Below are 192,788 nucleotides of genomic sequence, written 5' to 3' on the forward strand. Positions count from 1 at the left end.
ACGCCGGGGCCTGGACCGGCGGGCCACAGTCTCGCTGCGGCAGGCAGCCGAACGCGCCTCGCTGATGTACTACGCGGCCGCGGCCGCCGGGGTGAACTGCCCCCGTCTGCAGGGTATTGCCGAGGCGGGCGACTCCGTCCTCCTCCTGGGTGAACATGTTCCCGGTGCACGTCAGCTCAGCGACGTGGCCGTCGACGTGGTGACCGACGACGTGATGTTGGCAGCGTGGGAGCAGATCACCAAGGCTCACCAGGCGGGACTGGCCCACCGGAATATCTCCGCGGACACGGTGCACGTGGTCACCAGCGGTGAACGGGCAGGCCAGGTCTGGTTGAACGGCTGGGAGGAGGGCGAGATCGCCTCCGGCTCTCTGGCACGGCGCGTCGATCTCATGCAGCTGCTGACGCTGTTCGCGCTCCGCGTCGGTGCCCACCGCGCGGTGGCTGCCGCATCCCGGGTGCTGTCGATCAACCGGCTCGCCGAGATCGCCCCGCTGTTGCAGCCGATCGCCCTGCCCGCACAGACCCGCGCCGAAGCTCGCCGGCAGAAGGAGCAGATGGCCGAGCTGCGTGCGCACCTGGTGGAGTTCATCCCGACGGCCGAAGAAGTGCAGCCGATCCAGATCGCGCGCTTCACCGCCAAGACGGCGATCACGCTCACGATCGCGGTCGTGGCCGGCTGGGTGGTGCTGACCACCCTCAACTTCGAGCAGCTCACCGACGTCATGGCCGATGCGAACCCGGCCTGGATGGTGGTGGCGTTCGGTATGGGCCTGCTGACCTACCTCGGCTCGGCGATGGGCCTGGTGGCACTCTCCCCGGAGCGGCTCGGCCTGTGGCGCACGATCTTGGTGCAGGTCGCCGCTTCAGTCGTCACTCTCGTGGCACCAGCGGGCGTCGGCCCGGCCGCCCTGAACCTGCGCTTCATGCAACGGCGCGGACTCGCCACCCCGATGGCGCTGGCCACTGTGGCACTCCTCCAGCTCTCACAGTTCGTCACCACGGTGCTGCTCCTGCTCGCCATCGCCCTGCTCACCGGCAGCTCCAGCGCCCTGCAGCAGCTTCCCTCCGGCGCCGTCCTCGTGGTGCTGGGAGTGCTGCTGGTGCTCGGGGGTGCCGTGTTCGCGATCGGCTCTCTGCGCCGCTGGGTCATCGCCAAGACGAAGCCGACGCTGCAGCAGGTCTGGCCCCGGCTGGTGTGGGTGATCGGCCAGCCGCACCGGCTGCTGATGGCGATCGGTGGCAACCTCATCATGACCCTTGGCTTCCTCGCGGCCTTCGCAGCCTCGCTCGCGGCGTTCGGCCAGTCCTTGCCGCTGACCTCGCTGGCGATCGTCTTCCTCACCGGCACCGCTGTCGGTTCGGCCATCCCCACGCCGGGCGGCATCGGGACGGTCGAGCTCGCCCTCTCCACCGGCCTGACGACGGCCGGGATCGCCGCCGCGGCCGCTGCATCTGCCGCCGTGCTGTTCCGGGTGCTGACGTTCTGGATCCGCGCTCCGCTCGGGTGGTGGGCACTGCGCTACATGCAACGGCGCAACCTGCTGTGACAGGTAGGGTGGGTGACAACGGATCAGTATCCTGGGGCACCAGATCTCGAAGGCGGTGAAGGATGGCGGTGAGGTTCCGCTACGCCCTGGGGACCGACCTCGGTACCGTCCGCACGAACAATGAGGACTCCGCCTTCGGCAGCGGCCGACTGCTGATCCTCGCGGACGGGATGGGCGGCCATGCGGCCGGTGAGGTCGCGTCCGCGGTGGCGCTGCGCGTCTTCGGTGGGCTGGTCGGCGAGCCAGGCGGTTCCGCGGGGGACCCGGCCGGATCGGCGGACGCGATCCTGCAGGCGGGTCGCCGCACCCGGCGCGCGCTGCACGCGATGTCCGAGGCCGACCCGAAGCTCGAATCGATGGGGACCACGCTCATCGCGGTCGCCTGTGATGGTGAACAGGTCACGGTCGGTCACATCGGCGACTCGCGTCTGTATGCGCTGCGCCAAGGAGCGCTGTACCAGGTGACGACCGATCACACCCACGTCCAGCGGCTGGTCGACACCGGCCAGCTCACCCCGGAGCGTGCCCGCACCCACCCCTATCGGTCGATGCTGCTGAAGTCTCTCGATGACCAGCCGGCCGGTGCCGACCTGGACATCATCGAATGCGAGCTTCAGCCCGGTGACCGGCTGCTGCTGTGCTCCGACGGCCTCTCGGACTACCTCTCCCCCGAGCACATCGGCACGCTGCTGGCCGGACCGGACCGGACCGAGGCCGCCCACGCCCTCATGGATGCTGCGCTCGAGGTCGGCACACGTGACAACGTCACCGTGATCGTGGCCGATCTGATCGACGACGGCGCAGCCTCGGTCTCCCCCGAACCCGCCGTGGTGGTGGGTGCGGCGAGCGAACCCATCGACCTCTCCCCGGACGCCGCCGCGGCGCTGCGCGCCAGCCTGCCCGACCTTCCGCTGGACACGACCGCACCGATGGCCGGGGTGGCCCGGGCGCTCTCGCCGGACAGATACGACACAGCCGGCACAGGCGACACAAGCGACAGCAGCGACACAGACCACAAGGACCACACACGTGCGGCCCCGGCGGACGACGCACCCGCTCTCCCCGCCGAGGAGGCACCTGCAGCCCCGCCAGCGGCGGAGCCGGAGGACGACTCGGGCTCCCGCACGGAGCCGGATCGCCGAGGTGAGGTGCCGGTACCAGGGGGTGTGACGCCGTCCCGGGTTCCCGCATTGCTTGCGGCCGTGGCCGTGCTAGCGGTGGCGATCGCCCTGGGGATCATTCTGGGCTGAGGCTCCGCGCTACGTCGAGGCTGAGTTCGACGGGCTGGGCTCGACGGGGCTGGACCTGTCCGCCCAGTTCACCTACGCCGTCGCACCCTCTTGGGACTGCCCGTGCGTGAAAACTCGTGCGGTCTCGCTCGAGAGCGCCAGCAGCACCAGGATCTCCACGGAGGTTCCCACGAGCTGACTGGCCAGCGCCGCCTCGGGCGCCCCGCTGATCCACAGCACGGCGTAGGTCAGCACCCCCACCGCACCGAGCGTGAGCGTCGCCATCCGCGCCCAGTTCACCCGCCGGTACAGGAGCACCGTCAGCACCAGGTAGGCGAGCAGGTAAGCCATCAGTGAGACCCGGACCGCCAGCATGATCGTCTCGACCGGCACACCGACCTCCACCAACGGGGTCACCACTTGCAAATCACCGGCCTGTGAGGCGGTGAGCTGGGTCAGCCACGCCAGCCCGAGCACTCCGGTCGCCACCCGCAGAACCATCATCAGCATCCCGAACGCCACGGTCAGCGGGATCGCGCGGCGTTGGTGACTGTCGGCGTCGTCAGCGGCGACCTCCTCGATGATCCGGGCCGATGGTGGCGCCGTGGCGCGCAGGTCCACGATCGGGAGGTCCCCGTCGGTGCGGATCGCGTCACCACCGCCGTTGCGGTGGTGATAGCCGGTGGAGAAGTTGAGCAGATGCTTGACGGCGATCCCGTCGTTGCCGGTACCGGGCTCGGTGAGCGTATCGAGAATGTGGTCACGCTCAGCGTCGATGTCGGCGTCGATGCGGTGGGTCACCTGAAGGGTGAAGTGCGACAGACCGACCGATCGGTCGTAGGTCCCGGCAGCGAGCCAGTCGGCCTTCTTCCCACCCGGGAGCCGCCACCCGGCCGGGCAAGGCCAGAACCGGACGTGGTGGCGCTTGGCCGGGTTCCCCTCGACCTCCTGCTGGTAGGTGAACATCTGCCGGCGGCCGAACAGGAACAGCGGGCTGACCGGGGCGTCGGGGTAACTACGGCGTAGCAGCGTGGAGACGATCATCCGGCGGGAAGACTCGAGGTTGATCTCATCGGCTCGATGCCAGCCGGCGCGGAGCATCGCCGTGTGGATCTGCTCCTCGGTGCCGCGGAAGCCGAGGTTGACCGGGTCTCCCAGCAGGCCCTCACGGGTGCGGGACCTGCCGATGAAGTAGTTCGGCACATAGACGCGGGTCAGCAGCCTGTGCAGACGCGGCAGCAGCAGATAGGTGACGATCACCCAGAACGGCACGAACGCCCACAGATGCCGCCACCCGGCGGTGAGCAGCTGATGGATGAGCAGGAACGCCAGCCAGCCGGAGGCGACCGTACCGAGCACGAAGAACACGTGATCGGCGAACCTGATCGGGTTCTCCTGGACAACCTCGACGGCTGCGTGCGCCCGCTCGGTGAGCGTACGTGCCATGAGTCCAACGGTAACCGGGATCGGTGACAATAGGGCGTCCGCCACGTAGGGATGAGGGGAGCCATCCGATGAACGAGCCTTCGACCGGGCCCGCACGGCCCGAACTGACTGAGCCGTCTATGCCATCTGAACCACCTGAGCCGTCTGAGCCGTCTGCTCAGGCCCCACCGGCTCAGGGTCATCGTCGCCGCCTTGCCTCCTGGATCGAGTCTGGCCCGGTGCAACGGATCGTGGTCGCCGTGATCGTCGTCAACGCGATCACGCTCGGTTTGGAGACGTTCCAGAACGTGCCGCGGGAGGTGCTGCACGCCGTCGATCTCGCCTGCCTGAGCGTTTTCGTGGTCGAGCTGACGTTGAAGCTGTACGCCCACGGCCTGCGGTTCTTCCGCAGTTCCTGGAACGTCTTCGATCTGCTCGTCGTGGTGGTGGCGCTGGTGCCCGGCAGCGGCGCCTTCGCCGTGCTGCGTGCCTTGCGGGTGCTGCGCGTGCTGCGGCTGATCTCAGCGGTGCCTCGCCTGCGGCAGGTGGTGGGTGCGTTGATGGCGGCGGTACCCGGGATGCTCTCCATCGGCGCCCTGCTGGGGCTGCTGTTCTACGTGAGCGCGGTGATGGCGACGATGCTGTTCGCGGGCACGGACCCAGAGCGGTTCGGCACGTTGTGGGCGTCGCTGTTCAGCCTGTTCCAGGTGATGACGCTGGACAGCTGGTCGGCGTTGGTGCTGCCGATCATGGCCGAGCACTCGTGGGCATGGGCGTTCTTCGTGCCGTTCGTGCTGATCAGCGCGTTCGCCGTACTGAACCTGTTCATCGCCGTGATCGTGGACTCCATGCAGCACCTCAAGCCACCCGAGGACGATGCTGGCGGCAGCTCATCGGCGCCGGCCGGATCGCAGGCCGAGGACCTGCCGGACGACCCATTCGAGGAGGGAGTGCTGGTGCCCGCCGAGGAACTCGGGCAGCTGCGAACAGAACTGGCCGCCCTGCGCGGGGAGGTGAGCACGCTGACCCAGGCGCTGCGCAACGGTGCCTCAAGTGGTGCCACCACGGCATCGACAGCGACCAGCGCGGCACCACTGTCGGCGGCGGATGGCAGAGTGCCTGAGGGAGGCGACGATGACACATCCACGCATGTTCGATGACGGCGACCCCTACCTCGCGCGGGTTCGGCACCTATGCCTGGCCTTCCCGGAGGCCGAGGAGAAGGAGAGTCACGGCCGACCCACGTTCCGGGCGGCGAAGGTGTTCACCGTGTACGGCGGCGGCACCAAGGGCAGCGCCCGCGAGCGCACCAGGTACGACCAGTCGCTGCTGCTGCTGCCGGACGCGGGTGAGCGCATCGCCCTGGAGCAGGACCCTCGCAGCTTCGTGCCCGCCTACTACGGCCCCGCCGGGTGGATCGGCTGGAACCTGGCCCACGATGGCACCACCGCGAACGAGGTCGACTGGGCGGAAGTGTTCGAGCTGGTCGATGCGTCCTACCGCGCGCTGGCTCCACCCCGGCTGCTCCGCGAGCTTGAACTGGCCGCGCTGAGTCCGTCCGCGTTCGCCGCCGGCCCGGACGGTTCGGATGGCCCAGACGGTCCCGAGACGTTCAGCTGAGCGCTCGTGGTGAGCCCCCACCGGGAGTGACCAGGCCCGATTCGTAGGCCACCACCACCGCTTGGGCGCGATCACGCAGCTGCAGTTTCTGCAGCATCGCGCTCACATGCCCCTTCACGGTCTGCTCGGCGAGGGAGAGCCGATCAGCGATCTCCGCGTTCGACAACCCTGCGGCCACCAGCACCAGCACGTCCCGTTCCCGCGGGGTCAGCACATCAAGATCCCTGCTCGGCGCCTCAGGCCGGCCCACCAAGTCAACGACGAGACGCTTGAGGATGGCGGGGGCGAGCAACGCGTCCCCGTCGGCGACGGTCCGCACGCCATGGGTCAGCTCGGCGGCCGTTGCATCCTTGAGGAGGAAGCCCGCGGCACCGGCACGCAGCGCATCGAGGACGTACTCGTCGAGGTCGAAGGTCGTGAGGACCAGGACGTGCGCAGCCGTGGCACGGGTGATCTCTTCGGTGGCGGCGATCCCATCCATCCCGGGCATCCGCACATCCATGAGCACCACATCCGGGTGCATCTGCATCGCCAGCGCCACAGCCGCGGCACCATCGCTGGCATCGGCGACCACCTCGATACCCGGCTGCGCGTCGAGCAACGCGGAGAAGCCCGCCCGCACCATGGACTGGTCATCCACCACCAGCACCCGGATCGTCATCGCTGCACCGTGCGTGCGAGCGGGAGGTCGAGCTGCAGCAGGAAGCCCTCCGGGACGGGCGCGACCGCCAGGTCTCCTCCGGCGGCACGCACACGCTCGGCCACACCTCGCAACCCGTGCCCATGCCAGGACGCTTCTCCTGCCGGCGGAACCTGCGCCGTCGGGGGTGGCGTGTGCTCGGCCCGCGGGCCGCTGACCACAGTGGCTCTGACGCGTCCCGGCGGTACGTCGCCGGGTGGGCGCGCCGTCACGGTCACCCGCACCGGGGCACCAGCGGCATGCCGACGTGCGTTGGAGAGTCCCTCCTGAATGCCGCGATAGAGGGCGAGCTGCGCTGCGCCACTGAGCTCCGGCCACACGTCGGGCCAGTCGGCGTATACGGTCACCCCGGCCGTACGCGCTACCTCCACCAGCTCCGCGATGTCGTCCGCCCCCGGCTGAGGGACCCGGGGGGCATCGGAATCACGCAGCACGGTGAGCACCCCACGCACGTCCTGCAGGGCACCACGGGCAAGGCCGGCGATCTCGGCGAGCTCTTCGGTGGCCGCGGGTGGCAGCTCCGGCAGCCGGTAGCGCGCCGTCTCGGCGCGGACGGCAACCAATGACATGTGATGGGCGATGACATCGTGCAAGTCCCGCGCGATCCGTGCCCGTTCCGCGCCGGCTCGCTCCTGCTCCTGGGCCTGCCGGGCCTCCTCGCGGGCCTGCAGCTCCGCACGCTGGGCGGCGCGACGACTCCGGGTAGCGTCGATCACGAGCACTCCGGCTGCTAGGAGGAGCAGCCACACCGGCCGCTCGAGACCGTACGGTCCCAGCGCGATCAGGAGGAACGACCACGCCGCCGCCCCCCGGCGTTCGGGCGCCTCGTGACGCGAGGCCACCCACAGGCAGGAGACCACCAGCGCACTGCTGGGCCAGGTGGAGGGATCCACCACGGGCTGGCCGATCAAGGCGGTCACCGCAAGCGCGAGGTTCAGCGCCGCAGCGAGCCGCCAGCCGAGCAATGGCAGGAACGGTGCGAGGATCCAGCTCACGGCGGCCAGGGAGAGCAGGAACGTCGGCCACGCGGGTGTGCTGGGCTGCCGTCCGGCGACGGTGAACACCAGGACAAGAACGCCGATCGAGGCGCTCAGGATCTGCAACCATCGGCGCGTCGGGGAAGGCGCAGCCATGGACGTCACTGCCGCGCCCAGGGCACGAGCGCCAGCGATCACCCGGTGCCGGGCCACGTCGGCCCACCCGGGCAGTGCGCTGGTCGCCATCCGTCGACGATAGACACCGGGGGGCGCCGTTGTCGCCCACCTACCGGCTGAGAGCTCCCCCTACCGGGGTATGGGTCGCCGTGGCGCCCGGCTCCGTGGTCGGGGCTGTGATTCAGTAGTCAGGGCGATCCCCGACGGCGGTCGTGTGCCTACCGTCGAACAGGTGCTCTTCCGGATCGCTCGCCTCGCCCGTCACGTGCTCCTCGGCGTCATCGCCGCCGTCTCCCTGACGCTGAGCTCACCCGTGGTGCTGACGCTGGCACTCGACGCCGTCGGCGCTGCGCCCGCACACGAGCTGGCCGAAGGCGGGCGACTGGGTTACCAGCCCGCAACGCGCGATCGAGACGGACTCCGGGAGCGGTTCCGCCCGGACGGCGAATGCTCGGTGCCGGCAGCAATTCCGGTCCCATTCGGGTTGCGGGCCGCATGCCAGGTTCATGACCTCGCCTACGACGAGCTGCGACTGGCGCGCGAATCCGGTCAACACGGTGACTGGACGACCGGGCTTGCGCGCTGGGTGGCCGATGTCGAGTTCGTCCTGCGGGGGCATCGGCAGTGCCGCGGGGCAGCACCGCTGGGACGACCGGTGTGCCATGGCGTGGTGGCGCTCATGGGGACCGCCGTCACGCTGAACTCGATCCGGCAGGTCTACGGGCCCACGCCCCACGAGACGCCAGCCCAGCTCGCGCTCTGGGTCGGGGGGCTGGCAGCACTGATCGGCGTACCGCGTATACCGCGGACCGCTGGTCGGCACGAGCGGGAGTTCCTCGAGAGTGTCTCCTCCCACCAGGTCGCCGGGATCTACCTGGGACTGCGACCTGCCAGGACGTTCCGCGAGCGCCTGGACCGCCTGCGCAGTGACGTGGAGCGAGCGGCACAGGCGGGTGATGTCGTCCTGGTGGTGACCACCGGCTCGGGCTGGGTCAACCCCTATGCCGTCCACGGACTAGCGCGCGCGAGGAACGGGCCGGTGACCGTCATCGCGTTCCAGTACTCCCGGCTGCCGAGCTGGGCGGTCGCCATCCTGCGGCCACACCTGCCCGCTCGTGTGGCTCGGTCGGCCCTCTCGGCCGCAGTCGACGGAGTGCGTAGCGTACGTCACCACGGTGCGCAGGGCCGGCTCTGGGTTCATGGGGAGAGCCTCGGCGCGGCCGGGATCCGCGCCGCGCTCGCCCAGCGGCCGAGGCTGGCTGATCTCGTCGACGGTGGCCTGCTGGTCAGCCCGCCGGGGAGTGTGGAGTGGCGCGGTCCTGAGCACATCGACGTCGTCCGCCACCACGACGACGCCGTCGTCTGGTTCACGCCGCGTCTGCTGGTCAGGCCGCTGCGCTGGCACCACGCCCCCGGTGACGGTCGCCCGGCCCCTCCTCCCTACAGGCAGCCCTGGCGACCTGTGCTCTCGTACCTGCGGGTGGTCGCAGCATTGCCACGCGCCGGAGACCTCCCATATGGCCACGGACACCGCTACGGACCCGAGCTGGCGAGCGCCTGGGCGCGTGTGCTGAGCGGGTCGCACCGCGTAGCGGTCCAGCCGCGTGGGGCAGGATGAGGTCATGATGGACTTCCTCGGGGCACAGTTGTACCTCTGGTCGGTCCTGCTCACCGTGTTGCTGTTCGGCCTGTTCGTCCGGCGGGTGATGGGCGTACGGCTCGGCCTGCTGCGCACGTTCGTCGCCGCACTCATCGGCGGGGCCGCGGGGCCAGCTCTCCTCGGGGCGCTGCTCCCACCGCCGTCCCCGGGCGCCGACCTGCTCACCCTGGTGCTCTACACCGTGCTGATGGCGGCTGTCGCTCTCGTGGTGGCCATGTTCGCGCTTGCGGTGATCGAGATGCTCATACCCGACGGGTCCCTGCCCGGCCCGGTGACGGCAGCGCGATCACTGCGGGGCCGCATGCGCCGCAGCGGCCGGTACGTGCGGTTGCTGCGGATCGTGGTGCGGCACGGCCTGGTCCGCTTCCTGCGGGGGCGCTCGCACCGGGCAGTCCGTACCCAGGAGGAGCGGCACGCCCTGGCGCGATCGCTACGTCGCGCGCTGGAGGACGGCGGTGTCACGTTCGTCAAGCTCGGCCAGCAGCTCTCCACCCGCCGCGATCTGCTCCCCCCGGAAATCACCGCCGAACTGGCGCGACTGCAGGACGATGCCGCACAGCTGGAGTGGGGCGTGGTCGAGCAGGCAATCGAGAGCGAGCTCGGGCAGCCGTGGCGAGAGGTGTTCGCCTCCGTGGATCCGGTGCCTGTGGCGGCCGCATCGATCGCACAGGTGCATGCGGCCACCACGCCCGACGGCGACGCTGTCGTGGTCAAGGTGCAGCGGCCGGGGATAGCGGAGCAGGTGGCACGGGACGTGGAGATCCTGCGGCACCTGGCCACGACGCTCACCGCCCGCGCCGCCTGGGCGGCGGACCTCGGCCTGGCCGATCTGGTGGAGGGTTTCGCTACGGCTCTCACCGAGGAGCTGGACTTTCGCATCGAACGCGACAATCTGCAGGCCGTGGCAGCCGGGCTCGCCGAGTCCGGAGCGGAGGACGTCGTGACCGCGACCGTGTGGCAGAACCTGTGCACCCGCCGGCTCCTGGTGATGGGGCGTCTGGAAGGAGTCCCCCTCGGTGAGGCAAGCGGGCTGCTGACTGCCCTCGGCGCCTCGCGGCGCCAGCACCTGGCGAGCGAGTTGTTGCGGGTGGTGCTCGACCAGGTGACCCGGCAGGGGGTCTTCCACGTCGATTTGCACCCGGGCAACCTGCTCGTCCGCAGCGATGGCACCCTGGGGATGCTCGATCTGGGATCGGTGGGGCGCCTCGGTTCTCAGTCACGTTCCGGTGTGGCCCGCCTGCTCGCTGCGCTCGGAACCGGTGATTCCGTCGCGGCGACCGATGCGCTCCTGGAGGTGGTGGAGCGGCCGGACCGGGTGAATGAGCGAGTGCTGGAGCAGGAACTCGGGGAGATCCTGCTCCGCTTCGCCCCGCCCGTTGCCACTGGCACGGCAAGCACGGCAACACACCCCACCCCGGCGGCACCGGCGAACATCGCCGGTGCCGTGGCCGCCCTGTTCCGCCTCCTGGCCCGGCACCGGCTCGGGATCCCGCCGCAGCTGGCGGCGGCGTTCCGGGCGATCGCGACGCTGGAGGGAACACTCGACCTGATCTGCCCTGGGTTCGACCTTGTCGGCGGAGCACGGGAGGCGAGCAGGGCACGGCTCCAGGCCGACCTGGACCCGGCGCAGTTGCGCCGCCGGGCGGAGTCCGAACTGGTGACGGCGCTACCGGTGCTGCGTCGTCTCCCCCGCCGGCTCGACCGGATCGCCGACGCTGCCGAGCACGGCCGGCTGCAGGTGAACGCACGGCTGCTGGCACATCCGGAAGACCGCCGGTTCGTCACCCGCTTGTGGCATCAGGCCCTGCTGACGATCCTGGCGGCGACCGCAGGACTGATGGCCACGGTGCTCTACCTGGTGGCACCCGGTCCGATGGTGACCGATGAGGTCGGCCTGTTTCATGTGATCGCCACAGCCCTGCTCGCTGGCTCGGTGATCCTGGTCCTGCGGCTCCTGGTGGTCTTCTTCCGACGAGAGGAGGGCTGAGATGTCCGACCAGACCGCGAGCCCGAACACTGGCACTGGCACTGGCACTGGCACTGGCACTGGCACTGACGAAGGTGATGTGACGGCGTCGGACCCGCAATGGCTCAGCGACGCCGAACGCAACGCATGGCTCGACCTGGCGGGTTTGCTGCTGCGCCTGCCGGGCACCCTGGACGCGCAGTTGGAGCGAGACTCCGGGCTGAGTTTCTTCGAGTACATGGTGCTGGGGATGCTGGCCGAGCAGGAAGGCGGCGAGCTGCAGATGAGCAAGCTGGCCATCCTCACCAACGGCTCACTCTCCCGGCTCTCGCACGTGGTGCAGCGGCTCGAGCGACAGGGTCTGGTTCGCCGCACGCCGTGCCCGCAGGACCGTCGTGCCCGGCATGCAGTACTCACCGACGAGGGACTGGCGCGGGTGGAGGCAGCTGCTCCCGGGCACGTGGCGCATGCGCGGGCCCTGGTCGTGGACGCCGTCGATGCAGCGGATCTGGAGGCGTTCGGCCGAGTCGCTGCCACGATCCTGGACCGGGTCGACGCTTGGCAGCGGGGCTGAGCGAGCTGAGGGCGATCGGCGCCGACGGAGTCACACGTGCGGTGATCCACGTGGGGTGATCCACTGGGCCGGGCTCCTGATGATCGTGGCCGTCAGTGCGACCCTGCTGCGGCGACGCAGAACACGTTCTGCTGCGGGTCGGCCAGGATCACCCACCGGAAGTCACCCATCGCATGCTCGTCGACCGGCTCTGCACCGGCCTTCTTCAACCGCTCGACCTCGGCATCCAGATCGGGTGCGAGCAGATCGAGATGAACGCGGTTCTTCCCGGGTGTCGGGTCGTCGACCTTCTGGAACGCCATCAGGAGCTTGGGTGATTCGACCACGTAGAACCAGCCATCGTTCTCCTCGACGATCGAGCCGCCGAGCTGCTCAGCCCACCAGGCGGCAAGCGGGCCGGGATCGGTGCTGTCGACGGTCACCATTGCCATTGTGAGTGTCATGCGTGTCAGGCTACGACCCGGCACCGACATTCACTCAGCATCCCCGTCATGGCCCGCACCCGGGCAGGAAAGGACCCTCCACGATGACCGCACTCGAGGTCGAGCTCTCCGTCCAGGATCCGGCAGGCGTCGCTGCGGCCGCCCAGCTGCGCCCTGACCGGATCGAGCTGTGCACCGCACTCGACCTGGGTGGTCTCACCCCGTCTGCCGCGCTGATCGACGCCGCTGTCGCTGCCCGCGCCGCCGGTGGCCCCGAGGTCCATGTGCTCGTGCGCCCGCGGGCAGGGCACTTCCACTATGACCAGGCAGAACTGGACGTCATCCTCGCCGACTGCAGGGACGCCGTCGAGCGTGGTGCGGACGGCGTGGTGGTGGGGGCAGCCACCGCCGACGGGACCAGGCTGGACCTGCCGGCGATCGAGGCGATGATCACCGCGGCGGGCGGTGCGCAGGTGACCGTGCACCGGGTGATCGACACGATGCCCGATCCTGCCGGCGCGGCCAGGCAGCTGCGCGGGCTCGGCGTGACCCGCATCCTCACCTCCGGCGGCGCACCGGCGGCCATCGAGGCGCTCGACGTGCTGCGGTCGATGGTGCTGGCCTGCGGCGACGAGATCGCTGTGATGGCCGGGTCGGGCGTGCGACCGGAGACGGTGCCCGCACTCGCCCAGACCGGGGTGGCCGCGGTGCACGGCTCAGCCAGTCGGCGCCTGCTGCCGGCCAACGCGGCCCTCGCGCTGGGCAGCACGGACGACGGGTCCTATGCCACCACCGATCCGGATCTGGCGCGGCGGTTCATCGCAGCCGCTCGTTCGGCGCGCCCGGCCCCGGCAGCGGGCGCTACGCCGTGACGCCCTCGAGTCCGAGGAGCAGCCGCTTGGCCTCCACCCCGCCGCGGTAGCCACCGAAGGTTCCGTCGCTGCGCACCACCCGGTGGCAGGGCACCAGCACGGGCACCGGGTTGGTCGCACACGCACTACCGACCGCCCGCACGGCACGCTCAGAGCCCGCCGCGCGGGCGACTTCCGCGTAGCTGGCGGTGCGGCCGTAGGCGATCGTCGGCAGTGTCTGCAGTGTCTGCAGTACCTGGCGGCGGAACCCGGCCGCCAGGGTGAGGTCGATCGGGACGTCGAACCGCCGTCGGGAGCCTGCAAAATACTCCTCGAGCTGGCGAGCGGCAGCATCCAGGCGCCTCGGGGCGGCGAGCACCCGTGGGCTCAGGCGCGCGGCCAACTCGGTCAGGACCACGTCGAAGTCCTCCTGCGCGAACGCCACACGCACCACGCCCGCGGGCGTGGCGGCCAGCAGCAGATCCCCGACGGCGGAGCTCACCGTCCGGTAGGCCACGTCCAGCTGGCCGTGTTCTTCTGCCTCGCGGACGAGACGGGTGTGCAGGTCGCGCAGGTGAGCGTCGTCGTCGGGAGTGGTCAGGGTGGGCAGGGCGGTCAAGGCGGGCAGGGCAGTCAGGGGGCTCAGGTGCCGCGGCTCATGCTGGGCAGGCAGGGGGGTGAATTCACGCGCGGCGTGGTGGGCAGACGGTGCGGTAGATGCGCTCATCGGACTTCTTCCAGGTAGGTGCGGCGCAGGCGGGCGATGCCGTCGGCGGCGGCGCGGCGGGCGGCGGCCGGGGTGCCACCGAGCAGGGCTGCCACCTCGGCGTGCGGGAGACCAGCCACATGGTGGTAGACGACGGCGGACTGCTGCTTGGCCGGGAGGTCTCCGATCGCCTCCCACAGGTCGCGCTCCCATCCACCGGGCTGACCGTGGGTGCTCGGACGTTCGGGCACCTGGTCGGTGGGGTGGGTCCGGGAACGGGCGCGGTGGGTGTCGATGGACTTGCGCCGGGCGATGGTCACCAGCCAGGCCTGCACGTTGGTCTCGGCCGGGAGGTCCGGGTAGGCGCGCATGGCGGCAAGGAACGTCTCGGACCACGCATCGTCGGCATGGTCAGGCCCGGCCACGGCACGGCAGACCCGGAGCACGGTGGCGCCGTGCTCGGCGACGACTTGTTCGAACGGTCTCACGCTAGGTAGACGCGCGGGGGCGGTCCGATGTGAGGTGCCGATGTCACGTGTCCTCCGCGAGCCCGAGCACCTGGGCCTGGTCGACCGGTTCGAGCTCAGTGCCGTCGGGCCGGACGATGCGCCGGTCGCCGAGCGGGTCGTCCAGGCGCACGGTCTCGACGGCGCTGAGCAGATCGTCGGTGCACCCCTTGCCGATGATGCGGGTTCCGGTCGGATCCACCCGGGTGCCCTGCAGCTCCACAGTCTCCTCGGTCTCGAGCACCTCGACACCGTTCGGGTCGTGGCAACTCGAGGAGCCGACCTGGTAACGCACGAGCAGATCGCGCTCGCCCGCGATCGCGACCGCCTCCACCGGGGTCGCGGAGACGACGGGGAACCCGATGGCGAGGGCGTACACGGCAGCGATGGCCGCGATCACTGTCAGAGCGCCGAAGGTCGAGAGCATCGCAGCCCGAAGACGCGTGCGCCGCTCTTCCGGCAGCCCTGACTCCTCGCGTCCCATGCAGGCATCATCTCGCGCGCCGCGCCCCGCGGCACAGCGATCGGGATTCGTCGGGCTCCCTCGACGACCGCCAACCGACCTCTCCGACGGCGCCACCTGCCCGCTCACGGGCCGAAAGTTCGGCCCATGAGGGGTGAAAGGGTCGAAAGTTCGGCCCATGAGGGGCGAAGGTGCCGAACTTTCGGCCCATGGGCGGCGGGTCAGAACAGCGGGTCAGAACAGCAGGTAGCCAGCGCCGACGATCGTCAGGGCGATCACCAGGCGCTCGAACAGCGCCTGGTTCATCCGGGCGACGAGCCAGCGGCCGACGAAGGCGCCCAGCACCACCGTGGGCACCAGCACGAGGTCCATCAGGAGCGTCGGGACGGTGATGAGCCCGATCCCGACCGAGAAGGGCAGCTTGACCAGGTTCACAACGGCGAAGAACCAGGCAGCGGTGCCGAGGAAGGTCTTCACGGAGAACTTCGAGGCAAGGAAGTACATGGACATCACCGGTCCGGCGGCATTGGCCACCATCGTGGTGAAGCCACCGAGGGTGCCGTAGATCCCGGCCTGGACGTGCTGGGCGGCCCGTCCGGCCACAGGGGCGTGTGGAGATGGCGGGGCGTGCGGAGATGACTGAGAGCCGAGGGTTGTCCCCTGACCTACCCCAGCCGCCTCATGGGCATCTTCCTCCCGCGCAGCCGCCTCCCACGCAGCGGCCTCCCGCGCAGCTCGGACGTCCCGGCGCCGTTCTGCCTGTCGTCGCCAGATGGTGATGCCGATGACCAGGAGCAGGATCACACCGATCACACGGCGCACCTCAGCGTCATCGGCGAGGGCAAGGAAGACAGCCCCGAGCACCAGGCCCGCGAGGACCGTCGGAACCAGGCGGCGCAGTACTGCCCAGTCTGCGTGCTTGCGATAGGTCCAGATCGCGAACGCGTCTGCGACGATCAGCAACAGGAGCAGCGCTCCCGTGGACTCCCGGGCCGGTAGCAGCGCCGCGAAGATCGCGATCGAGATGGTGTTGGCGCCCGGAAGCGCCGTCTTGGAGATGCCGACCAGAACGGCGGAGATGCCGAGCAGCACCCACGCGATAGCGGTCAGTTCTGGCACGGTGCCACCGTACTGGCGCGCCTACATCGGCGCCCAATCCGAGCAGCCCGTAGATCCGTCCCACCCGCGGTCAGCACCTCTCACCCCAAGTCCATCCCACTGGCGGTCAACGCCGTCCTCCCCGGGCTCGTACCGCTCCGGTCTGTCCTCCTCAAACTCGTCCCAGCCGCGCTCCGGCCGGTCCTCCTCGACCTCAGGCTCCACCCCCGTCCAGATGGCGGCAGCGTCCTCACGCAGCTGTGCACTCAACACGCTCAGGTCAGCGTGCTCCGGAAGTCGCATGTACACGTGACCGGTGCGAGTACGCCACGTCGTGATCCCGGTTCGGGCATCCCGCTCCACCTCGAAGGCACGCTCGGTCTTGGCCTGGTGATGTCGGCGGCAGAGTGCGTGCAGGTTGGAATCCACCGTCTGCGCCCACGCCGCGAGAGCCGGATCGAAGGGCACGATGTGGTCGATCTGGCAACGCCATGCGGGCACGAGGCAACCAGGAAAGCGGCACGTCAGGTCTCGCTCGAGGATCGCGTCCCGCACATACTGCGCAGGCAGATAGGAGTCGGAGGCGAGCAGGCCCAGTCCGCTGGCCAGCAACGAGCACGGATCGTGACCACTGCGCCCACGCTGGTGGACCCAACCGATCAAGTGCCGGGCATCGGTTCCGTCAGGTGTGCCCGGTGGACGACCACGAGGAAGGACGCTGTTCATCGGGTCATACCGCCACCAGGGGTCATCAGAGGGACCAGCTGGAGGGCCAGGACCGTCGCGTCCCTGCTGCACACAGCAGTCGAGCAGGCCATCGGGCGTATACCTACCCGAATCCTCATCGCCTCTGCTCATACCCGGCACACTCGCTGCGCCGGAAGCGCGCGGCACAGAAGCGCTCGGCACGCCGGGAGAACCCGAGGCACGCAGCGCAGGTCCACTGGCAAACCGCCACTCGAGGGTCGCGTCCACGGCGAGGCGGCGCGCAGTCTTCGCGCTGATGGGCCCGTAGCCATGCAGCACCGCAGGGCTCTCGTCATCCCCCGCGAGCACCGCCTCGGTCACGGTGATGCGAATCGCTGGAGCCCGACCGTGCCTGCTCGGAATCCGCCCACCTCCTGGTGTGTACCCCGAGGTGAGAACGTCCCGGAAGAGATCGGCGAAAGCGTCGGCACGCCGCTGATCAAGTGTGCGGGTGTCATCGGCAGCGCAGTCGGCTGCCAGCCCGTCGACCACGGTGTAGGCCATGGCCGCCGCCTCGGCCGAGACCAGGGCACTGAACCACTCCATCTGGTGAGGTGCAGGCTCACGCACGACCCGCCGTCGGCTCATGGCCTTCTCACGGGCACGCTCGGCGCCCTCCGGGTCGACGGCGAGCACCGCGGCATCGAGCTCGCGTCGCAATTGTGGTGCCGTGTGCTGCTCACCGAAGGCCACCCCGTGCTGCTGAATCGCTCGCGCTTGCTGGAGCTTCAGATCGCGAGTGGCGTCGGTAATGAGTTCTGCCTTGCGCGGCGTGAGCACACCACGATGGAGCGCATCGCGGACATCGGGCGCTTCGACCAACGCCTCGGCCCGGCCCACCAAAGTCTCCGCGCCATAGCCCGTGGTGGCGAGGCGGGCCGCCAGCTCATCCACCGTACGGGTGGTTCCAATCGAGCCTCGACGGCGCTCCATCAGTTCCACCACGAACTGGCCTTGCAGCGAGGCGACGTGGTTGAGGAGCCGATCGCCTGCGGCGATCAGCTCGACGAGCAGTGCCTCATCCGGCGTGGAAAAGCCGTCGCACTCCTGCTCCAGGAGACCGAGCAGCCCGGCATCAGGTGCAGCCTCGGCCACGACGGAGGCCGTCTGCGAGGACAGTGCATCAACGGACCACGACGGCGCCGACCGATCCTCGGCCCGGGCAGCCGCGAAGCGTTCACGCAAGGCCGGTGCGGCAGCGGGCGCACCACCGGAGCCAGATGTGTCTGCGGCCATCGTGAACCACCTCCTCAGCTACCCTTCGCGCGGTATCTGAAGTAGATCATCGACCACCGACATCGAACGGATGTCGCACACGGCACCCGCGTTCCTGGGCCCAAAGCACGGGCTACGGAGCTGGTGAATAGGGTCCGGTCCAGCCGTGGCCACGCCAAGCGTCAGGTGCCCGCAAAGGCGGCACCTGCCAACCACATCAGCGAGGGTGACATCGGCCCGCCATGTGGTTGCACGCCCATGCGATCAGAACGGACATCCAAGTATCGGCTTGCGAGGCAAGACCTCCCCCGCGTCCGTACTGCCGCGTATCCTGCACCGCATGCCCCGCCTGGCCGAGATCCAGATCCGCGACCCCTTCGTGCTCCCAACCCCTGACGGCGAGTACTACCTCTACGGCAGTACCGACGCGAACATCTGGTCCGGTCCGGGCACCGGATTCGACACCTATCGCTCCACGGACCTCGAACACTGGGAAGGCCCGATCCCGGCCTTCCGGCCGCCGCCCGGGTTCGTGGGGACCACCCAGTTCTGGGCTCCTGAGGTGTACGCCTATCGCGGTCGCTACGTCATGTTCGCCACGGTGAACGGCCCGGAGGTGATGCGGGGAACGCACGCACTCATCGCCGATACGCCCGCCGGCCCGTTCCAGCCGCACAGCGACGGTGCGCTGACGCCGCCAGCATGGCAGTGCCTGGACGGCACGCTGTTTGTGGATGCCGACGGCGACCCGTGGATGGTCTTCTGCCAGGAGTGGCAGCAGGTGCACGACGGGGGGATGCACGCGGTACGCCTGACGCCGGATCTGCGTGCAGCCGCCGGCCGCCCACAGTTCCTCTTCAACGCGTCCGAGGCGCCGTGGGCACGTGACCTGCGGCCCAGCATGACGGCGGAGAAGGCGGCCACGTACCGGTTCGCGTGCTACGTCACCGACGGCCCTTTCCTGCACCGCACGCCGGATGGGACTCTGCTGATGCTGTGGTCCACGATGGGCGCGACCGGGTACACGATGGGACTGGCCCGTTCGAGCAGTGGGCACGTGACCGGGCCGTGGGAACAGCTCGCCGAGCCCCTGTGGGACCGCGACGGCGGGCACGGCATGGTGCTGCGCACCCACGACGGGCGCCTGCTCGTCACCTGGCACGAGCCGAATGACACGCCGAACGAGCGCGCCGTGCTCCGCGAGATCGTCGAGGACGGCGGCCGGTTCCGCCTGGTGTGAGAGGACCGCCTCCCTCGCCGGCGGCCATCTGCACATCCCGCACACCCGCGCACATCCTGACGCGCCCCTGCACACCTCCGTACGCCGCCGCATCCGTGATGCACTTGACTTTGACGCAACGTCAACGTCGAGACTCATGTGCGTTCGAACCGAAGGGAGCATCATGACCGAGATGACCGAGTGGTCCATGCACGAGATCACCCGTGCCACCGGCACAACGAGCCGCACGCTGCGCCACTACGACCAGATCGGCCTGCTCCCCCCGGCGCGGATCGGTGCCAACGGGTACCGGTACTACGACACCGACGCGCTCGTGCGGCTGCAGCGCATTCTGCTGCTGCGCGAGCTCGGGCTCTCGCTGCCCGCCATCGCCGAGGTGCTGGCGGGAGATCAGAGTGAGGCCGAGGCCCTGCGTACCCATCTGGAGCTGCTCGAACTCGAGCGCAGCCGGCTGGAACGCCGGATCGCGTCGGTGCGCACCACGTTGACCAAGAGAGAAGGAGGTGAACATCTCATGGCATCAGAGATGTTCGACGGTTTCGACCATACCCAGTACGAGAACGAAGTCACCGAGCGCTGGGGGCGCGAGGCCTGGCAGTCCAGCGACACCTGGTGGCGATCGCTCTCCGCTCAGGAGAAGGCTGCGTTCCAGGCCGAGCAGGAGCAGATCGCCGCCGGCTTCATCGCTGCTCACGAGGCCGGTACTGCACCGGACTCGGCCGAGGTCGCCGAGCTGTGCCGGCGTCATCACCTGTGGCTGGGTCAGTCAGTGAGCACAGTGAGCAAGGCGTATTACCTCGGCTTGGCCGACATGTACGTCGCCGACCCACGGTTCGGGAAGAACTACGGGGGCTCTGACGGCGCGGAGTACGTGCGCGAGGCGATGCGTGCGTACGCCACAACCGCCGAGTTCACGCCGTAGCCGGACTCATCCCGCCATCCACCGCCGAACGCCGACGTGTGCGGCATCTTCTGAGCGCAGGACGTCGCACACGTCGCGTTCGGCAGCGGCGCGGCCGCGCGCGTGGATATCACGGCGGGTATGACTCGACCCGGCCGATCATCGAATCGTCCAGCCTCAGCACCGGATCATCCCTTCACTACCTCCACGGGGCTCCCTAGCATCGACAGTGCCTCCTCGAGATGCCCCGGCACGGGTCATCGCTGCGCCTACATCTGGCCCTGACCTCCACCGCTGAAGGACGTGCTCCATGCCTGACCACTCCCGCGCTCCCGAGCTCACCAGCGACACCGAACCCATCGATCGGATCCTCGATCTGGCCGGTCGATGGGAATGCGCCCTCGACCGCGACGGCGTCGGCGAGCTCGAGCAGTGGTTCCGTCGCGATCTTCCCGGCGAGTCCACAACGATCACCCTTCCCGGATCCGTCCAGCACCAGGGTCTCGGAGATCCCGTCACCGTCGACACCCCGTGGACCGGCGGCATCGTCGACCGCTCCTACTTCACGGACGACGTCTACGCCCCCTATCGCGAGCCTGGCAACATCGCCGTGCCGTTCTGGCTGCAGCCGCAGGTGTACTACCAGGGCGCAGCATGGTTCCAGCGTGAGATCCACGTGCCCGAGGACTGGCAGGACAGCCGGGTCGAGCTTGCGCTGGAACGCGTGCACTGGGAATCGACCGTCTGGGTCGACGACGACCGCATCGGTTCCGAACGAAGCCTGACGACGGCGCACCGGTTTGACCTGGGCGTGCTCTCCCCGGGCACCCACCGCCTCACGATCCGCGTCGACAACCGGGCCGTGGTCGACGTCGGCCCGAACGCGCACAGCGTTTCCGATCACACGCAGGGCAACTGGAACGGCGTTGTCGGGGCGCTGACCCTCACCGCCCAGCCCGAGGCGAGGATCAGCCAGGTGCGGGTGTTCCCCGAACTCGCCACTCGCTCCGCCCTGGTGAAGGTGGACATCACCGCAGGCAGCCGCAGTGCTGGCACCGGGCGCGTCGAGGTCACCGCGCGTTGTCACCGCGCCACCGGCGCCACCGGCACCACCGACGTCGGCCCGGTCACCGCCGAGTTCGAGGCCGAATATGGCCGCGACCTGAGCGAGCGCGGTCTGACCGCCAGCGGCGCGCACGTGGACGTCCACCTGCCGCTCGGTGAGGACGCAGCCACCTGGGACGAGTTCGACCCGGCGTTGTACGAGGTCACAGTGCGACTCACCACCGAGATCCACGGCACCGAAAGCCGCGACACGGTCCGCACCACCTTCGGGCTGCGGGAGATGGCGACCGACGGTACTCAGGTGACGATCAACGGCCGCCGGACCTTCATCCGCGGCACGCTCGAGTCTTGCGTCTTCCCGCTCACGGGCTACCCGCCCACCGACGTCGACTCGTGGCGCGAGATCGTCGCCACCGTGCAGGCGCACGGGCTCAACCTGCTGCGATTCCACTCCTGGTGCCCACCCGAGGCTGCCTTCGTCGCCGCCGACGAGGCAGGGCTCTACCTGCAGGTCGAGGGCCCGATCTGGGCGAACCAGGGCGCGGCCATCGGTGAGGGACGGCCCGTGGACGCCTTCCTGGCCGAGGAGACCCGGCGGATCCTGCGCGAGTACGGCAACCATCCCTCGTTCGTGATGATGGCGCACGGCAACGAGCCGGGCGGCCGTGACGTCGAGCACCTCGCCGCGTGGGTCGCCGGATGGCGCGCGCACGACCCGCGCCGTCTCTACACCTCCGGCGCGGGGTGGCCGGCGATTCCCGAGAACGACTTCGACAACATCCCCCACCCCCGAGCGCACCGCTGGGGCGAGGGGCTGCAGTCGCGCCTGAACGGCCGCCCACCGGAGACCGAGTCCGACTACACCGAATGGGTGCGTGATCGGCCCGTGATCAGTCACGAGATCGGGCAGTGGTGTGCCTACCCGGACTTCTCCGAGGTCGAGCGCTACACGGGCCTGATGCAGCCGAGGAACTTCGGCATCTTCGCCGACTTCCTGCGCGAGGCGGGGATGGCCGATCAGGCGGAGGAGTTCCTCCACGCCTCCGGCAAGCTGCAGGCGCTCTGCTACAAGGAGGACATCGAGGCGGCGCTGCGCACCGAGGGCTTCGGCGGCTTCCACCTGCTCGGACTGTCCGACTTCCCCGGCCAGGGCACTGCGCTGGTTGGGGTGCTCAACCCGTTCTGGGAGTCCAAGGGGTACTGCACCGCCGAGGAGTTCTCCCGCTTCTGCGGGCCGACCGTGCCGCTGGCACGCCTTCCCCGCCGCATCTGGGCCGCCGACGAGCAGATCACCTTCGATGTTCAGGTAGCCCACTTCGGTCCCGCTCCCCTGCATGCGCAGGTGCGCTGGAGCCTGCGAGCCGACGACGGCGCGCCCCTGCTGGACGGTGTCGTCGCCGAGCAGGAGATCACTGTGGGCAACGGCACCCGGCTGGGGCCGGTGGTCGCGCCGGCCACTGGCCTGACCGCGCCTGCCAGGGTCACGCTGGTGGTCACGATCGCGGACTCCTCCGGTGCCGTGCACGAGAACGACTGGGACCTGTGGGTCTACCCTGCTGTCGACGTCGAACCGTCCGGGCTGGTGACCACGTCCGATGTGCAGCACGCCATCGACCGGGCTACAGCGGGCGAGGATGTGCTGCTCGAACTCACCCCGGAGAGCATCGGCAACGACATCGCGCTCGGGTTCACCCCGGTGTTCTGGAATACGGCGTGGACGAAGGGGCAGGCTCCCCACACCCTCGGCATCACCCACGATCCGACGCACCCGGTGTTCGGCGCTTTCCCGAGCGAGGGCCACACGTCCTGGCAGTGGTGGGAGCCGCTGCACGGCGCTCGTGCGATGCTGCTCGACGGCTTGCCAGGCTCGCTGCGCCCGCTCGTGCAGCCGATCGACACGTGGTTCGAGGCGCGCCGCCTGGGCTGCCTGGTCGAGGCCCGGCTCGGCGAGGGCAGGATCGTTGTCAGCTCGCTCAACCTCGATCCGGGCGCCGACCGGCTCGCGGCCCGGCAACTGCGGGCCAGCCTCCTGGCCTACATCGGCGGGCCTGCGTTCGCGCCGACGGAGACCATCGACGCCGGTCAGCTCCGCAGTCTGCTGCGTTGACGCAGCGAAATCCCTCGTCGTTCTGGTTGCTGCGCCGTGACCAGAACGACGAGGGATTTCGCTGCTGGGGGTGTTGCGGCCTAACCCTTCACCGAACCCGAAGTCAGGCCACGGACGAAGAACCGCTGCAGGAAGAAGAACACCAGGATCGGCAAGGCCATCGAGAAGAAGGCGCCGGCCGAGAGGAGTTCCTCGCCCTGGCCTTGGGTACCGAGCAGCTGCTGTAGCTGCACGATGACCGTGGCGTTCGAGGGGGCCAGGAACAACTTGGCGATGAGCAGGTCGTTCCACACCCACAGGAACTGCAGCGTCGCGAACGCAGCGATCGCCGGCATCGCCATCGGCGCCACCAGCAGCCAGAAGGTCTGATAATGGCTGGCGCCGTCGATCTTGGCCGACTCGACTACCGAATACGGCAGCGTCGACATGTAGTTGCGCAAGGTGTACACGCACAGCGGCATCCCGAACCCGGTGTGCAGCAGCCACGTGGCCACGAACTCACCCGAGATCCCGATCCCGTTCGGCCCGAGCATGTTCAGCATCGGCTGGAATGCCACCTGGATCGGCACCACCATCACGCCAACGATGATCACGAACAGCGTCTCCTTGAACCTGAAGTCCAGGAAGGTGAACGCATAGGCGGCGAATGCAGCGAACATGATCGGCAGGATCGTCGCCGGCACGGCCACGACGACGGTGTTGAGGAAACCGACGCCCATATCTGCCGCACCGGTGAAGACCCCGACGTAGTTGTCCCAGGTCCACCCCTGGCCGAACGGGTCGGTGAAGACCGTCCACCAGCCGCTGCTGACGATGTCATCCCGGCTGCGCAGCGAATTGATCAGCAGCCCGAGAGTGGGGATCGACCAGAGGATCGCCAGCAGGACCGTGACGATGATGGAGGTCCAACTGCGGGGACGACCGTCCTTCATGTAGGAGGGCTGACGCTTGGGCTTGGCCCTGGAGACCTGAGCGGTGGCGGTCATCGCGCCGCCTCCTTCCGGTAGTGCCGCACCTGATAGATCAGGATCGGCGTCACAAGGATCAGCAGCACCACCACGATCGCGGACGCCCGGCCGGCGCGCTGGAAGGTGAACAACTCCTGGAAGAAGAGGTTGGCGATCACGTTCGTGCTGGCCTGACCGTTGGTGAGCACGTAGATGATGTCGAAGACCTTCAGCACCAGGATCGTCACGGTGATGAAGACGGTGATCATCGTGCCCTTGATCTGCGGGACGATCACGCGGAAGAACACCTGCGCCTCGTTCGCACCATCCATACGGGCCGCTTCCAGCGTCTCCTCCGGAACGCCCTTGATCCCCCCGGAAAGCAGGATCATGGCGAATCCGGCCTGCATCCAGATGAGGATCACCATCATCAGGAACGAGTTCAACCGCAGTGTGTCCACCCGGATCCAGTTCTGCGCGTCCCCGCCCAGACCTGTGACGATCGAGTTCAGCAGCCCGACGTCAGGATTGGGGCTGTAGATCTGGATTGCCCAGATCGTCGACGCCGCCACGAACGAGATAGCCATCGGCAGGAAGATGAAGCTCTTGGCAACCTTCTCTCCCTGCGCCGAGAGCCGGTCCGCGAACAAGGCGACGACTAGACCGACAACGACCGTGACAGCTGGCACGACGATCAACCACAGAGCGTTGTTGGTCAGCGACAGCCAGAACTCGCCGCTGCCGAAGATCGCGACGTAATTGTCGAATCCGACATAGGCGGTGCTGTCGTTGTTCGCGAAACTGTAGTTGACGGTCTGCACCGTCGGGTAGACCAGCACCAAACCCAGCAGGAAGAAGGAGGGGAATACGAAGACGTAGGGGATGACACCCTCGGAGAAGCGCTGCGGAAGCCCCTCGATGAAGACGTTCACGAAGTAGAACAGCAGTGCTGCTCCCCCGACACCGGCGATCATGCCGATCACGGCCATCAGGAGCCGGTTGTCGAAGAACCACTCCGGGTAGTACGCCAGCGCGAGGAAGACGTTCGCGGCGGCCCACGCGACGACGACCGCGCCGATGACACCTACGACGATTCGCGCCGGACGGGCCCCACCAACCTTGCGCGGAGGCGACTCCGCCGGCGCGACGGTGGCGGTCACGAGTCCTCTCCCTCGCCTACCGGCCAGCTCTCCTCGATCGCGGTCGTGACATCCTCGGCCGAGGCACCGTTCACCCAGTCGACCATGCCCGTCCAGAAGGTCCCGCCACCGACGGCGTTCGGCATCAGGTCCGATCCGTCGAAGCGGAAGACATCCGCGTCAGCGACGATCTCAGCGGTTCGCCGGGTGAGCTCGTCCGGGTAGAGGCTGGCATCGAAGGTGGAGTGCGGGGAGAGCCACCCGCCGGCCTGCGCCCACGGACCACCGAACGAGTCCGACGTGAGGAACTGCATGACGGAGATCGAGTCAGGGTCGTCACCGTTCATCAGAGCGGCGAGGTCGCCACCACCGAGGATCGGCTGGTCGGTGTAGTCACCGGATGCCGACCGCGGGAACACGAACAGACCCACCTCGGAGTCCAGGTTCGCCTGAATCTCCGAGGGCATGAAGCCGGTGATGAAATTGCCCTGTCGCTCCATCAGGCACTCGGCCGGCTCCTCGAACGCGGGCAGGATCGCCTCACTGAACGGCACGGCGAGCACGTTCGACGGCCCACCCAGCACGTTCCCGTCCTCGAAGATCAGATCGCCGTAGGCATCGAAGGCCTCGATCACCCGGGGGTCGTTGAACGGGATCTCGTGCGAGGTCCACTGGTCATACACCTCCGGACCGTGCAGCCGGAGCATGTACTCCTCGATCCAGTCCGTACCGACCCATCCGGTGGCCTGGTCCGACTCCCACCCCATGCACCACGGCGCCACGCCGTCGTCGCGGATCTGCTGGGCGATATCGGCGAGGTCGTCCAGGGTCTCCGGCTCGGTGCTGTAACCGCCTGCCGCGTACGCATCCTGCGGATACCAGACGAGCGACTTCACCGCCATGCGCATCGGAGCCCCGTAGACACGCCCGTCCTCGTCGGTCGCTGCGTCCAGGAATCCCGGGACCAGCGTCTCCTCGAGCGAGGCCATGTCGAGATAGAGGTCAACCGGCTGGACTGCGTCTGCCGCAGCCTGTTCCATCAGGCCACCCGGCTGCGGGAAGATCGCGACGTCCGGCGCCTGGCCGGAGCCGGTCCGAGCCCGGATGGTGTTCGTGAAGTCCTGGTCCGAGGTGTATTCGACGTCGATACCGGTCCGTTCTTCGAACTCTTCGAGCGAGGCGTTGAATGCCTCAGCCTCCGCGCCGCCGAACGCTCCCAGGATCGTCACGACCCCGTCGCTGTCCGTCTCAGCATTGTCCGGTCCGAATCCGCTGCCACTGCCACTGCCGGGCTGCTGCAGGCACCCAGCAAGCAGCAGCGCTCCCGTCGCGGCGAGACTGGTCGCCGCAACCTTCCGGCGCATGCACTGCGTCATCTGCAGACTCCTTCGTCCGATTCGGTAGGCCACCATGGCCCACCTGTGCTGCAGGCTAACCCCGACACAGCCGATCGGCATGGTGAATGCGGCAGACGGTAGGGCCGTTGCACAATCGCAACATTCCCCCGATTGCGATGTTCGCGCTCACATTCAGGGTGATGCGCACACACGAAACGGGCGACGGCGGAAGGTGAGTTCCGCCGTCGCCCGCCTGCGTTGACATGAGGGCGCGTGAGCGCCCGACTGACCGGACTGATCAGAGGTTGAGCATGTGCCCGGCGATGCCGTGCACGGCCTCCTTGACCGACTCGCCCAGGGTCGGGTGGGCGAACACGTTCCGGGAGACCTCGTCCGCGGTGAGGTCCCAGCGCTGCGCGAGGGTCAGCACCGGGAGCAGTTCGGTGACGTCCGGGCCAATCAGGTGCGCACCGATGATCTCGTTGTACTGCGCATCGGCCACCACCTTGACGAAGCCGACCGGCTCGCCCAGGCCCATGGCCTTGCCGTTCGCGGAGAACGGGAACTTCGCGACCTTGACGTCGTAGCCCTTCTCCTTCGCCTGCTCCTCGGTATACCCGAAGGAAGCGATCTGCGGCTGGCAGTACGTGGCGCGCGGGATGAAGTCGAACTCGATCTCCTGCGTCTCGGCGCCTCCGATGGTCTCGGCGGCCACCACGCCCATCGCCTCGGCGGTGTGCGCGAGCATGAGCTTGCCGGTCACGTCGCCGATGGCGAAGACGTTCTCCACGCTGGTGCGCCCGCGGGAGTCGATCTCGATGGCACCGCGCTCGGTGGTCTTGACGCCGAGGTTCTCCAGGCCATAACCCTCCAGCCGCGGGGCGAACCCGATCGCGGAGAGCAGCTTGTCAGCCTCGATCACCTGCTGGTCGCCACCGGCGGCCGGGCTCACGGTGACCTTCACACCGGAGCCGGTGTCCTCAACGGCCTCGACCTTGGTGGAGGTCATCACCTTCACACCGAGCTTCTTGTAGTGCTTGGCAAGCTCCTTGGAGATCTCCGGGTCCTCGGTGGGCACCATGCGGTCCAGGTACTCCACGATGGTCACGTCCACGCCGAAGTTCTTCATCACGTACGCGAACTCCACGCCGATGGCGCCGGAGCCGGCGATGATGATCGAGTTCGGCAGGTTCTCGTCGAGGATCTGCTCCTCGTAGGTGACGACGTTCTGGCTCACCTGCACGCCCGGCAGCATCTTGGTGACGGCACCGGTGGCGATGATCAGGTGGTCGAAGGTGAGCTCGCTGGTGGAGCCGTCCTCGGCGGCCACCGACATCGAGGTGTTCGAGGTGATCGTGCCCCACCCGTCGACCTCGGTGATCTTGTTCTTCTTCATCAGGAAGTGCACGCCCTTGACGATGCCGGCGGAGACCTTCCGGCTGCGGGCATGCGTAGGACCGTAGGCCATCGACGCGTCGCCGGTGATGCCGTACTTGTCCTTCTCGTGGTTGAGCGTGTGCGCCAGTTCGGCATTGCGCAGCAAGGCCTTGGACGGGATGCAGCCGACGTTCAGGCACACCCCACCCCAGTACTTGCGCTCCACCACAGCCACATTGAGCCCCTGCTGAGCCGCGCGGATCGCGGCGATGTAACCACCGGGGCCTGCTCCGAGAACAACGACGTCATAGTGTGAAGTCACAGTTCCGACTGTACTGGCGCAGCGCGGGTGGTGCGATCCCCCGGCGGTGAGCCCTGCATCACACCGACTCGAACACCGGAGCGGGATTCCTCCGTGGCGGCCGCTGGACCTGGCGCTCGGCCTCCCAGGGCAGCCATGACAGACTGGTTCTGCCGGGGGCGCCTCGATGCTGGTGTCACCACGGTGGGCTACCGTGTGATGCGCAGCCCTCAAACTCGCCAAGTAAGCGTAAAACCCGCTTCACTCTCCTGGAGGTGCCATGGTCGCCATGGAACGTGTGGATTGGACCGATCCTGACCTGCAGCGGCTCGTGGCCGACCAGGAGCGGGAGATCGACGCCCGCTACGGCGACAGTGAGCACGCCAGCCACCTCGACGCCGAGACTGTCACCGTTGCCGTTCTCGCCCGCGATGTCGAGTCCAAGGAAGCCATCGCCTGCGGCGTGCTGCGCGACCCGGCCCCCGGCTTCGAGGCCGGCACCGGTGAGCTGAACCGGATGTACGTCCACCCCGACCACCGCCGCCGGGGAATCGGCAAGGAGATCCTGCGCGCCCTCGAAGCCGTGGCGAAGGAACGTCAGCTCGGCCAGCTGGTGCTCGAGACGGGTATCCAGCAACCCGAGGCGATCGGCCTGTACACCTCGGAGGGGTACCGGATCATCGACAACTACCCCCCATACGAGGACGACCTCGATTCCCGCTGCTTCGCGAAGGCCATCGGCGAAGAAGGCTGACCTGCCCCCTCAGTGCCGCTGGTCCGCATACGCCCACTGGTGCGCGGCGAACGCCAGCCACACCAGCAGTCCCAGCAGCGCAACACCCGCGAAAGGAACGAGGTCCGCGGCCACGAGCGTGAGGAGGGTCCCGACGGCGGCCCACCCCACGATCGCACCCGTCACCCTGAGTCCGGGTGTCCACCCGTAGGACCGGGCGAGCACCGTCACCACGAGTCCGAGCGTCACCACGTGCAGGACCCCGCCACCCAGAGCGGCGACCAGGTGCAGGGCATGTACCGCCGTCGCCGGTAGGACCGGCGCCAGCACACCCAGTGCCAGGTGCGCCAGGCCGGCGGCCCCCAGCACGAGGACGGCCCCTGACACGATCGGGCCGGCCCGCCGCGCGTGGCGGGTCAGCTCACGGTAGGCGGTCGCGAGTACGGCGAGTGCGCCCGCCGCCACCAGCGCCATCGCACCGGCCACCAGGGTCGCCACCGGGGAGTCGAGGAAGTACTCCCGCGCGTCAGCCGAACCCGGCAGCGGCATCGCCCGGCCTGCCACGCCGGTGCGAGCCAGGGCGCCAGCCAGGTCGGCGACCACCAGCACGGCGGTCGCCGCCACGGCCGCTCCACCGGTGCGGGCTCCCATGGGCACACGGTAGAGCGTCCGGGCGGTGGGCGCCGGTCAGTCCGCGGTCAGGGCGCGGGCAGTCTGTGCAACAAACTGACGGATCGGATCCAGATCGGCGAGCCGAGCGATAACGATGGCATTGTCGACGTCCGCGCTACCCCACGTCTGGAGCGGAGCCGGCCAGCACCGCCACGGCCCGCCCCACGTCGTCGGCCCTCGTGTGCACATGGAAGGAGAAGCGCACCTTCCCCGCCCTCCCGGCCGTGACGATGCCGGCATCAGCAAGTGCTGCTGCGCCGCTCTCGGTCACCGGGAGCGAGACGATGGCCGAGTCGGTCGGCGCCAGCCCCAGCCCAGCAGTGAACTGGTTCGCGAGCCCGACGGCATGTCCATGCAGCGCCGCGATCCCGATCTCGGTCAACAGCTCCAGCGCAGGTTCCGCGCCCACCCAGGCGGGCCACGCGGGTGAGACGTCGAACCGGCGGGCGCTCTGAGCCAGCCGCAGCGGCCCGCCATAGATCGAAGACCACCGGTCCTCGCCCGCGTACCACCCGGCCTGCGAGGGGACCACGGCGTCGATCAGGTCCTCGCGCACACTCAGGTAGCCGGTTCCCCGCGGTGCCAGCAGCCACTTGTACCCCGCGCACACGGTGAACGCGACGTCGTCGAGGTCCATCGGGAGCCAGCCTGCGGCCTGGGTGAGGTCGAGCAGGATCTCGGCGCCGTGAGCAGCGCACGCATCCCGCAGCGCCGGAAGGTCGAGGATCGCCCCGTCGGCGGACTGCACCATCGCCACGGCGACGAGCGCGGTCTGGGGGCCCACCGCCGTCGGCAGATCCGCCAGCGGCACCTCCCGCACCCGCACCCCGCGCGCCTGCTGGGCGAAGAACGGGAAGCTGACGGAGGTGAACTCGCCGCGGGCCACGAGCACCTCGGCACCGTCGGGGACCCACGCGGCGAGCGGGGCGATCATCGCCGACGCCTGGCTCCCGATCGCGACGGTACGGAAGTCGAGGCCCACCAGCCCGGCATACAGCTCTCGGCACCGGGCGACCACGGCATCCAGATCCTGTGGCTGCACCCGGCCGTCCGTCCACGCCTGCACGTGAGCGGCCAGTGCCTCCCGGGTGCCACGGCACGGCAGGCCCATCGAGGCCGCGTTCAGGTAGATGCCGGTCGGAGCGAACTGATCGGCCCAGCGCCAGTGGTTCATCCGCTGATCGTAGGAGAAGGGTGCTGCTAGCGTCGCTTCCATGACCGACGAGAAGCAGCAGGAACCGTCGCGACCTGGGGCGTCAGGGGACGGGAATCGGTGGCTGGGCCTGGGCCTCGCCCTCGGCGCCGGGATCGGTGCCGCGATCGGTGTGGCGATCGACAACCTAGCCATGGGCATCGCGATCGGGGTCGCGATCGGTCTCGCGGTGGGCCTGGGCTTGGGCAGGACGAAGAGGTGAGCTCCTACGAGCCAGGGCGGACCAACCCGCTCTCGTAGGCGAGCACCACCAGCTGGGACCGGTCACGCGCGTCGAGCTTGGCGAGCAGGCGGCTGACATAGGTGCGCGCGGTGGCCGGGCTGAGGAAGAGAGTGGCGGCGATCTCGTCGTTCGACTGACCGCGCCCCACGCAGGCGAGGACATCCCGTTCCCGGGCGGTCAGATCGGCGAGCCGGGCGAGCGCTGAGTCGTCGGGGTCGGCGGGGCGGTGGTCGCTGACGGCCTGCACGAGCGCCCGCAGCGCCGCGGCACCCAGGGCACGATCCCCCGCTGCCACCGTCCGGATCGCCTCGCGCAGTTCCTCCGGCGCGACGTCCTTGAGCAGATAGCCGCTCGCCCCGGCCCGGACCGCCGCGAGGATCTCAGCGTCCTCGTCGAAGGTGGTCAGCACCAGCACCCGCACCTGATCCAACTCCGGGTCCGCGCAGATCGCCTGCGTGGCCTCGATGCCGTCCACCTCGGGCATCCGCAGATCCATCAGCACCACGTCCGGGCGGGTGCGGCGCACCTCGGCCACCCCGGCGCGCCCGGTACCGGCCTCGGCCACTACGTCGATGTCACCATCATGGGTGGCGAGGGTGCGCAAACCCGCGCGCACCAGGGCGGAGTCGTCCACGAGCGCCAGCGAGATCATGGTTCAAGCCTGCCAGGCAGCTCAGCCCGGACGGCAAAACCCCGGTCCTCGGCGCTCCCCACGGTGAGAGTTCCGCCCAGGAGGGTGGCCCGCTCCCGCATACCGATGATTCCCGACGGCGGAGCGTGCGTTCTGGAGGTGTCTGCACCGTCGGCTACCTCGAGTGCGCCGTGGGCGCCCTGGGCGGTGGTGGCGCCCCGGCCGTCGTCGCGGACCTCCAGCACCAACCAAGCGTCGACCAGGGTGGCGGTGACTGCGACCTGGGTGGCACCGGAGTGCCGGATGACGTTCGTGAGGGACTCCTGCACGATGCGGTAGGCGGCCGCATCGATCGGCCCGGACAGGGAACCGTCCGGCACCCGCACGTCCACCTCCACCTGCAGACCGGTGCCGCGGGCCGCCTCCAGGAGCGGTGCGATGCTGGCGAGGCCGGGCGCGGTGATCGGCTCGCGCGCATCCGGAGCAGACCGCAGCAACCGCACCGTGGCGCGCAGTTCGCGCAACGTCTGGCCCGCGGACTCGCGGATCTGCGCCAGGGCGCGTTCCGCCGTCGGGCGATCCTGCTCGAGCGCCTCGGCGGCGACACCGGCATTCATCGACACCACGGAAAGGCTGTGCCCGATGGAGTCGTGCAGGTCGCGCGCGATCTGTACGCGTTCGTCCTGCAGGCGGGCAGCGGCGCGGCGTTCCTGCTCGGCTGTGGTGAGCTCGAGGATCCGGGCCTGTTGCACGCGGGCCTGCCGGCGGGTGCGCACGCTCACGCCCAGCGCGATGGCGGCAGCGAGCAGGGCCACATTGGTGAACATCTCGTAGGAGATGAGATACGCCGTCGGGAGGCCCTCGTCGATCCGGAAGAATGCCGCCACGGCCACCAGCACCGCACCGGCAATGATCGCCGTGCGGGTGCGACCCTGCTCGGCAGCCGAGTACGTCGCGGCCACGGCCGGCCAGGCGATCCCGATGGGCGGGTAGCCGAGCGCGTAGTAGGTGAAGATCCCCAGCACCGTCAGCGCGAGGACCAGGCGGGGGGCGCGGCGCCGCCACACCATCAGAGCGCCGAACGCGACGGCGAACAGGTAGGCGGCGGGCGGCTGGCCCGACCCGGTGTCGGCCTCGGCGGCGATCACCAGGGCCACCCCGAGGGCGACCCCGATGCCGAGCAGCGCGTCGAGCACGCGCGGGCTCACGCCGAAGGGGTGCGGAGTGTCGGTCACACCTCCAGCGTAGGAAGAGCCACCGACGGCGCACATCCACCGCAGGGGGCACGTCCCCTGAGTGCGGTGTCGCCTGCAAGCGACACCTCCTGTCCACACGGGGCGAGTGCAGGAGACCACAGGGGGTGGATGTGGCGAGGGTGCATGATTCCTAGCGTCATTGTCATGACGAATCACTCGACACATCCCTCTCGGTCCGGCCCGTCCGGCCCCCGTCCACCGATCGCCTGGCCGCTGGTGTTCGGCCTCGCCGCCCTGACGTTGCTGTGGCCGTTGACCAGCGTGACCGGGCTCGCCGATGCGATCGGCAACCCGGCTCGCGCCCTGCTCCTGATCGCGGGAATCGGTGGCGCCTGGATCGGTGTGGTCGGTCTGGGTCACGTGGCCCGGCCGATCGCCACCCTGACCCTGACCGGACTGGTGGCCGGGGTGATCACCGTGGTGGCGTCCGTGGTGGTGACCGGGCTCGGCGCCGAGAGCGGGGGACTGAGTGGGACGCCGGCGTTCGCGGTCCCGCTTGTGGCAGTGGAGATGATCGGGAGCCAGACGCTGCTCGGGTTCCTCGCGGGGTTGGTGGCGGCAGGGGTGCAGCGGCTGCGCGGCCCGGGAGCGGGTACCCGATGAGCGGCCTCTCGCGGCGCGGATTTCTCGCGGCGGCCGGCGCTGGAGCCGCGGCGGTGGGCCTCACGGGGTGCAACTCGGCGAGCACGAGTGCGGTAAGTGAGCCGGAGCAGTTCGACACACCACTGCCGATCCCGCCTCTGGCCGAGTCGGAGATGATCGACGGTATCCGCACCTTCTGGATCACAGCACAGCCGGGCAGGCATGAGTTCCGTCCGGGCCAGAGCACCTCGACATGGGGCTTCGACGGTTCCTACGGCGGGCCCACGGTGCGGGCCGCGGTGGGCGAGCGGGTCGCCGTCGAGGTGACGAATGATCTGGACGAGGCGACCAGCGCGCACTGGCACGGGATGCACCTGCCGCCGGATATGGACGGCGGCCCGCACCAGATGATCGAGCCTGGCGACACCTGGCGGGCGGAGTGGCTGATCGATCAGGCACCGTGCACCCTCTGGTATCACCCGCACCCGCACGGGGCCACGGAACGGCATGTGTACCGCGGGCTGACCGGGCTGTTCTACCTGGACCCGGCGCCCGGGTCTGCGGAGGAAGCGGTGCACGAGCAACTGCCGCACACCTACGGGGTGGACGACATCCCGGTGGTGATCGGTGACAAGAGCTTCTCCGACGGCGGGGAGTTGGTGATCGACGACGGTGGCAACGAGGTCGGACTGCTGGGGGACGTCGTCACCGTGAACGGAGTGGTGGGTCCATTGCTCCCGGTGAGGACGGAGCGGGTGCGGCTACGGCTGCTGAACGCCTCCACCGCCCGTACCTACTCGCTCGGGCTTCCCGGCCGCACGGTCACGCTGGTGGCAACCGACGGCGGACTGGTGCGCGAGCCGGTCGCGCTGGAGCAGGTGCGCCTCTCACCCGGTGAGCGTGCGGAGGTGGTGGTGCAGCTGGAGCCGGGTGAGGAGGTGATGCTGCACTCCTTCGAACCGGACCTGGGCAACGTGGTCGTGCCCTTCGCCGTGGGGGCCAATGACGCATTCGACGTGCTGCGGATCGTGGCCGGGAGTGAGCTGGCGCCGTCGGAGGACGTGCCAGGTGAGCTGACCTCGTTCGGGCTGGATGCCGCGAGCGCGACGGTGCGCCGGGAGTTCCGGCTCTCGGACCGGGAGATCAATGGTGCAGAGATGGACATGGCCCGCATTGACGAGACCGTCGAGGTGGGCACCACCGAGATCTGGACTGTGATCAACGACGACCTCTCACCGCACAACTTCCACGTGCACGACGTGCAGTTCGAGGTGCTCAGCGTGGGCGGGTCACCGCCGCCGCCGGAGCTGCGCGGCCACAAGGACACGGTGTACCTGGAGCCCGGGCGGGCGGTGGAGCTGATCATGAGGTTCGAGGACTATGCGGACCCGCAGTGGCCGTATATGTACCACTGTCACCTGCTACGGCATGAGGACGAGGGCCTGATGGGGCAGTTCGTGGTGGTGAATCCGGGCGAAGCGGCGGACCCGTCGATGATCGCCGGGCACGGGCACCATTGAGTCCCCGAACGTATCCCGCTGAGCCCCCAGCCGCTGAGCGTTCGGCCCACTGATTCAGGCCGGGGACCACCCCTCCTCGCTCCGGATCCCGCCCATGATGCGCTCGGAGATCTCGCGAAGCTGCCGACGTTGCGGCTTCGTCAGGCGGTCGAGCACCAGTCGCCGAACCGTGAGGACGTGCCCCGGCATCGCTTCGGTCACCTTCACCGAACCCGCGTCAGTGAGCGTGGCCAACGTGTACCGGCCATCGGAGGGATCCGGCCTCCGGTTCACCCACTCCTTCGACTCGAGGCGACCGACCGCGCGTGAGAGCCGGGAGAGCGAGCTGTTCGCGTATCCCGCCAGCACGCTCATCCGCAGTGTCTGCTGCGGCGCGTGGGCGAGGGCGTAGAGGATCCCGTACTCGAAGTGGGTGAGTTGGGAGTCGCGCTGGAGCTGATCGTCGAGAGCCGCGGGCAGCCACTCCAGCACCGTCGCCAAGGCCGCCCACGTCTGGAGATCCTCACCGGTGAGCACCGGCGGTGAGCTGGGATTCGTCATCCGGCAAGCCTACTGGCAGGCGAGCGAATTGACTTGCTCAGTCAAGTGGCACGACGTAGCATTCACTTGACTGAGCAAGTGAAGTGGCGGACATCGCGACAGTGAGGAAGCGGGCAGTATGGATCTCGGACTGGCAGGCAAGAGAGCATTCGTGAGCGGCTCGACACAAGGGATCGGCTATGCGATCGCAGAGGCGCTGCTCCGAGAGGGGGCGTCGGTGATCGTCAACGGACGCGAGGAGGAGCGCGTGCGGGCGACAGTCGACGCACTTGGCGGCATCTTCCCTGGTGCGGACGTCACGGGCGTCGCAGCAGACTTCAGCGATCCGGACCAGGTCCGGCTATTGCTCGACCGTCTGGGCGCCATCGACATCCTCGTCAACAACGTCGGGGTGTTCGAGGTCAAGGAGTTCGCAGACATCTCCGACCAGGAGTGGCAACGCTACGTCGATATCAACGTGATGAGCGGCGTCCGGCTCTCCCGGCACGCCCTGGGCGGCATGCTCGACAGGGGCTGGGGGCGCATCCTCTTCATTGCCAGCGAATCGGGTGTGAACGTCCCCGCCGGGATGATCCACTACGGCACCACCAAGGCAGCGACCCTCGCACTGAGCAACGGCCTGGCCAAGCTCACCCGTGGCACCGAGGTCACGGTGAACACCATCCTCGGCGGGCCGACCTACTCCGACGGCGTCGCCGGAGTAGTCGAGCAGATCGCCCAAGCCCAGGGCGCGTCAACCGACGACGTCAAACGCACCATCGCCGCGGGCAACCAGACCTCGCTCGTGCAGCGCTTCCTCGATCCCGCCGAGATCGCCCATCTCGCGGTCTATCTCACGAGTCCCCTCTCCTCGGCCACCAACGGAGCCGCACTGCGCGCTGACGGGGGAACGCTCACGAGCACACTGTAAGGAGCGTGCGACACCGGAGCGGGCCGCGGGGAGGGCGCGTCGAGTGGATAACGGCGCTCAGGCGCCGGACTTCTCCCGCACCTGCCGCTTGATCCGCGCCAGCATCCCGCCCATCCCGCGCAGGCGCAGCGGGGTGATGGCGCGAGACAGGCCGAGCCGGTCGGAGACGTCGTCGGGCACCGCAAGCACCTCGGCAGCGGTCAGCCCGTCCAGGCCCTCGTGCAGGATGCCAGCGAACCCACGCGTGGTCGGGGCCTCCGCGGGAGCGGAGAAGAACAGGCGCACGACGGCGTCCGTTCCGTTCCCGCCGCCGTCGCCTTCCAGCTCGGTCACCAAGAAGATCGGCGACTGGCACTCCGGCACCGGCTCCAGCAGCTCCGGGTGCTCGGCGTACCGCTCCGGGAGTTCGGGCAGCCCCTCGCTGAACTCCAGCAGAAGCTGCAGCCGGTCCGGTTCGCCGAGGGCGTTGAAGTCCTCAACGATCGCCGCGAGCGCCTCCGGGAGCGGCGCGGGTGCTGCGCTTTGGCTCATCGAGCAGGCACCTCGCTGGGCACCTCACCAGGCTGCTCCCCACGCACGATCGGCACGCGCACCGCGTTGCCCCACTCGGTCCAGGAGCCGTCGTAGTTGCGGACGTGGGGGAACCCGAGCAGGTGGGAGAGCACGAACCAGGTGTGACTGGAACGCTCACCGATCCGGCAGTACGCGATCACCGGTTCCTGCGGGCTCAGGCCCTTCTCGTGCCGGTAGATCTCCTCCAGCTCCGTGCGGGACTTGAACGTACCGTCCTCGTTCGCCGCTCGAGCCCACGGCACGGACTGCGCACCGGGGATGTGACCGCCGCGCAGGCTGCCCTCGTCGGGGTAGTCCGGCATGTGGGTGCGCTCGCCGGTGTACTCCGGCAATGAGCGCACGTCGACGAGCTGGCCGCCGAGGAAGCCGAGCACGTCCTCCTTGAAGGCACGGACCACCGTGTCCTCGCGCTCCACCACGGGGTAGTCCGTGGGCTGTGGGCTCGGCACCTCCTTGGTGAAGTCGCGACCCTCGGCCACCCACAGGGCGCGGCCGCCGTCGAGCAGGCGTACGTCCGGGTGCCCGAACAGGGTGAACACCCACAGGGCGTAGGCCGCCCACCAGTTGTTCTTGTCGCCGTAGATCACCACGGTGGTGTCGCGGCTGATCCCCTTGGCCGCCATCAGGGCGGCAAATCCCTCACCGTCGACGTAGTCGCGGGTGACGGGGTCATTGAGGTCGGTGTGCCAGTCGATCTTCACTGCGCCGGGGATGTGACCGGTGTCGTAGAGCAGCACGTCCTCATCCGACTCGACCACGACCAGGCCCGGGTCACCGAGGTGCTCGGCGAGCCAGTCGGTGCTGACCAGGCGCTCGGGGTGGGCGTAGGCGGTGAACTTCTCGGCGTCGTCGTACGGGAGCGGCATGAGCGGTTCCTCCTGGCGGGTTGCTCCGATGGGCACTGGTTCGATCTTCTCACCGCCCTCCGGGCTGCTCCAAAGCCTCCGCCCGGGTCCACATCGTGGTCACTGGCACACACTGCTTTCCATCTGAACCATCTCCGGCAGACATGACACATGTCCGGCCCCGCCGACGGTGCCTCACACTGCCGCAGGTGTGTCAGTCAGACGGCTGCGGCGGAGGAAGATGGCGGACATGATCACCACAACGGATCGGCGCCACCTGCGCCGCTGCGTGGACCTGGCCCGCACCGCCCTGGAAGCCGGGGACGAGCCGTTCGGCTCCGTACTCGTCGCGGCCGACGGGCGCGAGCTGTTCGCCGACCACAACCACGTGGCCGGTGGCGACCATACGCAGCACCCCGAGTTCGCCATCGCCCGGTGGGCGGCCCAGAATCTTGGCTCCGCGGACCGCGCGAGCGCCACCGTCTACACCTCGGGCGAGCACTGCCCAATGTGCGCGGCCGCGCACGGATGGGTCGGCCTGGGCCGGATCGTCTACGCCAGCAGCTCGGCACAACTGACCGCCTGGCACACCGAGTGGGGCATCCCGCCCGGCCCCGTACGGGCGCTACCCATCACGCACGTGGTACCGGGCGCCGTCGTGGATGGGCCCGACCCGCACCTCGCGGACGAGGTGCGGAACCTGCACCGACGGCTCCTCGGCCTCACGCCATAGCCTTCTTCGCGCGATCCCTGCGGTGCCTCGCTCCACCGCACCTCCTGGCGTCGGCACGCCTCCGCGGGGGCTCCTCGGCCTCACGCCATAGCCCTCTTCGCGCGATCCCTGCGGTGCCTCGCTCCACCGCACCTCCTGGCGTCGGCACGCCTCCGCGGGGGCTCCTCGGCCTCACGCCATATCGATGAAGCGCTCGGCCTTCTCCGCCGGTCCCACCACGATCACCTTGTCGCCCCAGTCCAGCACCGTGTCGCCATCGGCGTGCGCCCACCCGGCGTCCCGCTTGCGGACGGCGGTCACGTTCAGGTTGTGCTTGGAGCGCAGCCCGATCGTGGCGATCGAGGAGCCCACCAGCGACGGCGGCACCGTGGCGGTGATCATCGCGAAACCTCCCCCGAGATCCTGGTAGTCGGCGATCGACCCGCGGAGCAAGTGCGCCACCCGCCGACCCATGTCCGACTCCGGGTAGACCACATGGTGCACCCCGATCTGCTCAAGGATCTGACCGTGCGGGTCGGTGATCGCCTTCGCCCACACCTTGCCGATGCCGAAGCGAACGAACCACGAGGCGGTCAGGATGGAGGCCTCAAGGTCGCTGCCGATCCCCACGACCGCATGCGTGAAGTCCGGCACGGCGAGCTGGTCGAGCACTTCCTTCTTGGTGGAGTCAGCGCGCACCACGTGCGTCAGCACCCCGCTGAGCTCCTGGACGATCTCCGGGTTGGTGTCGATGCCGAGCACGTCCACGCCCGCCTGCGCGAGCTCGATCGCCAGGGCTCTGCCGAAGCGGCCGAGCCCGGCCACCACCACCGAGTCCGAAGGGCTCAGGGACGTGCGGGGAGCTCCCCCGCGAATGTTCTCAGCCAACGATCGGCCTTTCCTTAGGAAGTTCGAACATGAGCTTGCGGGTCCGCAAAGCCAACGCGGAACCGATGGTGATCGGCCCGAGCCGGCCCACGAACATGATCGCGACCAGGAGCAGGTGGGCGCCGGTGGGCAGATCGGCCGTAATACCTGTGGACAGGCCCACGGTGCCGAACGCCGAGACCACCTCGAACAGGATCTGATCCAGGCTGAACGACGTGGCGATCAGCAGGATCCAGGTGCCCAGCACCACCACCGCCACCGCCAGCAGCGCCACCGTGATCGCTTCCCGGTGCACCGCACGGGAGAGCCTGCGGCCGAAGATGTTCACCGCCGTCTCCCCGCGCAGCTCGGTGACGATGATGAAGAACAGCACGAGGAAGGTCGTCACCTTCACACCACCCGCCGTGCCGGCCGGGCCGCCGCCGATGAACATCAGCAGATCCTGAGTGAACAATGCCTGCGTACTCATCGCACCGGTGTCGATGGCATTGAAACCCGCCGTCCGCGTCATGACGGCGGAGAAGAAGCCGAGCAGCAGCTTGCCGCCCACCTCGTGCGCGCCGAGAGTGTCCGGGTTGTCCCACTCCAGCGCCGTCAGAGTGATCGTGCCGAGCACGAGCAGCGCGACGCTGCCAAGGATGACCAGCTTGGTGTGCATGCTCCACTGTTCCGGCACCCGGATGTGCTTGCGCAACTCGAACAGCACCGGGAAACCGAGGCCGCCGATGATCACCGCGCAGGCCACCGGAATCAGCACCCAGGGGTCGGTCGCGTAGCCCATCAGCGAGTCGCTGTCGAGCGCGAAGCCGGCGTTGTTGAACGCCGAGATGGCAGTGAATACGCCCTTCCAGACGGCGGCCGGCCCATTCATCTCGTACGTCACCAGGAAGCGGGTGACCAGGATGAGGGCGACCAGCCCCTCGATGGCGATGCTCATCTTGGCCACACCGAGCACCACGCTACGCACATCACCGATGCCGACGGCGCGCACCGACGCACTGGCCACGAGGCGACTGCGCAGACCGAGCCTGCGGGCCATCAGGATCGCCAGCAGGGAGGCCGCCGTCATGATGCCCAACCCGCCGATCTGGATCAGGACGGCGATCACCGCCTCCCCGAAACCGCTCCAGTAGACCGGGGTGTCCACCACGATCAGCCCCGTCACGCAGACGGCGGACGTCGCCGTGAACAGCGCCTCTTCCCACGTCGGCAGACCCGCCGCGGGATCGGCCACGGACACCGGAAGCATGAGGAGCCCGGTACCGATGGCGATCGCCGCCGCGAACCCGAGCGCGAGCACCTTGGCAGGGTGCTGGGGCACCGGGAGGGCGCGTATGGCGCTCCGGACCGCGCGGCGAGCGCGCGACGGGCCTGCAGTAGACACGAGTGGCAACGTAGACCTGACTGCGTGCGGGCGCCAACCGCTGGGCGCAGGAGGTGGCCGGAGTCACACCGACCGCGCACCGACTGACACAGCGGGACCAGTGTGGACGGCGGACTCGCCGATCAGTCCCCGCTGTCCTGGCGCCGCGTCTCCGTCGGGATGGGACCCGGGTCGGGGTCGATCAGGCCGGTCTCCTCGTCCGGGTCACCGATGTCGGTGCCCTCGGAGTCGAGCACACCGTCCTCATTCATGTCCCGGCTGCGCTTCTCGCCGGCATCCCAGCGCAGCGTGATCGCGGCCAACACGGCAGCCACCAGCGATGCGGCGAGGATCGCTGCTTTCGCCCCGGAGGTGTGCTCGGAGTCGGTGAAGGAGAGCTCGGCGATCAGCAACGCCACCGTGAACCCGATCCCTGCCAGCAGACCCACCGGGAGCAGGTCGCGCACACCGATCCGGTCCGGAAGCCGCAGCGGCGTGATCTTGGTGACCACCCAGGTCACACCGAGCACACCGAGCACCTTCCCGACCACCAGGCCCAGCACGATCGCCAGTACCACCGGCTGGCCAAGGATGGTGCCAACGCCGCCACCGTCGACCACGGAGACCCCGGCGGAGAAGAACGCGAAGACCGGCAGCGCGATCCCGGCGGAGATCGGCTTGATGTGGTGCTCGAGCTCGTGCGTGCGGGTGTGCTCTTCCCCGTGCCGGATGATCGCCGGCACTGTCAGGCCCAGCAGTACGCCCGCGATCGTGGCGTGGATACCCGCTTCGTGCATGAACGCCCAGGCCACCAGTGCCAGCGGTAGCAGCAGGTACCAGCGCATCACCTTCATCCGCACCAGCACAGCGAAGACGGCCACCGCGGCGAGTGCCACGGCCAGGTACTGCAGGTGGAGCTCGTCGGTGTAGAACACGGCGATCACCACGATGGCGAGCAGGTCGTCCACCACGGCGAGGGTGAGCAAGAAGGTTCGCAGGGCAGAGGGCAGGCCGCGGCCGAAGACAGCCAGCACGGCGAGCGCGAAAGCGATGTCGGTGGCGGCGGGGATCGCCCAGCCGCTCAGCGCGCCCGGGTCACCAGCGAGAACCACCACGGCGGCGTAGATGGCGGCAGGGACGGCCATGCCACCCACGGCAGCAAGCATCGGCACCCCTGCCTGCTTCACATCACGCAGGCTTCCTGCCACGAACTCATGTTTGAGCTCGACGCCCACCACGAAGAAGAAGATGGCCAGCAGCCCATCGGCTGCCCAGGTGCCGAGTGAGAGATCCAGGTGGATCGCACTCGGACCCACCACGAGCTCGGTGAGCGAGAAATAGGACTCCCGGGCCGGGGAGTTCGCCCAGACCAAGGCGAGTACGGCGGCTCCGATGAGGAGGAAGCCCCCGGTGGTCTCCTGAGTCACCCAGGAACGGGCGCGGTCTCGACGTGACGGATTGCTGGTGGACGGCATATGGCTCCTGTACAGGGGTCGGGCGCTGCAGAGGGTCGCTGCGGCTCTGCCGACCAGACTTCCCGGCGCACCGCGTGACAGTCTACCGATCGGCGTGCGCGGGTGTCAGGCACGACGGGAACAACCGGTCTCGTCCGGACGTTGGGCACCTGGCCGGATCGAAAGGGGAACCCGTGAAGCACGAGCTCGAGTCCGAACAGCAGTACCTCGATCTGCTCTACCGGCGCGTGGAGGCCCAGCGAGCCGAGGTCACCGACCAGCTGGCCCGGACCCGCCGCTCCGATGCCGACGGACCGGCTGACCTGCTGGACCGGGACACCCGGGTAGCGCGCCTGCAAGAGCGGGCGAGGGCGCTCGACCATGCCGAGCATGGCCTGTGCTTCGGTCGCCTGGACCGGCAGGACGGCAGCACCACGTACATCGGCCGGATGGGACTGCGGTCGGCGGACCTGGAGCCGTTGCTGGTGGACTGGCGCGCTCCGGCGGCGGCCGATTTCTATACCGCGACGGCGCGCAGCGGGTCCGGCGTCGTGCGGCGCCGCCACCTGCGCACCCGGGGGCGCACCGTCGTCGGACTCAACGATGAACTCCTGGGCGACGGCCACCAGGACTCGACCTTCGTCGGTGAGGGTGCCCTGATGGAGGCCCTGACGGCGGAGCGAACCGGCCGTATGCACGAGATCGTGGCCACCTTGCAGGCCGAGCAGGACGAGATCATCCGATCCTCACCCGACGGGGTACTCGTCGTACAGGGCGGGCCAGGCACCGGCAAGACCGCGGTGGCACTGCATCGCACGGCCTACCTGCTCTACACCCACCCGACGATCGCCGAACGCGGAGTGCTCGTGCTCGGGCCGAGCCCCACGTTCCTCGACTACATCCACGACGTGCTGCCCTCGCTCGGTGAGACGCACGCGGTGCTGGCCACGGTGGACTCACTGGTGCCGGGCATCATTGCCACCCGTGCCGAGCTTCCGGCCACGGCCACAGTGAAGGCACGACCGGTGATGGCCCAACTGGTGGCGGCCGCGGTGCGCGACCGGCAGGGTCACCAGGGCAACCGGGCGGGCCAGGGCAGCCAGGGAGGTGTCACCTTCACCTATCAAGGCGACGACTACCGGCTCACGACGGCGGTGCTCGACCACGCCGTCGAACGCGCGCGGCACGTGGGGTACCCGCACAACGTCGCACGGCACACCTTCCGTACGACCGTGCTCGACCACGTGGTCGAACTGGTGCTTGCCCGCGAGCAGGCGCTGTACGACTCCACCGACTCCGGGTTCGAAGAGGAGATCAGCCGGCTCGATCGTGCCCTGGCGCGCGGCGAGGACCACCTGCCGGCGAAGGTGGAGGGCGCAGGCACCGAGGTGACCGGACTCGCGGCACGGCACGAGGCACCGAGACTGCGCCGCGAACTCACCGCGGACCCGGCCTTCGCACGAGTACTGGACGACCTGTGGCCCGTCCTCACCCCGGAGTCATTGCTGGAAGACCTGTTGACCGATCGTTCCCGGCTCGCCAGGGCTGCAGCCGGACTGCTGGAAACCCACGAACAGCAAGCGCTGCTACGCCCCGCCGGAGCGGGGTGGACCAGCGGGGACGTGCCCTTGCTGGACGAGGCCGCCGAACTGCTCGGTGAGGACGAGTCCGTCCGGGAAGCCAACGCCCAGGCCCAGCGCGAGGCGGGGATTCGCTACGCGCAGCGCGTGATCGCCGCCAGCGGCGGTGGCATGGCACAGGCCGTCTCCGCTGAGGAGCTGGCGGGGCGGTTCGCCGAACGCGACACCCGCCCGTTGGCCGAGCGGGCTGCGGCCGACCGATCCTGGGCGTACGGGCACGTGATCGTGGATGAGGCCCAAGAGTTGACGCACATGCAGTGGCGGATGGTGCTACGCCGGGTGCCGAGCGGGTCGATGACCGTGGTCGGGGATGTGCACCAGGCGTCGGCCGTCGCCGGGACGACCTCGTGGGCAGAGCTGGCCGATCAGTTCGGGCACCGTCGCTGGCGGCACACGGAACTGACGATCAGCTACCGCACCCCGGAGCCGATCATGGCCGCTGCGCACGAGCTGCTGCGCACGCTCCATCCGGATGCCACCGCGCCGGTCTGCGCACGCAGCACCGGGGAGAAGCCGTGGGTGCGCACCACGAGAGGTGACCTTGCCGCCGAGGTGGGGGCCGCCGTCGTGAACGAGATGGCGCAGCTGGACGGGACGTTCGCTGTGATCGTGCCACCGGAGCGGCTGGTGGAGTACGCCATGGCGACCGAGCTCGCAGTTCCCGGCACCACGTTCGGGCCGGACGCGCGCACCGACGGTGCCTCCGGCTGTGTGGTGCTCACGCCGCTGCAGGCGAAGGGGCTGGAGTTCGACGGGGTGCTGGTGGTGGATCCGGCGGCGATCCTGGCCGGCGGGACCAGCAGCGGTCCGTCGAACTCCAGCGCCTTGTACGTGGCGATGACCCGGCCGACGACGCGTCTGGGGATACTCTGCGGGCCGCAGGTTCCCGAAGAACTGGTGCACCTGGTCTGATCAGCTGCCCCCGATCAGCAACCGCAACTGCGCCGGCGCACCAGCTCGGGGACCAGCACGGTCTGCCCCGGAGCGGCGGTCAGCATGTCGAGCGCCCGCTGCACCATCTGCTCCATCGGCTGCGTCACCGCGGACAGCGGCGGCCAGGTGTAGGCCGAGGCGGCCGACCCGTCGAAGGCGACCATCGCGATCTCCTCCGGAACCCGCACCCCGGCCTCGTGGAAGGCGAGCAGCGCCCCCACCGCCTGCTCGTCGGAGGCGACGAACACGGCGGTGGGGCGTTCGGGCTCGGTCAGCAGTTGATGCCCGGCCCGGTAACCACCCTCCCGCGAGTAGGGCTGGCTCGCCAGCGGACCCTCGGCCAGCCCGGCCTCGGCGAGAGCATCCGCCCACCCGCGCTGCCGGTTCCCCGCGGCGTCACCGATGAAGGCGACCCGCTCGTGGCCGTGCTCGATCAGGTGCGTCACCGCGACGCGGGCGCCGCCGTACCGGTCCACTCCCACGCTCGCCACACCCTCGGGGGCGGTGGCGGCGTTGATCAGCACGACGGGCACACCTGACACCTTCGCCGCCGCGGCACCGCGGGCGTCCATCGGCCGGGCGACCAGCATCCCGTCCACCTGCCGCGCGGCGAGCTGCTCGATCGCCTCGGCCACGTCGCCTCCCGTGCGCACGAGCAACGCCAGACCCCGCGCGCCCGCGGCGTGCTCCACCTGGTCGGTGAGCTCACCGAAGTACGGATTGCCCACCGAGGCCACCACCAGCCCCACCTGGCCGGTGCTGCCCAGGCGCAGCGCCCGGGCGGTGGCGTTCGGACGGTATCCGAGCGTGCGGACGGCCTCCAGCACCCGGGCTCGGGTTGCCGGAGCCACGTTCTTCGGTCCGTCGTTGAGGGTGTAACTCACGACGGCGGTGCTCACCCCGGCCAGAGCGGCCACGTCCGCACGGGTCACCCGCGCGGGGTTGGCCTCGGCACGGCCCGCACCGGCCGGCTGGGTAGGCCCGGGTGACCCGCCGCGCCGGTTCACTGCGGGGCGTCGCCGAAGTCGTCGATCGGCAGCCGCTCACCGCCGCGCAGTGCGGACTCGTGTGCCACCAGGCCGGGCAGGGTGTAGCGGGCGGCCACCCAGGCGTTCACGGTGGGGAGGGTCTGGGTGTTGACCGCGGTGACGAAGTCGTGCACAAGCAGGTGATGGCTGCCCATGTGACCGTTCCCCAGGCCGGTGAGCTCGGCCGGCAGCGCCGAGGTGTCGTGCACCGGGGCATGCCCGGAGACGAAAGAGTCGTGCAGCTTCTCGTCCACGTTCGCCAGTGTCGCATCACCGGTGTCCTGGTGTGCCGGCTCCCCGGGCCGGACCAGCTCGGAGAGGTCCTCCAGCACGCCGGACCGGTTGTGCCAGAGCGTGGACAGTGAGTTCTGCTCGAGGATCCCCTCGGTGCCGTAGAAGGTGAACCGGGACTCAGGGACTGCACCGGCGAGGCCCACGCGGCGGAACTCGTTGGTGCGGAAGCTGCCGCCGTCGGCGGTCTCGAACAAGGCGGAAGCGTTGGAGAAGTCGTTGTCGAACATGCTCACCTCTTTGTCGAAGACGCCGTCGCCGCGCTGGTCCGGGACCCCGACGGCGCTGACGCTGACCGCGTGGGTGTTCCACGCGCCGAGCACCCCTCCGATGGCGTGGGTGGGGTACTTCATCGGCGGGTAGCTGGCGGTTCGCTTCCAGTCCGCGCCGCCGCTGTACTGGTAGGCGGCGTAGAAGCCGTGGTCCATATCGTGCACATAGTCGCCCTCGGCGTAGAAGACGCGACCGAAGGCGCCGTCGGCTGCCTTCTGCCGCCCGAGCACGGTGACCGGGTTGTACTGGCTGGTCTCGCCCATCATGTAGGTGAGGCCGGTCTCCTTGACCGCGTCGATGATCGCGGCGATCTCCTCACGCGTGAACGCCATGGGCACCGCAGAGTAGACGTGCTTGCCGGCGCGCAGCGCCTGCACCACCAGCGGGCCGTGGGTCCACCGCTGAGTGAAGATGGCCACCGCGTCCACATCGGAGGCGAGCATCGCTTCGAAGTCCGGCTCCACGCCGGCCAGGCCGAGGTCGCGGGCGAGGGTGGTAGCACGGTCGGCGATCGTGTCGGTCACGGTGACGCGGGAGACCCCGGGGTGGGCGTGGAACAGAGTCGCGAATCCGCCGGCGAACTGCCCGGCGCCTACGATTCCCAGTGAGAACGGCATGCGTGTAGCTCCTTCAGAGGCGTGTCGGTCACGCAAATCTACTCGAGTAACTCGATGTGTCAAGAGCAGGTCCACGCAGGTGATCGGCACCGTCGGAATGAGCTCGCTACCGCCCGGAAGCCATTCACACGGCCGAGTCGGCGGTGGCGTGGTTGACTGCCCCCCACCGACCTCGGGCGAGGGAGCCTCATGAGTTCACCGAATGACTTCGACACGGCGCTGCACCACGAGCACAACCGCTTCCTGCACCCGGGGATGCTGGTGCCGTTCGTGCTGCTGGTGGCGTGCTTCGCTGCCTGGGGCACGGCTGCGAACATGACCGACACCCTGGTCTCGACGTTCACCTCCGTCTTCGACGACATGTCCACCGTGCAGGCCACGCTCGTGCAGTCGGCGTACTACGGCGCCTACTTCCTGCTCGCGCTGCCGGCAGCATTCGTCAACCAACGCTTCAACTACAAGGTGGGGGTGCTGCTCGGGCTCGGTCTGGCTGCCTCGGGCGGGTTCCTGTTCCTGCCCGCCGCGCAGGCGCAGACGTTCGGCTTCTTCCTGGCGGCGATCTTCGCCCTGGCCGCCGGGTTGTCGATCCTGGAGACCTCGGCCAACCCGTATGTGATGAGCATGGGGCCGGAGTCCAACGCGACCCGCCGGCTGAACTTCGCCCAGGCCTTCAACCCGGTCGGCACCAACACCGGCGTACTCCTGGCGGCTCTGCTGATCGCACCGAACCTCAGTCCTCTGACCCAGGACGAGCGCGACACGCTTCCACCGGCCGAACGGGACGCGCTGCTCACCACCGAGCTGGACGCCGTCATGACCCCGTACGTGGGCCTGGCGGTGGTGCTGGTGCTGATCTGGGTGGGGATCGCCGTCACGAAGGTGCCGGGATTGAAGGTCGGGGCCAGCCACGAGGTGGACACCCGTGGTTCCTCCTCACGGGTGAAGCGACTGCTGACGAACACCCACTACTCCTTCGGGGTGGTGGCCCAGTTCTTCAACGTGGCCGCGCAGACCTGCATCTGGACCTTCACGATCACCTACGCACGGGACCAGATCGGCGCCAGCCCCACGGCGGCGAACTGGTGGTTGCAGGCGAGCCTGATCGTGTTCCTGGTGGCGCGGTTCGCGATGGTGGCGCTGATGGGCAGGTTCGATTCGCGGGTGCTGATGCTCGTCATGACCTGCCTTGGCGTGGTGGGTTGTCTCGTGGCCGTGGCGGCGCCGGGCATGGTGGGCCTGGTGGCCGTGGTGGCGCTCTCAGCCTGTCTGTCGCTGCTGTTCCCGACGATCTACGGGATCGCGCTGGAAGGCCTGGGCCACGACACCAAGTTCGGCGCCGCCGGCCTGGTGATGGCCATCGTGGGCGGTGCGACCGTACCGCTGCTCCAGGGCCAGCTGGTGGACTCCGTCGGCTCCGCGTTCTCCTACATCGTGCCGGCCGGATGCTTCGTGGTGATCGTGGGGTATGCGATCTATACGTTGCGGGCGCCGCGGCCGATCCACGAGACGGGGTGAGTACACGCTTGTGCCGTATGCGCACGAGAGGTGACATGCGCAGCACGGTGTTCCGGAACAATCGCACGCTCCTCAGGCCCACGCGAGCTCCAGCAGGCGCCGGGCCCGGAGGTCGAGGAGTGGCTAGCCTGATCCGCGACGCGCGATCTCCTTCCGTAGCGGAATCGCACGTCGAAATGGTGCTGGCACCGCCGCCACAGCCGCCTATTCGACGTGTGATTCCAGTCAGCCGGGCGGCATGCGCTTCTGCGGATGCAACGTCTCGTGCCGGGCCAGCATGGCGACGAGTTCGGCGATCTTGCGCTCCCGGGTCTGCTGCCGCTTGACGTTCTCCACCCGGTAGATCATCGCGAACCGATTCGTCGAGGTGAGCACCTCGAACATCGCCTGGGCATCCGGGTTCGCCGCGATCGCTGCGGCCAGATCCTCCGGTACGACGGCGGTCGCCGGACCTGCGTAGGCCGCCTCCCAACGCCCGTCCGCCTTCGCCTCCTCGACGGCGGCACGCCCTGCGGGCAGCATCTTGCCTTCGGCTTCCAGGCGCTCCACACGCCCGACGTTCTTGGCCGACCACCGGCTGCGCGGCCGGCGCGGGGTGTAGCGCTGCAGCGAGGTGGCGTCATCGCGGGACTTCGCCTGGCCATCGATCCAGCCCACGCAGAGGGCCTCCAGCACGGCACCCTCGTAGGTCAGGGCCGTGACGTTGCCCCCCTTCTTGCCGAGCACCAGCCACACTCCCGGTGAGGTGTCGTGGTGGGCGATCAGCCACTCGCGCCAGGCGGCGGCGTCGGGGAGCAGGAGCTCGGGCAGCGGTGGCGCAGGCATGGCGGGAGCCTAGCCTTCAGCACTGACGAGGGTGGCCCTGGTGTCAAATCAGGGCGGCGCCCACGACACTCATGCCGCCCTCGTGAGTGCCACTCGAGCGACCCCGCGTCAGTCCCGCTTGGGGTCAGCCGGCGCAGCCGACCAGATGCCTACCAGCCGAGCCACCACCACCGTCAGGTACAGCGTCCCGACGACCGCCATGAAGGACCCCAGCGACCTCGCCCACGGCGATACGGGCAGCACATCCCCGTAGCCGAGCGTGGCAAGCGTGACATAGGAGTAGTACAACGTCTGGTGCCAACCCAGCGGCCCGCCATCACCCTGCGGATCGGTGAAGCTGCCAGGAGCGAAGACCTCGAGCAGCGCGAAGCTCGCACCGAAGAACCCGCCCAGCACCAGATAAGCGGTGACCGCCACCAGGACGAGGTCCAGTCCTGGTGCAGACCTGCGCCGGAACACGAAACGCAGCAGGCCGTAGATCAGGGCAGCCATCGAGAGGGCGACGGAGATCAGCATGGCGACGGTCGCCGTCGTACTGTCCTGCTTCACCGAGAACCACGCGCCACACACGAGGAAGATCCCGGTCACGGCCACCATCGGGCCCACATGCTGGCCCTCGTCGCGCACCGTGAGGATGCCGAATCCGAGCATCACGGCGTAGAGCACCATGTACAACACAGCCAGGCCCGGCCCGAGGGTAGTGACCGGGTAGCCGAACTGCAGCAGCACCACACAACCGAGCAAGATCGCCACCCGGGCGCTACCAGATCGGCGGCCGGATGCCTCTCGCGGCGGGGAGGCGGGCATGTGCGACATCGCGACGGTCCCTTTCGTGGGCGTGGTGGGCCAGGCGCCAATGTAGCGAGAAGGCCGATGCGGGACACGGAAACGTACATCAGTACTGTCTCGATCGTCTCGTGCCACGATCAGACCATGCTGATCTGTGCCACGTGCGCGGTGGAATACGACGAACCCGCCCCCGAGGTCTGCCCCATCTGCGCAGACGAACGCCAGTACCTGCCCGTCGGTGGGCAACGCTGGACCACCCTGACCGAGCTGGCTGAGGCGGGCACCACGCTCACCTGGGCCGAGACTGAACCGGACGTGCATTGCATCAGCACACGGGACGCCGTCGGGATCGGGCAGACCGCCCAGCTGGTGCGCACCTCGCAGGGTTCGCTGCTGTGGGACCCGCCCGGCTTCTTGGACGCCGACGGCGTTGCCCGGGTTCGCGCACAGGGCCCGGTTCTCGCGGTGGCCGCCAGCCACCCGCACATGTTCGGCGTACAGGTGGAGTGGGCGCGGGCGCTCGATGCGCAGGTGCTGGTGGCCGAGGCGGATGCGATGTGGCTCGGCCGGACGGACGAGCGGGTGCAGGTCTGGTCCGGGACGCACGACGTGCTGCCCGGGCTCACGTTGCACCAGGTGGGCGGGCACTTCGCCGGCTCGGCGGTGGCGTTGTGGACGCAGGGGGCCGAAGGCAGGGGGTTGCTACTCACCGGGGACACCATCTTCCCGAACCCGGACCGAGCGTCGGTGGGGTTCCTGCGCAGCTACCCGAACAAGATCCCCCTCTCCGCCGCAGTGGTGGAGCGGATCGCCGCCCAGCTGGAGACGCTGACCTTCGACCGGATCGTGGGGAACTTCGGCAACGTGATCGACTCCGGCGGGCAAGAAGTGCTGCGCCGCTCGGCCGAGCGGCACATCGCGTGGGTTCGCGGGGATTTCGACCACCTCACGTGAGGCTCTTGCCCTGGAGTGCACTCCAGGAGTGACACTGGGGCCATGTCGCTCACCATCGCCGAGGCTGCCCAGCGGCTCGGGCTCGCCGTGGACACGTTGCGCTACTACGAGAAGGACGGCCTGCTGCTACGGCCGGTGCCGCGCTCGAGTGCCGGGCACCGCCGCTTCCAAGCAGAGGATCTGCGCTGGATCGAGTTGATCACGCGACTGCGGGCCACCGGGATGCCGATCCGGGAGGTGCGCCGGTACGCGGACCTGGTGCGCGCAGGTAGCGGGAACGAACGCGAACGCCTGGAGCTGCTGCAGGGGCACCGGGAGGCGGTACTCGCCCAGCTCGCCGAGGCACAGACACACCTGGCCGCGATCGAGTACAAGATCGACCTCTACACCGATCGGCTCGGGGCGGAGTGCCTCTCTGCCTGAGCCGGTACGTCGTACTTGACCTGGAGCGCGCTCCAGCGGCTTCACTCGATTCCATGAGCATCTCCACGCGCACTCTCGGTACCGCCGCACCCCTGACCGTCTCCAGCCTCGGGCTCGGCTGCATGGGCATGTCGGAGTTCTACGGCACCCCCGCACACGCCGACGGCATCGCCACCATCCACCGCGCCCTCGACCTCGGCGTCACCTTCCTCGACACCGCCGACATGTACGGACCGTTCACGAACGAGCGCCTGGTCGGCGAGGCCATCCGCGAGCGCCGCGACGAGGTACAGCTGGCTACCAAGTTCGGCAACGAGCGCCTCCCGGACGGTACCCGCGTGGGGGTCAATGGTCGTCCGGAGTACGTCCGTGCGGCGTGCGACGCCTCCCTGCAGCGGCTCGGCGTTGACCACATCGACCTCTACTACCAGCACCGCGTGGACCCGGACGTCCCCATCGAGGAGACGGTCGGCGCGATGGCTGAACTCGCGCACGCCGGCAAGGTGCGCTTCCTCGGCCTGTCGGAAGCATCGGCGACGACGATCCGGCGTGCCCACGCGGTGCACCCGATCACCGCGCTTCAGACCGAATACTCTCTGTTCACGCGGCACCTGGAGACCGAGATCCTGCCGACCCTGCGAGAACTGGGGATCGGCCTGGTGCCCTACTCCCCGCTCGGCCGGGGGCTGTTGACCGGGGCTGTCACCCGGGACTCCCTGCCCGCGGGCGACAGCCGGAGCTCGGGGTACTTCCCCCGGTTCCAGGGCGAGAACCTGGACGCGAACCTGACGCTGGTGGACGCGGTACGCGCGATCGCCGGCCAGCTCGACGCCACGCCCGGTCAACTCGCCCTGGCCTGGGTGCTCGCCCAGGGTGAAGACGTCGTGCCGATCCCCGGCACGAAGCGGGTGCGCTACTTGGAGGAGAACGTTGCTGCGGCCGACCTGGTACTGACCAGGGTGCACCTGGATGCCCTCAACGACGCAGTGCCGGCCGATGCCGTGGCAGGTGCGCGGTACGGGGATATGAGCACGATCGATTCCTGAACGCGATCCGCCCTGTGCTTGGGCCGAACGCTGCTTGGCCGAACGCTGCTTGGCCGAACGCGATGACTCCGCCCCCGGTCGCACGACCTGGCGGTACCGGGACAACGCAGAGGTGAGCTACGCCGTCGGGCGCTCCGCATCGGCCTGGCCTCCGGCGTTGGTCTGCGGTGGTGATGGCGGCACGGATGGTGTACTGCCCAGGGCCCCCGCGATCCGCTGCTCGATCGCGTCGGTGGCGGCATCGGGTAGGACCAGCAGGCCCTCCAGCTCCTTGGTGGCCCGACGGTAGGCCGACTGCCTCTCGGCGCGGGTGGCACCGGAATTGTCGGCGAGCGCGAGCATGGTCTTCGCGCGGGCGAGCGCGGCGCGTTCGGCCTCGGTGAAGTCCGAGGTGCGGCGGCGTTTGGCCTCCCGCTCGGCGATGTCGAAGGTGAGACCGAACTCGCGGACCGCCTCGCGGTAGCGCGCGAGTGTCCGGGCGTCGCGCAACGCGTCGGGGTCGTCCGGGCGCAGCCCGTCGGCGTCCCGCTTGGCCCGGTGGAAGTCGACCGTGACCTGCTCGCGCATGTCGGTCATCACAGGGAAGTCGATCAGCTTGGCGACGTCGAGCTCGTAGTCGAGCCAACGCCGGTTGGTTTCGTCATGCTCGGCGATCACCCGCTCGATCTCGCTGGTGCGCGCCTCCTCGGCCTCTCCGGCGGCGAATCGCTCGGCGTTCTTGAGCTTCTGCAGCTCGATCCTGTCCCGGCGGCGACGCTCGTCCCACTTCTGGGCTCCCTTGATCCAGCCACCGACCACCCCGCCGAGAGGGAAGACCAGCCACCAGTAGCCGCCGACGAACTGCCAGAAGGAGTCCACCCGTCCAGGGTAGTCACGAAATCGCACGTCGACTTGGCTGCCGGCACCGATCGAATCCGCGACAGGTGGCACCCAGACCTGGAATGCGGTTCGTCCGGCTGACGCTGACGCACCTGTACTTGCGCTGCCGACTACCCTCTGCTGAGCTCAGCACGTGGAGTCATCGATGGAGCGCGCACTTCGCGAACACATCATCGGCTGGGTGGTCGAACGGGCCGAGGCGAACGGTGGGTTCGTGTTCCGCGAGGAGTTGCTCTCCTACCGCCATCGCGGCGAGAAGCTTCCGGTGATCGACTACTCCCGCGGTATCCGCAATCCCCAGGCGCTGTCCGCCACGTTGTCGATCGTCAGCTCGACCTCCGGCCCGTACGACGACGTCGAGTCCGACGACGGACTTCTCCACTACGCCTACCGCTCCGGTGACCCGTGGTCCGGGGACAATCGAAAGCTCCGCGTCGCTTACGAGACCGGCATGCCGCTACTGCTGTTCCGCAAAGAGGTGCCGAATGTCTACACACCGGTGGCCCCCGTGTTCGTCGTCGACGACCGCCCGGACGAACGCGCCTTCGTGATCGCGCTGGACGAATCATTCCGCTTCTTCGGTGACCTTGACACTCTCTCAGAAGAGAAACGCCGGTATGCCCGCCGCCTCGCCAGGCAACGCCTGCACCAGCCGGCATTCCGCACCCGGGTGCTGCTCGCGTACGAGACCCGCTGCACCGTCTGCCGACTCCACCACGGCTCTCTGCTGGACGCCGCGCACATCCTCCCCGACGGTCATCCCGACGGCGCCCCGACCGTGGACAACGGCCTGGCCATGTGCAAGATCCACCACGCCGCCTACGACCAGGACATGCTCGGTGTCACGCCGGACTATCGGGTGCAGATCGCCTGGCGCCTGCTGGAGGAGAAGGACGGCCCGATGCTCCGGCATGGACTGCAGGAGATGCACGGCCAGACGCTGCACCTGCCGTGCCGCCCCCGAGACCGCCCGCACCGCGACCATCTCGCCTATCGGTACGAGACATTCGTGCGGGGTGTCTGATCCCGCGGTGCCTACGGTGCGATTCCGATTCACCCGATGCATCGGGATCACATCACAGCAGCACCGGCCGCTTGACACCATCACGACACCGGTGATCGGCTCACCCCGTGACCATCTCACCGTCAACACCCGAGGCGAGGGTCGCCGTCATCGGCTGCGGAGCACGCGCGGGTATCGCCGCGCACGTGGCCAGCACGGGTGCCGGCATCGTGACCGCTCTGGTCGACCCCAACCCTGCCGCCCGCGAGCGCACGGCGGCGCGACTCGCCGAGTCCCCCGCCCAGTTCGCCGGCGTCGGTGAGCTGCTGCAGGCCGGCGCCGACGTCACTGCCGCTCTCGTGCTCACCCCGGACGACACGCACGCCGAGGTGGCGATCCCCCTCCTGGAGGCCGGCATCGCCGTCTTCTGCGAGAAGCCGATCACTATCACGACGGCGGACGCGGACCAGGTGCTGGCCGCCGCCGCCCGTAGCGGCACACCCCTGTACGTGGGCCACAACATGCGGCACATGAGCGTGGTCACCACGATGCGCGACATCATCCGCCGCGGGGAGATCGGCGCGGTGAAGGCCATCTGGTGCCGCCACTTCGTGGGCCACGGCGGCGACTACTACTTCAAAGACTGGCACGCCGAGCGCGCCCGCGGCACCGGGCTGCTGCTGCAGAAGGGTGCCCACGACATCGACGTGATCCACTGGCTCGCCGGTGCCTACACCACCCGGGTGACCGGGATGGGCGGGCTCACCCTGTACGACCAGGTCACCGATCGCCGGGACAACTCCGACCGCACCATGGCCGACTGGTTCTCCGAGGACAACTGGCCGCCGCTGGCCCAGCGCGAGCTGAACCCGGTGATCGACGTGGAGGACCTGTCCATGGTGCAGATGCAGCTCGAGGGCGGGATCTTCGCCTCCTACCAGCAGTGCCACTACACCCCGGATTACTGGCGCAACTACACGGTGATCGGCACCGAGGGACGGATGGAGAACTTCGGCGACTCCGCCGGCGGCGTCGTGCGCGTCTGGAACCGGCGCTCCGGGTACCGCGCCGAGGGCGATGCCGAGTACCCGATCGTCGGTGACGCGGGTGGCCACGGGGATGCCGACCAGCGCACGATCGCCGAGTTCCTCGACTTCGCCGCCCACGGGGGCACCACTGCCACGTCGCCGGTGGCCGCACGGAACGCCGTCGCCACCGCGGTAGCCGCCACCGAGTCGCTCCGCGCGGGTTCCCTCCCGCGGGACGTCCCACCCCTGGATCCAGCCATCGCCTCCTTCTTCGACGGAAAGGCCACCTCGTGAACCAACCCGACCCGCTGCGTGTGGGACTGATCGGCGCCGGAGGTATCGCCGGCGTGCACGCCCCCGCATGGCGCAGCCTCGGCGCCGACCTCGTGGTGTACTCCCTGCACGGAGCGACTGAGCTCGCAGACCGCTACGGCGCCACCGCCGCCGATTCCCTCGACGATCTGCTCGCGCAGGTGGACGTGGTGGGCATCCTCACCCCCACTGCCACGCACGCCGAGATCGCCCTGGCCGCGATCGCCGCAGGCAAGCACGTGGTGTGCGAGAAGCCGCTGGCCCGCACCGCCGACCTGGCGCAGCAGATCGTCGATGCCGCCGATCAGGCCGGTGTGCGGCTGTTTCCGGCACATGTGGTGCGGTACTTCCCCGCCTATGCCGCCGCCCATGCGTCCGTGATGGCGGGGCGGATCGGACAGGTGGCGGTAAGCCGGTTCCGCCGCGCGAGCGCGGCCCCGGCCTCGCCGTGGTTCTTCGACGAGGCCGTCTCGGGAGGGATCGTCATGGATCAGATGATCCACGATCTCGATCAGGCGGTCTGGTTCTCCGGCACAGTCACCCAGGTCTTTGCCCGCTCGGTCACGCGTACCGACGACGGCGTCCGGACTGCGAGCGCGACCGTCACCCTCACGCATGGTTCCGGTGCGATCAGCCATGTGCACGGGGTGTGGGGGCATGCGCACCTGCCGTTCTCCTCCTCGTTCGAGATCGCCGGCAGTGAGGGGCTGCTGCGGCACGACTCGGCCCGGGAGGATGCCGTGCGACTGCACCTGCCCCCGACGCCGGGAGGCGGGTATCTGCCGGAGGTGGATGTGATGGACAGTCCGTACACGGCAGAGATCGTGGACTTCGCGGCTGCGCTTCGGGAGGGGCGTGAGGCAACGGTGACCGGTGCGGACGGGGTACATGCCGTGCGGTTGGCGGAGGCGGCGAACGAGTCGATCCGCACCGGCGCCGTGGTCGAGATCGAGACGCAGGAGGCACTCCGATGACGCTCACCGTGGGAATCCTCTCCTTCGCGCACCCGCACGTCCACGGCTACGCCGCCGCCCTCGCCGGGCAGGGCGTACGGGTGATCGGCACCGACACCGGCACGCCCGACCCGGGCACCATCCGCGGCGCGGACCTGGCCGCGCAGCTGGGCATCACCTACGCCGAGGACGTGGCGAGCCTGCTGGCCGAGGCGCCGGACGCCGTCGTGATCTGCTCGGAGAACTCACGCCATCGCGAGCTCACCGAACAGGCCCTGGCGGCCGGGGCGCACGTGCTGTGCGAGAAGCCGCTGGCCACCTCCGACGAGGATGCTGCGGCGATGGTGGCCGCGGCCGAACGGGCCGGGCGGATCCTGATGACGGCCTACCCGGTGCGGTTCGCGCCGACGTTCGCCGATCTGGTGGCGCGGTGCCGGGCGGGGCAGCTCGGGCAGATCCTCGCGGTGGTGGGCACGAACAACGGGAAGATGCCCCGGCCCGGCGAACGCTCCTGGTTCACCGACCCGGCGCGGTCCGGTGGTGGGGCGCTGATGGATCACGTGGTGCATGTGGCCGACCTGCTGGACGAGTTGCTCGGCGAACCGGCCGAGAATGTGCACGCGGTCACAAACCAGATTCTGCATGCGGGCACCGGGGTGGAGACCGGTGGGGTGGTGTCGGTCGCCTACCCCAGCGGGGTGATCGCGCAGATCGACTGTTCCTGGTCGGTACCGGACTCAGCACCCACCTGGGGTGGTCTCACACTGGAGGTGCACGGCACACGAGGCTCGATGCGGATCGACCCGTTCGCCGGGCACGTGGCCGGCTATGACGCCGAGGGCGCGGTGTGGCAGCCGTACGGGCCTGACCTGGATGCGCGGATGATCGCGACGTTCCTGGACGCGGTGCGCACCGGGACCCGACCCCAACCGGACGGCGGGGTCGGGGCTCGTACCCTCGCGATCGTGACGGCGGCGCAGCGGTCGGTCGCGTCGGGACGCCCCGAACCCACCCACCTCCACTGAAATCACACGTCGAATTGGTTGTGGGGAGCTCTGGTTGGGCCCGTCCCGGTAGCCAAATCGTCGTTTGATCTCGGCAGCACCGGCGGGTCGGAACTGTCACCAGCCGTCGAGGTCAAGCTGGCGAGCCTGGTTCTCCACATCACGGTCATAGTTGGCTGCGGCCTCCTCAGCGCTCCGAATCCCGGAACCCACCTCGACCGTGATGTTGGCCAAGTTGGGCCCCTTGATCGGGGAGAGAAACTCCAGCGCGGGGGCCGTGTTGCCCTCATCGACGTACGCCTGGACGTCCTGCAGCAACGGGGTGACGTCGTCAGGCAGCTCGCAGGAGTTCGCATACGGTCCGCTCGGCGCCCCGGTTTCGTTGAAGATGTCGCACGCGTCCGAGGTGTTGAGGAAGGTCAGCAACTGCAGAGCAGCCGTACGCTCTTCCCCCTCCGCGGCGGCCGCCACGTAGGTCGCATCAGGCTGCCAGATCGTCGCCGACGTGTGTTGCGCGCTGTCAGCCGGGAGGGCCATGAACCGCAGGTCCTCGACGGCGTCCGGCGAGTTGGCCGTGATGGTGTCCAGAACCGTGGTCAGGATCGGATAGTGGGCACCGGTGCCGTCAGCCACCATCATGGCGCCATCTTCGAACGTGGCCGAGGGGAAGTCGACGTTGAAGTAGCCGGCCTCGTATGCCTCCTGGAGGTGCCGGAATCCGGCGAGGGCGGGCTCTTCGGCGTAGAACCTGGAGTGTGCGGTGTACTCCTGTGCCCACTGCGGATCCTGCGCGTGGACATTCGCGAAGTCGCCGAGGACGAACAGCTGGCTGGTCCACGGGTCGGCGTAGGTCTGGATGATCGGGACATATCCAGCAGCGGCGATCTGCTCGTTGTTCGCCATGAAGGCGTCCCACGACTGCGGTACCTCCAGGCCCAGCTCGTCGTAGACCGGCTGGCTGTAGACGATGCCGCCGGCGAGGGAGGTGCCGAACGGGGCTCCATAGACACCATTCTCGGTACTGACAACGGATCGGAAATCCTCGGTCAGATCGTCGATCCAGGTTTCCCCGGACAGGTCGACCAGCGTGGCGTCCGGGTTGAGCGCCTGCAGCAGCGAGCCTGAGTTGTAGGTGAACACTTCGGCCATCTCCCCGGTGGCGAGGCGGGTCTTGACGACGTTGACCCCGTCGTCGCCGCTGGGCCGGGTGTCATGGTTGACGACGATCCCGGAGTGCGTCGCCTCGAACTCCTCGATCAGGGCGGCGGCCAGCTCCGACGTCTGCTCGTCGCTGCTGGTCAGCCAGGTGATCTCGATGGTGCCGTCCTCACTTTGATGGGAGGAACAGGCGGCCGCGGCAGCCAGGCTGACGGCAGTTGCGAGAGCCCCGAGGGGTTTCGGCGTGAGGATCCTGGTCATCGGTGACCCTTCCTGTCGATAGTGGAGGACGGCGGGCCGTCATGGTGCCGGAGCTGTCAGTCGTGCACGCTTCCCGCGAGCTTGCGTCCGTCGAGCAGTTGCGTGCGCACCCAGTCGTTGTCGACGGTGCGGTCACCGTCGGCCAACAAGTCGTCGTACAGCTGACGCCGCAGACCGGCCAGCACAGCGCTCGCGGAACTGTCACCGATGCGGTTGTCGAGCTCGTCGGGATCACTGTGAAGGTCGTACAGCTCGTCGACGTCCGTCGGATTCCAGATGTACTTCCACCGTCGGTCCCGGATCATCCGCTGGACGTAGAGGCCGAACTGCTGCCCGTTGTAGGTGCTCACCACGTGATCTCGCGCGGAGAGAGCCTCGTTGACGTGCCATCGGCCGCCGTCGGGTTCGACCAGAGGTGCGCCGTGGGTGGGCGTGCCGTCATCGCCGAGCACGCGGTAGAGCAGGGTGGCCAGATCGAGCGTGTTGTGCACGAACGCATCATTGATCTCCCCGGCGGGCACTGTGCCCGGCCAGGAGAGCACGAGTGGAACGCGAACGACGTCGTCGTACATCACGTGGTGCTTGTCGATCATCCGATGGGAGCCGCACATGTCCCCGTGATCACTGGTGTAGATCACGAGCGTGTCCTCGAGCTGGCCCGTCTCGGCGATCGTGGTCATGATGCGGCCGATGGCGGCATCCATCTGGGTGATGCTCGCGTAGTACCGCGACACCATCGGCGCCCAGTCCTCCCAGGTGAAGTTCTCTACGCCCCAGCTGTGGAGCTGCTGACGCTGGATGTAGGGCTTGCCGGCAAACGACTCCGCAAAGCTCCCCCACGGCGGGATCTCACGAGCCGGGTACTGATCGGCGAACTCGGCAGTCGGCTGGCACGGCAGATGCGGCTCGACGAAGTCCACCCGGACGTGCCACGGCTGCCGAGTACTGCGGGTGATGAACTCCGCGGCACGGTCGGCCGACCAGTGCGTCCTGCTGTCCTCGGTGGGCACGGGGTCGATGCCACCGAACCACCCGCCGTCGACGTGCGCCCCGGGGTGACGATGCGCCCGCCGCTGGTCATAGGCCTCCAGCGGGACGTACTCGTCGTACCCGAAGTCCCGTGGATCGGCATCGGCGTGGACGTGCCATTTTCCGATGTACCGACTCCGGTAGCCACGGGATGGGAGGAGTCGGGACCAGGTCATCGCCCCGGGGTCGAGCTGTGTGCCCTTCGGGCCGAGGTCGTAGTTCCACAGTCCGCCGACGTACTCCGGCCGCAAGCCGGTCAGGAGCGACTGTCGGGCCGGCACGCACAGTGGGATCGGGGTGAAAGCGCTGTCGAATCGAGTGCCGGATCGGGCGAGCGCATCGAGGGTGGGAGTGCGCACCGGGCAACGTTGCGCGTACCCGGCGCAGTCCCACCGGTGCTGGTCAGAGACGATGAGCAGGATGTTCGGGGAGGTCACGGCGCCCTTCAGTGATCGAGATGGTGGGCGTGGACCCAGCAGAAGGTGCCGCGTGGGTCCACGCCCCGGGACTACCGGCGCCGGGCGGCCGCACCCCTCGCCAACTCGCGGAAGACCCGCATCTGGCTGGCGCCTTCGGGCGGGAGCGGCCCGAGATCGTCCGGGGTGGAGTGGTCCGGATAGGGGTGGAACGGCCAGAGGATGTACCGATCCGCCGCACCCCCGTGATCGACATAGGTCGCGATCCCTTCCAGGACCAGGCGCCGGAACTCGTTGTTGCTCACCCGACCGGCACGCCCATCAGTGCACTGGATCCCATAGGTGATTCCGAGGCTCTTCGCGTACTGCTCGACCTCGATCATCTTCTCCCAGGTCATCACCCCACTCGGGCTCTCGAGTTCCAGACGCGGATGCTCGAACGGCTTATCGAAGTGAATGAAGTCCAGCTCGTGCCCCGCCGAACGCAACTCGCTCTGCACCCAGGCCCAGGTCTCCCGCCACGGCGGATGAATCTCGGGATTGGTGAGCGGAGTGATCAAACCGATCCGCACACCAGGGAACTCACCTCTGACCTGATCGTTGAACTCCACCACATCCTGGATACGACGCTCCATCGAATAGCCCAGAAACCTGCCCGGACCCGGCTTGCTCAACACGCTCTGCAACATGATGTCCGTCAGGTTGAACCCGGCTGCGCGTATCTGGCGTAGGTTGCTGATCGTGGCCGAGAAGTCCGGCGGCCCGTCCGGAACCTCGCCGGTCTCCTTGTAGGTGTGCCACCACCACGTCGTCGCCTGGGTGACGTTGAAGGCGAAGTTCATATCGGCGTGGGCCGCCGCCATCTTGTCGAGGACTGCCGGTTCGAACTTCACCTCGTCCGCGTAGTTGTCGCCGGCGCCGAGCTGGCCGAAGGCAAAGGTGTGCATCGCGCGGCGAGCATGCTTCCAGGTGTCGAGGCTGTCATACCGGGACTCAAGGTCGGGTGGGGCTGCCCCACCGCCCTGGCCGAGGTTGTTGTCCTGATACCAGAACTCCGGCAGTCGTTCCGACGCGTCAGTTGCCGCGCCGTTGACGGCGGAAGCGTGTGGAGCGTTCAGCGATCCGGCGGCCAAGGCGCCCGCCAACGCCACACCTCCCGTAGCGAGAGCTTGGCGCCGGGTCGGTCCTCGGTCGTTACATGTCGCTCGTGACGTCGTCGTCATCTCTTCTCCTTGGGTGTGGGTTGTCATTGCGTCTGGTTGGCTCGGGGCGCGTGTTGCGCGGCGGCGCCCGCCGCGATCTCGCGGAAGACCCGCATCTGGCTGGCGCCTTCGGGCGGGAGCGGCCCGAGATCGTCCGGGGTGGAGTGGTCCGGATAGGGGTGGAACGGCCAGAGGATGTACCGATCCGCCGCACCCCCGTGATCGACATAGGTCGCGATCCCTTCCAGGACCAGGCGCCGGAACTCGTTGTTGCTCACCCGACCGGCACGCCCATCAGTGCACTGGATCCCATAGGTGATTCCGAGGCTCTTCGCGTACTGCTCGACCTCGATCATCTTCTCCCAGGTCATCACCCCACTCGGGCTCTCGAGTTCCAGACGCGGATGCTCGAACGGCTTATCGAAGTGAATGAAGTCCAGCTCGTGCCCCGCCGAACGCAACTCGCTCTGCACCCAGGCCCAGGTCTCCCGCCACGGCGGATGAATCTCGGGATTGGTGAGCGGAGTGATCAAACCGATCCGCACACCAGGGAACTCACCTCTGACCTGATCGTTGAACTCCACCACATCCTGGATACGACGCTCCATCGAATAGCCCAGAAACCTGCCCGGACCCGGCTTGCTCAACACGCTCTGCAACATGATGTCCGTCAGGTTGAACCCGGCGGAGACCAGATCACGCAGTTCATTGATCGTTCTGGTGAAGTTCGGGCGCCCCGGCGGAATCTCTCCCGTCTGGCGGTAGTACCCCCACCACCACGTGGTCGCCTGCGTCACGTTGTAGGCGAAGTGCTGGTCTGCGTGTGCGGCCGCCATCGAGGCCAGGAGGGTCGGATCGTCACGGAGCCCCTGCTTGATGAGGGCGTTCTGGCCGATGGAGAAGGTGTGCATACGATCCCGGGCCTTGTCCCAGGCCGCCAGGTCGTCGTAGCGAGCCCGGAAGTCAGGCGGAACTCCGCCGCCCTGGCCGAGGTTGTTGTCCTGATACCAGAACTCCGGCACGCTGTCGGTCTGCGAGGCTGCGCGTGCAGACGTCGCCACGGACGGGGACGCCGTCGCCATACCGACCGCCGCCGCGCCTATCGTGGCGCCCGCGGTCGCAATGACCTGCCGCCTGCTGAGTGCATGCGTGTTCATTCGATTCCTCCTGTGTCTCCGTTGATCAGGCAGGTGCCCGTGCTAGGTGAGCACGGGGTCGTGGCACACGGTGGCCGGGTTCTCGGGAAATCCGGTGATACCGCGCGACTTGTCGAACTGATAGATCCGGGTGCGCTCCCACACCTCGTACGGCTGCGTCCACAGATGTGTGCCTTCGGCCCCATCGACCAAGGCTGCCGAGCAGCCCTCAGCGATCAGGTCCTCGATCAAGGCACGGGTGAGTTCGGCGACCACGCCGGGGTGCTCGTGCTGCAGCGCTGTCAGCTCGTCCGGGTCGGATTCGACGTCGAAGAGCAATCGATGGCCACCGTTGGCGAGGAAGATCAGCTTCCATCGATCCTGCACAACCATCGCCTTGAACCGCCGGGTCCGTGGCCTGCCGTGATAGCCGATCAGGCGACGGCGGGGCGCACCTCGACCTAGCAGTGTTCCCAGGACATCGTGCCCCTGACGCAGGTCCGGACGTCCAGCAGCCGTTGTGCAGATCCCGAAGATGTCCGTGAGGCAGACCAGGTCAGCACATGCCTGATCCGCAGGGAGCATCCGTGGCCAGCTCAGCAGGAACGGGATTCTGGTGGAGGCTTCGAAGAAGCTCTCTTTCTGCCAGCCAGAGTGATCGCCCAGAAGGTCCCCGTGGTCGGAGACGAAGCAGATCAGCACATTGTCCGGATCCGGGAGACGATCGACCGCATCCAGGATCGTGCCGATACAGGCGTCGATGTAGCTGATCTCGCCGTAATAGCGAGCTTTCAGGGACCGCGCCCGGTCGTCGTCGACGTTCTCGGCGAACGTCATCGCGTTCATCCACGGCAACTGCTGGTCGAGGTGGTCGACGTCGAGGTCTCCACGCACAGGTAGCGGCATGCGGTCCGGGTCGTACATGCGGTGATACGGCATCGGCGGGGCAAACGGCGGGTGCGGGCCGATGAACGAGACCGCACCGAAGAAGGGGCGCGGATCTGGCTGTTCGATCTGCTCGACGGCCCGGTCGGCGGCCCACGCCTCGACCGTCAGGCTCGCTGGAAGCGGGCTCGTCTGGGGCATGTAGTACATCTCGGTGCGTTCACCCATCAGGGCATCCACCCAGTCGTACTCGGCGTGCTCGGTCGAGATCCACGATGCGTACGAGTCCCGGGCCCGCTGATCGGGCGTCTCGTACTGTTCCTCACTGTGCAGGTGCACCTCGAAACCCACGTCAGCGTCCCACGGGCTGGTGTGGAACTTGCCGATCCCGAACGTTCGGTAACCGCGCTCTCTCATCGCTTCGGCCAGGTACGGGCCCTGCTCCGCCCTCAGACGCTCATGACGACCTGGCGGAAGGCGGTTGTCCCAGATGTCGGTTCGGGTGGGTTCGCAGCCGGACCGGAGGGTATACCGCGCCGGGACGCATACGGGCGTGGTGGAGTACCCGCGCTCGAAGGTGAGCCCGCGCCGTACCAGCCGGTCCAGGTGGGGCGTGTGGATCTCGGTGTTTCCTCGACAGGCGATGGTGTCGAACCGCTGCTGGTCCGTCATGATCAGCAGCACATGAGGGCGATCATCCGCACCCACACGCGTGCGTCCCGCGGCGCTACGGCTCATCGGAGATCCCCGGATGGCGTCGGCAGGTCGAGATCTCTCAGCCACCAGTCCGCCCCGTGCTCGAGGTCGGTCACCAGTTGCGGCAGCATCAGTCCCCAGCTCCCGATACCGCGCGCGGCCAGACCTTCACCGGATTCTGCGCTGAAGTTCTCGAACAACGCGCCATGCTCGTCGAGGGCGTTGGCGTGTACTGCCAGGATCCGCTCCGCGACCGTCCATGCGTGATCGCGGTAGCCGTACCGGGACAGATAGTGCGCTGCGAAGTAGGAGTGCAGTGCCCAGATCGGCCCCTGCCAGTTGGAACACGTCGCCGTCTCACCGGCTGGTCCCTGCCATGGGCCGTGCCCCATGGGCATAGCGAGCCCGTTCACGGCGTTCGAGTAGTGCACATCGGACCTGCTCAGCGAGCGGATTCCGTAGTCGCTCCACAGGTGCTCCGGTGCCAGCACGTACCGTTCGATCACCCGTTGGGCTCGATCCTCGGGGACGAGGCCGAGCCAGAGGGGCCACAGGTTCGACGCGTGCACTGAGCGGATGGGGTGTGACTCGTCTCGTCGTAGCGGAGGTATGTAGAGGCTGTAGTAGTAGTCGTCCTCGCCATCCCAGAGCACGCGGCCGATGCTCGCGGTGAGGCGCTGTGCGAGGGCACGGTGCCGTCGAACTCGTCCGTGGTCTCCGGCGCGCTCGGCGAGCCAGGCGAACGCCGTGTGCTCGAGGACCATCTGGGCGTTCAGGTCGACCGCCTGCACGGCATTGGGCTCCCATGCCCAGTTCGCCGTCGCATTGTCAGCGAATCCCTCATCGACGTGGGTCCAGGTGAGAAGGCCATCTCGACCGAGCTGGTGGATATGGCGGTAGTCGAGATAGGACTCGATACGTTCCAAACCGTCAGATCCGAGCCAGTCGATCGAGTTCGTCTCGCGGGAGAGCACGAAGGCTCCAGTCGCGAGAAAAGGACGTACCTGATATGGCGGAGCGCTGTACCGGTCCCGGCCGATCCGTCTCTGCCCCTTTCCGTCCGGGCTGATGTGTTCGATCAGGTTGAGCAGGCTGTCACGCAACGGTTCCGGGTCGCCGTCGATGAGATACGCGGCACCAGCCCAGACGGCATCCCAGTCGGTGAGATCGGGATAGGTCGTGCCTGCTCCGGCCGAGAGATAGGGCCGCGTGAGCAGCCCGTCGGCCGGACGCAGCAGATCAGGCTTGACCTGCATGCGGTGAGCACCGATCAGATCGGCGTCCCGCGCGAGCTTGGTGCGCTCGTCGGGGGTCGGCATGGAAACTCCTCGCTCGTCGTGGATCGTGCCTGCCGGGAGGTCAGCTACGGAAGTACTGACAGGGGTTGGTCGTGGCAGGATTCGAATACGCGCCGGTGGTGAGTTCGGCAGGAACGTTGTGGAAGTCGTTCTTGACGATTCCGACTCCGCCCTCCCACAAGGTCACTCCGATGGTGTAGAACTCCTCCTTTGCGATGGCGAGGATCTCCTGCATCAGCGCGTTCTGATCGTCGGCGGACGCCGTCGTCGTGATCTGGTCGTAGAGGTCCATCTGCCGCCGAACGGCCTCGGGAGGCTCCTGCCCCGACTCGCCACGGCTGGCGTACCACTGCGCCCACGGGACGGCGTACCGACTGAACGTGTCGTAGGGAAAGTAGAGGCTGGGGTGCAGCAGTGCGTTCAGGCCACCGACTGCGAAATGGACCGCCGCGTCGTGATGATTGCCGGCCTGGCGTTCCAGGAACAGGGACATGTCTTCGGGCGAGACCGACACCTCGATCCCGACAGCCAGCCACTGTTGCCGGACGAGCTCCATCGTGTCCACGTCGGGACCACGCTGGGAAGCGACCTCGACGTCGAAGGAGATCGGATTGCCGTCCGGACCGAGGCGCATTCCGTCACTGTTGGTCTCCGAGTACCCGGCCCGGTCGAGATGCTCGTTCGCCAGGTCGAGGTCGAACTCGGTGTACTGCGTGGCCATCTCCTCGTCGTAGAAGTCGGACTCTGGCCGCGGAGCAGCTTGGAAGGGCTCCCCTTGGCGGGCGTAGACCGCATCGATGATCGTCTGGCGGTCGATCGCGTGTGAGAGACCGATCCGGAAGTCCTTGTTGTTGAAGATCTCACGCTTGACGGGGTCCTGATGCGAGAGGTTGAGATGGATCACCGGCACCGTGGAGTGCGACTTCACGGTGGTGACGAAGTGATAGTCGGCGGACTCCTGGTTGTCGGCGAGAAGCGGCCTGTTCGCGGCATCGCCGATGTTGGGAAAGTGGAAGTCGATCTCGCCGTTGACGGCGTTGAGCACCAGGGTCTCGGTCTCGGACACGACCGCGTAGCGCACCTCGTCGAGGTAGGGCAGCTGGCTCCCGTCCGGATCGACCTTCCAGTAGTACGGATTGCGGCGGGCAACCAGCTCTTGGACGTCCTCGTTCACGCCGTGGTCAAGGCTCCACCCGCACAGGGTGGGCAACTCGGCGTTGTTGAAGCGGGTGGTGAACGTGCCCCCCTTGGCCTCGAACAGCTCGACCCAGGTGCTCAGACCCGCATCCGAGATCGTGGAGTCGATGTCCTCGGCAAAGTCCGGGTGGAACTGCTGCAGGTAGTGCTTCGGGACTCGGGTGATCAGGTCCCCCTCCTGGGCTAGCTTGGCGAGGAACAGCCCGTTCGGTTCGTCGAAGATGAAGGTGACTGTCTGCTCGTCGACCTTCTGGACCGTGACCGGGGCACCGGCCGAGGTGAGCCAGTTGGCCTTCGCCGGCGTGAGGTCCTCGTTCAGGAAGACAGCCTCGTACCAGAACATGATGTCGTCGGCGGTGAAAGGCTCGCCATCCGACCAGCGCATCCCGTTGCGGAGCCGGAACGTGTACTCCGTGCCCTCGTCGTTGTACTCGAACGACTCGGCGACGTTCGCCGTGACTCCAGCCGCTGTGAGGTCGGTGGTGTTGGGGAGGAATCGGACCAGGTGCTCGTAGCCAATGGTGTCCTCGACCCATGCCGACGCGTTCGCCTGCTTCAGGACAGCCGTTCGCCAGGCGCCACCGTAGCGCCCGACCTCGTCGTTCGGTTCGACGACGAGTGGGGTGCTGGGGAGGCGTTCTTCGACCGGAGGAAGCTCTCCGGCTTCGACCTGCGCGGCGAGATCCGGGGCCTCTCGGCCTTTCGCGCCCGTTGGCTCGGTGGTTCCCGGGTCGGTGTCGTCGAGCATGTCGCACCCGCCGAGAGCTATAGCCGTGGCCATCGTCCCGCCTCCCCAGGCGAGGAACTGACGGCGAGGAAGTGTGGAAGGTCTGGTCTGCATCATCGATCTCGGCCTCTTTGCTTGTCGACGGAACTGGGACGCCGCTGTCGCCGTCCTGGGCTGCCGAGACGGCACTACACGCCTTCCCAGCAGTCTCGATACGTTGCAATTCTGTTGCGTGACACCGATCCACAATGCCTTGCGCTGCCTGACCTCTACCGCGTGATCTAGCGGTTTCGTGCGACCTAGCGGCTGTGACACTGCCGAACCGGTTGGCACGAAAGTACTCTGATACGATACAAAGCGCAACTGTCAGTGGCGACACACGCAAGGAAGGATCTCGATGATGCGACCGGCCACTCCGTGCCGCACCCTCAGGGCGGGGGGCTACTGCTCGTGCTGAAGTTCCTTGCGCGTCGGTTGGTGTATATGGTGCCGACGTTGTTGTTGATCTCGGTGGCCTCGTTTGTGATCATTCAGTTGCCGCCGGGTGATTATGCGACGTCGTATGTGGCCCGGTTGGAGGCTGAGGGGCAGGCGGTGGACACCGCGCAGCTGGCGGCGTTGCGGGAGCGGTTCGGGTTGGGGGATCCGATCTGGGTGCAGTACTGGAAGTGGATCTCGGGGATCCTGCTGCATGGGGACTTCGGGTATTCGTTCGACTATGCCGCCCCCGTATCGGGGTTGTTGGCCGACCGGTTGCCGCTGACGGTGATCTTGTCGATCTCGACGTTGTTGTTCACGTGGGCGGTGGCGTTGCCGATCGGGGTGTACTCGGCGTTGAAGCAGTACTCCCCCGGTGACTACATCGTGACGACGTTGGGGTTTTTGGGGTTGGCGACTCCGAACTTCCTGCTGGCGTTGATCATGATGTGGTTCGCGTTCTCCACGTTCGGGTTGAGTGTGGGCAAGAACAACCTGCCCACGTTCCTCATCGCGATCGTCGTGTTGGGCACTGCCGGGACGGCGGGGTTGATCCGGATCTTGCGGGCGAACCTGCTCGATGAGCTGCGCAAACCGTATGTGGTCGCCGCCCGGGCTCAGGGGATGGCCGAAGGGCCGCTGCTGCTGCGCTACCCGCTGCGGGTCGCGCTGAACCCGTTCATCTCCACCATCGGATGGTTACTGCCCGGGATCATCGGCGGTGAAGTGATCGTGGCCCAGGTCGCGAACCTGAACACCATCGGCCCGCTGCTGCTGGGGGCGCTACGCAGCCAGGACATGTACCTAGCCGGGTCGATCATCCTGATCACCGCGGTGCTCACGGTGATCGGGACCCTGCTGTCGGATCTGGCCCTGGCCTGGGCCGACCCGAGAGTCCGGCTACGCACCGTGGGAGGTGCCGCATGAGCGACCAGACCAGCCTCCCGGTCCCCGGGTCGAGCGGTCCATCACAGACGACACTCGGTGACCCGCCCGACGTGCCCACCAAGCCGAGCACCGCCCGGCGCGGCAAGAGCAGCGGGCAGGCCACGGCCTCCCAGTGGCGCTTGATCTGGCGGCGGTTCCGCAAGCACAAGCTGGCGATGATCGGCCTCACGGTGACCGGGTTCCTCTACCTGATCGCCGCGTTCGCGGGGTTCCTCGCCCCGTATACGACCACCGATCTGTCGGCTCAGCACACCTACGCCCCACCCACCTCGCTGCACCTGGTCGACACCAGTGGTGGGTCGTGGGACTGGGGGTTGCACTACTACGGCTACTTCGTGGAGCAGGACCCGGACACGTTGGCCCTGACCTACACCGTCGATGAGACCGCGAAGGTGCCGGTCGAGTTCTTCGCCCAAGGATCGACGTATGAGTTCTGGGGGCTGTTCACCACCAATGTGCACCTGCTCGGCCCAGCCGACCCGGGCACGGAGCACCCGATGTATCTCCTCGGCGCGGACCGCCTCGGGCACGACTTGTTGTCGTTGATCATCCACGGCACCCGCATCTCCATGTCCGTGGGGCTGGTCGGAGTCACCCTCGCCTTCCTGTTGGGCATCACCCTCGGTGGGGTATCCGGGTTCGTCGGCGGGAAGGTCGACACGATCATCCAACGCATCATCGAGCTGTTCATGTCGATCCCCACGCTGCCGTTGTGGTTGGGCTTGGCCGCCGCGATCCCCGGCGAATGGGGGCCAGTCACCCGGTATGTCGCGATCACCGTCGTGCTCTCCCTGGTCGGCTGGACCGGACTAGCCCGAGAAGTCCGCGGCCGGTTCCTATCCCTGCGGGAAGAGGACTTCGTCACCGCTGCCCGCCTCGACGGGGCCAAACAGCCGGCGATCATCTTCTCCCACATGCTGCCCTCCTTCACCTCCCACCTGATCGCCACCCTCACGTTGTCGATCCCGGCGATGATCCTCGCCGAGACCGCGCTGTCCTTCCTCGGTCTCGGACTTCAGCCGCCGACGGTCTCCTGGGGTGTGCTGCTCCAAGAAGCACAGAACCTGCGCGTGATCGCCTCCGCCCCCTGGTTACTACTGCCCGGCGCAGCCGTCGTCGCAGCTGTGCTCTCACTGAACTTCCTCGGCGACGGCCTGCGCGACAGCGCCGACCCCTACCGATCATGACGGGACGAGCAATGACTTCTCACGCCCTCAGCCAGACCAGCAATGACACACCTGCCGGCCCGGTCACCAGCGAGGCCGTGCTCAGGGTGGAGGACCTACGCACCTACTTCCACACCGATGAGGGGGTGGTCAAGGCCGCCGACGGCGTCACCTTCGACGTCACCCGAGGCCGCACGACCTGCCTGGTCGGAGAATCCGGGTGCGGCAAATCGATCACCGCACGCTCCATCGCCGGCCTCGTGCTGCCACCGGGCCGGATCGAGCGCGGTCACGCCTGGTTCCAGCCTGACACTGATGCCGACCCGGTGGATCTGGCCGCCTTGGACCCGACCGGGGAACAAATCCGCAGCATCCGCGGGGGCGACATCGGGTTCGTGTTCCAGGAACCCGGAGCCTCCCTGTCACCGATGTACACCATCGGCACCCAGCTCGCGAGAGCCATCCGGTTGCACCAACCCATCAGCAAAGCTGAGGCGAAAGAGCAGGCAATCGAGCACCTGGCCCGAGTCGGGATCCCCAGCCCACACACGAGGTTCGACGCCTACCCCTTCCAACTCTCCGGCGGCATGAACCAACGCGCCATGATCGCCATCGCCTTAGCGAACGACCCCGCGTTGCTCATCGCGGACGAACCCACCACCGCCCTGGACGTGACCACCCAAGCCCGCATCCTCGACCTCCTCGCCAACCTGCAAGAAGAGACCGGGATGTCGATGCTGTTCATCACCCACGACCTCGGCGTCGTCGCCGAAATCGCCGACGACGTCAGCGTCATGTACCTAGGCACCGTCGCCGAACGCGGCTCGGTCACCGACATCTTCGACCGCCCCCAACACCCCTACACCCAAGCCCTCCTCGAATCCATCCCCACCATCACCACCGACGGCACCAGCGAGGAGACCAGCGAGGAGACCAGCGACGGAGCCGGTGATGGGGGCCGCTTGCCGGCCATCCCGGGCAACGTCCCCCACCCCAACCAACGCCCCACCGGCTGCCCCTTCCACACCCGCTGCCAGTTCGCCATGCCCGGCCTCTGCGATGAGACCACCCCACACCCGATCGCCCTCGACGACGGGCGACTGGTCCGCTGCCACCTACGCGACCCCGACATCGAGAACCTCCCCCCGCAGGTCGTCACCGAACCCGACTCCGCCGAAAGCCCCGCACCCGCCCCGACCGCCTCACCCGCCCCACACGAGGCCCAACCCTCTGTAGATGAGGGGGAGCCGATCATGTCGATCCGGGACCTGCAGGTGCACTTCCCCATCAAGTCCGGCTTCTTCGGCCGCACCACCGGACACGTGCACGCCGTCGACGGCGTGGACCTGACCATCCACCGCGGTGAGACCCTTGGCCTCGTGGGCGAGTCCGGGTGCGGGAAAACCACCCTCGGACGCACCATCGTCCGCGCCCTGGACCCCACCGCAGGAACCATCACCTACCAAGGCGACACCAGCGAGGTGGACCTCACCAGCCTGGACAACCGCGCCCTGACCCCCTACCGGGGCCAGATCCGGATGATCTTCCAAGACCCCTTCACCTCGGTCAACCCCCGCAAAACCCTCCTCCAGATCATCGGCGAACCCCTACGCCGGCTCGGTGATGGCCAACCCCCCGGTGCGATCGCCGACCAGGTAGGTCACATGCTCACCCGGGTGGGGCTACGCCCCGAATACATGCACCGCTACCCCCACGCCTTCTCCGGCGGCGAACGCCAACGCGTCAACATCGCCCGCGCCCTGATCACCCGCCCCCGACTCGTCGTCGCCGACGAAGCCGTCTCCGCACTCGACGTCTCAGTCCGGGCCCAAATCCTCAACCTCCTCGCCGACCTCCAACAGGAATACAACCTCACCTACCTCTTCATCTCCCACGACCTGTCCGTCGTCGAACACCTCTGCGACCGCGTCGCCGTCATGTACCTCGGCAAAGTCGTCGAACAAGCCCCCACCAGGGAACTGTTCACCACCCCCCGACACCCCTACACCGAAGCCCTCCTCTCCGCGGTTCCGGTGCCAGATCCGCACCGCCGTGATCAGCGCCGGATCAGGTTGAACGACGAGCTTCCCGACCCGACCAACCCACCGGCCGGCTGCCCGTTCCACACCAGGTGCCCCCACCGCCGCGATGAACGCTGCGACGACGAACGCCCCACCCTGGAACTGCTGGAACCCGCGCATCGCACCTCCTGCCACTACCCCCTCACCCCCAACCAAGACGGCCCACCCACCAGAACACAGACCGGCACCACCGAACAGGACACACACGCATGAGCAGCCCCACCCCGGAGACCGGCTCGCTCACACCGCAGACCAGCGCCACCCCGCTGGACGGGGCCACCATGATCACCCCCGATCAGGACTTCCACGGTGCCCCCCTGCTCCGGGTAGAACACGCCCTGGAGTCCGGACACGGCGACGTGGTCACCGCGACGCTGACCGCGACCGGGCAAGGAATCTTCGAAGCCTTCGTCAACGGCACACCCGTGGGTCCAGACGTACTCTCCCCCGGCTGGTCCAGCTACCAATGGCGGCTGCGCTGGCGTACCTGGGACATCACCGAACTGGTCCCGGACTCAGGACCAGTGGTGGTCGGTGCAGCCCTGGGTAATGGGTGGCACCGCGGCAGGCTCGGGTTCACCGGCGGCCGTGCCCTCTACGGCGATCAGCTCGCCTTCATGGCCCGCCTCGACGTCACCTTCGCCGACGGGCACGTCCAGACCATCGTGACCGACGAGACTTGGCGAGCTGCACCGTCGGCCACCACCGCGAACGACCTCTACGACGGGCAGACGATCGACGCCCGCCGCCACCAACCCGGCTGGAACACCACCGGCTTCGACGACACCACCTGGGCAGGCGTGCACGAGGTCGCCTTCGACCCCACCACCCTCACCGCCCCCATCGGACCACCCGTCATCCGGCACGAGACCATCCGCCCAGTGCGGATCTGGACCTCCCCCACGGGCAAGACACTGCTGGACTTCGGGCAGAACCTCGTCGGCTGGACCCGGACCACGATCACCGCACCAGCCGGCACCGAGATCACCATCCGCCACGCCGAAGTCCTCGAACACGACGAGCTCGGCACCCGGCCACTGCGCACCGCCGAAGCCACCGACCGCTACATCACCTCCGGCGCTCAGGACGTCTTCGAACCGACCTTCACCTTCCACGGCTTCCGCTACGCCGAGATCACCGGATGGCCCGACCACCTCACCCACCAACTCACCAACGGCGCGATCGAAGCCATCGTCGTCAGCTCCGACCTGGACCGCACCGGCTACTTCGAATGCTCCAATCCCGACCTGAACCAACTCCACGAGAACGTCCTCTGGTCCCTGCGCGGCAACTTCCTCGACCTGCCCACCGACTGCCCGCAACGCGATGAACGACTCGGCTGGACCGGCGACATCGCCGTCTTCGCGCCCACCGCCGCCTACCTCTACGACACCCAGGACTTCCTCGCCGACTGGCTCACCGACCTCGCCGCCGAACAACACGCACAGCACGGTCGCGTCCCGCTGGTTGTGCCCGATGTGTTCCTCGCCGGTCCCACAGACCCGGCCCGTGACCCCGAAAAGGACCGGGCCGTCACGGCGATCTGGGGTGACGCCGCCGTCTGGGTCCCCTGGACCCTCTACCAGGCCTACGGCAACCCTGACATCCTCAAGGCCCAGTACGACTCCATGACCGCGCACACGCGCGGGGTAGCACGTTGCCTGTCGGACACGGGGCGGTGGGATACCGGCTTCCAGTTCGGTGACTGGCTCGACCCCGATGCGCCGGCCGACCAACCCGGCGCCGGAAAGGCCGATGTCGGCGTGGTGGCGACTGCGTGCGCGTACCGAACGTTCGATCTGATGGCCCAGATCGCGGCCATCCTCGGACACAGCGACGAACCCGAGTTCCGTGTCCTCGCCGAACGCGCGCTACGAGGCTTCCAGACCCACTACGTCACCGACGACGGGCGCATCCACAGCGACTGCACCACCGTCTACGCCCTGGCGATCGAGTTCGGACTCCTCGACGACCAGCAGCGCCACATCGCCGGGGAACGCCTCGCTGAACTGGTGGCCGAATCCGGGTACCGCATCTCCACCGGATTCGCCGGCACACCCGTCATCACCGCCGCCCTGAGCAGCACCGGTCACACCGAGACCGCCTACCGGCTCCTGCTCGAACGCAAGTGCCCCTCCTGGCTCTACCCCGTCACCATGGGCGCCACCACCATCTGGGAACGCTGGAACTCCATGCTCCCCGACGGCACCATCAACCCCGGCACCATGACCAGCTTCAACCACTACGCCCTCGGCGCCGTCGCCCACTGGCTGCACACCGTCGTCGCAGGCATCACCCCCGCCGAACCCGGCTACTCCCGCATCCGCATCGCCCCCAGGCCCGGCGGAGGCCTCACCTGGGCCAAAGCCAGCCTGCACACCCCCCACGGCGAGATCCGCACCCACTGGCACCACGACGGCGACCAGTTGATCCTGGAGACCACCATCCCCGAAGGCACCACCGCCGTCGTAGAACTACCCGGAACCGCCACGGCTACCGTGGGCCCAGGGTGCCATCGATTCACCGCTACGTGCCTGTCGCCCGCGTCGATGGTGGCGAGCACGCCCGCACCTCGTGGCGCCGGAGGAGGAACGTGACTACACCGCCCCTACGACGGTCACCGAACATCGTCGTGATTCTCGCTGACGACCTTGGCTACTCCGACATCGGATGTTACGGATCGGAGATCCGGACACCCCGCCTGGACGCACTGGCTGCGGCCGGGGTGCGCATGTCCCAGTTCTACAACACCGCCCGTTGCTCCCCGGCGCGCGCGTCGTTGCTCACCGGTCTTCATCCGCACCAGACGGGCATCGGGGTGCTCACCCAGGACGATGGGCCGCTCGGTTATCCCGGGACGCTCAATCATCGATGCGTCACGATGGCGGAGATCCTGCGTGACCACGGCTATGCCACCGCCATGTTCGGCAAGTGGCATCTGAGCGGCGATGTTCAGCACCCCAACGACGCATGGCCCACCCGCCGTGGATTCGATACGTTCTACGGGACCCTGGGAGGCGCAGCAAGCTATTACCAGCCAGTCACCCTCACCCGAGGGGAGTCGGTCGAACCTGTGCCCACGGATGGCTTCTATCTCACGTCTGTGCTCGGCGACGAGGCGGCAGCGTTCGTCCGCCGGCACACGGCCAACCAGCCCGACACCCCCTTCTTCTGCTACCTGCCATTCACCGCACCCCACTGGCCATTGCACGCACCACCGGAGGCGATCGATGGCTATCGGGGGTTCTATGACAAGGGATGGGATCTGCTCCGCGAGCGCCGATATCGTCGCCTCGTGGCCGAAGGGCTGATCAGCGGCGACTGTCCCCTCACCGATCGCGACGCCGACGTCACCGCGTGGGCGGACACTGCCCATCGCGAATGGCAGGCGCTCCGCATGCAGGTGTACGCCGCCCAGGTGGAGCTCATGGATGCTGCGATCGGATCCGTCATCGACGCGATCACCGAAGCCGGGCAACTGGATGACACGCTGATCCTGTTCCTCTCCGACAACGGTGGGTGCGCTGAGGCGTTCCAGCCAGCCTGGGTGGACGAGATGGACCGTCGACCACTCGCCGCTCTCGAGCGGACATCCTCAGGTGAGCGTGTCCGCCTCGGAAACGACCCGTCGATCCCACCTGGACCCCCGGAGACCTTCACCTCCTATGGCAAGCCGTGGGCCAATCTCTCGAACACTCCGTTCCGGGAGTACAAGCATTGGGTCCACGAGGGAGGCATTGCGACGCCGTTCATCGCGCACTGGCCTTCGGGCGGCCTGCGACAGCGCATAGACCACACGCCACACTACCTCCCGGACGTCCTGCCCACAGTCCTTGACGTTGTGGGTGCGACGTACCCGGATCGCTATTCCGGGCGGGACATCCTTCCGCTCGAGGGGATATCGATGATCGGCTCCTGGACCGGATCGGAGCCGATGCGCCAACGCTCAATGTTCTTCGAGCATGAAGGCAACGGTGCCGTCCGCTCAGGCCGGTGGAAACTGGTGCGCAAGTACGGTCAGGGCTGGGAATTGTATGACCTGAACGTCGACCGGACAGAAGTCCATGATCTGGCCGCGCACTATCCTGATCGAGTACGCACCATGTCTGAGGCCTGGCATACCTGGACGGAACGGTGCGGCGTGAAGCCGTGGGCTCCTCTGCACGCTGCCCGAGCCGCGCGGAGGGACACGGCTGAGCAGATCCGAACGTCCCCGTTGCGCGCCTGACTACGTCCCCGCGCTCATCAGGGCACCGACGGCCATCCGGTGCAGTGGGCTGGTGACAGCACCGTCCAGGAGCGGGTCGGCGGTCTCCCGCATCCACTGGTGCAGCTCCTCGAGCAGCACGTCACGCACCGGGGCGTGCTCCGGATCGTCGGCCAGGTTCTGCTCTTCCTGAGGGTCTACCCTCAGGTCGTACAGCTCGACGGGTGGATGGAAGCTGCGGACCGGCGCACGAGGTGTGGTCCGGGGCCGCCAGGACTGGGAGGAGTCCATGAATCCCGGTGCTGCGGTGAAGTTGACGATCAGCTTGTGCGTCCGGGTGCGCACGCATCGGCGGGGGTCGTAGTAGTCGTGGTAGGTCATCTCGCCGTAGACGGCGTCGCGGTCGGGCGTGCGGGAGTCGGCCTCATCGAGGAGCGGGCGCAGGCTCTGTCCGTGGACCCGGGCGCTGGGTTCGGCACCGACGACCTCGAGCAGGGTGGGGAGCAGATCGATGTGGGAGACGAGCTCGGTGCGGCGCGCCCCACCCGTCCAACCCAGCGTGGGACCGCGCATGATCCACGCCACCTCGAGGCCCGGGTCGTACACGGTGCACTTGGCCCGGGGAAGCGCGAGGCCGTGATCGGTCGTGAAGATCACGAGCGTGTTCTCGGTCAGGTTGCGCTGAGCGAGTCCGGCAAGCACCTGACCGACCGCCTCATCGAGATAGCGCACGGCCCCCTGGAGCTCGGCCAGCTCAGTACGCGTGCTCTCGCCCTCATCAGCGATATAGGCCGGCACATCAACACCGAGGGAGTCATCCGGGTCGATGTGGTCACCGATGAATCCGGTGTACCCAGGTTCGTCGCGGTGATTCACCGGGAGCCGGTGCGGTTCCACGAATCCGACCTGCAGGTAGAACGGCTGGTTGACCTCGACGAGGCGGTCGAGCTCGGCGCATGCGGCCGCTGCGACGGCCTCGGCACGATCGGGCGCGCCCGTTCCTTCGACGACGGGAACTGCTCGATCAAAACCGAGACGCGCCGCCATCTGCTCCGGTGTCCGGCTCGCCAAGGACTCATGCTGCACCCCGAGCAGTGACGTGGTGTACCCGTTCTCGTGCAGCTGCTGAGCGAGGTGGCGTTCGTCCGGGAACAGGTCCCATGCGAAGTTCCGGTGCGTCAGTCCCATCACCCCGGCGGAGTGCGGGTAGCGCCCCGTGAACAACGAGGCACGCGCAGGGCTGCACTGCGGCGCTGTGCAGAAGGCCTGTTCGAAGAGCACACCGTCCGCGGCCAGGGCGTCCAGGTGTGGAGTGTGCACCGTGCGGTGGCCATAGCAGCCAAGGAAGCGACCGAGATCGTGGCAGTGCAGGAGAAGAATGTTCGGGCGGACCACAGTTGTCCCTCCGCTGTGAAAAAGTTCTTTGATACGATTCACGAACACGATACGGAGCCGGTGCAGGAAGGTCAATATTCTGCGGTTCACCTCCCATGATCGACTCGCTGATCCCTCACCAGGGGACCAGATGGAGCTCTGGATCGTGCCAAAATGGGTAAGAATCGAACCGATCGGTTCAGCAAGGACGAGGAGAGGGTGTGTCGCGAGCCGTGAACCTTCCCACCGAGCCGAATCACCGCCCGACCAGCCGCGACGTCGCGCGCCTGGCCGGGGTGTCCGTGAGCACTGTCTCGAACGTGCTGAACAGACCCGATCTGGTGACCGACGGCACCCGTGAACGTGTCGAGCACGCGATGCACGAGCTCCGCTTCGTCCGAAACCGCTCGGCTCGAGAGCTCCGGATGGGGAAGGGGCGGACCATCGGACTCCTCGTCTACGACATCTCCGGCCCGTACTCCATCGCTGTGGCTCGTGCCGCTGAACGGCACCTGACAGAGGCCGGATACATGGTCATGCTGTGCAGCTCAGATGGACAGCCTGACCGTGAACGACGCCAGCTGTTGGAGCTCGAGGAGCACGGCGTCAGCGGAATCGTGATCGGCCCCACCAGCCACGATCTCGCTACCGTCGACGAGATCCGTGAGCGTGGAACGCCGGTCGTGCTGCTGGACCGCGCAAGTCCGGACGGTGAGCACTGCTCGGTCGCAGTCGATGATGTCAAGGGCGCAGAGCAAGCCGGACGGCACCTCCTTGCGCTGGGTCACCGTCGGATCGGTCTGGTGAACGGGCCGCACGACCGTCGGCAATGCCACGACCGTCGCCGCGGACTGCACCAGGCTGTCGAGGAAGCAGGGCTCAAGGTCGACGCGACTGTTGTCGAGGTGGTCGTGCCGGAGCCAGACGCCGCCGCCGGGGAGGCGTCGGTCGGGGAGGTCATGAAGGGACGTCGGCCTCCAACGGCCGTCATGTGCATCAACGACCGGCTCGCGCTTGGTGTGCTTCGTGGATTGCAGGAGCGAGGCATTCGGTCGCCGGAGGATGTTGCTGTCGTGGGGTACGACGACCTCGAGTTCGCGGCCATGCTGTCACCTCGCCTGACCTCCATCCGCCGCCCGAAAGAGGAGTACGGCCGTCGAGTCGCCGAGCTGCTCCTCGATGAGATCGAGAACGCGACCACGCACGTGCATCAGCAGATGGTCTTCCAGACCGGACTGGCCGTGCGGGAGTCGAGCGATCTCCCTCGCCCCTAGCGCACGTCGCGCCTCAGGACACCGTCTCAGGCGCGACGTTGAATCGAATCAGAGAGGACGGATCGGATGTCCAGGCCCAATGTCGTGTTCATCATGAGCGACGATCACGCGGCACACGCGATCTCTGCCTACGGCAGTCGCATCAACCAGACCCCGCACCTGGATCGGCTCGCCCAGGACGGGATGCGCTTCGATGCCGCGTTCTGCACGAACTCGATCTGCACCCCGAGCCGTGCAGCCGTCCTGACCGGCCAGCACAGCCACGTCAACGGCGTGCGAAGCCAAGGGGACCAGTTGGACGGGCGGCGTCAGACCTTCCCGCAACTGTTGCAGGGGTCCGACTATCAGACGGCACTGTTCGGCAAGTGGCACCTGGGGCACGGAGGGAACGCCGATCCGACCGGGTTCGACACGTGGAGCATCCTCCCCGGCCAAGGGGACTACGTCGACCCGGTACTGATCGAGAACGGCGCCGAACGCCAGCACACCGGCTACGTCACCGACCTGCTCACCGACCTGAGCCTGGCGTGGCTCGACCAGCGAGATCAGGATCGACCGTTCCTGCTCTGCCTGCACCACAAGGCACCACACCGCTGGTGGGTGCCCGCTGATCGGCACGCGGACCTGTACTCCGACGACCGAGAAGAACCGGAGACGCTGGACGACGATTACAGCACCCGCGCCAGCGCCGCTCGCCGGGCACGGATGCGCATCGATCGGGACCTGACGGTCAAGGATGTGAAGGCCGAACCACCTGCCGACCTCGACGGTGAGGACCGCCGTCGGTGGTTCTACCAGCGGTACATCAAGGACTACCTGCGGTGCGTGGCAGCGGTGGACGACAGCGTGGGACGGGTGCTCGACTACCTCGACGCCCACGACCTGACTGAGGACACGATCGTCGTCTACACCTCCGATCAGGGCTTCTTCCTGGGCGATCACGGCTGGTACGACAAGCGATTCATGTACGACGAGTCGCTGCGGATCCCGCTGCTGATGCGCTATCCGGCCCGTATCGCCGCGGGCAGCACGAGCGACGCGCTCGTGCAGAACATCGACTTCGCGCCGACGTTCGCCGAGCTCGCCGGCATCCAACCCAGCGAACCGATGAACGGCGCGAGCCTGACCCCGATCTTCGACCAGGCTGAGCCTGCCGACTGGCGCGCAGCCGCGTACTACCGCTACTGGGAGCACGACTCCATCCCGCATCGTGTCGCCGCCCACTGCGGTATCCGTACCCGGACCCACAAGCTCGTCCATTACTACGGCCGGGGGCTCGGGGTCCCGCGAGCGTCGGACACCCCCACCGAACCCGAGTGGGAGCTCTTCGACCTGGTCGCCGATCCGCACGAGCTACACAACCTCTACGGCCGACCTGGCCACGAGGAACTCACCGCGGAGCTCACGCGCACCCTGAGCGAGGTCCGTGCGGAGATCGGCGACGACAGCCTGACCCGCCCGATCCCCGGTGCCGCCGCCGACACCTCGGTTCTGGGGGCCCAGTGATGACTCGTCCCAACATTCTTCTCATCACCGCCGACGACTTGGCGGGTGATACTCCTGGTTCGTTCGGTGGGCGGGGCGACGTGATGCCGGCGTTGGACAGGTTGGCGGCTGAGGGGATGACCTTTGGGCGTGCGCATGTGCCGGCGCCGGTGTGTCAGCCGAGCCGGTCGGCGTTGATGACGGGGCGGTGGCCGCACCGCAACGGTGCGGAGGGATTCGAGCCGATCGATGAGAGGGTGCCGTTGCTGACCGAGGCGATCAGCACCGTCGGGTATCGCAGCGGGATCCTCGGGAAGGTGAACCACCTGCAACCGGAGGACCGGTTCGGGTGGTCGTTCGTGCGGCAGCAGGCCGAGCTGGGCATGGGGCGAAACCCGCAGGCGTATGGCGACGCGACGGCGGAGTTCATCGCGGCATCCGAGGGAGAGCCATGGTTCCTGATGGCGAACGCGCACGACCCACATCGCCCGTTCCACGGCAGTGCGGCTGAACGGGAGGGATACACCGAGGAGCAGCAGGCCTCCTACCCGGACCCGAGCTGCGTGTTCACCGCCGAGGAGGCGGATCCGCCCGGCTTCCTGCCCGATCTGCCGCAGGTCCGCCAGGAGTATGCCCAGTATCTGAGCTCGGCGCGCCGATGTGACGATGTGATCGCGGCGATCCTGGCCGCCCTGGAGGACTCGGGGCAGTCGGAGCGCACGGTGGTGGTGTTCTTCTCCGACAACGGGATGGCGTTCCCGTTCGCGAAGGCGAACTGTTATCTGGCGGGAACGCGCACACCGCTGGTGGTGCGCTGGCCGGGCCAGGTGCCCCCGGGCGGAGTGAACAACGACCACTTCGTCTCCACCCTGGACCTGTTCGCCACCTTCTGCGAGATGGCCGGGGCCGAGATTCCCGACGGCGTCGACGGACGCAGCGTAGTCAGGCTGCTGCAAGGGCGTGGGGAACCTGGGCGTGACCATGTGGTCACCGTGTTCCACGAGACGAACGCGGGGAACAGGTATGAGATGCGGTCGGTGCAGGACGGCGAGTGGGGCTATATCTGGAACGCCTGGTCGGATGGGGAGAGCGCGTATCGGGCGGAGAACATGGCCGGTCTGACGTGGCCGGCGATGACGGACGCGGCCGAGACCGACACGGCCCTGAAGGAGCGCACCGACTTCTACCGGCGACGCGCCCCGGAGGAGTTGTACCGGCTCACCACCGACCCGAACGCGCTGCACAACCTCATCGACTCGAAGGGCCAGGCGGGCGACCCCGAATCCGCGCAGGCACTCACCCAAGCACGGACCCTCCTCCGCGAATGGATGAACACAACCGGCGACCCCTTGCGAAGCGAGTACCCCGCGTGGGCGGCGATGTGACACCTGTCATCCGCACCTCGTGACAGCACCCCCTCGTGCGCACCCTGGCCACGCCGCCAGTGTGGAGGGATGAGAACACCTCCCCCCGCAGGCGGCCCGCCCGCCGTCCAGCTCGACCAGGTCGTGAAGGAGTTCCGGTCCGCCACCGGCTCCGTGCGGGCCGTCGACGGCATCGACCTGACCATCGGCTCCGGCGAGATCGTCGCCTTCCTCGGCCCGAACGGCGCCGGGAAGACGACGGCGCTCGACATGATCCTCGGCCTGACCACCCCCACCTCAGGCACCATCAGCGTGCACGGTCAGGCGCCCCGCCGCGCCGTCGCCGCCGGCCGGGTCTCGGCCGTGCTGCAGACCGGAGGTCTGCTGCGCGACCTCACCGTGGCCGAGACGGTCACGCTCATCGCCTCGACCTACGCCGAGCACGCCGGGATCGGGGCCGTGATCGAGCGCGCGGGCCTGACCGAGCTCGCCGGCCGGAAGGTCTCGAAATGCTCCGGTGGTGAGCAGCAGCGCCTCCGCTTCGCCCTCGCCCTGCTGCCCGACCCGGACCTGCTGATCCTGGATGAACCGACCGCCGGGATGGACGTGACAGCCAGGCGCGACTTCTGGGAGACGATGCGGGCCGAGGCCGCCTCCGGCCGGACGATCGTCTTCGCCACCCACTACCTGGAGGAGGCCGACTCGTTCGCCCAGCGGATCGTCATGGTGGCCGGCGGCCGTATTGTCGCCGACGGCGCCACCGAGGAGATCCGCACCCGGGCCACCGGACGTCGCGTCTCGGTCACGTTCGCGCCCGGCAACCGCGCAGAGGCACTCTCCCGCCTGGAGGCGCTGGACACCGTCCACGCCATCACCCCCGACGGCGATCGCGTGCACCTGCGCGCCCTCGACTCCGACGCCGTCGCCCGCGCCGTGCTCGACCTCGGCGGCACCGACCTGCTCGTCACCTCCGGCTCCCTCGACGACGCCTTCACCACCCTGACTCAAGGAGCGACCCGATGAACACGACCTATCTGCGGATCGAACTCGCCCGGGTGGGCCGGGACCTGGTGAGCATGTTCTTCATTGCGGTGATGCCGGCGTTCTTCTTCATCATCTTCGGCGCCTCGATGGAGTACGGTGCCTACCCGATCGGCAACGGGAACGTCTCGATGCACACGATGATCTCGATGGCCGCATTCGGTGCCGTGGTGGCGACCACGGGCGTGGGCGGGATGGCCGCCGTCGAGCGGATGCAGGGCTGGGGGCGCCAGCTCGGCCTGACGCCGATGTCAGACGGCGCCTATGTGCGCGTGAAGACCACCGTGGCGTTCACGATCTCGCTCATCCCGATTGGGTTGGTCTACCTCATCGGCGCGTTCACCGGCGCCAGCGCACCAGGCTGGGTGTGGGCCGCGAGCGCCGCGATCGTGATGCTCGGGGCGGCTGTGTTCTCCCTGTACGGCCTCATCGTGGGCCTGCTCTTCCGCAGCGAGGCCGCGGTCGGGGCGGCCAGCGGCGCACTGGTGATCCTGGCGTTCCTCGGCAACATCTTCTTCCCACTCAGCGGGGTGATGCTCACGATCGCGAAATTCACCCCGTTGTACGGGATCATCGGGCTGGCGCGCTACCCCCTGACCGACGGCGCGCTGGTGGCCACCGAAGGCGTCGGAGGGTCCGACCCGCTGTGGATGCTCCTGGTGAACTCTGTGGCATGGACGGTGATCTTCGCCGTCGGGGCGGTGCTGCTGGTGCGGCGCGGGCGTGGGCGGCAATGACATCCACCTCCCGGCGTGGGATTCGGGCGAGAATGGCGGGCAATGAGCGCACCTGATCCCGCGACCGAACCGTGGGCGAAGTTCAGCTGGTTGCTGGCCACGCCGTGGCTGGTGTTCCTTGTCTTCCCCGTGACCGGCATCTTGCAGGCCCCGGCTCCGTGGTGGCTTCGCGTGTTCGCCCTGACGGCGGTCCTCGCCTTTGCGGGCACGTACCTGTTCGGCTTCATCACCAATGCGCGCACCCCGGTGGGGTCTGCGCGCAACCACGTGATCTTGGCGATCCTGTTCGTCCTCACGGCGCCGGTGTTCGCAGTCGTGGGACTGGACGCCTTCGGGATGTTCACCTTCCCACCCGTCTATGCGGTGTTCAGCCAGCCACTGCGCAGGGCGATCATCCTGGCGGGCGGGCTGGTCGTGATCGTCGCGACGACAGTGCTGCTGGCCGGCTCCCCAGAACGTCTCCTCTATGCAGGCACCATCACCGGAACCACGCTGTTCGTCGGCCTCATCCGGTGGATCGATGACCGCCACCAGGAGCGGGAGGTGCTCGAGCGTCAGCTCACCGTCACCGCCGAACGGGAACGCGTGGCGCGGGACGTCCACGATGTGCTCGGCCACAGCCTGACCGTGGTGACGGTGAAAGCGGAGCTGGCCGAACGGTTGATCGAGGCCGACCCCGTGGCGGCGAAGGCGGAGATCGCTGCCATCCGCTCCCTCACCCGGGAGGCGCTCGGGGAGCTGCGGGCGACAGTGTCCGGGCTGCGGGTGGCACGCCTCGCCGACGAGTTGACCGCCGCGCAGGAGGCACTGACCGATGCTGGGATCGACGCCGACGTTCCCACCGACCCGGCTGTGGTGGACCCCCGGCACCGGATCGTGGTGGCGTGGGTGCTGCGGGAGGCGATCACGAATGTGGTGCGCCACTCCGGAGCCGGGCGTTGCGAGGTGAGCTTGGGGTCGTCGTCGTTGGTGGTGGCCGATGACGGTGTGGGGCCGGGTGGCGCTGCCGAGGCCGGCGGGCTCCGGGGCGCCCGGGAGCGGGTCGATGCCGCCGGTGGCACGCTGACCGTGCGGCCCGGCGAGACGGGTGGAACACGTGTGGAGGTGCGCTGGTGACCGGTCCGATCAGAGTGCTGCTGGCCGACGACCAGGCACTGGTGCGCGGGGCGCTGGCGGCGTTGCTCCGCCTCGAGGACGACCTGGACGTGGTGGCCGAAGTGGGCGCCGGGGACGAAGTGGTGGCAGCGGCCCGAGAACACCGAGCACACGTGTGCCTGCTCGATATCGAGATGCCCGGGATGGATGGGATCGCTGTGGCGGTACAGCTCCGGGCGGAGCTCCCGCACGTTCGGTCACTGATGGTGACGACGTTCGGCCGGCCGGGGTATCTGCGCCGGGCGCTGGAGGCCGGGGCCGCGGGGTTCGTGGTCAAGGACACCCCGGCGACCGAGTTGGCCGATGCCATCCGGGCGGTGCATGCGGGCCGCCGGGTGGTGGACCCGGCGCTGGCGACCGAGTCCCTCGCCGGAGGACCGAACCCGCTGGGCGAGCGCGAGCGGCAGGTGCTACGCGAGTGCCTCGACGGTGAGCCGATCGTCACAATCGCCGCGCGGGTGCATCTGAGCCCCGGCACCGTGCGCAACTACGTGTCCTCGGCCATCGGGAAGGTTGGGGCGACCAACCGGGTGGAGGCGGCCCGGATCGCCGACCGGAACGGGTGGCTGTAGTCGGGTCACCGACACAACTGACGGCCCTCAGCCGCTCCGTGCCATAGAGGGCACAGTGTCGCTGAGGGCCGTCAGTTGTGTACCGATATGCCCGGGCCGGAGGCGTCAGGCGCCGATCAGGACCCGGCGCCGACCTTCTGCTCGGGGAACCTGGCCTTGAGGTGCACTGGCTCGACCACCTTGCCGGCCTTCTTCACGGACCGGTTGCGGTAGATGAGGTTGAGCACCTCGACTCCGATGGCGAAGGCGATGGGTCCGTAGATCATGCCCTTGCTGACGTGCATGTCGAAGCCTTCAGCCAGCAGGGTGGCGCCGATGAGCACGAGGAATGCCAGGCAGAGCATCTTGACTGTCGGGTGGCGGTCGACGAAGTCGCCGATGGTCTTGGCCATGAACATCATCACCACGATCGCGACGACCACGGCGGTGATCATCACCCAGAGCTGGTCGACCATCCCGACGGCGGTGATCACCGAGTCCAGTGAGAAGACCATGTCGATGAGCACGATCTGCAGGATGACGCGGCCGAAGGTGGTGGCGGCCTTGGAGGCCTTGCTCTCCTCCTCGCCGTCCGCGCCCTCGAGCTTGTGGTGGATCTCGGTGACGGCCTTGTAGATGAGGAAGGCACCACCGGCGATCAGGATCAGGTCGCGTCCGGAGAACGCGAGCGCCTCGACGTCTCCGATCGAGAACCAGGGATCAGTCAGGCCCACGATCCAGGAGGCGAAGAACAACAGGATGATCCGCATCACCAGGGCGAGCGCGAGGCCGAGCACGCGCGCCTTCTGGCGCTGCTCGGCGGGGAGCCGGTTGGCGAGGATGGAGATGAAGACCACGTTGTCCACGCCGAGCACCAGCTCGAGCGCGAGCAGGGTGGCGAGGGCGATCCAGACATCAGGGCTGGCGAGAGATTCCACGGGGGGAGCCTAGCCTGTGGCGGTGAACCCAGTCACCGGTGTCGGCTGACCAGCTCGGCGAGACCCTCCTGCGTGAGGTCGGGCGACATCCGCATGACCGGCACCTTCTTCACCGGCATCGCCCCGAGGAAGGCGGCCATCGCCGGGTCAGGACTGTCCTGGCCGAAGAGGGCGCCGAAGTCACCCATCGCGGCCAGCAGCGCCGATCCGGCCTGCGGGTGCTCGAGCCATTCACTGATGGTGGCGTCCTCGCTGAGCGGACGGCGCAGCGCCGGTGCCACGAGTTCGGTGACATGCTCCAGCGGCAGGTCGCGCGAGGAGGCTCCGACGGCGACGTGCAGCGGTCCGGGCTCCACGGCCCAACCGTGAGCGTGCACGTCCCAGTGGCTCAGTTCACGCCGGGTGACAGTGAGCTCGACCCGCTGCTCCTGGCCGGGCTCGAGCTCCACGCGAGCGAAGCCCTTGAGTTCGCGCGGCGGCCGCACCACGGCTGAATCGGGCCGGCTGAGGTACAGCTGAGGCACCGCCACACCCGCACGGTCACCGGTGTTGTGTACGGTCACGCCCGCCCTCACGACGACGTCCCCCACACCGGTCTGCTCCGTCACCTCGGTCACGTCGACCGTCAGGTCGGTGTAGTCGAAGGTGGTGTAGGTCAGGCCGTACCCGAATGGGTAGGAGACCGCCCGCTCGGTCGCGTCGAGGCCGCGGTAGCCGATGAAGAGCCCTTCGCCATAGCGCACGGTGCCGTTCTCGCCGGGGAAGTTCAGCTGCGCGGGTACATCGGCCAGGCGTACCGGGATGGACTCGGCGAGCCGGCCAGACGGAGCGGCATCGCCGAGCAGCAGGTCGACGGCGGCGCTGCCCCCGGCCTGGCCGCCCAGCCAGAGCTCAAGCAGCGCATCGGCGTGGTGCTCCCACTCGGAGACGGCCACCGCGGAGCCGTTGGCGAGCAGCACCACGGTGCGCTCCGCGACCGCAGAAACGTCCCGCAGCAGTTCCCGGTGGCTGGCGGGGATATCCAGATGCTCGCGGTCGTATCCCTCGGACTCGTCCACGGCGGGCAGCCCGAGCAGCACAATCGCGGTCTTGCCGGTGGCGGCAGCAACAGCCTCGGCGCGCAGGGTGACGTCGTCTCGGGTCTCACCCTCGGCCGGGCCCCCGGGCTTCTCGGCCTCGGCGAGCCGGTAGCCGGGGGTGAACGGCACGTCGATCCCTCGTTCGGCGAGGGCGTCGACCATGCTCACCAGCCGGGTGGGGTTCACCTGAGAGGATCCGGCGCCCTGGTAGCGGGGGGTACGGGCCAGCTCACCGATGAGGACCGCAGACCCTGCCAGAGTGTCCATGGCTAGCGGAAGGACGGCGTCGGGGTTCTTGAGCAGGACAGCGCTTCGCACGGCGACCTCGTGGGCCAGGGCGTGGTGCGCCGTCGGGTCGGCCGTTCCCGGCTCGGCCAGGGCCAGCTGCGCCCTGGCGATCATGGTGAGCACACGCGTGACGGCGGTATCGAGGTCAGCCTCGGCAAGGCGCCCCTCGCGGACCGCGGCAACGATCGCGGCGTCGTTGAGGCCGTGCGAGGAGGGCATCTCCAGGTCGAGGCCGGCGGCGATCCCGGCGGCGCGGTCGTCCACGGCGCCCCAATCGGAGACCACCAGGCCCTCAAAGCCCCACTCTCCCCGGAGCACCTCGGTGAGCAGCCACGGGTCCTGCGAGGCGTAGGTCCCGTTGATCTTGTTGTAGGCGCACATGACGGTCCAGGGCTGGGCGCGGGTGACGACCTTCTCGAAGGCCGGCAGGTAGATCTCGCGCAGGGTGCGCTCGTCGATCTCGGCGGAGATCCGCATCCGGTCGGTTTCCTGGTTGTTCGCGGCAAAGTGCTTCAGCGAGGTGCCCACGCCCTGAGACTGGACGCCGGCCACCAGCTCAGCGGCCAACTCACCTGCGTGGAAGGGATCCTCGCCGATGTACTCGAAATTGCGCCCGCACAGGGGGCTGCGCTTCATGTTGATACCCGGTCCGAGCAGCACGGCGACGTCGTTGGCGCGGGTCTCGATTCCGAGCGCCTCCCCCACCCGGTACAGGAGGTCGCGATCCCAGGTGGAGCCGAGTCCGGCGGCGGAGGGGAAGCAGGTGGCCGGCACTGAATCGTTCAGGCCGACGTGATCGGTGGCCCCGGCCTGCTTGCGCAGCCCGTGCGGGCCGTCGGTGACCATGACGGCGGGGATACCAAGGCGCTCGATCGCCTGGGTGTGCCAGAAGTCCTGCCCGGAGCACAGGGCGGCCTTCTCCTCCAGGCTGAGCTCGGTGAGCAGGCGTGGGATGTCGGCCTGAGTGAGGGCTGTCGAGTGCATGCGTGCTCCTGCGGGAGTGGGGTACGACGTCGTCCGAGAGCACCGTAGAACTTAATTAACCGGCCGGTCAATATATTCTTGGCTAGCCTGGTTCCGTGGCACACGAGCAACCACGGCGGCCGGGGCGCCCGCCGGCCGGTGGCGAGGACAAGCGCGAGCGGATCCTCACCGAGGCGATCGCGTTGTTCGCACGCTCCGGATATGCCGCCACATCCCTGGCTGACGTGGCCCAGGCTGCACAGATCTCGAAGGCCGGCCTGCTCCACCACTTCGGATCCAAGGGATCCCTCTACTCCGCCGTACTGGAGTGGCGTGATACACGAGACGCAGGGGCGCTGACCTCCGCTACCGACGTGTGGCAGCAACTCGACAACTTCGCCGACCTCATGGATCGCAACGCCGAGGACCCAGCGATGGTAGGTCTGTACATGGCAATGGCCGTCGAGGGCACGCACTCCGGGCATCCGGCCCACACATGGCTCACCGACCACTTCACCCGCGCTGTCGACACCCTCACCGCCGGGTTCGAACGCGGCAAGATCGACGGCGCGGTGCATCCGGATGCGCCCTCACGGGACCTGGCCCGATCGGTGGTGGCGCTGGCGGACGGAATCCAACTGCAGTGGCTGACCGTGACGTCACCGGATCAGGAACCGGTCCGGATGGGCGATCAGATCCGGCAGCTGACCGAGCTGATCCGGGCTCGTTGGGCCATATAGCGACATTGCTCGACGATTTGGTGGCTGGTCAGCCGCCAGATCGACTGTGAGTGTGGTGTTCGCAGCCTGGTGGTGATGGGCTGTGGGTGGTGGCTTGGAGTGTGACTCGCTAATCGACTGGCCGTGTGTGCCTTTCGCACGACTTGTCCGCTCCGGGTCGCCGCCTCCGGCCCGGTCGGAGCGACTGGCCTGATCAGGAGCTTGACCGGCGGGCGTAGTAGCGCCCGTCGTGTCCCATCTACAGTCCTGCCGATTCTCCTACCGGACCGGAAAGCAACAACGTCCCGTCCCGTTCCGAAGTGGAGGAAACGTCATGACTAGTCTGAGTGATCTCGTCGAGGTTGTCATCGGGGTCGACACCCATGTCGATACCCATACCGCGGCGATCATCGATGCTGGCACCGGTGGGGTGCTCGGCCAGGTACAGGTCGCGGCCACCCCGGCGGGGTATGCCGAGCTGGTCGAGTTCGTCGATACCCACCTACGCGGTGAGGATGAGGCTGATATCGAGACCGATCCGTGCGCCGCCACTGGTGGACGGGCGTGGGCGATCGAGGGCACCCGCTCCCACGGGGCGGGTCTGACCCGACATCTACAGGCTCGTGGTGAGCTGGTCATCGAGATCGACCGCCCGCAACGGGCCAAGCGCCGCCGTGGAGCCAAGTCCGACCCGATCGACGCAGTCCGCGCCGCACGGGAAGCGTTAACCCGCGAGCACCTCGCCACCCCACGCTCAGGCGGGAACCGGCACGCCCTCGCGATCCTGCTGAGCACCCGAGACTCCCTCGTGACCGAAGCAGGCCGCGCCGCACGGCAAGTGTTCCACCTCATCATCACCGCCCCCGAACCCCTGCGAGCGAAGTTCGCCGGCAAGAAACTGCCCGCGATGATCACCACCGCCGCCCGGCTACGCACCCGGCCCGGTCAAGACATCGAGACCACCACCACGATCACCATCCTGCGCGACCTGGCCCGCCGCGCCCAAGACCTGACCACACAAGCGACCCAGTACAAGAAACAGATCCACCACATCGTGACCAGCATGCGCGCCGACCTGCTCGATCAGCCCGGCATCGGCCCCATCGTGGCCGCACGAATCCTGTGCGCCTGGTCCCACCCCGGACGCATCCACTCCGAAGCCGCATTCGCCATGCTCGCCGGCGTCGCCCCCATCCCAGCCACCAGCGGCAGAACCACCAACCGACACCGCCTCAACCGCCACGGCGACCGCCAACTCAACCGAGCACTCCACGTCATCGTCCTGACCCGACTACGCCACGACCCACACACCCGCGCCTACGCCCAACGCCGCACCACCCAAGGCCGCACCCACCGCGAAATCACCCGCTGCCTCAAACGCTACATAGCCCGCGACATCTACCGACAACTCGAACACCACAACCCCACAAACACCCCTTGACAGAACATAGGAGCGTCGAGCGATTTCTGGGAGGCGATCGGGCCGGTCTGCGAGGCTCAGAAGGCGTCGGGATAGAGCCCTTCGGCGATCTGCCGGACGATCGCGACGTTGCCCAGCGTCCCGGGGAAGACGTCGGAGCTGGAGACCGCGATCAGGCGACCTTCACGCACGGCAGGCATGTCGGGGAAGGTCGTCTCCAGGTACTCCCTGGTGGCCGTCTCGTGCGCCTCGTCGTAGACCGAGAACACCAGCGCATCGGGTTCCTCGGCCGCCAGCGACTCCGGCGTGACGGTCGCGGCGAAGAAGTCGGCGAACGCGGCTTGGTCCGGGCGGTAGACGTTGTCGGCACCAGCGCGGGAGAGGATGTCGTACTCGATCCCCGCACCGATGGCCTGCAGGGTGGTCCCGTCCACGTAGACCTGCGCCACCCGCAGCGGCTCGACGGCGGCCACCGCGGCCTCGACCTCGTCCAGGTCCGCCTGGCTCTGCGCGATGAGGTCTGCGGCGGCCCCCTCCACGCCGAAGATCGTCCCGATGTTCTCCAGGTCCGTGAACAGGTCGGTGACCTCGCCGCCCATCCGTCGCTCTGCGCACCCGCCGGTGGCGACGTACACCGCTGCACCGGCCTGGTCGAGCTGGTCGATGCTCGCGAACCCCTGCTCCGCGGTGAACTCGTACGTGGTCGGCGAGTAGACGAAATCCGGCTCCACGGCCAGCAGGTCCTCGCGGCTTGGCGGCATGACATCCCCGATCACGGGCACATCGGCGGCCAGGCCGGCAACGTCGTCAGGCAGGGCTTGAGCCCCGGTCTGAGCCTGCCCGGCGAGGTGGTCGGCCAGGCCAAGACGCAACAGCAGCTCGGTCTGGGCGGGGTGCATTCCCACCACAGCCCCGGGGACGTCATCGACGACGACGTCCCGTCCGCAATTCTCGATCGTCACCGACTCGGCCGGCTCGCTCTCGGACGTGGTGGACCTGACGGCGGACCCGCACCCGGTCAGCAGCAGCACCCCGGCAAGGGCGGCAGGCGCCAGGCGCGCGGGTGCAGCGGAGGCAGCGTTCATGAGGAGGTCGCGCATGATCGTGAGGTTCCTTCTGTGGAGGGGTCAGTGCGGGATGGTTCAGCGGGCGGTTCGGGTGCGGAGTGGGCGGCGAACGGCCGGAAGGCGAACACCGGATCGCTGGGCTCGCCGAGCACGCGGACGTCGACGCCGAAGGTGGTGCGGATCAGGCCCGGCGTCAGCACCTCCACAGGCGGTCCGGAGGCGATGATGCGCCCTTCGGCGAGCACCACGATGTGGTCGCAGTACTGGGCCGCGAGGTTGAGATCGTGCAGGGCCGCGATCACGGTCCTGCCGAGCCCCCGGACGGTGCTCATCAATTCGTGCTGATGAGCGATGTCGAGGTGATTGCTCGGCTCGTCGAGTACGAGGATGGGGCTCTCCTGGGCGAGCGCCCGCGCCAGCATGACCCGCTGTCGCTGCCCGCCGGAGAGGGTGGCGACCATGCGATCACCCAGATTGGTGATCTCCGCCCGGAGCATCGCCTCATCCACGATGCGCAGATCCTCGGCAGTGTCCCGACCGAACGAGGCGTGATGCGGTGCACGGCCCAGGGCCACGGTCTCTGCCACGGTCAGATCGAAGTCGGTGGGTGGATCCTGCAGCATCACTGCCACCGATCGCGCCGCCTGCCGCCCGCTGAGGCTCAGCACGTCCCGGCCATCGACGTGCACGGTGCCCCGCCTCGGCTTCAGGGCCCGGTACAGGGTGCGCAGCAGCGAGGACTTCCCGCTCCCGTTCGGCCCGACCAGACCCACCACAGTTCCCGATTCCACTGTCAGCGAGGACTCGCGCACCACATCCCGCCCGCCCAGGGTCACCGTGACGGCGTCGAACTCCACTGTCATCGGTGCTCTCTGGTCTGAGCCCTCCGGTACCCCGCTCCAGCGGCCCTCGTCCCTCACGCCACCTACACCCGGGTTCCTCAGGCTCATCGGTGCTCTCTGGTCTGAGCCCTCCGGTACCCCGCTCCAGCGGCCCTCGTCCCTCACGCCACCTACACCCGGGTTCCTCAGGCTCATCGGCCGAACCCCGCCCGGTCGGCACCGCTACGGCGCATCAGCCAGAGGAAGAACGGTGCCCCGACGAACGCCGTCAGGATCCCCAACGGGATCTCGGTCGGAGCAGCCACGGTCCGCGCGAGCAGATCGGCTGCCATCAGGAACACCGCACCGCCGAGCACCGCCACCGGCAGCATGCGCCGGTGATCGGCGCCGACTGCGATCCGCGCGATGTGCGGCACGACCAACCCCACGAACCCGATACCGCCGGCGACCGACACCACCGAGCCGGTCAGCAGCGAGGCCAGCACGAGCAGAATGGCCCGCATCCGGGCGGCGTCCACGCCGAGGGAGACGGCGGACTCGTCCCCGGTCATCAACGCATTCAGCGACCGCGCCAGCAGTGCCGCGGCCACACATCCCACCACCAACGCCACCGCCGGTCCGATCAAACTCGACATCGTCGCCGCCGACACGCTGCCGAGGAGGAAGAAGAGCACGCTCACCACGTTCTGGGCGTCGGTGGAGATCGTCAGGTAGCTCGTCACCGCGCTGAACAGGGTGCCGAGCGCCACGCCCGCGAGGATCATCCGGGTCGGTGACAGCGCCCCGTCCTTACGCGCGAGCGCCGCCACGCACACACAGGCAGCGAGTGCCCCGACAAAGGCGGCGAGGTTCATCGACATCCCACCCAGTGCCGCCGACCCGAGCACGATCACGAGGACGGCGCCGACGCTCGCGCCGGAGGAGACGCCGAGGATGTAGGGCTCGGCGAGCGGGTTGCGCACCGTCACCTGCATGAGGGCACCGGCCAGCGACAGGCCGGCTCCGGCGAGCCCCGCCAGCAGTGCGCGTGGCAGGCGGAACTGCCACACAGCCTGATCCTGCAGCGCCGTCAGCGATCCGTCCGACATCCATGGCATTCCCGGCGCCAGGTGCCCGATCACGATCTTGGCAGCCTGCACAGTGCTGACCTCCACCGAACCCACGGCTCCCGAGAGCACCACGAGCACTCCGACGGCCACCGTCAGGACGCCGCAGATCACCGTGGTGCGCCTGGCGCGAGCGACGCGAGCTCGTGCAGTGGCGGAGCGATCGCCGTCCGGTGGGCGCACGCCGATAGCGGGGGAGGAAGTGGGCACGGAATCGCACTATAGTGAGAGCGATTCTCATATCCAAAATCGACAGGCTGTCCCATGATGATTGACGCGAACGTCGCGCCCTACGCTCGCCAGGCGTGGCCACGGCTGGCCGGCACAGCAGCCATCACCCTGCTCGCCTCGGGCGCCTCCATCGGCGCAGCGTTCGCCATGGCTGCAGCCTTCACGCGCATCCTCAGCACCGATGGCACACTCCCGGCCGGCCCGCTGACGGCGGCCGTGGCCCTGCTCGGGTTGCGTGCCCTGCTGCTGTGGTGCCGCGACCAGTCCGCACTGCACACCGGAACGGTTGTCGCCCGCAGCATCCGGGAGAAGCTGCTGCGGCACATCGTGGCACTCGGTCCCGCGCACCGATGGCCGGGCGGGCGTGCCAGCGCGCACCTCGCAGCCGTCGACGGCTGCGAGCACCTCAAGGGCTACGTCGGCAACTACCTTCCACAGGTGCTCGCCGCGATACTCGTCCCCGCGGCCCTGACCGTCGCGCTCTTCCTGCGCGACCCGGCCGTGGCGCTCGTGGTGGTCGCCGGTGTGGCATGCGTGCCGCTGGCCCACCGGATCACCAAGCGGCTCCTCGGCGCACGTGCTGCCGAGCACTGGCGAGCCTACGACCGGTATGCAGCCCGCGTGAGCGACAACATCGCCGGGATCGCCACCCTCGCCGGCTTCGGTGCCGCCGAGCGGCGCGGCGCGGCGCTTGCCCGGGACGCGGAGACTCTGCGGGCCGCCACGACGGCGAACATGAACGTCTCCCTCTCCACCTATGTGATCACGTCCGCCGCCATGCTCCTGGGTACGTCGGGGGCGACGCTACTGGCGGCCTGGCACGCGGCCGAGGGCCGGCTGGCTGCTGGGGACGTGTTGTTGGTGCTCTTTCTCGCAGCCGAGTGCTTCCGGCCGCTGCAGGATCTGCAGAGCTACTGGCACGAGGGCTTCTACGGGCTGGCGGCCGCCGCCTCCATCAACCGCATCCTCGCGACCGAACCGCAGGTGACCACGGCCGCGGACGCGACGCCGATCGCGCTCGCCGGACCTCCCGGACTGCGTCTGGAGCACGTCAGTTTCACCTACCCGGGCGCGGAGCGAGCGAGCCTGAACCAGATCAGCGTCACTATCCCCGCGGGCCGGACCACGGCTCTGGTGGGAGCCAGCGGCGCGGGGAAGACCACGCTCACCGCGTTGCTCCTGCGGGATATCGACCCGGATGACGGCTCGGTACTGCTGGTCACCGCGGACGGGCACCACGACCTACGCACTCTCCCGCTGAGTCAGGTGCGCCACATCAGCGCCCGCGTGAGTCAGGACGTGGTGCTGATGGACGGCACCGTGGCCGAGAACGTGCGCCTCGCAGCGCCCACCGATGCCAGCGATACCGAGGTGGACGACGCCATGGCGGCCGCCCGGGTGACCCCCTTCCTCGCCGACCTTCCCGAGGGTCCCGCGAGCCACGTCGGGGAGGGCGGGCGGCGCCTCTCCGGCGGGCAGCGTCAACGGGTGGCGCTGGCACGAGCGCTCGTGCAGCGGGCGCCGCTGCTGGTACTCGACGAGGCCACCAGCGCCCTCGATGGGGAGAACGAGGCCCTCATCACCGAGGCCGTCCGCTCCGGCGACGGCTCGCGCACCACGGTGGTGATCGCGCACCGGCTCTCCACTGTGGCCCACGCCGACCACGTGATCGTGCTGGGCGAAGGCCGTGTGCTGGAGGAAGGCACTGCGGCCCAGCTGGAGGCGGAGGGCGGCCCCTGGGCGGCCATGGTGCGGGCGCAACGGATTGCCGACGGCGGAGCGCAGGTGTTCTCGTGAGCGACCTCGACCAGGGCACGTCAGCGGATGTCGCGCCACAGCGGCACGCACCACCGCATGGCGCGTACGGAACATACGGCGCACCTTCGCCGGGCCTGCGGTTGGACGATGTGCGCGCACTCGGCGCCGTCCTGGCCGGATGGCGGGGCTGGTACGTGGCCGCTCTGACATGGAACGCCGTCGTCCATCTCTCGGCGGCAGTGGCTGCCGGGGCCGCAGCCTATGCGGTGGCAGCCGCCGTCACCGGAGTGGCCGGCAGCACGCGGGTGGAGCTGATGCTGCCGACGGTGCTGGTGCTCGGCGCGACCCTGGTGCGCAGCGTGGCGGTGTGGCAGGAGGCCTACACCAGCCACGACGTCGCATTCCGGGTGCTGGCGCGGGTGCGCGGATGGCTGTTCGCCGGGCTGGCACGGATCGCACCGGGAGGCGTGGCGCGGCGCCGGACGGGCGATCTGACCACCCTGAGCACGAACGACTCCGAGGCGCTGGAGATCTTCCTCGCGCATTCCTCGCTCTACATCATCGGCCGGTTCCTGGCCACGCCTCTGATCGTGGTTGGCCTGGCCCTGATCAGCCTGCCTGCGGCACTGGTGACGCTGCCGTTCCTGGCGCTGGCCGTGCTGGTACCACTCGCGGCGAGGCGCAGCGCCCGGGAGCAGGGGCGGCGTGCGCGGGCAGTGACCGCCGAGATCGGTGCGGACATGCAGGAGAACGTGGGGGCCGTGCGGGAGATCGCAGCGTTCGGACTGCTCGAGGAGCGGTTGGGTCGGCTCGCCGGTCAGCAGACCCGGCTCTGGCGCGCACAGCGGGCGACCACGATCCGTACGGGGGTGGAGACCGCCGTCGGGGGCGTGCTCTCCTCCCTGGTGGCTGTGGCCGCCACCGTAGTGGCCGTACGGGAGGTGGCAGCCGGGCGCCTGGCCCTCGAGTGGCTGCCGGTGGTAGCGGCAGTGGCGGGCGCAACGCCCTCGGCGATCGCCCAGTGGGCTGCGACCACCCGGCACTATGGCAACACCGCGGCTTCGGCGCGACGCATCGAGGAGATCCTCGACGCCCCCGATCCACTGCCGGTCATTCCGGAGTCCGAAGGGTCCAGCCCGACCACCTCGGTGGAGTGCCTTCCGGTCGCAGAACCCTCCGATCGCGGCCTGAGCACACCCCATATCCGGGTGGAATCGGTCACCTACAGCTGGCCCGGTGCGCCCCGGCCAGCCGTGCGAGATGTCAGCGTGGCGATCGGGGCCGGGGAGACGGTCGCGCTGGCTGGCGCGAGCGGGGCGGGCAAGTCCACGCTGGGGGCGCTGCTGGCCCGTTGGTATGACCCGGACGTCGGGCGCATCCTCGTCGGGGGCACGGACGTGCGCGCGATGGAGCGAGCCGAACGGGTGGCCACCGTGTGCCTGGTGCCGCAGGAGCCGTACCTGTTCGCCGAATCGGTGCGGGAGAACCTCGCCGTGGCCCTACCGCACGAGCTTCCCGACGACGCCCTGTGGGAGGCACTGGAACGCACCCGCGCAGCTGATGTGGTCCGCGGGATGCCGCACGGGCTGGACACGGTGCTCGCCGATCGCGGGCGCAGCCTCTCCGGAGGCGAACGGCAGCGACTGGCGCTGGCTCGCGCTGCGCTGCGCCGGCCGGAGGTGCTCATCCTGGACGAAGCCGTCAGTCAGCTCGACGTCGAGAACGAGGTGGCGCTACGGGACAGTCTCATCGGCACCGCCACCACCACCGTGGTCATCGCGCACCGGCTCAGCACGCTGGTGACCACACCACGGGTGCTCGTTCTCGACGGCGGATCACTGGTGGGTGACGGCACGCACGAGGAGCTGCTGGCCGGATGCGACGCCTACCGGCGCCTGGTCCGTCCCCAGCTCGACCTACGGAAGGGCACATGATGAAGGCAGCGCAATTCTGGGCCACAGGCGACTATGCGACGGTCGGTGACTTGTGGAGTCAGCCAGGCCGGGATCTACCCGCTCGGCTGAGCGTGACCGGGAAGGACGTCGTGGACCTGGCCACCGGCACCGGGGTCACCGCAATCGCGGCCGCCCGGGCCGGCGCGGGCGCGGTGACCGGGGTGGACGTCACCCCGTCGTTGTTGGTCGAGGCACGGCGGCGGGCGGGTGACCTGCCGATCCGCTGGGTGGAGGCGGATGTGACGGCGTTGCCGCTACCGGACGACTCGGCCGATCTGGCGGTGTCCACCTTCGGGATGGTGTTCGCCGAGCCCGGGAGCGCGTTCGGGGAGGCACGGCGGATCGTGCGACCGGGCGGTCGGGTGGTGACGACCAGCTGGTCGGAGGAGGGGTTCTTCGGACGACTGCGGCGCACGCTCGCCCCGTACGCACCCGACGCGCCCGAACCTTGGCACGAGAACGCCGTCGGGATCCGGAACGTGCTGGGGCCCGGGGCGGAGGTGGCGGAGGCGTCGTTCGTGATGACCGTGGCCTCGCCGGAAGACTTCGTCGAGATGCTCGAGCGGCACAGTGCACCCATCGTGCTGCTCTCCCGCGGCATCGGCGAGCAGTGGCTGACCGCCCGCCAGGCATTGGTGGACCTGGCGGCTACTTCGGGAACCTGGCAGGGCGATCAGTTCGAGATCGTGGTCTCGTACCTGATCACGTCGATCTCGGTGGAGTGATCCTCGGGAATGCTCACCACTCCGCGAGGCTGCCGTCGGCGTGGTTCCAGGTAGGCGTGGCCCACTCGTGCCCGTGAGCGGCTGCCTTGCGCACTTCGGCCTCGTCGATCTCGACACCCAGGCCCGGGCCGGTGAGCCGGTCGATGTGCCCCTCGCGCACGTCGAACGGGCTGGTGTCGACCAGATAGTCGAGCAGATCCCAGCCCTCGTTGTAGTGGATGCCGAGGCTGGACTCCTGGATCACCGTGTTGGGTGAGACCAGGTCCACCTGCAGGCAGGAGGCGAGTGCGATCGGGCCGAGCGGGCAGTGCGGGGCCAGGCCGGCGCCGTAGGTCTCGGCCATCGCTGCGATCCGGCGGGTCTCGGAGATACCGCCGGCGTGGGAGATGTCGGGCTGGGCCACCGCGATGCCCGCCTCGAGCAACGGTTTGAAGTCCCAGCGGGAGAAGGCCCGCTCGCCGGTGGCGATCGGAATCGAGCTGCGCTCCACCAGCCGCGGCAGGTGCTCGGCGGAGAGCTCGGGCACCACCGGCTCCTCCACCCACATCGGCATCAGTTCCTCGAGCAGGGGAAGTAGCCGGTGCGCCATCGCCGGGGAGACGCGGCCGTGGAAGTCCAGTGCGAAGTCGCCGGAGTCGCCCAGCGTCTCCCGGGCGGCGCGGGCGCGGTCGACCACATCGGTGATGGCGGCAGGTGAGTCGATGTGCCGGAGCGCCCCGGAGGCGTTCATCTTCACGGCGGTGAAGCCCTGGTCCAGGCGTGCCTGGATGTGCTCGCGCACCCCGGCGGGGTCGTCTCCGCCCACCCAGGAGTAGGTGCGCACCCGGTCCCGCACCGCTCCCCCGAGCAGGTCGTGCACAGGCACCCCGAGCCGCTTGCCGGCGATGTCCCACAGGGCCTGGTCATACCCGGCAATGGCACTGTTGAGTACTGGCCCGTGGCGGTAGAAGCCGGAGCGCGTCAGGCGCTGCCAGGTGTCCTCGATGCGGCTCGCATCGCTGCCCATCACCTGGGGCGCCAGCTCGTGCACGGCGGCCTCGACTGTGGCGGCACGGCCCTCCAGCACAGGTTCGCCCCAGCCGACGAGCCCGTCGGAGGTCTCCACCCGCAGGAACAGCCACCGCGGAGGCACTCGGAACGTTTCGATCTTGGTGATGGTCGTCGATGAACTCACCCCAGCAACCTACCGCCACCGGTGTGGGGTGCGTTTCACCGGCGCGAGCTCATGGCAGCGAGCCGTCGTAATGCGGCCACAGGACGATGACCCGGATCGCATCGTTGGAACTGTCCAACCTGGCGTACCCGTGCGGCGGTGGGTCGCCGTCAAGCACACTGTCGACCTCGGATACGAGCCGATCGAGGCCCCGCACCCTGGCGAAGGCACGCAGTCGTTCGCGTGCATGGCACTGCGGTTCGCGCACCGCCAGGAGCCGTCTGCTCGGAGCAGTCGGGTGCTCGGGATCGATCTGTTTCACGAGCAGGCGGACGGGCGTGTCGTACCCGATCACACGATCTCCCTTCCGGAGTGCCACCGTCCCCGGTGCGTGCGCAGTTCCCGCGGCGCGCTCGCGCGCGCCACGGGAACTGCGGTGCAGGGTCAGCGACCGGCGTTCAGCCGACGTCGGACGATGAGCAGGCACGAACCGCCGAAGAGCGCCAGGCTCGCCAGCACAGCAAGGACTGCCACCAACGGGCTCGTCCCGGTGTCAGCCAGGTCGCCGTCCTGACCAGTCCCATCACCGTCCACGTCCCCACCATCGCCGGTGGGACCGCCGTCGCCCGTCGGGTCCGTCGGATCCGTGGGGGTGCCAGGGTCCGTCGGATCGGTGGGATCCGTCGGATCGACCGCGTCGATGGTGATCTCCGCTTCGGCCCAAGACTCACCGGCGTCGGCCCGCACGGTGACCGTGCCCGCGGCTCCGGTCGGCAGCGCGAGCATTGCCCGGCCTGCGCCGTCGGCTCCGGTGGTCAGTGTCGCCAGTTCCTCACCATCAACGAGCAGCCGGTATTCGGTGTCCGGCTCGCCGCCGGTGAGCCCGATGCTGATCTCATCCCCGGCGTCGGCCTCACCGGGCGCCGTGATGGCGATCGGCAGGTCGATCGTGCACTGTTGCGCCTGAGCCACCACCGTGCGGATCTCGGTGAGTACCCCGGCGTCTCCGCCGGCGACGAGCTCGAGCTGCAGGCTTCGTAGCGCCGTCTGCACGTCCTCGTCGGTGCCGTCCGTGCGGGCACTCTCCAGGTCGGCCAGCGCCGCTGCGACGGCGTCCTGCACGTCGGCCGGCAGCTCCTCCCACTCCGGGGTTGCCATCAGTTCCCGCACAATTTCGAGTTCACCGAGGAGTGCGTCGTCGGTGTCGCTGGTGTACGGGCGATCGGTCGTGCACACCTGCCCGGCGTTGAGGAACCGGGTCAGGAAGGTGTGCGCAGCGATCTGCGCCGTGCGCTCCTCCCGCAGCCCGTAGTTGCTCTCGGAGTTGTCGAGGTAGGTACGTCCGTCCTCGAACCGGTCCTGCAGCGCGATCGCATCCTGTAGGTGGCGTTCGGCCCAGACGGCAGGCGGGGTGCTGACGTCCCCGCCGACGTCGTAGGTTGCAGCGATCACGTCACCCTGGGCGAAGTAGAGCGGGAAGGTGCTTCCCCAGTCGTTGCCGTCGGGGTAGTAGATCGAGGACTCACCGGGCACGTAGATGGTGCCGCCCGGTGCCTGCCACGGTGGGGAGTCGAACTGCAGGTCGACGAAGGCCTCGTAGGTCAGGTCGATGTTGTGGAAGAAGGCTTCCGCCGGCTGCTGGCCGCCTAGCTGCTGGGTGAGGGCGGAATTGACGTTCTGGTCGAAGGCGAGCATGTAGATGGGGTGCATGAGGTTGTGGTTCTCGACGGTGCCGTCGGACTCGACGTTCGAGCCGGTCAGCATCTCATCCAGCGCCCGGCCGTTGATGACCTCGCTGCTGTCGACGTCCTGCGGCGTCGCCCAGCCAGCCAGGGCGAGGTCGATGGCGTCGGAGCGCCACTGGTCGCTGTTGGCGGCCTCGGGCATCATGGTGGCCGCCAGGCCCGAGAGCGAGCTGCGCCAGGTGTTCTCCTCAGCCTTGGTGTCACCCGGGATCACGATGGTGCCCTCAGCGTTGCGGTAGTACTCGGGGTCGACCATCTGGTCAGCCTCCATGGCGACCATGTTCGTCACGCACGCCTGCTGAGCCGGGCTGAAGTCGTCCCAGAGCAGCCAGGCGGCGAAGCCGTTGTAGTAGGCCCACAACGAGGCCTGCCACCGGTCCGCCTCCGGTCCCCATCCTGCGGGGTTGTTCGATCGGTGCTCGGCGGCTGCGGAGGAAACCATCCGGACGATGCGCTCGCGGACCTCGTCCTCGGTGACGCCGGTGTCCTCTGGGTCGTAGCCGCCGGTGGCTACCAGAATGGACATGTTGACCGCGGCCATGGAGACACCGCGCAGCGCGTACTCGGGTGCTCCCACCCGGCGCGAGAGCGGGATGTACTCACCGGGCTCGGCGGCGAACTCCTCATCCCAGAAGGTGGTCGTGATGTAGCGGTTGGCGTTCTGCGCGGCTTCAAGGCTCAGCTGGGTGAGCTCATCGGTGGGGATCGCGTGGTCGAGGACTGACGCATCCGGGGTCGCCACCGGCATGGCGGTGTCCGCAGCGGCCTCGCACGCCGCCCAGGGCTCCTGCCTGGGCGAGGAGGTGAGGGAGATGCTCCCGAGGGAGCCGCGATAGAAGAACCCGTCGCCGAGGTCGTCGCCGTTGCCCAGCCGGATCGGACTGTTCCCGCTGTTGATCAACGGGATCCCGATCTCGCCGGTGACGGTCACGTCGGCGCCGCCGCTGATCTCGGTCGTCAGCGAGCCGGGCGTGTACGTCACGGTGATGTCATAGCTCGTGCCCGGCTGAGCGATCACACCGGTGGGGAACTGTGCCCACTGTCCCTGGCCCACCACACGAGACCAGAAGCGGAACTCGCCATTGGGCATGATGTAGAGGGCCCAGCCCTGGTTGTTGCTGGAGCGGCTCGTCGCCACGGCCTGGTGGGAACCGGTACGACTTCCGGGAACCACGTCGGTGAGCTCGAGCACCCACTCGCCGTTGCCAGGCTCGAGATTTCGCTCGTACGGAAGGCGGATCTCGGAGTCATCCGACGCTGAGAACTGCGCACTGCCATCGGCGAAGGTCACGTCATCCAGGACCTCACCGTCGCGATCTTCCACGGAGTCGCTCGCGTCCGTCTCAAGCTCCCACGTGGAACTGAATACGTCGCCATCATCTGCCGTCGCAGGGGACGCGGCGATGAGGCCGAGGGCCAGCGCTGCAGTCAGCGCGCCAGCGATCGTACGGGAGACGTGTGGTCGGGATGGACTCGGGTGCCGTCCTGGGACGTGTGGGGACATCGGGAAGTCTCCTCGTGAGACAAGGGGGATGTGAGCGGACAAATCATGTGTAACAGGGCTCACAGGACATACGCAAGGTTCATTCGTAAATGATTTTTCGTTTAGTAGGGTGGGAGCGTGACTGTCGACATGGCCGAGCACGCGCGTGGAACTGGCCGCCTCCGAGTGCTCAACACCCGTCATGTCCTAGGTGCGATGCGGCGCGCCCAGGAGCCGGTGCGGATCTCCGAGCTGGCGCAGATGACGTCGCTGACGCGACCGACCGTCTCGCACATCGTGGCCGCTCTGGAGAATCGCGGCTGGGTGCATCGGCTCGAACCTGCCGGGAACACTGGTCGGCCCGCTGTCCGCTACAGCGTCGCCCTCGACCGATTCGCGGCGGTGGGCGCCGATGCCGGTGCGCATCGCGCCGTGGTGGAAGTCGCCACCCTGGACGGCGCTCGCCGAGCCAGACGCGAGCATCGCCGCCCCATCCAGCTGGGCGAGGACATGCTGGCAGTGTTGAGCTCGATGATGGGCGAAGCGCTCGCGGAGGCCGGAATGTCCCAGGCGGACGTGCTGGCGGCCACCGTGGCGAGCCCAGGGATCGTTGCAGAGACCTCCGGTGGGATCGAACTACGCACCGGACTCGGCGCATGGACTGCGGCCGACGTCGTCGCGGCACTTCAACCGCTGGTGACGGGCCGCGTCACCGTCGAGAACGACGCCAACCTGGCAGCACACGCGATGCGCACGATGCCGGACATGCCGGAGGACTTCATCGGCTTGCAGTGGGGGCAGCGCCTGGGCGCGGGTCTGGTCCTCGACGGTCAGGTGTTCCGAGGGCGCCGCGGTGGAGCTGGCGAGCTGGGCGCACTGCTCGTGGAGGACCCGGCCACCGGAGCCACTCGGGTCCTCGAAGAAGTCGTTCGCTCCGACCGGCTGCCCCTGCATGGCGACCTGCCAGACCTGAGCACAGAAGCGCTGATCAACCGAGCCGATACCGGCGATCTGGTGGCACAACGAGCTCTCGCGCGCGGTATCGACCCGCTCGCCGCCGCGGTGGCTCCACTCTGCGTCGGACTGGACCTTCGCACCGTGGCGATCTCGGGCGGGATCGCTCGCTCCGGCCCGGCCCTCGTCACCGCATTCCACGACCGACTGGCAGCACACGGAGCCACCGATATCGACTGCCGGCTCTCCAGCTTCCGCGAAGACACCGTGCTGCGCGGGGCGGTGAGCACCGCCGTCGACAGCGGATGGGCCACATTGATGGAGGCGTGCGGCGCTGGGAGCCCCGAGCAGTCGAGGAAGACCTGATGTATCCCCGTACGGCGCCGCACACTCACGGACTGCTGACCGCCTCCGACGGCCAGTCGATCTCTTGGGAGGAGGCAGGCACTCCAGACGGCGTCCCTGCCGTATACCTGCACGGTGGCCCAGGTGGTGGACTGGGTCAGGGTGGGTACGTCACGAAGTTCGACCCCGACCGGTACCGCATCATCGGGCTGGACCAGCGCGGCTGTGGGCGGTCGGTTCCGCTCGCCCACGATCCGGCGCATGACCTCGACGCCAACACCACGCCGCGCCTGATCGCTGACCTCGAGGAGCTGCGCACGCACCTGGGAATCGCGGCGTGGGTGGTCAACGGTGTCTCCTGGGGCAGCACGCTCGCGATCGCCTACGCCCAGGCGCACCCGGACCGGACGCTGGGGATCGTGCTGTTCGCCGTCACGACGACGTCCCGCGCCGAGGTGGACTGGATCACCGAAGGAGTGGGCAGGGTGTTCCCGGAGGAATGGGAGCGCTACGCAGCGTTCGCCGCCTCGCACGACCCGGCCTACCGCCGTCGGGAATCGCGCCTGGTGGAAGCCTACGCGCGGCTGCTGCGCGACCCGGCCACCCGGGAGGACGCCTCGCAGGCGTGGGCACGCTGGGAGGACGTACACGTCTCCATCGGGGCGGGCGGTTTCCAGCCCGATCCACGCTGGGCAGACGACGACTACCGGCACGCGTTCACGGTGCTGACCAGCCACTACTGGGCGCACGACGGGTTCACCGTGCCGCCACTGCTGGAGCAGATGGACCGGATCGCGCACATCCCGGCGGCGCTGATCCATGGGCGACGCGACATCAGCGGCCCGGTGCACACGGCGTGGGAGCTACACCGGCGGTGGCCGGCCAGCCGCCTGGTGATCGACGAGGGCGACGGGCACGGCGGGGATGGAATGGTCGCCGAGTGGGTGCGAGCGAACGACCAACTCGCCGCACGCTGGGCGTCCGATCGACGGAAGTGAGACCATCCGCACTGAACGTTCGCCGCACATCCGATAGGTTCTGGATCCATGATCCCAAATGCAGGCTCGGCGGGCGCCGATCTCCAGGAGCTCGCCCAGCGCCATCACACGGCCTACCGCTCGGTAGGTGCCATGGTCTACGGGCTGCTGCAGGAGGCGATCCTCAGTGGCACGCTCCGACCCGGGCAGAAGTTGCGGCAGGAGACCCTTGCCGAGCAGATCGGCGTCTCCCGGCTGCCCGTGCGTTCGGCGCTGATCCAGCTTGAGTCTGACGGCTTGGTCGAGTTCCATGATCGGCGCGGTGCCACCGTGCGGTCCATCTCGCCGGATCAGGCCAAAGAGGTGTACCGCATCCGCGCACTGCTCGAGGTGGACGCGCTGAAGCAATCGATGAAGCGCTCTTCGCCCGAGCGGGTCGAGCGACTGCGCGATCTGGCCAAGGCGGCCGACGGTCAGCACGAGGGCCCCGAGTTCGTGGAGGCTCGCACGCAGTTCTACGCCGAGCTCTACGACGCTGAGCACAACCCGATCACCTGGGAGATGATCGAGCAGCTGCGCCTGAAGATGGGCCGCTATGTACTCGGGTGGCGCGTGGTGGGCGGTTCGCACACTCACTCGCACGAAGATCTCGTGGACGCGTTCGCCTCGGGTGACGCCACGAAGGCGAGCGCGCTGTTGCGCAAGCACCTCGCCGAGGTACTCAAGGGCGTTCTGGGCTGGCTCGAGGCCGAGGCCACCGGCACAGACTGATCTTCGAGCCGATCTCCGCTCGGCGGCGCACTCGGCCAGCGCATCGCAGCAAGTTCTCTTGAATTCTGGATCCAGAATCCAATCTGTGTCAGGATGGGCCCCAGCCTGCACCGCTGACGATGCGAGGGAGCACCATGACACTGACGTTGGGTTACAAGGCCTCGGCCGAGCAGTTCGCGCCCCGAGAGCTCGTCGAGCTCGCCGTGGCGGCCGAGGCGCACGGGATGGAGTCGGTGGCCGTGAGCGACCACTTCCAGCCGTGGCGCCACGAGGGCGGCCACGCCCCGTTCTCCCTGGCCTGGATGGCCGCCGTCGGGGAACGCACCTCCACCATCCGGATCGGCACCTCGGTGATGACCCCGACGTTCCGGTACAACCCCGCCGTACTCGCCCAGGCATTCGCGACGCTCGGCTGCCTCTACCCGGGCCGGATCATGCTGGGAGTGGGCAGCGGGGAGGCGTTGAACGAGATCGCCACCGGCTTCCGCGGCGCAGGCGAGCAGGACTGGCCACCGTTCAAGGAGCGCTTTGCCCGGCTGCGCGAGTCGGTCCGCCTGATGCGTGAGCTGTGGTCCGGCGACCGGGTGTCCTTCGAGGGCGAGTACTACTCCACCCACGGCGCCTCGATCTACGACCGCCCCGACGGCGGGATCCCGATCTACATCGCGGCCGGCGGTCCGGTGATGGCCAAGTACGTGGGCCGCGTGGCCGACGGGTTCATCTGCACGTCCGGCAAGGGCGAGGAGCTCTACACCGAGAAGCTGTTGCCCGCGCTCGCCGAGGGCGCGAGCCTGAACGACCGTGACCCAGCGACCATCGACCGGATGATCGAGATCAAACTCTCCTACGAGGAGAGTGAGCAGACGGCCCTGGAAAACACCCGGTTCTGGTCCCCGCTCTCCCTCACCCCGGAGCAGAAGCACTCCATCTCCGACCCGCTCGAGATGGAACGCGCCGCCGATGCCCTCCCGATCGAGCAGATCGCGAAGCGCTGGATCGTGGGCACCGACCCGGACACGGTGGCCGAGCAGATCGGCCAGTACGTGCGCTGGGGATTCAACCACCTGGTCTTCCACGCACCCGGCCACGACCAGCGGCGGTTCCTGCAGCTGTTCGAGCGCGACCTGGCACCTCGGTTGCGCGCTCTCGACGCGACCATCCGGGCGGCGTAGCACCGCGCACCGATCGATCGGATCCGTGGCACAGCAGATGCACTGATCGGATCCAGAATCCAGACTAGAAGCGTCGAAGGAGACAGTATGCAGACCACAGCCGTGGAGTTCTACAGCGAAGGCGAGCCGATCGCCGGCCTGTGGCGCCGGCCAGACGGCACGGCACCCGTCCGGGCAATCGTGCAGGGGCCGGGCTGGCTCGGGCTCAAGGACGCCAACCTGTACGTGCGCTACCACGAGGCCCTGGTGGCCGCCGGGTTCGGTGTGCTGGTGTTCGACTACCGCGGCTTCGGCGACTCCGGCGGCGATCGCGGGATCATCTCCCCCGGCGCCCAGCTACGCGACCTGATCAACGCCGTCACCTATCTGACCACCCGCGAGGACGTGGACGCCGACGCCATCGGGGTCTTCGGCACCGGAGGCACCGGAGGCGGCAATGCCGTGCTGCTCGCCGAGGCGGACGACCGGATCCGGGCCGCGGTGAGTCAGGTACCAGTGGCCGACGGACGCGACTGGTTGCACCGGATGCGCCAGGAGCACGAGTGGCTGACCTTCCTCAAGGACCTGGATGTGGACCGAAAGGAACGCGTGCTCACCGGGCATGGGCGGATGGTTCACCCGCGCGAGGAGATCATGGTGCCCACCCCCGAACGCCGGGCCACCACCGTCAAGTCCGACGTGGACGGGCGCATCCCGTCCTCGGTGCCGCTGGCCTGCGCGGAGGAGATCCTCGCCTATCAGCCGATCGAGGCCGCCGGGCGCCTGAGCACCCCGCTGATGATCGTCGCCGTCGAGGCAGACGCCACCACGCCCACCGATCACGCTGAGCGGTTGTACGCCGCCGCACGCGGCCCGAAGGCGCTGCTGATGCAGCGCCACACCACCCACTACGCGGCCTACGACCGGTACTGGGAACAGACCACCCCCCGCATCGTCGACTGGTTCGACCGCCACGTGCGGCCCAGTTCCGTCGACGTCCACACCAGCAGCTCGCCCGACGCGAGCGTCGAATACCTGGAGGCATGACCATGATCGATCTGAGGATCGCTGGCGGAACGGTTGTGACGCCGTCGGGACCCAGCGCAGCCGACCTGCTCATTCAGGGGGGCGTGATCGCCGGCATCGTCGCACCGGAGGTCGACATCCCCACCGCGCGCACGATCGATGCGACCGGACGGCTCGTGCTGCCCGGCATGGTCGACGTGCACGTGCACACCCGCGAGCCCGGGTACGAGCACAAGGAAGACATCCTCACCACCAGCCAGCAGGCGGCTGCCGGGGGTGTCACCACGATCTTCGGGATGCCGAACCTCAAGCCGCCCACCGTGGACAGGGCCACCCTGCAGGACGTCTTCGACCGGTACGCGCGCACCTCGCTCGTGGACTTCAACCACAACCCGGCACCCACCAAGTTCGACGAGATCGACGGCATGGCCGCGATGGGTGTCAACGCGTTCAAGATCTACATGGTGGTCGACACCGGCCGTGACTACCCGCACCCCTCGGGCACCGGCATCCACGATCACGGTCACCTGCTGCAGATCATGGACCGTATCGCCACCACCGGGAAGCGGTTCATCATCCACCCGCACGACCAGGCGCTGATGGACTACATCGAGGGTGAGGTGCTCGGCCGCGGCGATAACACCCCGGAGGGCTACGCCTCCGCGTACGCCGCCCGGGAAGGCGTCATCTGGGATACCGCGATCGATGTGGTGCTCCGCCTCGCCGAGGCATCCGGCTGCCCGATCCATATCGCGCACATGCAGACCCGCCGCTCCATCGACGCGGTCCGGCGAGCGAAGGCCGCCGGGATCGACGTGACCTGCGAGGTCAATCACTGGGCGCCGTTCCTGTCCACCTGGGAGGACGTGCAGACCCTCGGCCCGTACGCCCTCTCCTACTGGGTGCCCGACGACAACCGGGCCGCCGTGTGGGAAGGCATGCGCGACGGCACCATCGATATCGCCAGCTCCGACCACGCCCCGCATACCCGCGAGGAGAAGGAGATCGGCTGGACCGAGATGTGGAGCGCCCACACCGGCACCCCCGGCATCCAGTACTACTACGAGCTCATGCTGGACGCGGTGAACCGCGGCGAGCTGAGCCTGGCCCGCGCTGTGGACATGGTGGCCGGCTCCCCCGCGGCCAACTTCGGTCTCGGCGGGATCAAGGGCGGGCTCGTCTGCGGAGCCGATGCCGATGTGGTGATCGCGGACATGGACCACGAGTGGACGATCACGAACGACGACGTGCTCTCCCGGTGCGGCTGGACCCCGTATGACGGGCGCACCATCTCCGCACGCATCGAACGCACGCTGGTGCGCGGCACCGAGGTCTACGCCGACGGCGACGTCGTGGGCGAACCAGGAACAGGGCGACTGGCCGCGGCCGGCGCCAACAGGACGGCTCTGGCCGGAAAGGGACTCTGATGGCGATGAAGTTCGGGCTGCTGCTGCCGCATTTCGGTGAGCAGGCCAGCCGCGAGAAGCTCCTCGAGGGATCGAAGCTCGCCGAGGCGCGCGGGTTCGACTCGGTGTGGGTGCGTGACCACCTGGTCTTCGAACCGCACGGGGAGATGGAGAAGCCCAACCGCACGTTCTACGACGCGCTCATCACCCTGACGGCGATCGGCGCCGTCACCGACAAGCTCCAGCTGGGCACCGGGTCCCTGATCCCGTTCCGGCACCCGCTGATCACCGCGCTGATGACCGGCACCATGACCCAGCTCCTCGGCGACCGGCTGATCCTCGGGTTCGGCGCCGGAACCTTCGATCACGAGTTCGAGGCGATCGGCTGGGGCGATCTGAACCGGGTGGAGCTCGTACGCTCCAACGCCGAGATCCTCAAGCGCGTCTTCACCGAGAACAACGTCGACTACGACGACGGCATCTTCTCCTTCAACGACATCACCGTCGAGCCCAAACCAGTGGGCGGGCAGATCCCGTTCTGGTATTGCGGCGCCACCCCGAAATCGGCCCGCCTGGCAGCCGAGTACGCCGACGGCTGGATGCCGGGACGTATCTCCCTGCGAACCATGGAGAAGCGGATCGCCGTGATGCGGGAGATGACCGCCGAGAGCGGCCGGCCGATGCCCACTGTCGGGGTCATCCCGCCCACCTCGATCGAGGAAACCCGCGAGGAGGCGCTCAAGCACGTCAACATTCCCGGGCTGCTCGCGTGGGCGAACAAGGCCAAGTTCGCCGTCAAGCCACCCTCGGGTACCTTCGAGACCGTCGAGGACCTGGAGGGTCAGCTCATCGTCGGCGATCCCGAGCAGGCGGTGGCTGAGCTGCGGAAGTTCGAGGCGCTCGGAGTCGAGCACCTCGTCTTCGACTTCCGGTTCAAGTTCGACAGGTTCTTCGACCAGATCGAGCTTCTCGGCACCGAGGTGCTCCCGAGGTTCCGCGATGGCTCTGCCTGACATCCGCACCCCCGAGACAACGGAGCGATCCATGACCAGCGCGGACACCGACGTCGGCACTCCCCTGATCCAGGTGCGTGACCTCGCGGTGCACTACTCCCACCGGCGCACCGGCGGATCACTGGTCGCGATCGAGGGCGTCAACCTCGACGTCACCGACGGCGAGTTCGTCACCGTGCTGGGCCCCTCGGGCTGCGGGAAGACCACCTTCATGAACGTGGTGGCCGGTCTGGTTGCGCCCTCGCACGGGCAGGTGCTGGTGGACGGCAAGCCGGTCACCGGGCCTGGTCCCGATCGCGCGGTGGTCTTCCAGGACTACGCGCTGCTGCCCTGGCGCACGGTGATCGACAACGTGCGCTTCGGCTTGGAGATGCAACCGCACCTGCGCGGGACCGGATGGCGAGAGCGGGTGCAGGAGGCGATCGAGACGGTCGGCCTGGCCGGCTTCGAGCAGTCCTACCCGCGTGAGCTCTCCGGCGGGATGCAGCAGCGGGTCGGCCTGGCCCGAGCGATCGTGGCCGAGCCGCGGATCCTGCTCATGGACGAACCGCTCGGCGCGGTGGACGCCCTCACCCGCGAGGTGATGCGGGAGGAGATCGAGCGGCTGATCACCGCCACTGGGAAGACCGTCCTGTTCATCACGCACTCCATCGAGGAGGCGATCCTGCTCGGTGATCGCATCGTGGTGTTCAAGTCCCACCCAGGTGCGGTCAAGGAAGTCCTCACCACCGGGATCGAGCGTCCCCGGTCCGAACGCAGCATCCAGAGCGACGCCCGCTTCCTGGAGCTGCGCGACCACCTGTGGGAGGCGCTCCGCGGTGAGGCGACGGCCGCCGCGACGAGGTCGTCCTCATGAGTGCCCTGCTCGCCAGCGGCCCCGGCCTCCGGCAGCGCGGGCCCGGAGCCTGGCTCGCCGGGCTGAGCACACGCGGCAAGGCCGCCGTCATCGCCGTCGAGGTGCTGGTGATGCTCACGCTGTGGCAACTCGTCGTGGGTGTGCTGGGATGGATCAACCCCGTCTTCGTCCCACCACCGCTGGCGATCGCCACCGGGTTCGGTGAGCTGATCAGCACCGGCGCGCTCGCCGCGAACGCCCCCATCTCGGTCCAGGCGTGGCTGACCGGTTTCACCATCGCCGTGGTCACCGCCATCCCGGTGGGGCTCCTGATGGGTACGTCCCTGCCGGTCGACCGCGTCACCAGTCCGATCGCCTGGACCATCTACGCGACGCCGTCGATCGCCTATCAGCCCCTGGCCAAGGCGTGGTTCGGCTTCGGCATCGGCCCGGTCGTATTCCTGGTCACCATCAGCGCCGTCTTCCCCATCCTGCTCAACGTGGCCGCCGGGATGCGCACCACCAGCGCCTCGCTCATCCGCGCCGGTCGGGTCTACGGGGCGAACCGGTTCCAGCTGTACCGGTCGGTCTATCTGCCCTCGACCACACCGTTCCTGTTCGCCGGGCTCCGCCAGGCCGTGGTGCTCGCCACCATCGGGATGACCGTGGCGGAGCTGGCCGGCTCGGCCACCGGCATGGGAGCGCTGATCATCAAGGCCTCGAACACCTACCAGACCGACCAGGCCTACGCGGCGATCGGCATCGTGGTCATCTGGAGCGTCGGCATGACCCAGGTGATCACGCTCGTGGAACGTCTCGTAGCCCCGTGGACCCGGAAGGGGCGCTCATGAGCATCCAGACGCGACTGCCTGCACTCAAGGCGACCGGCCGCCGTCGTGGGACGGCACCACGAGGAGAGGTCCGCTGGACGTTCCTGCTCATCGCCGTGGTACTGGCAATCCTTGCCGTGTGGGAGGCCGTGGTGCGCGCGGGACTGGTCCCCGAGGCCTTCCTCCCGCCCCCGTCGAAGGTCCTGACGGCGTTCCTCGCCCTGCTCGTCGAGGGCGAGTTCTGGCAGGCGTTCGCGTTCAGCATGGGCAATGTGGTGATCGGGCTCGCCCTGGCGATCGTCGTTGGCGTGGTGGTCGGGCTGGCCGTGGGCTGGTCACCGGTGCTGCGCTTCACGGTGGCGCCGTTCCTGTGGCTGCTCTACTCCACCCCGAAGGTGGCGCTCGCGCCGGTGATCATCCTCGCGCTCGGACTGGGCAGCGAGTCGAAGATCGCGCTGACGTTCCTGCTCGCCGTGTTCCCGATCCTGCTGAACACCATGGAGGGGGCGGTGACCGTGTCCCCCTCGCTGGTGCGCGCGGCGCGGGTGTTCGGCGTGCGCGGGCCGGCGCTGGGCTGGAAGGTGATCTTCCCGGCGACGCTGCCGTTCAGCCTGGCGGGGATCCGGCGCGGGGCTGCGCTGGGATTCACCGGGGAGGTACTCGGTGAGTTCCTCGGTGGGACCGGCGGTCTCGGGCACATGCTCGAGCAAGCGGCATACCAGTTCGAGATGGACGAGGCGCTTGCCATGGTGGTGGTGATGGTGATCATCGCCAACCTGACGCTGAGCCTGATCGGGCTGCTGCAGCGCAAGCTGGCGCCCTGGCACGACGAGCGGACTGCGGCGGCGTCCTAGGTTCCAGACTCGGGCAATGGCCCTGAACCGCGGTGGCGAGACCGCGGTTCAGGGCCATTGGTCGTTGCGGGGCCAGTGAGAGGTTCCGCCAGTGGAGGCTGCCGTCACGAGCGGTGATGCGTGCATCGCAAGGCGCAGGAGGAAGGCGTGGCGGAGCCACGTCGCCGACGAGAACGCAGCGAGGTACGTGCTGGGTGCCGCGCAGCAGGCATCGCTCTACTGGCGGAACCTCTGAGGTCAGGCGGAGTGACCGACCATCTCCACCCAGCCCTCAGGCGGTACCGAAAGCACCTGGTCCACCATGTCCTCGACGACGAGCGACGAGGGTTGCCTGAGTGTCGCGTTTCGCTCGTTCTGCGACACTCAGCCAACCCTCGTGGCGGTAGTCAGGCGGATCAGGGGTAGGGCAGCGTCTCCGGCGGAGAGTTGTCGAGGCCGAGCAGTTCCTGGGCCCGTTCCAGGTAGACCAGCTGACTGCTGTCGAACTCCAGCGCCTCGAGGTCCTGGGTCTCGGTGGTGACGTCCCAGGCCTCGGAGTCGAAGTAGAGGTTCGGGCAGGCGAGGTGGGCGTCCAACCGCCACAGGTTGTCCGACTCCCGCAGGCCGGTCACGTCGAAGTCGTTCGCCTCGTAGATGTCGAGCACGGCGTCGGCGTTCTCCGGCTGCTCTCCCGGCGCCGGAGCGACGATGTAGTCGAGCCCGCGAAGGGTGGCGCGCAGGAACCGCACCATCGTGTTCGGGTTCTCGGCCAGCCAATCGGTGCCAACCACCTGCACGTCGTTGGCCCAGTTCCGTAGCGCCTCGACGATGATGTCTGCTCCGTGCGCCTCCAGCGCGGCACGGTCGTCGGCATAGAAGGGCTGCAGGGTGATCCGGTCGTTGACGAAGAACTCCGTCCACGACTCCGAACCAGGACCGGGGTAGACCACCTCGACGTCCACGCCCTCCAGGTCCCATCCTTCTTCGGCCAGTACCTGCCGCCGCTGGAACTCGGCCGGGTCCCCAGGGGATCCAGCCAGTGTCACGGATGTTCCGGCGAGGTCCTCGGCCGACTCGATCCCGGACTGCACCGCGAAGTCGAAGTTCTGCCGGCAGTAGTGGCCGGAGACGAGCTCCACGTCGACTCCACCCCGGATCGCCTCGATCACGGTTCCGGTGCTCTCCACGCCGATGTCGGCGCTGCCGCTCGCCACAGCAGCGGTGACGTTGTCGGCGGTGATGACCTCGACCTCGAGGCCCTCCTCCTCGTAGTAGCCCAGGTCCGCGGCCACGACGTACATCGAGTACATCGTCACGTCCGGGAAGGGGATCGCCACGGTGATGTCGGTGTCCTCAGCGGCAGCGGGCTCTCCGTCCGGTAGCTCAACCGGGTCCGACGACGTCGACGGCTCGGTGCAGCTGGCGAGCGCCGCTGCGGCCACCAGCCCTGCAGCACAAATAGCGGTTGATCTGGCAACTCTGCGCATGATGCTCCTTCGTGCAATGGCTCGCACGCGGCACCGCCCAAGCGACAGTGCCTGCGACTTCTGGATACCGTATCCAAAATTGCAGGCCGATGTCCATAGGCGATCGGACTGGACCGTCGACCCGCCGTCGAGTACGGTTCTGGATATTGGATCCAATCTCACAGTGGAGGCGGTGGATTCGTGCGAGCAGCAGTGATGACCGATGACGGTGTGCGCGTCCGCGACGTCGCCGAACCCACGCCGGCGGCCGGCGAGGTCCTCCTGCGCGTGCAGACCGTCGGGGTCAATCAGCTGGACCTCAACGTGATCGCTGGGTCCGGCCCGGGCGCAGCGGCCCGCCTGCCCCGCATCCTCGGGATCGACCCTGCCGGCATCGTCGCCGCCGTCGGACCGGGTATCGACGCCGACCTGATCGGGTCGGAGGTCGTGGCCAAACCCAATATCCCGTGCGGCCACTGCCGGTGGTGTGGCGAGCACCGCGAGTCGGAGTGCCCTGCGCAGGAAGTCCTCGGCGTCCATCGCGACGGCGGAGCGTGCGAGTCCGTCGCCGTTCCCCTGAGCGTGGTGTTCCCCAGACACGGCCTGCCAGCCGCCACCGCCACGGCGGCCGTTCACAGTGTGCCGATCGTGCTGAATGCCTTCGACGCCGCCGACGTCCGGGTGGGCGAACGAGTGCTGGTCACGGGCGCCGGTGGGGTCCTCGGGCGCGTGGCTCTCGACGTCGGCCGCCACCTGGGCGCCTCGGTCACCGCGGCTTCGCGCCACCCAGTCCCAGGCCTTCCCCCGGGAGTCCGCGAGATCGTCACCGGTGCGGAAGCGAACCTCGCAGGGGCCGTGGCACCGTCGGACCGCTTCGACGTGGTAATCGACACCAGCGGGAGCGCCGCGCTACTTACCCAGGCCGTCGCACTGCTTGACTGGTGCGGCCGCGCCGTGTTCTGCGCGGCTTCCGTGGACGCCGGCCTCCACCTGGACGCTCGCTCCTTCTATCTCCGGCGACACCGCCTGATCGGGGTGGCCAGCGCGACCTTCGATCAGGTCACCCGCGGGCTGGAACTCGTTCGCCAGGGAGTCGTACAGGTGCCGATCGCGCATCGTTTCCCCCTGACCGACGTCGATGCCGCCTACGCGGCATTCGCTGCCCCTCGGCACGGGAAGGTGATCATCGATGTCTGACATCGACTCCGACCGGCTCCGCGACTCGCTCGCGACGCTCACGGCGAGAAGCTTGCGGGAGCCGGCCTCCGCCGTCATGAGGCCCTCGGTGCGCGCCACCCTGGAACGCGACACTGCCGTGCTGACCACGTTCCGCCAGTACGGCACCGACTGGCGGTTGCGGGTGGACGAGGCGACCGAGCGGGGCGGGCACGAGAGCGGGCCGAGCCCGATGCGCTACCTGCTCACGTCCGTGGCCGGGTGCCTGCTGGGCTGGTCGGCGAAGACCTGGGCGGCCGCACACGTGCCGCTGGCCGAGATCGAGCTGGAACTGCGCACGGCACTGGACCTGCGCGGTGAACACCGCGCCGACGACACGCCCGCGCACCCCCCATGGTTCGTGGCCGACCTCCACGTGCACAGTGACGCGACGCCGGACCAGGCCATCGAGCTGGCCCGCGAGGCGCGCGACCGCTGCCCGGTCACCGCTCTGGTCACTCGCGCCGTGCCCCTGTACCTCCTGCTGCATCATGAGGGGGCGATCGTTCTGGACGAGCGCCCCGACCACCTCAGTGCCGAGGACCGAGAGGAATCCACGACATGACGAACGACGCAGGCCACGGACCGCTGGCCGGAATCCGGGTGGTCGAGCTGGGCCAGTACATCTCCGGGCCGTATGCGGCGAAGATCCTCGCCGACCTCGGCGCCGAGGTGATCAAGGTGGAGTCCCCGGCCGGTGACCCGATGCGACGCTGGGAGGGCTCGGGCGAGATGAGCCCGCAGTTCGCCGCCTACAACCGGGGCAAACGGGCCGTGACGCTGGACCTGAAGACCAGCGAAGGCCTCGCCCACCTGCTCAACCTGGCACGGGAGGCGGACGTGCTGATCGAGAACTTCCGTCCGGGCGTGGCCGAGCGGCTCGGGTTCGGACCCGACCGGCTCCGCGAGATCGCGCCGGCGCTGATCACCTGCTCGATCACCGGCTTCGGCGCCACCGGCCCGCTCGCGGGCCGCCCCAGCTATGACACCGTGGTCTCGGCGATCGGTGGCATGTACAGCCAGGTGGTGCCGGAGAGCACACTGCGTCCGCTCGGCCCGGCCTTCTCGGACCTGCTCTCCGGGATGTCTGCCGCGCAGTCGATCCTGGCCGCGTTGCACGCCCGCACCGAACGGGGCACCGGCGAGCACGTCAGCGTCTCCATGGTGGGCGCGCTGCTGGACTTCCTCACCGAGGCCGCCTCCACCTACCTGGAGACCGGCGCCGTGGCGCACCCGGACTCCCGGCCTCGCCGCGCGCAGGCGTACGCACTGAAGGGCTCCGACGGCGGAGCTTTCGTCGTGCACATGTCCGTTCCCGAGAAGTTCTGGCTGGGACTGCTGGAGGTGCTCGAGCGGCCGGAGCTCGCCGAGGATCCGCGGTTCGCCAGCCGGGAGGGTCGCGTGCGCCACTACGACGATCTCGACGCGGAGCTGAAGGTGATCGCTGCCACGAGACCGAGGCAGCACTGGCTGGACCGGCTCGCCGAGTACGACATCCCGCACGGCCCGCTGAACACGGTGGCGGACCTGTTCGACGACCCGCAGATCGCGGCGATGGAGCTCGTGGAGGACGTGCCGTTGCCGGATGGCTCGACGAGGCCCATGCCCAGGCCGAGCGTCGGCTTCTCGGCGAGCGGACGCCGTCGGCTGGCTCCTCCCCCTGGCCTTGGTGAAGGCAACGCCGACCTACTGACGACGGAGGCACCCACCCATGCGTGACATCGTGGCGATCGACGTGCACACCCACCCGCAGACCGAGGAGTTCCTCGCGGCGATGGGTTCCCGGCACCGGCAGATGGCGAAGCACTTCGGGCGGGAGCGGCCGGTGGTCTCCTTCGCCGAGCAGGCCGACCAGTACCGCGAGCGCCGGATGATGGCCGTGATCGTGAACTCCGACTCGGAGACGACCTCGGGGATCCGTGGCGCCCCGAACGATCTGCTCGGCCAGGCGCAGCAGGATCACCCCGATGTGTTCCTCTCCTTCGCGGGTATCGACCCGTGGAAGGGTGAGGCGGCGGTGGCGGAGATCCGGCGGATGCATGCCGAGTACGGGATCAAGGGGGTCGGTGAGCTGAACCCGTCCCGGCAGAAGTTCGCTCCGAACGACCGGCGCTTCTTCCCGATCTGGGAGGTGTGCGCCGAGCTGGGCCTGGTGGTGATGTTCCACTCCGGGTTCCCAGGGGCTGGAGCGGGCACGCCTGGGGGAGGCGGGTACCGGCTGGAGCTGGCCAAGCCGGTGCCGTACGTGGACGATGTGGCGGCGGAGTTCCCGGAGCTGAAGATCATCAGCGCCCATCCGGCGTGGCCGTGGCACCTGGAGAACCTGGCGATGGTGTGGCACAAGTCGAACGTGTACCTGGACCTGTCCGGGTGGGCGCCGAAGTATCTGCCGCCGGAGGTGGTCCGGTACGCCGATTCCCTGATCACCGATCGGGTGCTGTTCGGTTCGGACTGGCCGGTGCTGACCGTGGATCGCTGGATGGCGGAGTTCGACGAGCTGGGTCTGAAGGAGACCTCACGGCGCAAGATCCTGCTGGAGAACGCCCGCACCCTGTTCGGGCTGGAGGGCTGATGGCGCAGCTGGTGATGGCGGCGGCCACCCCGCACAACCCGCTGCTGTGGCGGGCGATGACCGACCCGATCCCGGACGACCTCGAAGGCGTCGCGGCGAACTTCGCGCTGATCCGGAACACGATCGCCGAGTTGGCGGTGGACGTGATCGTGCTGATCGGCACCGACCACATCCGCCAGTTCTTCCTGGAGAACGTGCCCGCGTTCATCGTGGGCAAGGCCGAGCGGTATCACGGCACGTATGAGAACGAGGTGCGCACCTTCGGACTGGAGTACGGCGAGGTGATCGGCCACCGGGAACTGGCGGACGAGATCACCGGGCGGGAGGTGCTCACCGAGGCGATCGACTTCGGCATCTCGCACGAGTGGCGCCTCGACCACGGGTTCATGATCCCGCTGCAGTACCTGACCCCGGACTTGGACATCCCGGTGGTGCCGATCCACGTGAACGCCACCTTGCCGCCGCTGCCGAGCCCGCGCCGGTTCGCCGTGCTGGGCGAGCACCTGAGAGAGACCATCGGGCGATGGGACAGGGACGTCCGGGTGGCGATCCTCACCTCGGGGCACATGGCCACCGACATCGGCGGTCCGAAGCAGTTCGACGGCTCCCCGGATCCGGCGTTCGATGCCGAGGCGGTTGGCTGGATGCGTGATGGGGACCTGGAGGCGGCGATCGAGGGATGCCGGTACGAGCGGCTGATGGGCGCCGGGAACGTGACGTATCAGTACGTGAACGTGATCGCGGCACTGGCCGCGATGCAGGGCCGTGGGGCAGACCTGGCGGAGGCGACACCGAGCCGGTTCGCCTCCAGTCCGTTCTTCCTGTGGAGGGCACGATGAGCACGTACATGATCGACAAGTTCATGCGCGCGGTGGAGATGAGCGATGCTGCCGTGGCCGCCTACGTGGCCGACCCGGCCGCGTTCCTGGATGAGTGGATGACGGCGGACGCGGCCACGGATCGGCCTGCCGACGATCGGCGGCTCACTCAGGCCGAGTATGCAGCCTTCGCTGCCCGCGACTATGAGGCGCTGTACACGCTGGGTGCCCATCCGTACCTGTTGTGGCACTTCACCGAGGCCGTGTATTCGCACGAGTTCGGTGAGGGTTTCGGGTGGCGGGACCTGGTGGAGCGCTACCGGGAGGCGGTGCGGCCGCACGGGGTGCCGGACTACGTGCCGTGACGGTCACCAGGTGCCGGTGGGCGGCGGCACCCGGGACCTCTGAACCTACACATACCTGCACATGCTACGGTATGTGCATGTCTGTGCTGGAGAAGCGACTGCAGGTGCTGCTGGACGATGACCGGTTTGAAAGACTCGCGGCCGAGTCGGCGCGATCGGGCCGTTCGGTGGGCTCCATCGTTCGCGCGGCCATCGACCTGCACTTCTCCACCGAGGACGTGGCTGCTGCCCGTTCCGCGGCGGCCCGGCGGCTGCTGGAGCGCACCAGCGAACCGAACGACGTCGAGCCCGACTGGGCAGACACCAAGGCAGCGCTCGAGGCTCAGCTCGACCGTGGCGCCGTGCAATGAGCGCGGGGGACTCCGCGAGCAACGTGAGCAGGAAGGTCTTCGTGGACACGGTGATCCTCGCGCTGGCGGTCGGCGGGGAGAGTCCACACCGTGCCGCCTGCCGGCGCATCCTCGACGGTGCCGCGAACGGTGAGATGGAGCTCCACCTCAGTGCGGAGGCGTTGCAGGAGCTGCTCTTCCATCGCCTGCGCCGCGGGTCTCGTGCTGATGCGGTGGCCGTGGTGCGTGAGGTCCGGGCAGCATGCGTCGTGCACGCCTTCGACGAGGCCGTGACCGACCAGATGGTCGATCTCGTGGAGCGGTCACCGATCGGAGGGCGTGACGCCGTGCACGCCGCCACCGCCCTGGAAGCAGGGTTCACCGAGATCGTCTCGCTCGACCGCGACTTCGACCAGGTTCCCGGACTCACGCGACGCGAGCCCGCCTACGCCTGAGCGTGACTCGTCGTCAACGGCCGTGTCGCATCTCTCACGCGGCCGAATGCCGCTCTTTCGAGCTGGCCTCTTACGATCGACTCCATGCCCTCCCTGCGACGTCGTCGCTACTCACTCTTCGCCCTCATCCTGGTCGTCGGCATCGGGCTGTCCTCCTGGGTGACGCGCACGCCTGCCGTCCGGGACGCCGTCGAGGCCTCCACGGCACAGATGGGGTTGATCCTGTTCGGTCTCAGCGTGGGCTCGATGGCAGGCGTGATCAGTTCGGGGTGGTTCGTCCGCCGGTGGGGAACGCGCCCGGTCATTGCTGTCGGAACCATGTGCGTGATCGCCGGGACGGTGCTGGTGGGGCTCGGGGCCCTCTGGTCGGCTGCGCCGGTCGTCTTCGCCGGCCTGCTGGTCTTCGGGATCGGCGGCGGACTCGGGGAGATCGGGCTGAACATCTCCGGCGCCGAACTGGAGCGGCTGCTCGGCCGGCCGGTGCTGCCGATCCTGCACGGCAGCTTCAGCCTGGGCACGGTGATCGGTGCGCTGGCGGGCATCGGCCTGACCGCGATCGACTTCTCCCCCGCCTGGCATCTGCTCCTCGCCGCCGGGCTCATGACCGGCTTGACCGTCTGGGCGCTGCCGGGCGTGGTGGCCGGAACGGGGATCGAGGTCTCCGTCCGTGCCCGGTCGAGCACCCCGACGACGCAGCCTCGCCCCAGCGTGTGGCGCGACCGCCGACTGGTGCTCATCGGACTGGTCGTGCTGGCGATGGCGTTCGCCGAGGGATCGGCGAACGATTGGCTGCCACTGCTCATGGTGGACGGTCACGATGTCTCCGCCACGAGCGGTTCGCTCGTCTTCGCCGGTTTCGCTGCCGCGATGACGATCGGACGGTTCCTCGGCGGGCCCGTGGTCGAACGGTTCGGCCGGCCCATCGTGCTGCGGCTGAGCGCGGTGTGCGCGATCGCCGGTATCGCCGTGGTGGTCTTCTCTCCGAATGCCGCCGTGGCCGGGGTGGCCGTGGTGCTGTGGGGGCTGGGAGCCTCTCTCGGTTTCCCCGTGGCGATCTCGGCGGCCGGTGACGATCCGGATCGCGCCTCCGAGCGGGTCAGCGCCGTGGCGACCAGCGGCTACCTGGCCTTCCTCGTCGGCCCGCCGCTGCTGGGATTCGTGGGCGAAGAGGTCGGGTTGCGGCTGGCGATGATGATCGTGGTCGTGTTGCTCGTTGCTGCGGCATTCGCGGCCGGTGCGGCCCGGTCGGTGCGGCAGGCTGAACCGGTGGTGGGGGCCGGGCCTGTACGTAACTGACGGCTGGGGCGCACTCCGTGCCACATACGGCACAGACCCGCCCTCCACCGTCGATTTCGTCCGCATCTCGGCGTAGCGTCGAGACATGAACGTCGCTGAACAGCTCGTCAGTCAGCTCCAGGCCGTGGGCGTTCGCCGCATCTACGGCATCGTCGGAGACAGCCTCAACCCCATCGTCGATGCTGTGCGCCGCACCGGCGGGTCCGCCGAGGGCGGGATCGACTGGATCCACGTCCGGCACGAAGAGAGCGCCGCGTTCGCCGCCGCGGCCGATGCTCAGCTCACCGGGAAGCTCGCCGTGTGCGCCGGGTCATGCGGGCCCGGGAACCTGCACCTGATCAACGGTCTCTACGACGCGAACCGCACCGGTGCTCCCGTGCTGGCCATCGCCAGCCACATCCCGTCCGAGCAGATCGGGCAGGGCTACTTCCAGGAGACCCACCCGGACCGGCTCTTCACCGAGTGCTCGGTGTACTCCGAGCTGGTCAGCACGACCGACCAGGCACCCCGGGTAGTCCACGCTGCCATCTCACACGCCCTCGCTGAGCGAGGGGTCGCCGTCGTGACCCTGCCGGGTGACGTGGCGGATGAAGCGGCCACGGCACCGGCACCCACCTACACGCCAGTCAGTCACGGCGTCCTGACGCCGGACCCCGCCTCCCTGCGCAGCCTCGCCACAGCGATCGACAAGGCGAAGAATGTCGCGCTCTTCGTCGGCTACGGGGCCATGGGCGCCCACGAACTGGTGGTCGACCTGGCCGAGAAGATCAAGGCGCCCGTGGGGCATTCGCTGCGCGGCAAGGACCTGATCCAGTACGACAACCCCTACGACGTGGGGATGACCGGGCTGCTGGGCTACGGTGCGGCAGCCGCCGGGCTCGAGGACGCCGATCTGATCGTGCTGCTGGGCACCGACTTCCCGTACGACCAGTTTCTGCCCGACGTACCCACCGCGCAGGTGGACACCGATGCCGCGGTGATCGGCCGCCGAACGGCGGTGCAGTACCCCGTGCACGGGGACGTGGGCGCCACGCTCGAGGCGCTGCTGCCGACGATCAAGACCAAGCGAAGCCGCCGGTTCCTGGACAAGATGCTCGACAAGCACGATCGGCTCATGAACAAGGCCGTGGGCGCCTACACCAAGGACGTCGAGCACCTGCGCCCGATCCACCCCGAGTACGCCGCCTCCGTGCTGGACCAGGTCGCCGCCGAGGATGCGGTATTCACGGCCGACACCGGGATGGGGAACGTGTGGACCGCGCGCTACCTGAACCCGAACGGGAAGCGGCGGCTCATCGGGTCGTTCAAGCACGGGTCGATGGCCAACGCCATGCCCCAGGCGCTCGGCGCTCAGCTCGCCTTCCCGGAGCGGCAGGTGATCGCCGTCTCGGGCGACGGCGGCCTGTCGATGCTGCTCGGCGATCTGCTCACCGCGGTGATGTACGAGCTGCCGATCACCGTGGTGGTGTTCAACAACTCCACCCTGGGCATGGTCAAGCTCGAGATGCTCGTGGACAAGCTGCCCGACTTCGGGGTGGACGTGCCTGAGGTGGACTACGCGGCGATCGGTGCGGCCATGGGTCTGCAGACGCAGCGGGTGGAGGACCCGGTGGAGCTGGAGAGCGCGTTCGAGACCGCACTGGCGCACCGTGGGCCCTCGCTGGTGGATGTGGTGACCGACCCCAACGCCCTGTCCATCCCACCCAAGATCACCAAGGGCCAGGTGTTCGGGTTCGCGACGGCGTTGAGCAAGATCGTGCTGAACGGCGGCGCTGGGGAGGCGGTCTCGATGGCGCGGTCGAACCTGCGGAACATCCCGCGCGGGTAGACCTTTCGGAGAGCAACAGGGCACCGTGACCTGATCGTTACATCCGATCGTTGTGCGTGCGTACAAGAACCGATAGACATAGCCTGGGTGTGGCGACTGGGCTACATCGTGACCCGGGGGTCTCATGTCTGTCAGCACCGCGCCTGCGCGCGCCGGCGCGTCGTTCACGCGCATCATCTCCAGCGCCGTCGTAGCGTTCCTCGTCCTGGTGGGGGTGGTCGCAATTGCGGCTCCCGCGCAGGCGGCTACTCCGGTGGCGTACGGCGACACGTATGGCTCACCGATCGACACACCGATCAACGTCCCGGCGCCGGGAGTGATGAGCAACGACGTCGCTGCGGCCGGCTACGAGGTAATGGTTGTGGCGACCAGCGTCGGCATCGGGAACACCCTCCAGGTCAGTCCCAGTGGGTCCCTCACCTTCACCACCCGCCCGGGATTCGCGGGCGAGAGCTCGTTCGACTACTGCCTCGCCTCCGGGGGAACGTGCGTCTCGAACACGGTGACGGCCTATCTCTATGTTGGTCAGCCTTACCTGTACTCGCAGGCCTACCAGGCGCTCGAAGGTCAGACGCTGAACGTCCCCGCGTCCGAGGGGCTCCTCGTCGACGCCGGCAACATCGACGATGAGACGCTCCTCGTTCGACAGTCACTCGGGGGCACCGCGACCGTGGAGCCGGACGGGTCGTTCAGTTTCGCGCCCAACGCCGGATTCACCGGTCGGGCGTACTTCGACTACTGCCTCGCCGACGACGGACTCTGCATCAGTGCCGGGGCACAGGCCTCGATCGCCGTGTACCCGGCCCTGAGCAACCAGTCGTTCTCGGTGGCGGCGGACTCCTCCCACAGTGGCACGCTCTATCCCGCCCCGTCCGGGGGAATCAGCTACGTCGGCCTGGTGACGTCCCAGCCGGCGAACGGTGAACTCGACACCACCAACAGCGGTGCCTTCACCTACACCCCCGACTCCGGCTACTCCGGCCCGGACTCCTTCTCCTACTGCCTGAGCATCGATGGTGCGGGATGTATCAGCGGCACCTCGCCCGTCACTGCGTCGGTCACCGTCACCCCGAACGAGATCTCCACCACCACCACGCTGAGCGGCACAACGTCGTTGCGCTTCGGCCAGTCGCTGACGCTGAGCGCCGCCGTCTCCCCCATCCCTGGCGGCGGGACCGTCGCCTTCTCCGAGGATGGGGCGGTCTGCGCCGACCAGCCCGTCAGCAGCGGCGCCGCCACCTGCACGATCGCCCAGCCGACGGTCGGCAGCCACTCCTATCTGGCCCAGTTCAGCGGGTCCTGGCTGTACCTCCCCTCGAGCGACAGCCTTGAGGTCACCGTGAACAAGGCGCAGTCCACCCTCGCCTACACCGGGCCCGCCGCGGTGACGGTCGGGGAGCCGTTCGAGCTCGCGGTGCTCCTGACCAGCCCGACGCTCGATCTCAGCGGCGAGAACGTCTCGCTCTCCTTCGACGGGCAGAACTGCTCCGGCGCGGTCGATGACGAGGGCTCCTTCTCGTGCACCGTCACGCCGAGCTCTGCCGGGCCGGTCGAACTGACCCTCACCTACGACGGGTCGGCCACCGTCGAGGCTGCGACCGAGACCGGCGACATTCAGGTCTCCCAGCAGGCCAGCACCACCACGCTCGACGTCGACGACGACACCCCCGTCTGGGGCGAGACGGTCACGTTCACCGCCACCGTGTCCGTCATCGCTACCGGCACCGTGACGTTCACCACGGACGAGGGCGCACTCCCGGGCTGCGAGTCGGTGAACCTCACCGGCGGCGTGGTGGCCAACTGCGTCGCCGCCTTCGACGTCGGCGAGCACGAGGTCACCGCCACCTACTCCGGTAATGAAACCTTCGACGAATCCTCGGACACGATCGCGATCGAGGCCCTGCGCCGCAGCACCACCCTCGAATACACCGGTCCGCAGAGCGGCACCGTCGGTGAACCCCTGGCGGTCAACGCACTACTCACCAGCGACGCCGATCCGCTCGAGGGGATCGAGATCTCCTTCACCCTCGCCGGCAGTTCCGCTGCGGACTGCACCGCCCTCACCGGCGACGACGGCCGCGCCACGTGCGAACTGACGGTGCCGTCCGCCGGCGCGGTATCGGTCGAGATCTCCCACGAAGGCACCGACTACTACCTGCCGAACTCGATCACCGAGCAGCTGCAGGTCGGCGCCGCCGCCACGACCACCACCCTCACCGGTACCGAGGAGATCGTCATCGGGGGCATGGCGAGCCTCACCGCGACCGTGAGCCCGACCGACGGCGCGGGCACCGTGACCTTCACCGCGGGTGCGGACGCCATCGAGGGCTGCGAGGAGATCACGCTGGCCGACGTCGAGGGTGCCTGGACGGCCGAGTGCACCACGGCCACCCTGCCGGTCGGCGAGAACGAGATCGTCGCCACCTACAGCGGCACCTCGAATTACCTCACCTCCTCCGACACCGCGACGGTTGAGGTGCTCCGCGCCCCCGCCACCCTCACCTACACCGGCGATGTCACCGGCGTGGTCGGCGAGCCGCTTATCGTTTCCGCGGACTTCGACGCTGCATTCGGTGGCCTCGCACCCACCCTGGAGGGATTTGAGGTCACGTTCACCTTCGACGGGGAGACGTGCACGGGTACGACGGACTTCCCCGGCAGCGCCGAGTGCACGTTCACCCCGACGGCGGCCCAGACCTCTCCCGTCTCCGTCACCTTCGCGGGTTCCACCGACATCACCCCGGCGCAGACCTCCGAGCCGGTGACCATCGCGGCCGCCCCCACCACGACCGAGGTCACCGGCCCGGACGCCGGCGAGTTCACCGAACCGCTGACCTTCACCGCCCAGGTCGCGCCGACCGTCGGCGCCGGCACGGTCACCTTCACAGCCGGTGAGGATGTGATCGAGGGCTGTGAGGAGATCGCGCTGGCCGACGTCGAGGGCACATGGACGGCGGAGTGCTCGACGGCGGCACTGCCTGTCGGCGAGAGCACGGTGACCGCGTCCTACACCGGAACTGCCGACTACGAGCCCTCCGAGGGCTCGACGCAGGTCACGGTGGCGCCCGCACCGACTGCCCTGGCGCTCGTGGCGCCCGAGACGGTCACCGTGGGTGAGCACGTGACCCTCACGGGCACCCTCATCAACGCGGTCGACGGATCCGTGCTGGCAGGCGCGTCGCTCACCTTCATCTGGTCCGGCGAGGAGTGCCTCGCCACCACCGACGCCGATGGCGTGGCCACGTGCGCGTTCGACGCCGTCACCGTCGCCCAGTCCGGTGACGTCCAGGTCGCCTACGCCGGGACGGATGACTACGAGTCCTCCTCCGCCTCCGCCGGTGTCGAGGTGCTGCCCGCAGCGACCGCGACGACCCTCACCGCGAGCCCAGCGGGCGCCTTCCCGGCACCGGTGACGCTTTCCGCCACGGTCAGCCCGACCGACGGCTCGGGTACGGTCACCTTCACCGCCGGTGGTGAGCCGATCGCGGAGTGTGCCGAGGTCGCGCTCACCGAGACCGACGAAGGCTGGACGGCGACCTGTGAGGTCACACCCCTGACCGCCGGTGAGCAGGAATACGGCGCCGAGTTCTCCGGCACCGACGACTACCTGCCGTCCTCGGCCGCCACGACGGCCAATGTGGACAAGACCGCCACCACGCTCACGGCTCTGGGACCGGATGAGGCCACCGAAGGCGAGCCGGTCACGGTCAGCGTGCTGCTCGCCGCTCCGGCCGTGGAGGGCGCACCCGCCGGTGACCGGGCCCGGTTCGCGGTGCCCACGGAGATCATCGGTGGCGGCGACGCCGCCGATGTGGACCTGTCCGGGCAGGAGATCGCATTCACCCTCGGCGACCAGACCTGCACCGGCGTCACCGATGCTGACGGACGCGCGGAGTGCGAGATCACACCTGGTACAGCGGGCGAGCAGACACTGATGGCCAGCTTCGCCGGTAGCGCCGACCTCACCGCCGCGCAGGCCGAGGTGACGATCACCGTGGAGGCCGCACCGGTCGACGCCCCACCCGCGCTCCCGGACACCGGCGCCGACCTCGCGACGATGGTCGCGGTGTTGGCCGCGCTCCTCCTCGGCGGGCTGTGCGTGCGAAGGGCGCGTCGCCAGCACAGCTGACCCTTCCGGTCCGGCGGTGCAACGTTCTGCGCGCCGCCGGACACTACAGGGTATGGAGGAGTCGCAGGCGTGGCGTCGTGCACTGCGCGGCGATGGGGAGGCATTCGGCCTCGTCTTCGACCGCCACCACGACCGCGTGTACCGGCACGTATGGCGCCTGGTCGACACCCAGCCGGACGCGGAGGACGTGACCGCTGCGGCCTTCCTCGAGCTGTGGCGGTTACGCCGGCGGGTGCGGCTGGTGAACGGCTCGGTTCTTCCGTGGTTGCTCGTCACCGCCTCGAACGTGGCGCGCAACCAGCAGCGCGCCACCCGGCGGTATCGGACGCTGCTGGAGCGGCTACCCCGCTCGCCCGAGGTGGCGCCGCCTGAGGAGGGCATACGCGAAGACCTGCTGGAAGGCCTGCGATCCCTGTCTGCACCCGATCTGCATCTGCTCTGCCTTGTTGTGCTCGAGGGCTATCAGATCACCGAGGCGGCTGACCTTCTGGGCCTGAGCGACACGGCCGCCCGCAGCAGGCTCCACCGCGCCCGAACACGAGTGCGGGCCGTCGCCCACGCCACCCGGGCGGGCATCGAGGAGGAATCATGAACGCGTCGATGGATCACGAGTTCGCGCAGGGCCTGCGGGTGGAGCTGGTCCGCCGGGCAACCACAGCTCACCGACGGCGGTGGCTCGCCCTGGGTGCCGGGCTCACCCTGGCCGCGGGGGTTCCCACAGCCGCCTACGCCGTCCATCAGTTGCGCGCGGGGGTGAACGAGATCGATGTGACGCCGCCGGTCACCGAGGTGCACACCGGTCCCGGCCAGATCGCGCTCGGACCAGCACCCGAGGAGACGGACCAGGTGTGGTTCGACCTGACGTGCCTGGACCCGGGAACGGTGGACTTTCCGGGTGGCGCAGCGGTGACGTGCTCGGCGGGCGAACGCTCGTCCGGCTCGCTGCCGCTGTGGAGCGGGAGGGACATGCTGATCAGTGACGACGGCGTACTCACCGTCGACGCGCCTGCGGACATGTCGTGGCAGATCTCCCTCTGGTACCAGGACGTCGTCGTTGAGCCATTCGCGGTGACCGGGAACGGGCAGACGTATGGAACGCCGAATGACGTCTACGGCGAGCCGGACCTGATCGCCGCGATCGCGACCAATGGTGAGGTCGGCTATGTCTACGCCGAGGACCTTCGCCTCGCGTTCGGCCCGGAGCCCACGTCGCCCGAGGACGCGGTCGAGTACACCGAACGCGCCGCTGGGCAGACTGCGCTCGTTCCCGTGTACGAAGTGGATGGCGAGACGCAGATCGGCGAGTTCCGCATCGGGTGAACGTCCTGCGCCGACGGTCACCACCTACCCGCCCACTTGCCACGTAGCCGCTGCCAGGTTATAACTTCGGTACGACGAACTTTTGAGTTCCCAGTACCGAGGAGCGTGGTGAAGACCGTGTTGCCCACCGCAGGTGTCCACCCGGGAGGAAGGCGCGCGCGCGGCGCTACGAGCGTGGCACCGAGGATCGCCGCGGTCATGGCTGCCCTCCTGCTCGCCGGGTGCGGCAGCACGTCCGGCGCCGCGGGGCCCGGCGACAACGACACGGACGCCCTGACCGTCTATGCCACCACCGGCTACCTGGCGGACGCCGTCACGAACATCGCCCCGGAGGCCGAGGTGACCACGATGGTGGGTCCGGGAGGGGACCCGCACACCTACCAACCCTCCACGCGCGACATCCAGACGATCCAGTCCGCGGACGTGGTGCTCTGGAACGGCCTCCACCTCGAGGCGCAGATGATCGATCAGTTGAGCAGCCTCGGTGACCGGCAGCTCGCCGTCGGAGACCAGCTTCCCGCGGATCTCCTCCTTTCCTGGCCCGATACCGATGCCGACGGCAACCCTCTGCACGACCCGCACGTCTGGAACAGTCCCGATGCCTGGGTTCTCGTGGTGGCGGAGGTCGCCGACAAGCTCGCCGAGAGCGACCCGGCGAACGCCGCTCAGTACGAGCAGAACGCGGCCGCCTACATCGAGCAGATCGAGGCCGCCGCCGATGAGGTCGACAACCTGCTCGCCACGGTTCCCGAGCCGCGCATCGTCATCACCGGCCACGACGCCTTCGCCTACTTCGGCCACGTCTACGACCTGGACGTACGGGCCACGGACTTCATCTCCACCACCGCCCAGCTGAGCGCCTCCGAACTCAGCGAACTGGCCCGGCTGATCGCCGAGAACGAGGTGCCGGTGATCTTCCAGGACAACCAGGCCAACCCCCAGGCGATCACCAGCCTCACCGAGGCCGTCCGCTCCCTCGGCTGGGAGGTGCAGATCTCCGATGCGGAGCTCTATGCCGACTCCCTCGGCGCGGAGCCGGATGTCGATACCTACCTCGAGGTCTTCACCCACAACGCCCGTGCGATCGCCGATGCGCTCGGGGCCAGGGAGGCAGACCGATGAACTCCCCGACGGCGGCCCGTACCCGTTCCCTGAGCGTCGCCTATCGCAGCGCCCCCGTCCTGCGGAACGTCGACCTCGACGTACCCGAGGGTGTGGTGCTGGGCATCGTCGGGCCCAATGGCGCCGGCAAGTCCACGCTTCTCAAGGCCATGCTCGGGCTGGTCCGTCCCCTCACCGGGGCCACCGAGTTCTTCGGCCGCCCGTTGGCGCAGGTGCGCCAGCGGGTGGCGTACATGCCCCAGTCAGCCAGCGTGGACTGGGACTTCCCGGCAACGGTGACGGGCGTCGTCGGGATGGGCACCTACGGACGTCTCGGCTGGCTGCGACGCCCGGGCCGTACGGAACACGAGGCGACCGTGAGGGCACTCGAACACGTGGGAATCGCGGACCTCGCCGAGCGACAGATCGGCGAGCTCTCCGGTGGCCAACGGCAGCGGACGTTCCTCGCGCGAGCGCTGGCACAGGACCCGGACCTGCTGCTCATGGACGAACCGTTTCAGGGTGTCGACGCCCGCAGCCAGCACGCGATCGTGGCGGTGCTGCACGCGATGCGCAGCCAGGGTCGCACGGTGGTGCTCGTGCATCATGACCTGGCCACGGTGGCCGACTACTGCGATCACGTCGCCCTGCTGAACGAGCGGCTCGTCGCCTCCGGGCCGGTGGACGAGGTGTTCACCCGCGAGAACGTGCGGACCACCTACGACGTGACGGACACCGACGCCCTGGCGGACCTGCTGACATGAGTCCGCTGGAGTTCTTCGCCGATCACACCTACCGGATCGTGTTCGCCGGCACCGTCGTGATCGGACTGGTGGCCGGTGCACTCGGGAGCTTCGCCTACCTGCGTAAGCAGTCCCTGATCAGCGACGTGATCTCCCACGCCGCCCTCCCCGGGACGCTGATCGCCTTCCTGACGGCCGTCGTCGTGCTCGGTGCCGACGGCCGTTCGATGCTCGGCCTCATCCTCGGCGCCGTCATCGTGGGCACGGTCGCCGTCCTCGCGGCCAACGGGCTCACGCAGGCGACGAAGATCAGGATCGACACGGCGATGGCGATCTCCCTGACGGTCTTCTTCGGCGCCGGGATGCTGCTGCTGCGGGTGATCTCCAACGGCGACTACCCGGGCAAGGGCGGCATCGCCGACTACCTGTTCGGCAACGCCTCGGTCATCACGGTGGCAGATCTGGTCACCAGTGCCGTCGTGGGTGGGCTGGCGCTGCTGGTGATGGTGGTGTTCTGGAAGGAGTTCGCGCTGCGGACCTTCGACCCGGCTCATGCGTCGGCGGTGGGTTTGCGCGCATCGGCGATCGATGCGCTGATGTTCACCACCATCGTGATCGCCACCGTGATCGGCGTGAAGGCCGTCGGGCTGGTGCTGATGGTGGCGTTCGTCATCACTCCCCCAGCCGCGGCAAGACAATGGACCTCCACCCTGCGATCGATGGTCGCCCTCTCGGCAGCGATCGGCGCCGTCGGAAGTGGCGCCGGCGCCTATCTGTCGATCGTGCTCGAGATCCCGACCGGGCCCGCCATCGTGCTGACCTTGTTCGGCATCTTCGCCCTCTCGATCGCGGCCTCACCGCGACGCAGCGTCATCATGCGCGGACTGGCCCGGGCGCGTGCCCGGGCCGCGCTGCGCCGGGAGCTGCTGGCCGAGACCGAGGCGACTTTGGGTGGGTCCGTGGCGGGCGCCGGCTCGGACGGGTCCGGGGCGGGCGCCGGCTCGGGTGGTGAGCACACATGAGTTTCGCGGTCGGGGTGCTGCTGCTGGCGATCGTGACGGCGGTGGCATGTGCGCTGCCCGGGGTGTTCGTGGTGCTGCGTCGCAGCTCGATGCTGGTCGATGCGATCGGGCACGCGGTGCTGCCGGGGATCGTGGTCGGCTACGCCCTCACCCGCGATCTCGGCTCCCCGCTGCTGATCCTCGGGGCGGCGCTGGCCGGGCTGGCCGTGGTGCTCGGTGCGGAATGGCTGGGCCGGACGGGATTGCTCACCGGCGACTCCCCGCAGGGGTTGATCTTCCCGGCCCTGTTCGCGGCCGGGGTGATCGCCGTGACGCTGAACTTCGGCAACGTCCACCTCGACACCCATGCCGTGCTGGTCGGCGACCTCAACCTCGCCGCCTTCGAGCAGTGGATCGTCGGCGGCGTCTCGCTCGGGCCGACGTATCTGTACGTGATGCTCGCGGTGCTGGCGGCGAACATCGCCTTGATCGCCGTCATGTACCGGCAGCTGACCGTCACGACCTTCGACCCGGAGTTCGCCTCCTCGATCGGCATCCGCACCGGTGCCGTTCAAACCGCCTTCATGTTTCTGGTGTCGGTCACGGTCACGGCCGCGTTCCATGCCTCCGGGGCGATCCTCGTGCTGGCACTCGTGGTGGTGCCGGCGGCCACGGCGCACCTGCTCTCCCGTCGGCTGCCGGCCACCCTAGTGCTCGCCGTGGTGATCGCCGCCGGTGGTGCGGCGGCCGGGTTCGGGCTCGCCTACGTGCTCGATGCCGCCACCAGCGCAGGGATGGCCGTGTTCTACGGGCTGCTGTTCGCCGTGGCGCTGACGATCGTGAAGGTCCGCGAGCGCCGCAGGCACAGGCAACGCCCGGCGGTGGCCGGTCCTCGATCCCACCGCCCTCTCCCTCACGACCCCCACCCTCATCCCCACCTTCACGACCCCCACCCTCACGACCCCCACCCTCACCGGGGGTGAACTTGACGTCGGTTATGGGCCGATCATCGACGTCAACTTCACCCCCGGTGATCGAGCGGTCGGTTCAGTCGACGGGTGTGACCCATACGGCGTCGGTGGCCGAGCGTCCGAGCGACAGGGAGGGTGCGCCGTCGGGAAGGACGACCTCGATCGCCTCCGAGTAGGGCGCGCCGGCTCGGACCTCCAGCTCTGCCCCCACCCCGAGGCCCTGCTCAGCGAAGTGCTGCAGCAGGGCCGGGTCGTCGTCGGAGATGCGTTCCACCCGTACCCGGCTCCCGGGCTGGACTGTCGAGAGTACGACGGCGTCCGGCACGTCGATCTGCCCGTCCGCCGTGGGAATGGGGTCACCGTGGGGATCCCGGGTCGGGTGCCCGAGGTGGTCATCGATGCGCTCGACCATGAAGTCCGAGACGGCGTGCTCCAGAGTCTCTGCCTCGTCGTGCACCTGGTCCCAGGTGTAACCGAGCACCTGCACCAGGAAGGACTCGATGAGCCGGTGGCGGCGCACCATCGCCAGCGCATGTGTGCGGCCGGCGTCGGTGAGGGTGATCGCGCCGTACGGCGCATGCTCCACCAGGCCCTGATCGGTGAGCTTGCGGACGGCATCGGAGACGGTGGACAGCCGCACCCCTGCCCGGAGGGCGATCTGCGACGGCGTGGCCTCATCCCCGGTCCACTCCTGCAGCGCCCAGATCACCTTCAGATAGTTCTGTGCGCTCGCCGAGAGCTGGGAGACGGACATGCCAGAACGGTAACAAACATCAATGTTCGTCATTGTTGAACTTTTCGCGGGAGCAGATCGACAGTCCCTGACCCCAGCCAATCCCGCTCCGACGATCTCCCTGACCGACACGACATGGCTACGTCGGTCTGCGGCACCATGGCCCCGAGCTCCACGCATTCGTGTCGCTCCGGTCAGCGAGACCACACCACATGCGAAGGGCCGGCCAACCATGGCGGTCGACCGGCCCTTCGGGGACTAGCTCAGGCGATCACTCGCCGACGGAGCCAACCACGTCCGCGTTCTCGTCCAGCCACGCGGTCACGCCGGCGGCCGGGTCGTCCGGGTTGTCGTTGACGACGGAGCTCTCGAGGGCGCCGTACTGGGTGTCATCGAGGGAGATGCCACCGATGAACTCGGCAACCTCGGGGAACTCGTCGGAGAAGCCGTCAGTCGCGAGGAAGTGCAGGCCCTCGGACTCACCGAGCGCACCCTCCGGGTCCTCCAGATCACGCACGTTGTACGTGGCGTTGGCCCAGAACGGACGCCACAGCGTCACGACGATTTCTTCCTCAGCACTGATCGCGCTCTCCAGCTCGGCGAGCATCGCGGTGGTGGAGGAGGTGGCGAGCTCGAAGCCCGCCTCGTCCAGGCCGTAGGTGGGGATGACACTGTCCTGGCTGGCGGCGGTCAGACCAGCACCGGGCTCGATGCCGATGATGCGGTTGCCGAGCTCGTCGGCGTAGTCGGGCAGCTCGGCGATCGAGGTGATCTCGCTGTACTCCGGCACCGCCCAGGTGAGCTTGGCGTTGTCGTAGTAGGTGCCGAGGTCCTCGATGCTCTCGCCGTACTCCTCCATGTACTGCGCGTGCGTGACCTCGGGCCACGCGGAGGGGTAGATGTCGACATCGCCGCCGGCGAGGGCGGTGTAGAGGATGCCGGCCTCGGTGAGCTCTTCGTGCTCGACCGTGTAACCGGCCTCTTCGAGCTTGTTCTCGAGCAGGTAGGCGGTGCTCAGACCGTCGGTCCAGGAGGGGATGTAGCCGAGGGTGATCGTGCCCATGTCACCGGCCTCGTCGCCCCCTGTCTCCTCTCCAGCGGTGTCGTCACCGGTGGTCTCTTCGGCCTCACCTGAGCCGTCGCCGCAAGCGGCGAGGGTCAGACCGATGGCGGCAGCCATCACGACGGCCGAGGCGCGGCCGCGGCGGGTATGTGCGATTCGCATGTGTTCTCCTTGTATCGACGACTGTGGGTTTCGTAGTAGCAGGTAGTAGCGGGCTCAGAGCCCGACACCGGCACCGGGAGCCGGTCGACGCGACTTCGCCGCCGCGAGTTCCGCCTTGGCGGACTGGCGACGCCGCCATGCCGCACCGATCGAACCGGGAGTTGGCTGGCCGATGGCGCCAGTAAGACGGTCGAGGAAGATGGCCAGGATCACGATGCCGAGGCCTGCCTCGAATCCGACCGCGACATCGACAGTAGCCAAGGCACCCGTCACGATCTTCCCGAGGCCGGGCGCGCCGACAAATCCGGCCATGACGGCCATCGACAGGCCGAGCATGATCACCTGGTTAATGCCGGCCATGATGGTCGGCAAGCCCAGGGGAAGCTGGATGCCTCGCAGGATCTGACCCGAGGTACCGCCGAAGGCCTCACCGGCTTCGACCGTCTCGGAGTCGACCTGGCGGATACCGAGTTCGGTGAGCCGCACGCCGGGCGGCAGCGAGAAGATGATGGTCGCGACCACACCGGGTGCGAAGCCGATGCTGAAGAAGATGACGACGGGCACCAGGTAGACCAGGGCAGGCATCGTCTGCATGAAGTCCAGGACCGGTCGGACGATCGCACTGACGGTCCCGTTCTTCGCGGCCAGAATCCCCACCGGGATGGAGATGATGACCGCGACCAACGTCGCCACGAGCACCATCGACAACGTCTGCATCGCCGGTTCCCAGACCTCCATGCTGATGATCAGGGTCATGCCCAGCAGCACGAAGACGGCGAACTTCCACGACCGGACCCACGCGCCGAGCACGGCGAAGAGCGCCGCAAGCACGAGCGCGGGCAGCAGCATCAGCAGGTCGGTGAGCTCACCAGCGAGGAAGTTGAACGAGTCGCTGATGGCATCCAGGACCACCGGCAGGTTGAGCTTGATCCAATCGACCGCGGCTTCGGCACCTGCACCCAGCGGAATGTGGGGGATGAAGCTCATCGGGCACCTCCGGCTGTGGCGTCGGCCTCGGAATCGGTGCTGGTCCCGTTCTCGCTACCGTTCGGCACGGCGAGCGCACTCAGCAGGGTCACCCTGGGGATGACGCCGATCAGCGCGCCCTTCTCGTTCACGACGGCGAGCGGGCTCCGGTTCTCGGCCGCGTCACCGAACAGTTCTGCCAGCGGGGTCTCCGGGCTCACCTGCGCCACGGCGCGAGAGGGACGCGGCAGGTTGTCGCTTCCCTGGCGGATCGCCTCGGCCACATCGTCTTCCCAGACCACGCCGACGACCTTGCGGTCACGTCCGACCACCAGGAGTGAACTGGTCTGGTGCTCACTCATGAGCTTGCGCGCAGCGCGAGGTCCGGACTCGCTGCCGATCACAGCCACGGGACGTTCCATGACCGCTCCGGCCGTGAGCACGCGCGTCCGGTCGACGTCGGCGACGAACTGGGAGACATAGTCAGTGGCGGGTTCGTTCAGGATCTGCTCGGCGGTGCCGATCTGGACGATCTTTCCGTCGCGCATCATCGCGATCCGGTCGCCGAGGCGCATCGCCTCGTTCAGGTCGTGCGTGATGAACAGGATCGTCTTGCCGAGGTCGGCCTGGAGCTCGAGCAGCTGGTCCTGCATCTCCTTGCGGATCAGCGGGTCGAGTGCACTGAAGGCCTCGTCCATGAGCATGATCTCGGTTCCGGCCGCGAGCGCCCGGGCCAGGCCCACGCGCTGGCGCATCCCGCCCGACAGCTCCGAGGGCAGATGGCCGCCCCAGCCGCCGAGTCCAACCATGCCGAGCGCCTCGTCGGCTGCCTTCTCACGGTCGGCCTTGGAGACGCCCTTGAGCTCGAGCGCATAGGCGGCGTTCTCGCCCACGGTGCGGTGCGGCAGCAGCGCGAAGTGCTGGAAGACCATGCTGACCTTGTTCCGGCGCAGCGCACGCAATCCTGCCGGCGGCAGGTGCGTGACGTCGTCGCCGTCCACGAGCAACGTGCCCGCGGTGGGCTCCAGGAGCCCGTTGACGTTACGGATCAGCGTGGACTTTCCCGAACCGGACAGTCCCATGACGACGAAGATCTCGCCGGGCTGCACGTCAAACGTGGCGTCGATGACGGCTGCGGTCAGCCCTTCCTTCATGAGCTGCTCGCGGGTCGCACCCTCGCGCAGCATCTTCACGCCGCGCTGTGGACGGCGGCCGAAGATCTTGGTCAGACCTGTTGCCTCAATGGCCGGCACGATGCTCCCGGGTCAGATTCCATGGACGTTCACCACGCGGACGTATGCGCGTCGTGACGGTGCCGCAAGCACACGATCGGGTACCCTCTCGGCCCGCGGCGATACTCCACCATTGCATGAGTCTTCGGGGCTATGCACATCCATAGGGTCACGGCGCTGTAACGATCAGGCTGCTCTCACGTGGGCTCTGAATTGCTGCCGTATCGCTGTTCTCCCCGGCTACAACGCCTCGCGGAACCAACCGGTGATCGACGCCGGGTGCGTGATCGCCGTCCCGACGCACACCGCATACGCCCCGGCCTGGCGCGCCTGAGCCGCCTCCGACGGCGTCCGGATCCGCCCCTCGGCAACCACCGGGACGTCAACCGAACCAACCATCTCGCGCACCAGGTCGAGATCGGGTCCTGGCCCGGGCTGGCGCTCACTGGTGTAGCCGGAGAGTGTGGTGCTCACCACGTCCGCACCCGCCTCGGCCGCGGCCTCGGCGTCCGCCAGGGAACCGCAATCGGCCATCACCATGGCCGCTGTACGACTGTGCAGTTCAGTGATGGTCTCCGCCAAAGTCAGGCCGTCGGGGCGCGCACGCCGGGTGCCATCGATCGCCACGATGCTCGCACCTGCCTCCAAGATCGCCAGCGCGTGCTCGAGCGTCGGAGTGATGTACACACCCTCGGCGCCGACCTTCCACAGGCCCACGATCGGCGCCTCGACCTGCGCGGCCACGGCACGGACGTCGTCGGGACTCTCGATCCTGACCGCTACGGCACCGCCGCGGACGACGGACTGGGCGACCTGCGTCGTCGTGCGGGGGTCCCGCATCGGCTCACCGGGATAGGCCTGGCACGAAACGATCAGACCCCCACGCAAGGCCTCGAGGAGGCGCGCGCTGCCCGCGGATGCTGCGGTCGAGCCAGGCGTGGTCATCGGGAACCTCCAAGGGTCGGGAACCGGCACTATCACCCTAGGGTAATCTGATCACCCTAGCGTGAAGGAGAGAGATGCCGATGACTCCCCGAGTCGTCGTCGCCGTCGACATCGGCGGGACGAAGACCGCGGCTGCCACTGTCACGCGCGACGCTCAGGTGGGCCCGATCCAGCATGTGCCCACCCCAGCGGCGGCGGGGCCCGAAGCAGTGATCGCATCCGTCGCGGACCTGATCCGCTCCGTGCTCGAGCAGGCCAGCGACGACGACGGCACCGTCCCGCCCCTCCTGGGCATCGGAGTCGCAACCGCGGGCATGGTCGACACTCGCACCGGAACGATCGTGGCCGCCAACAGCACCTTTCCCGGCTGGCCAGGCACCGCCGTCGGGAAGCGCCTGAGCGGCCTCTTCGAGACCAAGGTGAGGGTGCAGCACGACGTGGCCGCCCACGGCGCGGGAGAGGCCTGGGCCGGGGCGGGGCGGGGCGCGACGTGTGCGCTGATGGTGGCGGTAGGGACGGGTGTGGGGTCAGCGATCGTGCTGGAGGGCCGCTCGCGTGGCGGTGCCCACCATGCAGCCGGCGAGATGGGACACATGCCCTCGCGCCTGGCCGCAAGCATGCCCTGCCCGTGCGGTCGCACCGGGCATCTGGAAGCGATCGCCAGCGGCCCGGCCATCGCCTCCCGATACCAGGCGATCCGCGGCGGGGATGCACAGACACCGGTAGTCCTCGCCCGAGCGGATGCCGGAGAGCCTGACGCCGTCAGCGTCGTGCGCGATGCCGCCACCGCGCTCGGCGAGGCGATCGCCGGCAGCGTCACCGTGCTCGATCCGGAGGTCGTGATCCTCGGAGGAGGCATCGCCAGGGCGTCACAGACCTGGCTGACCACCCTGCGCCAGAGCGTGCACCACGAGCTGGTCGCACCCTTGCGCGAGATCCCGCTACGGCTCTCCGAGCTCGAGGGTGCCGCACCGCTGCTCGGCGCGGCACGAGCGGTCTGGCAGGCCGACGACGACATGCCGGCCGGTGGCCGATGGTGACGAAGTACGCGGCGATCGCGCGCGATCTCTCGGCCCTCGTGGACTCCAAGGAACCCGGTGAGCGCATCCCCAGTGAACAGGAGCTGGCCGCCCGGTACAGGGTGTCGGCGATGACGGTGCGGCGCGCCCTGCAGATCCTGATCGAGAGCGGCCGGATTGAGGGAATCCCCGGCCGCGGAACGTTCGTGCGCGAGCCCGCAGTGACCAAGCCACTGACGTCGACGTCCTTCAGCGAGACGATGCGCGCTTCCGGCCGGGTACCGAGCAGCCGGCTGCTCTCAGCCGCGATCGAGCCCGCTACCGAGGAGGAGTGCTGGCAGCTCGGGCTGGAACCCGGTGATGCGGTGCTGCGCATCCGGCGGGTGCGCTACGGCGACGACGTCCCGCTCTGCCTGGAGCATGCGCGGCTCGCCGCCGCACGATTTCCCGGGCTGCTCGGCCACGACCTCGACGCCTCGCTGTACGCCATTCTTCGCACGAAGTACGCCACGGTGATCAGCAGGGCCCGGTTCGAGGTGGCGGCGACGCATGCGAGCCCCGGCAGCGCACAGCATCTGGGCATCGACACCACCACCCCGTGCCTGCGCACCCGCACCTGGGGGCGTGCGAGCGACGGCGCGATCGTCGAGCACACGACATCCTTGTACCGAGGGGACATGTACCGGCTGACGCTCGAGGACGCTCCCGGAGGAAAGTGACCGGCATACTGCCACGTCGTGCTCTCACGGGCCCGGTTGGCAGCATGTGCGTCGATGTCGTCGCTCAGGTCAGCACCACCAGCTCCCGGGTGGACCGGGTCATCGCGACGTACCGGTCCACCGCGCCGGTGATGCCGTCCCCGAACTCCTCCGGGCGCACCAGCACGACCAGGTCGAACTCGAGCCCCTTGGCCAGCTGCGGCGTCAATGACTGCACGCGATCGGTGCCGACGAACTCCGGGTGCCCGATCACGCACGCGGTACCGGAGTGCTCGGCCAGCCATTCCTCGAGGATCGTCTCCAGCTCGGAGACGGTCCCGCGCCGCACCGGGACCCCGCTGGAACGGATGGAGGTGGGCACGTTCGCGTCGGGGAGAGCAGCACGGATCACCGGTTCGGCCTCGGCCATCACCTCCGACGGCGTGCGGTAGTTGGTCGACAGGCTCGCCAGGCGGGTGCGGGTGATCCCGACCCGCTCCAGCCGCTGCGCCCACGACTCGGAGAAGCCACGCCGCGCCTGCGCCCGATCCCCGACGATCGTCAGGCTCGCCGAGGGGCACCGGGCCAGGATCATCTGCCACTCGGCGTCGGTGAGCTCCTGCGCCTCGTCCACCACCACGTGCGCGAACGGCCCGGCGAGCCGGTCCCGGCCCTCCCGAGGCAGTGCCGAGTCGTCCACCAGTGCCTCCTGCAGGTCCTCGTGCCGCAGCATCGTCATCACCCCGAGCTCGGAGTCATCGTGCTCCATCAGGTGGTCGATCACCTCCCCAATGGCGGCACGCTCCTTGGCGACGGCGTCTGCTCGCTCCCGCTCCCGGCGCACCAGTCCCGCGTCCCCCAGCAGGCGGCGGGCGGCATCAAGCAGTGGGAGGTCGGCGGTGGTCCAGGCGTGGGGATCCTTGCGCTGCAGCAACCGGATCTCCTCGCGGGAGAGCCAGGGTGCGCACAGTTTCAGGAACGCCGGGACCGTCCACAGATCCCCGACGACGTCCGTCGCCTCGAGTGTCGGCCATGCCCGGCTCAGTGCCTCGGTCAGGGCGCTGCTGCGGGTGAGGTTGCGGCGGATCACCTCGGGGGCCGCTTCTTCGTCATCGGTGAGCTTGTCGGCGACGATCTCCACGAGCGCATCCCAGATGTCTGTCAGCGCCTCGTTGTGCGGCACGCTCGGGTCGACGGCGCGGAAGGCCTCAGCCCAGTCCTCCGGTGTGAGCACGAGCTTCGCCCAGGGCAGGGTGACCCATGTGTCCTCAGCGGGTGGCTCCTCGTAGAACCGGATGCCGGTGCGGATGCCGCGCACCATCTGCGCCGACGTCTTGAGCCGGGCGACCTCCGGATCGGCCTCAGCCAGCGCGGCAGCGCCCTCCGGTTGCATGTCAGCGAGGGTGCAGGTGGCCACCCCGTCCTCACCCAGGCTGGGCAGCACATCGGAGACGTAGTGCAGATAGGGCCGGTGCGGTCCGACGACGAGCACGCCACCGCGCCCCTCGCCGAGCTGCGGGTCGGAATAGGTGAGATACGCGGCCCGGTGCAGGGCGACGACGGTCTTCCCCGTCCCCGGTCCGCCGTCGACGATCAGCGCACCAGCCCCCGGGGAACGGACGATGGCGTCCTGATCGGCAGCGATGGTGCCGAGCACGTCGCGCATCCGGTCCGAGCGGGAGGCGCCGAGACTGGCGATGAAGGCGGACTGATCGTCCATCGCGGCGCTCTGCTGCACGCCGGTCTCGAACACCTCGTCCCAGTAGTCGACGATGCGTCCCCGGCTCCACCGGTACCGGCGGCGGCTGGTCAGGCCCATGGGGTCGCCGTGGGTCGCCCCGAAGAATGGTTCGGCGGCCGGCGAACGCCAATCGACCAGCAGCCGGCGGCCGGTGTGGTCGGTGAGGCCGAGCCGTCCCACGTAGGTGGTCTCGCCGTCGGCGGCCACCATCCGGCCCAGCACCAGGTCGAGGCCGAAGCGGCGCAACGTGCGGATCCGGGTGGTGAGCCGGCGGATCTCGACGTCTCGCTCCACAGCTTCCTGCCCGGATCGGCCGGGGTTCTTCTTGGTGGCGGCGAGCCGGTCAGTGAGATCGGAGATCTGGCTCTCGACAGCGTCGGCCACCTCGGCGAGCCGGGTCTCGTCCTCGCTGATCAGGGCAGGGTCGGTCTTGGCGGCGAGGTGGTCGGGGAGGGCGAACGGGGTCAAGGCGGTGTCAGCGTGGCGATCGGTGGCGGATGACTGCGGCATCGTGCGGCTCCGGGATAGGGCGGGGAGGCCATGGGGCGAGCGACGATTGTGCGCCACCACGGGGGCCTTGCCGCAAGGCCCCCCATGGGATATACCTTGGAAAGGGCAGGGAGATGGAGCCAGGGATCCGGACGGCATTCCACCTCGCCACGCACTCAGCGCACGGCCAGCGCGACCTCCGCCTCCACGCCCGAGAGTTTGGCGGGATTGCGCACGTAGTACATCCCGGCGATCCGGGCATTCTCAACCGTGAAAGCGATGACCCCGTCGAATTCGCCATCCACGTCGATCGCGAGCGCCGGGCCACCATTGACCATCACAGGACGCACCACGACTCCCGCCATCGACGTGGCGATCCCTCCGATCAGCAGGCGCGCCACCTTCTCGGCTCCGATGATCGGGCGCAGCGCGGCCCTCTTCACGCCACCGCCATCGGCCATGTACACCACGTCGGGAGCGAGCACGTCGAGGAGCCGCTGCGGATCGCCCGCCATGACCGCGGCCTGGAAGGACTCCAGCGCCGCCCTGGCCTCGCGGGCCGACACCGTGGCGCGCGGGCGACGGGCTTCGACGTGCTGCCGCGCCCGGTGGGCGATCTGGCGAACGGCTGCCGGTGTCTTCTCGACGGCGGCAGCGATCTCGTCGTATCCGACGTCGAAGACCTCCCGGAGCACGAAGACGGCGCGCTCGGTTGGGGAGAGGGTCTCCAGCACCAGCATCAGGGCCATCGACACGCTCTCCGCAAGCTCGGCGTTCTCGGCGACATCCGGGGTGGTGAGCAGTGGTTCGGGCAGCCACGCACCGACGTAGGACTCCTTGCGCCGGGCCAGCGTGCGCAACCGGTTCAGCGATTGGCGGGTGACGATCCGCACCAGGTAGGCGCGCTGGTCCCGCACCTGCGCCAGGTCCACCCGCGCCCATCGCAACCATGCCTCCTGGAGCACGTCCTCGGCGTCGGCGGCCGAGCCGAGCATCTCGTAGGCGACCGTGAACAACAGGTTGCGGTGGGCGACGAACGCGGCGGTGGCCAGATCGGTGCTCATCGGTTGATCGTCCTCCGAGGGCCGCTCGGTGCGCCAGAGGCGGCTGCGAGCTGGGCGGCCCGGCTCCCGTCGCCCACCCACCGGCGCGAGCCCGGGGTGGTCGCTTCCTTGCGGAGCTGGTCGATGGTGGCCCGGCAGACGTATTCCTTGAGCCTGGCACCGGCGCGCCCTCCGATGTGCAGGGCGATGGCCTCGTCTCCGGCGCGCGCGAGCTGGATGATCCCGGCGCTGCGGCCGAGACTGAGGCACTGGCCGACGAACCGCAGGGAGAACTCCTCGGGTTCGGCGCCGGTGCGTCGGCGCAGCACCGTGTCGGCAGCGTGCGCGCCGAGCGGCCCCGCGGCCTGGCAGCTCATCCGATAGGGCACACCGGAGGGGGCGGCAGCGTCACCGGCGGCGATGATGCGCGGGTCGTCGATGCTGGTGAGGGTCTCGTCGGTGAGCAACCGGCCGAGGTTGTCGGTGCTCAGGTTGCTGCGGCGGGCGAGGCCGGGTACCGCGAATCCCGCCGTCCAGATGGTCACCGCGCTGGGCAGCTTCCGTCCGTCGGAGAGCACGACGGCGTCCCTCGCCGCGGTCTGGACGGTGGCGCTGGTGCCACTGATCACGGTGACGCCCAGGCGTGTCAGCTCACGAGCCACGTGGGCGCGGCCCTTGCGATGCAGCGAGGGGCCGAGCTCACGGCCGCAGACCAGGGTGACGGCCCGGCCTGCCTCAGCGAGTTCGGTGGCGGTCTCGATGCCGGTGGGCCCGCCGCCCACGACGACGACGGGTGCCGTTGGCCCGGTGGCCTCCAGTGCGGCACGCAGCCGTTGCGCCTCGTCCAGGCTGGCGATCGGGTAGGCGTAGTCGGCGGCACCAGGAACGTCGAGTGTGGCGCTGGTGCTGCCGACGGCGTAGACCAGGTAGTCGTACGGCATGGTCTCACCGGAGGCGAGGGTGAGGGTCCGATCAGGTGCGTTGATGGTGGTAGCGGTGTCGATGCGGAGGCGGACGGCCGGGGCGAGGACGTCCCGGAGGGTGACCTCGGCGCCGCCGGTTCCGGCGGCGAGCTGGTGAAGCCGGATACGTTCGATGAACACCGGGTACGGGTTGATCAGGGTGACGGTGACGTCCTCACGCTGGGTGAGCCGGTTGGCGGCGTGCACGCCGGCGTAGCCGGCGCCGAGGACGACGACGCGAGTGGTGGATGTCATCAGGTGCTCCTTCGTCTCGTGGGTTCATACACGAGACACCGCCCCGGCGGTTGGCGTGACAGCTGGAGGTCGTCAGCGTCCAGGTGGTGCGGCGTCCGGAAGGGCCCGGCCACTACGATCGGCTCATGCGAGCGGTACGGATCCACGGCACACAGGACATGCGGCTCGAGGACGTGGCGGCACCCGAGCCCGGTGCGGGCCAGGTTGCCATCCGGCCGGCTTACGTCGGGATCTGCGGCTCCGACCTGCACTACTTCTCCGACGGCGCGGCGGGGATCTTCCGCATCGTCGATCCCCTGATCCCCGGGCACGAGATGTCCGGAACCATCGAGTCCGACCCGGCTGGGCGACTCGACCCCGGCACCCCGGTGACGGTCCATCCCTCCACGTGGGGGCCGCCGTCGGAAGGGCCACGGCACACCTGGCCGGGAGGAACGTTCCTGGGCAGCGCCTCCACCTCCCCTCATACGCAGGGGGCGATGGCGGAACGGTTGATCGTGGCGGCGGACCAGGTGCGCCCGCTGCCCACAGGACTGTCGTTGCGTACCGCGGCGCTGGTCGAGCCCCTGGCGGTCGCGCTGCATGCACTCTCGGTTGTGCCGGAGGGAGGCCGGGTGCTGGTGTCAGGGTCCGGGCCGATCGGGCTGCTCACCGCGGCGGCAGCCCGTGCCCAGGGCGCCGAGGTGTGGTGCGCCGATGTGCGTTCGGGGCCGCTCGAGCGTGCCCGCGCGCTGGGCGCCCACGAGGTGGTCGATGTGTCCGGGACGGCGCTGCCCGAGTCCACCTTCGACGTGGTCTTGGAGTGCGCTGGGCTCCCGCAGACCCTGCACGCACTGCTGCTGGCATGCCGGCGCGGTGGCACGCTCGTACAGGTGGGGAACGTGCCGAACGAGGACCGACCTGTGAATCTCGCGCCCATCGTGTCCAAGGAGATCGCCCTGCGCGGGGTGTTCCGCTACGACACCGAGATCGATCAGGCCATCGCGATGCTCACCGAGAACCCGCAGATCGCGGCCGTGATCACGCATGAGTTCCCGCTCGCCGACGTGCACGAGGCATTCGCCATGGCCGCGGACTCGCAGGAGTCGGGGAAGGTGATCGTGCGGGTGAGCGGCGCCTGAGGCAGTGAGAGCGTCACCCACGGGCCGGCCATGCCCAGGTGGCGAACACTGCTTCACTCCCGACGGCGTTCCCACCGGCGCCGCGCCGCCGCGTGTGCCTCTCGCAACAGGGCCTCCAGCTCGGCCGAGGAGGCCGGCCCGGGCTGCGCCACGCACACCCAGCCGAGGCGGGCATAGGCCGGGTGAGGCATGACCTGGTCCCGCACGCTGGGATCCGCCGGCGGTTCCTGCCCGCGGCGTCCGGCATCCACGTTCACACGGAACACTCCGGCGCCCAACCCCGACGGCGGCTCGTCCGGATAGTCCTTGACGATCACGGTGGCGAAGGGCTGGCCGGGTGGGAGGACGCCGTCGGGGGCGTAGTAGAAGAACAGGTCACCCCAGGCGAGCTCGGGGGTACCGTCACCCGGCGTGGGGCGAAGGGTGAGGACTCCTGGCAGAGACCCGACGAACGTGGCGATTTCGGTGATAGACATGCTTCAAGTCGATCATTGAAGTGCTCGTGGAGGGTTGGGTGCGCACAGGTGAGCTGGCACGCCGGGCGGGATGCTCGGTGCAGCAGGTTCGTGTGCTCGCCGCGGCCGGGGTGCTACCGCCGGTTCCTCGGACCGGTTCGGGGTACCGGGTGTTCGGCCAGTCGCACCTGCGCCACCTGCGTGCCTACCAAGCTCTCGCCCTGGCGATCGGGCCCGTGGCTGCACGAGAGGTGATGTGTGCCGATGGGGTCGATGCGATGGTCGCCTTGCTCGATGCCGCTCATGCCGGGCTGGATCGCGAGCGCCGTGAGGTGCGTCTAGCGCGTGAGGCGGCGGTGGCGATCCGAGGTGAACCGGTCAGCGGCGGTGAGGCGATGTCGATCGGGGAACTGGCGCTCGCGCTGGGTATCCGACCCTCGACCCTGAGGCACTGGGAGTCGGAGGGACTGGTGAGGCCGGATCGTGACCGGCGCGGCTACCGCCGGTATTCGCCGGCAGCCGTACGGGACGCCAGGCTGGCGCACCAGTTGCGCCAGGCGGGCTACCGGATCGAGGCGATGCGGGAGCTGCTGCCGCGATTGCTGCGCTCGGATGCGGCCGCCGTGCTGGATGCGCGTGAACGGGACATCGCACAACGTTCACGGGAGTTGTTCGCAGCGACGGGATTGCTGGCCGAGGCGATCGAGGCTGGTTGAGGCGATCGAGGCTGGCTGAGCGCCGGATGGAGCGTTCTCTCCAGGCCGGCGATGTGTGTCTGTTCCGAGCAGCGGTCAGGTGCGGCGAAGGATGTGGGGGATGGTCACGTGGTGCTCGATCACGGGTGCTGCGTGCAGGGCAGCGACCTCCGAGCGTCGAGTTCGGCGGCGCCGGGGAGCTACTGGGCCATGTCCACGAACCGCGCATAGTGCCCCTGGAATGCCACGACGATCGTGTCGGTGGGACCGTTACGGTGCTTGGCCACGATCACGTCCGCCTCGCCGGCACGCGGTGACTCCTTCTCGTACATGTCGTCGCGGTGGAGCAGGATCACCATGTCGGCATCTTGCTCGATGCTGCCCGATTCGCGAAGGTCACTCACCTGCGGCTTCTTGTCCGTGCGCTGCTCGGAGCCACGGTTGAGCTGCGAGATCGCGATCACCGGCACCTCAAGCTCCTTCGCGAGTAGCTTGATCGCACGCGAGAACTCGGAGACTTCCTGCTGGCGGGACTCGACTCGCTTGCCTGAGCTCATCAGCTGCAGGTAGTCGATGATCACGAGCTTGAGGTCGTTGCGCTGCTTGAGCCGGCGGCACTTCGCCCGGATCTCCATCAGGGACATGTTCGGGCTGTCATCGATGTACAACGGCGCTTCGGACACCTTGCCCATCGTGCGCGCCAGCCGCGTCCAGTCCTCGTCGCGCATATTGCCCTTGCGCATGTTCTGCAGCGGCACCTGCGACTCGGCGGAGAGCATACGCATGGTGATCTCGTTGCGGCTCATCTCCAGGGAGAAGATGACCGACGTCAGCCCGTTCTTGATCGAGGCAGCGCGGGCAATGTCCAGTCCCAGGGTGGAGTTGTGGGTCGGCACCATCGAACGAGAGGCGAGGTACAGGTGGCTCGGGTGGTCGATCTGCACGCATCGAACTGGGACGGACTGCACCTGGCGCACAGCAGTGATAATTCGTTGCGTCCGTCGCGGAGTGGCGCGTGTTGCACGCTCCTTGTGTGCGAGACGCTTTCGCTCGAGCCAAAACACGTCGTCCGCAGTTGTGAAGGTCAACGTGTATGCAGTGCTTGAGGCAACAGACCGACCCGACACCGGCCTCTGCGTGAAGCCGGTCCGATATCCGAGAGAGTGGACCAACTCACGAACGTCAAGGGCAAGCCGCTCATTCGTCACCGTGAACTGCACCGCCCCAGTGGGTGAGACCGTGCCATCAGTATCCAGCAGTCCGGCCAGAAGGTCCCGTCGCTGCGACTCGCTGGCTCGAAGGTAGACCGCCGGGATGTGCTTGTTGTTCAGCACATCCAGTCCGCGCAAGAGACCAACAACTGTTCCGTGATCGTCGCGACACTGCGCGCATTGACGCAATCCGCTACTCTGCCCACCACAGTCCGGACACGTGGGCACAATGTTCAGGCCACCGCCCATACCCTTCGCTCGCCCTCCGCAAGACCGCCCGCACGTCTTCACCTGCGAGGTTGCAGGAACGAAGGAGGCTCCGCAGACCACGCATTCGCGTGCCGCGACCTCTGGTACCGGAAGATGCAGAGAGTACGTCCGTCCCGCTCCGCGGTTCACGTCGTACCCACGGGCTTCGATCCGCATCGCGATCTCGGGGTCGTCCGACGTGTATCGTGCACCAGCGCTGTGGCCGTCACCGAGCCAGACCCCAAGCAAGTACGGGTCTAGCGACAACTGAGCATTCGGCAGATCCAGCGATTCGGCATTCTTCACGCTGTGGTTGAGCCGGCGATCGGCGGTCGTGCATCGCAGCGTCGCTGCAATGTCCTCGGTGGTGCGCACCTCAGCACACGTCCGCTGAGTGCGGTGTCCGTTGTAGCCCGAAGCAGCAGCCTGTGCCGACCTTCGCGACGCCCGTGTGTCCGTCAGCCACTCGTGCTGCGCATCGGCGACGATCGTCGTCCCGTCGTCGAAGGTGACCTCGTAACACGGCCGGTCGATCATCACATCGGTAGCCGCCACCACACGGGTGGGGGTGCCGTCGGCTGCGATCAGATCGTCTCCGACCGCGACGTCGCCCATCGTGGTCCAACCGCGCGGTGTGGGCAGCGGAGTATCGAGCGCGAGGGCCTTCCCCATCGCCGGCCTGGCCGCCACGACGATCATCTGCCCGGCGTGCAGACCGTTCGTCAGCGCATCCAGATCCGCGAACCCGGTCGGCACACCGATCATGCCCTCCCCACGGTGGGAGGCAGCGTCGATCTCCTCCATCGTGGAGTTGATGACGTCCTTGAGCGGCACGTAGTCCTCAGAGGTGCGCCGCTCGGTGACGGCGTAGATCTCCGCCTGGGCGGTGTTGACCAGATCGTCCACGTCACCGCCGTCGGTGGCGTAGCCGAGCTGCACGATCCGGGTGCCGGCATCCACCAGTCGGCGCAGCACCGCCTGCTCCCGCACGATACGCGCGTAATAGCCGGCGTTGGCGGCCGTGGGTACCGAGGAGAGCAACGTGTGCAGATAGGGGGCGCCGCCGATCCGGCTGAGTTCTCCCCGCTTGGTCAGCTCTGCCGACACCGTCACCGCGTCGGCCGGTTCCCCGCGGCCGTACAGGTCGAGGATGGCGTCGTAGATCGCCTCATGTGCGGGCCGATAGAAGTCGCTCCCGCGCAGCACCTCCACGACGTCCGCGATGGCGTCTTTGGACAGCAGCATGCCGCCGATGACCGACTGCTCAGCCGCGACGTCCTGCGGCGGGGTGCGCTCGAAGCTCTCGGGAGCCTCGGTCATCTCAGAGATGCTCACCGTTGCACCTCACCCACGCCTGCCTCACCATCGTCCGGTTCCTCCCTCGTTGCGACCCTGCCAGATCTACCAGGCACCACCGACAGTCCCCGCGCCTCGGCGACGCTACGCACCTGCCCACCTCCCCGCAAACCGCACCATCAGCCGCCTGGGGACAACCAGCGGCGGGCCTGGGGACGAACACGACCTAGGCTGTGGACGCGGTGTGGACGTCCGCGGCCCCCGTTGTGCACAGGTCACTCAGACCTCTGTGGACAACCGTTCAGAACCGCGTGATTCCCACACATTCATCACCCACACCCTGTGGACAGAAGAAACTCGGAGGATCAGTGGACGACACGCCGGATGCCCAGGCGCGACCCGCCGGTCGAGTGCTCGACCGCCGCATCCTCGACCTCGCCCTCCCCGCTCTGGGTGCCCTCGTCGCCGAGCCACTCTTCGTCCTCGTGGACTCCGCGGTAGTAGGCCGGCTCGGCACCTCCGAGCTCGCCGGCCTCACCCTGGCCTCCACACTGCTGGTCACCACGGTGGCTCTGTTCATCTTCCTCGCCTACGCCACCACCGGCGCAGTAGCCCGGCGCCTGGGCGCCGGCGACGAGAAGGGGGCCCTCGCCGTCGGGATGGACGGCATCTGGCTCGCGCTCGGACTGGGCGCGCTGGTGCTGATCATCGGCTACGCGGCGGCCGACCCGGTCGTGCACGCGATGGGTGCTTCCGAGGAGGTCGCTCCGCACGCACTGGCCTACCTGCGCACCAGTCTTCCGGGCATCCCTGGAATGCTCGTCGTGCTCGCGGCCACCGGGGCGCTCCGGGGGCTGCAGGACACCCGCACGCCACTACGGGTCGCCGTCGCCGGTGCGATCGTCAACGCGGCCGGCTCCGTGCTGCTCGTACACGGCGTGGGAATGGGGATCGCCGGGTCCGGTCTGGCGACCGCGTCCGTCCAGATCGCCATGGCGCTCACCTTGATGTGGGTGGTCCTCCGGGCGGCACGCACCCGCGGCGTCTCCCTCCGCCCGGAACCCCGTGGCATCCTCGCCAACGGCCGCGCCGGGTTGCCGCTACTGATCCGCACGCTCACGCTGCGGGCGGCGGTCCTGCTCACCGTGGCCACGGCCACCTCCTTGGGCGACGTACCGCTCGCTGCCCACCAGATCGTGAACTCCGTCTGGATGCTGGCTGCGTTCGTCCTGGACGCCCTCGCGATCGCTGCCCAGGCGCTGGTGGGCCACGGGCTCGGTGCGCGTCGCCCTGCGGAGGTGAGGGCCGTCGTCCGGCGCTGCCTGCAATGGGGCACACTCGCCGGCATCGGGGTCGGGGCACTCATCGCACTCCTCGGCGGATTCCTCACGCCCCTGTTCACCTCCGACCCTGCCGTGCAGCACGCCGCCCACCTGGGGCTGATTGTCATCGGAGTCCTCATGCCCGTGGCCGCCTGGCCGTTCGTGCTCGACGGGGTCCTCATGGGGGCAGGGGACGGTGTGTATCTGGCCTGGGCGGGCGGCCTGGCGCTGATCTCCTACCTTCCACTGCTCGGCGCCGTCGCACGGTGGGCGCCGGAGGGTGCGCTCGGGCTGATGTGGCTGTGGGTGGCCTTCGCCGGTGGGTTCCTCGGCGCACGCGCGCTCACCACCTGGCTGCGATCGCGCGGTTCCCGGTGGATGGTGCTCGGCGTGTGAACGCAACTGACGGCCCTGGAGGCATCCGTGCCATATGTGGCACAGACACCCTGAGGGCCGTCAGTTGCGTTCACGTCCGGAGCATCACATCGGCGTATCGGCCACCTGGAAGTCCCAGTTCGCGACGCCGTCCTCCACTGAGGTGACCGTCAGGTCCACCGCGTACTCGTTCGTATCGCCATCCGCGGAGAGCACGCACTGCAGCGTCGCACCGACCTCGGCTTCCAGGTCACCGGGGCAATCGATGTTGGGCCGTGTGCCCACCATCTGCTCGAGCTGATCGGCGGTCATGGACTCCACCTCTGACTCATCCACGGTGGTGCTCCCGCTGCACCCCACGAGGCCGAGCCCGAGGGCAAGGGGAAGCGCAGTCATAGCCAGGATCTGTCGTGTCATCTTCATGACGCTCACCCTGTCAGAGTGCGAACTCGTTCCGGTACGGCAGAGCTATCCATGTGACGCTTGCCACGACCCCCGGACGCACGTACGGCCCGGCCACCCTGAGGTGACCGGGCCGTACGTTGGTGACGCGTCAGGCTCCTGGGACCACGTTCAGGTCCACGGTCGCCGAGACGTCGGCGTGCAGGCGAACCTGCACCTGGTAGCTACCGAGGCTCTTGATCGGCTGGCCGATCTCGATCTTGCGGCGGTCCACCTGCTGCCCACCGGCAGCGTGGATGGCCTCGGCGATGTCCGTCGTGGTGACGGCACCGAACAGACGGCCGCTCGGACCGGCGTTGACCTTCACCGCGAACGACTTGGCCTGCAGCGAGTCGCGCACGGCGCGAGCGTCTTCGATGGACTCGATAGCGCGCTTGCGGCGAGCTGCGGTGATCTGGTCGATCTGCTTCTGCCCGCCCTTGGTCCACGGGGTGGCCAGGTTGCGCGGAAGCAGGTAGTTGCGGGCGTAGCCGTCCTTGACGTCGACCACGTCACCTGCGGTGCCGAGGCCGGTGACCTCGTGGGTGAGAATGAGCTTTGCCATGGCTGTTCCTCCTGGCCTCAGCGAGCAGAGCTCGAGTAGGGAAGCAGGGCCATCTCACGGGCGTTCTTCACGGCCCGGGCGATCTGGCGCTGTTCCTGGACGGAGACACCGGTCACGCGGCGCGCGCGGATCTTGCCGCGGTCCGAGATGAACTTCCGCAGCAGTGCGGTGTCCTTGTAGTCGATCGGCCCCTCGACCTTGGTGGTCTTGAGGGGGTTTGCCTTCTTCTTGATCACAGGCTTGCGGGTATCACGCTTCGCCATAGTTCTTGCTCCTTGAATGCTCGCGCCGCTCACGCAGCGCGCAGTGGTGATGGTTTAGAAGGGAGGCTCGTCGCCGAAACTCGAGCCGCCCGTGGCCCACGGGTCGTCAGCCGGACCACCGGAGGACTGGCCTCCGCCGTAGCCGGCTTGACCGCCCTGGTTGCCTCCGCTGTAGCCTCCGCCGGCATTGCCTCCGCCGAAGCCGCCGCCGCCACCGCGCTGGGCGCGGGTGACCTTGGCCGTGGCGTACCGCAGCGATGGGCCCACCTCGTCGACCTGCATCTCGACAACGGTGCGCTTCTCGCCCTCCCGGGTTTCGAAGGAGCGCTGGACCAGACGGCCCTGAGCGACCACGCGCATGCCCTTGGTGAGGGACTCGGCGACATTCTCGGCCGCTTCACGCCAGATCGAGCACCGCATGAACAGCGTCTCGCCGTCCTTCCACTCGTTCGACTGCCGGTCGAACTGGCGCGGGGTGGACGCGATCGTGAAGTTGGCCACGGCCGCCCCCGACGGGGTGAACCGGAGTTCCGGGTCCGCCGTGAGGTTGCCGATCACGGTGATGACGGTCTCGCCTGCCATGACGCTCCTTTGCGGGAGAAACGCGCTCAGCGCGCGTCGGGTCGGATGAGCTTCGTGCGGAGGATGGACTCGCTGAGGCCGAGCTGGCGGTCGAGCTCCTGGGCGAGCTCCGGCGTGGCGTGCATGTCCACGACGGCGTAGATGCCCTCGGAGTTCTTCGCGATCTCGAACGCCAGGCGGCGCTTGCCCCAGATGTCGACGTTGTCGACGGTCCCACCACCACTGGTGATGACGCCGAGGAACTTCTCGAGCGACGCGGGAACGGTGCGCTCGTCGATCGACGGGTCGAGGATCACCATCAGTTCATAGTGACGCATGCTTGAACCCACCTCCTTCGGACTAGGCGGTCACGGTCTTTCCGTGACAGGAGGGTGATGCATGCTCTCGCTGCGTCTCACCCGGACGGGTGCCCGGTGTGATGATGCACGAGATACCCGACTAGCCTACCGGACCCGCCGCCAGTCCCGGGCGTGATGTGGACAACCGTCACCAGGCGGCTCAGGCCGGCGCCGATCAGGGGCCGCCACTCCCGTTACTGCCCCCGTTGCCACCGCCGCCGCCACCGCTGGAGTCACCGGTACCGTTTGGAAGCCCGTCCAGGAGGCCACCGTCAGCGTCCTCGCTCGGATCCTCCGTGGGTTCCTCGCTCGGGTCATCCGTCGGAGTTTCCGTCGGGTCACCTGTGGGCTCTTCAGTCGGATCGTCGGTCGGCTCCTCAGTCGGTTCCTCCGTCGGTTCCTCCGAGGGCTCTTCACTGGGCTCCTCGCTCGGCTCCTCGGTGGTCTCCTCCTGCGTCGGCTCGGCCGGGGGGACGTACACCCGCTCCGGCTCGGACCGTTCGGGGAACTCTTCGACCGGGAGATCGGCGACGGCGGCACTCATGTAGCGCGTCCAGATGTCGGTGGGGTAGCTACCACCCGAGATCGGCGCGACACCGCCCCATCCGTCCCACATCGAGACCTCTTCGCCGTCCTCGCCGATCTGGTACATCGCCACCGAGGTGGTGATCTGCGGGACGAACCCGACGAACCACGCCGACCGGTAGTCGTTGGAGCTGCCGGTCTTGCCCGCGGCGGGCCGGCCGATCTCCGACGCCGTCGCACCAGTCCCGCCATCGACCACCTGCTGCATCGCATAGGTCGCGTCGGCGATCACCTGGGGATCGAACTCCCGCTCACCCTCGGCCCCGCCGGTGTAGACGACGTCTCCATCCCGGTTGCTCACCGAGGCGACGATGAAGCGGTCGTGGTGCACTCCGCCGGAGGCGATCGTCGAGTAGGCCTCGGCCATGTCGACCGGGTGCGGGGAGGCGGTGCCGAGCACGTTGACCAGGTTCCCCTCCAACCCGGACGTGTCCTCCGGCAGTCCGAGGCGGTGGGCCACATCGACCAGGTTCTCCGGGCCATACTCGCGGTTGAGTTGCACATAGGACGTGTTCACCGAGTGCTGCGTCGCGGTCGCAAGATCGATGTTGCCGCGGTTGATGCGGTCGAAATTGTTGACCTCGTGCCCGTCGATGTCCATCGGCGAGTAGCTGGTGTATCTGTCCTCGAGCGTGGCCCCGTTCTCGAGCGCGGCGATTAGGGCGAACGCCTTGAAGGTCGATCCGCCCTGCGCCACGTCCTGAGTGGCGGCGTTGCGCTGCCGCTCCAGGAAGTCCGGCCCGCCGTAGAGCGCGAGGATGCCGCCGGTGGAGTTGTCGATGGAGGTCAGCGCCACCCGGACGCCGTCAGGGGTGTCCTCGGGCAGGCTCTCAGCGGCGGCCACAGCATCGGCCTGCAGGTCGGCGTCGATCGTCGAGGTGATCGTCAGGCCACCGCCGTCGATCTCGTCCTCGGTGAAGCCGGCAGCGATGAGCTCGTCGCGGATCATCGTGAGCAGGTACCCGTTCGGTCCGCCGTAGGTGTCCGTGCGCACCGGCTCGGCGACCTCGGGGAACTCCAGGGAGTCTGCCTCGGCCTGAGTGATGTCCCCACTTTCAACCATGAACGCGAGTGTTCGCTCCCAGCGCGCCTGCGCCTGATCGGGTGCGACGGCCGGGTCCCAATTGCCCGGGGAGGGGATGATTCCGGCCAGCAGCGCCGACTCCGAGACCGTCAGTTCCGAGGCCGGGTGCCCGAAGTACTCCTGCGCGGCACGTTCGATCCCGTAGGCGCCGCGACCGAAGTAGATCGTGTTCATGTAGGCGCCGAGGATCTCGTCCTTGCTCTGTTGCTGGTCGATCTTCAGCGCCAGGATCGCCTCGCGGAACTTGTCGACGTATCCGGACGTCTGGCCGGTGTAGTACCGCTCGACGTACTGCATCGTGAGCGTCGACCCGCCCTGGGTGTCGTTGCCGCGCAGGTTGCTCCACAGCGCCCGCAGGATGGCGACCGGATCGACACCGACGTTGGAGTAGAACCGCCGGTCCTCCGAGGCCACGATGGCGGCCCCCACATACTCTGGAAGCTCAGTGGGGTCGATGATCTCCCGGTCGACCTCGGCGAACGAACCCATCGTGGACTCGCCGTCGGCGTAGGTGATGGTCGATCCCTCGGCCAGGGCGAAGTCGTCGGGCTCGGGTACCTCCACCATCGCGTAGGCGATCCCGAACAGCACGGCCCCGATCACGAGTACCGTTCCTGCCGCACCCAGGAGGAATCGCCACCCGGGCAGCCAGCGCATCACGGGCCCCTTGCCCCGCCGGGGGTAGTTCCAGAACCGCTTCTTGCCGCGGATCGCGCCTCGCCGCGTGCGCCGTTTGGCGCCCGAGGAGGCGGAGGCCGTGCTCTTCCACGACGGCGTAGGTCGGCCTGCGCCGTTCCGCCCACCGGCCGCTGTGGTCCGGGAGGTGCGACCGGCCTCCTGTGCGGAGGTTCGTAGCCCCGAGTCACGCACGCTACGGCGCTGAGGGCTTCCTCCCCCGGTGCCGGTGTTGCCAGGCTTGCCGGTGCCCTCGCCGGATCCGGGCGTGCGCCGTCGCGGGGTGTCGGATGATCCGCTGCCGGGGGTTCGGCGTCCTCGTGCCACAGGAGCCCTTTCTGTTCGATGCCGCAGGAGTGCCCTGGGGTGTGGGCTTCTCCCGCTGTTGCCCCAGTATGCGGTGCCTCCCTGGGCCGCAAGGCCGGCCTTCACGCGCTCCACACAGAATCGTTGCCTCACCGGTGAGGGCGCTCACACCGGCGCCGGCCTCCCGGGTCTCGGCTACATGGCGCCCGGAGCCCTACGATAGGGACCAGACATATCTATACGTTTGTCACATCGCGGTAGTCATCTGGGCCCGTCCGACGGTCGGGTTCCGCCACGACAAGGAGAGAACATTGAGCAGCATCCGCGTAGCGATCGCGGGAGTCGGCAACTGCGCCGCCTCTCTCGTCCAGGGCGTGCACTACTACGCCGACGCCGACCCGGCCGGCATCGTCCCCGGCTTGATGCACGTGCAGTTCGGCCCGTACCACGTCCGCGACATCGAGTTCGTGACAGCGTTCGATGTCGACGCCAAGAAGGTCGGGTTCGACCTGTCCGAGGCCATCGGGGCCAGCGAGAACAACACCATCCGGATCGCCGATGTGCCGCCGCTGGGGGTGTCGGTGCAGCGCGGTCCCACCTTGGACGGACTGGGCAAGTACTACCTGGAGACCATCGAGCAGTCCGCCGCGGAACCGGTGGACGTCGCGCAAGCCCTGCGTGAGGCCAAGGCCGACGTGCTGATCTGCTACCTGCCGGTCGGCTCGGAGGAAGCAGCCAAGCACTACGCGCAGGCCGCCCTGGATGCGGGCGTCGCGTTCGTCAACGCACTCCCGGTGTTCATCGCCAGCGACCCGGTGTGGGCGGCGAAGTTCACCGAAGCAGGTGTGCCGATCGTGGGCGACGACATCAAGTCGCAGGTCGGTGCGACGATCACCCACCGGGTACTCGCGCGCCTGTTCCAGGAGCGTGGCGTCATCCTCGACCGCACCTACCAGCTCAACGTCGGCGGCAACATGGACTTCAAGAACATGCTGGAGCGGGACAGGCTGGAGTCGAAGAAGATCTCCAAGACCCGGGCGGTGACCTCCAACGTCGACCACGACCTCGGGGCTCGCAACGTGCACATCGGCCCCTCGGACTACGTGCAGTGGCTGGACGACCGGAAGTGGGCGTACGTGCGGCTGGAGGGTCGTGCCTTCGGTGAGGCGCCCATCAACCTCGAGTACAAGCTCGAGGTGTGGGACTCCCCGAACTCCGCCGGCATCATCATCGACGCCCTGCGTGCGGCCAAGATCGCCAAGGACCGCGGCCTCGGCGGGCCGGTGCTCGCCGCGTCCGGGTACTTCATGAAGTCGCCGCCGGAACAGTACGAGGACCAGGCCGGCCGCGCGAAGGTCGAGGCGTTCATCGCCGGCGAGGGCTGATCGGCCGGTCGCTGACATCCCTCGCCGACGCGGGCCTGCCGCACCGGCGAGGGATGTCACGCGTGCGGGCGAGGAACTTGCGCGGCGCGCGGCGCGTTGTTCCTGGGTAGCCCACAGCGAGGAGAGATCTGATGAAGTGCCCGACCGACGGCGCCACGCTCGTCATGAGTGAGCGCAGCGGCGTCGAGATCGACTACTGCCCGACCTGCCGCGGGGTGTGGCTGGATCGTGGCGAGCTCGACAAGATCATCGATCGGGCGGGCGCCGATCCGGTCGGACGGGCCACGCCCCCGCCACCTCCGGACGACGGGCGCTACGGCAGCCCCTTCGACGACGCCCCGGTGCCACCGCCGCCACCGCCCGCGCCGAGCTACGGCTATGGCGGCCACCCCGGCGCCCGCCCGCGCGAGGACTACGGCCGCGATCCCCGGTACCGGCGGCGCAAGCGCAAGGACAGCTGGCTCGAGGACCTGTTCGACTTCGACTGAGCTTGTTTCCCCGCAGTCCACGATGAGGGCAGCGCGGCAACCGACGTCGCCGCTGTCCTACGGTGGTGTCAGCGACGAAAGGGAGCATGGGTGCTGGCCTACGAGTATGGCAGTGACGGTCGGATGGCGTTGCGCGAGAAGGACCTCCCGCGCGCGGCCGAGGGCGAGGTGACCGTCGACGTGGTCGCCGCCGGTATCTGCGGGACCGACCTGAAGATCGCCCGCGGCGAGCACCGGCTGTTCCCGCCGGGCACGGTGCGTGTGCCCGGCCACGAATCGGTCGGCCGGATCCGGGAGAACCGCTCCGGCCGGGCCGACCTGGAACCGGGCACGCCGGTGGCGATCGCCCCGAACATCGCCTGCGGGCAGTGCCCGCCCTGCCGCAAGGACCTGGGCCCGCTGTGCGAGGACTACACCTCCGTGGGCCTGACCTTCGACGGCGGATTCGCCGAGGTCGTGCGCGTCACCGCGCGCGGGGTGGCCGGGGGGAACGTGCTCCCGCTCCCACCAGGCCTGGACCTCGTGACCGCGGCGATGATCGAACCGGTCGCGGCGGTGGTACGCGGACTGCGGCCCCTGCGCCTGACGCCCACCGACACGGTGCTCGTGTGCGGCGCCGGTCCGATCGGCCTGACGGCGGTGGTCCTGGCCAAGCAGGCAGGTGTACGCAAGATCATCGTCAGCCAGACCTCCGCCGCGCGCCGCGAGCTGGCACGCCAGTACGGGGCGGACGAGACGATCGACCCGCGGGCCGAGGATCTGGTGGAGAGGGTCTTCGAGCTGACCGGCGGCATCGGCGCCGAGGTGGTGATCGCCGCCACCCCCGTGCATCAGGTGTTCACCGACGCCGTCCGCGCTGCAGCCAAGGGGGGCAGGGTGAACTTCTTCGCCGGACTTCCCTCGGGCAAGGGAGAGGTCACCGTGGATGCCAACCTCATCCACTACCGCGAGCTCCTGGTCACCGGATCGACGGCCAACACTGCGGCCGACTGCGCCGAGGCCATGGAGATCGTGGCCCGCGCACCGGAGGCGTTCGCTGCGCTCATCACCCATCGTGTGCCGTTGCGAGAGGCGGACCACGCGTTCGAGTTGGCCACGTCCGGTGAGGCGCTGAAGGTGCTGCTCGAGCCTCAGACCTGAGGCAGATCGGGGTCGGCAGCACTCTCAGGTGAGCCCCGCGTGCGGCGCGGCCAGAAGGCCCAGGTGACCAACGCCGTCGCCGTGACGGTCAGGCAGCCGAGCACCACCGGATGACCGGACCACACGATCACCGACGCGAGGTGGGGCACCGAGGTGAGCACCACCCGCACCGTTTCGGCGGTGTAGGGGGCAGGATCGGGGTCGTCGTTGGCGTCACCCTGCATCGTGAACGTGGCGCGGTCGCCGTCCCTGGTGAGCACATCGGTCACGCGGTGCGTCACCGGGAGTGCCCCCGCGCGGTCCACCGTGACGACGTCCCCCACCTCGATCTGTGAGGCCGGCATCTCCCGGACCACGGCGACAGATCCGGCTGGGATCGTCGGGGCCATGGAGCCGGTGGAGAACATGATCAGGGTGATGTTCAGCGTGACGGCGAGGATGACCAGCAGGATGCAGAGCCCTCCGGCCACCGCCAACGCCGTCAACAGGACGTCGCCGATGCGGGAGAGCACGCGGCGCTCCGGAGGCGGGCGCAGGGTACCGCTCGTCAGTCCCACGAGCATGATCCGAGCAAGACGACGCCCAGGGCGCCGAGGAGGGTGGTGATTGTGGCCGTCTGTTCGGCACTCTCCCAGTCGCCGGAGACTGCGCGGATCCGGAATGAGTAGGTGGCCGCCACCGTGACCAGTCCCGAGGCGTCGACCTGGTGCTCACCAGTGGTGCTCGGGTAGCTGCCGGAGCCGACCAGTGCTCCGGTGCTGGGGCGGACCAGCTCCCACGCATAGCTGTAGTCGCTCGGCGGATCCTCCGGCTCCAGCCAGTGCAGGGTCGCGCTCGTGCTGAGCAGGCCGATCGAGCATCCGTTGGCCTGAGGTGGCTGAATCACACCCGCTGTCACCGTGGCCCGCACGTACTCACTATCCGCCCAGGCCGCCGCGGTCGGCTCGACCTGCCCGATCGCCACCGCACCGGACACGAGCATGACCCCTGCTGCTGCAGCGGCCAATCGCGCACGCACCTGTCTCACCACCGGCGCTCCCCAGGCAATCGGGGACCACCCTCAGATCCCGCCACGTGAACCCGGGACGAAGCGACAAGGGCGCCACCGAAACGCAGCAGCACACCACACGCGACAGCAATGAGGGCGGCCAGCACCAGACCGCGGTGAGGGCCTCCGGTCGCCGGCAGGTCACCTCCACCCCCGGCCGAGACCTCCTCACCTGAGCCGGCGGCCACGAACCGCAGTGCCAACTCGGCCCCGTGCTCGGCCCCGTGCTCGGGTGTGATCAGCTCGGTGGTGATCCGGTACCAGACCTGCTCCGCGGCGGGCTGGGTACCCAGCTCCACCGGCGTCGCCCCGACCGTCGTCGGACCGATCAACTGCTCGGTGCAGGCCGTTCCCTCTGCACCGCACTCAGCCACCTGCACCTCGAAGGCGCCCTCCGCTCCGGTCGCAGTGAGAGAAAGCGCGATCTCGCCGTCGGGCCGGTTCGCACTCACCTGCACGTCCCAGGCCACCGGTTCACCCGGTGCCATGGTGCTCATCGCCGGCCGGTCCTGTACCGAGACCAACCGGAGCACCTCCCCGGAGATCACCTCCCGGGTCTCGGCCGGGGATGCCACCGCGCTGGCCGCGCTGCCGACCAGCACGGCGAGCATGGCCGGCAGCACGGCGAGCGTCGAGATGCGCCTCACCTGCACACACCCGGCCCGGTCGAGCAGCGCTCCCGGTCCCCGGTCACTCAGAGGTCGCGGTGAACTGCCAGACGGCGGTCGTCTCGCCACCCTGCTCGAGGTCCGGTCCGGCGGTCACGATCGTGCACAACTGGGTGGCGTCGCCCGGATCAGCAGTGGTGGCGCCAACCGGCAGGCTCGCCGTCCCACCGGCGACCGCCGGCTCGTCAACGAGCGTGCCCGAACCCAGGAGTGTGCCCGCCGTCGCCGTCTCGTCGCAGGCAGCGGCCTCGCCGATCGCGTAGACCTCATAGCTGAGGTTGGCTGAGTTGGTCCCGGTGGTGTCGGTCGAGTCCAGAGCGACGAGGTCGAGCGAGGCCGGGCTGGTGGTACCAGCGGCCAGGCGAACCCAGTACGGGGCGTAGACGACGTCGTCAGGCGCAAGGTTGTCGAAGGGTGCGGAGAAGGTGAGCTCGGCGGCACCACCTGCGGAGGCATGGTCGGTGTAGTCCAGGTCGTCTCCGGTGGCCGACCCCTGCAAGTCGAAGGAGCCCGCACCGAACAAGCCGGTGGTGAACTCGCTGTCGTTCCAGGCCGCGAGTGTGACGGCAGCGCCCACGCCGAGGACGACTCCCCCGGCGAGCACGGCGCGGATCTTGCGGCTGCGAAGTGAGCGTGCGTGAACCTCGGTCATGGCGGACTTCCCCTTGTGTGGCCTTGCGGCGTCGACCCGCGCCTTGTGCCCGGACGTACCCCGTCAAGGACGACCTTAGGCGGCATTGAACGGATGATCAAGGGCTCCGGGTAGGGCAGGGGCGTGCACGCACGACGGCGCCCGCCCCTGCGGAAGGGACGGGCGCCGTCGTGAATGGGAGCCAGAGGGTTCTGGGGCGCTCAGGCCTGGCGGTTCAGCGCACCGGGGTGGCACGCAGGACCTGCACCGCCTCACGTACGCGAGTACCGAGCGTGGCGTCCACCTGGTCCCAGTAGGCGAAAGCCCGCTCGCGGATATCCTCCGATCGCACCTGGGCCACGTGCCCGGCGATGTTGCCCACCAGACGTTCCCGGGCGGCGTCGTCGAGCACCTCACGCACGAGGGTGCCCGCCTGGCCGAAATCGTCGTCCTCGGCGTGTAGGGACTGTGCGGCCCGCTGCATCTCGCCGTCGGACTCCCAGTTGCCCTCGCCGGCAGCCGCCGGGTCGCCCGCAGGGCCACCGACGCTGTTCGGCGCGTAGACCGGAGCATCGGCCGGGCGGTAGTGGTGCCGCATGGCGCCGTCCTTGGAGTAGGAGTGCACCGGGGACTTCGGCGCGTTCACCGGCAGCTCGGCATGGTTGGTGCCCACCCGGTACCGGTGCGCGTCGGCGTAGGAGAAGATCCGGGCGAGCAGCATCTTGTCCGGGCTGGCGGCGATCCCGGGCACAAAGTTTGAGGGCGCGAACGCGGCCTGCTCGATCTGCGCGTGGAAGTTCTCCGGGTTCTTGTTCAGCGTCATCGTGCCCACCTCGATCAGCGGGTAGTCGCCCTTGGGCCACACCTTGGTGAGGTCGAACGGGTTGAACCGGTAGGTCTTGGCGTCCTCGTACGGCATCACCTGCACCTTGAGGGTCCAGGAGGGGAAGTCGCCGGACTCGATGGCGTTGTACAGGTCGCGCCGGTGGTGATCGGCGTCCTGACCGGCGAGCTCGTCGGCCTCGGCACCGGTGAGGAACTCGTTGCCCTGGTTCGTCTCGAAGTGGTACTTCACCCAGAACCGTTCGCCGTCTGCGTTGATCCACTGGTAGGTGTGCGAACCGAAGCCGTCCATGTGCCGCCAGGTGGCGGGGATGCCGCGGTCCCCCATCAGCCAGGTCACCTGGTGGGCGCTCTCGGGTTGCAGGCTCCAGAAGTCCCACTGCATGTCGTTGTCGCGCAGGCCCGAGCCCGGCAGGCGCTTCTGGGAGCGGATGAAGTCGGGGAACTTGATGCCGTCGCGGATGAAGAAGACCGGCGTGTTGTTGCCCACCAGGTCGTAGTTGCCCTCGGTGGTGTAGAACTTCACCGCGAACCCGCGGGGGTCGCGCCAGGTGTCGGGGCTGCCCTGCTCACCCGCCACGGTGGAGAACCGGATCAGCATGTCGGTCTCGGTGCCCGGCTGGAACAGTGCCGCGCGGGTGTACTTCGAGACGTCACCGGTGGTGACGAAGGTGCCGAAAGCGCCGCCACCCTTGGCGTGCACCACGCGCTCGGGAACGCGCTCGCGGTTGAACTGGGCGAGCTTCTCCACCACGTAGTGGTCATGCAGGGCGATCGGTCCGGTGTTGCTGACGGTGAGCGAGTGCTGGTCGCTGGCTACCGGGGCACCGGAGTTGGTCGTGGTCACGTCGGTCATGGCGATGATCTCCTTGGGTCGGGAACTCGATGGGGTGCGCGCCGGAGCGGCGCTGCCGGTCTTCGGGGCGCGGAACTCAGCGGGACGGCGAGGCGGCATGCTGGTCGGGCTCGGCGGCATCGCAGCTGGAACAGATGCCCTGGAAGAGCACATCCGCGGTCACGATGCGCATCCCCGCCGTCTCGGCGGGGGTCAGGCAGGGGGCATGTCCGACGACGCAGCTCACGTCTTCGACCGCACCGCACCGCACGCACATCACGTGGTGGTGGTTGTCGCCGATGCGGGTCTCATAGCGAGCCGGCGAGTCCGGTGTCTCGAGCTTGCGGAGTAGACCCCACTCGCTGAGGTCGCCCAGCACCTGGTACACGGACGCGGCGGTCAGGGCGGGCAGCTCGGTCCGGGCGGTCTCGAGGATGACCTCAGCCGTGGCGTGGGGGTGACGATGCGCAGCGTCGAGCACAGCGAGGCGTTGCCGCGTGACTCGCCGACCCAGCGACCGCAGGGCCGTAGCCCAGGTCTCGCTGGTCATCGGCTTCGTGTGCATATGCTCAGGCTACCTTATTACGACACACTCGTAATAACTGGCGAGGCGCGGCGTGAACCCACCCCAGCACGCCGGACTCGGCCTCATGCGCGATAGCCTGCACGGAGTGAGCATCCTCGCCGACCTGCGCACCGTCGCCGTCCACCGCGGGTTCCGCCGTCTGTTCGCTGTACGCCTGGTGTCCCAGTCGGGCGACGGGATGTTCCAGGCCGGTCTGGCGACCCTGTTCTTCTTCTCCCCGGAGAACCTCGCCACCGCCGGTGCGGTCGCCGCCGCGTTTGCTGTGCTGCTCCTGCCGTTCACGATCGTGGGCCCGTTCGCGGGCCCGCTGCTGGACCGGTGGCGACGGCGGCAAGTGCTGTTCGTAGGCAACGCTGTGCGTGTGGTGCTCACCGCCGTCCTGGCACTACTGATGGCTACAGACGGCGTCTCGGTAGCGGTGTACGTGATCGCCCTGGTGACCTTGGGTGTCAACCGGTTCCTGCTGGCGGCGCTCTCCGCCGCCCTGCCACGGGTGGTGCCGCGCGAGCAGCTGCTGATCGCGAACACGATCAGCCCCACACTCGGCGCCGTGGCCGCTGTGATCGGAGCGGCGCTCGGATTCCTGATCGGACTGCTGGTGCCGGCCGGGCCGGGGAAGAACGGCCTCGTGCTCACCATCGCGGCCGTCATCTTCGGCCTCGCCTCCCTGCTGGCGCTCCGACTGGGCAAGGATCAGCTCGGACCAGACCTGGTTCCCGGGGTGCGCAGCCTCGCCCAGGCATGGAAGGACGTACGCGCCACGGCGACGGATCTCGTGGCCGGCGCTCGCTACCTCGTCGCGCGCCGGACCCCGGGAGCAGCGCTCGGCGTGATGGCGATCCACCGCTTCCTGTACGGGGTGAACTTCATCGCGCTCATCCTTATCTCCCGGAACCTGCTCACCGATCCTTCCGATGCCAGTGCGGGACTGGCCATGTTCGGTCTCCTCTCCGGGATCTCTTTCGCGGGCAACGGCCTGGCGATCGTCCTCACCCCGATCGCCCATGAACGGATGGCGCCGTCCACGTGGGTGGTGGTCTGTCTCGGCCTTGGCGCCCTCAGCCAGGTGCTGATGGCGGCGGCGCCGACCTTCGTGGTGATCGCAGCGGCCGCGGTGCTGATGGGACTGGCGGTGCAGGGAGCGAAGATCGCCGTCGACACGATCGTGCAGCGCGATACCGCCGATACCTATCGCGGGCGCGCATTCTCGTTGTACGACACGCTGTACAACGGGGCATTCGCTGGGGCCGCGGCGGTGGCAGCCGCGGTACTGCCGGACACCGGCTGGTCCCGGGTGGTGTTCCTCGCACTTGCGGTGCTCTACGTGGTGCTCGGCATCGCCTACCGCAGAATGACCACCGTCCTGCACGACCGGCCCCGACCAGTGCCACTGGCGCCACCGCACTGAGCCCCGAGCGCAGGATTCTGCGGCATCTGATCGCCCGATTTCGCGAATCGCACCGCTCGGCGCAGTGGGATGGTGGAGGTTCGAAACTGTGCTCGGCGAATGTCAGCCGGGCCGCTGGGCGCGGATCGCGGCATGAGGACGCACGCCCGGCTCAGCACGAGTGTGGGTACTGCGGATCCCGAGCCCGGCGACAACGAGCCTGTCAGTCATCACCTGCACCGGCCAGCGGTAGGCGCGCACGACCTTGTGGTCGAAGGGCACCGGACCGATCTCGCCCTCCTCAGCGGCGAAGAAGCCCAGGAGCAGTTCGCCGCCGGGGCGAAGCGTCCGAGCCAGGGAAGTGAACACCGGCCCGATCCGGACAGGCTCGGTGTGAATGATGCTGTACCACGCAAGTACTCCCGCAAGCGAGCCTCCCGGAACTCCGAGGTCCTCCGCCCGGCCCAGCCGGAACACCGGGCCCGGATAGCGCTCCACCGCACTGGCCAGGAACTCCGGAGTGGGATCGACTCCCTCGACCTGGACCCCGAGCGATGCAGCAGGTCCGTCCACTGACCCGGCCCGCAGCCGACATCGAGCACCGGACCGTCCAGACCACGCGCCCACATCAGCACCTGGTCGACATCCTCCGGATGTGCCGCCTCGATGGTGCCCACCTTCGCCGCATACTCGGCTGCGCGCGCACCGTAGGCGTGCACCACTCGATCCATGGGAACCGACACTAGCCCGCAGGCGACGCATGACATCGGTCAGTTCACGCCGCGGCCGCAGCGCATGTTCACAGGAGCCGGCCTGTGCGCTGCGGGCGTCCCGCCGTCATCAGCGCCACGTGGAGCGCGCCGGGGTTCCCGGCGGTCGCGGGACTCGTGATCGGCCGGCACCTCGATCCCGTGCCAGACGCTGGAGAACGCGTCGATGCCCGAGGCCAGGTGCCGGACACCACGCCACAGCGCCGCGGCCATCATCAGGACAGCCGGGCGGTCGTCACGACGGACTGGTGTCAGGTCGTTGGCGTTGTTGGCCTTCATCACCTGCTGTGCAAGGAAGTCGTCGGAATGCATGACTCCAGACTCGCGGGCCGAGCATTCACCCGACAGTGGCAGGATCGACAGGAACCGATAGTATCCTGCCATCATGTCGCGCCCCTCTGTCACGGTGCCGCTCACCGAAGGATTGACGTTGTTCGAGATCGGCATGCCGCTGGAAGCGCTGGGATACGACTGGGACCCCGAGCGCGGGCCGCTGTATGACGTGACTCTCTGCGGCGACCTGGAGGGCGTGCCCACCCACACGGGAGCCCGGCTCAGCCCCGCGCGTCCGCTGAGCGCATTGTCCGACGGCGACATGGTCGTGGTGCCAGGGGGAAGGCCCAGTCGGCCCATCGACCAGCAGCTGGTCCACGAGCTCCGGCGAGCGGCTGAGCAGGGCACCCGGATCGTGGCTCTGTGCACCGGCACGTTCACACTCGCCGCAGCCGGCCTGCTCGATGGCCGCCGCGCCACCACCCACTGGCGGCACGCACCGCTCCTGCAACGGCTGTACCCCCAGATCGAGGTCGACGCGCGCGCGCTCTACGTGGAGGACGACGGCATCTTCACCAGTGCCGGCTCGGCCGCCGGCCTCGATCTGTGCCTGCACCTGATCCGGCGCGACCACGGGGAGCGTGCAGCGAACACCATCGCGCGCAATCTGGTGATCGCATCCCACCGCGACGGGGATCAGGCCCAGTACGTCACGGCCGAGCCGCTGGAGGACCGGGCCGCCTGGCTGGATCACCTCCGGGACTGGCTCCGCACGAACCTCGTCCGCCCCGTGACCCTGACCGAGCTGGGACAGGCCGCGAACCTCTCCGCCCGCACCCTTGCCCGGCGATTCCAGCGGGACGTCGGCACTACGCCCATGCGGTGGGTGACTGCGGAACGGATTGCCGTAGCGAAAGAGCTGCTCGAGACGACCGACCTGACCGTCGACCACATCTCCTTCGACGTCGGCTTCGGATCGCCGGTGACGTTCCGCGCGGCCTTCACCCGGGAGGTCGGGATTTCACCTGGGCTCTATCGCAGTCGCTTCTCCGCCCGAGCCCCCAGCGCCGGCACACTGACCGGATAGCGCGCACTCAACGACGCGCACGCATCTTCCACAGCAGCCACACGAAGTACGGAGTGCCGATCGTCGCTGTGACGAGCCCGGCGGGCAACTGGTCCGGTGCGAGGACCACGCGACCGACGATGTCAGCGACAGTCACGAGCAGGCCGCCGAGAAGCACCGCCAGCGGCAGCAGCAGCGCATGCCGCTTCCCGATCAGCATCCGGGCCGCGTGCGGCGCCACGAGCCCGACGAAGGAGATCACTCCAACACTTGCCGTCGCTGCGGCCGTGAGCAGGACGGCGAGCACGAGCACCCCCCGGCGCAGCTGCGGCACCTGCACCCCGAGCGAGCGGGGCGTGGTCTCGTCCAACTGCACCAGGTCCAGATCGCGGTGCCAACCGACGAGCGCGACCACGCACACCCCCAACACCACCAGCAACGGCACCAGGGAGGAGAAGTTCGCCCCATAGGTGGAACCGCCGAGCCAGGTGATCGCCGCGTTCTGGTTCCACGGGTCGGTGCGCACCAACAGCAGCGTCGTCATCGCGCTCGCCGCAGCCCCGATCCCGACACCGACCAGCACCAGGCGCCCCTGATCAGCACCACCGCGCGCACCGAGCACGAACAGCGCCACCGTGGCGATCAGCGCCCCGACGAGCGCGCCGCCCAGGGTGGAGGCGAAGCTCACCGTGGAGCCGACCACGATGGTGATCACAGCTCCAAGCCCGGCGGAGGCGGAAATGCCAAGGATGCCTGGATCCGCGAGGGGGTTGCGGGTGATCGCCTGCACCAGCGCCCCGGCAAGAGCGAGCGCGGCTCCGGCCGCGAGCGCCGCGAGCACGCGGGGGATGCGGGTCTCCAGGATCACCTCGATCCGCACCGAAGCCACGCCCCGCAGCCAGTTCGCCACGTCACCGAGGAGCACGGTGGAATCTCCCAGCAGGACGCCGGCGATCACGGCCGCCACCACCAGTCCGAACGCCGCCAGGATCATCAGGTGTGGTGCGCGCCGGCCGAGCGCCGTGCCACTGCGTAGCGTGGCCAGCGCCTCACCAGCCAGGCCGGTGCGCATCCGCTGGGCCAGCACCACCATGAACGCGGCACCGAGCATCGTGGTGACCACCCCGGTGGGCAAGGTGACCCCGGAGACGGCGCCGAACGCCGCACGCACGGCAACGTCCGCCGTCAGGACGAGCGCGATGCCGGCCACGGCACTGACGGGAATGAGGACGCGGTGCATGCGCAGCGGCGGTACGGCGCGGGCGAGCATGCGCATCATCGCGGGCGCGCACAGACCGACGAAACCGATCGGACCAGCCACCGTGACCGCCGTCGTGGCCAGGAGGACCGCGAAGGCGACCAGTGTGATGCGGGTGCGGCCCACGGCCACCCCGAGAGAGCGCGCGGCGTCGTCGCCGAGCTGGAGCAGATCGAGGCGGCGCCCCAGCACCATGAGCGCAAGAATCCCGACGACGACCACCGGGGCCAGGGCGGTGACCGCACCGGCGCCGTTCTGCGCCAGCGTGCCCGCCCCCCAGGCGAACAGTCCCTGGGTCTGCCACGGGAAGAGCACCAGCAGCACGGAAGTGATCGCGGATAGCCCGAACGTGAGGGCGGATCCCGCCAGCACCAGCCGGATTGCCGAGATCTGCGCCCCTGCCGAGACCGCGATGACCACGGCCGCAGCCCCGAGTCCTCCCAGGAAGGCGACGGTGACGTTCCCGAACAGGCCGAGCGGGATGCCGGTGACCGCCAGGATGGTCAGGGCGAGGTAGGCACCGGCGTTGACGGCAGTGGTGTCCGGGGAGGCGAGCGGGTTTCGGGCAACCCCTTGCATCGCGGCTCCGGCGGCACCGAGCGCCGACCCGACCATGAGGGCGGCGAGCAGACGCGGCAGGCGCGACTGCGCGAGGACCGCCCCGTCGGTACCGGCAGCCTGACCGGTGAGGACCTGCCAGAGGCCGGCGAGGTCGAGGTCGGCGGTTCCTTGGGTGAGATGGAGAACGACGGCGCCAGCCAGCCAGAAGAGCACTACCAGCATGACCAGCACTGTCATGGTCACCGCCCACCGCGAGCGCGCCGTGGTGGGCGAGCTCGCGGCGGATCCGGGCGCATCGGGCGTGATCGGCTTGGCAGCCTGTGCTGCGACCTGCCCTGATACCGGTGGCCGCACGAGCTGCTGGGTGACGCCGTCGTTCATGTCAGGCTCCGAGCACCCGGACGAGATCGTCCGACCAGGCCGCCATCGAGGACGGGCCGCCATAGGCCCAGATGCCGACCGCGGCCTCGTGCACCTGCCCTGACTGCACGAACGGCAGGTTCTCCCACAAGGGGTTACCGGCCATCGAGGTCTCGACCGGGTCGTCCTCGCCGTCGTTGCCCCAGTACAGGAACTGGGTGTCATCGGGGAGCTGGGTCAAGCCCTCGAGGTCGAGATAGGACAGGCCGTAGCCGTCGTCGCCCGGGTCCTCCCAGGCGCTGGCCAGGCCCATCTCGAGGGCGACTGCCTGCACGCTCGAGCGGGGACCGTGCATGCGGATGCTCAGGGTGGAACCCTCGGCGTAGGGGGATGTGAGCACGACTGGGGTGCCGGCCAGGCCCGCCGCCTCGATCGCGGCGGTGTTCTCAGCGATGGTGGCGTCGAAGTCGGCGAGCGCCTGCTCGGCCTCGGCGTCCTTGCCCAGCAGGGAGGCGACTGTCTCCAACGAGGACCGCATCGTGCCGAGTGGGTCGGCGCCGTCGGCGCTCTGCAGCAGCACGACGGGTGCGATGCGGCTGATCTGCTCCATCGCGTCTTCTGGGATCGAGGTGGGACTGCCGATGATCAGGTCCGGTTCGAGCTCGGCGATCGCCTCGATGCTCGGCTCACGCCGGGTGCCGACGTCGCGGGGTTCGGTGCGCAGTGGCTCGGCGTTGCCGACCCAGCTCGTGTAGCCCTCGACATCGGACAGGCCGACGAGGTCGACCCCCAGCGTCGTGACCATCTCCGCCTGGTTCCACTCGAGCGCCACCACATCCTCGGCGGGCGCCTCGAGGGTGACCTCCTCACCATTGGCGTCGGTGACGGTGATGGGACCGGCAGCGGGGTCGGCCGCGGCGTCAGTCTCGCCGCCGGCGGTCTCGTCGGCGTCTGCCGCCGGGTCGGTGGTGCCGCACGCGGCGAGGGCAGTCGCGGCCAGGAGGGCGGTCGCGATCAGGGCAGGGGTTCGTCTCATGGGTCCTTCCTCGGGTGGAGGGTCGCGGGTCAGGCGGGGCGTACTGCCCCGGCCGACCCGGCCGGGCGCCGCAGCAGCTGCCGCGGCACGTCCACGTGGGGCACGCCGGAGGTGGCGCGCTCGACCACGATGTCGATCTCGAAGACCTCGGTGAGGAGGCCGCCGTCGAGTGCTTCAGTGGGCGGCCCGTCCGCCACGACGCTGCCCTGGCTGAGAACCACGACCCGGTCGGCAAGTGCGGCGGCCTGATTGAGGTCGTGGAGCACCGCCCCGACGGCGATGCCGTGGTCGTCGGCGAGCTCGCGGATGAGTTCGAGCACCTCCACCTGGTAGCGCAGGTCGAGGTGATTGGTGGGTTCGTCGAGCAACAGGACGTCGGTGTGCTGGGCGAGGGCGCTGGCGATCCACACGCGCTGCAGCTGACCGCCGGAGAGTTCGTCGATCATGTCGTTCGACCGGTCGGTCAGGCGGGTGAGCTCGAGGGCGTGCTCGATCCGGGCGCCGCCGTCCGGATCGCTGCCGCGCCACCGCGATCGGTGCGGGTGACGCCCGAACTCGACGGCGTCGCGCACGGTGATTCCCACGGGGGTGGGCCGGCTCTGGGCGAGCATCGCGATCTCCCGCGCGAACTCCCGGGCGGAGAGGGCGCGCGCGTCACGACCGTCGCGCAGCGTCACCGCCCCGGTGCGCATGTGCTGCAGGCGAGCGATGCCGCGCAGGAAGGTTGACTTCCCGGACCCGTTGGGGCCGACCAGGGCGGTGACCTGACCGGAGGTGAGCGTGAGCTGTGCGTCGCTGACGACGTCGCCGGCACCGTAGGTGATCGACACCTGCTCGGCACGCAGCCAAGGGTTCGCACTCGCGCTCATCGGGCTCTCCATGGAAGTAAGGTTCCACTTACCTAACCAAGGCTACCCTCACTCAGCACGAACGTCTCACTGGGCGAGACGCCACGTACGCCGAGTGGGGTGAGCGACCGTGGGTGAAGGCGGGCGGTGACGCGATGGCGTCAGGGCTGCCGGCTCTCCCACCACGCGAGCAGCTCCGCCCGCGCCTCGTCCTCGCCGAGCGGCCCGCGCTCCATCCGCAGCGCCAGCAGGTGCTGATACGCAGCACCCACCTCGCGCCCGGGACCGATGCCGAGAATCCCCATGATCGCGTTCCCGTCCAGATCCGGCCGGATGCTCTGAAGCTCCTCCTCCTCGGCAAGTTCAGCGATCCGGTTCTCCAGATCGTCGTAGGCGTGCGAGAGCCGCGCCGCCTTGCGCTTGTTCCGGGTGGTGCAGTCCGCCCGGGTGAGCCGGTGCAGCCGCTCCAGCTGGTCGCCGGCATCGGTGACATAGCGCCGCACCGCGGAGTCAGTCCAGGCGGCGTCTCCGTAGCCATGGAATCGCAGATGCAACGCCACCAGCTTCGAGACGGCCTGAGTCGTGGCCTTGTCGAAGCGCAACGCCTTCATCCGCTTGGTCGTCATCTTGGCGCCGACGATCTCGTGGTGATGGAAGCTCACGCCTCCACGAGGTTCCAGGCGGCGGGTCGCGGGCTTGCCGACGTCGTGCATGATCGCCGCCAGCCTCAACACCAGATCCGGGCCCGGGACCGGGCCCTCGGGCCCTGTCTCGAGGTCTATCGCCTGGTCCAGCACGGTCAGCGTGTGCTCGTAGACGTCCTTGTGCCGGTGGTGCTCATCGATGGTCAGCTGCAGGGCAGGTAACTCGGGGAGCACATGGTCGGCCAATCCGGTGTAGACCATCAGTTCCAGGCCGCGCCTCGGGGCCGGGGCGAGGAGCAGCTTGACGAGTTCGGCCTGCACCCGTTCGGCCGAGACGATCTCGAGACGGGCCGCCATCGCCGTCATCGCTGCCAGCACGCCGGGGTGGACGTCCACACCCAGCTGGGCGGCGAAGCGCACTGCGCGCATCATCCGCAGGGGGTCGTCGTCAAAGGACTGCTCCGGCGCGGCGGGAGTGCGCAGGATCCGGTCGGCCAGGTCCGACAATCCGCCGAACGGGTCCACGAACACCAGGTCCGGCAGGCGCAGCGCCATCGCGTTCACGGTGAAGTCACGGCGCGAGAGGTCGCCGTCCAGGGTGTCGCCGTAGACGACTTCCGGCTTGCGGGAGGTGGAGTCGTAGGCCTCGGTGCGGTACGTCGTCACCTCCACGACGACGTCGCCTCGCCTGGCGCCGATCGTCCCGAACTCCTTGCCCATGTCCCAGTGCGCATCGCCCCACCGGGCCAGAATCCGCTCGGTCTCGTCCGGGTGGGCGCTGGTGGCGAAGTCCAGATCGACGCTCGCCTTGCCGAGGAAGGCGTCACGGACGGGGCCACCCACGAGCGCAAGCTCATGCCCGGCATCGGCGAAGACGCGACCGAGTTCGATCGCCTGCGGTGCGTACTCGGCGATCACACTCAGCGCGGTGCGCAGCAGCTCAACGGGTTCGACTGGACGGTCAGTGGTCGGCACAGCCGTCCAGCCTGCCATGTTTCCTACTGTCAGTCTCCTTCGAATCCCCTTGTCGCCACCGAACCTCGCCTCCACGTGCACCGAGCTTGCGCGCCACGCCTACCGAATCCGGTGGATTCCGTGCGCGTCAGAGACGGTGTGCAAGACCGGTCAGCACGGCCTGGCATGACGCGTGCACGCGTGGGCTTGATTACAGTGTTGTTATGTCCGCCGCGATCCCGACCCCAGGGCCGCGGGTGCCCAGGCCCCCGCAGCCGGTGCGCTGGCGGCGCCCGCACGCCTCCGGGCTGCCCATCGTCGACGAGACGTCGGCCGGCGGTCTGGTGGTGTCAGTGCAAGGCGGACGGGCGTACACGGCCATCATTGCCCGCCGCAACCGTGCGGGCCGGCTCGAGTGGTGCCTGCCGAAGGGACATCTTGAAGGCCGGGAGACCGCGGAGGAGGCCGCCGTCCGGGAGATCGCGGAAGAGACCGGGATCGAAGGGCAGGTACTGCGTCACCTTGCCACGATCGATTACTGGTTCGCCGGGAACGACCGCCGGGTGCACAAGGTGGTCCATCACTATCTCCTGGAGGCTCTGGGGGGCGAGCTGACCATCGAGAACGACCCGGATCACGAGGCCGAGGACGTCGCGTGGGTGGGTCTGGCCGAGGTCGCCTCCCGGCTGGCGTACCCGAACGAGCGGCGCGTGGTCGCCACGGCACGCGCCATCCTCGAGGGTCGCGCGTGACGGGCCGCCGGTGACCGGGGCCGGTACCGAGAGGCCGATGAACGAGTGCAACGGGCGCATGGGCAGGATGCGCGTCAGCACTCTCGTGCGTGTGTGCACGCTGGCGTTGCTGCTGACTGTTGCCGGATCGGGCCTGCTGTTCCCACCCACGCCCGCAGCAGCCGAGCCGGTTCCCGGGGAGGTCACCCTCGAGCTGACCGATATCTCTCCAGCCGTGACACGCCCCGGCGATGACATCGCGATCACCGGCACTCTCAGCAACGGCACCGACGAGGCCCTCACCGCTCCACGCATCCAGCTCGTGCTCCAGCTGCACGTGCCCGCCACCCGGTCGGCCCTCGACTCGTGGCTGACCAGCGCGAGCTCGTTCAACGCCGAGGTCTTCGCCGTCGAGTACCTCCCCGACGACGTCCCTTCCGGTGCGAGCGTGCCCTTCCGCATCGAGATACCCGCCGACCACAGCCCGTTCGGCTCGGGGTCAACCTGGGGGCCGCGTGGGATCGAGGTGCGTGCCGTCTCCGCCGGGCAGGTCGTGGCCGGTGAGCGCTCGGCGCTGCTGTGGTACCCGGACGAACCACAGGTCGGTGCACCAACCGAGATCTCGGTGATCGCACCGCTGACACCGACGACGCAGGAGTGGCGTGCAGCCGTGGAAGCGGGTGTACCGGTGCTCGAGGAGTCCGCTCCACGCCTGGCTTCGGTGCTGTCGCAGATGCCCGACGACGTCGCCTGGGCTCTGGATTCCGCCCTGCTGGAGTCGGTGCCCTCCGACCTCCCGGTCACGGATGCGGGCGAGGATGCGACTGCCCCGGAGGAGGGAACGAGCACCGGGACCGCAGACCCGTCCGACGCAGCTGAGTCGGCTGATCCGCCAGGCGAGGATCCGCAGACGGGATCCGCCGATGACGCAGGCGGCACACAGAGCCCGGCCGGCACCGACGATGACCCGAACACTGACGGCGCGACAGATGCTGGCACCACTCCCGGTAGCACGGACAGCACAAACAGCACAGGCACAGGCACAGGCGCCGGCACAGGGGACGCAGCCTCGCTCGGCGACTCCGATCCTGCAACGGTGCTCGACCAGCTGGTGAGCGGAGCGGCGGAGCGGGACGTGATCGCGCTGGGCTATGCGGATGCCGATCAGTCGGTGCTCGACACCTCGGACGGGCTCGATCTGCTGCGCGCAGGCGACGACCGTGCGCAGTCCCTGTTCGCCGAGCACGGTGTGATCGCGTTGGATGACGTGACCTGGCCGGCGAGCGCAGACCAGTCCTCGCTCGCGGCTCTGGCCGCAGTCGACACCCGCGCGGCGGTGCTGCCCGCTGCAGCTGTGCCCACCAGCGAGACCATCGGTTACACCCCCTCCGGTCGTACTCGGATCGAGACGACGGCCGGTTCTGTCGAGGGTCTGCTGTGGGACGAGGGCCTCTCGGCGGTGCTGAGCGCGCAGGCGAGCTCCCTGCAGATCCGGCAGGTGATGCTGGCGCAGTCGGCGGTGATCGCACGGGAACGGCCCGCCGACGCCCGCGGTCTGCTCGTCGCGCTGGAGCGGGATCTTGGCAGCGAGGCCGCCCAGCTGGATGCCCTGACCGCGACACTCGAGGCATTCGACCAGGCCCCGTGGGTCGAATCGGCGAACCTTCGCAGCCTGCTCGGACGCACCGATACCGGTGAGGCGCGCGAACCGCTGCCCGAGCGCCCGGCAGGAGGCTCCCACCTGCGCACCGACACCGTCGCCGACCTGAATTCGGCCTGGTCCCAAGTCACTGCCTTCTCCCAGGTGACCGAGGAGCCCGCGGCCTTCCGCGATGACCTCGCCCCGCAAATTCTGACGGGCCTGTCTGCCGCGTTCACCCGCGATCCGTCCACCCGAAGCACGGTGGTTTCCACGGCCCTCGAGGGGGCGGCCGCGCTCAGCGCGCAGATCCGGGTCGGGCCGGGCAGCGAAGTGCTGCTCATCGCCGCCTCGGGTGAGCTCCCGATCACCATCGAGAGCGACCTGGCCGTGGCGGCCACGGTCGCGGTGCGGTTGGTTCCCGAGGATCCGCGCCTGCGTGCCGAGGAGACCGTCTTGGCTCACATCCCTCCGGGCGGGGCCACCACCGCACGACTGCCCGTGACCGCCGTCGCGAACGGGAATGTGAACGTCTCGGTCGTGATCCTCTCCGGTATCGATGGAGAGGTGCTCACCGAGGCCGACCCGTTCCGGGTGCGGGTCCGAGCGGACTGGGAGAACACCGGGACGGCGATCATCGCCGTGGTCCTCGCCCTCGCCCTGGCGTTCGGCATCGTCCGCACGATCCGCAAGGGGCAGCGTCGGTTCGAGCCCGCGCCACGGGGGCGCGGGACGCCGATGGAGTCGGGCGCCGCTGTTCCCGGCGATCGTGACGACGGGACGGCCGCAACCTCAACCAGCACGGCCAGGCCGGAGGCGAAGCGTGCGGACGACACGGATCCGCGCCCCTCGGGGGAGGACGGCTGATGGCGGGAAACTCGGGTCTGGCAGGCTCTGCCGCCGTCATGTTCTCCGGGACGTTGGTCTCCCGGATCCTCGGCGTCCTGCGCAATGCACTCATGGTGGCCGCAATCGGAGTGACAGGTAGCGGCGCAGCGAACGCGTTCTCGGTGGCGAACAAGCTGCCGAACATCATCTTCATGCTGCTCGCGGGCGGGATCCTCAACGCGGTGCTGGTGCCTCAGATCGTGCGTGCGATGCGCAACGCCGATGGCGGCACCGAGTACGTGAACCGGCTGCTCACGCTGGCCGCCACCGTGATGGGGCTGATCACCCTGGTGCTGACCGCCGCCGCGGGCGCCCTGGTGACGCTCTACGCCGCGGATCTACGCGACTCGCCCTGGATGCCGCTCGCGGTCGCGTTCGCCATGTGGTGCATCCCGCAGCTGTTCTTCTACGGGCTGTACACACTGCTAGGGCAGCTGCTGAACGCGCGCAGCAACTTCGGGCCCTACATGTGGGCGCCGGTACTCAACAACCTCATCTCGATCGCCGGCCTGGTCGCGTACCTCGTGGTCTACGGCACGTACCTCAGCGATCCCCCGAGTGCGACGGCGTGGGACGCCCAGCGCATCCTGCTCCTGGCAGGCCCGTGGACGATCGGCGTTGCCGCGCAGGCGCTGGTGCTGATCGTCCCCTTGTATCGCAGCGGGTTCCGCTACCGGCCGCGCTGGGGGCTGCGCAACACCGGGCTCCGTTCGGCCGGCCGCGTGGCGCTGTGGGCATTCGCCGCTCTCGCCGTCGGACAGGTCGGATACCTGGCGATCTCCAATCTCGCCGCCGCGGCCGGGACCCGGGGGGAGTTGTTGCCGGACCCGGCAAGCGTGGCCGGGAACGCCGCCTATGACAATGCGTTCCTGATCTTCATGCTGCCGCAGTCGCTGATCACCGTTTCGCTGGTGACGGCGATGTTCACGCGCCTGAGCGAGCACGCCGCCGCGGGCCGTGCTTTCCGGGTTCGTGACGACCTCTCCCGCGGGCTTCGCACACTTGCCGTGTTCACGATCTTCGCGGCGGCAGCGTTCATGGTGCTGGCGATCCCGCTGACGCAGGTGGTCACCTTCGACCAGGCCACCTTCGCCTCCTACCGTGCCGTCGGGCACGTGCTGGTCGCGATGCTCATCGGGCTTCCGGCCATCGCGATCTGGACGATGGCCCAGCGCGTGTACTTCGCTTACGAGGACGCGAAGTCACTGTTCGTGATCCAGGTCCCGATGGCGGGACTGCAGATCGTGGGCAGCGTGGTGAGCTTCCTGCTGCTGGATGTGCAGTGGTGGGTCGTGGGCGCTGGTGCGGCCACGGCACTGTCGAACATGTTCGGTGCGCTCGTGGCCTACCTGGCATTGCGCCGCAAACTGCCCAACCTTGACGGCGCACGGGTGCTGCGTACGCACGTGCGGGTGGTGCTGGCTGCAGTCCCGACGGCGCTACTCGGGTGGGGCGTGCTGCACCTGTGGGGAGTGCAGACGTCCTTCGTCGGAGCGGTCCTGCGGGTCCTCGTCCTCGGCGGAGGAATGGGCCTGCTGTACCTGGTTCTGCTCAAGCGGTTCCGGGTGGACGAGCTGGATCAGTTGACCGCCCGGATAGCGGCCATGCTAGCGCCGTTGACCCGCCGGCTGGAGCCGTTGACATCGAGGCTCACGGTGCCAGGTCCGTTGCGTACCATATGGTTCACGATCGTTGGTGAGAACACGGGGATGGGAGGGACGCCAGTGGCCCAGGGCACGACCACGTCCCTCGAGCCGGGGATCACCCTTGCGGACCGGTATGTGCTCGAGGCCGCCTCCGCCACGGACCTTCCCGGCGCTTCCGCGTGGTCCGGCCAGGACGAGATCCTGCAACGCCCAGTGCAGGTCACCACGCTGCAGGGGCAGCACCGGGACGAGGCGCTGGACGCCGCACGACGGGCGGCCCTGATCTCCGACCCCCGTCTGCGCCGGATTGTCCGCGTCGGTACCCACGACGACGTCGCGTTCGTGGTCTCGGAACCGCCCGCGGGAACGTCACTGGCCGGCCTCGTCTCGGGTGGTCGGCTTCCGGCGGCACAGGCCCGCACCCTGGTGGGCGAGGCAGCGACGGCGATCGAACTCTCCCGTAAGCGCGGCGTCCACCACCTCTACCTGCGCCCTTCAGCGCTGGAGGTGGCTGCAGACGGTTCGGTGCAGCTGGGCGGACTCGCCGTCGATGCGGCTCAGGCAGGCATGACCCCGGTGGATCCACAACGATCGGCACGCACCGATGCGGTGGACCTTGTGGCGTTGCTGTACACGGCCCTGACCGGTCATTGGCCGGGTGCCCCGGAGCGTTCCGGGGGCCTGCCCACGGCTCCGCGCATCGATGGGGCCCCTGTTCCCCCAGGCGAGCTGGCGGATGGGGTTCCGCACGATCTCGACACCCTGTGTGCGGTGACATTCGGCCCCCACGAGGATGGTCCGTACACAGCAGGTGAGCTCGTGCGCGAACTGGAACCTTGGGATGCACCCGGGGCCGTCACCGCGATCACCGACCGCGGCGAAGCCCCCCGGGCAGTCGGTGCGACCGATTCCGCCACCGTCGCCTCAGCGACCGTGACGGCGCCTCCTGATTCCCTGGCACGCAGTGCAGACGGCTCCGGGCCGGTGGACGACGCCGCGGGTCCTGAGGGCACCGCTGGCACCGAGGGCACGGAGAGCACGGAGAGCACAGGAAGCACTGAGCACACCGCCCGGACGCACCGGGATCCGAGCACGTGGGCACCTCACCCGCTTCCGGACGATCCACAGCCGGTCGCCTTCTCCGAGGTTCTCGACGGCGCAGCTCCCGAGGTTCCGCCCGGCTACCACGCCCGGCATGCCGGTGACGTCGTGCCGGGACAGCCCCGGGTGACACGGGCACCAGCCCCACATTCGCCCGTTCAGGCGCCGGCGGCCTCGGCTGGGTCCGCGCTCTCGGATGGAACGTCGTCGCCGGCTCAGGTCGGCGGTGATGAACCTCCGTCCCGGCCCACGACCACGGCTGGTGCCGGTGAATCTGGACATGAGCTACGCCGTCCAGTGCCTCCTGTGCTCGGTTGGGACACCCCCGGACAGCAGGCCGCGCCAACTCACCCGACCGTGACGACCCCGACGGTCCAGAGTGTCCTGGGAGGGTGGTTGCGCGCCGCGGGGAGTGCCGTGCGAGGGCGGTTCATGCGCGAGACGGAAGACGAGGACGGTGTCCGCGAGCGGTTCAACCCCACCCCGATCGTCATCTTCGTGATGGTCACCGTGGTCGTGGTCGCCACGATCCTCGCCATCGGGTCGCTGCGCGAGGCGTCGACGTCTTTCAACCCTGACGACCACACGCGCGAGCCGATCACACCCACCACCGCTGCGCCGTCGGAGGAGCCCACGGGAGAACCCAGTGAGGAACCGAGCCCGGAACCGACCCCTTCAGCGTCGGCCGCACCGATCGAGATCGCCGACGTGCGCTCGCTCGACCCGTCCACAGGCGTGGGCGACAACGAGGACCTGGCGCGCTACGCCGTCGACGGGGACCCCGAGAGCTCATGGCAGTCGCTGCGCTACGACAACCCCAGCTACGGGATCAAGGAAGGCCTGGGCTTCGCCGTCGTGCTCGAGGCCACGTCGACGGTGACATCGGTGACCGTGGACGTCCAGGGCGCCGGTGGTGTGCTGCAGATCCGCAACACCTCGCCGGACGATCCCGGCGGTGGCGAGGTGCTCGCCGAGGGTGAGATGGGGCCCGAGATGACCTACACGCTCTCCGAACCGACCGACCTGGACGCGGTGGTGCTGTGGTTCCCGGAGCTGCCGGTGGCCGAGTCGGATGGGCGCAACCGGATTGAGCTGGCCGAGATCACGGTGAACTGACACCGAACACCGGGTGAATCGTTGAGTCATCCGGGTGGGACGGACCGCCTGGCAGAGGCGGGAACATCCGCCGATCAGGCATGGTTGTGTCAGGCAGTGCCCCCACCAGAAGGAACTTCATGAGCGACGAGAACCGCAGCGACGTCCACGACGTCATCATCATCGGCTCCGGCCCCTCCGGCTACACCGCAGCCGTCTACGCAGCACGCGCAGGCCTCACTCCGATCGTCTTCGCCGGTGCGATCACTGCCGGCGGCGCACTGATGAACACCACTGAGGTCGAGAACTTCCCCGGTTTCCCGGACGCGGTGATGGGCCCGGACCTCATGGAGAAGATGCGTGAGCAGGCGGAACGGTTCGGTGCTGACATCCGTTACGAGGACGTCGCCTCCGTCCAGCTCGAGGGTGCGGTCAAGACGATCGTCACCGACGATGACGACGTCTTGCAGGCTCGCACCGTCATCCTCGCGACAGGATCGGCCTACAAGGAACTGGGGATCCCCGAGGAGAAGCAGTTCTCGGGCAGGGGCGTGAGCTGGTGCGCCACATGTGATGGCTTCTTCTTCCGTGACCAGGACATCATCGTGGTCGGTGGTGGCGACTCCGCGATGGAGGAGGCGCTCTTCCTCACCCGGTTCGGGCGGACCGTGACGGTGGTTCACCGCCGGGACGAGCTGCGCGCCTCGAAGATCATGGCCGACCGGGCCCTGGCCGATGAGAAGATCACGTTCGCGTGGAACAGCGAGGTCGCCGCGATTCACGGCGACCAGAAGGTCACTGGTGTGACGCTGCGCGACACGGTGACGGGTGAGACGCGTGAGGTGGGTGCCTCGGCGGTGTTCGTGGCGATCGGCCACCTCCCTCGCACCGAACTCGTCGCCGGCCAGGTCAGGCTCAACGAGGAGGGGTACATCGACGTCGAGCACCCGAGCACCCGGACGAATCTGCCGGGGGTCTTCGCGGCCGGTGACGTCGTGGACCACCACTACCGGCAGGCGATCACCGCCGCCGGAACCGGGTGTGCGGCGGCTCTGGACGCCGAGCGCTACCTGGCCGCCCTCGACGCGGCCCCTGCGGCCCCAGAGGCCGCCGATGCGGCCGCCACGTTGCTGACCTGACCTGCCCTAGATCCAAGGAGAGACCATGGCAGCTATCCAGACCACCACCGATGCCGCCTTCAGCACCGATGTACTCGGCTCCGACAAGCCGGTCCTCGTGGACTTCTGGGCGGACTGGTGCGGTCCGTGCCGGCAGTTCGCACCGATCCTGGAAGAGATCGCGACGGAGAACGCCGGGAAGATCTCGGTGTACAAGCTCGACGTGGACACCAACCCGCAGACGACCGCCGCGTACAACGTCGTGTCCATCCCGACGATCAACGTCTACTCCGGCGGGGAGCTGGTGAAGTCCATCGTGGGCTCCCGTCCGAAGAAGGCATTCCTAGCCGAGATCGAGGACTACCTCAGGTGAGGTGAGTCAGGCGTCACAGGTGACTGTGCCCGGTGCCCCGATTCATGGGACACCGGGCACAGTCGTCTCCTGCGACCGACATTTCTTGACCTTCGACACCGACGGTAGCGCTGCAGCCCATGCCCGTTTGAACGGTCGTACAGCCCCTGCTGCGACGCGCGTCACCCTCGTCGGGCCCGGAGATCGTGGGAGACTCATCAGATGTGCCCGAGCGGCGGGTACCCGAGGAATGGAGGTCCGATGAACGTCTCGCCCCAGCATTCCCCCGAGCCCGCCGCCGCTGCAGACATCCCCGCGTCCGCCCCGGGTACGCGCCTGGACCCCTGGTTGAGTCACTACGCCGAACGCACCTACGGGATGAAGGCCTCCGAGATCAGGGCACTCTTCGCCGTCGCGAACCGTCCTGAAGTGGTCTCGCTCGCCGGTGGCATGCCTTTCCTGGCGGGCCTGCCGCTGGAGACCATCAGCGAGGTAACCGCGAAGCTGCTTTCCGAACGGGGCGCCGTCGCGTTGCAGTATGGCTCCGGCCAGGGCGAGGAGTCCTTCCGGGAACAGATCCTGGAAGTCATGCGTGAGGAGCACATCCGCGCCCACGCCGATGACGTCATCGTCACGACCGGCTCACAGCAGGCGCTGGATCTGGTCACGCGCATCTTCGTCGATCCGGGCGATGTGGTCGTCGCTGAGGCGCCGAGCTATGTGGGTGCACTCGGGGTGTTCCGCTCGTATCAGGCCGACGTGGTCCACGTGCCGATGGACGCCAACGGCCTGGTGCCGGAGGCACTGGAGCACACCCTCAGTGAGCTCGCCGCCGAGGGCCGGACCGTCAAGCTGCTCTACACGGTGCCGAACTTCCACAACCCCGGCGGCGTCACGCTCAGCGCTGAACGACGGCCACAGATCGTGGAGATCGCGCAGCGTTACGGAGTGCTGATCCTGGAGGACAACCCGTACGGGCTGCTCGGCTTCGACTCCGATCCGCTTCCTGCCCTGCACACCTACGATCCCGACGGCGTCATCTACCTGGGCTCCTTCTCCAAGACGTTCGCTCCCGGCTACCGGGTGGGTTGGGCAGTGGCACCGCACGCAGTTCGCGAGCGGCTCGTCCTGGCTGCGGAGTCGGCCATTCTGTGCCCATCGATGATGAGCCAGATGTCGATCTCGACCTATTTGGCCACCTGCGACTGGCGCGGACAGGTCAAGGAGTTCCGTGAGGTCTATCGCGAGCGTCGCGACGCCATGGTGAGTGCCCTGGCCGAGTACCTCCCGATGGCCAGCTGGACGAACCCGGCTGGTGGGTTTTACACATGGGTCCGCCTGCCCGAGGGCCTCGACGCCCAGGACATGCTGCCCCGCGCCGTCACCGAACTCGTCGCCTACGTTCCGGGCACCGCCTTCTACGCTGACGATCAGGGCAAGCAGTTCATGCGCCTGTCGTACTGCTATCCGACGGCGGAGCGTATCCGGGAGGGTGTGCGTCGCCTTGCAGGAGTGGTCACCAGCGAGCTGGAGCTGGTGCAGATGTTCGGGACATCCGGCACGACCGGGGGTCGTGGCGTCCATGCTCCCGCTCCTGACCAGAACTGAGGAGATCTGCCGTGACTGACCACACCAGCCAGCCGCTCGAGGTTCTCGTGCTTGCCGGCGGGCTCTCCCACGAACGTGAGGTCTCGATCCGTTCCGGGCGTCGAGTGGCCGAGTCCTTGCGCGCGGCTGGGGCGGCGGCGACGCTCCGGGACCTGGACGCCGGACTGCTCGACTATCTGGACAGTGCCCGACCTGACGTCGTCTGGCCGCTGCTGCACGGCAGCACTGGTGAGGATGGTTCCGTCCGCGACCTCCTCTCATTGGCGGATGTCGCGTTCGTCGGTTCCGATTCCGCCGGCGCGCGGAGCACGTGGTTCAAGCCCGTCGCGAAGTCTTTGATGGAACGGGCCGGCGCCCGCACACCGGCCTCGGTCACGCTGCCCCAGAGCTTGTTTCGCCAGGTTGGGGCGACGGCGGTACTCGAGCGCGTCCTGGACCGCCTGCCTCTTCCGCTCGTGGTCAAGCCGGCTTCCGGGGGCTCCGCACTGGGCGTCACGGTCGTGACAGATCCCGCCCTGCTTCCGCAGGCGATGGTGCACTGCTTCTCCTACGGCGAGACCGCTCTGATTGAGCGTGCCGTGCACGGAACAGAGGTGGCAGTCTCGGTGGTCGACACCGGCGACGGCCCCCGGGCGCTTCCGGCGGTCGAGATCGTCACTGACGGTCCCTATGACTACGACGCCCGCTACAACGCCGGTCGCACTGAGTACTTCGCACCGGCACGATTGGCACCCGCGCAGCTCGATGCCGCCCACCGAATCGCGGTGCTCGCGCACGAGCAGTTAGGGCTGGCGCAGCTGTCCCGGACCGACCTGATTGTCGATGCCGACGGCACTGCCTGGTATCTGGAGTCGAACGTGGCACCGGGGATGACGGAGACGAGCCTGTTTCCCCAGGCGGTCCAGGCTGCCAACCTCTCCATGGACGCGCTCTACCACGATCTCGCCCTGGCGGGCGCTCGGCGCTGACGAGCGCGACCGTTGCGGGGTAGAGCCGGCTCGTTCCGTCACTCAGCCTCGGCCACTGACCCGTCTTCGCGGAGCACGCCCGGGTCGTTCGGGTCGAGTACACCGAGGATGCGGTTGAGATCCTGCACGCTCGCGAACTCGATGCTGACGTGACCCTTCCTTTGCCCGAGATTGACTTTGACCTTGGTGTCAAGGCGGTCCGAGAGGCGGGAGGCCAGCTCACCCAGAGCCGCCGAGTGCGCCCCTGCGCGGGGTCGACGACGCAACTCGGGCTGCAGCGGATCCTCACCCAGGGTGACGATCTCCTCGGTAGCCCTCACGCTCAGGCCCTCGGCGACAATCCGCTGAGCAAGTCGTTCCATCGCAGCGCCGTCAGGGAGTCCGAGCAGTGCACGAGCATGCCCAGCGCTGAGAACGCCCGCGGCCACCCGTCGTTGAACGAGGGCTGGCAGCTTGAGTAGACGGAGTGTGTTGCTGATCTGCGGTCGTGACCGCGCAATGCGAGTGGCGAGCTCGTCGTGTGTGCAGTCGAAGTCGTCGAGGAGCTGCTGATAGGCGGCTGCTTCCTCGAGCGGGTTGAGCTGGACGCGGTGGAGGTTCTCCAGGAGCGCGTCCCGGAGCATGTCGTCCTGCGCTGTGTCCCGGATGATCGCCGGCACCGTGGTCTGGCCGGCGATGCGTGAGGCACGCCAGCGCCGCTCACCCATGATGAGTTCATAGGTGGCGAACCCGTCAGCGTCAGCGCCGGACGGACGGACGACCACCGGCTGCAGGACGCCGACCTCGCGGATCGAGCTCGCCAGCTCGTTCAACTCATCGTCGTCGAATACTTGCCGCGGCTGAAGAGCATTCGGGGCGATTGCCTCGATCGGAACCTCAGCGAATCGGGCACCCGGGACGGCAACGAGTCCGTCGGGGTCCGCCGCTTCCCCATCGGGGGATACTGCTCCGGAGTCGAGCACAGGATCAGTCGGGCGGGGAGTCGATCCCGCCCCCGTGAGTCCATTCGCGTCCGGCTGCGTCGGTGCGTCCGGCGCAGCTTCGGTGCCCGCCAGAGCAGCTGCCGTGCCGCTCGGCGACGAGTTCGTGCCGGTGGCGCTCGTCGCAGGGGCTGGGGCGGTCGCCTGCTCCTCCAGTTCGGCAAGGAGGCGCTCGCTCGTGCTCAACGGCGCATCGTTGGGTACGGCCTTCTCGGCTGACGATGCCGTATCGGTGGCCTTGGCTCCGTCGGTCGTACCCTTCTCCTGCTCGGGGAAGAAGACGTCAACGGGACGCTGCCCGCCACCGGGGGTCCCGGTGGGGATGAGGGCACCCAGTCCGCGCCCCAGTCCGCGGCGTCGCTCCGTCATCCTTGGTCTCCTTCAGTCGTAACCCCGGCGCTGTGGTGTGAGCCGGCGTAGGCGTAGTCCTCGAGCGGCTGTAGCCCTCGCTGGGCGATCTCGCGTGCAGCTTCAAGATAGGCAAGAGCGCCCGTGGAACCGCCATCGTAGGTCAGAACCGTCTGACCATACGAGGGAGCTTCGGAGATCCGTACCGATCGCGGGATTGCGGTGCGTAGCGTCTGGTCTGGGAAGTGTTCGCGGACCTCTTCGGCAACCTGCTGAGCGAGATTTGTCCTGGCGTCGTACATGGTGAGCAGGATGGTGGAAACGTGCAGTGCCGGATTCAGGTGGGAGCGGATCAGATTGATGTTATTGAGCAGCTGGCTCAGGCCCTCCAGCGCGTAGTACTCACACTGGATGGGGATGATGACCTCGCGTGCCGTGACGAAGGCGTTGACGGTGAGCAGGCCGAGGCTGGGTGGGCAGTCGACGAAGACGTAGTCGATCCGCGGCTCGCCGCGCCGGGACCTGCCTTTGAGGTACGCAGCGAGCGCGTTGCGAAGGCGGTTCTCGCGAGCGACCAGGGAGACGAGCTCGATCTCGGCGCCGGACAGATCGATCGTCGCGGGTGCGCAGTAGAGCCCGGGGATGGCGTCAGACTCCTGAATCACCTCCTCCAACGGCATGTCGTTGATCAGCACGTCATAGGTGGAGGGGACGCCGGCATGGTGTTCGATACCGAGCGCCGTGGAGGCGTTTCCCTGCGGGTCATTGTCGATGACCAAGACCCGCAGGCCTGACTGGGCGAGCGCAGCGGCCAGATTGACCGAGGTAGTCGTCTTCCCTACGCCGCCCTTCTGGTTGGCGACCGTGAAGACGCGCGTCTGTAGCGGCGGTGGGAACTTCTGGCCGGTGAGTTCGATTCGACGTCGTGCGTCCTCCGCGAGCTGCGCAGCGAGGGGTGTCGTGTCGTCCATGACCGGGATCGCGTCGATGAGGGCGAGGCGATGCTCTTCATCTGGTGAGAGCGGCTTCGTCACATCGGCGAAGGGCCGCGATCCAGCGGCAACGTCGTCCTGATCCACGTTCGTGTTCCTCCGATGATGGGTGCTCTCCAAGAGTAGACGTCCCACCGGCTCCCGGCGGACGGCATGGGCGTCATGTCCACAACTCATCAGTCTGCGAGGAGATATCCACAGGTGCGCTGTGGACGCTGAGCGGTTGGGTGTGGACCGACACCGTGCACTGTGCATGGCATGGATGAACCTGTGGATAACTTCAGAGGTGCAGCCTCGTGTGGACGTCAATCGCCGCCTCCGCCCGCAGAACCGGTGGAATTGCACTAGTTCGTAGCGTTGAACGCCTCGCTGAGTTATCCACACGACTTGGACGTGATCCGTGGATAGCTTCGTCCCGTGCGTCATGCATGGCGTGGATGAGCCACGCACGCGCCTGTCGGTCAGGTGCTTCATCCACAGCGGAGTCCGGATCGCGCTGCGGTGTGTTTCACGTGGAACCGACCGGCGGAGAGGCATCCGACACCTAGAACCGGTCGTGCCCAGTCTTGTTCCACGTGAAACACCGTCAGGGAACGAGACGACTCCACGTGCGACCGCTACCTGCTCCGGACACAGTCTCGACTCGTCCTCCTGATGGACAAGGGAGGTCCGCACGGTGCATTCTCAGACAGCGATCCCCGTACCGCCACGACTTCGCCGCGTGACTAGCCGAGTACGTCCTCCACGCAGCGGAACGGTGCCTGGAAGCGCGACATGTCGCGTGGGCACCATGTATGCCTCAGCGGTAGCAGCCATCGCTTCATGTGAAGACCCCGGCCACCACGGCGGACACACGCCACCCCCGTGTGTGCTGCGGATACGCCTCATGTCCATGTTCCACGTGAAACACACCCCGTGTCGGTCCTTCCTAGACCGTCGGCCAGCAAGCGCGGGTTACACCCGAGACTCCGCATGGTGGACCGAGGAGGTTCGCGGTGGGGCATCAGTACATGACTCGCAGCAGCGCGCACAGACCACGGGTCACGGATGTCCATGCCGCGTCATTCTCTATCATCCGCCCCGGGCACTGAGCCGCGGCGCCGGACCCCAGAGCGTTCAGGCTCCTCCACGGGACGTTCCACGTGAAACACGTAGGTGCCTCGGCATGTCCCCACCCATGGACCACCAAGCAACCGCGAATGGCAGCGACATGCGCTCGAGCAGTTCGACGCACAGCGACTCCGCCACATGTCTCGTTCGGCGCGGACTGTCCGCGGGCCGAGGGCGAGCAGATCAATTGGACAGTGCATCACGCGCCGCTCGAGGTACAGCAATAGCCACGTCCACCGATGGGCTGGTCATGGCACGAGACACCGCGCGGCGGCCTCATCGTTGGCGGGAGCTGGCCGCGCACAATCCGCGCCAGTGAGCATCCCGAACGAACCGCGCCACGCAGGGACGGAATGTCGCCACCATGTCCTCTCACATCAATCCGGCAGATACCCACGCCGGCCCCCTGTTCCACGTGAAGCCTCTACCGCCCTCGTGGCGAGAGCGCCTTCAGCCAGGTGGTAGGCGACAATGTGTTCCACGCATTCCATCCATACACGCAGACGGCTACTATCACCGGCCCAGGCGATTCCAGCTGGTCCGCAACCGCCCAGTGGCTCGACATGGTGTCGATCCACGCTGATGTTCCACGTGAAACACCCCGCGTCCAGGCTCTCCCACGCCACGTCAGTCGCACCCGCCCATCCCAAGACGCCATTCGCCTCTGGTGTCGATGTCTGCCGCGCGTTGTCTCGAGGTCGCGAGTCATTCGGGCTCAACACCGTACCGACAAGCTCTCTCGCTGGTGAGCACGGAACAGGGTCCCGCTCCCGCCCTAGTCCACGATGTCGCGGATGCTTCGTGATCAGTTCCTCCCCATCGCTTCAGCCCCGGCGCTGAGGCGACGTCGTTCCACGTGAAACACCACAGGTGATGTCGCCCGCCAACAATGCCTGGTGCTAGAACCGTCCACGCTCCACGGCGCCTCCGACCCACGACCCGACCGTAGGGGCAGCGCACCCAGCACTTCCCTCCGTCTCGCGCAGCGTTAGGCTCACCAGTGTGTGCACCGCATCAGAGCGCATTGACCCCGCATGACCGTAGCGCCAACGTGGAGCTGCGCCCGTAGCGGGACGACGCGAGCGAAGCCAGCGCCGAGCACCACCCAGCAATCGCAATTCCGCTAGTCACGGTCTCGCACGCAGGAGTCCCACAGAGATCGAACCGCAAGACACAGTCCGGGAGCCATGGCTCAGGTCGATGTAGGTGCGGCTGCCATGGAACTGGCAACACGGGACCGGCATACATCATCGACCGCGCGCCAGAGACGCGGCGGAGACCAATGACAACCTTCCCTCATGCTCCACGTGAAACATCACCGCGTGAGGTGTCCTCCCACGGAGACACCCAAGAAGTCGTCGGCACCGAGGTGCCGCCTACCACCCGCAGCCCGGCGCATACGCCACGCTCCGAAACAGCCTCCGCGATACATACCGTCTAGTGACCACCGGGGGAGACCGCGAGCTGCACTCACCAGTCACCAGATCTTCACCGGCGCGGCCATGTCCACCCAGCTCGTCACGGCGCCGGTTCACACACACGACCCCTTCCGAACACGGCCACGGGCTCTACTTCCACCCCTCCTCTCGGTGACGTCGATCTACTTCAGCCCGTACATCAACTATCGCTTCCCATCAGTTCCCCATGGATAGCAACATGACACTCGGCAGCACTCGAACCGAGGTCGCCTAGGACGCTATCGTTCTGCGTTCCGGATCCCTACCATCCGAGCGGCGGTGCCGCGTGAACCCGGCACAGTCGCGATACGCCGCAACCCTGTACACGCCGAGGCCACCCCATTGTCCACGCGTGGCGGCATACCTACGCCTGATCGCATCGGTCGCCTTACCGACTACAACTGCACGGTGCCGCACCTACTCCACGACAGCGTCACCATCAACACCGATCTTTCAGCCGCCGCGCCCACGGACACAGACATCTGGCGATCCTGCAGCGAACACGCGGACACGCCGGACCCCGTTCTGAGCCGGGACCGGATCTGGCCGAACTGAGCCACCGAGGTCAGCGACCCGACCGCCCGAGCAGTTCCACGTGAAACATCACGATCTGGGCAACCTAGTGGTCCAGCGACAATCGTCCTCGCGCCACCGCGGGCGAGTGCTCCATACGCGCCCGGCACTGTACACGCCCCGCTCCGAGCTTGCCGCAGTTTCGACGACGAGCGCCGTCAGATTCGCCAAGATCTAGAACTCGCCTTCTCAACAGCGCACCCACCGCCACGCTGGAATCAGCGTCAAGGTACTTAGAACGTCCGTTCTAGGCGCGATGAACCTTCACGACCCTCGTGACCTCACCATCACCCAACAGATCGATCTGATGGACTGTCACCTGATCGCCGCCGAGGCGTGCCAGCACCCGCTCAGCCTGAGCGACTTCATCCTCTGCACGCCGACCCTTCTGCGCTAGTAGCACTCCTCCGGGCTCGACCAATGGCATCGTCATGCGGGCCAGCTTGTCTAGCGCCGCAACCGCACGGGCCGTCACTGCCGAGACCCTGAGCTTGCCGTGGAGCTCCTCAGCACGGCAGTGGTGAATCTCCACATTGTCGAGATCGAGCTCTTCCCGCACCTCCAGCAACCAACTGACCCGACGCTCCATCGGTTCAATGAGGTGCACTTCGAGCTCGGGACGCATCGCAGCCAGAACCACTCCCGGCAGACCCGCCCCGCTTCCGACGTCTGCTAGCGATCCCTCCTCCGGGAGGAAGCGTGCCACGACGGCCGAGTTCAAGACGTGACGAGTCCACAGCCGTGGCAACTCGCGCGGACCAATCAGCCCTCGCAGCTCACCCTGGTCCGCGAGCATCTCCGCGAAATGCGCTACCGCACCCCACGCCAGGCCCAGAACCTCCCTGCTGCGCGCATCGTCAACGGCAACCGGCCCCTGCTCCTGCGTCACCTGCGCCTCACGAACCGGCGCGGACCACAACGTGCCGGTTCGGCTCCACGCCTTCCGAATCGCTCACCAAGCCCGCACCTGCCACGACGTCGTGAACGATCTTGCGTTCGAACGGGTTCATCGCAGCAAGAGCCACATCCTGGCCATCAGCCTCGGCCTTCGCGATGGCTTCCTCCGCCAGGGAGGTCAGGACCGCCTTTCGCTCCTGACGGTACCCGGCCACATCGAGCATGAGCCGGCTGCGGTTGCCGGTCTTGGTCTGTACAGCGAGACGAGTGAGCTCCTGCAACGCTTCCAGCACCTCACCCTTCTTTCCCACAAGAGGCCGAAGGCCGTCCGAGTCTTCCTCGGCCACGATCGCCAGCGCCGGCCGATCGTGATCGACGTCGATGTCGATGTCTCCGTCCAGATCAGCGATATCGAGAAGCTCTTCCAGATAGTCGGCAGCAATCTCGCCCTCCTCTTCGAGGACAGACCGACCATCCGTTGTCACCGACGTCTCGTTCATCACTTCAGCCTCTCTCCCAGAGCCGCAACACGTCGGCTCACCGCTCAGTTCTCGTTGGGCTCCGGCGACGTTGTCCCGTCGCTGCTACCAGGTTTCCTCTTGGACCGCGGCGTATTCCGCTTCGGCTGATGGCGCTGGCCCCCGGCCTGCTCCCCCTCCGAGCTCTCGACCTCCGGCACCTCATGATCAGAGTCCTCGAGCGAACGGCCGCGTCGCTTCGCACGCTTCGCCTTGCGTTCCAGGTACTTCTTCTCGGCTTCAGATCCCGGCGCCGGAGAGTTCCGGATCACGAAGAACTGCTGCCCCATCGTCCACAGGTTCGAGGTGGACCAATAGATCAGCACACCGATCGGGAAGTTCACGCCGACGAAAATGAAGATCAGCGGGAAGATGTACATCAACATCCGCTGCTGGCGTGCCATCGGATTATCCAGCGCCGAGGCGGGCATGTTCTTCATCGTCAGCTGACGCTGAGTGAACAACGTCGTCGCACTCATCAACAGGATGAGGACGGCGGTCACCAGTCGCACCGACCACGTAGCTCCGTCGTCCATGAAAGTCGAGGACAGAGACGCCCCGAAAATCTCCGACCCTTCCGCCTGTTGTGCAAGCGCCTGAGTCAACGGCCCGATGCTGTCAGCACGCTCGTAGTTGCCCGTGGCGAGGGTCGACAGTGAAATCAGCACGCGGTAGAGCGAGAAGAAGATCGGCATCTGCGCCAGGATCGGCAGGCAGGAGGCAAACGGCGACGTCCCCGCCTCCCGGTAGATGGCCATCATCTCCTGCTGCATGGCCTGACGTGATGCCGGATCCGTCTTCCCCTTGTACTTCTTCTGCAGTTTCTGGATCTCTGGCTGCACAAGCTGCATACCGCGCGAAGCCTTGATCTGGCGCACGAACAACGGAATCAGCAGGATCCGGATCACGATCACGAGCGCCACGATCGAGAGCAGCCAGGTCCAGCCTCCGGCCGGGTCCATGCCGATGAAGGTGAGCACATCGTGCGCACGCACCATGATCCAGGCCACTGCGACCATGAGTGGCCACAGCACAGTGTCGAAGAAGTCCATGAACTCCGGGGTCTCTCCTGGTCAGATCCGCAGATGCGGGTGCTGGATGGGAACGTCTGAAGTCGAGGGTACGGCCTTGGCGCTCTCGGCACGAACCTCCGCCTGCTCGGGCGTGAGGGCGCGCCACCGCCCGTGCTCCGGTACCGGATCCACACCACCGTGACTCCACGGGTTGCACCGCACCAGGCGCCACGCGCTCAGCAGCACACCCTTCACCGGACCATGCCGACGTAACGCCCCGATGGCGTACGCCGAGCAGCTCGGGTAGTAGCGGCACGTCGGGGCGAACCACGGCGAGACGATGAGCTGATAGCCCCGCACCGCACCGACCAACACCGTGGTGAGCGGACGGCCGAGGCGCGATAACGCTGTCATCGCCCTGCCTCGCGACGCTTCGCTCGTGCCAAGGCATCGGACAGGTCATCCCGCAGACTAACGAATGCAGCACCCTGGGCCGCTGGAAGCGCACGTACCACGACACAACTGCCGTCGGGCAGCTCCCGCACCATCTCGCTCATCGCCGCACGCAACCGGCGCTTGACGTAGTTGCGCTCCACGGCTCCGCCAACGGCTTTGGACACGACAAAACCCACCCGAGCCGCATCGGCTCGGGTGGATCCTGAGGTGTAGTGCACGACCACCCGGCGGGAACTGCTGCGTGACCCGGCGCGGATAGTCGCGCCAAACTCGCTGGCCGCACGCATCCGGTGCCGCGCCGGAAGCACGGCAGCCCGTCTCAGGCAGTCAGTTCGGAGCGGCCCTTGCGACGGCGTGCCGCCACGATCGCACGCCCGGCACGGGTGCGCATACGCAGTCGGAAGCCGTGCACCTTGGCTCGGCGCCGGTTGTTCGGCTGGAAAGTCCGCTTGCTCACGGGAAGACTCCAAAGATGTCGGGAAGTGTGCAACCACCGCAGTGGCGCAAGACGCTGGTGAACCGCGAGCCGGGAATCCTCTTCCCGTGACCCGGCAAGACCCGGGCACCCCCAGGACCTACCTCGATCCACTCGACCGCACTACGGTACGCGAGCCTTGACATGGCGGTCAAAC

The 192,788-nt window shown here is 68.3% G+C and carries 168 protein-coding genes (1 of these 168 only partly in view); 87 read left to right on the forward strand and 81 right to left on the reverse strand.

Features of this window, described 5'->3' with window-relative positions:
* Both IM660_RS18865 and IM660_RS18870 read left to right on the forward strand, forming a co-directional pair.
* Nucleotides 1–1,549, forward strand: partial view of a lysylphosphatidylglycerol synthase transmembrane domain-containing protein gene (locus IM660_RS18865; RefSeq protein WP_193497291.1) — the 3' portion only. It extends 1,133 nt beyond the left edge of the window; only the last 1,549 of its 2,682 coding nucleotides appear in the window; its start codon lies beyond the left edge, outside the window; the stop codon is at nucleotides 1,547–1,549.
* A 68-nt stretch (nucleotides 1,550–1,617) separates the two neighbouring features.
* On the forward strand, nucleotides 1,618–2,799 hold the full coding sequence (locus IM660_RS18870) for a PP2C family protein-serine/threonine phosphatase (protein WP_193497292.1): 1,182 nt from the start codon (nucleotides 1,618–1,620) through the stop codon (nucleotides 2,797–2,799).
* 72 nt (nucleotides 2,800–2,871) lie between these two features.
* Here the strand turns inward: IM660_RS18870 and IM660_RS18875 are convergent, their stop codons facing one another.
* Nucleotides 2,872–4,224, reverse strand: a complete 1,353-nt coding sequence (locus IM660_RS18875) for an LssY C-terminal domain-containing protein (protein ID WP_193497293.1) — start codon at nucleotides 4,222–4,224, stop codon at nucleotides 2,872–2,874.
* A gap of 218 nt (nucleotides 4,225–4,442) precedes the next feature.
* On the opposite strand from IM660_RS18875, the gene IM660_RS18880 reads away from it, so the two are divergent.
* Both IM660_RS18880 and IM660_RS18885 read left to right on the forward strand, forming a co-directional pair.
* Complete coding sequence (locus IM660_RS18880; protein WP_210769030.1) at nucleotides 4,443–5,363, forward strand: ion transporter; 921 nt, start codon at nucleotides 4,443–4,445, stop codon at nucleotides 5,361–5,363.
* Nucleotides 5,338–5,823: an MmcQ/YjbR family DNA-binding protein gene (locus IM660_RS18885; RefSeq protein WP_193497294.1), complete on the forward strand. Its 486-nt coding sequence runs from the start codon at nucleotides 5,338–5,340 to the stop codon at nucleotides 5,821–5,823. Before IM660_RS18880 ends, IM660_RS18885 begins: the two co-directional genes overlap by 26 nt.
* Here IM660_RS18885 and IM660_RS18890 read toward each other — a convergent pair.
* Nucleotides 5,816–6,484 (reverse strand): response regulator, encoded by a 669-nt coding sequence (locus IM660_RS18890; RefSeq protein ID WP_193497295.1) that lies wholly within the window; start codon nucleotides 6,482–6,484, stop codon nucleotides 5,816–5,818. The two genes, IM660_RS18885 and IM660_RS18890, sit on opposite strands and share 8 nt — an antisense overlap.
* Nucleotides 6,481–7,746 carry a sensor histidine kinase gene (locus IM660_RS18895; protein WP_193497296.1) on the reverse strand — a complete coding sequence of 422 codons (1,266 nt, stop codon included), beginning with the start codon at nucleotides 7,744–7,746 and terminating at the stop codon, nucleotides 6,481–6,483. The genes IM660_RS18890 and IM660_RS18895 overlap by 4 nt, the downstream gene beginning before the upstream one ends.
* A 145-nt stretch (nucleotides 7,747–7,891) precedes the next feature.
* Here IM660_RS18895 and IM660_RS18900 point away from each other — a divergent pair, with 145 nt between their 5' ends.
* The 3 genes from IM660_RS18900 to IM660_RS18910 are packed head-to-tail and all read left to right on the forward strand — an operon-like array spanning nucleotide 7,892 to nucleotide 11,877.
* Nucleotides 7,892–9,295, forward strand: coding sequence for an alpha/beta-hydrolase family protein (locus IM660_RS18900; protein WP_193497297.1), 1,404 nt, complete (start codon nucleotides 7,892–7,894; stop codon nucleotides 9,293–9,295).
* Nucleotides 9,296–9,299: 4 nt separating this feature from the next.
* Nucleotides 9,300–11,324 carry an ABC1 kinase family protein gene (locus tag IM660_RS18905; RefSeq protein WP_210769031.1) on the forward strand — a complete coding sequence of 675 codons (2,025 nt, stop codon included), beginning with the start codon at nucleotides 9,300–9,302 and terminating at the stop codon, nucleotides 11,322–11,324.
* 1 nt (nucleotide 11,325) lies between these two features.
* Entirely contained in the window at nucleotides 11,326–11,877 is a 552-nt protein-coding gene (locus IM660_RS18910) for a MarR family winged helix-turn-helix transcriptional regulator (protein ID WP_193497298.1), read from the forward strand.
* Nucleotides 11,878–11,969: 92 nt separating this feature from the next.
* Here the strand turns inward: IM660_RS18910 and IM660_RS18915 are convergent, their stop codons facing one another.
* Nucleotides 11,970–12,320 carry a VOC family protein gene (locus tag IM660_RS18915; RefSeq protein WP_193497299.1) on the reverse strand — a complete coding sequence of 117 codons (351 nt, stop codon included), beginning with the start codon at nucleotides 12,318–12,320 and terminating at the stop codon, nucleotides 11,970–11,972.
* An 83-nt stretch (nucleotides 12,321–12,403) separates the two neighbouring features.
* On the opposite strand from IM660_RS18915, the gene IM660_RS18920 reads away from it, so the two are divergent.
* On the forward strand, nucleotides 12,404–13,171 hold the full coding sequence (locus IM660_RS18920; RefSeq protein ID WP_193497300.1) for a copper homeostasis protein CutC: 768 nt from the start codon (nucleotides 12,404–12,406) through the stop codon (nucleotides 13,169–13,171).
* Here the strand turns inward: IM660_RS18920 and IM660_RS18925 are convergent.
* The 5 genes from IM660_RS18925 to IM660_RS18945 all read right to left on the reverse strand — a co-directional run bounded on the left by IM660_RS18925 (nucleotide 13,161) and on the right by IM660_RS18945 (nucleotide 17,906).
* A complete protein-coding gene (locus IM660_RS18925; protein WP_193497301.1) occupies nucleotides 13,161–13,877 on the reverse strand; it encodes a methylated-DNA--[protein]-cysteine S-methyltransferase in 717 nt (238 codons plus the stop codon). The two genes, IM660_RS18920 and IM660_RS18925, sit on opposite strands and share 11 nt — an antisense overlap.
* Nucleotides 13,874–14,344, reverse strand: coding sequence for an RNA polymerase sigma factor (locus IM660_RS18930; RefSeq protein WP_193497302.1), 471 nt, complete (start codon nucleotides 14,342–14,344; stop codon nucleotides 13,874–13,876). The genes IM660_RS18925 and IM660_RS18930 overlap by 4 nt, the downstream gene beginning before the upstream one ends.
* A 43-nt stretch (nucleotides 14,345–14,387) precedes the next feature.
* Nucleotides 14,388–14,846, reverse strand: a complete 459-nt coding sequence (locus IM660_RS18935; RefSeq protein WP_193497303.1) for a hypothetical protein — start codon at nucleotides 14,844–14,846, stop codon at nucleotides 14,388–14,390.
* Between the two features lie 213 nt (nucleotides 14,847–15,059).
* Nucleotides 15,060–15,944 (reverse strand): sulfite exporter TauE/SafE family protein, encoded by an 885-nt coding sequence (locus IM660_RS18940; protein ID WP_193497304.1) that lies wholly within the window; start codon nucleotides 15,942–15,944, stop codon nucleotides 15,060–15,062.
* Between the two features lie 21 nt (nucleotides 15,945–15,965).
* Nucleotides 15,966–17,906 carry an HNH endonuclease signature motif containing protein gene (locus IM660_RS18945; RefSeq protein WP_193497305.1) on the reverse strand — a complete coding sequence of 647 codons (1,941 nt, stop codon included), beginning with the start codon at nucleotides 17,904–17,906 and terminating at the stop codon, nucleotides 15,966–15,968.
* A 319-nt stretch (nucleotides 17,907–18,225) separates the two neighbouring features.
* Between IM660_RS18945 and IM660_RS18950 the strand changes: the two genes are divergently transcribed.
* The 3 genes from IM660_RS18950 (at nucleotide 18,226) to IM660_RS18960 (ending at nucleotide 23,198) form a co-directional block, all read left to right on the forward strand.
* Nucleotides 18,226–19,125 carry a glycoside hydrolase family 43 protein gene (locus IM660_RS18950; protein WP_193497306.1) on the forward strand — a complete coding sequence of 300 codons (900 nt, stop codon included), beginning with the start codon at nucleotides 18,226–18,228 and terminating at the stop codon, nucleotides 19,123–19,125.
* 163 nt (nucleotides 19,126–19,288) lie between these two features.
* Nucleotides 19,289–20,047 (forward strand): MerR family transcriptional regulator, encoded by a 759-nt coding sequence (locus tag IM660_RS18955; RefSeq protein ID WP_193497307.1) that lies wholly within the window; start codon nucleotides 19,289–19,291, stop codon nucleotides 20,045–20,047.
* A gap of 289 nt (nucleotides 20,048–20,336) precedes the next feature.
* The gene (locus IM660_RS18960) at nucleotides 20,337–23,198 is read left to right on the forward strand and encodes a sugar-binding domain-containing protein (RefSeq protein ID WP_193497308.1); all 2,862 of its coding nucleotides are present in this window, start codon (nucleotides 20,337–20,339) and stop codon (nucleotides 23,196–23,198) included.
* A gap of 80 nt (nucleotides 23,199–23,278) precedes the next feature.
* Here the strand turns inward: IM660_RS18960 and IM660_RS18965 are convergent, their stop codons facing one another.
* The 4 genes from IM660_RS18965 to lpdA form a co-directional block, all read right to left on the reverse strand.
* Complete coding sequence (locus IM660_RS18965) at nucleotides 23,279–24,184, reverse strand: carbohydrate ABC transporter permease (RefSeq protein ID WP_246465036.1); 906 nt, start codon at nucleotides 24,182–24,184, stop codon at nucleotides 23,279–23,281.
* Complete coding sequence (locus IM660_RS18970; protein WP_246465037.1) at nucleotides 24,181–25,305, reverse strand: carbohydrate ABC transporter permease; 1,125 nt, start codon at nucleotides 25,303–25,305, stop codon at nucleotides 24,181–24,183. The genes IM660_RS18965 and IM660_RS18970 overlap by 4 nt, the downstream gene beginning before the upstream one ends.
* Complete coding sequence (locus IM660_RS18975) at nucleotides 25,302–26,660, reverse strand: ABC transporter substrate-binding protein (protein ID WP_193497309.1); 1,359 nt, start codon at nucleotides 26,658–26,660, stop codon at nucleotides 25,302–25,304. The genes IM660_RS18970 and IM660_RS18975 overlap by 4 nt, the downstream gene beginning before the upstream one ends.
* A 259-nt stretch (nucleotides 26,661–26,919) precedes the next feature.
* Nucleotides 26,920–28,320 (reverse strand): dihydrolipoyl dehydrogenase, encoded by a 1,401-nt coding sequence (gene lpdA, locus IM660_RS18980; protein ID WP_193497310.1) that lies wholly within the window; start codon nucleotides 28,318–28,320, stop codon nucleotides 26,920–26,922.
* A 268-nt stretch (nucleotides 28,321–28,588) separates the two neighbouring features.
* Between lpdA and IM660_RS18985 the strand changes: the two genes are divergently transcribed.
* Nucleotides 28,589–29,053: a GNAT family N-acetyltransferase gene (locus tag IM660_RS18985; RefSeq protein WP_193497311.1), complete on the forward strand. Its 465-nt coding sequence runs from the start codon at nucleotides 28,589–28,591 to the stop codon at nucleotides 29,051–29,053.
* 9 nt (nucleotides 29,054–29,062) lie between these two features.
* Here IM660_RS18985 and IM660_RS18990 read toward each other — a convergent pair whose 3' ends face one another.
* Both IM660_RS18990 and IM660_RS18995 read right to left on the reverse strand, forming a co-directional pair.
* On the reverse strand, nucleotides 29,063–29,683 hold the full coding sequence (locus IM660_RS18990) for a hypothetical protein (RefSeq protein WP_193497312.1): 621 nt from the start codon (nucleotides 29,681–29,683) through the stop codon (nucleotides 29,063–29,065).
* Between the two features lie 136 nt (nucleotides 29,684–29,819).
* Nucleotides 29,820–30,878 carry an aminotransferase class V-fold PLP-dependent enzyme gene (locus tag IM660_RS18995; protein WP_193497313.1) on the reverse strand — a complete coding sequence of 353 codons (1,059 nt, stop codon included), beginning with the start codon at nucleotides 30,876–30,878 and terminating at the stop codon, nucleotides 29,820–29,822.
* A gap of 40 nt (nucleotides 30,879–30,918) precedes the next feature.
* On the opposite strand from IM660_RS18995, the gene IM660_RS19000 reads away from it, so the two are divergent.
* Complete coding sequence (locus IM660_RS19000; protein ID WP_193497314.1) at nucleotides 30,919–31,119, forward strand: glycine zipper domain-containing protein; 201 nt, start codon at nucleotides 30,919–30,921, stop codon at nucleotides 31,117–31,119.
* 4 nt (nucleotides 31,120–31,123) lie between these two features.
* On the opposite strand, the gene IM660_RS19005 is transcribed toward IM660_RS19000, so the two are convergent.
* Nucleotides 31,124–31,792: a response regulator transcription factor gene (locus IM660_RS19005; RefSeq protein WP_193497315.1), complete on the reverse strand. Its 669-nt coding sequence runs from the start codon at nucleotides 31,790–31,792 to the stop codon at nucleotides 31,124–31,126.
* Entirely contained in the window at nucleotides 31,789–33,006 is a 1,218-nt protein-coding gene (locus IM660_RS19010; protein ID WP_246465038.1) for a sensor histidine kinase, read from the reverse strand. The genes IM660_RS19005 and IM660_RS19010 overlap by 4 nt, the downstream gene beginning before the upstream one ends.
* Before the next feature lie 165 nt (nucleotides 33,007–33,171).
* Here IM660_RS19010 and IM660_RS19015 point away from each other — a divergent pair, with 165 nt between their 5' ends.
* Nucleotides 33,172–33,630, forward strand: coding sequence for a hypothetical protein (locus IM660_RS19015; protein ID WP_193497317.1), 459 nt, complete (start codon nucleotides 33,172–33,174; stop codon nucleotides 33,628–33,630).
* Nucleotides 33,627–35,129 carry a multicopper oxidase family protein gene (locus IM660_RS19020; protein ID WP_193497318.1) on the forward strand — a complete coding sequence of 501 codons (1,503 nt, stop codon included), beginning with the start codon at nucleotides 33,627–33,629 and terminating at the stop codon, nucleotides 35,127–35,129. The genes IM660_RS19015 and IM660_RS19020 overlap by 4 nt, the downstream gene beginning before the upstream one ends.
* Before the next feature lie 54 nt (nucleotides 35,130–35,183).
* On the opposite strand, the gene IM660_RS19025 is transcribed toward IM660_RS19020, so the two are convergent.
* Nucleotides 35,184–35,669: a MarR family winged helix-turn-helix transcriptional regulator gene (locus IM660_RS19025; RefSeq protein WP_193497319.1), complete on the reverse strand. Its 486-nt coding sequence runs from the start codon at nucleotides 35,667–35,669 to the stop codon at nucleotides 35,184–35,186.
* A 151-nt stretch (nucleotides 35,670–35,820) separates the two neighbouring features.
* On the opposite strand from IM660_RS19025, the gene IM660_RS19030 reads away from it, so the two are divergent.
* Nucleotides 35,821–36,579: an SDR family NAD(P)-dependent oxidoreductase gene (locus IM660_RS19030; RefSeq protein ID WP_246465039.1), complete on the forward strand. Its 759-nt coding sequence runs from the start codon at nucleotides 35,821–35,823 to the stop codon at nucleotides 36,577–36,579.
* 57 nt (nucleotides 36,580–36,636) lie between these two features.
* On the opposite strand, the gene IM660_RS19035 is transcribed toward IM660_RS19030, so the two are convergent.
* Nucleotides 36,637–37,110, reverse strand: a complete 474-nt coding sequence (locus IM660_RS19035) for a SufE family protein (RefSeq protein ID WP_193497321.1) — start codon at nucleotides 37,108–37,110, stop codon at nucleotides 36,637–36,639.
* Nucleotides 37,107–38,018, reverse strand: coding sequence for a sulfurtransferase (locus IM660_RS19040; RefSeq protein WP_193499525.1), 912 nt, complete (start codon nucleotides 38,016–38,018; stop codon nucleotides 37,107–37,109). The genes IM660_RS19035 and IM660_RS19040 overlap by 4 nt, the downstream gene beginning before the upstream one ends.
* A 229-nt stretch (nucleotides 38,019–38,247) precedes the next feature.
* Here IM660_RS19040 and IM660_RS19045 point away from each other — a divergent pair, with 229 nt between their 5' ends.
* A complete protein-coding gene (locus IM660_RS19045) occupies nucleotides 38,248–38,730 on the forward strand; it encodes a nucleoside deaminase (RefSeq protein WP_193497322.1) in 483 nt (160 codons plus the stop codon).
* A gap of 171 nt (nucleotides 38,731–38,901) precedes the next feature.
* On the opposite strand, the gene IM660_RS19050 is transcribed toward IM660_RS19045, so the two are convergent.
* From IM660_RS19050 to nhaA, 3 genes are all read right to left on the reverse strand, one after another.
* Nucleotides 38,902–39,597, reverse strand: a complete 696-nt coding sequence (locus IM660_RS19050; RefSeq protein WP_210769033.1) for a potassium channel family protein — start codon at nucleotides 39,595–39,597, stop codon at nucleotides 38,902–38,904.
* On the reverse strand, nucleotides 39,590–40,918 hold the full coding sequence (locus IM660_RS19055) for a TrkH family potassium uptake protein (RefSeq protein ID WP_246465040.1): 1,329 nt from the start codon (nucleotides 40,916–40,918) through the stop codon (nucleotides 39,590–39,592). Before IM660_RS19055 ends, IM660_RS19050 begins: the two co-directional genes overlap by 8 nt.
* A gap of 185 nt (nucleotides 40,919–41,103) precedes the next feature.
* Nucleotides 41,104–42,387: a Na+/H+ antiporter NhaA gene (nhaA, locus tag IM660_RS19060; protein ID WP_246465041.1), complete on the reverse strand. Its 1,284-nt coding sequence runs from the start codon at nucleotides 42,385–42,387 to the stop codon at nucleotides 41,104–41,106.
* 221 nt (nucleotides 42,388–42,608) lie between these two features.
* Between nhaA and IM660_RS19065 the strand changes: the two genes are divergently transcribed.
* Nucleotides 42,609–44,966: a HelD family protein gene (locus IM660_RS19065; protein WP_193497324.1), complete on the forward strand. Its 2,358-nt coding sequence runs from the start codon at nucleotides 42,609–42,611 to the stop codon at nucleotides 44,964–44,966.
* Nucleotides 44,967–44,980: 14 nt separating this feature from the next.
* On the opposite strand, the gene IM660_RS19070 is transcribed toward IM660_RS19065, so the two are convergent.
* The gene (locus tag IM660_RS19070; RefSeq protein ID WP_193497325.1) at nucleotides 44,981–45,919 is read right to left on the reverse strand and encodes a LacI family DNA-binding transcriptional regulator; all 939 of its coding nucleotides are present in this window, start codon (nucleotides 45,917–45,919) and stop codon (nucleotides 44,981–44,983) included.
* A 71-nt stretch (nucleotides 45,920–45,990) separates the two neighbouring features.
* Nucleotides 45,991–47,196 carry a Gfo/Idh/MocA family protein gene (locus tag IM660_RS19075; RefSeq protein WP_193497326.1) on the reverse strand — a complete coding sequence of 402 codons (1,206 nt, stop codon included), beginning with the start codon at nucleotides 47,194–47,196 and terminating at the stop codon, nucleotides 45,991–45,993.
* A 189-nt stretch (nucleotides 47,197–47,385) separates the two neighbouring features.
* Here IM660_RS19075 and fucP point away from each other — a divergent pair, with 189 nt between their 5' ends.
* Nucleotides 47,386–48,711, forward strand: a complete 1,326-nt coding sequence (gene fucP / locus IM660_RS19080; RefSeq protein WP_210769034.1) for an L-fucose:H+ symporter permease — start codon at nucleotides 47,386–47,388, stop codon at nucleotides 48,709–48,711.
* A 225-nt stretch (nucleotides 48,712–48,936) separates the two neighbouring features.
* Here fucP and IM660_RS19085 read toward each other — a convergent pair whose 3' ends face one another.
* Both IM660_RS19085 and IM660_RS19090 read right to left on the reverse strand, forming a co-directional pair.
* Nucleotides 48,937–49,536, reverse strand: coding sequence for a YdeI/OmpD-associated family protein (locus IM660_RS19085; protein WP_193497327.1), 600 nt, complete (start codon nucleotides 49,534–49,536; stop codon nucleotides 48,937–48,939).
* A gap of 108 nt (nucleotides 49,537–49,644) precedes the next feature.
* Nucleotides 49,645–50,352, reverse strand: a complete 708-nt coding sequence (locus tag IM660_RS19090) for a potassium channel family protein (RefSeq protein WP_210769035.1) — start codon at nucleotides 50,350–50,352, stop codon at nucleotides 49,645–49,647.
* 117 nt (nucleotides 50,353–50,469) lie between these two features.
* On the opposite strand from IM660_RS19090, the gene IM660_RS19095 reads away from it, so the two are divergent.
* Genes IM660_RS19095 through IM660_RS19105 form a run of 3 tightly spaced genes read left to right on the forward strand, consistent with a single transcriptional unit; the run spans nucleotide 50,470 to nucleotide 52,748 of the window.
* Nucleotides 50,470–51,279, forward strand: coding sequence for a hydrolase (locus IM660_RS19095; RefSeq protein ID WP_193497328.1), 810 nt, complete (start codon nucleotides 50,470–50,472; stop codon nucleotides 51,277–51,279).
* A 42-nt stretch (nucleotides 51,280–51,321) separates the two neighbouring features.
* Nucleotides 51,322–51,702, forward strand: a complete 381-nt coding sequence (locus tag IM660_RS19100; protein ID WP_193497329.1) for a MerR family transcriptional regulator — start codon at nucleotides 51,322–51,324, stop codon at nucleotides 51,700–51,702.
* A 59-nt stretch (nucleotides 51,703–51,761) separates the two neighbouring features.
* On the forward strand, nucleotides 51,762–52,748 hold the full coding sequence (locus IM660_RS19105) for an aldo/keto reductase (protein WP_210769177.1): 987 nt from the start codon (nucleotides 51,762–51,764) through the stop codon (nucleotides 52,746–52,748).
* A gap of 117 nt (nucleotides 52,749–52,865) precedes the next feature.
* On the opposite strand, the gene IM660_RS19110 is transcribed toward IM660_RS19105, so the two are convergent.
* Nucleotides 52,866–53,606: a hypothetical protein gene (locus IM660_RS19110; protein WP_246465042.1), complete on the reverse strand. Its 741-nt coding sequence runs from the start codon at nucleotides 53,604–53,606 to the stop codon at nucleotides 52,866–52,868.
* Between the two features lie 166 nt (nucleotides 53,607–53,772).
* Here IM660_RS19110 and IM660_RS19115 point away from each other — a divergent pair, with 166 nt between their 5' ends.
* From IM660_RS19115 to IM660_RS19130, 4 genes are all read left to right on the forward strand, one after another.
* Entirely contained in the window at nucleotides 53,773–54,651 is an 879-nt protein-coding gene (locus IM660_RS19115; protein ID WP_210769036.1) for an HNH endonuclease, read from the forward strand.
* A gap of 107 nt (nucleotides 54,652–54,758) precedes the next feature.
* The gene (locus tag IM660_RS19120) at nucleotides 54,759–55,952 is read left to right on the forward strand and encodes a Gfo/Idh/MocA family protein (protein ID WP_193497332.1); all 1,194 of its coding nucleotides are present in this window, start codon (nucleotides 54,759–54,761) and stop codon (nucleotides 55,950–55,952) included.
* A complete protein-coding gene (locus IM660_RS19125) occupies nucleotides 55,949–56,944 on the forward strand; it encodes a Gfo/Idh/MocA family protein (RefSeq protein ID WP_193497333.1) in 996 nt (331 codons plus the stop codon). The genes IM660_RS19120 and IM660_RS19125 overlap by 4 nt, the downstream gene beginning before the upstream one ends.
* Nucleotides 56,941–57,948: a Gfo/Idh/MocA family protein gene (locus tag IM660_RS19130; protein WP_193497334.1), complete on the forward strand. Its 1,008-nt coding sequence runs from the start codon at nucleotides 56,941–56,943 to the stop codon at nucleotides 57,946–57,948. Before IM660_RS19125 ends, IM660_RS19130 begins: the two co-directional genes overlap by 4 nt.
* 96 nt (nucleotides 57,949–58,044) lie before the next feature.
* On the opposite strand, the gene IM660_RS19135 is transcribed toward IM660_RS19130, so the two are convergent.
* The 7 genes from IM660_RS19135 to IM660_RS19165 form a co-directional block, all read right to left on the reverse strand.
* Nucleotides 58,045–59,346: an ABC transporter substrate-binding protein gene (locus IM660_RS19135; RefSeq protein ID WP_193497335.1), complete on the reverse strand. Its 1,302-nt coding sequence runs from the start codon at nucleotides 59,344–59,346 to the stop codon at nucleotides 58,045–58,047.
* Between the two features lie 56 nt (nucleotides 59,347–59,402).
* A complete protein-coding gene (locus IM660_RS19140) occupies nucleotides 59,403–60,812 on the reverse strand; it encodes a sulfatase family protein (protein ID WP_193497336.1) in 1,410 nt (469 codons plus the stop codon).
* Nucleotides 60,813–60,883: 71 nt separating this feature from the next.
* Nucleotides 60,884–61,936: a hypothetical protein gene (locus IM660_RS19145; protein ID WP_193497337.1), complete on the reverse strand. Its 1,053-nt coding sequence runs from the start codon at nucleotides 61,934–61,936 to the stop codon at nucleotides 60,884–60,886.
* Nucleotides 61,937–62,037: 101 nt separating this feature from the next.
* Complete coding sequence (locus IM660_RS19150) at nucleotides 62,038–63,150, reverse strand: hypothetical protein (protein WP_193497338.1); 1,113 nt, start codon at nucleotides 63,148–63,150, stop codon at nucleotides 62,038–62,040.
* Between the two features lie 42 nt (nucleotides 63,151–63,192).
* Nucleotides 63,193–64,752: a sulfatase family protein gene (locus IM660_RS19155; protein ID WP_193497339.1), complete on the reverse strand. Its 1,560-nt coding sequence runs from the start codon at nucleotides 64,750–64,752 to the stop codon at nucleotides 63,193–63,195.
* Nucleotides 64,749–66,029 (reverse strand): MGH1-like glycoside hydrolase domain-containing protein, encoded by a 1,281-nt coding sequence (locus tag IM660_RS19160; protein ID WP_193497340.1) that lies wholly within the window; start codon nucleotides 66,027–66,029, stop codon nucleotides 64,749–64,751. Before IM660_RS19160 ends, IM660_RS19155 begins: the two co-directional genes overlap by 4 nt.
* Before the next feature lie 40 nt (nucleotides 66,030–66,069).
* On the reverse strand, nucleotides 66,070–68,049 hold the full coding sequence (locus IM660_RS19165) for an ABC transporter substrate-binding protein (protein WP_193497341.1): 1,980 nt from the start codon (nucleotides 68,047–68,049) through the stop codon (nucleotides 66,070–66,072).
* A gap of 300 nt (nucleotides 68,050–68,349) precedes the next feature.
* Here IM660_RS19165 and IM660_RS19170 point away from each other — a divergent pair, with 300 nt between their 5' ends.
* From IM660_RS19170 to IM660_RS19190, 5 genes are all read left to right on the forward strand, one after another.
* Nucleotides 68,350–69,336, forward strand: coding sequence for an ABC transporter permease (locus IM660_RS19170; protein WP_246465043.1), 987 nt, complete (start codon nucleotides 68,350–68,352; stop codon nucleotides 69,334–69,336).
* On the forward strand, nucleotides 69,333–70,544 hold the full coding sequence (locus IM660_RS19175; RefSeq protein WP_193497342.1) for an ABC transporter permease: 1,212 nt from the start codon (nucleotides 69,333–69,335) through the stop codon (nucleotides 70,542–70,544). Before IM660_RS19170 ends, IM660_RS19175 begins: the two co-directional genes overlap by 4 nt.
* 11 nt (nucleotides 70,545–70,555) lie before the next feature.
* Entirely contained in the window at nucleotides 70,556–72,817 is a 2,262-nt protein-coding gene (locus tag IM660_RS19180; protein ID WP_210769037.1) for an ABC transporter ATP-binding protein, read from the forward strand.
* 68 nt (nucleotides 72,818–72,885) lie between these two features.
* Nucleotides 72,886–75,201: a glycoside hydrolase family 78 protein gene (locus IM660_RS19185; RefSeq protein WP_193499531.1), complete on the forward strand. Its 2,316-nt coding sequence runs from the start codon at nucleotides 72,886–72,888 to the stop codon at nucleotides 75,199–75,201.
* Nucleotides 75,198–76,832: an arylsulfatase gene (locus tag IM660_RS19190; RefSeq protein WP_193497344.1), complete on the forward strand. Its 1,635-nt coding sequence runs from the start codon at nucleotides 75,198–75,200 to the stop codon at nucleotides 76,830–76,832. Before IM660_RS19185 ends, IM660_RS19190 begins: the two co-directional genes overlap by 4 nt.
* On the opposite strand, the gene IM660_RS19195 is transcribed toward IM660_RS19190, so the two are convergent.
* A complete protein-coding gene (locus IM660_RS19195) occupies nucleotides 76,833–78,206 on the reverse strand; it encodes a sulfatase family protein (protein ID WP_193497345.1) in 1,374 nt (457 codons plus the stop codon).
* Between the two features lie 200 nt (nucleotides 78,207–78,406).
* Between IM660_RS19195 and IM660_RS19200 the strand changes: the two genes are divergently transcribed.
* The 7 genes from IM660_RS19200 (at nucleotide 78,407) to IM660_RS19230 (ending at nucleotide 85,813) form a co-directional block, all read left to right on the forward strand.
* A complete protein-coding gene (locus IM660_RS19200; RefSeq protein ID WP_246465045.1) occupies nucleotides 78,407–79,459 on the forward strand; it encodes a LacI family DNA-binding transcriptional regulator in 1,053 nt (350 codons plus the stop codon).
* A 66-nt stretch (nucleotides 79,460–79,525) separates the two neighbouring features.
* Nucleotides 79,526–80,965, forward strand: coding sequence for a sulfatase family protein (locus tag IM660_RS19205; RefSeq protein ID WP_193497346.1), 1,440 nt, complete (start codon nucleotides 79,526–79,528; stop codon nucleotides 80,963–80,965).
* On the forward strand, nucleotides 80,965–82,329 hold the full coding sequence (locus tag IM660_RS19210) for a sulfatase family protein (RefSeq protein WP_193497347.1): 1,365 nt from the start codon (nucleotides 80,965–80,967) through the stop codon (nucleotides 82,327–82,329). The genes IM660_RS19205 and IM660_RS19210 overlap by 1 nt, the downstream gene beginning before the upstream one ends.
* A 69-nt stretch (nucleotides 82,330–82,398) precedes the next feature.
* A complete protein-coding gene (locus IM660_RS19215) occupies nucleotides 82,399–83,331 on the forward strand; it encodes an ABC transporter ATP-binding protein (RefSeq protein ID WP_193497348.1) in 933 nt (310 codons plus the stop codon).
* Nucleotides 83,328–84,086, forward strand: a complete 759-nt coding sequence (locus tag IM660_RS19220; RefSeq protein ID WP_193497349.1) for an ABC transporter permease — start codon at nucleotides 83,328–83,330, stop codon at nucleotides 84,084–84,086. The genes IM660_RS19215 and IM660_RS19220 overlap by 4 nt, the downstream gene beginning before the upstream one ends.
* Before the next feature lie 42 nt (nucleotides 84,087–84,128).
* Nucleotides 84,129–85,202: a sensor histidine kinase gene (locus IM660_RS19225; protein ID WP_193497350.1), complete on the forward strand. Its 1,074-nt coding sequence runs from the start codon at nucleotides 84,129–84,131 to the stop codon at nucleotides 85,200–85,202.
* On the forward strand, nucleotides 85,199–85,813 hold the full coding sequence (locus IM660_RS19230; protein ID WP_193497351.1) for a response regulator transcription factor: 615 nt from the start codon (nucleotides 85,199–85,201) through the stop codon (nucleotides 85,811–85,813). The genes IM660_RS19225 and IM660_RS19230 overlap by 4 nt, the downstream gene beginning before the upstream one ends.
* 116 nt (nucleotides 85,814–85,929) lie before the next feature.
* Here IM660_RS19230 and IM660_RS19235 read toward each other — a convergent pair whose 3' ends face one another.
* Both IM660_RS19235 and IM660_RS19240 read right to left on the reverse strand, forming a co-directional pair.
* On the reverse strand, nucleotides 85,930–86,730 hold the full coding sequence (locus IM660_RS19235) for a TerC family protein (RefSeq protein ID WP_193497352.1): 801 nt from the start codon (nucleotides 86,728–86,730) through the stop codon (nucleotides 85,930–85,932).
* Nucleotides 86,731–86,762: 32 nt separating this feature from the next.
* A complete protein-coding gene (locus IM660_RS19240) occupies nucleotides 86,763–89,081 on the reverse strand; it encodes a glycoside hydrolase family 3 C-terminal domain-containing protein (protein WP_193497353.1) in 2,319 nt (772 codons plus the stop codon).
* 95 nt (nucleotides 89,082–89,176) lie between these two features.
* Between IM660_RS19240 and IM660_RS19245 the strand changes: the two genes are divergently transcribed.
* Both IM660_RS19245 and IM660_RS19250 read left to right on the forward strand, forming a co-directional pair.
* Nucleotides 89,177–89,800 carry a TetR/AcrR family transcriptional regulator gene (locus tag IM660_RS19245; protein WP_193497354.1) on the forward strand — a complete coding sequence of 208 codons (624 nt, stop codon included), beginning with the start codon at nucleotides 89,177–89,179 and terminating at the stop codon, nucleotides 89,798–89,800.
* A 313-nt stretch (nucleotides 89,801–90,113) separates the two neighbouring features.
* The gene (locus IM660_RS19250) at nucleotides 90,114–91,220 is read left to right on the forward strand and encodes an IS110 family RNA-guided transposase (protein WP_193497355.1); all 1,107 of its coding nucleotides are present in this window, start codon (nucleotides 90,114–90,116) and stop codon (nucleotides 91,218–91,220) included.
* Nucleotides 91,221–91,276: 56 nt separating this feature from the next.
* Here the strand turns inward: IM660_RS19250 and IM660_RS19255 are convergent, their stop codons facing one another.
* From IM660_RS19255 to IM660_RS19265, 3 genes are all read right to left on the reverse strand, one after another.
* Entirely contained in the window at nucleotides 91,277–92,299 is a 1,023-nt protein-coding gene (locus tag IM660_RS19255; RefSeq protein ID WP_246465046.1) for an ABC transporter substrate-binding protein, read from the reverse strand.
* Entirely contained in the window at nucleotides 92,281–93,129 is an 849-nt protein-coding gene (locus tag IM660_RS19260; RefSeq protein WP_193497356.1) for an ABC transporter ATP-binding protein, read from the reverse strand. The genes IM660_RS19255 and IM660_RS19260 overlap by 19 nt, the downstream gene beginning before the upstream one ends.
* A 170-nt stretch (nucleotides 93,130–93,299) precedes the next feature.
* Nucleotides 93,300–94,424: a FecCD family ABC transporter permease gene (locus IM660_RS19265; RefSeq protein ID WP_210769038.1), complete on the reverse strand. Its 1,125-nt coding sequence runs from the start codon at nucleotides 94,422–94,424 to the stop codon at nucleotides 93,300–93,302.
* A 54-nt stretch (nucleotides 94,425–94,478) separates the two neighbouring features.
* On the opposite strand from IM660_RS19265, the gene IM660_RS19270 reads away from it, so the two are divergent.
* Genes IM660_RS19270 through IM660_RS19280 form a run of 3 tightly spaced genes read left to right on the forward strand, consistent with a single transcriptional unit; the run spans nucleotide 94,479 to nucleotide 98,883 of the window.
* Nucleotides 94,479–96,242, forward strand: coding sequence for an ABC transporter ATP-binding protein/permease (locus IM660_RS19270; RefSeq protein WP_193497357.1), 1,764 nt, complete (start codon nucleotides 94,479–94,481; stop codon nucleotides 96,240–96,242).
* Entirely contained in the window at nucleotides 96,239–98,137 is a 1,899-nt protein-coding gene (locus IM660_RS19275; protein WP_193497358.1) for an ABC transporter ATP-binding protein, read from the forward strand. Before IM660_RS19270 ends, IM660_RS19275 begins: the two co-directional genes overlap by 4 nt.
* On the forward strand, nucleotides 98,134–98,883 hold the full coding sequence (locus tag IM660_RS19280) for a class I SAM-dependent methyltransferase (protein ID WP_193497359.1): 750 nt from the start codon (nucleotides 98,134–98,136) through the stop codon (nucleotides 98,881–98,883). The genes IM660_RS19275 and IM660_RS19280 overlap by 4 nt, the downstream gene beginning before the upstream one ends.
* Nucleotides 98,884–98,896: 13 nt before the next feature.
* Here the strand turns inward: IM660_RS19280 and dgoD are convergent, their stop codons facing one another.
* From dgoD to IM660_RS19295, 3 genes are all read right to left on the reverse strand, one after another.
* Nucleotides 98,897–100,057, reverse strand: coding sequence for a galactonate dehydratase (gene dgoD, locus IM660_RS19285; protein WP_210769039.1), 1,161 nt, complete (start codon nucleotides 100,055–100,057; stop codon nucleotides 98,897–98,899).
* A 49-nt stretch (nucleotides 100,058–100,106) separates the two neighbouring features.
* The gene (locus IM660_RS19290; protein WP_193497360.1) at nucleotides 100,107–100,391 is read right to left on the reverse strand and encodes a hypothetical protein; all 285 of its coding nucleotides are present in this window, start codon (nucleotides 100,389–100,391) and stop codon (nucleotides 100,107–100,109) included.
* A gap of 89 nt (nucleotides 100,392–100,480) precedes the next feature.
* On the reverse strand, nucleotides 100,481–103,285 hold the full coding sequence (locus IM660_RS19295; protein ID WP_193497361.1) for a hypothetical protein: 2,805 nt from the start codon (nucleotides 103,283–103,285) through the stop codon (nucleotides 100,481–100,483).
* A gap of 117 nt (nucleotides 103,286–103,402) precedes the next feature.
* Here IM660_RS19295 and IM660_RS19300 point away from each other — a divergent pair, with 117 nt between their 5' ends.
* From IM660_RS19300 to IM660_RS19345, 10 genes are all read left to right on the forward strand, one after another.
* Nucleotides 103,403–104,584: an ROK family transcriptional regulator gene (locus IM660_RS19300; RefSeq protein WP_193497362.1), complete on the forward strand. Its 1,182-nt coding sequence runs from the start codon at nucleotides 103,403–103,405 to the stop codon at nucleotides 104,582–104,584.
* On the forward strand, nucleotides 104,584–105,561 hold the full coding sequence (locus IM660_RS19305) for an alpha/beta fold hydrolase (protein WP_193497363.1): 978 nt from the start codon (nucleotides 104,584–104,586) through the stop codon (nucleotides 105,559–105,561). Before IM660_RS19300 ends, IM660_RS19305 begins: the two co-directional genes overlap by 1 nt.
* A 48-nt stretch (nucleotides 105,562–105,609) precedes the next feature.
* Complete coding sequence (locus tag IM660_RS19310) at nucleotides 105,610–106,311, forward strand: GntR family transcriptional regulator (protein WP_193497364.1); 702 nt, start codon at nucleotides 105,610–105,612, stop codon at nucleotides 106,309–106,311.
* Nucleotides 106,312–106,445: 134 nt separating this feature from the next.
* On the forward strand, nucleotides 106,446–107,483 hold the full coding sequence (fgd, locus tag IM660_RS19315; protein ID WP_193497365.1) for a glucose-6-phosphate dehydrogenase (coenzyme-F420): 1,038 nt from the start codon (nucleotides 106,446–106,448) through the stop codon (nucleotides 107,481–107,483).
* Between the two features lie 87 nt (nucleotides 107,484–107,570).
* Nucleotides 107,571–108,509 carry an alpha/beta hydrolase gene (locus tag IM660_RS19320; protein WP_193497366.1) on the forward strand — a complete coding sequence of 313 codons (939 nt, stop codon included), beginning with the start codon at nucleotides 107,571–107,573 and terminating at the stop codon, nucleotides 108,507–108,509.
* Complete coding sequence (locus IM660_RS19325) at nucleotides 108,506–109,915, forward strand: dihydroorotase (protein WP_210769040.1); 1,410 nt, start codon at nucleotides 108,506–108,508, stop codon at nucleotides 109,913–109,915. The genes IM660_RS19320 and IM660_RS19325 overlap by 4 nt, the downstream gene beginning before the upstream one ends.
* Nucleotides 109,915–110,907 (forward strand): LLM class flavin-dependent oxidoreductase, encoded by a 993-nt coding sequence (locus IM660_RS19330; RefSeq protein ID WP_210769041.1) that lies wholly within the window; start codon nucleotides 109,915–109,917, stop codon nucleotides 110,905–110,907. The genes IM660_RS19325 and IM660_RS19330 overlap by 1 nt, the downstream gene beginning before the upstream one ends.
* 31 nt (nucleotides 110,908–110,938) lie before the next feature.
* Entirely contained in the window at nucleotides 110,939–111,763 is an 825-nt protein-coding gene (locus IM660_RS19335; RefSeq protein ID WP_193497367.1) for an ABC transporter ATP-binding protein, read from the forward strand.
* Entirely contained in the window at nucleotides 111,760–112,593 is an 834-nt protein-coding gene (locus IM660_RS19340; RefSeq protein ID WP_193497368.1) for an ABC transporter permease, read from the forward strand. The genes IM660_RS19335 and IM660_RS19340 overlap by 4 nt, the downstream gene beginning before the upstream one ends.
* Nucleotides 112,590–113,426: an ABC transporter permease gene (locus IM660_RS19345; protein WP_193497369.1), complete on the forward strand. Its 837-nt coding sequence runs from the start codon at nucleotides 112,590–112,592 to the stop codon at nucleotides 113,424–113,426. Before IM660_RS19340 ends, IM660_RS19345 begins: the two co-directional genes overlap by 4 nt.
* 395 nt (nucleotides 113,427–113,821) lie before the next feature.
* Here IM660_RS19345 and IM660_RS19350 read toward each other — a convergent pair whose 3' ends face one another.
* The gene (locus IM660_RS19350) at nucleotides 113,822–114,847 is read right to left on the reverse strand and encodes an ABC transporter substrate-binding protein (RefSeq protein WP_210769042.1); all 1,026 of its coding nucleotides are present in this window, start codon (nucleotides 114,845–114,847) and stop codon (nucleotides 113,822–113,824) included.
* A gap of 240 nt (nucleotides 114,848–115,087) precedes the next feature.
* On the opposite strand from IM660_RS19350, the gene IM660_RS19355 reads away from it, so the two are divergent.
* The 17 genes from IM660_RS19355 (at nucleotide 115,088) to IM660_RS19435 (ending at nucleotide 133,026) form a co-directional block, all read left to right on the forward strand.
* The gene (locus IM660_RS19355; protein ID WP_193497371.1) at nucleotides 115,088–116,068 is read left to right on the forward strand and encodes an alcohol dehydrogenase catalytic domain-containing protein; all 981 of its coding nucleotides are present in this window, start codon (nucleotides 115,088–115,090) and stop codon (nucleotides 116,066–116,068) included.
* Entirely contained in the window at nucleotides 116,061–116,651 is a 591-nt protein-coding gene (locus IM660_RS19360) for an OsmC family protein (RefSeq protein ID WP_193497372.1), read from the forward strand. Before IM660_RS19355 ends, IM660_RS19360 begins: the two co-directional genes overlap by 8 nt.
* A complete protein-coding gene (locus tag IM660_RS19365) occupies nucleotides 116,648–117,805 on the forward strand; it encodes a CaiB/BaiF CoA transferase family protein (RefSeq protein WP_193497373.1) in 1,158 nt (385 codons plus the stop codon). The genes IM660_RS19360 and IM660_RS19365 overlap by 4 nt, the downstream gene beginning before the upstream one ends.
* Nucleotides 117,798–118,658, forward strand: coding sequence for an amidohydrolase family protein (locus tag IM660_RS19370; RefSeq protein WP_193497374.1), 861 nt, complete (start codon nucleotides 117,798–117,800; stop codon nucleotides 118,656–118,658). The genes IM660_RS19365 and IM660_RS19370 overlap by 8 nt, the downstream gene beginning before the upstream one ends.
* On the forward strand, nucleotides 118,658–119,497 hold the full coding sequence (locus IM660_RS19375) for a DODA-type extradiol aromatic ring-opening family dioxygenase (RefSeq protein ID WP_193497375.1): 840 nt from the start codon (nucleotides 118,658–118,660) through the stop codon (nucleotides 119,495–119,497). The genes IM660_RS19370 and IM660_RS19375 overlap by 1 nt, the downstream gene beginning before the upstream one ends.
* Nucleotides 119,494–119,841, forward strand: coding sequence for a hypothetical protein (locus IM660_RS19380; protein WP_193497376.1), 348 nt, complete (start codon nucleotides 119,494–119,496; stop codon nucleotides 119,839–119,841). Before IM660_RS19375 ends, IM660_RS19380 begins: the two co-directional genes overlap by 4 nt.
* Before the next feature lie 77 nt (nucleotides 119,842–119,918).
* Nucleotides 119,919–120,191, forward strand: coding sequence for an antitoxin (locus IM660_RS19385; RefSeq protein WP_193497377.1), 273 nt, complete (start codon nucleotides 119,919–119,921; stop codon nucleotides 120,189–120,191).
* Nucleotides 120,188–120,625, forward strand: coding sequence for a type II toxin-antitoxin system VapC family toxin (locus IM660_RS19390; RefSeq protein WP_193497378.1), 438 nt, complete (start codon nucleotides 120,188–120,190; stop codon nucleotides 120,623–120,625). The genes IM660_RS19385 and IM660_RS19390 overlap by 4 nt, the downstream gene beginning before the upstream one ends.
* Nucleotides 120,626–120,709: 84 nt before the next feature.
* Complete coding sequence (locus tag IM660_RS19395) at nucleotides 120,710–121,921, forward strand: MFS transporter (protein ID WP_193497379.1); 1,212 nt, start codon at nucleotides 120,710–120,712, stop codon at nucleotides 121,919–121,921.
* A gap of 85 nt (nucleotides 121,922–122,006) precedes the next feature.
* Nucleotides 122,007–123,749, forward strand: coding sequence for a pyruvate dehydrogenase (locus IM660_RS19400; protein ID WP_193497380.1), 1,743 nt, complete (start codon nucleotides 122,007–122,009; stop codon nucleotides 123,747–123,749).
* Nucleotides 123,750–123,873: 124 nt separating this feature from the next.
* Entirely contained in the window at nucleotides 123,874–127,878 is a 4,005-nt protein-coding gene (locus IM660_RS19405; RefSeq protein ID WP_193497381.1) for an Ig-like domain repeat protein, read from the forward strand.
* Nucleotides 127,879–127,930: 52 nt separating this feature from the next.
* Complete coding sequence (locus tag IM660_RS19410; protein WP_193497382.1) at nucleotides 127,931–128,470, forward strand: RNA polymerase sigma factor; 540 nt, start codon at nucleotides 127,931–127,933, stop codon at nucleotides 128,468–128,470.
* The gene (locus tag IM660_RS19415) at nucleotides 128,467–129,198 is read left to right on the forward strand and encodes a hypothetical protein (protein ID WP_193497383.1); all 732 of its coding nucleotides are present in this window, start codon (nucleotides 128,467–128,469) and stop codon (nucleotides 129,196–129,198) included. Before IM660_RS19410 ends, IM660_RS19415 begins: the two co-directional genes overlap by 4 nt.
* Nucleotides 129,199–129,396: 198 nt before the next feature.
* Nucleotides 129,397–130,320 carry a metal ABC transporter substrate-binding protein gene (locus IM660_RS19420; protein ID WP_193497384.1) on the forward strand — a complete coding sequence of 308 codons (924 nt, stop codon included), beginning with the start codon at nucleotides 129,397–129,399 and terminating at the stop codon, nucleotides 130,318–130,320.
* On the forward strand, nucleotides 130,317–131,063 hold the full coding sequence (locus IM660_RS19425) for a metal ABC transporter ATP-binding protein (protein ID WP_193497385.1): 747 nt from the start codon (nucleotides 130,317–130,319) through the stop codon (nucleotides 131,061–131,063). Before IM660_RS19420 ends, IM660_RS19425 begins: the two co-directional genes overlap by 4 nt.
* Entirely contained in the window at nucleotides 131,060–132,064 is a 1,005-nt protein-coding gene (locus IM660_RS19430) for a metal ABC transporter permease (RefSeq protein WP_193497386.1), read from the forward strand. Before IM660_RS19425 ends, IM660_RS19430 begins: the two co-directional genes overlap by 4 nt.
* Nucleotides 132,061–133,026 (forward strand): metal ABC transporter permease, encoded by a 966-nt coding sequence (locus tag IM660_RS19435; protein ID WP_193497387.1) that lies wholly within the window; start codon nucleotides 132,061–132,063, stop codon nucleotides 133,024–133,026. Before IM660_RS19430 ends, IM660_RS19435 begins: the two co-directional genes overlap by 4 nt.
* Before the next feature lie 64 nt (nucleotides 133,027–133,090).
* Here IM660_RS19435 and IM660_RS19440 read toward each other — a convergent pair whose 3' ends face one another.
* The 5 genes from IM660_RS19440 to IM660_RS19460 form a co-directional block, all read right to left on the reverse strand.
* Nucleotides 133,091–133,768 carry a metal-dependent transcriptional regulator gene (locus IM660_RS19440; protein WP_193497388.1) on the reverse strand — a complete coding sequence of 226 codons (678 nt, stop codon included), beginning with the start codon at nucleotides 133,766–133,768 and terminating at the stop codon, nucleotides 133,091–133,093.
* A 250-nt stretch (nucleotides 133,769–134,018) separates the two neighbouring features.
* On the reverse strand, nucleotides 134,019–134,972 hold the full coding sequence (locus IM660_RS19445) for a glycine betaine ABC transporter substrate-binding protein (protein WP_193497389.1): 954 nt from the start codon (nucleotides 134,970–134,972) through the stop codon (nucleotides 134,019–134,021).
* Between the two features lie 54 nt (nucleotides 134,973–135,026).
* A complete protein-coding gene (locus IM660_RS19450; RefSeq protein WP_193497390.1) occupies nucleotides 135,027–135,959 on the reverse strand; it encodes an ABC transporter permease in 933 nt (310 codons plus the stop codon).
* On the reverse strand, nucleotides 135,956–137,191 hold the full coding sequence (locus IM660_RS19455; RefSeq protein ID WP_193497391.1) for a quaternary amine ABC transporter ATP-binding protein: 1,236 nt from the start codon (nucleotides 137,189–137,191) through the stop codon (nucleotides 135,956–135,958). The genes IM660_RS19450 and IM660_RS19455 overlap by 4 nt, the downstream gene beginning before the upstream one ends.
* Before the next feature lie 219 nt (nucleotides 137,192–137,410).
* On the reverse strand, nucleotides 137,411–138,115 hold the full coding sequence (locus IM660_RS19460; protein WP_193497392.1) for an N-acetylmannosamine-6-phosphate 2-epimerase: 705 nt from the start codon (nucleotides 138,113–138,115) through the stop codon (nucleotides 137,411–137,413).
* A 74-nt stretch (nucleotides 138,116–138,189) separates the two neighbouring features.
* Between IM660_RS19460 and IM660_RS19465 the strand changes: the two genes are divergently transcribed.
* Both IM660_RS19465 and IM660_RS19470 read left to right on the forward strand, forming a co-directional pair.
* Complete coding sequence (locus tag IM660_RS19465) at nucleotides 138,190–139,155, forward strand: ROK family protein (RefSeq protein WP_193497393.1); 966 nt, start codon at nucleotides 138,190–138,192, stop codon at nucleotides 139,153–139,155.
* Nucleotides 139,149–139,853 (forward strand): GntR family transcriptional regulator, encoded by a 705-nt coding sequence (locus IM660_RS19470; RefSeq protein WP_193497394.1) that lies wholly within the window; start codon nucleotides 139,149–139,151, stop codon nucleotides 139,851–139,853. Before IM660_RS19465 ends, IM660_RS19470 begins: the two co-directional genes overlap by 7 nt.
* 64 nt (nucleotides 139,854–139,917) lie before the next feature.
* On the opposite strand, the gene helR is transcribed toward IM660_RS19470, so the two are convergent.
* The 3 genes from helR to IM660_RS19485 all read right to left on the reverse strand — a co-directional run bounded on the left by helR (nucleotide 139,918) and on the right by IM660_RS19485 (nucleotide 144,322).
* A complete protein-coding gene (gene helR / locus IM660_RS19475; protein ID WP_193497395.1) occupies nucleotides 139,918–142,083 on the reverse strand; it encodes an RNA polymerase recycling motor ATPase HelR in 2,166 nt (721 codons plus the stop codon).
* Nucleotides 142,084–142,238: 155 nt separating this feature from the next.
* Nucleotides 142,239–143,126: an RNA polymerase sigma-70 factor gene (locus tag IM660_RS19480; RefSeq protein ID WP_193497396.1), complete on the reverse strand. Its 888-nt coding sequence runs from the start codon at nucleotides 143,124–143,126 to the stop codon at nucleotides 142,239–142,241.
* Nucleotides 143,123–144,322 carry an NAD(P)/FAD-dependent oxidoreductase gene (locus IM660_RS19485; protein ID WP_193497397.1) on the reverse strand — a complete coding sequence of 400 codons (1,200 nt, stop codon included), beginning with the start codon at nucleotides 144,320–144,322 and terminating at the stop codon, nucleotides 143,123–143,125. Before IM660_RS19485 ends, IM660_RS19480 begins: the two co-directional genes overlap by 4 nt.
* Nucleotides 144,323–144,447: 125 nt before the next feature.
* On the opposite strand from IM660_RS19485, the gene IM660_RS19490 reads away from it, so the two are divergent.
* Complete coding sequence (locus IM660_RS19490) at nucleotides 144,448–145,443, forward strand: zinc-binding dehydrogenase (protein ID WP_193497398.1); 996 nt, start codon at nucleotides 144,448–144,450, stop codon at nucleotides 145,441–145,443.
* A 53-nt stretch (nucleotides 145,444–145,496) separates the two neighbouring features.
* Here IM660_RS19490 and IM660_RS19495 read toward each other — a convergent pair whose 3' ends face one another.
* A complete protein-coding gene (locus tag IM660_RS19495; RefSeq protein ID WP_193497399.1) occupies nucleotides 145,497–145,919 on the reverse strand; it encodes a DUF6194 family protein in 423 nt (140 codons plus the stop codon).
* A gap of 38 nt (nucleotides 145,920–145,957) precedes the next feature.
* On the opposite strand from IM660_RS19495, the gene IM660_RS19500 reads away from it, so the two are divergent.
* Nucleotides 145,958–146,614, forward strand: a complete 657-nt coding sequence (locus IM660_RS19500; RefSeq protein WP_193497400.1) for a MerR family transcriptional regulator — start codon at nucleotides 145,958–145,960, stop codon at nucleotides 146,612–146,614.
* Nucleotides 146,615–146,793: 179 nt separating this feature from the next.
* Here IM660_RS19500 and dnaB read toward each other — a convergent pair whose 3' ends face one another.
* Entirely contained in the window at nucleotides 146,794–149,373 is a 2,580-nt protein-coding gene (dnaB, locus tag IM660_RS19505; RefSeq protein ID WP_193499538.1) for a replicative DNA helicase, read from the reverse strand.
* A 344-nt stretch (nucleotides 149,374–149,717) separates the two neighbouring features.
* On the opposite strand from dnaB, the gene IM660_RS19510 reads away from it, so the two are divergent.
* Nucleotides 149,718–151,067: an MATE family efflux transporter gene (locus tag IM660_RS19510; protein WP_193497401.1), complete on the forward strand. Its 1,350-nt coding sequence runs from the start codon at nucleotides 149,718–149,720 to the stop codon at nucleotides 151,065–151,067.
* A gap of 84 nt (nucleotides 151,068–151,151) precedes the next feature.
* On the opposite strand, the gene IM660_RS19515 is transcribed toward IM660_RS19510, so the two are convergent.
* The 6 genes from IM660_RS19515 to IM660_RS19540 form a co-directional block, all read right to left on the reverse strand.
* Complete coding sequence (locus IM660_RS19515) at nucleotides 151,152–151,469, reverse strand: DUF4333 domain-containing protein (protein WP_210769043.1); 318 nt, start codon at nucleotides 151,467–151,469, stop codon at nucleotides 151,152–151,154.
* 130 nt (nucleotides 151,470–151,599) lie between these two features.
* Nucleotides 151,600–152,052 carry a 50S ribosomal protein L9 gene (gene rplI / locus IM660_RS19520; RefSeq protein ID WP_193497402.1) on the reverse strand — a complete coding sequence of 151 codons (453 nt, stop codon included), beginning with the start codon at nucleotides 152,050–152,052 and terminating at the stop codon, nucleotides 151,600–151,602.
* A 17-nt stretch (nucleotides 152,053–152,069) separates the two neighbouring features.
* Nucleotides 152,070–152,315, reverse strand: coding sequence for a 30S ribosomal protein S18 (rpsR, locus tag IM660_RS19525; RefSeq protein WP_159618746.1), 246 nt, complete (start codon nucleotides 152,313–152,315; stop codon nucleotides 152,070–152,072).
* A 54-nt stretch (nucleotides 152,316–152,369) separates the two neighbouring features.
* Nucleotides 152,370–152,897 (reverse strand): single-stranded DNA-binding protein, encoded by a 528-nt coding sequence (locus IM660_RS19530; protein ID WP_193497403.1) that lies wholly within the window; start codon nucleotides 152,895–152,897, stop codon nucleotides 152,370–152,372.
* A 26-nt stretch (nucleotides 152,898–152,923) separates the two neighbouring features.
* Nucleotides 152,924–153,214 carry a 30S ribosomal protein S6 gene (gene rpsF / locus IM660_RS19535; RefSeq protein ID WP_193497404.1) on the reverse strand — a complete coding sequence of 97 codons (291 nt, stop codon included), beginning with the start codon at nucleotides 153,212–153,214 and terminating at the stop codon, nucleotides 152,924–152,926.
* Nucleotides 153,215–153,410: 196 nt separating this feature from the next.
* The gene (locus tag IM660_RS19540; RefSeq protein WP_193497405.1) at nucleotides 153,411–155,906 is read right to left on the reverse strand and encodes a transglycosylase domain-containing protein; all 2,496 of its coding nucleotides are present in this window, start codon (nucleotides 155,904–155,906) and stop codon (nucleotides 153,411–153,413) included.
* Between the two features lie 290 nt (nucleotides 155,907–156,196).
* Between IM660_RS19540 and IM660_RS19545 the strand changes: the two genes are divergently transcribed.
* From IM660_RS19545 to IM660_RS19555, 3 genes are all read left to right on the forward strand, one after another.
* Entirely contained in the window at nucleotides 156,197–157,270 is a 1,074-nt protein-coding gene (locus IM660_RS19545; protein ID WP_193497406.1) for an inositol-3-phosphate synthase, read from the forward strand.
* A 131-nt stretch (nucleotides 157,271–157,401) separates the two neighbouring features.
* A complete protein-coding gene (locus IM660_RS19550; RefSeq protein ID WP_193497407.1) occupies nucleotides 157,402–157,758 on the forward strand; it encodes a TFIIB-type zinc ribbon-containing protein in 357 nt (118 codons plus the stop codon).
* A gap of 90 nt (nucleotides 157,759–157,848) precedes the next feature.
* Nucleotides 157,849–158,898: a zinc-binding dehydrogenase gene (locus tag IM660_RS19555; protein ID WP_193497408.1), complete on the forward strand. Its 1,050-nt coding sequence runs from the start codon at nucleotides 157,849–157,851 to the stop codon at nucleotides 158,896–158,898.
* Here the strand turns inward: IM660_RS19555 and IM660_RS19560 are convergent.
* The 6 genes from IM660_RS19560 to IM660_RS19585 form a co-directional block, all read right to left on the reverse strand.
* Nucleotides 158,889–159,455, reverse strand: coding sequence for a signal peptidase I (locus IM660_RS19560; protein ID WP_246465047.1), 567 nt, complete (start codon nucleotides 159,453–159,455; stop codon nucleotides 158,889–158,891). The two genes, IM660_RS19555 and IM660_RS19560, sit on opposite strands and share 10 nt — an antisense overlap.
* Complete coding sequence (locus tag IM660_RS19565; protein WP_193497410.1) at nucleotides 159,446–159,925, reverse strand: hypothetical protein; 480 nt, start codon at nucleotides 159,923–159,925, stop codon at nucleotides 159,446–159,448. Before IM660_RS19565 ends, IM660_RS19560 begins: the two co-directional genes overlap by 10 nt.
* Entirely contained in the window at nucleotides 159,922–160,593 is a 672-nt protein-coding gene (locus IM660_RS19570; protein ID WP_193497411.1) for a hypothetical protein, read from the reverse strand. Before IM660_RS19570 ends, IM660_RS19565 begins: the two co-directional genes overlap by 4 nt.
* Nucleotides 160,594–160,636: 43 nt before the next feature.
* Nucleotides 160,637–161,266, reverse strand: coding sequence for a SipW-dependent-type signal peptide-containing protein (locus tag IM660_RS19575; protein WP_193497412.1), 630 nt, complete (start codon nucleotides 161,264–161,266; stop codon nucleotides 160,637–160,639).
* A 214-nt stretch (nucleotides 161,267–161,480) separates the two neighbouring features.
* Nucleotides 161,481–162,944: a catalase gene (locus IM660_RS19580; protein WP_193497413.1), complete on the reverse strand. Its 1,464-nt coding sequence runs from the start codon at nucleotides 162,942–162,944 to the stop codon at nucleotides 161,481–161,483.
* 76 nt (nucleotides 162,945–163,020) lie between these two features.
* Nucleotides 163,021–163,488, reverse strand: a complete 468-nt coding sequence (locus IM660_RS19585) for a Fur family transcriptional regulator (RefSeq protein WP_193497414.1) — start codon at nucleotides 163,486–163,488, stop codon at nucleotides 163,021–163,023.
* A gap of 106 nt (nucleotides 163,489–163,594) precedes the next feature.
* Between IM660_RS19585 and IM660_RS19590 the strand changes: the two genes are divergently transcribed.
* Complete coding sequence (locus IM660_RS19590; protein ID WP_246465048.1) at nucleotides 163,595–164,917, forward strand: MFS transporter; 1,323 nt, start codon at nucleotides 163,595–163,597, stop codon at nucleotides 164,915–164,917.
* A gap of 102 nt (nucleotides 164,918–165,019) precedes the next feature.
* Here IM660_RS19590 and IM660_RS19595 read toward each other — a convergent pair whose 3' ends face one another.
* Together IM660_RS19595 and IM660_RS19600 are read right to left on the reverse strand one after the other, a co-directional pair.
* Nucleotides 165,020–165,469, reverse strand: coding sequence for a class I SAM-dependent methyltransferase (locus IM660_RS19595; RefSeq protein WP_246465049.1), 450 nt, complete (start codon nucleotides 165,467–165,469; stop codon nucleotides 165,020–165,022).
* Nucleotides 165,470–165,666: 197 nt separating this feature from the next.
* Entirely contained in the window at nucleotides 165,667–166,083 is a 417-nt protein-coding gene (locus IM660_RS19600; RefSeq protein WP_193497415.1) for a hypothetical protein, read from the reverse strand.
* Here IM660_RS19600 and IM660_RS19605 point away from each other — a divergent pair.
* The gene (locus IM660_RS19605; protein ID WP_193497416.1) at nucleotides 166,052–167,026 is read left to right on the forward strand and encodes a GlxA family transcriptional regulator; all 975 of its coding nucleotides are present in this window, start codon (nucleotides 166,052–166,054) and stop codon (nucleotides 167,024–167,026) included. The two genes, IM660_RS19600 and IM660_RS19605, sit on opposite strands and share 32 nt — an antisense overlap.
* 7 nt (nucleotides 167,027–167,033) lie before the next feature.
* Here IM660_RS19605 and IM660_RS19610 read toward each other — a convergent pair whose 3' ends face one another.
* The 4 genes from IM660_RS19610 to IM660_RS19625 form a co-directional block, all read right to left on the reverse strand.
* A complete protein-coding gene (locus IM660_RS19610; RefSeq protein ID WP_193497417.1) occupies nucleotides 167,034–169,205 on the reverse strand; it encodes an iron ABC transporter permease in 2,172 nt (723 codons plus the stop codon).
* Nucleotide 169,206: 1 nt separating this feature from the next.
* A complete protein-coding gene (locus IM660_RS19615; RefSeq protein WP_193497418.1) occupies nucleotides 169,207–170,220 on the reverse strand; it encodes an ABC transporter substrate-binding protein in 1,014 nt (337 codons plus the stop codon).
* A 29-nt stretch (nucleotides 170,221–170,249) separates the two neighbouring features.
* The gene (locus IM660_RS19620; RefSeq protein WP_210769044.1) at nucleotides 170,250–171,089 is read right to left on the reverse strand and encodes an ABC transporter ATP-binding protein; all 840 of its coding nucleotides are present in this window, start codon (nucleotides 171,087–171,089) and stop codon (nucleotides 170,250–170,252) included.
* A 140-nt stretch (nucleotides 171,090–171,229) separates the two neighbouring features.
* A complete protein-coding gene (locus tag IM660_RS19625) occupies nucleotides 171,230–172,705 on the reverse strand; it encodes a CCA tRNA nucleotidyltransferase (protein ID WP_193497420.1) in 1,476 nt (491 codons plus the stop codon).
* A gap of 185 nt (nucleotides 172,706–172,890) precedes the next feature.
* On the opposite strand from IM660_RS19625, the gene IM660_RS19630 reads away from it, so the two are divergent.
* From IM660_RS19630 to IM660_RS19660, 7 genes are all read left to right on the forward strand, one after another.
* Nucleotides 172,891–173,418: an NUDIX hydrolase gene (locus IM660_RS19630; protein ID WP_193497421.1), complete on the forward strand. Its 528-nt coding sequence runs from the start codon at nucleotides 172,891–172,893 to the stop codon at nucleotides 173,416–173,418.
* Nucleotides 173,419–173,455: 37 nt separating this feature from the next.
* On the forward strand, nucleotides 173,456–175,903 hold the full coding sequence (locus tag IM660_RS19635) for a DUF6049 family protein (protein WP_193497422.1): 2,448 nt from the start codon (nucleotides 173,456–173,458) through the stop codon (nucleotides 175,901–175,903).
* Nucleotides 175,903–179,787, forward strand: coding sequence for a murein biosynthesis integral membrane protein MurJ (gene murJ / locus IM660_RS19640; protein ID WP_193497423.1), 3,885 nt, complete (start codon nucleotides 175,903–175,905; stop codon nucleotides 179,785–179,787). Before IM660_RS19635 ends, murJ begins: the two co-directional genes overlap by 1 nt.
* Before the next feature lie 119 nt (nucleotides 179,788–179,906).
* Complete coding sequence (gene trxB, locus IM660_RS19645) at nucleotides 179,907–180,905, forward strand: thioredoxin-disulfide reductase (protein WP_193497424.1); 999 nt, start codon at nucleotides 179,907–179,909, stop codon at nucleotides 180,903–180,905.
* Between the two features lie 25 nt (nucleotides 180,906–180,930).
* A complete protein-coding gene (gene trxA, locus IM660_RS19650; RefSeq protein ID WP_281389272.1) occupies nucleotides 180,931–181,257 on the forward strand; it encodes a thioredoxin in 327 nt (108 codons plus the stop codon).
* A gap of 240 nt (nucleotides 181,258–181,497) precedes the next feature.
* Nucleotides 181,498–182,844: an aminotransferase-like domain-containing protein gene (locus IM660_RS19655; RefSeq protein WP_193497425.1), complete on the forward strand. Its 1,347-nt coding sequence runs from the start codon at nucleotides 181,498–181,500 to the stop codon at nucleotides 182,842–182,844.
* Between the two features lie 11 nt (nucleotides 182,845–182,855).
* On the forward strand, nucleotides 182,856–183,812 hold the full coding sequence (locus IM660_RS19660; RefSeq protein WP_193497426.1) for a D-alanine--D-alanine ligase family protein: 957 nt from the start codon (nucleotides 182,856–182,858) through the stop codon (nucleotides 183,810–183,812).
* Nucleotides 183,813–183,850: 38 nt separating this feature from the next.
* On the opposite strand, the gene IM660_RS19665 is transcribed toward IM660_RS19660, so the two are convergent.
* The 8 genes from IM660_RS19665 to rpmH form a co-directional block, all read right to left on the reverse strand.
* Entirely contained in the window at nucleotides 183,851–185,161 is a 1,311-nt protein-coding gene (locus IM660_RS19665; RefSeq protein ID WP_193497427.1) for a ParB/RepB/Spo0J family partition protein, read from the reverse strand.
* On the reverse strand, nucleotides 185,158–186,111 hold the full coding sequence (locus tag IM660_RS19670) for a ParA family protein (protein WP_193499542.1): 954 nt from the start codon (nucleotides 186,109–186,111) through the stop codon (nucleotides 185,158–185,160). The genes IM660_RS19665 and IM660_RS19670 overlap by 4 nt, the downstream gene beginning before the upstream one ends.
* A 3,408-nt stretch (nucleotides 186,112–189,519) precedes the next feature.
* Nucleotides 189,520–190,161 carry a 16S rRNA (guanine(527)-N(7))-methyltransferase RsmG gene (gene rsmG, locus IM660_RS19675; protein WP_193497428.1) on the reverse strand — a complete coding sequence of 214 codons (642 nt, stop codon included), beginning with the start codon at nucleotides 190,159–190,161 and terminating at the stop codon, nucleotides 189,520–189,522.
* 7 nt (nucleotides 190,162–190,168) lie between these two features.
* Entirely contained in the window at nucleotides 190,169–190,669 is a 501-nt protein-coding gene (locus IM660_RS19680; protein ID WP_193497429.1) for a Jag family protein, read from the reverse strand.
* A 44-nt stretch (nucleotides 190,670–190,713) separates the two neighbouring features.
* Nucleotides 190,714–191,739, reverse strand: a complete 1,026-nt coding sequence (yidC, locus tag IM660_RS19685; RefSeq protein WP_193497430.1) for a membrane protein insertase YidC — start codon at nucleotides 191,737–191,739, stop codon at nucleotides 190,714–190,716.
* Nucleotides 191,740–191,760: 21 nt separating this feature from the next.
* A complete protein-coding gene (gene yidD / locus IM660_RS19690; protein ID WP_193497431.1) occupies nucleotides 191,761–192,114 on the reverse strand; it encodes a membrane protein insertion efficiency factor YidD in 354 nt (117 codons plus the stop codon).
* Entirely contained in the window at nucleotides 192,111–192,464 is a 354-nt protein-coding gene (gene rnpA, locus IM660_RS19695; RefSeq protein ID WP_193497432.1) for a ribonuclease P protein component, read from the reverse strand. The genes yidD and rnpA overlap by 4 nt, the downstream gene beginning before the upstream one ends.
* Nucleotides 192,465–192,475: 11 nt before the next feature.
* Nucleotides 192,476–192,613 (reverse strand): 50S ribosomal protein L34, encoded by a 138-nt coding sequence (gene rpmH, locus IM660_RS19700; RefSeq protein ID WP_159618791.1) that lies wholly within the window; start codon nucleotides 192,611–192,613, stop codon nucleotides 192,476–192,478.
* Between the last annotated feature and the right edge of the window lie 175 nt (nucleotides 192,614–192,788).

Source organism: Ruania alkalisoli (genome assembly GCF_014960965.1).
GTDB lineage: Bacteria > Actinomycetota > Actinomycetes > Actinomycetales > Beutenbergiaceae > Ruania > Ruania alkalisoli.

Excerpts from the sequence above, each read along its gene's own strand:
- IM660_RS19100 (WP_193497329.1), top strand. The coding sequence starts at position 51,322 with ATGTCGCTCACCATCGCCGAGGCTGCCCAGCGGCTCGGGCTCGCCGTG.
- trxA (WP_281389272.1), top strand. The coding sequence starts at position 180,931 with ATGGCAGCTATCCAGACCACCACCGATGCCGCCTTCAGCACCGATGTA.
- IM660_RS19435 (WP_193497387.1), top strand. The coding sequence starts at position 132,061 with ATGAGTTTCGCGGTCGGGGTGCTGCTGCTGGCGATCGTGACGGCGGTG.
- IM660_RS19655 (WP_193497425.1), top strand. The coding sequence starts at position 181,498 with ATGAACGTCTCGCCCCAGCATTCCCCCGAGCCCGCCGCCGCTGCAGAC.
- IM660_RS18905 (WP_210769031.1), top strand. The coding sequence starts at position 9,300 with ATGATGGACTTCCTCGGGGCACAGTTGTACCTCTGGTCGGTCCTGCTC.
- IM660_RS19335 (WP_193497367.1), top strand. The coding sequence starts at position 110,939 with ATGACCAGCGCGGACACCGACGTCGGCACTCCCCTGATCCAGGTGCGT.
- IM660_RS19215 (WP_193497348.1), top strand. The coding sequence starts at position 82,399 with ATGAGAACACCTCCCCCCGCAGGCGGCCCGCCCGCCGTCCAGCTCGAC.
- IM660_RS19360 (WP_193497372.1), top strand. The coding sequence starts at position 116,061 with ATGTCTGACATCGACTCCGACCGGCTCCGCGACTCGCTCGCGACGCTC.
- IM660_RS19115 (WP_210769036.1), top strand. The coding sequence starts at position 53,773 with ATGGAGCGCGCACTTCGCGAACACATCATCGGCTGGGTGGTCGAACGG.
- IM660_RS19665 (WP_193497427.1), bottom strand. The coding sequence starts at position 185,161 with ATGACGGAGCGACGCCGCGGACTGGGGCGCGGACTGGGTGCCCTCATC.
- IM660_RS19470 (WP_193497394.1), top strand. The coding sequence starts at position 139,149 with ATGGTGACGAAGTACGCGGCGATCGCGCGCGATCTCTCGGCCCTCGTG.
- IM660_RS18895 (WP_193497296.1), bottom strand. The coding sequence starts at position 7,746 with ATGGCGACCAGCGCACTGCCCGGGTGGGCCGACGTGGCCCGGCACCGG.
- IM660_RS18925 (WP_193497301.1), bottom strand. The coding sequence starts at position 13,877 with ATGAGCGCATCTACCGCACCGTCTGCCCACCACGCCGCGCGTGAATTC.
- IM660_RS18875 (WP_193497293.1), bottom strand. The coding sequence starts at position 4,224 with ATGGCACGTACGCTCACCGAGCGGGCGCACGCAGCCGTCGAGGTTGTC.
- IM660_RS19605 (WP_193497416.1), top strand. The coding sequence starts at position 166,052 with ATGTCGCGCCCCTCTGTCACGGTGCCGCTCACCGAAGGATTGACGTTG.
- rplI (WP_193497402.1), bottom strand. The coding sequence starts at position 152,052 with ATGGCAAAGCTCATTCTCACCCACGAGGTCACCGGCCTCGGCACCGCA.
- IM660_RS19610 (WP_193497417.1), bottom strand. The coding sequence starts at position 169,205 with ATGAACGACGGCGTCACCCAGCAGCTCGTGCGGCCACCGGTATCAGGG.
- IM660_RS19135 (WP_193497335.1), bottom strand. The coding sequence starts at position 59,346 with ATGACCAGGATCCTCACGCCGAAACCCCTCGGGGCTCTCGCAACTGCC.
- rpsR (WP_159618746.1), bottom strand. The coding sequence starts at position 152,315 with ATGGCGAAGCGTGATACCCGCAAGCCTGTGATCAAGAAGAAGGCAAAC.
- IM660_RS19440 (WP_193497388.1), bottom strand. The coding sequence starts at position 133,768 with ATGTCCGTCTCCCAGCTCTCGGCGAGCGCACAGAACTATCTGAAGGTG.
- IM660_RS19425 (WP_193497385.1), top strand. The coding sequence starts at position 130,317 with ATGAACTCCCCGACGGCGGCCCGTACCCGTTCCCTGAGCGTCGCCTAT.
- IM660_RS19625 (WP_193497420.1), bottom strand. The coding sequence starts at position 172,705 with ATGGCAGGCTGGACGGCTGTGCCGACCACTGACCGTCCAGTCGAACCC.
- murJ (WP_193497423.1), top strand. The coding sequence starts at position 175,903 with ATGGCGGGAAACTCGGGTCTGGCAGGCTCTGCCGCCGTCATGTTCTCC.
- IM660_RS19015 (WP_193497317.1), top strand. The coding sequence starts at position 33,172 with ATGACGAATCACTCGACACATCCCTCTCGGTCCGGCCCGTCCGGCCCC.
- IM660_RS18975 (WP_193497309.1), bottom strand. The coding sequence starts at position 26,660 with ATGACGCAGTGCATGCGCCGGAAGGTTGCGGCGACCAGTCTCGCCGCG.
- IM660_RS19635 (WP_193497422.1), top strand. The coding sequence starts at position 173,456 with ATGAACGAGTGCAACGGGCGCATGGGCAGGATGCGCGTCAGCACTCTC.
- IM660_RS19310 (WP_193497364.1), top strand. The coding sequence starts at position 105,610 with ATGATCCCAAATGCAGGCTCGGCGGGCGCCGATCTCCAGGAGCTCGCC.
- IM660_RS19345 (WP_193497369.1), top strand. The coding sequence starts at position 112,590 with ATGAGCATCCAGACGCGACTGCCTGCACTCAAGGCGACCGGCCGCCGT.
- IM660_RS19410 (WP_193497382.1), top strand. The coding sequence starts at position 127,931 with ATGGAGGAGTCGCAGGCGTGGCGTCGTGCACTGCGCGGCGATGGGGAG.
- IM660_RS19150 (WP_193497338.1), bottom strand. The coding sequence starts at position 63,150 with ATGAACACGCATGCACTCAGCAGGCGGCAGGTCATTGCGACCGCGGGC.
- IM660_RS19325 (WP_210769040.1), top strand. The coding sequence starts at position 108,506 with ATGACCATGATCGATCTGAGGATCGCTGGCGGAACGGTTGTGACGCCG.
- IM660_RS19575 (WP_193497412.1), bottom strand. The coding sequence starts at position 161,266 with ATGACCGAGGTTCACGCACGCTCACTTCGCAGCCGCAAGATCCGCGCC.
- IM660_RS19255 (WP_246465046.1), bottom strand. The coding sequence starts at position 92,299 with ATGCGCGACCTCCTCATGAACGCTGCCTCCGCTGCACCCGCGCGCCTG.
- IM660_RS18960 (WP_193497308.1), top strand. The coding sequence starts at position 20,337 with ATGCCTGACCACTCCCGCGCTCCCGAGCTCACCAGCGACACCGAACCC.
- IM660_RS19090 (WP_210769035.1), bottom strand. The coding sequence starts at position 50,352 with ATGTCGCACATGCCCGCCTCCCCGCCGCGAGAGGCATCCGGCCGCCGA.
- IM660_RS19005 (WP_193497315.1), bottom strand. The coding sequence starts at position 31,792 with ATGATCTCGCTGGCGCTCGTGGACGACTCCGCCCTGGTGCGCGCGGGT.
- IM660_RS18965 (WP_246465036.1), bottom strand. The coding sequence starts at position 24,184 with ATGACCGCCACCGCTCAGGTCTCCAGGGCCAAGCCCAAGCGTCAGCCC.
- IM660_RS19415 (WP_193497383.1), top strand. The coding sequence starts at position 128,467 with ATGAACGCGTCGATGGATCACGAGTTCGCGCAGGGCCTGCGGGTGGAG.
- IM660_RS19305 (WP_193497363.1), top strand. The coding sequence starts at position 104,584 with ATGTATCCCCGTACGGCGCCGCACACTCACGGACTGCTGACCGCCTCC.
- IM660_RS18885 (WP_193497294.1), top strand. The coding sequence starts at position 5,338 with ATGACACATCCACGCATGTTCGATGACGGCGACCCCTACCTCGCGCGG.
- IM660_RS19155 (WP_193497339.1), bottom strand. The coding sequence starts at position 64,752 with ATGAGCCGTAGCGCCGCGGGACGCACGCGTGTGGGTGCGGATGATCGC.
- IM660_RS18945 (WP_193497305.1), bottom strand. The coding sequence starts at position 17,906 with ATGGCCGCAGACACATCTGGCTCCGGTGGTGCGCCCGCTGCCGCACCG.
- IM660_RS19330 (WP_210769041.1), top strand. The coding sequence starts at position 109,915 with ATGGCGATGAAGTTCGGGCTGCTGCTGCCGCATTTCGGTGAGCAGGCC.
- IM660_RS19450 (WP_193497390.1), bottom strand. The coding sequence starts at position 135,959 with ATGAGCTTCATCCCCCACATTCCGCTGGGTGCAGGTGCCGAAGCCGCG.
- IM660_RS19020 (WP_193497318.1), top strand. The coding sequence starts at position 33,627 with ATGAGCGGCCTCTCGCGGCGCGGATTTCTCGCGGCGGCCGGCGCTGGA.
- IM660_RS19580 (WP_193497413.1), bottom strand. The coding sequence starts at position 162,944 with ATGACCGACGTGACCACGACCAACTCCGGTGCCCCGGTAGCCAGCGAC.
- IM660_RS19175 (WP_193497342.1), top strand. The coding sequence starts at position 69,333 with ATGAGCGACCAGACCAGCCTCCCGGTCCCCGGGTCGAGCGGTCCATCA.
- IM660_RS18955 (WP_193497307.1), top strand. The coding sequence starts at position 19,289 with ATGACCGAGATGACCGAGTGGTCCATGCACGAGATCACCCGTGCCACC.
- IM660_RS19370 (WP_193497374.1), top strand. The coding sequence starts at position 117,798 with ATGCGTGACATCGTGGCGATCGACGTGCACACCCACCCGCAGACCGAG.
- IM660_RS19460 (WP_193497392.1), bottom strand. The coding sequence starts at position 138,115 with ATGACCACGCCTGGCTCGACCGCAGCATCCGCGGGCAGCGCGCGCCTC.
- IM660_RS19095 (WP_193497328.1), top strand. The coding sequence starts at position 50,470 with ATGCTGATCTGTGCCACGTGCGCGGTGGAATACGACGAACCCGCCCCC.
- IM660_RS19400 (WP_193497380.1), top strand. The coding sequence starts at position 122,007 with ATGAACGTCGCTGAACAGCTCGTCAGTCAGCTCCAGGCCGTGGGCGTT.
- IM660_RS19250 (WP_193497355.1), top strand. The coding sequence starts at position 90,114 with ATGACTAGTCTGAGTGATCTCGTCGAGGTTGTCATCGGGGTCGACACC.
- IM660_RS19165 (WP_193497341.1), bottom strand. The coding sequence starts at position 68,049 with ATGATGCAGACCAGACCTTCCACACTTCCTCGCCGTCAGTTCCTCGCC.
- IM660_RS19420 (WP_193497384.1), top strand. The coding sequence starts at position 129,397 with ATGGCTGCCCTCCTGCTCGCCGGGTGCGGCAGCACGTCCGGCGCCGCG.
- IM660_RS19620 (WP_210769044.1), bottom strand. The coding sequence starts at position 171,089 with ATGAGCGCGAGTGCGAACCCTTGGCTGCGTGCCGAGCAGGTGTCGATC.
- IM660_RS19465 (WP_193497393.1), top strand. The coding sequence starts at position 138,190 with ATGCCGATGACTCCCCGAGTCGTCGTCGCCGTCGACATCGGCGGGACG.
- IM660_RS18935 (WP_193497303.1), bottom strand. The coding sequence starts at position 14,846 with ATGGGACGCGAGGAGTCAGGGCTGCCGGAAGAGCGGCGCACGCGTCTT.
- IM660_RS19040 (WP_193499525.1), bottom strand. The coding sequence starts at position 38,018 with ATGCCGCTCCCGTACGACGACGCCGAGAAGTTCACCGCCTACGCCCAC.
- IM660_RS19515 (WP_210769043.1), bottom strand. The coding sequence starts at position 151,469 with ATGAAGATGACACGACAGATCCTGGCTATGACTGCGCTTCCCCTTGCC.
- IM660_RS19375 (WP_193497375.1), top strand. The coding sequence starts at position 118,658 with ATGGCGCAGCTGGTGATGGCGGCGGCCACCCCGCACAACCCGCTGCTG.
- IM660_RS19495 (WP_193497399.1), bottom strand. The coding sequence starts at position 145,919 with ATGTCTATCACCGAAATCGCCACGTTCGTCGGGTCTCTGCCAGGAGTC.
- trxB (WP_193497424.1), top strand. The coding sequence starts at position 179,907 with ATGAGCGACGAGAACCGCAGCGACGTCCACGACGTCATCATCATCGGC.
- IM660_RS18920 (WP_193497300.1), top strand. The coding sequence starts at position 12,404 with ATGACCGCACTCGAGGTCGAGCTCTCCGTCCAGGATCCGGCAGGCGTC.
- IM660_RS19405 (WP_193497381.1), top strand. The coding sequence starts at position 123,874 with ATGTCTGTCAGCACCGCGCCTGCGCGCGCCGGCGCGTCGTTCACGCGC.
- yidC (WP_193497430.1), bottom strand. The coding sequence starts at position 191,739 with ATGGACTTCTTCGACACTGTGCTGTGGCCACTCATGGTCGCAGTGGCC.
- IM660_RS19680 (WP_193497429.1), bottom strand. The coding sequence starts at position 190,669 with ATGAACGAGACGTCGGTGACAACGGATGGTCGGTCTGTCCTCGAAGAG.
- IM660_RS19130 (WP_193497334.1), top strand. The coding sequence starts at position 56,941 with ATGACGCTCACCGTGGGAATCCTCTCCTTCGCGCACCCGCACGTCCAC.
- IM660_RS19045 (WP_193497322.1), top strand. The coding sequence starts at position 38,248 with ATGATCACCACAACGGATCGGCGCCACCTGCGCCGCTGCGTGGACCTG.
- IM660_RS19210 (WP_193497347.1), top strand. The coding sequence starts at position 80,965 with ATGACTCGTCCCAACATTCTTCTCATCACCGCCGACGACTTGGCGGGT.
- IM660_RS19085 (WP_193497327.1), bottom strand. The coding sequence starts at position 49,536 with ATGCCTGCGCCACCGCTGCCCGAGCTCCTGCTCCCCGACGCCGCCGCC.
- IM660_RS19430 (WP_193497386.1), top strand. The coding sequence starts at position 131,060 with ATGAGTCCGCTGGAGTTCTTCGCCGATCACACCTACCGGATCGTGTTC.
- IM660_RS19225 (WP_193497350.1), top strand. The coding sequence starts at position 84,129 with ATGAGCGCACCTGATCCCGCGACCGAACCGTGGGCGAAGTTCAGCTGG.
- IM660_RS19480 (WP_193497396.1), bottom strand. The coding sequence starts at position 143,126 with ATGAGCACCGATCTGGCCACCGCCGCGTTCGTCGCCCACCGCAACCTG.
- IM660_RS19550 (WP_193497407.1), top strand. The coding sequence starts at position 157,402 with ATGAAGTGCCCGACCGACGGCGCCACGCTCGTCATGAGTGAGCGCAGC.
- rpsF (WP_193497404.1), bottom strand. The coding sequence starts at position 153,214 with ATGCGTCACTATGAACTGATGGTGATCCTCGACCCGTCGATCGACGAG.
- IM660_RS19390 (WP_193497378.1), top strand. The coding sequence starts at position 120,188 with ATGAGCGCGGGGGACTCCGCGAGCAACGTGAGCAGGAAGGTCTTCGTG.
- IM660_RS18915 (WP_193497299.1), bottom strand. The coding sequence starts at position 12,320 with ATGACACTCACAATGGCAATGGTGACCGTCGACAGCACCGATCCCGGC.
- IM660_RS19260 (WP_193497356.1), bottom strand. The coding sequence starts at position 93,129 with ATGACAGTGGAGTTCGACGCCGTCACGGTGACCCTGGGCGGGCGGGAT.
- yidD (WP_193497431.1), bottom strand. The coding sequence starts at position 192,114 with ATGACAGCGTTATCGCGCCTCGGCCGTCCGCTCACCACGGTGTTGGTC.
- IM660_RS18910 (WP_193497298.1), top strand. The coding sequence starts at position 11,326 with ATGTCCGACCAGACCGCGAGCCCGAACACTGGCACTGGCACTGGCACT.
- IM660_RS19340 (WP_193497368.1), top strand. The coding sequence starts at position 111,760 with ATGAGTGCCCTGCTCGCCAGCGGCCCCGGCCTCCGGCAGCGCGGGCCC.
- fucP (WP_210769034.1), top strand. The coding sequence starts at position 47,386 with ATGAGTTCACCGAATGACTTCGACACGGCGCTGCACCACGAGCACAAC.
- IM660_RS19000 (WP_193497314.1), top strand. The coding sequence starts at position 30,919 with ATGACCGACGAGAAGCAGCAGGAACCGTCGCGACCTGGGGCGTCAGGG.
- IM660_RS19295 (WP_193497361.1), bottom strand. The coding sequence starts at position 103,285 with ATGTCCCCACACGTCCCAGGACGGCACCCGAGTCCATCCCGACCACAC.
- IM660_RS19670 (WP_193499542.1), bottom strand. The coding sequence starts at position 186,111 with ATGGACGACACGACACCCCTCGCTGCGCAGCTCGCGGAGGACGCACGA.
- IM660_RS18985 (WP_193497311.1), top strand. The coding sequence starts at position 28,589 with ATGGAACGTGTGGATTGGACCGATCCTGACCTGCAGCGGCTCGTGGCC.
- IM660_RS19025 (WP_193497319.1), bottom strand. The coding sequence starts at position 35,669 with ATGACGAATCCCAGCTCACCGCCGGTGCTCACCGGTGAGGATCTCCAG.
- IM660_RS19220 (WP_193497349.1), top strand. The coding sequence starts at position 83,328 with ATGAACACGACCTATCTGCGGATCGAACTCGCCCGGGTGGGCCGGGAC.
- IM660_RS19485 (WP_193497397.1), bottom strand. The coding sequence starts at position 144,322 with ATGACATCCACCACTCGCGTCGTCGTCCTCGGCGCCGGCTACGCCGGC.
- IM660_RS18995 (WP_193497313.1), bottom strand. The coding sequence starts at position 30,878 with ATGAACCACTGGCGCTGGGCCGATCAGTTCGCTCCGACCGGCATCTAC.
- IM660_RS19240 (WP_193497353.1), bottom strand. The coding sequence starts at position 89,081 with ATGCACTCGACAGCCCTCACTCAGGCCGACATCCCACGCCTGCTCACC.
- IM660_RS19355 (WP_193497371.1), top strand. The coding sequence starts at position 115,088 with ATGACCGATGACGGTGTGCGCGTCCGCGACGTCGCCGAACCCACGCCG.
- IM660_RS19380 (WP_193497376.1), top strand. The coding sequence starts at position 119,494 with ATGAGCACGTACATGATCGACAAGTTCATGCGCGCGGTGGAGATGAGC.
- IM660_RS19185 (WP_193499531.1), top strand. The coding sequence starts at position 72,886 with ATGATCACCCCCGATCAGGACTTCCACGGTGCCCCCCTGCTCCGGGTA.
- IM660_RS19615 (WP_193497418.1), bottom strand. The coding sequence starts at position 170,220 with ATGAGACGAACCCCTGCCCTGATCGCGACCGCCCTCCTGGCCGCGACT.
- IM660_RS18950 (WP_193497306.1), top strand. The coding sequence starts at position 18,226 with ATGCCCCGCCTGGCCGAGATCCAGATCCGCGACCCCTTCGTGCTCCCA.
- IM660_RS19160 (WP_193497340.1), bottom strand. The coding sequence starts at position 66,029 with ATGCCGACCCCCGACGAGCGCACCAAGCTCGCGCGGGACGCCGATCTG.
- IM660_RS19180 (WP_210769037.1), top strand. The coding sequence starts at position 70,556 with ATGACTTCTCACGCCCTCAGCCAGACCAGCAATGACACACCTGCCGGC.
- IM660_RS19320 (WP_193497366.1), top strand. The coding sequence starts at position 107,571 with ATGCAGACCACAGCCGTGGAGTTCTACAGCGAAGGCGAGCCGATCGCC.
- IM660_RS19205 (WP_193497346.1), top strand. The coding sequence starts at position 79,526 with ATGTCCAGGCCCAATGTCGTGTTCATCATGAGCGACGATCACGCGGCA.
- IM660_RS19035 (WP_193497321.1), bottom strand. The coding sequence starts at position 37,110 with ATGAGCCAAAGCGCAGCACCCGCGCCGCTCCCGGAGGCGCTCGCGGCG.
- IM660_RS19075 (WP_193497326.1), bottom strand. The coding sequence starts at position 47,196 with ATGCCGTTCTCACTGGGAATCGTAGGCGCCGGGCAGTTCGCCGGCGGA.
- IM660_RS19395 (WP_193497379.1), top strand. The coding sequence starts at position 120,710 with ATGCCCTCCCTGCGACGTCGTCGCTACTCACTCTTCGCCCTCATCCTG.
- IM660_RS19445 (WP_193497389.1), bottom strand. The coding sequence starts at position 134,972 with ATGCGAATCGCACATACCCGCCGCGGCCGCGCCTCGGCCGTCGTGATG.
- IM660_RS19490 (WP_193497398.1), top strand. The coding sequence starts at position 144,448 with ATGCGAGCGGTACGGATCCACGGCACACAGGACATGCGGCTCGAGGAC.
- dnaB (WP_193499538.1), bottom strand. The coding sequence starts at position 149,373 with ATGACCGAGGCTCCCGAGAGCTTCGAGCGCACCCCGCCGCAGGACGTC.
- IM660_RS19365 (WP_193497373.1), top strand. The coding sequence starts at position 116,648 with ATGACGAACGACGCAGGCCACGGACCGCTGGCCGGAATCCGGGTGGTC.
- helR (WP_193497395.1), bottom strand. The coding sequence starts at position 142,083 with ATGCCGCAGTCATCCGCCACCGATCGCCACGCTGACACCGCCTTGACC.
- fgd (WP_193497365.1), top strand. The coding sequence starts at position 106,446 with ATGACACTGACGTTGGGTTACAAGGCCTCGGCCGAGCAGTTCGCGCCC.
- IM660_RS19530 (WP_193497403.1), bottom strand. The coding sequence starts at position 152,897 with ATGGCAGGCGAGACCGTCATCACCGTGATCGGCAACCTCACGGCGGAC.
- IM660_RS19385 (WP_193497377.1), top strand. The coding sequence starts at position 119,919 with ATGTCTGTGCTGGAGAAGCGACTGCAGGTGCTGCTGGACGATGACCGG.
- IM660_RS18890 (WP_193497295.1), bottom strand. The coding sequence starts at position 6,484 with ATGACGATCCGGGTGCTGGTGGTGGATGACCAGTCCATGGTGCGGGCG.
- IM660_RS19280 (WP_193497359.1), top strand. The coding sequence starts at position 98,134 with ATGATGAAGGCAGCGCAATTCTGGGCCACAGGCGACTATGCGACGGTC.
- IM660_RS18990 (WP_193497312.1), bottom strand. The coding sequence starts at position 29,683 with ATGGGAGCCCGCACCGGTGGAGCGGCCGTGGCGGCGACCGCCGTGCTG.
- IM660_RS19270 (WP_193497357.1), top strand. The coding sequence starts at position 94,479 with ATGATGATTGACGCGAACGTCGCGCCCTACGCTCGCCAGGCGTGGCCA.
- IM660_RS19585 (WP_193497414.1), bottom strand. The coding sequence starts at position 163,488 with ATGCACACGAAGCCGATGACCAGCGAGACCTGGGCTACGGCCCTGCGG.
- IM660_RS19630 (WP_193497421.1), top strand. The coding sequence starts at position 172,891 with ATGTCCGCCGCGATCCCGACCCCAGGGCCGCGGGTGCCCAGGCCCCCG.